The following is a 162,982-nucleotide window of genomic DNA, read 5'->3' as shown; positions in this document are numbered from 1 at the left end:
CACTGTTGATTACCGCTGAGAAGTGACCCGGGATTTTCACCGAGAAGTGACCCGCCTGTAGCTTATGTTTCGGATGTCATTGCTGGGTCAAGATGGTGTTTCTCCTTTTGGGGTTTGGCCTGCTGGGCCGAGCTGTTTTTGAAGCGGAAGCTGTCGTTGCCGGTTTCCAATATGTGGCAGTGGTGGGTGAGCCGATCGAGGAGCGCGGTGGTCATCTTGGCATCGCCGAACACGCTGGCCCACTCACTGAAGCTGAGGTTGGTGGTGATGACGACGCTGGTGCGCTCGTAGAGTTTACTCAGCAGATGGAAGAGCAGCGCGCCGCCTGATGCGCTGAACGGCAGATAGCCGAGCTCGTCGAGGATCACGAGGTCGGAGTGGATCAGACGATTGGCGATCTGCCCGGCTCTTCCCAGGGCCTTTTCCTGTTCGAGGGCATTGACCAGTTCGACCGTGGAGAAGAAGCGGACCCGCTTTCGATGATGCTCGATGGCCTGGACACCGAGCGCCGTGGCGACGTGGGTCTTTCCGGTGCCGGGACCACCGACCAGCACGATATTGTCGGCGCCGTCGATAAACTCGCAGCGATGGAGCTGGCGGACCAGCGCCTCGTTGATTTCGCTGCTGGCAAAGTCGAAGCCCGCCAGATCCCGATAGGCGGGAAGCCGGGCTGCCTTGAGCTGATAGGCAACGGAGCGCACCTCTCGTTCGGCCGTTTCGGCCTTCAGAAGTTGGGACAGGATCGGAACAGCCGCTTCGAACGCCGGCGCGCCCTGAGCCATCAGATCGGTGACCGCTTGCGCCATGCCGTGCATTTTCAGGCTGCGCAGCATGACGACGATGGCGCCGGTGGCGGGGTCATGACGCATGGCGCTTCTCCCGGCGCAGGGCGTCATAGCGTGCGACATTGGCCATCGGTTCGCTGACCAGCCTCAGGGCCTGTGGCGCCGTGACCGGCGGCGTTGCGAGGGGCTTTCCATCAAGCAGCCGGTGCAGCAAATTGAGGATATGGGTCTTGGTCGGAACGCCCGCATCCAGCGCCATGGCGACAGCGGTCAGGACAGCCGCTTCGTCATGATGCAGGACCAAAGCCAGGATCTCGACCATTTCCCTGTCACCTCCCGGATTGCGGAGCAGATGCCGTTGCAGCCGCTGGAAGTCCTCGGGAAGCTCAAGGAACGGTGCTCCGTTGCGCAAGGCTCCAGGCTTGCGCTGGACGACCGCCAGATAATGCCGCCAGTCATAGACCGTGTGCCCGGGGCCATCATGGGATCGATCGATGATGCGCTGATGTTCGCATATGACCTGCCCCTCGGCGACAACCAGGAAGCGATCGGGATAAACGCGCAAGCTGACGGGCCGATTGGCGAAGGACGCCGGCACGCTGTAGCGGTTGCGTTCCAGATGCACGAGGCAGGTCGGCGAGACCCGTTTGCCATATTCGACGAAGCCATCGAACGGCCTGCCCACCGGCATCAGGCATTCCGCCTCATCGGCCCAGGCATCGGCGACAGACCCGGGTTCGATGCCATGCGGGATATCCTGCCACAGCGCCTTGCAACGCTGTTCCAGCCACAGATTGAGGGCGTCCAGGCTCTCGGCCTGCGGCGTGGGCTGCCACAGGCGATGACGCGCATCCTGAACATTCTTCTCGACTTGCCCCTTTTCCCAGCCTGCCGCGGGATTACAGAACTCGGCTTCGAACAGGTAATGGCTGACCATGGTGAGGAAGCGGGTGTTGACCTTCCTTTCCTTGCCGCGCCCGACCTTGTCCACGGCGGTGCGCATATTATCGTAAATCCCCCGGCGCGGAACGCCGCCCAGGACGCGGAACGCATGATTATGGGCATCGAACAGCATCTCGTGGGTCTGAAGGAGATAGGCCCGCACGGTGAAGGCCCGGCTGTGGCTGAGCTTGAAGTGCGCCACCTGAAGCTTGGTACGCACGCCACCCAGGATCGCCCAGTCCTCGCTCCAGTCGAACTGGAATGCCTCCCCCGGCGCGAATGACAACGGCACGAATGTCCCGCGGCCGCTCATCTGCTGCTGACGGCGATACTCATCGCGCCAGGCCCGCGCGAAGGCGGCGACACGGCCATAGGAACCGTCATACCCCAGGCTCGCCAGATCGGCGTGCAACTGCTTGACCGTGCGCTTCTGCTTGCGCGAGCGAGCCATCTCCCGTTGCAGCCACGCCGACAGCCGGTCCGCGAACGGGTCCAGCTTGCTCGGCCGCTCGGGCACCTTGAACAGCGGCTCGATCGTCTCTGACCGCAGATATTTACGGATCGTATTACGTGACAATCCCGTCCGCCGCACAATCTCGCGGATCGATAGATGGTCGCGATAATGCCAACGCCGGATTACGCTCAATAACGCCATGTCCATCACTCCATGATCCCCTGCTCCTCAAGGCCAGGGGCGAGTTCAACATGGGTCACTTCTCAGTGGAAATTTATGCCCCTACCGGGTCACTTCTCAGCGGTAATCAACACTCAAGCGATTTCGCGATGAAGAAGTCGTGAAGCGACAAGCCAAGCCGGCCGAGCGGCGTCTTGTTCTGGATGGTGAGGTTGGAGAACGGGGGATTCCCGATCGCCATGTCGAAGTCGCCCGGCAGCAATGCCTTATCGAAATCGATGCAGCGAATGACCTGGCGCGGATACAGGGCGCTCGCGATGCGCGCGGAAACGGGGTCGTTGTCGATGCCGACAAACAGCGTGTCGCTGGACAGAGTGTCCGGTCGTAGCCCCATGAAGAGGCCACTGCCACAGCCTGGTTCGAGGATTTGGCCGCCGGTGAAGCCGAGGACATTGGCAGCGTCCCACATGGCGCGGACGATATATTCGGGCGTGTAGTGGGCATATTGCGTCGCCCGCTTAAGTGACTGAAGTTCGGCATTGGTCGTTTCGGCGATCAGGGATTGTCCGAGGTCTTCCCATCCATCGCGGAATTCGTCCGAGCGGCCGGCGAAGATGCCGTTGGCAAGCTCAGAGGCACCGAATCCGACGAACCGGGCGATTGCTTCCTGCTCAGCGGGTGTTGCCTGCCGTTTCTCGCGATCCAGGAGGTTCAGCAACCTGATCGCCTCGACATTGTCATGGGCGCGTCCCTTCCATGAGGGTGCCAAGGTCCGCCCCGCAGAAAGCGAGAAGTCGACCGCAGCCACTGAGGATGCTTCGGCGGAAAGGTCGAGCACCTCCTGGGCGAGGAGCGTCGTTTCCTTGTGTTCGGGGGCACTCGCGTTGACGACGGATGCGACGATGTCGTCGAAGTCGAGGGATAGCTGGAGAGCCAGCGCGGATGCACTGTTTCGCATAAGATGCTTCCTTCTTGATGGTTTCGGGAGTGTCGTGCGGCCTCCCGGCCGGGTATCAGGGCTAGGTGCCGGGCGTCGGATCAGCCGAGGCGAAGCGAAGCGGCAAATTGGCGCAGCAAATCGGTCATCACGGTCCGGGCGTGGCGCTTGTTGCCGATGACGATCTCGGGAAGGAGTTTCCGGCCGAGCGCGGATCGGTAGCCGAGCGCCAGTTCACCGCTCGCGTCCTCGACCACGATGCGATGTCCGCGTGGGTTTGCCGGGCCGGCGTATCGGGCGGTGAAATCGCTGAGCCGTCCCGAAAGCCCGGCGGCCATCTTGCTCCAGCGGATGTGTCCAGCGGCGAACTGGTCGTCAGGCGCGCGGCCGCGGGCGAGCCAGAAACGGAATTGGGTGCGTTGCTGGAGCACCGAATTGCGTGTGCGCTCCATCGTTCGCGCGAGCGGAAGGATATCGGTATTGGCGTCCAGTCGGGCGAATTCGGCGTCGTCGGCGACGGCTAGGACGTCGGTATAGTGGCCTTCGTGCAGGAGCAGGCGAAGCGCGGTAACATCGGCCGGTGCCGGGCCGGTCGTGAACGGTATCGGACGCAGCCCGGAGTGGGCGTCGATGGCGAAGATCGTCCCGGCATCGTATCCGGGCCGTTCTTGCAGCATCGCAAGGATGCCGATCGCGCTTGTCGAGTATTCGGATGCACCGAGCAGGAGCAGACGGCGATGCCATGAGACGGGCGCCGGGACATCGGTCGGGCTTGGCCATTGGCTGGGCAGCGGTCGAGCGGTTCGCGGGTTGGCTATGCACCTAGGCTCGGACGGCGTTACCGCGAAAGAGCGCCGGGCAACGTCGAAAATATCGTCGGGCTGGCCGCCGCCATCGCGAAACCCCTGGTCGTAAGCGGGCTGGCGGGTATTGGGCTGCCCCGGACGCGGCGGCGGGGGCGGGCGCGCTTCCCAACCGGCGCAGGCGGCATAGTGGCCATCGGCGTAGGCGGTAGCAGCATCCCAGTCGTAGCCGTGAACTTCGCGGGCATGGAGGATTGAAGCATGGCGGGGATCAGTGCTGCCCTGCGCGATCTGGCGTTCGACAAAGGCGAAGTTCGCGGCTTTGCGTTGCCGTTCGGCTTCCAGTCCTATCGCTTCGTGGAGCGGTCGAAGCATCTGCACGCGCTCGCGGGTTCGCGCCATGCGGGCGTCCAGTGGAGCGTCGTTCGGTAGGTCGGGGAAGCATCGCCAGGCGTCGGCGAACGCATGGGCGTGGTGGGCCGGACGGCCGCGCGCCATCCAGCATCCCGCATCGGCGGGATCGAAGCCGTCGGTCATGTCGAGAGTTCCTTGGGAAGCTGCGCGTGGCGTCAGCGTATCTGGTCTAGAACCAGGTCTTGCAGACGTTGCAACGGCTCCACCAATAGCCGTGCCGGTCGGCGACCTTGTAGGCGTTGATGTGGAACCGCTTGCCGGTGGGGCTCGTGGGATCGTCGCAGCATTCGACTGCTCCGCAGTGAGGGCAGCGAATGCTTTCGGTCACGATGATCTCGATGGGTTGGGTGGTCTGTTGGCCGTTGGGCATGGCGAGGCTCTCCATAGGATCACCATTGCCCTTCCCCCCTTCCCTCTCGCGGCCCGGAGGGCCTTGGCCCTGTTGCAATGAGCTGTCGCCGAGCGAACCGCTCAAGGCGAAGGAGGAGTTGCGAACATCGGGTTTTGAATGGAGTGTCCTGCTCGCCGCACCAAACTCCCGTGCCCGTCGATCCTTCGCAGTTCAGCCAATCCCGAGCAATCTGTGCAGCCGGTTGTAGCTGGCGGCCGTGATCGTCCTGGGAGGGTGAACAGTGCGTCGCTCCACGGCGCCCGTTTGGTAATCATGGCGGCCGTCGATTTCGCAGAACCATCGGCCGCAGTCTTCCTGGGGATAGGCCAGGTCCAGGGCTTCGCGCAAAGACAACTCCGCTTCGGGATTACCGCGATTGGTGTGCCACTCGCCGCGGCCGATATATCCCGCCTCGGCAAGGTCGCCTCGTGCCGCAGACTCAGGAGTGGTCACTTCATAGGTGACATGGAAGCGGGGGATGCTCATGTCGGCAGTTCCGACCAGCCGCCGACGGCACTGATCCAGACCATGCCTAAGGTGCTGGGACGTGCCTCGAATCCGTCGATGCCCGCGGTGTCGGGGTTACGGACGATCACGTTGCCGCTGTCCTTGGCGCGCCGCGGCGCTTGCCCGCCAAGCACGATCACGTCATCACGGCCGCCAGGCATATGGATCAGATCGCCGGGTTCAACCTTGGCGGCGAGTATGCAACCGATGGTGTAATGAAGTGTCCAGCCGTTGTCGGTGATCGTTGTCATGTACATCCTCCTTCGAATGCTTTTCGGAATTCGCTTCCGCTCAGGAGCGGCGCATCGACCGGTGCGTCATCGAGGATCTGCGGCGACCCCGAATGAGGCAGGGGCAAGCGGACGACGACGCCGACCGGTATCAGCTGAACTGCGAGCCGAAGGCTTGCGGGTGACTCCACCCATATGCCCGCTGGGTGTCGATGCGCCGGGTCGCTCGAAGAGAAGCGAGGAGCTGATCGACGGTCATCCCGTCTCCGCCTTTTTCGCTTGCGCGCCATTCCTTGAAGATGGCGACAGGGCAGTAATCCTGGGTCGCGTCGTAACGTAGCCAGTTGGCAAGAGGCTTTGGGAGTGTGGCCATGATCTTGTCCTCGATCTCCATCGAGTATGGCGTGGCCTGCGCGCCGGGCGTGTTATGCGAGGTTGGAATATGAGCAGAAATGGGCATCATCTTTTCCTTCCCAGTTCAAGACAAAGCCCACTCCCTCCTTCCCTTTTTTGCTCGTTCGGCGATGCGGTTCGACATATGTGTTGGTTTAGTCGCTGCGCGGCAGCGGGATCGGGACTGCCTGACCGCTGGCGAGGTTGATGAAGGCGCCGGCGTGTCCGATGGAGCCGCGTCCGAGAAGGTCGAACAGCAATGCAAGCGCATGGCTCGCCATCACTCGGTTCACGAACAGGGATTGGCGGTCGAGCGCCTCTGCGACGGAGCAGGACGGAGCGTTGTCCTCAGGTAAATTCTCATTGGCGAGTTCCGGGAAGTACTCGAGCACCGTCGGAAGCCGTGTGCGGTTCTTCGTCCAGGCCTTGCTTGGGCAGCCGATGAGGTATTGTCCGTCGCTCTCGCGATTGCCGAGATCGAGCCAGTAAGCGGGCGCACCACTCCCCTCTCCGATCGCCGCCCCGAGCGCGCGTCGCGCCGAAGCGGTGTCGACGCAGGTGATGAGGACATCGGCACCTGTAATGCTGACCGCGCCGGGCGCCCGGCCATGCACTGCCTGCCAGGCGAGGCCGTGAGCGAGGTTTATGCGTTCGGTGAGCGTGTGCGCTTTCGAATTGCCGAGGTCGCACCGATAGAAGGGTTGGCGACCGAGATTGGCCTCGGTGACGATGTCGTCGTCGACGACGGTGACGTGCAGCGATCGCGAGGAGATTGCCCGCAACGCCGTGTCGAGCGACGCGAGTCCCATCGCCATCTGCGCACCGTTGCCGCCGCACCCAATAAGCAGGATCTTGATTATGCGATTGGCGAAGACAGCGGGAAGATAGTGGCGGTTGCAGGTATCAGGCTGCATCGTAAATCTCCTGAGAATGGATTGCGCGGCAGCGGTAGGAACATGCCACCCGCGCATAGGCGTGCAGCCATCGCCGGGCCGTTCGGGTCGGCGAACTGGCCGATGACGAGTGAGATCTTCGTCGCATCGGCGTCGTCGGTGTTGTCGGTAGCGCTGAAGAATGCTGGGCCGGTCCCGTGACTGTGGATGTCGCAGACGACGTGCCAATCAGGCTCAAGACCAGGAGTCCGGTAGACGAGGCGCGACGGCGTGGCTTCGTCGATGACAGGAAGGTGTACCGCGAACTCTCGCGTGACCTCGTTCCAAAGGACGAACGCGGCCTCTTCGTTGGGCAACGCCGCGCGAAAGTGATCGAGAATGTGATCTAGATGGTCGCCGGGGATAAGTCCGCAGCGCAGATCAGCCCTGCGCCCGCCTATGCTGCCGTAGGGCAGGTAGCAGGAAATCGGCGGCGCCACAGGAACGTCGAGCTCAAGCCATGGTCGGCGCAGGATGAGCATGACACCGTCATTTCCGATGGCGAGGCCGTGTCCGGCGCGGGCGTCGCGTAGCGCGTCGATGGTTGGCGATCGGCCAACGGGTGGGACCGGATAGCAAGGCACGGCGGCGAGAACCGCGGCCGCTGTTTGATCATCGGCGAGCATAGTCATCGCGGCGCGCACTCCGAAATGAGCTTTCCGACCGTCATCGCGTCGGCCGGCGTCCGGCGAACTTGTCGTCTGGGTTCGGGAATGAAGGGCTTGAGGCGACCGACTGGAAAGCGCTTCGACCGGCGCGCGGCAAGGTCGTCCCAGAGCGCGACAAGACCGCCCTTGCCGGTCACGGTCAGCTCCTGGCCGGGATTGGGGTGTGTCGACCAGCTATCGAATACCGCCCGTTCGAAGTCCGGGATAGAGATGACGGAAAGCGCTTTCGGCATCGGGATGTTGCCCCAGCAAAGGCTTCCATCGACGAAAACATTCAGAACCGGCGAGTGCATCACTCTGGTGTCGGCGGTAGGGCGTTCATTCGCCTTCAGGGCATAGACGCCGAGGCCGGACCGGGTGGCAACGAAGAAGTGTGGGGGATAGGGCACTGGCACGACTGTCCGTTCGGACAGGGCCCGAAGGTCTGCCGGAGGAGATGATAGGGCGAAGTAGGCTGGGCGCACTTGTGCCGGAGTCCACCATGCGAGTAAGTCTGGATGGGCGACCAGCACGGTGCTGGGCAGGATTTCGGGCAGGACGGTTTTTCCGAGGGCCTCGGTCCACTGGTGCAAGTGCTCGCGCAGCAGTGGTACGCCTGCGGATATCGTTGGTCGGCCATCGGCATCTTGCTTGATCGTGTGAATGCTGGCGAAGGCTGCTATGTCCTGTCGTTGCGAACGGTAGGGATCGGGATTTCCAGGTGTTCCGCTTCGATAGAGGAGGATGGCGTTGGTCAGGACCAGACTGCCGCTGGTAGCTTCGAACTGGGTTGAATGGTCGGACATGGCTTCCTCACAGTTTAGTGGGATCGAGCTGAATCAGCTCCTGGGCGGCGAGGAGGAATTGGGCTCCAATCTCGAGGCTCGTGAACCAGCTGTCGATCTGGTTCGCCTCGGGCAACGGACACACACCGGCGACGTCCATGAAACCGAGCTCCATGCCGTGACGAGCCACATCGTCGACTTCACGCGCGAACTGATCCACTGGAACGAGCGTCAGCGGCGGCAATGTCGAGCATTCCTCGAAGTGGGGGACGTACTCGTAGATAATGTCCCTATCGAAGTGCCAGGCGTTGCCTTCCGGCGAGAGGTTTCCGAGGGCCTTGTACGCCTTGCGAAGGCGGCGTAATTTTTTCTGCAAGATGGTTGGGAGCCGTGTCGGTTTCTCGGCATTTGCCCCGATCATCCATTCAGGCCGACGCGCATTCATCGCGGATGGCAGCATGGTCTCGTCAAGCTCGTCGGGGCTTACGCCCTGATATTCGATCATGCAGTGCCGGGCGGCTTCGTCGTCGGTTTGGCCCTCCCAGTAATACATGGAAATCTCTTCGAAGAGGTCGTCGTAGCCGAACACCGGGAGAGCGAGACCGAGGGTCTTTTCAAGCGCGGAGTAGATGGCGGCGCGCCAGGGAATGGGTGCATCGCTGGTTTCGATCCAGCCGAGGTCCAGTTGCCCCAGGCTCTCACAGGTAATGGCGATCGCCGGTGGATTGCCCTCGTCGCCATAGAGAACGGCGACCCGCAGATCGGCGAGTTCGACGGGCTTCAGGATGTCGAGCACCGCGGCGTCGAAGATCTGTTCGATGCGGCGGCGGGCTTGCACGCGAGTGTATGATCGCGCTGAGGTTTCGCGAGGCGCAGCCCAGCGGCCGATCAATCTATGGTGCGGTGCCAGCGGCTCGTCGAAGATGACGGGTACATCGCTTGAGAATGCGACCGACCGCCCCGCGAGATCAGCCGAGCGGCGGGAGGCGCAAGCTTGAGGGTGGCTGTAGCGGTACGGGTGCTTCGCTCCGGCCGCCTTCGGGGTCGAGGAAGATCCGGGCATGGAAAGCGTCGACCTGGTTGCTGCAGGCGGGCCGAGTGAAGCCGGGCGTGTTGCCATCATCGTTCTCGATCCATTCGATGAGGGGTTTGCGGGGTGCGGCCGGAATGGTCGTGCTTTTGCCGCGCGGCATGATCAGCCTTTGGTCCCAACGGCGCGGCGATACTCGGTGACATGGGCGCCGCCCGACACACCGGCATCGACGGACTCCGCGTTCAAAATGGCCGGATAGAGGGTGGCATGGTAGGCGCGCAGGCCGGCCTGGTCGTCCGCGAGATGTTGCGGGACCGGAAGGTCGATGCCGTCGTATCGGTAGGTTCGGGCGAGTTGATTGATTTGCATGGGGGCCTCCCGGTTGGTGGTCGTGGGATTAATGGGGCGAAGCCCATCAAAAGAGGCTAGCGGGTTCATCCGCCCTGGCGCTGGCCGGCGGACTAGTCGGGGCGGCAGCCTGAGCCGGAGCGGCAGGTACGCTCGCCTTGGGCTTAGCAGCCGCGGTTTTCGCCTTTGCCGCCTCCGCGGCGGCGGTCCTGGCGGCATCGGCCGCCTCGCGCTGCTCCGCGATCTGCTCAGCTAGCGTCTTACGCGCAGCGATGAGTTGGCCGAGCGCGCCGTCGGTGCCTTTGGCAAGTTCGGCATCGATTTCCGCGGCGCTTGCCGTGATCGAGATCGGCCGGGCCTCGCCGCCTTCGAGATTGGGCGACGCGTTCCTCGCCTTGCGCGGAATGATGGTGAGGGTGACGGTATCGTCGGGGCCAGCAATGAGGTCGAAGCCAAGCGAATAGCGTGGGAGGAGCGGAAGCAGGTTGACGATGAGCATGTTAGTCGGTCCTTTTGCTGGAGAAGCGGGAACGCGGGGTCAGGCGGCGATCTGCGAGACCGGCTCGGAGGGTGATGGGGGCGGGCCGTATTGACCGTCGAGCGTCATCGCGCTGGGCAGCCGTCCGGCCCAATCGAACCCGATGCGGTTGAGCATCTTCGCGACAAGGTCAGGTTTCTTGGAGTTCAGAAGCTCTGCGAATGACCTATCGCCCGTGTGGGCAATGAGACCGCATTCGTGGGCGATGAACTTGAGTTCCCCCTTGGTGTATTGCTCGAGGAACGCCTGGTTGACCGTCCAGCTGTCACGCAGGTCGACGTCGAAGGCTCTCGCGAGATCGGCGACGTGCGCGAAACTGAGCACATCTTTGGCATAGGCAGCAGCAATGACGGCAAGCACGTTAACTGCCCGGGCGTCCGGCAGTGCGCGAATTTCGGCGATCTTACCCCTATAATCGAGGTCTGGGAATGAGGCACCGACCAGCAAGCCTGCGCGAGTCGTCAGGGTATCGGGCTTGATGTCCGAGATCGTCCCGGACATCGCGGCGACGAGGATCGCGGTCCGCGCGTGAGCGGCATTGCTCGCGAGTGCCCGGGCGAGGGCGGTGCGCCACATCGCTTCGCGCAACTCAGTGGTCTTGTTGGCAATTGACTGGGCCGTGACGGTTGCCTTGTTGGTGGATGGAGCACTGCTCGTGGTCGAGGTCTTCGTTGGTGTACCGGCTTCGCCGGAAGACGGTGCATCACCGGTCGGTTCGAGCTGAAGATTGGTCGATGGTTCGGCGCCGCCGTCGGCGTTATCCCGTTCGTCGCTGGTGGTATCGTCGACAACGACAGGCGCCGCAGGCTTTGCCGCTGCCGCTGTCCGCTCCTGTTCTTCGAGCCGCATTTTCTCGACAGCTTCGGTCTTCAGTTCGAAGCATCCGGCGTTGGTACAATAGCCGTCGTCGACGTGTTCTTCGAACAGGGCGCGTTGCGTCGACGAGTTGAAAGGGCAGGCCAGGCACTCGGTCTTGTCGAAGCAGGCGGCCGCTAGATTCTGGGTGGCGAGCTTGAGCAGCTCGCGTGTTTTGGCGACGTCGAGTCCGGCGCTCAGGATCGTCGCGAGAGCTTTCTCCTGCTTGTCCGGGGGCACCGCAGCGAGCAGTTCGGCGTGGCCGACTTTGATCCGGCGTTCGTCCAGCGCGCATTTGACCGCCTCGGCCAGTTCCGCGAGCGCAAGGCGGCGGTCGAGCTTGGCGCGGGACCAGCCGAGCCGCCGGGCTGCTTCGGCCCGGTCCCCTTGGCAGGCCGCGAGATAACGAACTGCGGCGTCCGCCTGCTCAGTTTCCGACGGATTGTCGCGGTCGTCGTTCTCCGCGATCGCCGCTTCCAGGGCTTGCTGGTCGGTCATTTCGCGGACGATGCCGGGGATCCCGCCTCCGGGGCCGTAAGCTTCCAGGGCAGCTCGCCAACGACGCTCGCCCAGGACGAGGGAGTACAGGTCATTCTTGGGACGGACGAGAATGGGCTGAAGCACACCGCGCAGCTTGATCGAAGTTACCAATTCGTCGTGCTTGGTGCTGTCGAAATAGCGGCGGGGATTGTCCCCCTTTATGATCTTGGAGAGAGGGAGGATGATTGAGGGGGGTTGTTCTGGCGTATCCAAGGCTGGTCTCCTCATCGAGTGTTACGGGCTCGTCTGTCGGGGCCCCGCGCCATCTTTCATCGAGCCTAATGCCCATCCTCCCTCTTCCCTCTCTTGGCCCAACGGGCCTGCAGAAGGGTCGGTCGTTTCGGACGGGTTGAGGCTTTCGACGCCAAGAATTGCGAGAGCGTCGAACATTGGACGTCACGACACCACGATCGTGAGCAGGCGGGGATTCAAGTGGTTCGGTTGTCGAAGATCGGTTCTTGACCCGGCTCCCAGCTCTCGACAGGCCAGATTCGTCCGTTGTAGCTGATCCGGCCGATGCTGATGGAACCGATTAATATGATCGCGTCAGGATAGTGGCTTGCACCCAGATCCAGGCGATCTCGTCGCCGACAGAATTGCTTCGAGGCCTCGTTCCAGTCGTGGACTCTGATCTCCGGGAAACCTTCCTGTCGAACAAGAAATGGCATGGCTGAGCGCCGCGCACCGAGATCATCGGTAAAGGCACGGGCAAAGTGCCCTGAATATACGGCCACGACAGACCAGTAAGCGGCCATGAATGCTTTGCGCTTTGCCCAGCACTTATCGGCACGGCCGCGCGCGTCACGCTGCAGATCGAAAAGAAGGACAGCGATCAAGAGCCTGATGTCTGGCGCCAGTGTTCGCATGGCGCGAGCTGCTGGTAACAAGAGTGCAGGATTGCGTACGTCCGCACGCGCCGATCGCGCGCGCGCGCCATGGTTCGCTTCCGCCATCGCGGTGACCTTTCAGGCAGGAGTGAGGGGGGGCGAAGAACGACCGCAGGTCTAGATTAGCTGCACATCGTAACGCGGATCACAGCCTGGCTCGCCAGGATAGCGGCCGGAAGGATCGGCAAACAGGAGTTGTATGACCGTATATTTGTCGTGGCCGAGATACGCCCCCGCGTCGGTTGTATAGCGGCTTCTCGCGACGGGGCCGGCGAGGCGCGTTCGGATCGGATAGGTTCGCCCCAGGTCGATCTCGCTGTCGGGCGCCATTCCCGCTTTCCGCATGCCGTGGCCTATTTGGGCGAGGATCTGCAGGATGCGCCCCGGCATGAATGCGCCAATCGCGAGGAGTTCCGGGAGTCCGTGATTGGCGTTGCCGATCGTATGGGCAAAACATGGCGTACCCGCGCCAGTAACAACTGCGATTTCAGCTTGACCATTATGGTCGATCGTTTCGCGCAGCGTATTGAGCGTATCTGGGGAGGTGAACATGTTGTTCTCCATTGTTGGACGATGCTGAAGCGGCCGTGGGTGTGCCATCACGGAGCTAAGAGCAGGCTGGGTCGATGCGCAGCGCACGAAATGGGCAAGGCTCGTGCTGGATTGCCGTAGTGGTCGTCAGGACTGACTTCTTGCGATAATATGCCGGGCCAGACTGGCGATCTCGCTACGATCGGCAGTCATGGTGCAGTCGCCGGGAAGAACAGATAGATCATCGGAACTGGCGCTGCCCCTGCTGAGGAAGATGCGCCAGACATTGCGTCGGATCTCGCCTTGTTCACGGGGCTTAGTGTCCGGATGGAACATGTCCGCCCACTGGTGACGATCCGGGTTGTCGGAGATGTCGGTCCAATCGCCGAGCATTCCGATAACCGAATACCCGTCGATTTGGGCGTGGTGTTCGCGGGCCGCGCGCCGTTCTGCCTCGCGCTTGGGCGCGTCGCGCATCGCTTTGGCTTCGGCCTGTTTCCATTGCAGTGATGTGAGACCCTGTTCAAGGCCCAGAATGACATCAGTCCCCAGCGCGACCTGCCGTTCGGGCAGGATATAGTAGTGCCGGGCCGCTGCGACCTGTTCGGCACCGTAGCGCGCTAACTTGAGCAGGGCTTGTAGTTCGGTCTTATTCAAAGTGATGCGAAGTCCACTCGTCATTGCCTGCGTTTTCATGTCGGGGACTCCTTGTGCCACGGTTTGAGGCCAGCCAGCGGAAGCTTGTGTTCGGCGGCGGCGCGGTGATTGGTTTCAGCGAAGAAGCCCCAATGTCCGGTGGACGAGTATCGTCGGAAGTAGAGCCTCTCGCCTTCTTCTGTTCGTATCCAAGTGCCCGGTTTGATGGGATATCGGTTCTCGGTCGTCGTCATCCTCGACCTCCCTGTGAGCGGCGATTGAGTGGACGTGGCATCTGCGCGGGTAAGGCCAGCGGTCGGGTCGCACGCGATGCGAGGCGACTCACGTAGCGAGATGGAGTAGCGGCAATGCGGTGACATCGCCTTCCGTCGCAGAGCGATCGAGGACGGGATAGGGAAGACTGGGAACCTTCCGGGCTGCGATCCGGGCTGCTTTCGTGAGCGGAAACAGGAATGTATGATTAGGTCTCATAGGTCGATCTGTCCTGTTAGCCTGCCCTCTCTCCTCCCCCTCCCCTTCAATGGATGGTCGCTCATGATGATCTTGGCCGGTCACCGAGGTGACCGGCCAAGATCATTTCGCGGAAAGGCCCCCGCCACCCGAGGGCTCAACGTATTGTGAGAACAGGAACTCGTCCGGAATTTGGCTCGGGTCGCCGCACCTTGAAATGAGCAGCGGTCTCATGTGGCAAAAGGATTTGGGTTCTTGCGAGACTGGTAATGTGATGGTGATGATGGTGCGCGCCGCAGGCGGCGAACCAGACATTCCGGATGGATTCCCCATTCTGCTCGACGCCCAAATGGCGATCATCGAGCCCGCATTTGCATACCTGCTGAAACACGCGATTATCAGGGGCCGATCGCGCAGTCAGGATACTGTGCGAACTTATGGCGAGCATCTCTATGACTGGTTCGACGCCTTGGAGCAGTCAACGATCGATTGGCGCGACGTCAACGAGGGTACGATCGCTGGTTACCGCAATCGAATGTTGGAAACGGCGAGTCCTCACACCAAACGACCCTATGGAAGGGTAACGATCAACGCCCGCGTACAAACCGTCTGTCGATTCTACGCTTGGGCGTGGGAAGAAAAGCTGATCGATGAACTGCCTTACACTGCGGAGCAGCGTAGAGCGCTCCGGTTTGGTGAATTGCAGCAAGTGAATCGGACTCCGCCTGTGAACCCGCTTACCCTCGCGGTGGCAGAACGACTACCTCGGCCGTTGCGGGTCGACGAGCTGGAACGGTTGTTCAAGCATCTGGAGGCGGCGCCGCGGGTCGCAGCGGAATGGGCTTTGACTGCCGGCCTCAGGCGCAAGGAAATATGCGGACTGACCCTCGATCAAGTTCCCGATCCACACGCTCTTGCCGCAGATGAAACGCCGCTGGTCGGAGTGCCGCTTGCCATCACCAAAGGAGACCGTCCTCGGACGGTCTACCCGCCGGTAAAGCTCATCGATCGAACGGACTGGTACATTGGGGAGGATCGCGCGGCGATTGTTCGGCGCCGGCGTCGCGTGGATCGCTCTTATCGGCCATCACGGCAGCTGTTGCTCAACAGCTATGGAAACCCGCTGACCCGGAAACGTCTGACGGCATTGTTGGCTGAGGGATTTGCGAAAGCCAAGCTCGACGGTACTCTGCACTGGCTACGACACACGTTCGCGATGGCGATGCTCGCACGGTTACAGCGTCAGGCTCGCGAAAATCCAGACCTCAATCCGCTCAAGATCCTTCAGATATTGATGGGGCATCGTTCGATCACGACGACGGCCATCTACCTGCGTTGCGTGGAGCTATATGAACGCGACGTCGTCGAGAGCCTGGACTTCCTGTATGGCGACCTCATCCCAACCGCCGGCTGACCGGATGGACCGGCGCTTCCGGCCGGAGCCTGGTTGCAGCGAGCAGGTCGAGCACCGCGAGGTCGTGTTCCGCAATGGTTGGGGCGGGATCGTCCAGCGGTTCAATGTCGCTGAGCTTGGGCTGCCTTCCGACATGGTCACGCCGGTCGTCACAGCGATGCGCACAATCGATGCCGGATCGGTGCGGTCGACACGCAGCAAGCGCTGGCAGGGCATGCGGCGGTTCAGCCAGTTTTTGAACGAAGAAGGGATCAGGTCGGCGCGGGAGATCGACGCCGGCGTCGTTCGCCGCTTTTTAGCGTCGTTGGAACGAACGCCCGACGGGCGCCGTCGGAGCGCAAGCACGATGGCGCGGTATGTCTCGTTTGTTCAAATGGTACTGGAGCATATCGAGCAAACCAGCGCCGTTATGTTCGGGAGTGAGCTCGCTTTCCCATACAACCCGTTCCCACGACACCGGGAGGCCGCGCAACCAAAGGCGCGTCTGTCTTTGGATGAACTGCGCGCAATCTTGCGAGCCTGTTATGAAGAGATCGACGCCGCCTGGAGCACCTTCCAGCAAGGTCAGGCAATCCTATCCGGCACCGACCCGCCGGAACTAACGGAAAATGATCGAGAACTGCACGCGATCATCCGACAGTTGGGCCGCCTCGGCGACGGAATCATGCCCAGCCGACCTCGAATCATGGCAGACGGTATCTCCGAGCGAGCTATGCGCCGCCATGGGAGCCATTATGACCTGGCCAAGTATTATCACCTGACGGCAAGAACGATGGTGCCGTTCTATATCGCCTTGGCAATCCAGTTGGCGGCCAATCCCGAGCCTCTGCGAGTCATCCGCCGTGACTGTCTGGTGCGCCATCCTCTGGATGAGGATCGAGTGACCATTGAATGGTTGAAGCTGAAGACAGGGAGAAAGCGCTTCCGGGTTCAACGCCGTTCCTTCGATCGGCGAAAACCGAGGTCCGCACCGAGGTTGATCGAGATGCTGCTCGAGATGACCGAACCGCTGATCCGTCACGCGCCGCCGGATGAGCGGGAGTGCCTCTTCCTCGTGCGGCATTTACGTCCAGGACAGCGACTGCATAGCTATCTGGCGGGCGTCCCGAGCTCATATGCTATGGCGAGTGCGGTCCGCTTGTTCACCACGGAAGCAAACGCGCGCGCAGCAAGGTGGAATAGTGAACACCCGGATGCGCTTCGGAGCGAGTTGCCGAACTTCACGCCGGGGATGCTTAGGGGAAGCGTCGCATCCGCCCATTACGTAGAATCCGGCGGAGATCTTCGTCTTGCGAGCTCGGTTCTGAATCATGGAAGCCTCGCGACCACCAACAGCTATGTTGAAGGCGAGCCGGCTCGGAAACTCGAGCATGAAACGATCGCGCGCCTACAGCGGCTGATGGTGTCTTGGGTCATGGACGCCGGACTCTCTGCACCCGCACCATCGTCCCACCGACCAGTCACCGCGTTGTTCGGGCACCGCTGCCTGTCGCCCGCCATAGAAACCGAAGCCGGCACGCGCGTGTGTCGCCATCTGGCAGGCTGCCTCGCTTGTCCTGGCCTCGTCGTCCCGATCGACGTGGATCGCTTAGCGCGAATATTGCAGGCGCGCGATCATCTCATAGCTTCACGAGAGGACATCGATCCGACACGGTGGAATCTCTTCTATGCCCCCAGCTTGCGGGTGTTGGAGGAAGATCTGCTCCCCGGCTTCCCGGTAAGCATGCATGATGAAGCGGTTCGGCGGATCCCAAGCCTCCCGCCATTGGCAGACCTCGAATGATCGATGCAGTCGCCAAACAAAGCTCGGTGTCGAACGAGACGAAGGTATCGTCAGAATCACGGTTCAGCGACATCGAATGGCAGATGGCGCGCGGCGTGAGCGGTTACCCCGATACGACGTTCCGCATCGACTGGGCGTTCACGTTGCCAGACGGCAGCGGCTTCGACGAAGGAAGATGGGACAAGCTTCGCTACGCGGCGAAAGCGTTCATCTGGTCTCTGCATAGTGACCTGATGCGGTGGATGCCTCCCTTCATCGGGCATCGTATGATGCTCAGTAGCGCCATGTCGGCGCATGAAGGAGGAGCATATGGCGAATGCACACATGCTGTCGATCGACCTGGCAAAGCGCAGCTTCCAGGTCTGCGCGACTGATCGAGCAGGGTCGGTTCTATATAATCGGACAATCTCCCGGTCCAAACTGGAGGCACTGCTCAGGGAGCAGCCCCGCTGTATTGTTGCTATGGAAGCCTGCGCGACGAGCCATTTCTGGGGCCGATTTGCCGGCGCAGAAGGTCATGAGGTTCGGCTGATCCCGCCGATCTATGTAAAGCCATTCGTGAAGAGGCAGAAGAACGACGCCGCGGACGCTGCAGCCATTGCCGAAGCCGCAGTGCGTCCGAACCTGCATTTCGTTTCGGTCAAAAGCGCGGAGCATCAAGCAAGGGCCGTGGCTTATCGCACCCACCAATGTTTTGTGAGCCAGCGGACGCAGACTATCAACGCCTTACGAGGACACTTGGCTGAGTTCGGCCTGATATTCCCTCAAGGCGTTCCTCATCTGAAGGAAATCCGTACAGCTATGGCCGACGACGACGTCGATGTGCCTCCCAGTATCCGGGAGATCGCAGGCCTCTACCTCGAGCATATCGACACACTGACAGCGAAGATTGATGAACTTTCGCTCAGATTACGGGAGGCGATGGCGGTCAGCGCCGAGCTTCGCCGCCTTTGCACGGTACCCGGCGTTGGACCGGTGACGGCCGGTGCGATCATGGCGTTCGCACCGGATCTGCGGACGTTCGACAGCGGAAGAAACTTTGCGGCATGGCTCGGCCTGGTGCCGAAGCAGCGATCAACGGGCGGAAAGTCTCGCCTCGGATCCATGAGCAAAATGGGTCAAAGCGACATACGCAAACTTCTCGTTGTCGGAGCTATGAGCAGGATACGATGGATCGTGCGCAAAGGCGTTCTCCCCGACAACTGGCTGGGCCGCATGATGGCTCGACGGCCTAGAATGGTGGTCGCCGTAGCACTGGCGAACAAAATGGCGCGGACAATCTGGGCGATGATGACCCGCGAGGAAGACTACCGTTTGGCGTGATGGCGTAACTGCCATAGCGCTCGGGGCCTCGGCCCCGACAAGGAGATCGACTGATACTATGCGGCAAGGACTTCAATGTTCACGATGCGGCTAACCAGTCCCGGGGCGAGAGCAAACCAAGCTCGCTGAACCGATGTGGCCCGGATCGTTCGAACTGCATAACGGCCCGTGGCGTCAGCAAGCCACACCAGAGGCCTGACACACGACCGATGAAGCGCTCTGCCGAGCAAAGTCAGAAAATCGCCTTGCAATCTGGGAGGCATCCACACACGCCTCGGGGGTATCGCGGAACAGCTCCCAGAACGCTTCCCGTGATGATGGGTCGGCTACGTCAAATTATCCGCTGGATGGTGGCGCAAGGGATCGAGCGCTTTTCCGATCTCGATCGAGAAACCGTGCTGCGGTTCTTTGAAGACAGGTTGTCTCATGGCGAATTATCGTCCGCGACCGCGCAGGCATACCTTCACGTTCTCCATGCGTTTTACCATCAGCGGGAGAAAATCGCGGACGCGCCCCCAAAACCACCGGCTCGCGTTCGTGATCTAGGCGATGGCTGGCGTGAACGTGGGGGGTGGCCGTTTACGCCCGACGCCATAGCGGTGCCATTGATCAGTAGCGCCCTGCGGATGCTCGAAGGAGCGGATAGCCTGCTGACCGTGAGGGATGGAGCGCAAGCCCGATATGACGAGCATGTTCGCGCTGGAGGCACATGTCGCACAGGCCGAAGCCGGGCAAGGGAATGGATCGTCGAGCAGAAGCCAGGTCTGCCAGGAATCAGCGAGGACATGCTGGCCAGGACGCCGCTCTGGCGGCTCGACCATCTTATTGCGCGCCTGAGGGACGCCTGCTTCATAACAATCGCATATCTCGTTGGTGCCCGCAGCTCCGAGATCCTGGCGCTTGAGACAGACTGCATCGAATGGCGTCGCGATAGCGCCGGCGAACGGGTTCCATATCTGGTTGGGGCGATCCGTAAGGGCGCTTCCGGCGTGGATGGCGTTCCGCATCGGTGGGTGGCGCCCGAGCCGGTGATCAGAGCAGTGGAGATCGTAAGCTGGATCAGCGCACCATTGAGAGAGAGAACCGGCAGGCGAAATCTTTGGCTGAGTCAGGTGCCGCCGGGCGGAGCGCTCATCTACACTATTGTCGAGATCGTTCCCGTCACGCACCAGGCCATCTACGTCGCACTCAATCGGCATTACCGAAATGTCCTGCCCGCGCCCGAACAGGACGGTAAGGACTGGTTGTTCGGCACGCACCAAGGCCGGAAAACCTTTGCCCGCTTTGTGGGTCGGCGTGATCGGACGGGACTGGTGGCATTGAGAAAGCACCTCGGCCATATTAACCGCGCCATGACCGACAGTGCCTATGTCGGCACGGACTTTGAGTTGACGGAGCTCATCGACGAGCAAACAGCCCGGGAAACACGCGCCGCGTTGGAAGAACTGCTTGTAGCGCCGCGCCTTGGTGGCAAGGCTGGACGCACTATAGCTGCGCGATCGCCCTTCCGGGGGAGGACGCTCGACGAAGATCTGGATCGCTATATTACTCGCCTTATGGCAGAAACAGATATGAGGCTGGGTGTCTGTGACTGGGGCTATTGTCTCTATCGTCGTGAGACCGCAGCCTGCTTCGGAAGCGATGTTGCACCCAATCCGGCGCTGCGGACACAAAGTACCTGTGTGACCTGCGCGAACTTCGTGCTCTCCGATAAGCATCGGCCAATATGGGAGGATCGCATCGCGCGGAATCGAACGCTGCTTCAGCGCGAGGATCTTGATGAGGCGAGCCGGGCGCTGGCTCAGGCGCGCGTGGAAGAAGGCGAGCGCCTGCTGGCGTCGTTGGCCGCCCAAGAAGCGGAGGGTTAATGACTCAAGGAGATACGCCGGTGACGCCGCAGGCGCGGCGATGGGCGAAAACCGAACTCCGGCTCAAGGAAAAGCTGGCAGTGATGGCGGCCGATGCCAATGCCAAACTTGCTGTCGCCGAACTTGCCCGCAGAACTGGCGTCGGACGAAATGTAATCTACACTCACCACGCCTCCATGCTCACGGAGCTTCGCCGGCTCAGGTCGGAAAGAGCGAAGGACGTTCGGGCCGAGGGTCACGGAGATCGGCAGCACGCCTCAGTGCAGCAAATGCATGCCAAGTGCGCCGAGGCTGCGACTCAGAATGCTGTGCTGTTACGTCGAGCGCTCGAGGCCGAAGCACGTGCCGAGCGAGCCGAGATGCGGAATGCTCAGTTGGTCAAGGAAGTGGCCCGCCTATCCAAGCCTCATCCGATACGGGACGTGGACGCCTAAGCTATCAGGATACGTCTTGTTGGCTCGCGAGCGTGAAAACACCGAAAAACGGCCCCGCACGCGCAAAAGATACGAAAACGACATAACCTAAGCGTGACACCCGGGATGTCGTCGTCTTCGCAGGAATCCCGTGCGCTCGAGGTCAGCGAGCCAATGCGCCCGTTCCTCTCCGAACGATGGTGGCCTCGCGCCAGCGTTGAGGAGAGCGTCCATCGCGTAGCGCTGGCCGCATTCGGCGTTGCGGATCTTGGATATCGCCCGCGATGAGATTGGCTGCCCGTCGGGAAGAATAAGGTCGGTGCGCGGGCTCGATCTTCCAGAATATTGGCTTCCGGCTGAGGAATAAACGCCGCCGCAATGTCCGGGGAGGACGATGTTGCCATCAGCATCGAGGCGCCGGACCGGGTCCGCGTAGGAGATGACCGAGAGGATTTCGGGTTTCTCGCGGCGGAGCAGCCGGAACGCGCGCGCTATCAGGAACGTCTCGGCATTACCCCCCTGGGAATCTTCTATAACGAGTCTTCCGAGGTCGCACGCGGTGCGTGGATCAGCGAGCCCGGCGTTCTTGGGCACGCTGGCGTCGTTGACCGGATGGGAGAAAACGCAGACGCCGACCAGTTCGGATCGGCCGCCCTTGGCGTTAGCGAAGAGGCCTACCGAAAGGCGCGCGACTGGCATTGAGGCCGTATAGTGGTGTATCCGCACGAATGGCGCTGCTTGGTGCTTCGTGCTGATGACGTCGACAGCGAGGCGCTTCGGATCGATCTCTGTAGCGTTGGGTATCCAGTGGCAACGCCGGTCGCGCCAGCGTTGGGTCCGGGTGATATGCATGTGGCGATCTCCATCATGATCGCCTTCACCCTCCCTCTTATCTGCTCATGGCCCGGCATGCCGGGAAAGCCTTCATCGCCCGTGTCTGGAAACAGGAGATGAAAAGCGACTGGGATCACTCCAGACGTAGCACCCGGCCTTTCTCCAACACCACATCGTCGAGGTGAATGGTAATCGGCTTGTCCATGTTCGGATGCACATCGCCTTGGTCAGTCGCAATGAAGGCCTCGTGCCTGACCGCATCGGCGGGTATCGGGCCATACTGGGCGAGAAGCGCGTGGGTATACGCACTGGCTGGCAGTTCGAGGGGAGTTCCGAGCAGCGGCGTTCGGCGATAGTGCGTAATCTCCCCCAATGCCGCGATAAACCGCTCTGGATTCCTGAGCGGGTAGATATGACCTTCGCGGAACGGCATCTTGCTTCTCCTTGGTCGGTACTTGCTCGCTATTGGTGGCGGGAGCCGCAAGTGAGGTATGCTGTTCGTTACGTCAAATCGGGCGAGCGAGTGGATGCGACAAGCTTACCATCGGCATCGTAGCGATCCGGGTCCGCGGCCGGAACGTGCCATCCGAACATGGCCCCGGCTTGCATGGCCGCGACATGGGCATGTGTCGCTTCGAAGTCGGCGTTCAGCTTCTTGATCGTGAAGTCTGCCGGCATTGGCCAATATCCGGCCTCGCCGCGTTTGATGATGATGGGCTCTCCGGTTTCGTGATGCAGGCAGCCGCACATGTCGGGAAGCTTGGCAAGGTTGTCGAGCCGACGCTGGGCGGTATCGAGAGTTGCCTCGTCGAGATCGCAGAGCCAGGACGGGCCGAGATGATTACGAATCCGCCGGAGCGAGGAACTGTATGGTTCATATTCGTCCCCGCCGTTCATCCACTTGATGCCGAGCGTCTCCTTCCAGTCGGCGCCGTGACGCTTGCGGAAATCAAGCAGCGCGCGCCACATTTGATCATCGGGTTGGGTCATGGAGCTGCTCCTGGTTGCGGTTCGGAAGCCATGACCCGGTCTACCAGGAACGCGGCGAGGCAAGACGAGTCGCCTTCTCTTGGCAAGTCGGGCGCGCAGGCGCGCGCAAGAAGCATCCAGCCTCGGTAGCTGAGGTGGCTTCCCGAAAGCCGCCGCTCGAAGACTGGGGTTGGTTCGACCAAGGCGCCGGCGGGGATGGACGCCTCAGGGTCGAAGGCGAGGATCGTCGCGACATGATACTCAGCTTCGCTGAGGGCGACGATGATTGTTGGCAGGCGGGATATCAGGCAGCGACCGCGTTCGAGACGGTCGTGTACGATGGTGGCGTTTTCAGCCATCGGATGGTTCTCCTGTTCGATTAGGGTTTGTCCGTCCGTCCGGCGGACAACGGAACGAGGCGGGGACGAGCGGCTAGGTCGCGCCGATCGTCGGGTCTGAGCGTGAGGTCAGGGCGTAGGAGCGCTGCTCAGCGCAGGATCACTTCGCCAAGCGCGAAAAGCCGCTCGCGGCGCTGCTCGAGATAGATCCAGATGCGCGGAGCGCGCCGGGCAAGCTCCGCGCGACCGGTGCCGATACCGTCGGCGGGCCAAACCACCGTTCCGCCCGCGGCGATGTGCTCGGAAAGTCGTGCAAACGCCACGTCGATTTCGGGCCTCACTCGATCGAAATCGTTGTCGTCGAAGAACGCTGAATCCTCCATAGACGGGCGCTGCTTGGTAGGTATGCCGATGGCGTTCGGCTCGCCCCGGCAAGCGAAGGCTTGTCCCGACCGGGGGTTCTGCGCACCACCCATGCGCGCAAGATTGTCACCCCACGCAAACAGGGTCGAAGGCGTAGACCGCAGTTGGTGACGGGTGAGCCAGGCGGTTTGCACGATGATCGGCATGAGCTGTTCTCCACGTTGCCTATGGCGAAAGCCGGCGTTCGAACGATCTTGGTCGAACTCAAGCTGGGCGGGTTTCAATAGATGCCTTGATCGAGTGCCCGGCGATCGAGAGCGGGAATGCGATCATTGTCATAGGGACTGTCATCGGCCCGGCGGAAAGCGGCGCGCTTTGCGTCGGTCCAGTCGAACGCGTCGACCTCGTAGGTCTCCGTCGCGAACGGTTCCCGATCGGACAGGAACTCGATTTCTACGAAGAACCGACTCGGCTGTGCCGGCAGAGCCGCGAGATATGCGGCTTCCTGTTCCTGAAGATCGGCGATTTCTGACCTGAAACGGTCGATGTCGGTGTCGAAGTCCTCCCAGTGCTCGTCATCCGGGCACTCGTCAGCGAGATATTCCGACATCAGAGCATAAACGCGATCGAGCAGCTCGAAGCGCGCTCTGTTCGGCAGGACGGAATCGACGCTGGCATCAGAAGCGTCGCGCCGCCGTGACGGCAGGGCCAGCCAACGCGGGGGATCGTCGGCGATCGGCATGCTGCATTCGCGCATTTCCGCTTCGCTAAAGACGGTCGCCTGATCCAGATCGACGAAGCCGTCCTCATCATTCCAGAACAGCAGACCGCCCTCAACAGCGCGGGTTGCGATCACGAAAGCGCCCTGGGCGATGGACGGGTTCATGCCGCTTCTCCCAGTGCCAGAGGGATGTCGACAGGCTCACCGACGACTTCAAGGCGCGCGCCCGGATAGCGGTGTTCGACGAGCCAGGCCTCAGCCGATGCCATGTCGGGCGCCAGATGCTGGAGCTCGTCGTCTCCATTGAAGCTGGTCATGACGCGCACTGCGCCTGGCTGCGGTTCTTCGACGATCTCGAAATGGAGTCTGCTGTCGACCGAGTATGATTTGTTCACGACAAGGACGATTACACCCTCACTTCCGAAGTTGCCTTCGTGAAGTGTAAATCCGGCTGGGAGTGAATAGGTCGGACGCTGCACGGCCGGTGTCTTTTTGATGAGCCTGCCGGTGCCGTTCTCATGCTCCCAGGCGCGCAGCTTGCGGTTATGGCGTTCGGGTGGCCGCGCCTCACCGTTGGAATAGCGGATAAGAGCGCCGAGGGGCGCACGTTCGTAGACCGTTTTTGCGGACATTGGTCGTTCTCCTGGTTGGGCTCCCGGCGCGCAGAATGAGTGCGCGGGAGCGGGGGGATTGTGTATTTGAAGGTTGCAGCCTGGCGGATGTGCATGAGAGGCCGGGTGATCAGAACCGGCAGGCGGCGAAGAGCTGCTGGCTCCGGCAATGCTGGTCGATAAGTTCGCGGTAGAAAAACTTGCGCGCTTCGCGCTTGGCCGGATCGCGACGCGTTTTACGCGCGAGGACAGTGGCCCCGGCCCGAACGACGCGGCGCCAGTCGTCGTGGACGCTGACTCCGAGCCGAAGGTAGGTTGCATGCATCATGGCTGCACCGCCGCTCTACGGCACAAGAGGCGCGCAACCGAATGGCGACCGACGGGCCGCTCCTCCGGCAGGACGTTGCCGAAAGTCACTATGGACATCAGGGTCTCCGACATTGGATGCACCCTTCCCTTCCCCCTTCCCTTTTCGAACTGAGTGGTCCGAAATCCGGATCAGGCGGATTGTTCGCTGCTTAAAAAAGCGTCAGCTGAATGGGCGGCGGGCATGTAGCCTGTTTTTCGGGAAGGAAGATTTCAGACGCGTCCTTGATCCCGACTGGAATCCGATCGGAGTCGCTTCGGGCGATCTCGGCTTCGCGTGCTACGCGTTCAGCAATCCTGCTGTTCCAGCCCCCGAGGACATGAGCGGGGGTGAACCATTGCTGGCGCGTTTCGAGCGAGAGCGCGTTGCCCAGTATCACGACGGCCGGAATGTGCAGCAGTGAGAACTGGATATAAGCCATGTGGACTGCGCGTGGATCGATGTCGATCGCGGTGACGTGCATGTGGCGCTGATAGTTGATTTCGGCGCCTCGCATCGCCTCCGCGAGGGCGACCACCATGGCCCCAGAGCCGCATGCGGGCTCATTCACCGTGATGAAGCCTTCGCGATCGATGATGGCGTCCATGTGTTCGCCCAGCATGGTCTCGGCCATGAACCTGCACACGGTGTAAGGGGTGAAGAACTGCCCCCGCGCTGCGTTTCCGAGTTCGAGTTCACCGAAGACGCGACCGAGAATGTCGGATGGCTCGGCCTCCATTGCCATCGTCACTTCGGAGAAGATGCGCACGAAGGTATCGATCACGTCGCGCTCGTAGCGTCCAACGATCTCCATGTAGCGTGCTTCACGAGTATCCCGATGTGTGAAGTCGGTTGCGTTCGACAGGCTGATCGCCGCGACCTCAAGGCAGTCTGAGAACAGCGTGTAACGGTCGTGTCGGGACTGCGATGCGTTGAACAATTTGCAGATGGCTTTGATGTGGGCGTCGGCGGACATCATCGGACGCATCTTTCTGGCGAGTGACAGGGGTAGGAGCACCGGGCGACCGGGATCAGCGGCGGCACGACACGTCGAGCAGGCCATGGGCGCGGCATCACGGAAGGCAGGAATTGCCGGCACTACCGGCGGCAGTGTCCGGAGCGGCGGGTGATACGGACAGAACGTAATTGTTGGGGAAGCAACGGCCGGTCTGAGTCGGTTCAGGTGGGATTTCGCAAGAGCATGCGCCCCGGCTGGCGTAGATTCTCAGTGCCGGAGCGTCAGTAATCTTCCGGCAGCATAATGGTAAGAACGCGCGTCGTTTGCGCAGCATCGGCCGGATCTTCGGAGCCGTACTCGAGGTTCGGATCGTAATAGTCGATCTTGAAGAGCACCTTGATGTCGCCGACGGTCACTGAGCCCATGTCGCGCTCGGGACTGTCCCGATCGAAGCTTGCCTGTCGGATGGCCCGCATGAGTTCGGCTTGGGCGAGGATCTCGGCAACCTTGTCGTCACTCGGTGCCAGGCGGGCCAGGCAGTTGCTCGTAATGACGATGCGGGCGTTGCGATCGAGTCCCTGGCGGCATCTGTCGTTGAGCTGGGCGATGCGCTCGGTGCGGGATGTAGCGTGGCTGGTCACGGCGGCCTCCTGGATAAGTCGGCGAGCGGCTGGTCAGCATCGTGCCGCCCGCCTCGCCACACTCCTCCTTCCCCCTCCCCTCTATATCCGCGGCATCGCGGACACGGGCGGCAACGTCTGTAGAGGACGAAGCGAGATCCTGGATCGGGCCGAAAGCGAGAAGCGTCAGTCGCCTTCCGTGGGCTGATCTTCGAACGCGTACAGATGCTGCAAATAGAGATCGCCAAAGGCGAGCGTTTCATCGATTGCGGTGTCGTCATGCAAAATCCGCTCGGCGGTGCTGCGATCGAGCGCGTCGAAGTCGAGTGCGCTGATGAAACACTCGCGGCGCTCGGCGTAACGCTCGAGAGCTTGCAGTATTCGTTGCGCACGTTCGGGGTCGCGCTCAGCGAAAAGGCCGCAGTCCTTCATGGAAAATTCTCCTGATCGGAATGATGGAGCGCCGTGTGCCTGTCAGCGGCCCGATATCCTTCCCCCTCCCCTCGCGGCTTCATTGCCCGATGGTCTTGCATTTCGCTCCGTGCAGGATGTCGATCGCCCATTGCGCGATCCATCCTTCGGTGATCTGGTCGTGCGCGATCTCGCCCTCCTCGATCAGCACGCGGATTTCCGCGCGGGCACGGTCGATCGCAGCGTCCCACGTGCTCCCGGCCTGCGGCACCGACTGTACGAGCGGCAAATGATGCTGGAACGCGGCGTCGCCCTCGTCGAGGCGGGTCTGTTGCCGATGCTGCCACTGCTCCATGTGGTCGGCGACGAAGTCATCGGTCTTGGAGAAGCCTCCGCGCCAGGCCTCGATCCGTGCTGCCAGGCCATAGGCACAAGAGTCGATGCTGACCACGCGATGAGCGAGGGGGCGGAGATATCGAAGCGCAGTCCCTTTCACCCCGAAGGCGTGGAACCTGAGTGTGGCATCCGCCATGCGGTCTAGCCGGCTCAGTACGGCGAGAAGTCCCTCCGGGCCGGAGATTTCGCGTCGGCACATGCTGCCCACGCCAACGACCATTCCGGGTCGCAGGATGCCGGCGATGCCATCGAGGCAGTGGAGATAATCGTCCGGTCGCCGTCCTTGGATGACCGGCATGAACTGGGTATCAATGCCCCGTTCGGCGGCTCTCGCATGGCAGGCGTGATTGAGGGCGATGGTGCGCGAGATGCGGTCCATGACCTCTTCGCGATCACGGGCGATCTCCGCCTCGGTGCAAAGGTCGAGGCTCGCGAAGCGTCGGAACGGGTAGCTGGCGGCGAGTTCGATATAGTCGTCGACGGTCCACGGCAGCCCTCCGTAGCGCCGGGCGGCGACGAAGCCTGCGGAATCCAGATCGATCGATACGAGGCTATCCGCGTTGGACAGGGAGCGAAGCTTCCAGCCCATCCAACGCGGATAGCCTTTTCGGTGGTCCCATCGTGAAAGCGCGTTGGCGGAGATGAGGACCGGATAGCGACGTGCGATCGCCCGCTCGAGGAGAGGTCCACGATTGAGATGTGGGAGGCCAACGATTATCTCTATACTCATGGCAGTCTCCGTGTCGCCGTGTTCTCGGCGCGGCGCGCGCGAGGTCGATGAGGCGAAAGGCGGTGGAGCGTGTCGGAGGCGGAGATACTGAACTGGACGGCGCTCTATGCCGCGACCGGTCTCACGTGCTTGGTGGCGGTGCTGTTGTCGGTGACCATCATCACGGTGCAGCTATGGCGCGAGCGGTTTTGGCGCGACCTCGGATCGGTCCGTGCCGTGATGCTGTTCCTGCCCGGCACCTGGTGGCGCTGGCAGAAGCTTTATCTGACCGGCACGCCGGTGATCCTCGCCATCGTGGGCCTCTTCGCCGTCAGCCTTGAATGGTGAGCGTGGCGGTTTTCCGGAACAGCGGACCGGCCGCGCCTTCATCGCACAGCGCGGGATTGAGATCGTCCCAGAGGCTTACGATCGCGCGGTTGTCATAGCGCGCGGCATCGACGAGGCCTCTACGTTCGACGTCGCCATATTCATAATGGCCTTCGCGTGTGATGCCGATCGCTTCGCGGGCGATGATTCCGACCTTGCCGTCGGGCACCCAATCGGCCCAGTCGCCGAACGCGCTGGTAACCACAAACTGGCCGATTGCGGCGGAACAGATCTCTCGCCGGCGAAGCACATGGCTGGTTTCGGCCGTGGGCGTGTCGCCGGTCAGATGGGCATATTCGTCAGGATAGTAGTTGCGAACATGGTCCCGGGCGATGTCTGCCATCGTGCGTTCTGCGCACGAGATGGCTGAGAATTCGTCTGCGAAGACAAGTGCAACAAGGCTCCATTCGGCATCTTCCTCATAAGCGGCACCCGCACGTCGAGCTACCGCTGGCATGGCCGTCTGGCGCTCGGGCGACAGCAGGAAGCCGCCATGGCTGGGGGTGCCGACGCTCCAGACACCGGGCACGATCTGATCAGCATAGTCGATCTGTCCCCAGGGGCTGTGGCTGGGCTTCGGAGTTCTGGAAAAATGGGTCATGAAACGCCTCCAAGATGAATGCGTCTCGTCCCCTTCCCCCTTCCCTCGCGTCGGTGAAGCAGCGGCTATGCCGCTTGTTGCGATAGACGCGAGGTTGCCGGATTGCGCCTATGGCATCATCCGCTGACAAGCAGATTTAGGAGGCGGTGCTGCAAGTGGCCGTCGCGTAGTTGCTGCGCGGTGATCTCGACCACCGGCGCTATATGCGCCATTCTCGGGTGCGTGATCGCCTTGGCGTCGTGATAGGATTCGACATCGAAGCCCATCGATTCGACCACGGCCGCCCGGCTCTCTCCAGTTGCGCGAGAGCATGTTTCGATAATGAAGTCCGGACGGCAGTTGCCAGCGGGCGTCTGGATGTCGAACAATGGTTTCAAGATGGAGCTGTCGTGACCGCGCTCGTGGAGCCGATGCTGGATCCGCAGCAGGTCGCGCAGTGTCGAGCGCTCGAACTCTGAATCGACGGGAATGAACCGCTGGCCCGAATAGACGGGCTGTGCGTAAGCGCGAAGAGGGGCATAGCCTTTTGCTTGAGGCAATTCTCCGATGACGATCAGCACGAGATAGGGTCCAGCGATCGCCGCGCCGTGGACGGAGGGGTGCTGCACGCGGGTCGCAACTTTGATTGGATCGCAGCCCGCCGCATGGACAGTGTGTCCCTGAACCTCATGGGCGAAGAGTAGCAGGAATGCCTGCGGAGCGTGGCCACTGGGCCAGGTTGTAGCGAGGGCGCGCAAGCCGGCATATACGCGCTTGCGTTGGAATGCCGAACCATGAGTCCATAGTGTGCGTGCAAGCTCGATCCCCGGCGCGACCTCGAGCCGCTCCGCGATAGCTTGGATGGCGGCGAACTCGTTCGCGATGCCACGTTCGCAGTTGTCAGGAAGCCCTGCGCGGTTGCGACCCGAAAGGTCCAGCAACCGCCATAGTAGTCGGGCGAGTCGCGGAACGTATGCGTGCCGTTCGCGCCCTCCCCCGCTCTCCTCGGGTTGTTGGGACAGCCGGACCGGTGCGCTGTGGAGCACCGAGAAATAGCCGTCTGGACGATCGACAGGACTAGTCGGATCCCGATTTGTGATCTGGTCGGGTGCCGACTGTTCATGGAAAAACGGACAGTCGAGCCGGTGTTCGGGCCGGCCGTTTCCAGTCAGCCGACGAAGATAGAAGGTTTCGGCTTCGCTGAGATAGGCAGGTGTCATCAACGGGGGTGCCGCGCCTGGCCCGAGGCAGTCACAAGCGATCCACCTTTCGCCAAGGCGAGCTTGCTGGACTAGGACGACACCGGTCTCTTCGTCGTGATGATTTCCATCGCCGGTATACCACCGCACGAGTGCGTCCCGGACGATGGGATTGATAGGGATTCGGCCGTGTCCCCTCCCCCCGCGATCAACGAGCCACATGATATGGCGTCCGCTGCTGCCAGATGCGGAATGTCGGTGTTTGCGGGTGAACGCGGAGCGCCGCAGCTATTGCCTGTGCAAGCGTCGTCATACTGGTCCCCTTTCTGGCGACAAGTTAGGGCGTTTGCTCAGCAATAGGTGTCACGACGCGTCCCTGCGATCAACCCAGATTGGCTGCCAGTGTTGTGAGCACGATGCGTTCCCATTATGTTCGGATGGACAGCCTAGAGGAGTTTAACAATGACCTTTTCCAAGAAGCATGTCGGCACCGTCGACATCGACATCGTTCTTGTCGATGCTTCGCTGGATTCCGTGCAGCGCCCGGAGCGCCGCGCGATTGCGGCCTTGTCGATTGGCGTCGAGGCGAACGATGCTTATTTCGCGGTCGCCGAGCTGCGCGATGCTGTGGATATGGTTGGCAAGCGGCATCCCGGTGGCCAGGCTAAGCTCGGTCGTATCCTTGGAACACGTTGCGACGATTATCAGCGGGCGATTTACTATGCCCTCGCCGGTCGCGGTGCGAGCCACATGCTTGATGATCTCGACTGGCTCGCGGCTATTCTCGAAGCTCGCGGTAGAGTGTCTCGAGAGTATGCGGTGACAACGCCCATCCCGCCCTATGTTGCGGCCGAGCCCGATGGGCCAGTGGGTTGCTTCACGCCGTCGTTTCCGCTCGGTTCTTCATGGCGTTCCTTTCGCGTCGGCTAGGCATATGGGGTTGGGGATCCGACGTCGATGACGTGTGTCGCCAACCCGTAGAGGTCATGGCAGGACTTGGGCCGCAACCTCTGCATCCTCCTCGAGATCAGCGGTGACGCGGAATGGTTGTTCGGCGAGTCCGGTTCTGACGATCAACATGGGATTGCCGCTGATGCTGCTGCGGCGACATGCAAATTCCCATGCGCGTTGGAACGAGGCGAGTCTCGAACTGAGAGGAGGTAGGGGGTCCATGGTGTCCTCCATGATGATTGTGGTGTTGGGGTTCGTCGGGTGGCAGCGAGCCACGCTGCTTTTCGAGGAAGAGGATATTCAGGTGTGTCAGCCAAGGCAGTGCCAGCGTGGGCTCGCCTGGCGTAGATCAGGTTCCTTGATGGTCTGCTCGGATTGCGCATCAGTCCATCCCTCCCCCTCCCCTTTTGCTTTCATTTCGCTGGCTGTCGTGTTTGCGGCGGTCCCTGTAGGAACTGAACGGGAGTTATGCGCCTCTAAAAAGAATCAATTTATGAAAACACCCAAGCGAAGCGCGGGAGCTTCCATAGATTCATGATTCTAAGATTCGGGGGTCATAATCCGTTATAATCCAAAAGGTTGAGTGCGTTCCGTATGAGGGGATGGGGGCTTCAGTATGAGATGTCGGGGGCATCTATGCGAGACCGAGGGGGCGACATGACGAGGAATCGGGGGATTATGTGAGGAATTGGGGGAAGCGCGTGACGCTGATTAAAGAACCCATGAGAAACCTCTGATTCAACGCATGATTCCAATCAAAGCCCCGGGAAGGTGCCGGCTGGAGATACTTTTATATGAGATTTTGGGGGGTGGCCGGGAGCTGGCGCTTTTTGTGTGAGCGCTGGGGGGCACAGTAGCGGTGTTGAGAAGCGCGAAAAGAAGACAATCTCAGCCTTTCTATGAGTGATTGGGGGAATCCAGAAAATCCCTTTATTATCAATGCTATAATTTGCCCTATATGTGAGTCGCAGGGGGCGGTGTCCTGATCTCCAAAACTGTCGGCCGCTCCTGCCCGGCCAAGCCGCGATCTCTATGTGAGTGATTGGGGGAGATCGCCGGAAGGCAGGTATCTCCACGAGTCGCAGAACTCCTCTTTATGAGCGCTCGGGGGCATCGCACCCCGAATCCCTTGGTCGTGTCTCTATGAGCGATCGGGGGTACATTTATGTGAGTGACCGGGGGGATGTTCTCATTATGACAAGCTAGTGGTATGCAACTCATATGAAGCTCGATTCGGACACCGTTGAGATCGAGGTTCCGCCGGAATTGGAGGGGCTGAGCCGGACTTTGCGCGTCGCGGACGTGATTCGCCGCGGTGACCTGGAGTTTGTAAGCAAACCCGGCGAATTGGTCGAATCCGAATTCGAAGCTGGATCGCTAAGCGCCGCGGCGAGAAAAGCTTTTGCGCTGATGATCCGAAAGGCCGGTCCCGAAGCTGGCGACGACAAGATCTTTACGATCACGAAGAAGGAACTGCGAGGCTCTCACAAGGGCAACGAACGCATCCAGGCGGTGATGGACGAGTTGCTTCGCGTCATTGTGCGTATTCGGACGACATCGAAGAAGGGAAAGCCGGCGATTATGTCGCAATCCCTGTTGTCGAGCTGTGTTGAGGAGACTGCCGAAGACGGAATGAGTGTGGTCGAGTATGCGTTCTCGGACAATTTCAAGCGGGTGATGCAACGTTCGGAGTACTACGCTCGGGTTAATCTGGGGGTGATGCTTTCTTTGCAGTCGCGCTATTCGCTCACCCTCTATGATCTGGGCTGTCTGATCATCAATCGCCACAATCGGGTGGTGAAGATGGACGTTGACGAGCTCAGGCGGCGGCTTGGCGTGCCGGAAGGAAGTTTCAAGAATTTTGCTGAGTTTCGTCGCGATGTCTTGGCAAAATCGAAGGCCGAGATCGACCAGTTGGCTGATTTCCTCGTGGAATGGGAGGAGGTTCGCGGGTCTGGCCGCGGTCGGCCTGTCGTGGCTGTAAAACTGACCTTCAATCCCAAAGATCCGGTCGAACAAGAGGAAACGGCGAAGGAACTGGATCGGCCAAAAGTGGGCCGACGGGCGCGGCGGGATGGAACGGCGGAGACGGTCGTGCCGCTTCCTGTTCGGGCGCTGCCAGTGAATAAGCCATTTCCGTCAGGTACCCTGCACTTTTGCAGTGATCAGCGCCTTCTGACCATCGTGGCTGATTATGGTGGCGGATGGGATAAGGATCTTGTCGCGAGTGCGTATCGCGAGACGATGGGCAGCAGGCTTGAGAGCCTGACAGGTCAGGCGCTTTACAAGTCTTGGGAAGGGTTCTGCAAAAGTTTCGTAGGACGGCGTGGGCGCCCCTAGCGACAAGGCGCCCTCCCCCCATTTTCTCATGTAGACGTTCGGGGTATCACCCCTGGGGTGCGCCCTCCCCTTCCGCCAGGTCAATGAGCGCCATGATGCCGTCGGGCAGGCTGAGATTGCGCTCATCGCACCATCTTACCAGGCGATCGCGTTCGGGTGGAGACAGGCGCATGCTGATGTGAAGCGATCGCGCTGGACCTCTTTGGGGTTTGCGCTTTGGCGTGACGCCGAATTCGGTAGGAATTTGCGGAAAATAGTTTGCTGGAAGTGATGGAGCCGGCGCGCGTGGGGGCGATGCTGGGGGCGCGGCTCTTGGAGCCTGGGTGGCCTCAACGAGGGTTTTGAGCCGGTCAGTCGGGTTTTCTGTTTGCTCCATGCGCTGGCGTGTTGACCCGATGATATCTCCGAGGGCGCCGGCTGCAGGCTTAGGCTCAGGCATCGACCGTCTCCTTGTTCTGAATCTCACTCAGGATGTCAGCCAAAATGCCTTGAGCGATGCGCCTCGCCTTCTCCGTTTTGGCGAGGCCAGCGGATTCTACCTCGGCTAGCGTCATTCGATAGTTCGACATTGCGCGGAAGGCATCGAGCATGTGCATTTGCGCATCGAAAGTGGGAAGCGCGTTGCTGATCTGCCTGTCGATTTCCCATTCGGCTTTCGATCGCGCGACCTGGCCGGTTTGCGTGATGAGAACGCGATAAGGGACGCCGCGGCACATCTTCTCGAGCATATCGCTTGTTTCGACGGTTCGCTCCAGATCGAGCCGGGATGAGCGTGTCGGGATGACGACAAAATCGGAATCCATTGCCGCATATGCGGTCTTGAAGTTCGAAGTTCCTTCAGAGTCGACGAGGACCAGTTGGGCGCTCTCCCGCGCTTGTGCGATGGCGCCTCCGATGTCTGAATCGCGAAGCTGTGAGGCATCCTCGACAGTGATGCGGGTGTCCCCTCCCCTGCCCCCAGAAATCCGGTCACGATGCCAATTCAACAGGCTGTTCTGGCGGTCCGCATCCAGCATGAACACGGTTCCCCCAAGAGCTTCGAACTCGGATGCCAAGGCAAGCGCAAGGGTTGTTTTCCCCGCCCCGCCCTTACTCTGCGCGATAGTGATTACTGGCACGATGAGCTCCCGTGTTTCGAATGCGCTGCACAATGCGCGGCACAACCATGACGTGTGTTCGGTCGCGCGGCACCACTAGCAGTTGCGTACGATAGCGCGTTGGGCAGCGCTGATCAACGCGCATGTGCATGGTAACGCACCAGCGCTGTACAACCCGCTAACGGCCTGTACCTCAGATGCGCCAGCGCGCCCAGCCGCGAGTACACCATCGCGGCGCAACGCGCTGTTGTATGGAGCCGCGCTAGACCAAGCGCGTGTACATGTGGACGCGCTTGGTCTATCGCGGCACCCAGCGCGATACAATGCGCTGCATGAAACGCGGCACAAAACGCGGCACATGCAAAAAACCCGGAATTGAACCAATTTTCTGTCGCGATCGAACCGAAGGCGGTCGTCTAATATGTTCCACAGCGCGACGAAAGGAGCGGCCACGAGGGCCCGGCGCTACTCAGTTCTGAGATAGCAACTGATCGATCACTGCCATTTCGTCGTCAAATGCCGCTTCTTTTTCGGCTGCGGTGCTTCGGTTGCATGTAAGCAAACGCAATCGCGATGTCGGGAGCCAGGAAAAGCCGCCAACTCCGCCGCTGCGCGATCTCGACCAACAGGTTGGCGCTGGCGGTTCGGCCGAGCAGCTTGCCGCCGCCGTCAATACTCATGGACAGCAGATCGGAAACGGATTGCGGTGACAGCAGGGCAGGCAGGGCTCCAGGACCGTATTCGGCGGCGATGGCGCGATGGGCGTCGCGATACAAGCACCCAAGGTCGTGAAGCCGCCCAAGGCTTTCAGCCGCCGTGCGCTCGAGTGCGTGAGGAACGGCCAGCCAGTCATCGGACTTGAGCTTCCGGCTCATCCGGAGCGCCTTGGCGCGGCCAGCGAGGCTGGGCAGTGCAGGGGAAGGGCAGGCAGAGCCACGCCATGATATCTTGATCGATCCTGGCAAGCCGCCGCAACGCGTCGAGCGCTCGCACGAGGGGAGGGTGGCTGCGTGCCTCTCCAAGCAGGTCGAAATGACCGGGAGGGGAGGGCGCCTAGCCGCTTGCCTCGCGCTCGCCGGCCATGCGCTCAGGTCTCGCTGCAACGCGATCGAGCAACGCGGCCTCGGCATATGCGGAGTAACTTGCGCGCGGCTCGCCAAAAATGCCGTCGGCTTTGGTGTGTTCGCGAATCAATGCGTTCTCAAATTGAAGCAGCGACCGCATGACATCGAAAATGACCCTGCCGTTCGCTGTCGTTGTGTCGATTCCGTCTGTCAGGCTTTGAAAATCGGCCCCGTTCGATTGCAGCGTGCAGAGGAGATCGATCGGGAAGCCAAGCGAACGGCCGAGGCGATCGAGCTTCCATACGACCAGCACGTCGCTTTCGCCCACCGTACCGAGGGCTTGATCGAGACCGTCCCGTTCGATTGTCAGGCCGCTGACACCCTCATCGATGAAAATCTTTTCACAGCCCGCCGCGCGGAGCGCATCGAGCTGAAGGCCAAGATTGTCCTCATCTCTAGAAACGCGGGCATAGCCGATCATCATGGCCTTAACTTTTCCTCATGGGGGCGGTTGATGATGACAGAGTGCCACGGTCCGCCATCTTTTGCTATGGAGTGGTCGATTCAACGGGACGCTCTCCCAAAAGCCGGTCGATCCGCTCCATTTCGCTGTCGAATGCATCGAACACCTCGGCCAGATCGCGATTTGGGGGCAGGGGAGGCGGTTCCTTGGGGGGGCGTCCCTGCTTTGGCCGCGCATAGCCAAATTCGACGGCTAAGTCCGGCGTAAGGAACAACCGCCAACTGCGCCGCGCTGTGATCTCGATAAGCAGGCCGGCGGATGCCGCGCGATTGAGCAGTTTGCTTGCGCCGGCGATGCTCATGTCGAGAAGATCGGCGACCGATTGCGGGGAGAGCAGGGGACGGTGCTGGCTGAGCGCGAGAAGGACGGGAAGAGCGCCGGGTCGATATTCGGCGACGATCGCGCGATGGGCGTCGCGATAGGTCCGCTCGAGGCTGTGCAGCCGCCCCAGGCCGGTTTCCGCCGCCTTCTCCAGTCCGCGCAGCACCGCCAGCCAGTCGTCGTCATTGGGCCGGGGCTTCATCCGGAACGCCTTGGCGCCGCCAGCGAGGCAAGGGAGGGGAGCAGCGGATAGACCACGATCGCGCAGCGCGAACGGCAGGCCAAGCCACGCCATGATGCTGTGATCGATACGCGCGAGCTGGCGCACGGTGTCGAGCGCGCAGACGAGGGGCGGGTGCTCGGCTGCCGCCGCGGGTTCTACGATCGTGGAAGGCAGGCGATCGCGCCAGGCCAGCGTGTCCGCATCAGCAAGGGCCGCGCGCCATTCCTCGAAGCGATCGAACAGGTCGAGATGGCTGGTGTCAGCCGACAAAATAGGCTACATTTCAATAATATCATGTAATATCAATATATTACATCGGATGCTCTGCGAGTAATTCTGTCTAGGGCAATATACACGTCGCGGTGTTCGACAAAATAAGCTACATTTCGCGGACAGCAAAAATCATTGGGGAGCCCGTTCCGTGATTGAGCGCAAGCCGTCTCCAGCGCCCCGGCGGAGCCTCAAATCGCTTGAGGCGGGATTGGCTCTCTACCCCCATTTCCGGCGACATATATCGCTTTCCGGCCCGGTGACAGCGGCTCAGGTTCAGGCGATTTCCGAGGCAACCGGCCTTAAAGAGCGGCAGATACGGACACTGGCCGCGCGCTTCCGGGTGCATCCGGTCGCGGAAACGCTGGCTCCAAAACCGCGTGGACCCGCTGTTGGATCGCACAGGATCGATCCCGAGGTGAGGGCCGCCATCGAGACGTTGATCGACGAAATTGCGCTCAAGATGGTGCCGCCATCGCGTGCGGAAGCGGCGCGGCAGATTTGGGGCCTGTTGCACGCGGACAACGGAGATCATCGCTTTCCCGCCGATCTGATCCCAAGCGAGAAGACGATCGAGCGGCTTCTGGCTGAGATTCCGAGCCGTGTTTGGGCGAAAGCGACGATGGGATCGAAGACGCGGAGCGCCCATGAACCGCACCCCGGCGAATATGCAAGCGAGGGATTTCTCGACCTGGTTCAGATGGATCACACCAAGGGCGATGTCATCCTGGTCGATAGTCTGCGGCGCGAACAGCTCGGAAGACCGTGGATCACCTTCCTCATCGAAATCTGGACCCGGTCCATTCTTGGTTACTATGTCAGCTTCGGCGACCCCTCGATATTCCGGTGCGGACGGGCGGTTGCGAGCGCTGTGTTGCCCAAAGAGCCGGCCCTCGCCCACCTGGGCGTCGATGTCAGCTATCCGATGCACGGTTTGTTCCGGCGCTTGCATGCCGATCAGGCCAAACCGCATCGCTCCGAAGCCTTCCGGCGCGCCTGCGTCCGCAATGGGATTGGCCCCGATGTGCGGAGGCCCGGGCCGGCCCATCTTGGCGGGCATATCGAGCGGCTGATCGGCACGATGATTGGAAAACTGCGGCTTTTGCCCGGTGCGACCGGATCGAACGTGGCGGCGCGCGACGGCTATGATGCCGAGGCGGACGCGGCGATGACGCTTGTGGAATTCGAGCGCTGGCTGCTGTGCCAGATCGCGATCTATCATCACGCGCCGCATAGCGCGCTGGGCGGCCTGTGTCCGGCCCAGATGTGGGAGCGCGAGGCGGCGAAGCACAGCCCGCTGCTGCCCGTGTCGGTCGATGCGGGCGAACTGTTCCGCCAGTTTCTGCCGTCGAAGTCGCTCACGGTCCATGCCAAGGGTATCCAGATCAGATATCGCCATTACTGGCACCCGATGCTTGCCGCCAGGATCGGCCAAAGGGTCGAGATCAGCTGGGATGAGCGGACGATCCAGCATATCTACGCCGACCTCGACGGCCGCTATGTCGAATTGCCGGTTGTCGGCGACTATCCCGACGTCTGGGAGGCGGATTGGGAGGCCGCCAGGGCAGGAGTGCGGGCGCTAGGCCGGGCCTACCAGGCCGATGGCGGTCGCGCGGCGACGGCGCGGGCGGTGGCCGCCGCCAATCAGGAAATCCACCGCGCCCGCGTTCGCACGAAGGCGGCGCGGCGCCAGGCAAAGCGCCGCGAAGGCGAGGGGACGACGCTCGCGGACCTCCGGTATGGCGAAGCGCCGGAAAAGCCGCCCATTGACTGGAAACCGGTCGCCGAGCTCAGCGAAGACGACTGGTTGCAGGAGCGGACATGAGCGCCGCTGCGACCGCGCCATCGCTGGCGCCCTCCTTCTGGATCGATTTCGAAGAAGCGCGGAACGCGGTCGAGACGATCGTCGATGTCGCGCATGACGATCCCGAGGAACGCCCGACCTGCATCGTGCTCACCGGACAGTCCGGCATGGGCAAAACCTCGATCCTGCGCGAAGCGCAGCGCCGCCTTGCCGAAGCCTTTCCCGAGCCCGCCGATTGGGGCGAGGCGCGCTATCAGCCCGTGCTGCGCACGGTCATTCCCTCGAGTCCGACCTCGCTCAAGATCAACCTCGCCCTGCTCTGGAAACAGGGCTGGCCGATCCGCACGAACACGCACAAAACCGCCGATTTGAAGGTCGTCGACCTGCTGGCCGAACAGGGCACGCGGCTGGTCGCGATCGACAATGTCCATGTGATCCTGACCGCGAGCGGCGTTGCGCGGCGCGATACGCTCGATGCGTTCCGCTTCCTGATGAGCGCGGGCAATGTGCCGCTGGTCGTGGCGGGCCTCGATGTCGCCCGGCAGATCTTCGCCGACGATGTCGAGCTGGCGTACCGCTCAATCATCCTCAAATTGCCGTTATGGGAGCCGGGCGAGCCCGCGCAGCGCCTGATCCGCGCGCTGGCCCGCGGCATGGGGATGGAGGAGCCCGACCATCTCGCCGAACCCGCGTTCGCCGAGCGCATCTGGCGGACCAGCGGCGGGGTCACCGGGAACTTCAAGCGCATCCTGCACTGGTCGGGAAAGGTCGCGCGGCGGCATGACCGCCGGTTCGTGACCCAGGACGATATCACCGAGGCGCTGCAATTGTTTACGCCTTATAGCCCGGAATGAGCGGGCGGGAGATCGAGCCGCTGGCGTTTCGGGTGAGGCCGCTGCCCGAGGAATGTTTCGAATCCTGGCTGCGCCGCCTGGCCGCGCGTCATGAGACCACGCCCAAAGCGCTGTTTCGCCATCTCGGCATCGACGCGGCGCTCGCCGATCGCGACCTGGCCGTGTCGCCCGTACCGGCCACGTCGCGCGTACCGGCCACGTCGCGCGCATCGGCTTGGTTGGCCGCGCCGGCGCCGGCGGTCGCTGGCGTGCCGGACCGCCGCCAGGTGATGGTAGAACGGCTCGCGTGGGCGACGATGGTGCCCGCGAAGGCGATTTCTAGGACGTTCGTCGGCTGTGGGCGCGGCGATCTGTTGCCGCTGACGCTGCGGTCAATCGGCTGCGCCCAGTGCTGGCTTGACTGGCTGGTGTCCGGCGCGCCGTGGCGGATCGAGCGGAGCTGGATCTTGCGCGTGACGACCTTCTGCGACCGTCATGCGCTGTTGCTGACCGATCTTGCGGGGATCAGGGCCCTGGGGCGGACGCAGGCCGCCGAGCGGGCGCTCGCGGCCCGGGTCGCGCGCACGCGCGCGCAAATGGCGCGGTTTGCCTTCGTCAAAACCCGAGTGCTGTGGAACGGGATGATTGCGCGGGAGCAAATCCGCGGCGCCCGCCCCGGTGACCGGGTAGGTTGGGAGCGGTACCGGGCGGCGCTGGTCGGCAACCGCTTCCACTACGCTCCGGTGCGTCATCTGCTGCTGGCGGCGCTCCACAGCAGTGACGGGCTGAAAGCCGGGCGATGGGAGCAAATCTTCCGCTTCGATGCGCAGCCGGCACGCCTGCCGCGAAAGGCGGCTTCCGGCGTCGGACCCCAATTATCGGATCTGGCGGAGGCGATCGCCAGGGTCGGCCTGCGGCAGCTCGACCGCGAGCGTCGCCGGCTCACCATGGTCTGCGAGCAGCTCGAGCAGGCCAAGCGCAATTATCCCCGTGCCCATTTGATGCAGGGGCTGAAGGCTCGCCGCGCGGCGCTGGCGCGCGCGGTACGAGACGCCGCCGCGACGGAGAGCGCGGCGATGTCAGCGCAGCGCCGTGGTTTCCAGGAGGCGCTGTTTTACCTGCAAGCATCGGGGATGGTGGGCGCGGCGATGTCCGCCGGCTGCGCCGAGCCGGCTTGCAGCGCGAATGGCGATCTGTGGCGGGCGCGGCTCGCCGCCTGCTTCGCCGCTCCCAGGTTTCGCATCCTGCTCGATCTGCCGGGTCATGGGCGCGGATGGTAAAGCCGGACGGCGACGGTCGCCCATTGGGCATTTCGCGCGAATTTGCCCTCAGGAGGCCCGTAGGGCGTGGTGGCGGCCTCTGGGCGCCCCCTCCTATCCGAGACCGCCTTTTTGCGCTCCCAGGGGCTTTTGCGCGAACTTTCCTTTGATCGTTCAAAGACAGGTCATGGCCTGAAACGGCGGCGCGAGTCCCGTATCGGGCGCGTCGATTTGAAGTTTCTGCCGGGGTTTCCTATCTTGCCGTGTTGCCGGGGTCATTCGCGCGCCGTCTCCATACGGGCGAGCACGCGCTCGACATCGGCCATGGCCGCGTCGAACGCGGCGAACGTCGCGCCGGAGCTGGTTTCAACGGATCTGCTTTCACCCTCGGCCGCCAGCGTGGCACGGCGCGCGCGGGGCAGGGCGCGGATGATCGTGTGATGTTCGTACGCCGCCCGCTCGGCGAGGCCCGCTTTGACGAGGGCGGCGACGAGATCGCGCACGCCGTTTTTCGAAACGCCAAGGGCCTTCTCGATCTGGAGCGGGCGCAGCGGTCCGAAGCCCGCGAGCAGCCGGTAGAGCAGCGGCGCGCGCGAGGTCGAACGCAGGACGGTCATCGCCTCATGCACTTCGCGCACGCTCGCATGGGCTGCATCGAGCTGGTCGCTCAGCCGCTGCGCAGCTTCGCCGGCGGCCTCGGCCGTGATAATGGCGCGCTCGCGGGACCAGAGCTCGGGTCTGAGCGCCTCGGCGCGCACGGCTCCGGGCAGGGGCAGCGGCCTGGTCGCTGGCGCGCTCCGCGCGATCAGGGCGCCGGCGAGGAGATCGAGCGCCCACAGCGGCGTGGCCGTCCGCGTCTGCTCGAAGGAGACCGGCCCGGCGGGCAGGGGGAGCAGCTGGTAGCTGCGCTCGGTGGGCGCGAAATGCGGCGAGGCGGCCGCGGCCCGATGCAGGCGATCGAGCGCGGCGAGGGGCCAGTCGTCCGCGCGATCGTCGGCGGGCGGCTCGGCGAGCCGCGCCGCTTCCGCTACGGCGAACGCGGGGGCATCGCCGCGCTCGCCTTGCGGGGCGCCCTCGCCGCGATGGAAATGCGCTGCGGCGCGGATTTGGATGGCCGTGTCGGCGAGCGGCGCCCAGGCCGACAGCGAGAGCTCGGCGAGCAGCGTGTCGGCGACCAGCGAGGGCGGGGCTGCGACATGGGCGGTGGCGTCGGGCACGGGCTGGAGGCCGGAAAACCATGCGGAAAACCAGCTGTTCGCGCCGGAAAAGCCGCTACCCGTGAGCGCTTCGACGAGGAGCAGGCGGGCGAGCGCGGCGCAGAATTGATGCGCAACTTGCGCGGGCACATGCGCTAAACGGCCTTGCAGCTGGCCCCAGGTGAGCGCCGCGCGCACCCTTGCCGTCATCAGGTCTTCGATCGGCGCATCTTCGTCCGATCGGAGCGGATGGAATCGGGTCGATGGATCGCAAAAATCGGGCATGTCGCAAGGGTAACCTAAACTGCCTTAACTGCACCATCCCTAGCACGCCCTTTTTTGCACTATCGATAATAGAGTGTTATCGATAGTGACTTCGGCGAAATCGGGGTTATAGTCCCTCGGTATGCGCGCCAAATCCGTCCTGTCGATCGCTGCACAGACAGAGCGTCTGCCCATGCCCAAGCGCTCGGTTTCCGCGGAGATCGTGACGATCCTGGCACCCGGCGAGGCGCCGCTGCCCCAGCGGCGGTCGGGCGCCGCGCAAGATCGCGCGGTCCAGCTCGTCGAGTTGCTTCAGGAGCTGACAGGCGAAGGCGCCAGCCTGGTCGAACTCAACTTCCAGAAGAGCATCGAGGCGCGGGCGCCCGCCAGCATCAAGGCGCTCGCGGTCGATCTCGATTGCTACGCGCGCTTCTCGGCCGAGCGCGGCGGGATCGGCCTGCCCGCCGACGAAGCGCGGCTTGTCGCCTATATTGACTATTGCGAGGCGCGGCGGCTCAAGCCGGCGACCGTGTCCCGGCGCCTGTCCTCGCTGGCGGTGGCCCATCACCTTCTCGACGTTCCATGCCCCGTCGGTGCCGTCGTGGTCCGCGATGCGCTGCGTGGGCTGCGGCGTCGGGCCGGAGTCCGGCAGCGCCAGGCCGGCCCGTTGCGGCTCGGCGAAGGGATCGGGCGGGAAGCCGTCAGGGGGTTCACGCTGTCGGTGCTGCTCGAGGCGTGTGGGCGCGACGTCGCTGGCCTGCGCGACGCGGCGATCCTGTCGCTCGGCTATGATGCGGGTTTGCGCGTATCGGAGCTGGTGGCCGTCGCCGTCGAATTGATGGAAGCGCAAGAGGATGGGTCGGGGCTGCTCGAGGTGCCCCACTCGAAAGCCGACCAGGAAGGGCAAGGAGCCTGGGTGTGGCTGTCGCCCGACACGATGCGGCGTGTCGCTCTTTGGCGCGAGGCCGCATCAATCCGCGCGGGCGCTTTGTTCCGCCGCGTAGCGGTGATCCGGACCAAACCCCGCGAAGCGCGCCGCGCGCTCGCGATCGAGGATCTGGCCTATCATGCCCGGGTCGATCGGGAACGCATGGCGGCGCGGCCTGCGCGCGCGGCCACGGTGACCTACGGAATTGGCGAGCGCGCGCTGACGCCGGCGGCGATGCGGCTGATCATCAAGCGCACGGCGCTCGCCGCAGCCGACCAGGGCCTGGTCGATCTCATGGGCGCCGATCTCGACCATGCGATCGATGCGCTGAGCACGCATTCGTTGCGCGTCGGCCTGACCCAGGATCTGTTCGCCAATGGCGAGGATGCGGGACCGATCGCGCAGGCATTGCGATGGACCTCGACCGCCACTGCACTCCGCTACGGCCGCAAGCTCGCTCCGTCGTCCAACGCGGCGGCGCGTATGTTGAAGGGTGTCAGGAAATAACGCCGGTGCAGAGAATTTTGTCGGTCAGGTGAATTGGCGTGGGGTGTCGGATGCAGTGTTCTTTGTCCGTTCACAACCGCTTGATGTCGATCAGATCCTCATGCGCCTCGGCGGCGGCCTCCAGCAGCGCCTTTCGCTTGCCGCCGACCAGCAGCCGTCCGGCGCCGGGATCATCGGCAAGGCCGAGCTTCTCGAGGACTTCCGGCGCGGTCGCGAGGTCGTTGAGCGCGCCAAGTTGGTCCTGAAGCGCTTCCAGCGCGGCGAGGAACTTCTTCTGGCGACGTTTTTCGCGCTTGCGCTCGAACAGGCCGGCGAAGAACTCGGATGCGTAACGCAGCTTCTTGGCATCCTTGCGGACTTCGTGGCGGGCCTCGTCGTCGGTTTTGGCGAGATCGCGCCCATCCTTCTTCACCTTTCGGCGAAAGCGGTCGAGCGCGGTGACAGCGAAGTCGCGGGCCGGCTGATCGCGGCGATCCGCGATGTCGGGGGCGGTCAGCCAGTCGCCGCTGGCGGTCCATTCCGCGAGATCGAGCATCAGCGCCCGCACCCGCGCCGACGCCAGCACCGCCTCGACCTGACTATAAGCCGCCTCGCGCGCCGCCGCGATGCGGTCGTGCAGCGCACCGGGTTTCGCGCGTTCGAGCAGCACGTCGAGATTGCGGGCCTCGCCCAGCTCGCCGGCGAGCCAGCGCAGCTCCTCGCGCAGCGGCACGGGGTCGTTCCCGCCGATCACCGGCTTGAAGATCGAGAAGGCCGAGCGGAGCCGGCGCAGCGCCACGCGCGCCTGGTGCAGCGCGCCGGCGTCCCGGCCGGTCAGCAACAGCGCCTCGTTCAGCCGGAACTGGCGCAGGCAGCTCTGGACGATCCGCCGGAACGCTTCGGCCGCCGTCATCCCGGCGCCGAGCGTCACCGGCTCGGCCTTGACCATCTTCGCCACCGGCGCGGCAAGCCGATAGCCTCGCTCGGCCTTGCTCTGCACGCCGAGCCGAACCGGCGCCACCGCATTGATGCGGCGGGCGAGCGCGAACAGCGCGGCCGGCTGGCCCGTCTTCAGCTCCAGCTCGATCTCGCAGATCGGCGAGGTCCGCTCGCCGGCAACGGCCTCGCCGCGATCCAGCACCAGCTCGATCGTCGCGCCGCTTTCCTCGATGATCCAGCTCCGTCGCTCGATCCGCACCTCGAAGGCCGGGCCGATCGCATCGGCCGCATCGCCGAGCATTGTCCGGATCGGGGTGGCGTCATCAAGGACCGGCGTATCGTTGCTGACGGGGCGTTCCCATTCTGAGCGCGCGAACAGCCCCGCGGCGCTGGCCCCGTCCGCCTTGACCGTCTGTATGCGCTTTCTGCCCGAACGGCGGATGCGCAGCGAGAGTCCGGCCTTCGACAAAGCTTGGTCGGGGGTATCGAAGTAGATCGAGTGTTGCGCCGCGATGTCGGGATCGCCCGGCAGCAGCGCAGAGGCTTCGAACGCCGCGGCCGCTTCGGACGTCAGGTCGAGCTTCAATTCCAATTCGTCCGCCATCCGCATCCTTCTAGCATCGGCCCGCATTTGACTGCGGCCGAAAGCGAATCATTCATGCCAACCATAGCGCAGGTCGGTGAACATTCCGCTTGCAGGACAGCGGAAGACTATGCGCCGCTTAGTAGATCTTCGCGGCCTTCAACCGTAGTGCATTGCCGATCACGCTGACCGAGGACAGCGCCATGGCCGCCGCCGCGATGATTGGCGACAGTAGCAGGCCGAAAGCGGGATAGAGCGCGCCCGCCGCGATCGGGACGCCGGCGGCGTTATAGACAAAGGCGAACATGAGGTTCTGGCGGATGTTGCGCATGGTCGCCTGCGACAGCCGTCGCGCCTTGACGATGCCGGTCAGGTCGCCCTTCAACAGCGTGACCCCGGCGCTCTCGATCGCCACGTCGGTGCCCGATCCCATGGCGATGCCGACATCGGCGGCGGCGAGCGCGGGCGCGTCGTTGACCCCGTCTCCGGCCATTGCCACCACCCGGCCCTCGGCCTTGAGCCGGACGACCACCGCGCTCTTCCGGTCGGGCAGGACGTCGGCCTCGACCTCGTCGATGCCCAGCCGGCGCGCGACCGCCTCGGCAGTGGTTCGGTTGTCGCCAGTCAGCATGACAATGCGGATGCCCTCGGCATGTAGCGCCTTGAGCGCCTCGGGCGTGGTCGGCTTGACCGGATCGGCGATCGCGAAGATGCCTGCCGCTTGGTCCGCGATGCCGATATAGATCGCGGTCGCGCCGTCCTGGCGAAGGGCGTCTGCACGCCCGGACAGTGCGGTCGCGTCGATGCCGTTCTCGTGGAGAAAGGCGGCGTTGCCCAGAAGGACGCGCCGGCCCTCGACCGTGCCGAGCGCGCCCCTGCCGGTCGGGGAGTCGAACTCCGAGACCGTCGGCACCACGATGCCCTTCCTGTCGGCGGCTGCGACGATCGCCAGCGCCAGCGGATGCTCCGAAGCCTGTTCGACGCTGGCGGCGAGCCGCAGGATGTCGTCCTCGGCGAACCCCTCGGCGGCGACGATTCCGGTGACTGCGGGCTTCCCTTCGGTAAGCGTGCCGGTCTTGTCGACCACCAGCGTGTCGACCTTCTCCATCCGCTCGAGCGCCTCGGCGTTCTTGATGAGGACGCCAAGCCCCGCGCCCTTGCCGACCCCGACCATGATCGACATCGGCGTGGCGAGGCCGAGCGCGCAAGGACAGGCGATGATCAGCACCGAGACCGCCACGACCAGGCCATAAGCGAAGCGCGGCTCCGGACCCCAGATCGCCCATACGGCGAACGCCAGCAGCGCGATCGCGATCACCGCCGGCACGAACCAGCCCGACACCCGGTCGGCCATGCGCTGGATCGGCGCGCGCGAGCGCTGGGCGTCGGCGACCATCTGCACTATGCGCGCGAGCATCGTGTCGCGGCCGACCTTCTCGGCGCGGATGATCAGCGCGCCGGTCTGGTTCAGCGTGCCGCCGACGACACGATCGCCGACAGCGCGGGTGACGGGCATCGATTCGCCGGTGACCATGGACTCGTCGATCGACGAGCGTCCGTCCTCGACCATGCCATCGACCGGCACCGTCTCGCCGGGCCGCACCCGGAGCCGGTCGCCGGGCATCACGGCCTCGACCGGCACGTCCGCCTCCGCACCATCCTCCGCGATGCGCCGCGCGGTTTTGGGTGCGAGGTTGAGCAGCGCCTTGATCGCTCCGGAGGTCTGCTCGCGCGCCCGCAACTCCAGCACCTGGCCCAGCAGCACCAGCACGGTGATGACCGCCGCAGCCTCGAAATAGACGGCGACCCCGCCGCCGTGGCCACGGAACGCATCTGGGAAGACGCCCGGCGCCAGCGTCGCGACCACGCTGTAGGCCCAGGCCACGCCCGTGCCCATCGCGACCAGCGTGAACATGTTGAGGCTGCGATGGACCAGCGAGGCCCAGGCCCGCTCGAAGAATGGCCATCCCGCCCACAGCACCACCGGCGTCGCCAGCGCGAATTGCACCCAGGTGGAGATGTTCGCGGGCACGAGATGGTGCAGCGCCGGGATCAGATGGGATCCCATTTCCAGCACGAACACCGGCAGCGCCAGCAACAGGCCGATCCAGAAGCGGCGCGTCATGTCGGCGAGTTCGGGGCTCGGTCCAGCGTCCGCCGTCGCGATCAGCGGTTCCAGCGCCATGCCGCAGATCGGGCAGCTTCCCGGGGCTTCGCGGCGGATCTCCGGGTGCATCGGACAGGTCCAGATCGAGCCTTCGGGTGTGGCCTGTGCCTTGATATTGTCAGTCTCTAAAGTGGCTCCGGCGACATAGCGTGCGGGATCGGCCTCGAACTTCGCTTGGCACCCCGCCGAACAGAAGTAATGGATGGCGCCGTCATGTTCGGCACGGTGCTTCGCCGTCGCGGGATCGACCCGCATCCCGCAGACGGGATCGGTCATTTGGCTGTCAGCTGCCAAATCGTCACCCTGAGCGCGATCATGACCGCCATGATGACCGTGACCATGTTCGTGAGACGCCATTCGTCCGAATCCTTCTTGCCGATATCGATCCTTCGCTTCGGCTATTCCGCAAAAGCGGAAGCCGTTGACGCCGCCGCGTGGTGCCGATCTATCTGCGATCATCGGAAGTCGCAGCCGACGACTGGGCTTTCGAGCTAATCCGCCGCTGCTGTGGCCGAGGGTACGAGCCTCGTTGCGCGCCGCAGTGAGCCTGCCGACGCCGCGAGCCGTTCGATCTTACGCCGCCATGCCGCTATATTCTGCTCCGCGCCGCCCTGACGCGTCGGGCCGCATTTGAGGATCCGAACCGGCTTGAAGCCGCAGAAGCCGAGAATCTGGCCGCGCCAGCGGCGCACCACGGGATTGCCGTAGGCGAACCGCAAATACCAGGACGGTGTATCGGTGGTGATGATCGTGTCGGCCGAGCGGCCCGCCAACAGCCGATCCCAGAATGGATCGTTTTGGTGATAACGGAACGCGAAGCCTGGCAGCAGCACCCGGTCGATCAGCCCCTTGAGCCTGCCGGGCTCGCTGCCCCACCACATCGGGAACCCGACAACCAGATGATCGCACGCAGCGATCGCGGCGGTGACCCGCTCGAGGTCCGGCTCCAATGTCTGGACGGTCTTGTAGCCGTGTCGCAGATTGGGCTCGAAGGCGAGATCGCGCACCGCGATGCGCTCGACTTCGACCTCAGCGCCCAGGGCGGCCTGATAGGTGTCAAGCAGATGGCTGAGCAGTCGGCCCTCGTCGGGATGGCCATCAAGGATCAGAACGCGCATCACAAGCTCCGTTTCGAGGCGCGGACATCGGCAAGTCCGCGGCTGTGTTTGCTGAAAGATCAAATGCGAGGGAAAACCGGCAGAGGATCGAACATCAGCGACGCCAGACTCCAGATGCTCGTGCCGACCAGTAGGATGCCGACAAGTTGCAGCAGCTGCTTGGGTGCTATCCGCCGCGTGCAATAGGCGCCGAGCGGCGCCGCGATGAGGCCGCCGATCAGGATGCCGGTCGCGGCATCGGTGAAGTGCAGGCCGTGAATGCCGACGAACGCCGTCAGCACCGTCACGGTCACGAAGAACTCCGCGGCGTTGGCGGTGCCCACGGCCATGCGCGGCGTCATGCCTTGGGCCAGCAGGTTACCGGTTACGAGCGGCCCCCAGCCGCCGCCGCCAGAACTGTCGAGGAAGCCGCCGAGGAACCCGAGCGGCGCGACCAGCCTGATGCGGCGGAAGGCGAGCGGGCGGCGCGGGGCGCGCCAGAGCAAATAGGCGCCGACGGCGATGAGATAGACGAGGAGTACCGGCCGCAATATGTCGCCCTTGAGGAAGGTGAGGAGCCAGATCCCCACGACGCCGCCGACCACGCCGGGGACGGCCAGCCGCGCGAAGAGCGGCCAGTCGACATTGCGTTGCAGGATGTGCGCCATGCCCGACGCGCCGCTGGTGAAGCTCTCGGCCGTGCGGGTCGCTGACGAAGCCGCATTCGGGGGCGCGCCAAACAGGACGAGCAGCGAATTGGACAGCACGCCAAAGCCCAGCCCCAGCGCGCTGTCGATGGTCTGGGCGAACAGGCCGATGAGAATGAAAGGCGCGAGTTCGACCCAGGGGATAGCGGAGAGGTCCATCAGCCGCGGTCGCTCTTCGCCAGCGTGGACACTGATCGGCCGACGCGCCCGGACGGGGCCGTCAGCGCGTAGAGGAGAGGAAAACACAGCGCCATCAGCGACAGGAAGCCGCTGGCCATGGCGCCGGCGCCCGCGATCCATGGGAGGATCGCCGCCCAGATCGCGAGAGTCAGTACCACGATCAGCGTGCGTTCCTGCTCGCTGTCGTCGAGCGCGGAGAGGTCGGTGCGCGAGCGGCCTTCGAACAATGCGCGCAATCCCAGACCCGTGCGGCTCCTGGCGTCGACGAGCAGCGTCGGCGCAAATGCCTGTCCGAGGCAGCTCATGCTGGCGCCGAAAAGTCGCACGCCCATGGCGCTTGCGAAATCGCGGAACTGATCGTTACGATCGGTGATGGCGCGAAGTCCGGTGCGGCCCCCGAAGATCATGTCCGCCAGCACGCTGCTTTCCGCCGCTGCCGGCGCGGGAGCTGGCGCATTCTGCGTGGTGACGATCCACTCGAGGATTGTCGAGGGCACGTCGAGCCCGCTGGCGCGCTCCAGGCCCTGGAAGCCGGGCGCGGAATTGGCTTCGCAGATCCGGTAACCTTCCTCATCGAACAGGATGTCGATACCGGTGATATCGAGATCGAGGATATCGGCCGCCTTCACAGCCAGTTCCGCCATCTCCGGCGGCGGATTATACGCGACGCCGACGCCGCCCAGCGAGACGTTCGATTTGAAGCCCCCGGTCAGGGAACGGCGCTCCATCGCGGCCACGACCCTTCCGCCGACCACGAGGACGCGCACATCGCGCCCGTGGCTGGCGCGGACATAATGCTGGAGGATGAAGTCGGCCTTGGCTTCGGCGCTCTCGAGAAGGCCGGCGAGATCCTCGAACTGGCTGCGGTTCTCGCATTTGAGGACGCCGGCGCCGCGCGTGCCTTTGAGCGTCTTGACGATCACCGGGAAGCCAAGCTCGCGCTCGACCAGATCGACGTCGATCGGAAAAGTGCCGAGGATTGTGCGCGGGATCGGCAGGCCGGCCCTATTGAGGCTCTGGAGCGTGTGAAGCTTGTCGGCGACGCGCTCGATCGTCGCCGGGCCGTTGATCAGGCGGACGCCGCGCCGCTCGAAGTGCCGCAGAAGCGCAAGCGTATAATAATCAGTCTCGGCGCCGGTGCGGCAGATGATGAAGTCGGGACGGCCCATCGGACTGTCATTGTAGGTGACCGCCCAGTCCTCGTCCCCGCCGACGATCAGGTCGAAGCGATGGGGATCGTAAACGGCGAGATCGATGTCCATCGCGCTCGCCGCTTCCTGGAAGCGAAGCACTTCCGGAACTTCCGGGATCGCCGGATCCAGTTCATGATGGAAGAGGATCCAGCCGTTTAGCATTTTTGCTTCCGATTCCTGTTCTTGTCTCCGATAGACTAGCAGTTGGTCATCAGTGCGACCAATGCGGTGCGGCGAACTGCCTTACTGCGTTATCGCACCAACTGTCCGTGCTAACGGGACAAGAGAAGCGGCAACCGAGCCTCCTCGACGAGATGCCGGGTCACCCCTCCCAGGAAGATGTCCCGCACCCGCGAGTGAGCGAATGCGCCGATCGACAGGAGGTTGGCGCCGCGGTCGATCGCGAACTGCTCCAGCACCTGTGCGACCGTCTTGCCGACGGAGCTTTCCAGATGGACCTCGGCGGCGAAGCCGTGCCGCGCGAGATGACGCGCGATGTCCGCGCCGGGCGAAGCGCCATGTCCTTCGCTGCTTGGTTGCGCATCCACGGCGATAATATCGATCCGCGCTCCCGACTCGGCGATCTGAAGGAGATCGTGTGCGGCGCGGCGGGCCTCGCCCGAGGCGTCCCAGCCGAGTACGACATGATCGATCTTCCCGAGCTGTGTTCCTTCGGGCGAAATTAACACCGGTCCGGCCGAGCCCATGAGCGCGGATTCCACGCATCGGCGGCGCAAGCGAGGGTTCCTGTAGGCGGCCGGCGGTCCGATGAGAACCAGGTCGGCATAGCGTCCTTCGAGCCGCGCCGCGCCGCGCAGATAGGCTGGCGCATCACTGAACGAACGTAGTTCGACCGGGATGGCAGCGTGTTCGACGGCTGCGCGGACCTCCGACAGCCGCCGCGCCTCTTCCGCTTCGATCTCGTCCAGCACGCCTGTATAGGCTTCGTAGGGCGTCAGCATCCCTGGATCCCAGAAGATGTCGTTGAGCAGGGTTACAGCCAGATGCGCGTCCTGGACGGCCGCGAAAGCGATCGACCGCTCCAGGAAAGGTTTGGCGGCCTCTCCATTGTCCACGAAAGCGACGAGATCTTTCAGCATGACGGCATCTCCTTCTGTCCAGCAGCGAGGCTAGGAAGCGCTCCGCGGTCGCACACCTGTGGAATTCCCGTAGAGGCGCGAGATGGATCTTTGGTCCTGCACGCGAAACCTGTTTGCCAGTTGCCGGCAATCAGACGGTTCAGTGGCCGAGAATGAGCGGCAGCGTGGCTGTCGCGAGCATGCGCCTGGTGACGCCGCCGAACGTCTCCATCAACCGTCCGCGTCCATAGGCCCCCATCAGGATATAGTCCGCATGCCAGTTGGCCGCCTCATCGGCGATGAGCTCGTCGGCAGCGGTCAGCCCATCATCGACGATCCGAATCGAGGCGTGGATGTTGTGCCGCGACAGATATTCGGCAGCCTCTCTGGGTTCGGTCTGCTCCGCGCCATCGCGGGCCATGAAGATCTGGACTTCCTCGGCGAGGGCCAGCAACGGCACGCAGGCGCGCATCGTTGCTGCCGCGGAGGCCTGTCCGTCCCAGGCTATGAGAGCGCGTCCGAATTTGAAGCCCTTGCCGTTATCGGGGACGGCGACGACAGGCTTGCGCGCTTTGCTGACGATGCGGCTCGTCAGCGCGTGCATGTCAGGATGGGACGATCGATCGAGCTTTCGATTGAGGATGATGAGATCCGCCAGCGCGGCGGCGTCCAGCACGGCCTCGGCTGCGAATCCCGTCACATCGCTCCAGCTCCAGACAACATCCTCGGATGCCAGCCGGGCTTCGAGGCTCGCCTTGTTATCGGCTTCGCGCTTGCGCTCGTCCGCGATCAGCATGGCCGAGCCGGTGCCGTCATAGTCGCCCGCGATATTAGGGACCATCGTCACATCGAGGCAGGCCAGATGCCCTTCGAGCGCTCTCGTCAGATCAAGAGCCACCTGCAGACGCGCCTCTTGTCCCTCGTCGTCATGTATCAGTACCAGGATATTCTTCATTGCCGCCTCCATGCAAGATGGCGGGAGGCTATGGTCCGATGGTGCCGGTCCATATGCGGGATGTTACGGAGGCGTATCGCAGGTTCTGGACTGACTGACGAAGATGGATCTCACAGGGCAGGGCCTTGCGTCAGATAGTCCAGCAGCGAGGCTGCAGCGCGATGCAACTCTTGGGGTTCGCGGCAGCATGCCAACAGGCGCCGGCTTGCCCAGGCGTCGCTCAGCGGCACGATCCCCAGACGCATGGCACGGCGGCATCGCCGCGCGGCCGTCTCGGAAACTATGCCAATTCCCGCGCCGGTCGCCGCGACCCGACACACGCCTTCGAAGGTGCGGAGCCGGATGCGCGGGCGGAACGGGCGGCCTGCGCGGAGCGCATGATCGTCGATATGAGATTGCAGTGCGCCCGTCAGGCCGATCAGGGGCCGCTCCAGCAGTTCCGCCAGGGTGACCCGGCGGGCCGAAGCGAGCGGATCCTGAACCGCCATGACCGCCACCAGCCGATCGGGCGCGCACATGCGGACATGAAGGGCGCCGATATCCACCGCGTCCGAGACGATGCCAAGATCGGCAAGTCCGGTTGCGATGGCCTTCACTGTCTCGACGCTCGGCCGTTCGCTGAGATCGACGTCGATCTGAGGGTTGGCCGCGAGCCAGGGCCCGATCCGCTCGGGTAGCATCTCGGTGATTGCCGCGGTGCTCGCCAGCATCCGCACCGTCGTGTGGACGCCGCTGGCGTGCTCCGACAGTTCGGTCCGCATCTCGGAAACCTGCCGCAGGATCGCGCGCGCATGATGTGCCAAAACCTCCCCGGCACGGGTGGGAGAGGCGCCGCGGCGTCCGCGGACCAGTAGTGCTGCGCCGCCCGCAGCTTCCATGCCCAGCAGTCGCTCGCTCGCGGCGGCAAGCGAGAGATTCACCGCCGCCGCGCCATGGGTGATGCTGCCGGCGTCGACCACCGCCAGGAACAGCCGAAGATCGCCGAGATCGAAGCGCATGCACAGGTCATATCCGTATATCAGCCTTCGGGCTAGCCGGAGCCTGTGCACGGATCTTCCAGATTGTTGTCGGCGGCGCCAAGCGCACAATGGTACGATGGACAACGCTCTCATCACGTTCGCGATCGTCGTTCCCGTCTTCTTCGTCGCCGGGCTGGTCAAGGGCGCCACCGGCATGGGGTTGCCGACCGTCGCGATGGGGCTTCTGACTCTTGCGCTTACCCCGCTCGCGGCCGCCGCGTTGATGCTCGTGCCTTCCACCGTGACGAATATCTGGCAGCTGGTGACAGGACCGAGTCTCTTTTGCCTGGTGCGCCGGTTCTGGGCGATGATGGTTGCAATCTCCGGGGCGACCTTGGTCTGCGCATCGCTGCTCGCCGCGGGCGACGCCGCTTTCACGACCGCCGCGCTCGGTCTGGTGCTTGTCGTTTACGCCGCCTACGCGCTTTACGCGCGACCGATCCATGTCCCCCCAAGGGTGGAGCGCTGTCTGTCACCCGTGGTGGGATTGGCGACCGGCGCTGTCACGGGCGCCACAGGCGTCTTCGTGATCCCGGCGGTGCCGTATCTCCAGGCTCTGGGGCTGGAGAAGGACGATCTGGTCCAGGCATTGGGCCTGTCGTTCACCGTCTCGACGCTGGCGCTCGGCGCCGGACTGGCGGCGCGGGACGCGCTGCCGACAAGCGACCTTGGCTGGTCGTTTGTAGCTGTGGTCCCCGCGATGGCTGGCATGCAGGCCGGGACCTGGCTGCGTGCGCGGATCAGCCCGGAGCGTTTCAGGCGCTGGTTCCTGCTTTGCCTGCTCTTGCTCGGTACGCAGATGGCGCTCCGTCCTTGGTTCTGACACGCATGGCCACGGTTCAGCGCGTTACGGGCGGCGTGCCGACCCGTGTTATCGTGAGCGTGCGTTCGCGGCCGTCACGGATTTGCAGTTGGATCCAGCGGTGCTCGCGACTACTCCTTCGGCCGATAATGGACGATCAGCAGATCGCCTTCGAGGGTCTCCAGGAGGCTTTTCGCCGTGCTTCCGATCAGGGCATCGAACAGCGCGCCCCGACCATGGCTTCCGATCACGGTGAGATCGACATGCTGGTCCTCGACATAGTCGCTGAGCAGCCGCTCCGGGCTGCCGTGGGCGATGATGACATCGGTCCTGTCCCTGAGGCGATTGTCGACGCGCTCGTCGCTCAGGAACTTCTTCCCCAGTTCCTTTTCCATGGCTCCAAGGTCGCGCTTGAAATCCTGCTCGTTCAGATATCCCGAGAAAGGGACGTCATAGCCGTGGAACAACGTCAATGAGGCTGCCGGGAAGAAGTGTGCGGTGCGCAGCAAGGCCTGGAGCGAGGCTTCCGAGAAATCGGTGCCGATGACGATGTCGCGATAATGCCGGACCGCACGATCATGGACGACGAGCACGGGTGCAGGCGACCCGCGTACCAACCGGTTGACGGTATTGCCGAGGAACATACGGCCGAGCGTCTCGTCGCGGGCGATCCCGGTCACGATGAGATCGCATCCTTCACGCGCCGCCATTGCGAGCAGCAGTTCGGCGGGATCGCCTTCTTCGACGAGGATGCGGATCGTGTCGGCGGATGATCCAAGGTCGCGCTTGAGCCGCCACTTCATCCGGTCGACGGGGCTCGGCAACCGCCGCCAGGAGGACGGTGTGCGGTCGAAGCGGAACTGGCGTGTCTCGGCGGGATCGATGACATAGGCCGCGATCAGCTCGGCCTCCCACTCCTGGGCGAGCTGGACGGCCCGATCGAGCGCCCGGTCGCAGCGGCAGCTCATATCCGTGGCGAGGAGAATTTTCCGCGGTCCGGTCGAGGTGGTCATACAGCATCCTTTCAATATCGTAATTGGGGCGGGGTCTTGGGTGTCAGCCCAGCTCTTCGAACCAGCCGAGGCGGCGCATCAGCAGTTTCTCGGCTTCGAGGCAGAAGAACAGTGCGACGCTCAAGGCCACGATGAGCGCGCCGTCCACCAGGGTCAGTGGTCGGCTTTCGAAGACGGCGTGCATGAAGGGGGCATAAGTGTAGAGAAGCTGGGCCAGCACCACGACCGCGATGGCGCCGAGGACGGCCGGCGTTCCGATCGCACCGCGCCAGGTGAGCGAGCGCATGTGCAGGTAGCGCACATTGAAGAGATAGAAGATCTCGGCGACCACCAGCATGTTGACGACCATCGTCCGCGCCGTCTCGAGATCGCGGCCCTGGCCCAGCGTGTGGAAGAAGACGCCGAGGCCAAGGGCCGCCAGCAGCACTGAGACGAGCACGACCCGCCAGAGCAGAAAGGGGGAGAGCAGCGGTGCGCTCGCCGCACGCGGCTGCCGTGCCATTGTGCCCGGTTCGCTGGGCTCGAACGCCAGGACGAGACCCAGCGTTACCGCCAGCACCAGATTGATCCAGAGGATCTGGGTCGCGGTCATCGGCAGGGTGAAGCCGATGAGGATCGCGAGCACCACCGCAACCGTCTCACCACCATTGGTCGGCAGCGTCCAGGCGATGACCTTGCGGATATTGTCGTAGACGGTGCGGCCTTCACGGACCGCGGCGACGATCGACGCGAAATTATCGTCGAGCAGCACCATTTCGGCGGCTTCCTTGGCGGCTTCGGTGCCCTTGTGCCCCATCGCGGTGCCGACATCGGCCTGCTTGAGCGACGGCGCGTCGTTGACGCCGTCGCCGGTCATCGCGACGATAAGGCCATGGGACTGGAGCGCCCGAACGATGCGCAGCTTATGCTCGGGACTGGTGCGCGCGAAGACGTCGACGCCAATGACGCGGTTGGCCAGCGCGTCATCAGAGAGCGCCTCCAATTCTTTGCCGGTGACGCCCCGAGGGTCCTCGCTGATGTGAAGCTGGCGCGCGATGGCGAGCGCCGTGCCCAGATGATCGCCGGTGATCATCTTGACGGCGATGCCGGCCGACCGGCATTCGGCGATCGCCGCCCGCGCTTCCTCACGCGGCGGATCGATGAACCCCATCAGACCCAGTAGCTCCACGCCGCCGTGCAAATCGTCGAAGGCGATACGCGCCTTGCCCGTCTTCAGCCGCTTCATGGCGAAACCCAGCAGGCGTTCGCCGTGATCGGCGGCCCGTGCGATCCGCTGCGCCCAGACCTGCTGGTCGACGCCGGCGATTGCCATCACTTCCTCCGGGGCGCCCTTGATGAAGATCACAAGCTCATCGGACGGACCTGCGTGGAGCGTCGCCATGAAACGGTAGGTGGCATCGAAGGGAATCTCGTCGAGGCGCTTCCATTCGGAGCGCAGGTGATCGGGATTGAGCCCGGCCTTCATCGCCAACGCGACCAGCGCCCCTTCCATGGGATCGCCATCGACCTTCCAGTGATCGCCGTCGCGCCGTAGCATGGCATCGTTGCAGAGCAGGCCACAGCGGATGATCGGGCTCGCTGCGGCGACGGCGTCGGCATCGTCATCAGCTCCCTCGCTGGTGAGCCCGCCCTCGGGTGCATAGCCTGACCCGCCAACAAGGATCTCTTGCCTGTCGATGAGGACGCGCCGCACCATCATTTCGTTGCGGGTGAGCGTGCCCGTCTTGTCCGAGCAGATGACCGAGGTTGCGCCTAGCGTCTCCACCGCGGGTAGACGACGGATCACCGCGTTTCGAGACGCCATGCGCTGGACGCCGATCGCAAGCGTAATCGTGATGACCGCCGGCAGGCCTTCGGGGATGATACCGACGGCCAGCGCCACTACCGCGATCAGCGCATCAATCCAGTGAAACTCGCGTGCAAGCACCGCAAAGGCAAACAGAACAAGCGAGCCCGCCATCACCAGCCAGGTGAAGCGCCGGGCGAACCGGTTGATCTGGCGCAGGAGTGGCGTCGTCACCGTCTCGACGGACTGGAGCAGGCTGCTGATCCGGCCGATCTGTGTGCGTGTGCCGGTGGCCGCGACGACGCCGTTTGCCTGCCCCGAGGCGACCAGCGTGCCGGAGAAGGCCATGCTGCGCTGGTCGGCGATGCCGGCCGCGTTGTCGACGGGCTCTTCCTGCTTCTCGACCGGCACGGATTCGCCGGTGAGGGGAGCCTCGTCGATCAGCAGGCCGCGCGCCCGCAGCAGCCGCAGGTCGGCGGGAACCCGGTCGCCGGCCTCCAGCATCACGATATCGCCGGGGACGAGATCGGGCACCGAGACGGTCCGGCGCGCGCCGTCGCGCAGCACGATCGCATGCGGGGCGATCATGTCGCGGATCGCGCCCAGCGCCCGTTCGGCCTTGCCTTCTTGGGCGAAGCCGACAATCGCGTTGACGAGCACTACCACCGCGATGACCAGCGCGTCGACGAGATGGCCGAGGAGAGCGGCGGCGAAGGCGGCAGCGAGCAGGAAATAGATGAGCGCACTGTTGAACTGGGCGAGGAAGCGCAGAAACGGATGCACGGTCGCCGTGCTCGGGAGCGCATTGGGGCCGTGCCGGGCCAGTCGCTCTTCCGCTTCGCGCTGACTGAGCCCGGCAATATCGGCGTCCAGCTGGTCGAGGACGGAGTCGGTCGCCAAGGCGTGCCATGCTGCGATCTTGTCCGGCTTCACTCTGCTATCCCCGCTGGGTCGTTGAACTGCGGGAAGGATCAGGACCGGGGCGGCTCCGTCATATACGGGATCATACTAAGCAGCGAAATCGGACGCCTGAGGAAGGACGGAGCTGCGGTTCGATGCTTTTGAAGACGTATCCCGGCGCAGATGTTCATCTGCGGACGGACTGTTGCTATGACCACCCGATCGCAACAGGGAGCTTCTATGACGGGACATGCCTGGGACCGGGTGCCTATCGCTGCCCAAAGTGTCGAGGCGCCGCTATCGCAGGCCGCGATTTTTCTTGTGCTTGGCGTCAACGACGGAACCGACGCCATCACGCGGGTTCGCGATACGCTTGGCGGAATAGACGATCTCGTGAAGACCGTGGGGTTTCGCGACCTTTCCGCCCGCCTGTCCTGTATTGTCGGGATTGGTAGCGCGCTGTGGGATCGCCTTGGAGAGCCCGCGAAGCCCTGCGAATTGAAGAGCTTCGTCGCCATCGAAGGAACGCCGCACAAGGCTCCGTCGACGCCCGGCGATCTTCTCTTTCATATCCGCGCCGAGAGGCCGGACATCTGCTTTGAATTCGAGCGGATCCTGCTTGGGGCTCTCGGCCCGGCGGTGACGACAATCGACGAGGTTTCGGGTTTCCGCTACTTCGATGCCCGCGACCTGCTGGGGTTCGTGGACGGCACCGCCAATCCGGAGGGACATGAAATCGGAGAGGCAGCGCTGGTCGGTGAGGAGGATCCTGACTTTGCCGGCGGCAGCTACGTCGTCGTGCAGAAATATCTGCACGATCTGGCGGCCTGGGGACGAACCTCCACGGCGCTGCAGGAGGAAATCGTCGGCCGCACCAAGATCGACAATATCGAGCTCGACGACGCCGCTGCTCCGCGCAAATCGCACAAAACGCTTGCCACCATCGTCGATGAGCAGGGCAACGAACATGACATCTTGCGCGACAACATGCCTTTTGGCCGGGCCGGCTATGGCGAGTTCGGCACTTATTTCATCGGATATACCCGGCATTTGTGGGTGATCGAGAAGATGCTGGAGCGGATGTTCATCGGCGAACCGGCGGGTGCCTATGACCGGCTCCTGGATTTCTCCACGGCGCAGACCGGAACGACCTTTTTCGCGCCCTCCCGGTCAACATTGGCCAAGCTCGCCGCCGACAAGTCGTAGCTCGCCCGAGCTAAGAACGGTTGGAATCCGGCGCTGCCAAACGGCGGACGGCCCATGTAGCGGTTCCTGCTGCCGGACCATCGCTCTCAGGATCGCTTACGGGAATTTGCGTAATGCGGGTCGGACCGCTGTGCCGCACGCTTGCCACAGAAAGGCGAGGACCGTGTCGGACAATGATCAGAGCTATTATCTCAGCCGCGCGTTATTTCACCGACGTCGGCTTGAAACGGCCACTTGCTCCGAAGCGCGACTTTGTCATGACAAACTCGTAAGAGCCTATCAACGCCGTCTCGCGGAAATCCGACGACAGCGGGGCACGCGCCTCGAACAAGCACCGATGGTGCTGCCGGCCCGCGCGACGTTGTCGCTCTTCGGCTCCGGCGGCGCCAAAACCCGCATCAGCGAAACCTGTTGAGAATGGTCATGCGTAGAGCCCTTGTCACAGGCGGCACCACCGGTATTGGCGCCGCCATCTGCGCCGCGCTTCACGCTGCCGGCATCCGCGTTGCGGCAACCTATAGCGGCAACGAAGCGCGCGGTGCCGCTTTCTCGGACAGGACGGGGATTCCCGTCTTCCGCTGGGATGTAAGCGACCATGCCGCCTGCGCAGTGGGCGCCGCCGAGGTCGAGGCGGCGATCGGGCCGATCGACATCCTCGTCAACAATGCCGGGATCACGCGCGACGCCAGCCTGCTCAAGATGAGCGAAGAGGCGTGGAAGCGCGTGCTGGCGGTCGATCTCGACAGCTGCTTCAACATGGCGCAGGCGGTGGTCGGCGGCATGAAGGTGCGGCGGTGGGGGCGGATCGTCAACATCGCCTCGATCAACGGGCAAACCGGTCAATTCGGGCAGACCAACTATGCCGCGGCCAAGGCCGGCATGCTCGGGTTTACCAAGGCGTTGGCGCTCGAGGTGGCGCGTGATGGCGTGACAGTGAATGCGGTCGCCCCGGGCTATACCGATACCGACATGGTCGCGGCGGTTTCGCCCGAGATCATAAAGACGATCATCGCGCGGATTCCCGTCGGGCGTCTGGCGCAACCCGAGGAAATTGCGCGCTGCGTCGTGTTCCTCGTTGCCGAAGAGGCCGGCTTCATCACCGGGTCAACGCTCTCGGTCAATGGCGGCCAGGCCATGATATGATGGGATTTCAGGGGATGCTGGTCTTGATACGCTGACGGAAGTGGAGCGCCATCAGCGTGGCGGTGATCGGAAAGACACCTGCATATCCCAGGATGCCGATCGCCCGCAGACGCATATCGCCGGCGATGGGGCCGGCAAGTCCCGCGAGCGCGAGCAATCCGCTGATGGTCATCGTCACGCGGATCGCGGATGCGAAGCGCGTGCCGTCGGCGAGCGGTGCCGCACAGAGCATGGCGAGGCCGAAGAAGAGATCCCAGGCGATGATATCGAGGATATAAGGCACCGACGGCCAATCGAAAGACAGCAGCACAGGGCGCAAATTCTCGTCAATGACACCCGCTCGGCGAAGCACGAAAAGGGCTGTGTGCACGATCGTGGTGAGGACGGCTGTCACGATGATGAAGGTGACGGCCCATCGGCCGAGCAGCTCTGACCCTTTCGGTGAGGATGCGCGCAATGCCATTATCAGCATCACGATCGCCGGCATCATCGCGACGATCAGAATCTCGAGCAGGGTGAACCACGGGTCTTCGATTGGCGCCGACGGTGCGGAAAGCGATGCGAGGCCGGCGAACAGGACCACCGCATAGGCAATTGCGAAGAGAGTGACGGCGAAGGCTGCGATCAAGCCTGCGCGATTCCAATCCATCACATTGTCAGGCCCAGCAATGTCCGGGCCTTGTCCGAGAGACTGTCCAGCGGCCCTTCGCTGGTCAGGGTCAGCCAATTTGCTGGTCTGCTGGTCAGGTTCTTCGATTGCGCGCGCACGACGCCGGCATTCGCATCGGATGCGTCGGATTTGCGCCTTTCGACACGCGTGATCCGCTCTCCTTCGGGTAGTTCGAGCCAGAGGCCAGCAAAGTGGCAGTCCACGCGGGCGGCGACTTCCTCGATCGCATCGCGTTCCTCGGGCATGCCGAATACGGCGTCGGCAATCACCCCATGGCCCGTCGCAAGCGCAGCTCGGGCGAGCCTGCCAAGCGCCATATAGACCTCGCGGCTCGCCTCGGCGGTGTAACCGGCGGCAGGCAGCGGGGTGTCGGAAAGGACACCGGCGAGACGCTTGCGCAGGACATCGCTGCGCAGAATGCGCGCGCCTGGCGCCCTGCCGATGTCGGCCCCGAGCGTTCGCGCCAGCGTCGATTTTCCCGTGCCCGACAAGCCTCCGATCGCGATCAGCCGCGCTGGCTCCCCGGCGATCAATCGCTCTGCCAGTTCAAGATAATGTGCGGCCTCTTCTCCAGTGCCATTATTGTGCCCATCACGTTTGGCGCGAGCCGCCGTGACATGGGCGCGGATCGAGGCGCGTACGCTCATGAACAGCGGCAGGAGTCCGATGGCGCCTTCGTCCTCAGGCGAATGATCGAGATAGCGATTGAAAACCAGATTGGCCTCATGACGCAGCCCTCGTTGCCACAGGTCCATGAGCAGAAAGGCAAGGTCGTAGAGGACATCGGTCGTCGCTAGCTCGGCATCGAACTCCAGGCAGTCGAACGGTGTCGGCTTGCTGTCGATCGTCGCGATATTGGCAAGGTGCAGGTCGCCATGGACGTGACGGATGCGACCGGCCTTGCCGCGCGCATCGAAGAGCGCGCTGTTGCTCTCGATAAGTCGATCGAGCCGCGCGGTCAGCTCGGCGGCGGCTAGCGGGTCGAGGATGTCGGGATAGTGCGCTATCGCTTCGGCATTGCCGGCGACGATTCCGCGAATGCGCTCCGCGCCATCGCCGGGCCAGGCGATTGGTGCGTTGGAATGGAAGCCCACAAGCGCATCGGCCAGCTTGTTGAGCGCTGCTTCGTCGAGCGCATGCCTGTCGGCAAGGTCGCTCCAGAGTGCTCCATCGGGAAAGCGCTGCATCTCGAGGATCCAGTCGAGGGGCTCGCCTTCGCCATCGATGGCGAACCGGCCGGCGGAATCCCGTGTGATCGGGTGCACGGCTTTGTAGAGGCTCGGCGCAGTCCGCCGATTGAGTTTGAGCTCGGCTTCGAGCGCCGTCTGACGTTTGTCGGGCGTCGAGAAGTCGAGATAGCCAAGATCGACCGGGCGCTTGATCTTCCAGGCGGTCTCGCCGACGAGGAAGATGCTCGCGGCATGGGTGTCGATCCGCGTCACCGAGCCGGAGCTTTTGCCGGAACTTTCGAAGGCCGCGCCGGATGCCAGCCATTCGGCCAGATCGGCGCCGCTTTTGTCGACAGTCTCAGCCATGGCTACCGGCCGCAGCGTCTATGCGAGGTGGAATGAGCACTGCTGCGCCCGTCAGCGCGCCCGTTCGCAAGCGATCAAGTGCAACATTCGCCTGTTCGAGCGGGAAGGTCTCGGTGATCGTGCGCAGGTCCGAGCGGGCGGCGATCTCGAAGAAGGAGGTGGCGTCCTCACGCGTCAGATTGGCGACGGAGAGGATCTGGCGTTCCTCCCAGAGATCCGCATAGGGGAAGCTGGGAATATCGCTCATATGGATGCCGGCGCACACCACCCGACCGCCTTTGCGGACCAGCGTCAACGCGGCGGGAACGAGCGCCCCTACCGGCGCGAAGATCAGGGCTGCGTCGAGTTCCGCTGGCGGGCGCTGTGTCGAGGCGCCGGCCCAGCAGCAGCCGAGCGATCTCGCGAAGGCCTGGGCCTGCGTGTCGCCGTCGCGCGTGAAGGCATAGACCTCGCGGCTCTGCCAGACGGCGACCTGAGCGATGATATGGGCTGCCGCGCCAAAACCGATGAGCCCGATACGTCCGCCTTCGCCCGCGAGCCTGAGGGCGCGCCAGCCTATCAGCCCCGCGCATAACAGCGGCGCCGCGTCGACGTCCGAGAATCCCTCGGGAAGCGCGAAACAGAAATGTGCGTCTGCGACGACATGGGTCGCATAGCCGCCGTCCCGGGTCGCTCCGGTGAATTCGGGCGCGTCGCAGAGATTTTCGCGATCCGACAGGCAATAGCTGCAATGGCCGCATGTGTGTCCCAGCCATGGCACCCCGACGCGCTGGCCGATATCGAAGCCTTCGACGCCCGCGCCAATCTCCAGCACATGGCCGACGATTTCATGGCCGGGAATGACCGGATAGCGGGCGGGGATTTCGCCATCCGCGACATGAAGGTCGGTGCGGCAGACGCCGCAGGCAATGACCCCGATGAGAAGCTGACCGCTGCCTGGGCGCGGCACGGGGCGCTCGACGCGGCGCAAAGCCTGGTGAGGCGCGTCGATCTGCATGGCGACCATTACCGCCAAGGGACGAACGCCTTGAAGAACGAACTGCTCTGCCGCTGACCCTGCATATGTTCACTTCCCCGGTGCGGCATCTCCCGCAAGATTGGCTTCCACAAGGATGAGGGTGGCATCGCCGGGATAGGCCCGCGCGGTAAAGCCCAATTCGCGCTCGACCTCGATCGCGGCATGATTGTCGCGGCTTTCGATCGACTGCAAGCGCAAGATACCCCTGGTGCGGGCGATTTGCGCAGCGTGCCGGAGCAGGCTCCAGCCAATGCCTTGCGCCTTCCGGTCGCGGTGGACCGAAACCGCCACTTCCGCGGTCTCGCCTTGTGCATCGGCGGCGAGGGTTGCGATTCCGACGGGCAAACCATTCTCGTCGAAAGCGAGGAAGGTCGAGGTTCGATCGTGATCGGACCGCAGCATCGCGGCGATCTGGTCATGGCCGACATGCTGGACAGACGACAGGAAACGGAAGCGCAAATCTTCATGGGTTACATTCTCGAAGAAGGCTTCGAGCAGGCCTTCGTCGGCCGGGCCCGCCGGACGGATGCGCAGATGCAGCCCGGTGCCGGTTGTCAGCTCCGTCTCGTTTGCGTGCAGGCTCGCTCGATCGGGGGATTGCGATGTCATTTTGGAAGCTCCGGAAGCCTGGTACGGCATTGACAGGGAAGGGCCGTCAATGCCCCAGAAGGACGGGGAGAGGCGCGCCATCGATGAGATCATGGGTGACGCCGCCCAGAAACAGTTCGCGCAGCCGCGAATGGGCCGAGGCGCCGATCACCAGCAAATCGGCGCGGTGCTGCCTGGCAAAATCGACGAGAACAGCCGACGGGTTCTCGCCTTCCGAGTCGAGCGCGTGAACCGTGACGTCGAAGCCGTGACGGCTAAGATTGCGCGCGATATCGGCGCCGGGTTCGGATCCGTGGCCCTTGGTGCTGGATTTGGCGTCGACGACGAGGATGTCGATCTTGGCCGCTGGCTGCGCCAGTTGAAGCGCATCGCCGAGCGCACGGGTCGCCTCGCGCGTCGCATTCCATCCGATGGCGAGGTGAGCGAAAGCGCGCGGCTTCCACTGCGCTGGCAGGACGATCACGGGTCGTCCGGATGACAGCGCGATATTCTCGAACAGCCGCCGCCGCAGATGCTTGTTGGCATAGGCGTCGACAGGCCCGAACAGGACCAGATCGGCATAGCGGGCCTGGACAGGAGCCTTGTCGAGCAGGGCGCTGGGCTCGTCGCTCAGGATGCGCACTTCAAAGCCATCGCGCTCGCCGATTTTTGCGACTTTTGCCTGCTTTTCCGCCGCCGCCTCGGCATAATCTGAAAGAAGGAAATAGGGCTGCGCGTAAGCCAGGGCATAATCCGGTGTCGGCACGGCCGAAAGGATCGCCACGGTCAGATGCGCTTCATGAAAGCGCGCGAACTCGCGCGCATCCTTCAGAAACTGTTCGTCTTCATCGCCCGTGTCGACGATCGCCAAAATGTCCTTCACCATGATGTCGTCCTCGCCCGTGTTACCTGACGCGAAGGTCGATCATCCGATGGGGAGGCGCATTCGTGGATTCTACGTAGACCCATTCGCGGTGGAAACCTCATCGGCTGCGCCGTATCGACCCCAGCACATGGCGGGGACACCGGCCGCTATGCGGACGGATCAGGACGGAAAGGGCTGGCCATGCTGCGCCTTTTCCGCGTTCACCCCATCCCAGGGGAATAAACGCTCTTCTCCTTTGAGACCTAAGGGGATTGGAACCAGCGCGGTGGGGCGGTGCGGTCCGATACGTTCAGCAAGAACTTTTGCCATCATGATCCGCGCCGAGCGGACGGCGCAGGAAAATGCCGCGGCCATCCCCTCGCTGCATGACATCGTGATCGGATGGTCGTCCAAGCCATCGACGATACGCAGCAGCGCATGCTCGTCGGATGACAATTCCGCTCTGCCAACGACTATGGGCCTGCCCAGCGCGACCTCGTAGAATGTCAGCAAGCCGTTGAACACCGGCGCGAGCATCCCGCAGTCCTGGTCAATGAGAAGGGCGTATAGCCGCCGCTGCACCTTGGCACGTTGATCGCGTGCAGTCCGCCAGCAGCGCGCGGCGGCCGTCACGAGTGTACGGACCTCCGACAGACTGGCGGGAGAGGGAATGGGGACATGGTTCATGACGCCCCCCTTGAGATGAGGCGATCCCCGGCAAGCGTGACGAGGAAGTCGGTTTCGCGACAGATCGCTGCCGCGGCGGGAAGGCTGGTCGTGACGGATCGATCGCGCTGCGCGCTCATGCTGCTCTCCTTCGACACGACCCCCTTCTTCGTGGATCGACATATAGAATTGCGAATGATTCGCAATAAATTACTGCTCGGATTGTGCTCGTCGATCATCAGATACCTACTGACCAACCCCGGCGGCAACGCACAGCCTACTTCCCGGCGCCGCGAGTCGATCTACGCACATTCCCTAATGTCGCCGTACGAGGGCGGTCGGCAGCATCTGGCGAAACAGGAGTCTCTCATGCTCGCGCAGCCGCTGGTCCTTGTCGATATCGAAATTGCCGTTGGTTCGCATGTCCTGCTGCGCGACGTCAATCTGACCATCGGCGCAGGCGAAACGCACATCCTGTTCGGCCCCAATGGGTCCGGGAAATCCTCGCTCCTTTCCGCGATCATGGGCCTGCCGCCTTACCAGGTGACCCACGGGGAAATCCGCCTCGGCGACGAGCGGATCGATCATCTTCCCGTGGATGCGCGCGCGAGACTGGGCCTGGGTATGGCGTTCCAGCGTCCTCCTGCGCTGGACGGTGTGACCGTCAAGGCGCTTGCGCAAGCGTTGGAAGCCGATGCCCGTCTGGCTGACGCCGCAGCCGCGCTCGATCTGGCCGATTTCGTCGGCCGCGATATCAATGTCGGCTTTTCGGGCGGGGAGATCAAACGCTGGGAGATTCTCAAGCTCTTCCTCCAGCATCCCGGGATATGTTTGTTCGACGAACCCGAAAGCGGCGTCGATCTCGAGCATATCGCTGCGGTCGGGGCGGCGATGGGGCAGCTTCTGGGGCACGATGCGAGCCTGGCCGAGCGGCGCTCGGCCCTGATCATCACCCATACCGGCTTCATTCTCGACCATGTCCGCGCCGACATGGGTCACATGTTGGTGAACGGAGAGCTCGTCTGCTCGGGCGATCCCCGGCGGCTGTTCGAGCACATCAAGGCCCATGGATACACTCTTCCGCCCTGGGCGTCCCGGCTCGGTTCGGTGACATTGGACGAAAGGATAGCGCAATGACCACGACGCTCCGCGACGACATTACACCTGACGAAAAGGCGCTGCTGGCGGAGGTCGGCTATCAAGAGGAAAACCAGCGCGCTGGGACTTGTGTTCTGGTCGACCAGGAGGTCCGGCACGTCGGCCTTGCCGACAATGCCGTAGAGATCCTGCCGCTCGCCGAGGCGCTTCGGCGCTACGACTGGGTCCAGGATCTCATGTTCGGCCTCATCGATCCCGCGGAGGATGAGCACGTCGCCGAAGTGGCCGAAAGCCGGCATGCGCCCGTCGGTCATTTCGTGCGCGTTCTCGAAGGCGCGAAGGTCCGTCTGCCGATCCAGCTCTTTACGCTGCTGGAAGCACCGCAGGGACGCCAGTTCCATCACAATATCACCGTGATCGAGAAGGGTGCGGAGGTCGAGATGATCTCCGGCTCGGCCGTGCCGCGCTCGGTCCACACAGGCCATCATGTTTCGCTGTCCGAAACCTATCTGCGCGAAGGCGCGGTCTGCCGTTCGGTATCGATCGAGCACTGGGCGGCGAACATGGAGGTCCACAGCTATGCGCGCTCGCGCCTGGAGCGCAACGCGCACACGACCGACAGCGTGATCCAGCTCGCACCCGTCAAGCACCATGCGTCGCAGAGCCGCAGCTATCTCGCAGAGGGCGCCACCGCCAACGACCAGGCGGTCATCTTTGCCCCTGCCGGCACGACGCGGATCATGGACAGCGAGACCTGGCTTGAAGGGCAGGGTTCTCGGTGCGAAAGCGTCACCCGCATGGTGACCGGCGGCGGGGTCATCTCCAACCGCGCGACGCTGATTGGCGGCGCAGCCGGGGTGAGCGGCTTCCTGGGATGCAATGGGCTCAAGCTCACCGACGAGGGTGAGATCTTCTCGGTGCCGGCGCTACGCGCGCTGAATTCGCAGGCGCAACTCTCCCATGAAGCGTCGATTGGCATGATCGACCAGGAGAAACTCAGCTATCTGATGGCGAGCGGGATGAGCGAGGATCAGGCCCGCGACCTGATCATCCAAGGATTCCTGAACCTTGATGAGCAGAAGATCCCCGAGTCCGTTCGCGAAGAGGTGGTTCGCACGATCGCCGCCGCAAGGTCTGGCGCGATGTAAGCTGTCGGTGCTCGGCACCGCCCAACGAAACAGGCGGCTGACCGACAGACCGCACGCAGCGCCGGAACCTAAACCCGGCCAGTCGCGCGGTCGACGCATGCGCACAGGCGACGATCCAGCAAGGGCTTCTCCAGAATTTCATCGAACAGCGTGCCCGCCAGGTCCTCGATTGTATCGTTGCGATGGGCGGTGATCAGGATGGCGGGCCGCCACCATCCAGCAGCGCGAAGCCCACGTAACAAATCTAGGCCGCTCATACCGACCATGCGGTAATCCGTCACAAGACAGGCAGCCTCGGTCGCGGATGGATCGGCAAGCGCAAGGGCGCCACTGGAAAAGGCGCGCACATCATAGCCGCGCGCTTGAAGGATCAACTGGATCGAGCGTCGAACTGCGCTGTCATCCTCCACGAGCAGGACGCGCGGTCGTTCCGGTTCGGCAGAATTGGGTAGCTGGGGCATCGTGCATCCCTGCTGGTAAAATGCGGTCTGACGCCACTATGTGTCGCGCACCAAAACGCGTCCCTACGTAATCATACCCATCCAGGAGACTGCAAATCGGAGTGTTTGCCTGGTCCGTCCCTGGGCGCATCCTGCTACTGTTTGAACAGATGGGATGCCTGAAGGCCGGATGGTCGGGTGCATGAACGACGAATGACCGGAATCGACAATTGCTATTCCCGGTCGGTGCCGAGGCCCGCGGCAAACGCGATCCGCAGGGCGTCGGGAAAGGAGTAAACCCCCAGCTTCGTCATAAGATTCGCCCGGTGGACCTCGACCGTCCGGGCGGAGATAGCGAGATCATAGGCGATCGTCTTGTTGGGCAATCCGCGCGCGAGGCCTTCGAGCACGTCCCGCTCGCGCGGCGTGAGACTGGCAACCACGAGTGCAGCCTCCTGCGCCGAGGCGGCGTAGCGTTCCTTGTCGTCAAGACGGGCAAACGCCGCCTCGATCGCGCCGAGCAGTACGGCCATATCGAACGGCTTTTCGACGAAATCGACCGCGCCAGCCTTCATGGCGCGCACCGCGATGCCGACATCGGCGTGGCCCGTGAGCAGCACGATCGGCATCGTCACGCCTTGCTCCACCAACGCCTTTTGAACCTCTAGACCGTCCATGACGGGCATGCGGACGTCGAGCAATATGCAGCCCTCGGTCGCGTGCCGAACCTCCTTCAGGAAATCGACGCCGGAGGCCCAGGCTTCGACGCGGTAACCCGACTTCTTGAGGAGGAAGCCCGCTGAACGGCGGATCGCGGCCTCGTCGTCGACGATATGAACCGTACGCCTATCCGTCATCACGGTCCTCCGCGGCAATATACATCAAGGTGAAATGGAAGCGCGTTCCGCCTTCCGCGGGTGTGTCGACCCAGATCTTTCCGCCATGCGCCTCGACGATGGTACGGCAGATCGACAGCCCAAGGCCCATGCCTTCGGTCTTGGTGCTGAGGAACGCCTGAAAGAGTTGGGCCGCGACCTCCGGGTCAAGGCCGGGGCCGGTGTCGGCGATGGTGACGCGCACCATCGCTGGGCCTTCGAGCGCCGTCGCAATCGTGAGTTCACGCACAGGGCTTTCCGCCATCGCTTCGGCGGCATTGCGAATGAGGTTGACGAGGACCTGCTCGATCTGGACACGATCGCACAGCACCGGTGTCGCGGCCGGATCGATCTCAAGCCGGGTGCGGATGCCATGTTCGCTGAGGCCCACTAAACCTAGCGAGCAGGCCTCCTCAATCAGCTTCGGCAAATCCTCGACGCGCTTCTGCACATCACCGCGCGCCACGAAATCGCGCAGCCGGCGAACGATCTGACCGGCGCGCAGCGATTCCGATGCCGCGTCGGCGAGCGCCTCGCGCACTTCCGCGATAGTCTCCGGATCGGGATCTTCGAGCAGAACATGAGCGATCTGCACATAGTTGACGACGGCCGTGATCGGCTGGTTGAGCTCATGCGCCAGGGTCGAGGCCATGGCGCCCATTGCGCTCACCCGTGAGACATGGATCAGTTCGGCCTGCAGATCCTTGAGATGAGCGGCGGTCGCCTCCTGCTCTGTGAGATCGCGCATGAAGCCCGTGAACACCCGCTCCCCGCCCCCGGTTGCTTCGCCGATCGCCAGTTCATGCGGAACGAGCGTGCCGTCCTTGCGGCAGCCCATGACCCGCCGTGTGCTGCCAATGATATGCGCTACCCCGGTCTCGAGGTAGCGCGCGATATAGGAGTCGTGCGCTTCGCGGTCGGGGGAGGGCATCAGCATCGAGACGTTCTTGCCGAGGACTTCGGCTTCTGTGTATCCGAACATCTTCTGCGCCGCATGGCTGAACGAGAGCATCGTACCCTCGGCATCGATCACCACCATGGCATCGGGGACACTCGCAAGGATGGAATTCAGTTGCGCCTCGCGCTTCTCGATCGCGCGTTCAGCGGCTTTCTCGTCGGTAATGTCACGCACAACCTTCCCGAACCCGCGCAGCCGGCTGTCCTCGTCATAAAGCGGGGTGATGGTGATATCGGCCAGGAATTCCGAGCCGTCCTTGCGCAAGCGCCAGCTCTCCTCCTGGAATCGGCCTTCCGAGCATGCGCGATCGAGGTCGGCTTGAGGCTTGCCGTTCGCAACATCATCATGAGGGTAGAATATCGCGGCGCTTCGCCCGAGGATTTCGCTTTCCTTCCAACCCTTGATCCGCTCGGCACCCTTGTTCCAGATCGCGACGTTGCCGGCTTCATCGAGCATGTAGATCGCCAGCGTCGTCGCACCATCGATTAGCAATGCCAGTTCTTCCGCGCTCTCATGCGCCTTGCGCGAGTTTTCCCCGGCATCGATTTCATGGACATGCGCGGCTTTCTGCCAGTGCGAAAGTCGGCCTGTGAGCAAGATAATCCCGATCGATATGGTCGCGAAGCCTGCCGCATGGACGAGATGATCCATGTCGCGGAACGGCGTCTCGACCAGCAGGAAGCCGGTGATTGCAGCAGTGGCGGTCGCGAAGATGGCCGCCATGACTCCGCGGGTCCACGCCGAGGCGAGAACCGCCACGGTTAGCAGCAACCAGGTCGGCCGATCCGCCAGGAAGGGTTCGACGCCGAGCGCGGCCGCAGTAGCAATCGCGACAAAAACTACGGCTGCAGCGAGCGAACCGAACGGTCCGGCGCGTGGGGACAGAGCTGGATGCGTCTTGGCCATTGATTTCGATTCAGAGCGATGAAGTTGTACGTCTCAGAGTGGTCCCGCCGCCCGCTTACCGCAACTCCCGAAGAATATTTCGTGACAACGTTGTGCCGTTGAAAAGAAAAGTCACGAGCGAGACGTGATTAGGCAATGCGTTGACTGCAATCGCTACCCACGGTCGGCACGCGAGACCTCCGCCAAATCGGGGCTACGTATATTCCACGATGGCCGCCAGAGTTCCGGACGATCAGGTTTCGGGCGATCCGTCTGCAAGGACACGCCATATCAGGAGACAATCATGGCACAGCCGCTCGAAAATGTCGTTGCCCTCGCCCAGGCGAATATTCGCCTCGGCCTCAAGCTCGCGGAAACATGGCGCGAGAGCGGACAGAAGCTGATCGAATTGGGCACCAAGGGCGCGTCCGAAATCAGCGAGGAAGCCCGCCTCGCCTTGGCGAATAGCGTCTCGACGGAAAAGACCGTTTCGGTCAACAGCGTCAACGGGCATTGGCAGGACATGCTGGCCGAGATCGAGGCCGTGCGTACCACGACCGCGCAAGAGATCGAGACCGCCGTGGGTGACTGGCGCAAAAGCTGGGCCGAGGCATTGACGGTCGAGCCGACGCTTCCGGTTGAGACGCTGTTCAAGCCGTGGCTGGCTCTGGTGGGATCGGCCGCGCCGTCATCGGCTCAGGAAAAGGATGCACCGCCGAAGAAAGGCTGAGGAAGCGTCCATCCGCGCCGCCGCACGCTCAGGCCATGAGATGTTGTCCGCTGTCCACCGGAATGATCGTGCCGGTGATACGGCGGGCAGCGTCGCTGACGAGAAACGCGGCCAAGGCGCCCACATCCTCAATATCGACCAGTTGGCCGGCCGGTGCGGTGGCGGCGGCGCGCTCGAGCAGTTCGTCGAACCGCTCGATTCCGCTTGCAGCGCGGGTCGCGATCGGTCCCGGTGAGATCGCATGGGCCCGGATGCCTTTAGGGCCGAGTTCGGCGGCGACATAGCGCGTGGCGCTCTCCAGCGCGGCTTTCACCGGGCCCATGAGATTGTAATTCTCGACCACGCGCTCCGAGCCGTAGAAGGTAACGCAGAGCAGCGTGCCGCCATCGGTCATCAGCGGTTCTGCAAGTTTCGCCATGCGCAGGAAGCTGTGGCACGAAACGTCCATCGCGAGCGCGAAGCCCTCCGCAGAGGAATCGACGACCCGGCCATGCAGATCCTCGCGCGGCGCAAAGGCGATGGAGTGCAGGAGAAAGTCGAGGCCGCCCCATTCCCGTTCTAACCGTTCGAACAGAGCCTCAAGTTCGCCGGGCTGCCGGACATCGCAAGGCGCCAGCCATTCGACGCCGAGGGCACGCGCGACCGGTTCGACATAGGTCTTCGATTTTTCGTTGAGATAGGTTGCCGCGAGCCGCGCCCCGCAGCGTGAGAACGCTTCCGCGCAGCCGGCGGCGATACTGCTTTCATTGGCGATGCCGACCACGAGGCCGCGCTTTCCTGAAAGATCGATCAGCGGCTTCATGGAGAATGGCTCCCTTCGAATTTGATCAGATTGACGACATGACGGGCAATCACTGCTTCTTCGTCCGTGGGAATGACCCGGACAAGCACCTTGCTTCCTTGCGCGCTGATGATGCTGGCGTTGCGTCCATTGGCTTCAGCGTCGAGGGCAAGTCCCAACCACGACAGGCTCTCGCATATCCGCGCGCGGATCACGGGATCATTTTCGCCGATGCCGGCCGTGAAGACCATGCCATCGAGGCCGCCCAGCGCCGGGATCAGCGCCGCCGCCTGACGGGCCGCATGGCGCACGAACAGGTCGATCGCTTCAGCCGCCTGGGGTGCGTCGCTCGTATGGAGCGAACGCATGTCACTGGATAGTCCGGATACCCCAAGCAGGCCGGACTTCTTGTAGAGCAGCGTCTCCACCTCCTGGGCCGACATCCGCAGTTGTGTCTGAAGGTGAAGGATGACGCCGGGATCGAGCGCGCCGGACCGCGTGCCCATCATCAGCCCGTCGAGCGCGGTAAACCCCATGGTCGTGTCGACGCTCTTTCCCGCGCGTATCGCGCACATACTGGCGCCGTTGCCCAGATGCGCTGCGATCACCCGGCCGCCCACGCGATCTGGGTCGGCCTCTCTCAGACGCTCGGCGATATGTTCATAGGACAGGCCATGGAAGCCGTAGCGCCGCACGCCTTGGTCGTGGAAGGCGCGGGGCAGGGGAAGGCGGGTAGCGAGCGCGGGCAGGTCGTGATGGAAGGCGGTGTCGAAGCAGGCGATCTGCGGCAGATCGGGCGCGAGCGCGCGCAGGGCCCGGACCGCGGCGAGGTTGTGGGGCTGATGGAGCGGCGCGAGGGGGATCAGCGTGTCGAGCGCGTCGAGCAGGGCGTCGTCGAGCAGGCGTGGCGCAGCGAAATACGGTCCGCCATGAACGATGCGGTGGCCGATGGCGATAATCTCCCGGTCGCCGAGCTGCGTGGCGGCCCAGGCGAACAGATCCTCGAGCAGATGCTCGTGCGAGAGGGCGCCATCGTGCGGCCAGTTTCGCTCAAGGATATCGCCGTCGGCATTGCGGGCCCGAAGGCGCGGCGCCGTGCCGATTTCCTCGATCTTTCCGCCGGCATCGAACCGTAGGCTGTCCCCCGAAAGCTCATACAAAGCGAATTTGATGCTGGACGAGCCCGCGTTGAGCGTGACGATCGCCTTCATGCCGGGTGCACCAGCGGACCGGGTGCTGCCTTGGGCGCCGCGCGTGCGAGAAGCACGGCGACCGCGCAGGATGCAAGGCTCGTGCGCAGCGAATCCGCCCTGCTGGTGAGAATGATGGGCACGCGAGCGCCGAGTACGACGCCGGCCGCATCGGCGCCGCCGAGGAAGGTCAGCTGCTTAGCGAGCATATTGCCGGCCTCGAGATTAGGCACCACGAGGATCTCGGCACGGCCGGCAACGGGCGAGACGATGCCCTTCTCCTTTGCGGCCGCTTCGCTGATCGCATTGTCGAAGGCGAGGGGGCCGTCGAGGACGCCGCCCGTGATCTGGCCGCGATCGGCCATCTTGCAGAGCGCGGCGGCGTCCAGGGTCGAGCGGATGGCCGGGTTCACCGTTTCCACGGCGGAAAGGATCGCGACCTTGGGCGCCTCGATGCCGATCACATGGGCAAGGTCGATGGCGTTGCGGATGATGTCCGCCTTGTCTTCGAGGCTCGGCTCGATGTTGATGGCGGCGTCGGTGATGATGAGCGGCGCCGGGTGACCGGGGACGTCCATCACATAGGCATGGCTGATCCGGCGTTCGGTGCGCAGGCCGGTCGCGGAGGGCACGACGGCGCCCATCATCTCGTCGGTGTGCAGCGACCCCTTCATGAGCAGCCGCGCTTCCCCGGATCGTACCAGCTCGACCGCGCGAGCGGCTGCGGCATGGCTGTGGGGCGTATCGATGACCTGGAAGGCGGAAATATCCTTGCCGGCTTCTGCAGCCGCCGCTTGGATGCGCGTCTGCGGTCCCACGAGCAGCGGGACGATGAGACCGGCTTCGGCCGCATTGGCGGTGGCGGTGATAGCGGCCGGGCTGCAGGGATGGACGATGGCGGCCGGCACCGGCTCGCCATCGGCTGTCCGCTCGATAAGCTTGCGATAGCCGTCATGGTCCGCGATCTGCACGTCGGGGAGGGCGGTGCGCGGTCGACGCACCTTCTCGGTCGGCGCGCGGACCTCGGCCTCGCCGGTGATCACGTCCTCGCCCTTCTGGTTGACGCAGCGGCAGTCGAACAGAATGACCTGATGCTCGAGGCGCTTCTCCTTCGCGATGACCGTCGCGGTGATCGTGTCGCCAAGCGCGACCGGCCGGCGGAAGCGCAGGCTCTGCCCAAGGTAGATCGTGCCCGGGCCCGGTAGCTCGGTGCCAAGCACCGCCGATATGAGGCCGCCGCCCCACAGGCCATGGGCGATTACGCGGCCGAACAAATCGCCGGCGGCGAACTCGGCGTCGAGATGCGCCGGATTGACGTCGCCCGAGACCAGCGCGAAGAGCTGGATGTCGCGTTCGCCCAGCACGCGCGTGACGCTGGCGCTGTCGCCCACGACGATCTCGTCGAAAGTCCGGTTCTCGATCATCTCGGGGCCGCTCATCTCAGCGCTCCATCACATAGTGGCCGGGTGCGTCGCAGAGCGGCCGGTAAGCGCCCTCCGGCTGTCCCATGCCCGGTGGCGCGACGCGCTCGCTCGAATGTTCGCCGAGCCAGCGGCCCCATTCGAGCCACCAGGAGCCGTCCTTCGTCTCTGCCTGTTCCAGCCAGTCGTCCGGATCAAGCGCGGGGCCGTCGAGGGAGCGCGTCGAGACATGATACTGCCGATGCGCATGGCCGGGCTCGGAGACGATGCCGGCATTATGACCGCCGCTGGTCAGCACGAACCGGATTTCCGCGCTGGTAAGCCAATGGATCTTGTGGACCGAACGCCATGGCGCGACATGGTCACGCTCGGTTCCGACCACGAACAGCGGCTGGCGCAATGCTGACAATGTGATCGCACGGCCTTCGACCTTGAACCGTCCTTCCGCCAGATCATCTCCGAGAAAGAGCTGGCGCAGATACTGGCTGTGCATCGCATAGGGCATGCGGGTCCCATCTCCATTCCACGCCATCAGGTCCGACATCTCTTCGCGCTCACCCATGAGATAAGTGGCGAGAATTCGTGACCAGATGAGGTCGTTAGAGCGTAATATCTGGAAGGCGCCGCCCATCTGGCTGCTGTCGAGGTAGCCGCGGCTCCACATCATATTCTCGAGCAGGTTGAGCTGGGCTTCGTCGATGAAGAGGCCGAGCTCGCCCGGTTCGCTGAACTCGGTCTGCGCGGCGAGCAGCGTCAGGGTTGCGAGGCGCTCGTCTTTGTCGCGCGCCATCGCCGCGGCGGTGATCGCAAGCAGCGTGCCGCCCAGGCAGTATCCGAGGCCATGGACCTTGTCCGAGCCGGTGATTGCCTGAATGGCTTCGAGAGCGGCCATCGGGCCGAGACGCCGATAATCATCCATGTCGAGATCGCGATCCGCGCTGCCGGGATTGTGCCAGGAGATCGCGAACACCGTATGCCCCTGGTCGACGAGCCAGCGGATCAGCGAATTATTGGGCGAGAGATCGAGAATATAATATTTCATGATCCAGGCCGGCACGATCAGGATCGGCTCGGGGTGGACGGTTTCCGTCGTCGGCGCATATTGAATGAGCTCGATAAGGTGGTTGCGGTAGACCACCTTGCCGGGCGTCACGGCCACCGTCTCGCCAACAGCAAACTGCTCGGAGCCGACGGGCGGCTCGCCGCGGCTCAGGCGTTGTGCATCTTCCCACCAGTGCCGTGTCCCTTCGACAAGGCATCGCCCGCCGGTCTCGATGATCTTGCGCTGAAGCACTGGATTGGTGGCGAGAAAATTGGTCGGCGCGAAGACATCGAGGAATTGTCGCGCCGCGAAATTGACCATGTCCTCATGATGCCGGGAGACGCCGCCGATGCCGGTGGTGGCCGCATGCCACCATTGCTGATTCAGCAGGAAGGCCTGCGCGATCAGGTCGAAGGGTTGCGTGGTCCAAGCGGGATCGACGAAGCGCCGGTCCTGCGGCAGTGGTTCGATCGCTGGCAAAGCCGCGGCGTTTCCTGCTCGCCGGGCGGCATAGTCGGCAATGCGTCCAATCTTGCGAGCTGCCTTGGCTGCAAGTTGCACCTGCTTCCCCGGCGATATCGCGAGGTGCGTGCTCCAGTCCAGAAATGCCTGGGTCATCGTGATGGGCGAGAGACCTGAGGTAAGCTGCGATACAAGGGCGGCTGCCGCACGATCGAGCGTCTGGGTGATCCCGTCCAATGGTTCTGGATTGGAATGGGAAGGGCAAGAGTTTGTCATATCTGCTCCGAAGGCCTGTGATCGGCATGCCGTCCGGACTTGAGCATCGCACTACGTAATATCCGGTAGGTCGTCGACGATAGGCTATACGTCGGTCGTAGCAGGATCACTCGAATTGCTTTGGCTCCGTGCGGCCGGCGCGCGCCTGCTGGTATGAAGGCCCTGCGGATCTCTAGCTTGCGGCTTTAGCGGGTCTGGTCGGCGGCATCTCCGCTGCGCCAAGATCCTCGAACGTCAGGCTCTGGCGCGTAATCCGTCGGCTAGGGTTTTATCGGTCAATTTGGAAGCGGGGCAGAGCCGATCCACCTATGCCGTGATGGAGCAACGGCTATTTGGGCGAACCGTCGTCTCCGCCGTGTCGACTGGCTCGTCGCCGTTCGGCCCGACGCGCCAGGGCGGTATCGATCTCTGGCTTGTTCCAGCGCCTGGCAGGGCCCAGAACAGCCAGGTCCTCGGCGTATGTCACGAAGGTGAATACCTTGTTGGTGATCTCGATCATCAAGGTCTTCATCTCAGTGTCGGAGATGCGGGACAATTGCGTCCAGGGTATCTCGCCATAGGGCGTGACGACTTTGACGTCGCTATAATCGCCGGTGGCGCTGTCCGGCACGGTGCCGGCGTGCAGCGTTTCAAGGAAGCTGTTGCGCACGCATTGCTCGACGAGGGCCAAGGTGAAACGGGTCTTCTCGGCGTCGGAGAGGGTTTCATCGGGCATCGTCGGCTCCGTAGCTGAAGTGGCGTTTCATCAGTGGCCTGATCCGTCGCATAGTCAGCCATTCCTGTCCCATGGTAATTGCTCCGCACTGCTGCGGTGCCTGGGAGCGATTCGCGGGTCCAGCACAGCTCTCGCGGACATAGATGAAGGGTATCACTGGATGTCTGGGTGCCAAAGGCAAGCAAAGTAAAAATATTTATTCAAGTATTTTTGCGTTCGCTGACGTGTGCCATTGCGTTTCATTGTGTGTTGTTGTGTCTCACTCCACTTAACGCCCGCGAGTTTCAAGCGGATGGCTATATTGACGAGCGGTAAAGCCGCCATATAGCTTCAATTTATTGCTCACACGCAAACTATGGAGCGCGGTTCATTCGTGAATCGTGAGGCAGAATTCTATGCCTTGTGATCTGGAAAAGGATGATCGGGAAAGTTGTATTTTATCGTGGCATGAGTGCGGCGATGAACCTGCGCCTGATGCTCTTACCGTCGAGATCGCGACCGCCAATCGCGAAGCGGTCAAGCTCGCCTTGCGTGCGCTTCAAAGCCCGCGCCTGGAGCGCGTCATCCGTTTGCGCTTTGGCCTTTACGATGGTCCTGCTCTGTCGCTCCGTGCCGTGGGCGAGGAGATGGGGGTCGGTTCGGAGCGCGTGCGTCAGATGCAGAACAAGGCGCTTCGCATCATGCGCTTCAAGCTCTCGCGCCTAGCAGAATGGGGAGAACCACCGCCGGATCGTCCAGTGGGAACGTCGCGGACCTCTCTTGCACGCTCTCCGGCTAAGCGACAAAAGAAGCGCAAGAGCGCGGCACCACCGCGCGCAGCGACTCCGCGAAGCTGTGTCCGGTCGCTGCCGGCGCGGCCTCTGCCAAGCCTTGAATTCTCGGACATGTTTGTGGACGTCATATTCTACCTTGCCATCTTTGTGATCTCGATCTTGTTGGGACGGGCGTCCATGGTGGTGCTAGCGCTCATCGTCAGCGGAGGATGAACAACCACGGTGTTGCGGAGGATCGTTACCGATCGGCGCTTTCCGGGCTTACCATATTTCACTTGACATGTGGCCTCATTATTCCCAACTTGAGGCCACATGGCAGCGAAGGAGATGCGCGATGGGCGCTTTGCGCGAGCGGACCGAGGACGGCACCGATACAACACAGACGTGGATCGCGCGCGTCCGCGCGGCTGCGCAGGGATTGCTGGCGCACGGCAATGCCATCGGTCATTATGTCGCGCGTATCGATGAGCATGCGATCGCGACACAGCGTGATACCAAGGACAAGCTGCCGGGCCGGTTGCGCGCATCGTCCGAAACCCCGCAGATCGTCACGGTGCAGGCGCGCGGTGGCGAGCGGGCACAAGCTTATGTGATCATACCGATCGACAAGTTCGCGGAAACGCTCGAGGCGGCCCAGGACGATGAGGACGATTTCGTGCCGATTACGGCGCGCATGCGCATGATCGATGCCGGTGCCGAACTCCCGGTTCTATCGCCGCGTAGGTCGGATCGTCGCCGGCGCTCCGAACGAGCGAGCGTTCCGGCGCTTGCCGGCGAGCGCCACGGCGTCTGACCAAACACTCGCATGTCCTACATTTTGACATCGGGCAGCGTCCTGCGCTTGCTCGCCGCGAACCCCCTCGATCCGCTCACCAAGTGGATCGAGGAGGAACGGGTCCGACCCCTGATCGCGATCACAACGATGGCGCAGGCACTCGATGCTATTCGCATGGACCCGACGGTCGATCCTGCCGATCGCAAGACGCTGGAGCGCCGCTACGACGATCTCGCTCGGGAATTGCGGATCGACAAGCGTGAGTCGGTACTCACTGCGGAATTCGACCTGAAGTCGGCTGAGATCCTGGCAGACCTGCTGAGCGTCGGCGCGGCTGAGGAAGAGATCGGCGAGATGGACCTCGTTGCAGCGGCAATTGCGGTTCAGCACAACATGGATCTTGTCGTCGTCGAGAACAGTGCGGCATGGGAAGCGTTCGCAGCCGCGATCCCTCCGGAGAGCGGGCGGCTGTCGCTGCGCGTCATTTCTCCCGCCGACTGAGCGATGCGACCGCCACGTCCTCGCAGTGTTGCCATATTGGCGTTGACGGGCGGGGGCATCATGGCGCGTTTCACGACGGCGGTGCTCGAGCGGCTGCAAGACTGGCGCAGCGTTCCGGTTGGAGGCAATCCCGCGCGGCTGCCCGTGCGCGAGGCATTCGAAGTGATGGCTGGAACCTCCGCGGGAGCGTTGTGCGTGGCGGGACTGCTCATGGGGCGCACTCCCGCTGAACTAAGCGCGATGTTCGATGAGGAAGGCCCGAAGATCTTTCCTGACCGCGGGTGGCGGGGGAAGCTGCGCTGGGCGTTCAAGGCGAAATACGAGCGGGGACCGCTTGAGGACGCGGTTGCGAGGGCGATGGGTGATGCTGATCCCGAGCTCGGTGAGCTTGATGGGATCGTGGCATTTCCCGCAATCGACGAGACGAACGGCCAGCCGGTTGTGTTCACGAACGTGAACCCGGTTCACCGATCCATAAAGTTGCGCGACGCGGTTCTCGCCAGCGCCTCAGCGCCGACCTATTTCCCTGCTCATCGCATTGCCCAGACGGGTCGTCGCTATGTCGACGGTGGGCTTTATGCCAATGCGCCCGATCTTTGTGCGGTCATGATCGCACGCCAGACGTGGCCGCATCTAGCGCTAAGCGATCTTCATCTGGTCAGCATCGGCACCACGGCGGTTTCGCTGAAAAGCCCCTATGGCGATGACCATCCGGGCGCTGCAGGGCTATTATCCTGGGCAACGCGGCCGCCGGCGCGATTGCTGACTTTGGCGATGCGCAGCCAAACGGACCACGTGATGGACTTACTGCCGCAAATGGATTTGGCCGACTTTATCCGCATCGATGCCCTCCTCGATGCGGCCGAGCAAGAGAAGCTCGAACTCGACAATGCTTCTGCGCATGCGAGGCAAGCTCTGGCGCGGGCCGGGGTCAGTGCAGTTGCAGCGCTCGATTCCGTGGCAAGCCGGCGGTTGCGGACGATCATCGGGCGCCAACGCTGGTCTGCCTGACGAAAGATAGCGGCTATTGGGATTGGGGGCCGGCCTTATGAACCGTCGCGCGTCTGGATGGCCTTGTCGACCATCGCCAATGACCGAGTGAGCCGGTCTTTTAGATCATCCAGGTCGCCAGCGAATTCTGGATCGACATTTTCGAGCATGGTGCCGACAAGCTCGTCAATATGGCGCTTTTCGAAGCTCTTGGCGGTTCGATCGGCTTCGGCGACTGCCTCCATTTCCATAGAATGCGGAAAGCAGGTCACCAGGCCGTCCTCACCGATATCGATGCCAAAGAGGGCGTTGGATAGAACGACGGACTGGACCAGCTTGGGAGGTAGCGTCAGGCTGACGACGATCTGACCATCGGGCGTTTGAAGCCCTGCGAAATAATTTTCGACGCAGGGGCCGAGTGTCTCCCGATCGAACGTCGCCATTTCCTCTGCTTCTTCCTCGTCACGAGCGATACGGAAAAAGGCGGTGAGATCGCTGGGGATCGAGAGGGGGATATTGATCGCGTGGTCCATATGGAACTCCATTGCCAAGCGTCGCCGAGCAGTCCGACAGAGTCTAGGTGCTATGACTGGCCAAGACCAGATCGGTGCGGCGTGGTCAGCGTCGTTGATCAGATATCGATTTCGGCCCAGATCGCAGCGTGGTCGGAGGCGGCGTCGGCCTTTCGCCCGACTTCCGCATAGGGTTCCCAGCGCCGCGGTCGAGAGCCTGGCCACATGCCCTTGCGGCAGAGGCCACCAGCTTGCACTCGGTCGAATAGATCGGGTGAGAGAAGCAGATAGTCGATTTTGTTGATCTCGTTGCACAGATCGTAGGTACCCGGCCAGCCACCGTTGTCGAACGCGGGGTGTGTAAAAATGTCCTGCAGGTCGGTGTCGCTGAGCAAAGGTTTGAGTGGCGCGCTGGCGGGCGTATCGTTCAGGTCGCCGATGATCGCGATGTGCTGCGCGCCGTTGTCGGTGAGCGTCTTGTAGATTTCGGCGATGCGTTCGGCCTGGGCCTTGCGCTTCGCGTTCGAGGCGGCGGTGCCGCCATAGCCCTTGCTCTTGAGGTGATTGACCAGCACGAGCAGCCTCGCACCGCTCGGCGTGGTCACCTCGAACTGCGCGCAGTCGCGCGAGAATACGGGCTGGCCGTTCGGCAGGCAATCGTCGACATGGCTGCGCAGCGTGCCGATCGGATAGCCCTTGCGGCTCATCAGGCCTACATCTATCCCGCGCTCGTCATTGCCGTCGATCAGCATGACGTGGCGGAAGGGCTGACCGCCGAGCGCGGGCAGGATCTCGGTATTGAACGCCGAAAGCACCGGTCGGCTTTCTGCTTCGACTACGCCGAGCACATCGGCTTCAAGGTCCATTATGACTCGCGCGGTGTTGCGCATTGCATGTTCGTTGACCGGCGCGTCACGCAGCTCGAGCGAGCCGACCCAATCGGCGCGGCCGTTTGCGTCGATGACGATTCCACCGGTCGTCGGGCGGCGTAGCAACCCGCCGCGGTTGCGGCGTAGGATAACGAAGGGTCCGGTGTCAGATTTCGCGAGGCCGAGATCGTGCATCAGCTCGACCATTCGGTTCTTATCGCTTTGGGTATAGTCGATCTCGCCGAGAAGGCCGTTCAGCTCGGCGAACTTCTCCAATACCGGGCGCCCTTCCTCCCAGCTGTCGAGGTTCATGGCCTTGGCGCGGTCGAACAGGTTTTCGACATTGTAGACAGCAAGCTTCATGGTGTTCACCCCCTCGCGTTCAATAGTATCGCTGGTGAATGCCGATTAAACGATCGCCATGACATTTCCGGGTTAGTCCGAGCGCATCGAGGGTTAAACATCGAGCATCCAACGTGTGCGGTGGCCGGCAGCTACGGCGATTTCTTTGACGATACGCTGAAGGATCACGTCTTTCAGAACAGGGGTCCATTCGGATTTCACCTCGGGATCACCGATGGTGTCCAGCTCCACGGCAGCTTGTAAGACGGTTGCGGAGACTTCTCTGAAAATGGCGCTGAGGACATGGATGATTGGTTCGTAACGATCGCGACGATCATCGGGAATGAGGTTGAACGTGTCCGCTCGGAGGATGGCCTCCAAAGCGTCTAGATTGAGAGCAGTGATGATGTTCTCGAGTTCGGAGACGGTGATGGCTGTAACGTCATCGGGGTTCTTGTTGAGAAGGGTTTCAAGCCGGGAGGGGGGAATTCCTGTTGCCCTGGCGAGCGAATGGCTTCTCATTGATCTCGTTTCCATCAGGGGCCGGATACGCAGCACTCCGCCCGGCGACCGGCAGGGGGTGCGAAACCTGTTGGCGTCCATTTCGATGCAGGACATTTTAGCCGGACCCCCGGAAAAGGCCTGTTAGTGAGACCAGTCAATCACATGCCTCTATGGCGGGCAAGGCTGTGGGGGTGCGTCTCAATCGGGCTGCAGTGACCGAAAGATACAATTTCAAGCAATTTTTGTTACGCTTTGCTCGTGACTTTTGGCGGGGACAAGCGCGCGTCACGAATCTGAAATGTTCATATGCAGCTGCTCCGAATCGGTACCTGCGTGTCGCGTTGAGAAAGCGATCAGGCTGACTTGCGGGGCGGCGCCAAGGCCGTTCCGTAAGGGCGCGATCCATTCTGCAGCAGTGACCCCGATCTGCGTATGGAGCGCGGTCGCCGTATTCGTTGCGATTGGGCGGATCGTCGGCGCGAAGCAAATTGACAATGTCCATCCATTTTGGACGCGATTTTTTGGTCAGGCATGGAAGAATGGGTGACGTTCGAAGGGGACGAGCCTGTCAAGGCAGTCGAGGAGCGCCTCATCGACGAGGTGAGTGATTCGATAAGGCGGCAGATCTCGCGAACTAAGGTGGTAGTCCGTCGGTCGCTAACCGGTTTGGCGAAGCAGGTGACGGGCGCCCGCAATCTTGACTTTGGGCCAGTCCTCGCCAAGCGTGACGAATTCAATCGCCCGACCTTTGCAGAGCTCTTCGACGGGGTAGACGAGAGTTTCGCTATCGGCAGCACCGACGATTATTGCCGAAAGGGCTCCTGCTTCAGAGATCACCGGCGCTCCAAGCGCTTGGGGTTCTGCGAGTGGGCGGTTCCGACCCCGGGTTACCAGACCGCAATAGGAATAGGCGAGCGTCGTGCCGAGGTCGGGTATGCGGACCTCATCCAGGTCACCGGCAACCCGTCCTTTGCGATTGAGGGTATGCCGGAGCGATTGCCGATTTGATGATCTCCGGTGTCCGCCCGGTTGCTCCGAATCTGGTTCATCGATCCAGCTGAGGTCGTTGAGCCTGCGCACGTTGAACGTGCCTTCATCCCAGATTCCCTTGCGAAAGTTGCGGACGGTGGCGAGTGGCTTGGCGTTCTCCCTGAGGTTGTTGAAAAGGGGTGTGGCCTCGAGGCGAATGACATGGAAGCCTAGGTTTGCGCTTCCCGGTCCAAGCACCGTTTCGGGAGGAACCAGGGTTCCCAGTGGAAGCCGCGACTTGCCGGGTCCTCGGATCAGCGTGCAGGCAACCTCGTCCTCGTTGGGCACGATATGGGAATGAGCGGTCAGCAGCACATAGAGATTGTCGTCGTCGACGTCTGCGCGCGTGATGATCGCGGAGATCATCATGCGGGCATCTCGATGCCCGGCGATGCCGATTTTTATGATCGTACCGAGGCGGAGCGCATTGCTCGCGTTTCGGCCGGGTTCTGCAAGGCCGCTACGCTTCGTCATCGGGAGGCCTATTGCGATGGATGTTCACGGGGCCAACTTTCACTGTAGTCGGACCTAGACGTAGAGGAAACAGGCGGAGCTGTTCGGCCTTCTTCCGATCGTCTGCGTCCAGTTCGATTCTTATCGGCCTAGCATTGGTGAAGCACTCATCGAGTATGATGGAACGCTTGATGATGAGATCGTAGGCCGAGGCGACGTGGTTGAGTTGGCGGTGGATTGCACGGCGCATCACCTCGAGGCGAACGCCTGATTTGCGCATCCCGTCTTTTGTCCAGCGGAAGATTGTCTGGTCATAGTCTTTCACGTCGGCCGCCGCAGAATGCTCAACGGCTTTTTCTTTCAGGGAGGTGAGTTCGGCCGGCGTGAGCAGGTCTGCAGCAGCGGGTTCAGCGCCATGCCTGACAATGACGCGATCGAACGCGCAGGGTGGATCGAGCGGTTCGCTGGCTCCGTCATTGGAGGCCATCATATGTTGTCCACCGCCATTGCGGAGCTCGCCTTTGACGCTTTTGACATATTTTCTGGGTCCATTGCTGAAATAGGCCAGCAGGAGCTTGTTTATGGGGGCGGCCGTAAACGAGTACGGACTCACGCTTTGGTAGAGAAGAGTGATCTCTCTGCTGGAGAGATGCTCGTGGGATCCCGCCAGTACGGACAACTTGTCTTCCGTTTCCTGGGCGAATTGCACCTTTCGGTAGAAGGCGCACGGATCCTCGCTATCGCGAGTGCCCGCTATCATTCTTGAGGTTCGTTCTGCTTCGACCTTTGCGACATCTTCCTTGAGCGGACTGTCAGACAAAGCAACCGCGAGCATGTGCGCGGCGCGTGTGACCCTGGTTCCAAGGATTGGCGAGAGGACATCAATGAGCCCGCCGTCGCCTGAGCCGCTGACGAGGATCGTATTGCCTTCGTCGGCGACTGCGTTCGGGGACCAGTAGCTAGGTGAGGGGAGCGTGCCGAAGCTACGCTCCGCTTTGAATCCTGTCGCGAGAACGGCGAGATCGGCCTCGATGGGCTCGCCATTTTCGAGTTCCACGGTGATCCCGTTTGCATCATGGCGAACCGCCGTCGCTCGGTCATGGATGAGGCTGACTTTGTCGGCGAATCCGTTGGCCCATTCCTTCTCCAGATCTTCGACGACCTTGTCGGCGGTTGCCTGAGCCCAGTTGAGGAACGGTAAGGCCGTTGCAGGTGTCGGATGTTGTGCGGGCCAAAAAATGATGTTGGGATGCAGTTCCCTATGGGCTGCGTTCCGATAGCGTTCGAATGGTGTGCGCCGGGCCTCGATGAGCCGAACGCTGGCGCCCAGGCTCGCGAAGCCGGCAGCGAGGGTGCGCCCGGCGATTCCAGCACCGACAACGCAGACGTTGCGCTTGCCGGGCGAGAGCTGCTTCGCCAAGGCTGCAACGAGCGCCAGCGCGCGCAGCTGTTGGGAGTAGAAGTTCTGCTGGGTAAGGAAGGGATTCAGGGCGTAGAGGGTATCGGAGATGCGGCATGCGCGTTCAACTTCCGATGCGAGTTTGTCATGCTCACTGTCCCCCATGGAAGTCCTTGCAGTTGGGTATAGTTGGACAAAGACGTCAGGCCTGCCGCTCGACGCGGCCATGCTCCCCTTTAGGTAGGACACAGGCCCGGCCTGATATTGGCAAAGAAAAATGGTCTTGCCGGTCGTGTTGCTTGAAGCGGCTCGCGGAAAGTTAGGAAGGCGTGTCTGGATAACTCCGCAGGCGGCTAGTTTCCGGCGGCTGCGATTGTAAGCCAGGCCGGGAAGGCGCCGAGAGCCAAATAGGCCCCGAACGGGATGGGTCGGTCGGTTGCGAAGTTTGGATCCCGCCAAAGGCGAATAGCGGCGATGGCCAGACCCAGTACGCTTGAGCTGAGCAAGACATAGGGAAGGGCGTACCAGCCCAGCCAAAAGCCGATGCCGCCGAACAGTTTTGGATCTCCTCCGCCTAGTCCCTCTCGGCCGCGCATCAGGCGATAGGCTTTTCTAACCGACCACAACGATCCAAAGCCGGCGAGACCACCCAGCAGGCTATCGGTGGGCGTCGGGCCCAGGCCAGCCAAGCTCGCGGCGAAGCCGGTGGCCGCAAGGCCAGCGGTCAGAGCATTGGGCAGAAGGAAGTGACGAATGTCGAGGGCGGCTAGCGCGAGAAGTTGCCATCCAAACAAGGCGCCTCCGATCGCTTGGGTGCCTGGCGCGGCTATGCCGGCAAGCAGGCCGATCAGACAGGCTGCTGTTTCTATCAATGGATGGATGGATTTGATTCGCGCATGGCATGTTCGGCAGCGAAATTGGAACGCTGCGGCACTTAATATTGGAACGAGCTCGAATGGTTTGAGGTTGCGTGCGCAGCTGTCGCATCGTGATCGGTCCAGAATGATTGGACTATCTGTTCGCCAGCGGACGATTGCTGTAGAGATGAAACTGCCTATCAACGCTCCGAGAATTCCGAGCGTCGCGGCCCATATGATGTCAGGTGATGGGTTGATCATGGGCGCGGCTCGTAGAATCGTATTATTTCTCTGGTATTGGGGTTTCGATATATTTCAGGACAGTGACAGATAGTCGCCAAGTTTCATGGATTGGTCGATCTTGTCTTGTTCCGGTTGACGCGGCCCAATGTATGGGCTTGCTTTCAGGTTGAGCGTGGCGTGGGCCACAGTGGGAGCGGGGACTGCCTATGTGCAAGAGCGAAACGGGCATCATTGTCGTTACGGCGCCGATGATGGGGAAGCCGCTAGCTGCGCGGCAAGCCGCCCCGTTCCTGCTATCGGCATCAAGGGCGGATGCCAGCGACTCAGTCGCTGGGCTTGGCTTTTGCTGTTCGAGTTCGGCTGGTGATGGCAGTGCTGTCGAGGGAGTGCGATTGTGTGACCCGGGCACAGGGGAGTGCAGGCAGGGTTTCGCGCATGTGTCGGGAACACTGGACGCGCCTTGTGTGAAACGGGATCGAGTTCTGGTTGATGGACCTTCGGATAGGGATGTTTATCTCTGGGACGAAGGTCTGCACCTGGAGATGGCCGCGGCGGATGCTTCCGAACCCGCAATGGGGGGCGAGGTGAGCAGTGTGGGAGCGGAGGACGACGCGGCCACGCTTGCGGCCGGGGTCCAGGTGATAATGCGTATGCGAAGTTTGCGGAGCAACTTCTTCGAGGAAACGCTCTTCGCAGATCCGGCGTGGGATATGATGCTGGACCTGATGGAGGCGCGGCTGCGCCGGACGAAGGTCTCGATATCGAGTCTATGCGCGGCTGGTCGCGTTCCGGCAACGACCGCGTTGCGTTGGGTCAAGACGTTGACGGAAAAGGGCATCCTCGTGCGTAGACCCGATGCCGGCGATCGACGACGCGTTTACGTCGAACTTTCCGACTCTGCCGCCGAGGCGATGATGGGTTGGCTTTCCGTTGCCAGGCAGCATCTGGTGCGCGCCGCGGCGTGACGCGGGGGCAGTTTGGGCGCCGCCGCAAGGATTTTGTTCTATCGTGAAGAAATCGTGGTGACTGCGGATTCCCCTAGGAGAGCAGGCGGGCCTCGTCGATTAGTTTGAATCAGTTACAGGGTGTTCATCGCTCCCTGGCCGAGCGCAAGGAGCGTGCGATCATGTCTCTGAGTCGCGTGTTGGGAGCTGACTCGTCGACCATCCTCGAGATGGGTCGTCAGGCGATCGCGACGGAGGCTGAGGCACTCAGGCTCCTCGCCTCTCTCGATGCGGAGTTTGTTGCTGCAGTCGAGCTGGTCCAGAACACAAAGGGTAGGCTGCTTGTTTGCGGTGTTGGCCGATCCGCGAGTATCGGTACGAAGCTGGTTGCTACTTTCGTCGCGACAGGAACACCGGCCTGCTCCCTCAATGCTGCCGAGGCGCTTCATGGAGGCGTCGGTCTCATGATGGCGGGCGATACGTTGCTGTTGCTGTCGAAATCCGGCGAGGCTCGCGAGTGCGGGTTGATCATTCGATGGGCAAAGGCGCTATCGATCCCCGTGATCGCCATCACATCAAATCGCGCATCGCTTGTGGCGCGGGAAGTGGACGTCGTCCTTCTTCTGCCGGCGCAGCCGGAAGTCTGCCCCTTTGGAAGTACATTGACGACATCCATGACAATGATGGGTGCGCTTGTGGATGCTCTCGCGATGGCCCTCGTCCGGATCAGAGGCATGACTGCGGGCGATCTTTACCGCCGCGGTCCCGGCGGTGGTTGCGGGCTCGATCTTTTGTTGGTCGATGATTTCATGCATCGAGACGATGCGTTGCCTCTGCTCCCTTCAGGTGCGTCGATGGAGGCCGCTCTGGATGTGATAGGCAGCAAAGGGTTCGGCGTGATGGGTATCGTCTCTGACGATGGCTGTTTGCTCGGGGTCGTTACTGATGGAGACATTCGTCGGAACGCAGGGCAACTATCGCGTGTGACTCCTGAGGCGATCATGACATCGCGGCCGCGCACACTTCGGTGCGGTGCCAACGCGCGGGAGGCACTGGCAACAATGTCACAGTCCCAGATCACGTCCTTGTTCGTTTTAGGAGACAATATCGCCCGGCAAGTGCGTGGGTTGGTCCATATCCACGATCTCCTGCGCCTCGGGATCGGATGATGCTTCGGGTCGTGGGCGGCACCGAACATGGTGGTCGGGATGCCGACGTGGCGATCATCATACCGGCGCGATACGGGTCAACGCGATTCCCGGGCAAGCCCCTCGTGGAACTGAGAGGCGCAGAGGGCAGCGCCAAGAGTCTCCTGCAAAGGAGTTGGGAGACGGCGTGCTTGGTAAGCGGTGCGGGAGAAGTTTGGATCGCAACCGATGATGTGCGAATCCAGGAAGCCGCGGCCCGGTTCGGGGCATCGGTGGTGCTCACGCCCACCGATTGCCTCAACGGCACCGAACGATGCTGCGCGGCGGTGGTTGCGGCCGGGCTCAAAGCGGATCTCATTATCAATTTTCAGGGCGATGCTCCGCTTACGCCGCCATTGGCGGTCGATGCACTGATCGAAACGATGCGAGAGGATCCAACCATCGGCGTTGGGACGGTTATGGTACGGAGCTCGTCGGTCGAGGCTGACTGCCTGCGGACCGACGAAAGGGTGGGTCGATTTCGCATGACGTCGGTCGTGTTCGACCGAAGGCTGAATGCGCTGTATTTCTCCAAGCGGGTAATTCCACATGTCGGGGCTCGCATGGATCGCCCGCCAGTTTATCTGCATCTAGAGGTGTATGGTTACCGTCGCGAGACCCTGTTGGCATATCGTGATCTAGAGCCGTCGGAATTCGAGCAGGCGGAGGGACTTGAGCAGCTTCGGTTCCTCGACGCGGGTATCCCGGTCCGGATGGTCGAGGTCGGGGCGCCGCCCGGCGGAATTTGGGAAGTCAACAGCCCTTCGGATGTGGTCGCGGTCGAGGCGGCATTGACGGAGCGTCACATCGACTGATCTGCATTCGGGATGCGGACACTTCGCTGGCAGGTCTTGATCAGTCGCGCGATGAAATGCGGAACCGATCGGCTTCTCACGCGGTACCCCCTACTGAAACAGCGCTTGCCCCGCCGCCGGCGTTCGCACGCGCCAAAATTGTGCGTCGGCTATTACCGTGCCGATCGCGATGCGCACCTCGGGTTCCGCTTCCCTTATGCGAGCCGCGCGCAGCGTCCGAATGGCACCCTCGAACGCACCGCGATCGAGAGCGGCGAGCCGCGCCGTGAAGATGCTTTCGCGTATCTGTCGCTGCATCGAGTCCTGGGGAACCGAGCGGAGCTCGCGCACCCATTGCTCTACCGGATCGCCGCGGACGATCGTCTTCTCTTGCGCTGCCAGCGCTGGAATAATCAGGTCTCGAAGCGCGGGATCGCGCAGGTGATCGCGTAGAATCTCGATGTCGTGTGCCGGCAGCTCCCGGCTCTGTCCGTAAAGGGCAAGAGCAGCCACCCACGGCCCATAGCCGACCACGACCGACATGCCTGGAAGTCCTGTGCCCGGGTCCGCCGGGTCATGTGGCGAGTAGGGTGGGGCTTTTCGTGCCTGGGCCTCCACCTTAGCCAGCATTCCTGGGGGGTCGAGCCTGTGTTTGCCGAGCGCGGCATACATCTCGGCGGTCGAGGTTGATTTGGGTGTGGTGTCGCGTGCGACCAGGTCGATCAGCCGATAGACAACAGCCCGGTCTTTTGTCGGCACTTGGCGCATTCCGTGCGCCAGGATGCGTGCAAGTTCGGAATCCATGAAGTCGCGTTCGGGCTTTACGGCGGCCATTCGTGTCTGGCCGAGCAGCCGCGCAACGATCGTGGGCGAAAGGGACTTTGTATCCCCGGCTGCGATCAGGTACCGCGAGAGATAAGGGTTCATCGAATTGCCGGCCTGTGCGAAGCGCGCATAGACTTGGTCGGTCATCGATTGCGCCGTTCGAGAGCCGTCGAGGCTTGTCATGATCGCGCGTAGCGCACGCTCCTGATCGGTATCGAATGGGTCGCCTCTGAAGCTTTCAAGCGCATGCGCGGCGGCCGCCGAGGCGGCAGCGGGATCGGGGATTTGCCCGACGGCGCTATCCAGAATGTTTGAATAGCCCATCGCTGACAGCGCCTTGATCGTTGCGGTCGAACCGGAGTCCAGGGCGGGCATACCGCGATCCTTCCTTGCGCGAACAATGACGGCGAGCACGCCGGCCACTGCATTGCGCACTGTGGCTCGCGCGTCGCGGCCACGTTGTGCGTCGGTGTTGTGAGCGAGCCATTCTTGGGTCGCCTTAGCGAATCGCAGATACACCGGCATCGTGCGAACGGGATCGATCGCGGCTGAATAGTCCAGTGCGCTTGCGAAAGCCTCCATGTCGCCGACCGATCGGTCGAGCACGTTGAAATCGAGCTTGTCCGGATTGAACGGTGTGAGCAGAGGCTCCTCAAAATCGACCGGCAGGTGCTTGAGGATCGCGTCGAGCTCGATCGGCTGGGACCGTGCCATCGCGGACCATGCCGCAGCTGCTATGTCGGAGGGCAGCGAGAATTCGTTCAAGACGTTGCTCGCGGCCGAGCCTCGTGTGCCGAGGAGCACCTCGTAACGCGCGGCGGCGCTTGGCTCCAGGCCCGCTGCTACGGTTTCGTACCAAGAGCGGTATCCATCCGCGGTGAGATGCGTCCAGACGCCTGTCGTGTATCCGCCTTCCAGGGGTCGCGAAGCCGCCGGATTGGCCGAAAGGTCCCGGACGTTGATGCCAGTATCTACTCGCACGTCTGGAAGAAAGCGAAAGACGGGTTCCAGCCAGCGCGTGCCGCGGTGCACCGTCAGCGACCCACTTGCATCGGGCTCAACATAGTAGAGCATTGTGTACGAGAAACAGAGCAGCGCGCCGATCCCGGCAGCCACCCCCAGGCCGATCTGCCGGACACGTCGTAGGGCGGTGCCGAGGGCGGTCTGTTCGTTCAGCCGTCGGGCCGTGCGCCCAACAGGCAAGGTTACGGTGGCGGATGAGACGCCACCCTTCACAGGCTCCTGAATCTGACCTTTGGTCGTGAAGACATAGAGTGGGACCTGGTCGCAGATTACCGGGAACAGTTCCCCGTCGACGTCGAGGACGTCCCGTACGCCGCCCAATTTCGTGGAACTGCCGGTGTTCAGGAGATCGAGCAGATGTGCGGTGAAAACACCATGCTGGGCGCCTTCATCCTCCCATGTCCGCTGCGTCTCGCGTGAAGAAGCCATATACAGACGCGCCATGTCGGTGCCGAGGCGGGAAAAGAACTCCATCCGGCCAACGATGCCCTCTGCAAAGCAACAATCGAGGATGACTACAGTTCGCTTCGCCGGCGTTGCCGTCAGCAGCGCATCGAGGGCGGTGGGCGCCAGAAGCTGATAGCTGCTTTGGTCGGCCTCAGGCTGGCACAGGAAGCCGGCGAGTTCGCCGTCGACGAGCCCGTGTCCCGACAGGAATACGAACAGCAGCTCGAACGGTCCCGATTTCTGAAGCTCGGTAAAGCCACGCCCGATCCCGGCGATGGTGGCGTTCTGTTCGTCAATCCGGACGATGCGGGCACGGTCCTCTGTGGGCCAGCAGGTCTGTAGGTATCGCGCGACGGCATCCGCATCCGTGGTCGCGAAGGCGAGAGGCGGAAACTGGTCCTGACGCGGATAAGCGTAGTTGCCGATGCCGACGACGAGGGCGCCGGTTTCGATCACCAGGTGAAGAAACGGCGAACTGTCGGGGCCGGGTTGAGGACTACATTCTTCGCGCCGCCCTTCTCCGGAACGCTCGTCACCAACTTCTGCAAAATCAGTGGCGCTGACAGCCCCACGTGCAGCGCCAGCATTCCCTCGGCATGTTCGCCGAAATACAGCCAGGAAATCAGTCCACCTGTGAGGATCATCGCGGCGGTGATGCCCCAGTAGAATGCGCTTTTGACGTACTCCGGAAACTGCGCCTCCTGGCGGAGATTCCACCAGTGGAAGAGTTCCGCGAGAGCACCGCCCGCGCACCCGACACCGAAGATCGCCCAACTGCCGTCGATGGTCATTTTGCCCTCCTCTACACTGCTGCTGGGCAGCTCAACTGATGGAAATATTGTCTTTGGTGGCGATCAGCAGGATATAGTCGGCGTCAGCGCCATGTTCGTTGCTGTACCAATATTGGGACTGGCTGCCTGGCTTCATCAGTTCGATGATGTCGGGCTTGTCGATACGGATAACCTTGTACCCGTCTGCAACATAGCTTCCCGCATGTTGATCGGCCTGGCCCGGATCAACAAATGCCATGACCCGTGTAATACCCATACTATGTCTCCTGCGTGCCGGGCCCCAGGGGGCACTAGTCGGTCCATTTGGCTAGAGCGGCTTCCAATTGTTGCTGTCCGTTCGGGACACCGAATTTGCTGTCCACATCGCTTCGATAGGGGTCATTGTTCTCGTCGGCGAGGAAGGCAACACACGCCGCTTTGGTGTTGCAAACCATCGCCAGTCGAAAGGTGGTTCCCAATGCGGCCTCGAATGCCTGGAGTCGGCTGGAGAACTCGTTTTCGGGGACACTGTTGATCCGCTTCAGCAGTTCGTGTTTGAAGCCACGATAGAAACTGGCCTGCGTGGCGCCTTGTAGGAAGGTTTGGAGGTCGTCGATCCTGAGCGCAGCGAGCCCCTGGAGCTGCTGATCCGCGCGTTGCTTTTCGAGAAGCAAGGCGAGACAAGTCCGCAGTATTTGAGGTTCGTTGGCAAACGCCGAGGCGCTGGGATCGCTCAAATAGCCGAGGCAGAACATCAGCGGTTCGTTGAGGTCGGACCATTGCACGATACGCTCAACCGCAGAGGAAACCGTCGCCAGATTTGTCGCGTTAATGTCCGCCTGTGTGACGCCGCCGCCTTGGAAATTGCTTCCAGCCGAGGTGCTGGCCGTCGTTGCCGTTACCAGATCTTTGGCCAAGGCAACCACATCATCCAGACCCTTTTGCGCGCTGGCCACAGCTTCGTCTTTGCTCGCCAACGTGGCCTTGAGTGCCGTGCATTGTGCTTCGTTGGCGTTGTCTCCGGTGGAGCAGGCCCCATCCTTTTCGGAGTCCGTTACCGCCTTCTTGGCGGCTGCCTGTTCCGCCTTGGCCGTCTCAAGTCGCTGGATGTAGTCGGTCAGCAGCTTGGCGGCTTTTTCTCCTGAAAGGATGCTGGCGGCGGTCGCAGCTGGAGACAGGACGGTGGATTTTGGGCGCACCGCGCCGGTCAGTTGCTCGATCGCCAAGAACGCGATCATCGATTTTTGATCCCGCGCCGCCTGAACGACAAACTGTGCCCTGCTGATTGCTCCCGACGCATACCGTTCGCAGGTCCGATAGAAGGCTTCGCGGATCATATTGATCGTTTGCGTTCGCTCGATTGTACCGGCTGTCTCGGTGGATGCGATACTCAGTGCCCCGCCGGACTTGTCGCCTTTGGCACCCGCACTTGTCGCAAACGCACTAAACACGTCAGGCGCGGCTTCAGCGCACATGCGCCAACTCGTCGGCCTGCCCGGATCCTGTTCCGGCATGGCTAGGAGATGTCGCTGTTTGGCGTCGACCATGATGACGATTGCATCGGCCTCGTCCTTGCTTCCACTTGGAAGCCTGTCGACGCGGTGAATGCTGTTGAAATTAGCGCAACCCGCCAGCGAAAGGCTGGCCAGGCAGAAAAGCGCAAGCGACTTCAGCCGCGCGAATCCTTGAATCGCCCCCATCTCATTGCCCCCTTCAAATCAATGGAGCAGCGAAGCTGAACCGATATTCGGCGGATGCCTAGAAAAAAATTGGTGCCGATATGGTTCAGTTCTATCGTTCTCCATTAAAACTCCCTGTTATCAATGAGTATCCGTCTAATTGGCGACGTATGGAAATGCGTAAACGAGTGACGGGTCGCGACAGATAGGCCGACCATCGGTCGCTTTCGCTTACTCGAATAGTGCTGCTGGACTTGGTTAGTATTGATAGGAAGCATCGTCGGCGCAGAGACGGGCCGGTAGGTATCGGGCAGGCGCCACGTCAGAATTCGGCAAGCCCTTGTGCGAGCGCGAGCACGACGGCGCGAAGTTTCGAGGGTGCGCCCAGCTTGTCTGACGCGTTGCGCAAGTGATACTCGACTGTCCTCTCCGAAATGCCGAGGTCTTTCCCGCTTTGCGCGATGGTCTTGCCCACGGCGGCCAGGCGGAGGCATTGGATCTCGCGCTTCGACAGCCGGGGCACCCAGTCTGCAACCGATACGAGCTGCTTTGCTTTGGCGTGAAAATGAGCCGCGGTGAATGCCAGTTCCGGTGCGTAGAGCTCGACGAGGTTTCGTGAACCAGCCTCATCGTTTCCGAACATGCTAATGTAGGCTGGTCCATGCGCACTGTCCTGGACGGGCAGGGCAATACCGGCGGCGACGCCGCGCATTCGCTCATTCTCGAGCCAGATGCGCTGGATCGGGTCGATGCCGGTCAAGGTTCGCGTCGAATAGGCAAAGGGGGCGAAGGCTGTTCGTGCCTGGACCGCACACGGATCTCGGGCGAGCCAGTCATCGGCATCCGGCGTGTCGTGCGGCGAGGTCGTGAAGAAGCGGATTGGCTGTTGCGAGTTCGTTCCGGAGGAGGCTGTGCAAACGATTCCTATATGGACATAGCGGGCACCGTAGAAGCCTAGGAGTCGGGCATAGGCCAAGAGGCAGTCTCGCAGGTCCGACGTGGTTCGGCAGCTCTTTATGGTCTTGAGGATATCCGGGTGGTGGCCGGCTGTGGGGCGCAACAAAAAGGCGCTGGTTTCAGCGCTCCCGGTATCCTGCTCCTTGGCCGGCTTGTGGGCAAACATGAAACCCCCAATAGTTCCTCTTCTAAGGGACACTTGGAGGCGGCATTCTGGCAAGAAAAAGTTGTTACATTTCAAAGACTCAATGTAACATAACTGCAATATTCTGTTCTCAGCTCAAGATCACCACTCGACCTGGCAAGCGGGTGATTGTCGCACCGACGGCCAGTTCCGCCTGGCTGAAGAAGTCGTCGAGCCGGTCGATATGATAGGTTCCGCTGAGCCGGCGCGTGCCAAGTGCGCTGTTGGTGAGGACGATCCGGCCCGGGCGGTAGCGATTGATCTCGTCGATGACCTGACGCATCGGCATGTTCTGGAAGATCAGCGTTCCGGACTGCCATGCGGTAAGGATGGCCGTATTGACCTGGGCGGTGACGGCGCCAATGCCGTCGTCATTGTACCGCACTTCCTCGGAAGCGAGAAGCTGGCGCCGTTCGCCCGACCAATGGACCTGAACCTCTCCAGAGAGACAGGTGATGCAAGTTTCCTGCGGAGTGTGGCGGGCGCTGAACTGCCCACTTTTGCCTATGCTGGTGCCTTTGCCGGCGACCAGGGCAGCGCTGCCGGATTGGCCACTGGTCAGTACGGCTTCGCCACTGATCAGCTCGACGGCAGGCATCGGCAGGTCACTACGCAGATTGATGGCAGTGCGCGTATTGAGCGCGACGGTAGCCCCGTCCTCCAGACGAACGACAAGGCGTTCGCCGGTGCCCGTGCGGTATTTCGCATTGAGTTCCGCAATCGACGGAACCATGTCCATGGATCGCCCGACGATCAGAACGCCGCCGGCGACGGAGGCGGCAACAGCGCCGCCTATGAACGCGCGCCTTGACAGGCGGCCACTTCGGGCCTGCGCGAAATCAACGACATTGTCGGCGGTTTCGATGCTCTGTGGTTCCTCGACGCCTTCGGCGATGCGGACAAGGCGGCGAAGCTTCAGGGCTGAGTGGAAGGCCGCCTCATGGGCAGGGCTTTGGTCGCGCCATGCGGCGATTTCGGCCGCGTCCTTCTGCGTGGCGTCACCCGACAGAAGACGATTGAGATGGTCGAGCCCCTCCAGTCGGAGGCGCGCCAGCTCAGCATCGGTCCATCTCGTCGTTCCGCTCATCCTAACAGGCCAGCCAATAGCTCGGACATGAGCGCCGCACATCGTGACATGCTTGCGCTCCTCTACTTAGATGACACTTGGGACAGCTGATCTTGCAACGCTTCCACTGAAAAAACTTCCGTCGCCTCGTGCAGATGCCGCGTCGCCAGGAGCACTTCGTGACGGATCGTGCGCTCAGATACGGTGTATTCCAACGCGAGTTCCTTGTATGTTGCGCCTTCGATCCAGACGCGTTTCATAATGGCACGACGGCGCGGCGGAAGCTTCTGCAATGCTCGTTCGACGGCGGCAAGTTCCGATCTTGCTTCGGCGTGTCGAAGCGGATCGGGCGCATCGTCCGGGAGATCGATCATGAGAGTAACTTCGGCCGCCGAGAGATGTTTCCTTTCGGCGCGCGCGCTATTGCTTGCGATGTTTAGCGCCATCGACATGAGGTAGGATTTCGGGTTGCGGACCTCGTCGGCGATCTCGGTGCGGCGAAGCCGCATGTAGGTGTCGTGGAGAGCTTCCTGGGCGAGATCGACCGAGCCGAGGCGACCAGCGAGTCGTCGTTTCAGATCGGGATATGCTGAGATCAGCAAGGCCATGAGGACCTCGCGCGGGGTGCCAGTCACGCGGTGAGCTCGTCGGGCCTGATTAAGGTAGGGCGGAAGATGGTTGCATCCTCTGATTGGCGCCTAGCAATGCAACTTGCAGTAGCGACGAGTCGATTTCGATTACAAAATCCATGCGTGCGGGAAGGGACGGAGGAATCGGCGGAAGAGGCTGGGCACGGTCGAGGGCGGCCAGAGCAGCATTGTCGAGCATCTCGGAGCCCGAGCTTCGTTGCACCCAGCTTTCGAGGACTTTGCCGCGGCGATCGAGACGGAAGGCGAGATAGGTAACGCCGGCCAGACGGAGCCGCTTTGCTTCGCTCGGATAACGGCTGTGCCGGGCGACCACCTCGTATAGACGGCGTTGGTACTCGTCGAGATCGGCGGCTGTGGTCGCTGCGGCCAGCCCCCCGCCATCTTCCGATGCCATTGCTGCGGACTCGTTGGCTGACGGGGCAGCCTCTGCCACCGTGTTCATAGAAGGGCCGACTGAAGCTGCAGCGGCGAGCGCCTTTGTCTTCTCTATTCCGGACTGTGCAGCCGGCTCGCCTGCGCGGGGTCGGTTCGAAGATCGATCCGAGTCGCCCATGCCGTCCAAGGGAACGAGGTCAATGACCATCACGGTTTTGGGTTCAGGGGATGGTTTGGACGCGGGCGTCGTGTTTGAGCTGGCCCAGATCAAGCCTCCGACGACAGCGACGTGCCCGAAACACGAGGCCGTGAGGCCCATGATATCGATTCGGCTCGGATTGGACATGGGCACTCACATAAAAGAGAGTCGGTTTAGTCGCTATCTATACCACTCTGTTAGTCTGCTTTGTGACATGCATCAGGAGCATCGGAATCCCGCTAGGGATTCCCCGAGCGGATGCGTGACGCCCCTAGGTTAATGAGTCGTCGATAGTCATGCGTGACAAAGGCGATTCTTCGATGCCTGCATTGGATGCCCAAAATTTCAGTCGGTTCTTGTTGCGCGATTGGAGGATCGCCGAGTTGCCGTGGTCCCCGCACTGTCTTTCCGTGAAAGGAAGTTGGCTGCCCGCGGGCGAATCGGGACGTGCTTTCGTCCTCTTCGATGTTGGCTGAGCAAGCATCATGGCGGTCATCCTTCCCTTCGAACGCCGTAGCGGCCTGCCTGAAGAGGAAGCCGCCATTGGAGTATCGCTACTCAAATTGGCTGACTCGTATGGCCTGTACAGTGGCGTCTATCTGCATTTCGGCCACGCGCGCGGCGGTGTGGTCCGGTCGATCGCGTCTACACCGATTGCGCGACGGCAGTATGTCGATCTCATTGCCGGCAGTACCCTGGTGATGCAGGCGCTGGTCGCGCATCGCCCCTTCGCTTGGTCGAGCAGTGAGGTTCGCTTTTCCCGGCGCCCCGAGACCGAGCATGTGGGGATCGCCGTGCCGGTTCAGGATCATGTGAATGGGCCAGGGCTTGTTGCCCTGATCGGTACTGGGATTGACGCAGCACGGCGGGTGGTAAGCGAACATGGTCCTTCGCTTTCCTGGGCGGCAACGGATGTTCATGTAGCGGCGCTCGGCGCGATTCGGGCGGGCCGTAGTGCAGCACCGACATCGCGCGAAATGGAGTGTCTGCGCTTGGCCGCTGAGGGCATGACAGTGGTGGCGACCGCGCGGGAGCTTAACATTGCCGGGCGCACGGTGGAGTTCCACTTGCGCAATATTTTCGACAAGCTCGGGGCGACGAGCAAGGTGAACGCCGTCGCTATTGCGGCGAGCAGGGGGTTGTTCCGCTGTGACCCTCCGGGAGGAGACCGGCTCGAGCCGGTAGCGTGAGCGTTACGCGGGCGTAAGGAACAGCTTTCTTGGAGGTGCCGCACGCCTCCGGGTGATGCGGGCGCCTCGTTCGAAACCTTTCCTGACGTGGAAAAAAGAGCTTGAGGCCATGAACACCAATGAGTTCGTCGAGCGCGTTGCAGCGCGTAGCTATCTGACGAGGGCTGAAGCCTATAGGGCGGTCGAGGCGGTATTTGCCATCATCGAACGTGCGGCGGTCACTGGCGAGAATGTCGCGATCAATCGATTCGGGAAGTTTAAGGTCGCGTCCGTGGCGCCGAGGCAAGGCTGTCATCCTCGAACAGGCGAGTGGACGCACTTTCAGGGTTCGCGCAGGCTGACCTTTCGATCCGCGAGCACTCTGAAGGAGCGTCTAAATGGGATCGGCGAAGTGCCCACGCGCTGCGATCTCCGCAGCACTGATTTCCAGATCGGCTACCGCCGTATCGTCGCCGATATTGGCTTGGTACCGTAGTTCGGCGGCAGGGGGCTAGGGGGCTCAGAGAGATAGATGTGATCGGGCGGCAGGCCATTTTGATGCCGCTCGTGCATGCGCGCGAAGGCTGCTTCGAGTTTACGAGCCGCGTCCACCGGATCAAAGAGCGAACTGTGCTCTATCTGGTATTCTAGCTTTGCCTTCAGGGTGGCCATGCCCGCGGGGTTCTTGGCGAGCGAGACGGCTTTCTGCTCATATTCTTCCAAATCGTGCGCGATCAGTTCGGTTAGGTTCAGCGCCGTCAGGAGGCTTGCGGCAACCCTTGCGGCAAAGGAACGGCCGGGGCACGTTAGCAGAGGAAGCCCCATTCGCAAGGCGTCGCTCGCAGTCGTGTGCGCGTTGCAGGGCAGTGTGTCGAGGAAGAGGTCCGCGTGGCGGATTCGCTCGAGGTGCTCACTGTGGCCAGCGCGAGAAGCGAATATGAGTCGCTCACTGTTGACGCCACGCCGTGCTGCTTCTTGCCGAAGGTTTTGGCGGGCGGTCTCGTTGTCGACCCAGAGCCATAAGACGCTATCTTCGTTCTTGGCGAGAATTCTCATCCAGACAGAGAATGTTTCAGGCGACGTTTTGTAGAAGTTGTTGAAGCAACTATAGACAAACCGGTTGTCGGGTAGGCCGTGATCATGGCGTGTAGTCCGCCTGGGGATCTCAGAGGGCCGAGAATTCGGCTGGTAGCTGCCCGGAAGGTATACAATTTTCTCGGAGTAAAATTGCTGGCTCGGTTCTGGAATGAGCGTGTGATCGGCGATCAGATAGTCCATCCATTTGGCCCCCATCGTACCTGGATAGCCAAGGTAATTGACCTGCACGGGGGCAACACGGTTCGCAAAGAGGTTGCAGCGGAAGCCGGCGGTATACCCTTTCAGATCTACGGCGATGTCGAGGTTCCATTTGCGAGCGAGTTGGAAGGCTTCGCCGTCAGTCATTCCCCGGATGTCAATGAAGTGTTCGAAGGCCGTCTGCGCGCGTTGGTGCCAGGCATCATTGGTGGTTCGACCGAATGAGAAGCCGACAAATTCGAACCTATCCCTATCATGGGCTTCCAGAGCCTCCAGCAGGAGATACAATGTGGCGTGCTCGTAGAAATCGGTCGAGAAATATCCGACCCGGATGCGCTCGCTGTGCGGCGTTAAGGGGCGGCCGAACTCATTTTCGGCGATTGGAAAGATTGCGGCGTAGTTCGCGGCGCACTTCTTTTGAAGGGCTGGATCATCGGTTGAGGTTGCGATTGGAAATGGTGGCACCAGCCCGGATCGGGTCTCAATACGCTGCGTAAGTTCGGCCAAATAGGTTGGAAATTTTTCCCATCTTCCGAGTTGAAGTGTCAGATTTAAACAAGTCTCAAGTGCCTGCGGCTCTTCTCTATTAAGGCTAAGCGCTTGTTCAATATTTTCAATTGCTTGTTCAAACTCGCGTAGCTCCCATAGAAGCCATCCACGGTTATAGTAACCCGTCGATATTGTCGGTTCGAGCACGATTGCTCGATCATAACATGCAAAGGCTTCGCTAGGTTTCCTAATCTCGGCAAATGCTGCGCCTAGATTAATAAGAGCGTGAACATTTTTATTGTCCAATGTCAGGACGCGTTGAAAGCAATGAATTGCGTCGTCAAAGCGTCTCTGAGCGGCTAGAACGAGGCCAAGTTCGAACAACGCATCGATATGATCTGGCTGACTTTTCAGAACGCGTGTGAAATATTCAATGGCATCGCTGCCCCGGCCTTGGTTGTTGAGAATTTCCGCGAAGGTCAGTAAGGCGGTGATGTGGTCGGGCTGGGTCGCGAGAATTTCGAGGCAGGCCTTTGCAACCTCTTCTGTGGAACCCGAGCGAATGACTGCGATCAGACGATTTGCTGTCACGTCGCTTTGGTCAGGTGCCAACTCGATCGCGCGATCGAAACTCACAATCGCTTCTTCATAGCGTTCGAGTTCGATCAGCATGTTTCCCCGATTATTATGCGCTGCGGCGAATTCTGGCATTTTTGAGAGCACTTGGTCGATCTGTTCCAGGGCTTCCTGCGGGCGTTTCATCAGCTTGAGCACATTAGCTCGATTGTTCATGGCATTCAGATTGGCCGGATCGATGGCGAGGGCGCGATCGAGGCTTGCAAGTGCCTCATCCAGATGCCCCAGGCGGGCGCATGCGATGCCGCGGTAGTCATGAAATTCGGGGCGGCGCGGTGCGAGCTCGATCGCTCTATCGTAGCTCGCGATCGACAGATCCGGCTGGCCGAGATCGGTTAGTGCATCGCCGCGGTGCGCGAACGCCTCTGCGTTCTCGGGGTCGGCGGCAATGGCCTCGTCAAATGCTCGTAGAGCGTCGACAATACGACCTTGTGCCAACAAGCTTGTCCCTTGCGCGATCAGGTTCATCGCTCGAGCTTGCTCCACGGTACTCCTCCGCCTGTCCGGTGTGCCTGAAGGGATACAGCGCGCCCCTCGTTATTGGGACACGTGGGGGAGCCGGCACCGGCAAAGAGGATCACAATTTCGCTGCAGCCAATAGTGGAGGGATGATCTCGTCTCCCTCCGCAGCTGCTGTTCATTACCGTTGGTCGGCGCGTCTGGCCCCTCGCAGCGCCACAGCGAGCGGTTGTACGAGGCCGTCTGGGGGAGGGGACACAGTTGCTCGTAGGAGCGCTTCGGCAACAAGAGCGTCAGTCTTCCGATTGCCGCTGCTGCGGCGGATAGCTACATCGCTCAATCGGCCGTCGCTGGACACCTGCAAGTGAACGAGGACGCTGAATGCGAGTCGTCCAGTTCGCTCGCTTGACACGAGATGAGCATGTAGTTCGGACTCGAGTTGAGCATAATAGGTCAGCCTCTCGACTGACAAGAAGCGTGGTGGGGCGATTCGCTCTCGAACGACCACGCGTCCAAGGGGTACGAGCGGAGGTTGTTCGATTGCCCCCGGTCTTGTGATGATCGCCGCATCGGTGCGGCTGTAGCGGACAATGAGGCCTGTTCCGCTGAGGAGGCGGCGCAAGGCATCGCGCGGCGTATACGTCCCGCTGACGCGTGTGGATCGGTGTCCCGCAGCGAGCTCGCTGTCATAGAGCAGCTGGACACCCGTTACGCGGAAGTATTGTGCAAGAGCGTTGGGAAGCGGCTGCTCGGGGATGTCGAATGGGATCGTTTCGTCGGTGCCATCGGCCTGGGCAAGGGCATCAGTCTGGCTGGCGAGAAGGATGGCGCCAATCCAGAGCATAAGCATGGCAGCCGGATGCCGAAGGGAACGAAATAGGAACATGTACTGCCAGAATAGGACACGCTGTATGAGTTGACGAGGCGGGTCCCGAGGGTGGTCTGCGGAATGAGCGCGGTCTGGTGGCATACATCCGCTTCTCCCGCTGTCGGAGTTCCTATGTTCAATACAAGTCAAACCTGTTGCCAGTGATCGGCAAGCCGAGCTCGAATCACTTGTCCGAAAACATTACCGCTCAATCGGCGCTCGCATCGTGAAGATATTTTTTTGTAGACACTATTCCCAATATCATTTGGACTATCGTTCTGCCATTTGCGATGCATGAATTGCCGCGTGAAAAGTATATCACTTAGTATTAGAACGAATAAGACAACTGAATATTGCAGTTTTATGACATCTAACCGGAGCAAAGTAGAAAAATATCTTTTGCCAGAATCCCGCGTTCGCCGTGTCCAAATTGACAGGAGCTCTAAGGGGGCAATGCGATGTTAGCGGGCGGTGCGCTTCAGCGCCAGTTTTACCATGGGTCGTGCGTCCTCGATGCTTCGTGGGCGGCGTGTCTTGTTGGGGGGGGCATGTCCGTCATGGCTATAGGCCCGATCGAGGATTGCGCCTCGGCGGAAAATCTTGGTGACTGGTTAGCCCGCTTCGCCTCTGAGATGGGGTTCGACGGTGGCCGTTACGTCCATATTGGCCATCGCGTGCAAGGTACGGCTAAGGCCGAAGCTCAACCGCTCCGGTTTCTCTCAACGTTGGGCAGTGGGTTGGACGCCTGGAGGGCGGGTGATCCGGCGCTCCCGAAGATCGTTCATGCGTTCACGCCATTCCTGTGGTCGGCGGAAGATGATCTTTCCCGACCGGATCGGCAAAGAGGGTGGTTGAGCGTCGAGCGGCTTCGCGGCGTTAAGGCGGGGGTCGCCATTCCGATACACGATTATCTTTCGGGTCCAGCCTACATCAGTTTTTTCGGCGCCATCGAGAATCAGCTCGCAGTCATGCTTGGGTCGCGTTCGCATCAGATGATCGCGCTCGCCATCGATTTTCACTGCAAGGCGAAGGAGCTGCTGCCGTTGCGTCCTGGATATTCCGGTCTGTTGACGGACCGCGAGATAAGTTGCCTGCGCCACGCTGCAGCAGGTGCGACGCTGGTTGAAACAGCAGCGAGCCTCGGCATTGCCGCGCGAACTGTTGAGCTTTATTTTGCTCGAGCGACGCGAAAGCTTGGCGCCACCAATCGGATCAACGCCGTCGCTATTGCGGTCGGCTCCGGTCTGATCCGGCTCTGATATGCAAAGTTTGAATTCTCGTATGCTTGCGACCGCATCACGGCGCGTCCCAAGGCTCGATTGCGTGCGACTTTCCGGGTTGAGCGTGGCGACCGCCTTGGTCGTTGGAGCTTATGCACCGAACGCATGGGCGCAGAGTGTCCCAGCAGTTGAGCAAGAGGCGCCTTCCGATGATGCCGAACCGGTTCGGGCTTCGGGCAGGTTCATGATCGCCGCGATCGACGTGGTGGGCTCGACGAAGCTGTCTAATGCTGAGATCGAGCGCATCATCTATCCCTTCCTTGGTCCTGGTCGGTCTGAGGAAGATGTGACGGCCGCGCAGAAGGCGCTACAGGCCGCGTATGCGGCCCGCGGCTATGAAGCGGTCGAGGTCGAGATCCCGATCCAGCCTAGCGATCGCTTTGCTCAGGGCATTGTCCAACTGGCGGTGCACGAAGTGCCTCTCGGTGAGGTCCGTGTCGTTGATGCCAAGCATCATTCGGATGAGAGCGTACGCGGCGACGTTCCCTCGCTGGTCGCGGGGCAGCCGATCGATATCGCAGCATTGCAGCGTGATGTTACCGAGGCCAACCGCTTTCCAGACCGGACCATCACGCCTCGCTTTCGTGCAGGCTCTGTTCCCGGGACAGTCGACGTCGAGTTGAAGGTCGAAGACAGCGCGCCATTCCATGGGAATGTCGAGCTCAACAACGATAATAGCCCTAATACCAAGCCACTGCGAGCAAGCGGCACGCTGCGATACACAAATTTATGGGGGCAGGGACATACGCTATCGGTGACGGGGTCCATCGCGCCGCAGGATCCCGATCAGACTGCGGTCATATCGGCTTCCTATAATGCACCGCTGATCGGAACGCCTTGGTCGTTCCTGCTCTATGGCTACCGGTCGAATAGCAATGTTGCGGCGCTTGGCGGCACCAATGTGCTTGGCAATGGATATCAAATTGGGTTGCGTGCGACTTACCGACTCCCGAGTAAGAACACTTTCCAGCAGATCAGCTTTGGTCCGGACTTCAAATCATTCAGGGAACAGCTGACGTTCGAGCAAGAGCAGCTGACGCCCACGCTGATTCGCTATGTCCCCCTGGTTGCGGAATATACCCTCAGCGGCGGCAGCGAGACGGAGACTTACGGGCTGACGCTCGGCGTGACGGGTGGCCTGCGTGTCATCAAGCGGAATGTCTGCTTCGAATCTCCCTTTCCGGTGATTCCGGAGGGCGTTCCGACCTGCGATTTCGGTGGCGGCCAGATCGGCATACCAGGTGATCAGTTCACGGGGCGCGCCGTCAGCGCCAGCGAGAACTTCGTTCACCTAAATCTCGACCTAAACTACATGCGCAACCTGCCAAAGGATTGGCAGGTTGCGCTGCGCTTTGCGGGTCAGCTCGCCGATTCCAGCCTTGTGACCAATGAGCAGTTCTCGTTGGGCGGTATGTCGAACCTGCGGGGATATTATGTGTCCGAAGCGGTTGGCGACGACGGCTTCGTGTCCTCGATCGAGCTGCGCACGCCGAACCTGGGCCCATCACTCGGCAAGTTCCTCGACGAGATGCGGTTCTTCGCATTTAGCGACGCGGGCTATGCGCGGGTGCGGGCTCCGACGATTGGTCAGACAGATGATTTTCGGATGATCAGTGTTGGTGGCGGACTTCGTTTTGACATGTTGAACCTGTTAACTGGCGAGGTTCTGGTTGGCGTGCCGCTTCGGGCAGGGCCGACATCGGACAAAGGCGATCCGCGCTATAGCTTTACCGTCAGGGGGCAGTTCTGATGGCGCGCGCCTCAGTTCGTCCAATCGGCGGTGCGATTTGGTCGTTCGCGTTGGTCGGAGCCCGAGAGCCCCTCGGGTCGTATTCCGGTGATCGCCCTTCTCCGACCAGGATGGGCGCTCGTGGCCAGAACACCGGCCGGGATTCTCGGAGCAAGCAGGCAAGCTCCCTCAGCCGCTGCTTCGGGAATCCCCGGAATCGCTCCAGCGCCGGCCACATGGCTCGCTTGATGCGCGGGATCGGGAACGAAATGCAGGCAGGTTCGGCGGAAGGCCGGTCGTTTGCTGTCGTCAACAGCAAACAGGGGGCGCGTCGCGCGCAATGGATCAACGCTCGCGTGCGGGCAGCAAATGCACAGGAAGCAGGGGTGGCAACGTGGTTCGACTGATATTGACATGGCTCATCGCGCTGTGCGCGTTGGCGACACCCGCGCTCGCCCAGGAGAGCAGCGGCTGGTGGAACGAGGAGTGGTCCTTTCGCCGCTCGGTCACTGTCGACACCTCGCCATCGGGTTCCAATGTCGCAGGAACGGTGGGACGTTCGGTGGTGCTGGTCCGGCTGCATTCGGGCAACTTCACATTCACGGATTCGCTCGAGAACGGCGCGGATTTGCGCGTCGTCGACAGCGACGGCAAGACACCGCTGCCTTTTCATATCGAGCGCTTCGACGCGCAGAATGGGCTGGCGGCGATCTGGGTCTCCGTTCCCAATGTGAACGGCGGCGAGAAGCGCCAGATCTGGCTTTACTACGGCAACAGGAGCGCGCCGGCCGGTTCCGATGTCCAAGGCACGTTCGATCCCGACACGATCGCGGCCTATCATTTCGGCGAGAATGCGGGTCAGCCAGTCAGGGATCTGACCGCCAATGCCAACAACGGCAGCAATGGCGCGCCTTCGGTCAACGAGAATGGCATCGTCGCGCGCTCTGCGCGGTTTGAGGGATCGGGCGAGATCGTGATTCCGGCGAGTGCTTCGCTCACGATCCCGGCTGGCGGGCCGTTTTCGTTCCTCGCCCAGGTCAAGCAGGACCGGCAGGACGGCGAGCAGGTGATCGCGAGCCTCGGGGCGCTGGTGATCGGGATTTCGAACGGGGTTCCCTATGCGCTGGTCGGCGATCAGCGCGTGCAAGCGAGCGAGCGTATCGGCGCGGGCGAATGGGCGCTGGTCGGTTTTGTCGCCGACGGGCAGAATCTGCGGCTTTACGTGAATCGGGTCGAGGCGGCATCGCAGCCGGGCGCGCTGCCCGCGCTTGGCGGGCCGCTGACGCTCGGCGGCGCGCCGGGCCGGCCCTATTTCGGTGAGCTCGACGTGGTGCGCCTTGCCAAGACGGCGCGCCCGGCGGCGATGATCGCGCTTGTCGCGGACTCCGAAGGTCCGGCGGGCAAGCTCGTCAAGGTTGCGGACACCGCCGAGCATCCAAGCGAGGGTGGCGGCAACTTCTTCTACGTGCTGAGCAAAGTCGAGACGATCGACCAGTTTGTGATCGGTCTGTGTCTGGTGCTGTTGGCGCTGTCGATGGGGGTCACCGTTTGGAAGGCGCGCTATATCGGCGCGGCGCAGAAGGGCGACCGGGCATTTTCGCGCCGCTATGTCGCGATGCACGAGCAGCTTGCCAGCCTCAAGGACAACAAGGACATCGGTGCGGCCGAGCAGGCGGTGCTTGCGAAGTCTCCGCTGGCGCGAATTTTCGAGATGGGGATCGACGAACTGGGTGTGCGCCGGGCCGAGCGCGGCCTGGTGCCGCTCTCGGGCGCCTCGGTCGAGGCGATGCGCTCGGCGGTCGACGCGGTCGTGGTCCGTGAGAACCAGAAGCTCGACAAGTGGATGGTGATCCTGTCGATCGCGATCTCGGGCGGCCCGTTCATCGGATTGTTCGGCACGGTCATCGGCGTCATGAACACTTTCGCCGGCGTGGCGCGGGCGGGCGACGTCAACGTGAACGCGATCGCGCCTGGCATCGCCGCGGCGCTGATGGCGACCGTGGCAGGCCTGCTTGCGGCTATACCGTCGCTGTTCGCGAACAACTGGCTCGCCAGCGGGATCCAGACGCTGTCGGATGACATGCGGGTGTTCGCCGACCGGCTGATCACGCGGCTTGCCGAGATGCAGGAGAGCCAGGCGACGCCGCCTGTGTCACCTGCTCCGCGCAAGGCGGCTTGAGAGAAGCGAGGGGAGACGCGACATGCAGGTCGATGGCCGCCGCAAGGTCTATAACGAGATCAACGTCACGCCGATGCTCGATCTTGCTTATGTGCTGCTCGTCATCTTCATTTTGATGGCGACCGCGCAGGTAGCCGGGATCAAGGTTGATCTGCCGAAGGCGAGTTCGGCGGTCAGCCTGGCACAGCCCGAGACGATCGCGATCACGGTTTCGAACGACGGGCAGATCTTCATGGATGCCTATCCGGTGACGATCTCGGATCTCGAGGTTCGGCTGCGCAACGCCAAGGCGAGCAATCCGAACGTGCCGATCGTACTCAAGGGCGATCAGGCCGCGCAGTATGGCAAGGTGACGGAGGTGCTGGACCTTCTGCGCCAGCTCGATCTCAACAAGGTCGGCCTGGTGACCGGCAAGCCGGCGACGGGTGGCTGAGATGAGCGAGCGTCCCTCGACAATCTTGTGCGGGGATGGCCGCCCCGGTGCGGGGCGGGAGCTTCTGGTACGTGCGCAGGCGCTCGGTCTTGATCTTTGCGGTTGGGGTAGTGACGTTCAGGGCGCGCGTCTGCTGCTCGCGGGTGTCGACGCGGAACGCGAGGCGTCGATCCTGCTGGCCGGGGAGTGCGCCTGATGGCCACGCAAATGTTCGACCCTTTCGAGGTGGAACGGACGAACCCGGTCAAGGCGGCCATGCCGTGGGTGCTGGGCGGTCTTCTGCTCGCGGCGCTTGTCTGGTTTATCTACACCCAGATGACGGCGAGCGGCGTCGGGATCACGGTTGCGGCGCCTTCGCAACAGCAGGTGGACCTGCTTCCACCGCCGCCGCCGCCACCGCCTCCTCCGCCCGAGCCACAGGAAAAGCCGCCCGAGCCTACCGAGCAGCCGCAGCCGACGCCAGCCGAGGCGCCCGTGTCGCCGCAACCGCAGCAGGCTGCGGCGGTCTCGATCAACGCGCCGGCGCAGGCGGGTGCGGATGCCTATAATATCGCCTCCGGCACGGGCGGCGGGATCGGCAAGCCGGGCGGCTCCGGGACTTGTCTCGGCAACAATTGCGGGCCTGCGGGTGGCGGCGGAATGAGTGCGGGCCTCTACGGCCGGTATCTGAAGTCGGCGTTGCAGGAACGGGTCCAGGACGATCCGCGGATGAGCCGTCTCGTCTTCTCCGCTGACTACAGCCTCACGGTGACGGCGGACGGGCGTGTCACTGGCGTGCGCTTCCAAGGCGCACGAGGCGGCAGCGATGCCGACATGGAAAAGCTCACGGCCTTGCTCTCGCAAATGCGCGGACTCGATCCGCCGCCGCCGTCGATGGTGTTTCCGCAGAATATCACGGTGCGCGGCCGGAAGAGTTCTTTTTAGATTTTCTGCCCGGTTCCGGGCGAAGGGGATAGATTGATGTTACATCGAGTGCGTTGTGCGAAGATCGGGGCGAAGCTGCTCGCGACCGCGGCGTTGACCAGTTTCTTCGGCATCCAGCCTGTGTTTGGGCAGGAGGCTCAGGGTCAGGTCGCGCAGCCTGACAGCGCAGTGGCGACCATGGTGAAGCTGCTGGTGGACGAAGGCATCGTCACGCCGGAGAAGGGCGAGGCACTGATGCGCCGCGCTGAGGCGGAAGCCGCGCAGCGCGCTACTGCGGCACCGCTGGCGCAAGCGGCAGAACTCGCTGCGCCGCCGGCCGGTGCGGTACGGGTGCCCTACGTGCCGGAAACGGTTCGCGCCCAAATCAAGGATGAGTTGCGCCAGGAGGTCTTGGCCCAGGCTCGCACCGAGCGTTGGGCTGCTCCGGAGCAGGCCGCGCCCGATTGGACACGTAACATCCGCATCAATGGCGATTTCCGGTTCCGGTCAGCGTCGCACTTCTACGGTAGGGATAATGCGCTCGCGCATTATATCGACGTGCCAGCGTTCAACGACGGTGGACCGTATGACATTTCGGGTTTTGGCGGGCAGTTGCTGCCGACGATCAACACCACGCGTGACAAGCGCAACAACATGCAACTTCGCGGTCGAATTAACTTGGAGGCGACGGTAGCCGAACGCTTCCAGGTCGGCTTTCAGCTGGCGACGGGTGATGATCCGGGACCTATCTCGACAAACTCGGGGCTGACCGGGGGTTTCCGCAAGAGGGATGTGTGGATCCAGAATGCGTATGTGCGCGGCGAACTCGTTCCTGGGCTGACGGCAATGCTCGGTCGGTTCGACAATCCGTTTCGTACGACTGATCTAATGTTCGATCCCGATCTCGCGTTCGATGGTGTCTATGGCGAGGCGAACCTCACACGGTTGCTGGGACATGATGATTTCCGGTTCGCTGTGCGAGGCGGTGCGTTCCCGATCCAGTTTGAGCCGGAGAATTTTCCGTCGACATCGCTTGGCAAGCGCAACTGGCGCGACCGCTATCTGTTTTCTGCGCAGGTCGAGCTTGGCAAGACGTTCGCGGGCGGCATCGATGTGAACCTGAGCGCCGCCTATCATAATTTCACTTATCTGCGCGGCCATGTATCGGAACCATGTGACGTCTTCTCGGCGAGTAACGTCGAATGTTCGACCGATCTGCTGCGGCCGCTCTGGGCGAGCAAGGGCAATACTTTGATGTTCCTGCGGGACATCGATTTCAGTTTTGCGGATCCCAGCAATCCGCTGCAGCCGCAATATCTCGGGCTCAAATTCGCTTACCGCGTGCTGGACGTGAACGGGTCGGTGAGCGTGCCGATCTCCGATCGTGTTCAAGCACGGCTTACGGGTAGCTACCTCCACAATTTCGGGTTCGACCCGAAGAACAATTGTTTGCGCGGGTCGCTAGGCGCCCCGGTGACAAACGTCGAGATCACGGATCCGACAAATCCTCAGCAAGGAGCGTGCGACGCGACCAATCCTGCGCGCTTCGTCGGCGGCAACGAGGGCTATGGCGTCTATTTCTCGCTTGGTGATCCCAACCTGTTCAGCATCAACCCTCGCCGAGCCCGGCGGGGCGCTTGGGCGATCAACGCCGCCTACAAATATCTGCAGAGCGACGCGGTGCCTGACAGCTTTACCGACAGTGACTTCCACCTGGGTGGCACCAACACCAAGGGCTATGTTCTTGGCGCGGCGTGGGCTCCGTTCGATCGCATAAGCCTCGGCGCTCGCTGGTTCAGCTCGAATACCATCGTCGACGCGCCGCTCGCCATCGATGTCTTCTTCGTCGATCTGGGGCTTGCATTCTGATGTCCTGTGAAGCTGCGTTCGCGCCGATCCATCTGATCGGCTCGGTCCTTCCGCTCGCGGGGTTCTCCCAACGCGCGAGCGCGGCGGCGTCGCCGGATCTCCGTCCCGGTGGCGTTGCCGTCGGATGTTTCGCCGTAGCGTTGCTTCGCTGTCGCAATCGGATGTCGACCACGGTTTCAGGTGAAACCCTCGGCGTGAATTTCTTCTGCTTAGTGTCGGCGGTTTTGCTCTCTCGAACTCCTTCTTTTCCAATGATTGGCGCGATGCCGGCCGGAGCCTTGTCATGATGCCTCGTGATTCCTTGTCCATGGCGACACGACGTCGTTTCCTTCTCGTCGGTGCGAGTCTCGCTGCGCTGGCCATCACCGGTCTGCCGGTCGTAGCGCAGGCACAGACGATCGGCGCCGTAATTGGTGGCCAGGCGCAGCCGCGCCCGGTCGCACCGCAGCCCTCAGGGACACCAGTGCGCTCGGGTACGATGCAGGGGGCGTTGCAGCGCCAGCACACGACAGAGGGCAGAGTTGACCAAATTCGTGCCTACGTGGCTTCGATCAAGCAGGCAGTCGATCGGAGCCCGGTGGTCGACGGTCTCGATCGAAATGGATTGGATCCGACCGATGCCATTCGTGAAGCGATCACCGCGACACGGGCTGGTAACACTCAGCGGGCGAACGAATTGCTGATCAGTGCTGGTGCTCAATATGACCTGACAGGTCTGAAAACCTGGCAGGGTGCCGGTCTTCCGAGCCAAACGACGGGTGCCAATGGCCATGTCATCGTAAGCATCGACCAGACCCAGGAGCGCGCACTCCTTTCCTGGAACCGGTTCGACATTGGTGCGAACACGACGCTACAGTTCAATCAACAGCAGAACGGTGTGGCGCAGCCCGGATGGGTGGCGGTCAACCGCGTGACCAACGCCACCGATCCAAGTCTGATACTCGGCAATATGAAGGCCGATGGGACCGTGGTCGTACTCAATCGGGCCGGGATCATTTTCGGCAAGGACAGCCAGGTCAACACCCACTCGTTGCTCGCTTCGACCCTGGAACTAGGGAATGCGGCAAGGTTTGTTCAGGGTAATGCCGGCCCAACCCAGGCGACTACCATCGCCGAGCGCAACGCGGCGTATCTTGAGCTTGGGTTGTTCACGCCTGCAAACGGCACGACGGGTACGACCTCCGACTCCATCACCGCTGTTGCTCCGCTGCTGGTATCCGGCATGACGGAGGGAGACGGCAGGCAGTTTTCCTCCGCGACCGAGGGAGCGATTATTGTCGACGTCGGCGCGCGCATCGACGGCGGCGCCGGCGGCTTTGTTATGCTCACCGCGCCAGATGTCATCAACGCTGGCACGCTGAGTGCGGTCGATGGTCAGATCAGCCTGCAGGCGGGCCGTGCCGTGATTTACGGGGAATCGACGGGCGCCGTCAGTGGTCTCGATCCCTATGTGCGAGGCTACAAGCTCAACAGCTTTGCCTTTACTGGCCAAGCCGATGGCACGATCGTCAATACCGGGCTGATAGAGTCTCGGCGTGGCTACATTTCGCTCGGAACTGGTGCGGAAGGAAGTATCGATCAAAACGGATTTTTGTCCGCGACCACCAGCGTAGCGCGCAATGGCAAAATCTCGCTGACCGCCGGAAACATACATCTTGGCGGCAGCGGCAACGCAAGCGCAGCGAGCGCTCTGGTTATCACCCCTGACGACAACGGCGAGACAATCCCGGTCGGCACGGCGGATCAGCCGGCGGGTTTTAAGCCATCCCAGATCGAGATCGGGACGCAAATTCTCCTCTTGTATCAAAGGCTGGGAGGGTTGGTCGCGACTGATCTGTCGATGGGGCAAAATGCGCTCATCTACGCGCCGGGCGCGACTGTGTCCGTCGGCGTCAATACGATCGAAGAGGAAAATCTACGCAACAGCTTCAATCTGACTCATCCTGGCCGTGTCGATATTGCACACGGGGCGCTGATCGATGTGTCGGGCCTCAAGGACGTGAAGCTGGATGCTTCGCGCAATTCCATCGAGATCGCGCCGGTCAAGCGCGGGGAATTGCGCGACACGCCCAATTATCGAGAAGTTGAAGTCGACGGCAACTTCTCTCTGAATGGCAAGACGATCTTCATCGATCCCCGTCTGTCTGGTGTGCGCGAGGACGGCGTTGCGTGGGTCGGTTCGCCACTGATCGAGGCTGCCAGCATTGCGGGGCAGATTCCCGCAACAGCGTCTGAGTTCATGACCAAGGGTGGTTCGGTCACTCTGGCGACGAGTGAACTGATAAAGTTCGATGACGTCACCGTCGACAATGCACCGAGCGTGCATATCGCCGGCGGCGCGACGATCGACATCTCGGGCGGCTGGGTCAGCTATGCAGCGGGTGCGGTCAAGACCAGCAAGCTGGTGGCGGCTGATGGCCGCATCGTCGATATCGCACGCGCAAATCCCAACGACGTCTATGTCGACGTGATCACGGGCACGACAGAGATTCTACAGCCGCGAATTGGTGTCCTCCAGAACTGGTTCATCGGGACGAATCAGGGCCAGCGCCACGAAACGGCATATGACGAAGGTCGTGATGCCGGAGCACTGAACATCAGGGGTGCCGCGGTCTCGATCGACGGTGCGGTACACGGTAACGCTTTCGCTGGTGCTCGACAAATCCTTCGGGGCAGCAGGCCGAGCGCGGAGATATTGAGGGGAGGCCGCGCGTTGCAGGCCTCACCCTATGAACTGCCCTCGGGCGGTGCGCTAGTGATCGCTTCGCTTGGCGACATTCTGATCTATCGCGGTGAACGTGGTGCCATAGAGTCAAACCGAGCCGAACTCCTCCTGAACGATCGCATGCTAAATGGTGCCGGCCTCTCGCAGCTGTCGCTGACGGCTGCCGGCACGGTTACCTTCGCAGGCCTCAATCCGGTCACGTTGCAGTCGTCCGATGCACTGAGGATCACGGGCGCCTCAGACCTGACCCTGGCGCCGGGGAGTATCCTGTCGGTCGAGGCCGGACGCACCATAAGATTCGACGGGGACGTCACCGTGGCGTCCGGAACGATCGAGGCAACGACGACACTGTTCGGGCTGCAGCTGGACCGCATCGGCTTTGGACTCCTGCCTAATGTGAGCAACGGCTCGGCATTCCGAAACGGCCTCTATGGGGACGGCCAGGGGGACGACATCCCCGCCACCATGCTCTACGCAACCGATCCCACCGTGCCCAGCCCGTTTGACGTCATCGTCACAGGGAAGCTGTCCACGGCCGGGCTCTGGGTCAACGATTATACCAGTGCCGCACCATCCGGTGCGGCCTGGCGCGACGGCGGAACTATCAGCGTCACCGTCGCGCCGAATGTCTTCCTCGGTGTTGGCGAGAGTCTGGCAACCGCGACACGCGCAGTGGACCTTTCGGGCAGCCTGCGGGTCGCGGGCATTCTTGACGTGAGCTCGGGCGGCTACGTCACGCCGACCGGCCAACTCATCCTTGACGGTCGTGGCGGCAACGTCTCGTTGATCAACGGCACCGTCTACGCCTCTACCCGAGACACCAATAATGTAACTGATCTTGGAGGGACGTCCGCCATTCCGCTTGGCGGAACCAGTCAATCGGTCGAATTCACGCCAGTGCCGGGAGTGGGGGTAAACGCCGCCACACTAGGTCAACTCGTTCCGGATCCCCGCTCGACAGTCGATATCGCCAGCGCATCGATTGTGGGATTTGGATTTGGCGGTGGCGGGACTTTCGAACTGGTCGCACCGGATGTGAGCTTCGGTGCGGACAACCGTCCCGGCTCAGTCCATATCGGTCTGGATTTCTTCAAGAAGACCGGGTTTGGCACGCTTGACGTGTCGACCTATCGTTCGCGTATCGTTGATGATCTGTTCGCCAACGACCGGATTGCCAAATCCGCATTCCTCGAGACCACTCGGTTTGTCGTGGGCAACGGCGAGACCTTCGACCTCACCCAGTGGATGTTGCCGACACTGCTGACTGTGGACCAGAACATGGCACTGCGCGGTCTCGGAAGCGGTGCGAACCTGCTTGCGCAGTCGTTCCTCGCGCCGACCACCAATACAGCTTTGTGGGACCGCAAGGCGGCGCATCTTGTGCTGGGCGGCCTCACCGAACTTAACGTGATGCAGGGCGGATCGATCATTGGTGCACCCGAAGCCACGCTCACCGTGTCTAAGCTCTACAACGCCGGCAATATCACCCTTCGTGGCGGCTCGATCATCCAGCGTATGGACCTTCCAGATAGCCTGATCGCGGCCGGGCTCGGCGTGCGCGATCTTTCCGAGGCCTTTGGCGGTCCGATCGATGGCCAGGGACGCTTTTTCGAGACGGCACTCAGTGCCGTTGATCCGGCGATGACCAATCGCGAACTCGTAACGAGGGTGGGTGCTGACCGGCTCATCCATTTCCTCGGACTGGTCGATCAAGGTGACGGGATTGTGCTTGCCTCGGGAAGCACGACCGATCTTTCCGGCATCGCGATTACCAACCCCCGCGCGCAGGTTATCGCAGGACGTCAGCTCGTATCTGGGCGCGTGCTCGACGGTGGCGATCTGCGACTGGAGGCGCCAAGACAGCTCGGGCGGCTTGCGGGCGGGACTGCTCAAAGTTCAGGTCGTGGTCTGGTTCGCGAAGACGGCGCGATGGTGAATATCAGCGGCGCCAGTGCGATATTCGACATGGCGACCGGACTTGGCCGGTTGGCCCCGTGGCTCGAATGGAGCAGGGCCGGCACAATATCCGCGCTCAGCGGCGGCACGCTGGGTTCCACACCGATCCGGGCATTTGGCGGTGTTGCTCAGGCCGAGGGCGGCACGCTTGAATGGGCTGATCCCACAATTGGAGTGGGTGACGGAAGTGCGGCGGACTATCTGAGTGCAAAGCTGATCGCAGATAGCGGATTCGATACCGTCATTGCGCGCGGCACTCTGACGCTCGACGGCAAATTCGACCTGGCACTGCGCAAGGCATTGATCGTCACCTCGCGAGATCCGCTGACACCTGGTACGCTCTATGCTGGCGACGCGGCCGTGTCGGTCCACACCACGTCGGGGTCGGACGCCACGATCCGTGCAGGTTATGTCCGGTTAGCTAGTCGCGCTGGCTTTGTGGATGGTCCGACCGACATCGCTGGCGATGGGCGGGTTCGTCTGGTTGGCGGAGCGCAAGGTATCGATATTGTCGGTGGGATCTCTATCGACCGCTCGATCGCCTCCATGACATTCGCGACGCCGGGCGACGTGCGGCTCACAGGCGTAGACTGGGGACAGGGTGCGGGAGCAATCGCCACATACGATGGCGCGCTGATTACCAGCGGCGATCTTCTCATCGACGCACGACGCACCTATGCAACGACTGGCACCGGCAATCTCCAAGCCATGTTCGAGGATCAATTGCCTGCAGGAGCGTCCTCGCGTCCGTTTGAGATCGCGGCGCTCGGTGACCACCGGATTACCTTTGGAAACTCTTTTCTCGATCCCACTGCGCGCGTGCCCTTGTCGGCCGGTGCCCATCTTCGGGTCCTGGCGCGCGAGATTGTGCAGAATGGCTATCTCGCCACGCCGTTAGGCTTGCTCGAACTAGGCAGTTCGAGTTCGATCGGTATTGGTCCTTCTGGAGCACTGCTTTCTACACCGACGGAGAGCCTCTTGTTCGGCGCCGGTAGCGTAACGTCGGTGTCGGGCGCGGGTTTGAACGTTCCTTACGGCACGACGACGGACGGAGTTGAATATTATTTCCCGACCGTGGGTACGCCGCTCACCAAGCTGCCCGTAGGCGAGCTTGTGCTGTCGGCGGGCTCGATCGTGCAGGCGGAGGGCGCTCTGATCGACGGTCGGGGCGGCGGCGATGTCTATGCCTATGAGTTCCAGTCGGGGGTGGGCGGCTCGCGCGACGTGCTCGACCGTTTCAACCGCGACGCCTTCAGCTCCAACCATTATGACCCCGTCACCGGGACCGGCTACCAGTTCCCGGATCAGCGACAGGTCTATGCGCTGGTCCCGGTGGCTGATGCCGGCAAGATTGCGCCCTATGATCCGATCTATTCGGCCGACTATGGCGACCTCTATGGCGCGCAGGCGGGCCGCTCGGTGCATCTCGACGGCGGAGGCGGCATTGCCGCGGGCGAGTATCTGCTGGTTCCGGCAAAATACGCGATGGCGATCCCTGGCGCGTTGCGCCTGGTCGAGAACACCGGCGCGGCGGCCCCGCTGCCCGGAACCAGCACGAAACTGCTCGACGGCTCGGTCGTGCTGGGCGGCACCTTCGCCTATGCCGGCACCGATCTTGCCGAGTCCACACGGCACAGCTTCACCGTGCAGACCAAGGACGTCTTCACCCGATACTCGACGATCAAAACCACCTCGGGCTCCGAGCATCTGATCGATCGCACCGACGCGCGTCCGCGCGTGCCGCTCGACGCGGCGCGGGTGGTGCTCGCGCCGCTCATCGAGCTGAAGCTCGCGGGCGTGTTTGACCTGACCGCTGGTGAAGGCGGCCAGGCCGGACAGATCGACATCCTCGGCAGCAAAATTCTGATCGCGGCGGCCGATACCGAAGCGACCGAGGGCACGCTGCTGATCTCGGATACGACGCTGGCGAAGCTCAATGCCCCCAGCCTACTGATTGGCGGGCGGCGGAGCGACAATGCCGACGGCACCACGGCGATCAATGCCAGCGCGAGGACCATCACCGTGGCAAGCGGGTCCACCCTGCAGGCCAGTGAGCTGCTGTTCGCGGTCGGCGGGGTCGGCTCGGCGCTGACCATCGAGGACGGTGCGACGCTCGCGGCGGTCGGTGATCCTGGTATCCTCACCGATGCCGACTACAAGGCTTCCGGCGCGGGCTCGATCCTGCGCCTCGCGAATGGCCCAGAGCGCCTGGTTGCGCGCACGGGTTCGGGAGCCTCGACGCTGAACATCGGCGCGGCGATGCTGAGCGGCGAGGCGCTGGCGCTCGACACCAGCGGCAGCTTCATCGTCGCCGACGGCGCGAGCCTGAACGCCAAGCATGTGGCGATCTCGGGCGCGGATATCCGCTTTGCCGGCAGTGGTGACGACACCGTCGGCGAGAGCGGCGTCGTGGGCGCGGCGCTTGCCGCCAAGCTCGGCGCAGCCGAGAGGCTGACCGTGCGCTCGCCCGGGTCGATCCGCTTTGCCGAGGCCTCCTACAGATTCAACGATCTGGTGCTCGACACGGCGAGCCTTGCCGCCGATGCGCAGGTGGCAGCCGGATCGGCGGTGCGGATCGAGGCCGGGAACGTGCGCCTCGGCAACAGCGGCAATGCCGCCGACGGCTGCGCGAGCAGCGCGCTGTGCGGCAGCGCTGGCAGTCTGACTCTCGATGCGACCACGATCAGCCTCGGCAACAACGCCGTGCGCGCGACGGGCTTCACTGAGAGCGTCGCGCTGGTGGCATCGGACGGGATCTATGTCGAAGGTAAGGGCAGCTTCGATGCCGGCGTTGCTGCTCTCACGCTGGGCACGCCGTTCATAGCCGAACGTGCGGCCGCAGCCGATCCGCGAAGCCAGACGGTGCGGCCCGACTATAGCTTCCTGACCACGGGGGCTGTGGCGATCAGCGCAGTTGGCGCCAATGGCGACACCGAGATCGCCGGCAACGCTGCGCCCGGTGCGCGGATCGCGTTCGGCACGATCGACGATCGCGTCCAGTCGCTCTCGATCAGCGGCACCACCATCCGCGCAACCGCGGGCATCATCGATGTGCAGTCCGAAGGCAATGTGAGCCTTGCCGGCGCCAGCCTCTCGGTGCCCGGTTATGAGAAGGTCTTCGGCGACGAGGTCGATCCGGTCACCGTCGCCGCTGGTGGCGGCACGATCAACCTGTTCAGCGCCAATGGCAGCATCATCACCGATGCGGCATCGTCGCTGATCACCGACACCGGCAAGGGCAGTGCCGGCAGTCTCAACCTGCTTGCCGGCAACGGCGCGGTCACCTTGCTCGCCGGGCTCAACACCGGGCTTGAGATTGCGAGCGATGGGCCCCCGCGCGAGGGGAGCTTTACGCTCGATAGCGGGACGGGCAGCTTCGACTTCGGCAGCTTTGTCGAGCGATATGGCACGCAGTTCGGCGGCGACGTCTGGGCTCGCACCGGCGCGGGTGATCTGGCCCTGGCCGACGGTCAGTCGCTCAAGGCTAAGAGCGTGACCCTCACAGCCGATGGCGGCTCGATCGGTATCGCCGGCACCCTCGACACTTCGGGTGTAGATGTCACCGGCATGAGTGCCGATGCCGCCCGCAATGCACGGGTCAATGGTGGTGATATCGCGCTTTGGGGTCAACAGGGCGTGACGCTGGCATCCACCGCGTTGCTCGACACCCATACCAAAGGTTACGCCGTGACCGACAGTCGCCCGGCGAAGGCTGGCGATGTGGTCATCGGCGTGGGCTCGGACAGCGCGGCGATCACAATTGCGAGCGGCGCCATCATCGACGTCGGCGCACGCCGGACGCAGGCTGAGCCTGGCGTCGGCCGTCTGATTCCGCAGGTCATCACCGATCCTGCCACAGGCAACCTGGTCACGGTCTACGGCTATGCCGAGCCCGACCAGGGCGGCACCGTGACGTTCCGGGCGCCCGTGATTGGTAGTAACCGCGACAAGGTGGCGCTCTCGCAGCGCGGGACCATCGTCGGCGCGGACAGCGTCCAGCTCGAAGGCTTTCAGCGCTACGATCTTGATGCGATGGCTGATAGCGGCCTCTACAGCGGCATCACCCGCGACGCCGACGGCGCGATCCGGCTCGATTTTGGTGCGGCGGGCGCTAACCCGTTCACCACCGACATGGCACTCGCCGACGGTACGTCATCGCTGGTGAGGTTCATACAGGGTTTCGACGTCTCCACGGTTGATGGCTCGAGCCTTGATGGCATGCGTCTGCGCCCTGGCGTCGAGCTGGCCTCGACCGGCGCGATCGAGACGGTCAGCCAGTGGAACCTCGCGGCCGCCACCTTCTCACCAGCGCAACTGCAGGCGGCGGTCGATGCCGGCGTGCTCGAGCTTATCCCTGACATTTCGGATGATACGCCGCGCTACAAGGTCGTCCCTGGCAAGGAAGGGCAACTCCTCGACCACCATGCAACATTCCTCTACCACACCGATGGCTCGGCGCGTGGTGAAGCGCCGATTGTCACCCTACGCGCCGGCGATGACCTCGCCATCAACCGTTCGATCTCCGATGGGTTCTTCACCTTTCGCGACAAGTCCGATCCGGACTACATCAACTACCAACTCGGCGGGGGTGATCGCACCTGGCAGCCGGCGCTCCAGTTTTCCTGTGGCGGGCAGAGCGGTTCCTGTTCGAACATCGCCGCTTACGGCACGGGCGCCAATCCTGGCGCATCGAGTACGCTCACCATATCGCTCAACACAGCTGCAAACCAAGGCAATCAATATGTCGGCGCGGTCAATATCAACTCGCCACTTTCCCTCGTTGGCGCCGGCGCCGATGGCGGCGGCGAGGACCGCAACTCGCTGGCCTTTGCCGAGTTGTTCCCGTTGCTTGACGGCGATGTCGCTATGCACTCGTCGGACCTCAGACTGGTCGCAGGCGCGGGCAACATGCTTTCAGCCAACCCGTTGGTCGTTAATCGGTCGCTTGACGCGGACGTCACACTCCAGGGCGAGTATAGCTATCGACTGACCGCGACAGGAACGGTCGCCTATGACGGTCCGCTCCAGTTCCGCTTGCAGAGACCCTCCAACGATCCGAGAAACTTCAGCTTCAACATCGGCGATACGTTGAATTTGTCCCAGACCGAAGCGGGTCTGAATCAGCTACGAGACGATGCCTATACCCAGCTTAACTGGGGAACTTCGGCCGGCCTGGGGACAGACGCGCGGGCGGCTGCCCAAGCATATTTCGCCGGGAAAGGCTACAGTTTTGTCGGCAATGCCGCGAATCCCACCGGCATCATCGCACCGCTCCATGAAGTGATCGCGTTCCTGCAAGCGTTCGAGCCAGCCTATCAGGCAGGACTGGCCAGCGGAAGGACGGGGTACAGCGCCAATCGGACGCCGCCGATCATCCGATACGGTAATGCAAACCAGCAGGACGCGCCGAACGCGCCCAACCAAGCGTGGGTGCGAACGGCGGTCCGCACCGGCGACGGGAACGTTTCGGTCGCCGCCGCTCGCGATATCGACCTGCGCGGCGGCGATCAGGCCGTGTATCGCCGGGGAGACGGCGTGCAGGTGGCGGCGCCGAACTATTTCGGCGGCGCCGCGCAGGCGGGGCAGTTCGCGGCATCCGCCATCTACACGGCAGGCGTGCGAATTGCGGATCGCCCGGTCGATGCGCGCATTGCCGGAACCGGTACGCTTGTCTCGATCACGCCGGATAGTCCTTATCTCTCACCGTCGGCGGAGTCGGTGGAGTTCATTCCTTCGCCCAAGGGAATTTCAGGAAACCAACCGGCGCTTGCCGGCGGTGGCGGCGACGTGTTGCTCGACGCAGGGCGCGACGTGCTTGGACGCCGGGACGAGTGGACCCAACTATTCGGCACAGATGGTCAAAGCTTCAGCGGTGCGCGAACTGGCGAGAGCCCGATTGCCGGGTTCTCGGCGGGCGTTCGGGGAACCCAATCCTGGAGGACGGGAGCGGTCGGCGACGATACTGAGATTGGCGTGGCGCATGGGTATTTCAGGTCAGGCGTGGGTGCTCTTGCGGGCGGTGATGTGAGTATACATGCCAGGCGCGATGTCTCGCAACTAACGGTGTCGTTGGGAACGACGGCGACGACCGCGCTGACCGACGCCGGCAAGACGATGTTGACCTTCGGCACGGGCGACCTGTCGCTGGAGTCGGGTCGAGACGTGCTGGCCGGCGCTGTCGATATCGGAAATGGCGCAGCTGTTATCCACGCTGGTCGCGACATCGCGGCTCTGGGGCGTGAACCGCTATTGGCCGAAACGCCGCAATATCTCCGGGTGCGGCTTGCAGACGCGGTTGTCGATGTTTCCGCGAGCGGCTCGGCTACGCTCGCGAGCGTGTCGGCTTTTGGCGATGAGCGCGGGCAAAGCTCTGCAGGCTTTTTCTTTCCAGCAGCCAAGCTCTCGATGTCCGCCAATGAAACGGTGCGGATCGCACAAACCGCGGGGCTAGCGGGATATGGTCAGGTTCCTTCGTACTTGGTGCTGGGAACCCTCGTGCCCACCGACTACTTCCAGATCCTGCCGCCGACGCTCGAGCTGACCTCCTTCTCCGGCAAAGTGGATCTCCCGCAGAACAAGCCTCAGCTTCTCTATCCTTCCCAGCTGGGGCAGCTGCGCATCTACAGCGCAGGAGACATCGACCGTCTCGTCATCGGCATGGACGATGCCGATCCCGGGCGGGTTGGTGGCGCGTTCTCGAACGGTACGCAGCTCTTTCAACTGCCCGTAGTGACCGCCGCGACGACCAACACGCAGCTGCGCCTTCAACACAACCAGTCCATCACGCATGCCGGCGACCCTGAGCCGGTCCGCATCTACACTGACGGCAGCATCAACCAGGCGGCGATGTTCCTGCCCAAGCAGGCGCGCATTACCGCCGCCGGCGATATCGTCGACATGTTCTTCCAGGGACAAAACGTCGCAGCATCCGACACGACGCGCATCCGCGCCGGTGGCGATGTCACAAGCACGGTTGGTTTGGCTGGCCCCCTTAACTTGCCCTTTATCCGCTCTAACAACTTCATTCTCGGAGGCCCTGGCGCGTTCATCGTCGAGGCGGGTGGTGACCTTGGACCCTTCGCGTCATCGTCCAACGTGCGTTCCCCCATCGACCGCAACCTCTACACCTATGCCGGCGGCATCCGCACGGTCGGCAACGATTACAACCCCTGGCTTCCGGACGATGGCGCCAGCCTCAGCGTGCGCTTCGGTATCGCGGGCGGTGCGGACTATGCGGCGCTTCGTGAAACCTATCTGAATCCCGCGAACTTCGAGCAACTCGATGGCGATCTTTTCGAACAGGTCGCCGACAGCTTCGGCAACCGCCGGCCGGATCGGACCAGGCCGATTTATGCGCCGATGCTGGCCGAATGGCTGCGTGACAACGATCCGACGAGCTTCCAGGCGATCTTCGGCCAGAGCTTCCCGGATACCGACGCGGGCAGGGCGGCGCTCGCTGGCGCAGCCTATGGGAGAGCCGGTGAGCTTTATGCCGCCTTGGCGAACATCGATACGCTGCGGCAGCAACGCTTCCTCATCGACACGCTCTACTTCAACGAGCTGGCGCAGGCGGCCATTCCGGCAAGTCCATCCTACCTGCAATATGTTCGCGGCTACCGGGCGGTGAACACGCTCTTTTCGCCCGAGCGTGGCTACACCGACAATCTCGCCCCCTACACGACAGACCCGTCGACCATTAGCGACGATCGGCCGCTGGGCGTACCAGTGCGTGCGCTGGTTGACGGGCAGCCGAAGAGGGCGGACCGGATCGTCACCGGCAGCATCGACCTCCGCCTGGCGACGATCCAGACCGCACGGGGCGGCGATATCAGCATCCTCGGCCCCGGCGGCGACGTCATCGCAGGATCGGTGGTGCGGACGTCCGAGCAGGCGGTGCGGCGTACGACGGCCTTCCAGCATCCTCGACCCGACTTGGGGCCGCATGGGATCTTTGAGGGCGGCAATCTCGCGGCAAGCGGCGGCGCGTTCGAATCTGTTCCACTGGGTTTCGAAGGCGTGCTCACACTGCGCGGTGGCCGGATCAACGGATTCACCGACGGCGACTTCATCCTCAACCAGAGCCGCGTGTTCTCGCAGCAGTCGGGCAACATCACCATGTGGTCGTCGAACGGCGACGTAGCGGCAGGCCAGGGTCCGAAAAGCGCCTCAAGCTTCCCACCGGTAACTGTCCGGTTCGACGAGAACGGCTTTGCTGAAGTCGACAGCGCGGGGAGTGTGGCAGGCGCGGGCATCGGCTCGTTCCAGCGGACGCCCGACGATCCGCCCTCAGACATATACCTGCTGGCGCCGGTGGGCGAGGTCGACGCCGGCGATGCGGGCGTGCGCGCTTCGGGCAACATTCTCGTCGCCGCGGCGCGGGTGGCGAATGCCGACAATTTCCAGGCGGCGGGCGACATCACGGGCGTGCCGACCGCGACCGCGCAGGTGACGGTGACGAGCCCGCAGGAGGCAGCCTCGGCGATCGCGGCGCAAGCTGCGCAGGCGGCCAATGCCGGCAACCAGCGCGACCAGCGTTCGCTGATCACGGTCGATGTGCTCGGCCCGGCGAGCGATGGGCGCTGCGATCCCAAAACCCCCGGCGATCCGGACTGCCGGTGAGCTAGTTGAAGACGAATTTGAGTACATCACTCTACAGGAGGATAACGCGATGGCCGACAATCCATTTAATATCGACTCGCTTAACAGCGTGAACTTCGATGCGGATCAGTTAAGAACATTCCAGTTCCCTATTACTTCTAGTAATGGTGGAGTATCTGGTGACTCTAGGATAATGCCATATAATGTGAGCGACCTACCTGGGGTATCCGATCCGGGTGTTATAACGGTGATAAACAATGAGTATACCGCCGGATTCCTAAACTCTGGAATCCCGTTGCCGCAATATCCTGGATATTACGAAGATAGATATTATCTTCCTACCTTCGGTTCCATCCAATTCAGCAACTATGTTGACGGTGATGGAAATCCGATAGAGCTCTGGATCAAGGGATTCACCGAGAATGGGATGATTCTAACAGCAAAGCAGGATGCGTATTGGTCTGGAACGTCGGGATATCCTATGGAAGTCCTTAACGCCGGCGGCGACATAATTCCGTTCACCGGAGTATCAGGAGGTTTTATCTTTGGTGTTTATGGCGTGGCTAATGCCTCCGACAGTAATATCCCCCCCGGCGCGGTGGTTGCTAACCAAGCGATCTTCGACAGGGACTCTTCCGTCTTCTGCTTTGCCGAAGGCACCCTGATCGCCACAGCGAGCGGGAAGGTCGCAGTCGAGACGCTCTCGGTCGGGGATCCGGTTCTGACCGCCTCGGGCGAGGAGCGCTTGGTCAAGTGGATCGGCCGGACAGTGGCCCGCCCTGCACGCCATCGCCGTCCCCATGAGGTCAATCCTGTCTGCGTACGCGCTCATGCATTCGGCCCCAGCCTCCCGGAGCGCGATCTGCGCCTCTCGCCCGGTCACGCGGTCTATGTCGAGGGCGTACTGGTGCCGGTCGTCCATCTCGTCAACGGTGCCACCATCGTGCAGGAGGATGTCGAGCAGATCCGTTACTATCATGTCGAGCTCGACGCGCACGACGTGCTGCTAGCCGAAGGCCTGCCGTGCGAGAGCTACCTCAATGACGGCAACCGCTTCTCCGCGCTCAACGCTAGCGAGTTCACCGAGCTTTACGGGCGGATCGACCCGGTGAGCTGGGATGATGCCTGTGCGCCGCTGGTGGCGGACGGGCCGCAGCTCGCCGCCATCCGGCAGCGGCTGCTGGCCGAGGCCGAGGCGCAGGGCTGGGCCCGCTGCGAGGAGCCCGGACTCGTGATCGAGGCCGACGGTGTCACCATCCTCCCCGAGGAGTTGGGCGGCAGCACCTGGCGCTTTGCCGTGCCGGCGGCCAGGTCGGTGGTGCTGCGCTCGAACGCCGGTGTCCTCGCCGATGTCATGCCTGAGCTTGCCGATCGCCGCACGCTCGGCGTGGCGGTTAGCGGTCTCAGAGTGAACGGCGCGGTGCTGGACCTCGAGGACGCCGCCTTCGGCCGAGGCTTCGATGACATCGAGCGGCATGAGACGATCGCCTGGCGCTGGACCGACGGTGCCGCCAGCCTAGTGCTCGGCGGCGAGGCCTGGAACCTCGAAGTCACTTTGGCCATGGTCGCACCATCGTGGAAGCGCTCAGCTTCGATCCAACGCATCGCCGCGTGACGGTCGCTAGCTGACAGTCTGAGCGGACGTCTTGGCTTCGCGGCCGGGGCGTCCGCCTCGCATCGTGGAGACGTACTATGCTCGCCGACGCCGACCAACTGCCGCCGCTGGCCGTCGCCGAGGCCTGCCCCTGCGGATCGGGCCTCGCGCGGCGCGGCTGCTGTGGTCTCGACACCGCCAAGGCGCGGACTGAGCTGGCCGAGGCGGATAGCGCGCTTGGCGAGGCCCTCAGCGAGGCGCGCGCGCGGCGCGAGCCCGATGGTTTGCGCGCGGCGGCGCTCGCCATCCTGGCGATGGCGCCCGCCCATAAGGACGCGCTGCAGGCGCTCTACGACGTCCTCCAGCGAGAAGAACGCTGGGACGCGGCGAGCGCCGTGATCGACCGCCTCGCGCGCATCCATCTCAACGATCCGGTCTGCCGGATGATCGCCGCGCAGTATTTCCTGTCGCGGGGCGACATGCCGCGCGCCCAGTTCCACGCACGCATACTCGTGCGTCTGGCCCCCGAGGCGGCGGTTTCGCACATGACCATGGGCCGTGCTTTCCTTGCGGCGCATAACGGCAAGGCGGCCGAGCATCATTTCCGCATCGCGATGGGCATGGGCGTACCGCGCGGCCCTCGCGTCGAGCCGCGCGAGATCGAGGCGCACCTGGCGGTCGCGCTCCGCGACCAGGGCCGCTTCGAAGAGGCGCGTGCCTTGTTCGTGACGCTCACCAAGGATCCCGGGGATCCGAGCCTGCTGCTCGCCTGGGCCAAGCTGGAGGAAGCCGATCGCAAGTTCGAGGCAGCGCTCCAGTTGCTCGACCGGGCTGAAAGGCTTGCGCCGGGGCACCCTCAGCTGCCGATCGCGCGCGCCACGCTGTTCCGGCGTACGCGTGAGCATGACCGGGCGCTCGCGCTGCTCGATGCGAGCGCGGCCGATGAAGACACCGGCGCTGGAATGCTTGAGAAGGGTCAGATACTGGACAGCATGGGCAGGTACGACGACGCATTCGCAACCTTCACCACGTTCAAGGCGCGACAGCGCGAGTCTAGCGGTCACGCGTATCAGGCCAAACGAGCGACAGGGTTGGTCGCGGATTTGCGCGAGTTCTTCACCGAAGGACGGAGCCGGTTGCTCCCCCGTGCGGGCAGGCGTGAAGACCATGCGCAGCCGATCTTCATCGTCGGCTTTCCGCGCTCGGGAACGACCTTGGTCGAGCAGACGCTGAGCGCCCACCCCGAGATCGCCGCCGGCGACGAACTTCCGATCGTGCATCAGCTCGCGGAGCGGGCGCAGAGTCTGCTCGGTAGCCTGCTCACCTATCCCAAGGCGCTCTCCGAGATGTGGCTCGGCGACCGCGCCGGCCATGTCGACTCGCTGCGCGATCTCTATTTGAACGAAGCAGTGAATTTCGGAGCGGTCGATCCTGCCAAGCCTTGGTTCACTGACAAGATGCCGCTCAACGAGACGCATCTGGGGCTGATCCACATCCTGTTCCCGAAGTCGCCGATCGTGCATCTGGTCCGCCATCCGCTCGACGTGGTGCTGTCGGTCTTTTCGAACAGCCTGACGCATGGCTTCCATTGTGCCGCCGCGCTCGACAGCGCTGCTGCCCATTATGCGCTCGTCGCCGATCTCATCGCCGACCACCGTGCGGCGCTTCCATTGCATTATCATGCTGTCCGGTACGAGGATTTGGTCTTCGACCAGGAGGCGCAGCTACGCACCCTCTTCGCCTTTATTGGAATGCCGTTCGATCCCTGCGTGCTCTCGTTCCAGGACAATGTCCGCTATGCGCGGACCGCCAGCTACGCTCAGGTGACGGAACCGCTCTACACGAGCTCTGTCTATCGTTATCGCAATTATCTGAAGCATCTCGAGCCGGTGATCCCGATCCTAATGCCGGCGATTGAACGGCTCGGATATACGGTCGAAGCTTGATCCCACGCATATGATTGGTGTTTGCCATATGCGGGAGATTGGCGGAGAAATGCAGCCCCGGATTGCACCGGGGCTGCTGCGTTGCTGCTTGTCTGGTCGATTACATGCCCGGTTGGGACGCTCCGGGCAACGTGCTCATGCCGAAGCAGTGACCGGCTGTGCCGCCCGCTGCCATCCAGAGGTTGAGCGCTCCAAGCGTCTGACCGTTCGACACCTCGGTGGAATTCGTCAGGAACGTCTGGTTGACAGCGCGCTGCCATGAGCTCGGGAGAGCGCCGATGTTCGAAAGGGCCATGAGGCCAGTCGTCGGGTTGGTGAACCGATCATCCGGAGTGCCCACATTGTAGCCAAGCCACGTCCGAATGTGTGGCAGGTTGTTCGCCTTGTAGCAGGTGTGGAGGAGCATCTGCGACGACCCGGTGATTGGGTAACCTGCTGTCGAGGTAGCCAGACCCGAAAGCACATTCACCCAGGATAGAGGATTGGCTCGCGATGCGCTTCGCGGATCGGTTCCGTAGTTGGCGAAAGCGCCAGTGGAGACATCCGCTTCCGGCGCGGCAACTGTGCCGAAAGCCGCACTCGCGGAAGCGGCGCTCGGCAAATGCCACACCGTGGGTGCGCTTGGCCTGTTGAGCGCGGCGGCGAAGAGCGTCGGATTCCCACTCAATGCGTTACGAATGAAGTCAGCGCCGATATAGCCGACCTTGCCGTTCACCCGGCGCGTTGTTCCGATATCCGGCGCTGCAGCGATAGCCGCAGCGACCGCGGTGCTGCCATTGGCAAGCAGGTAGAGGCCGGTGCCGTTGGCGCCGGCCGCTGGGTTTGAGGGGGAGCCACCCGGAACAGACAGGATCGTGCCAGTTGCGGTGTTAAAGTATTGATTGCCAATCATGTTCACTGGGCCGGCGGGCACCACGCCTGAGGCGGGCGAATAGGGGGTGTCTGGTCGAACGCTGCTGAAATTGGGCCCGGACGAATCGTATGGCAACGCTTCAGAGTTGGTTGCATAGTGGTTACCGGGAATTCCGGTGCAATGAGCAGCTAGCGCGCGCGTAAAGATGTCTGTCGTGCCCGAGCGATCCAGCCGCCCGACGAGCCGGATCGGCACGCCGACACTTGTCCAGTTCGCGTCCACTGGATCTCCTAGCGACATGCCGCCATTCGCCATTTGAAGCGCAGCATCGTTCCAGTTGGTGATCTGGCCGTTGAAGATGCGGCAGTAAACTTGACGAGGCATTCGCATCCCACCGACATGGATGCCGTTGATCTGCGTAGTGGAAGCAGGGAACGATGGGTTTACTTGAAAGCGATATTGGATTCCGCCCTGCGTCGCATAGTGCGGGTTATAGGCGATAGCGACCGGCAAGACGAATTTCGGGACTTGGATCGGCTTTAGGCCATAGGGTCCAACGTTCGTGTAATATTCTGTCAGTTCACTGGCCGATGTGCCGGATTCAGAGAACGCGTACTGCACCGTGTTCCAAGTGCCGAACGGGTTGGCAAGGCCGGCTAGTAGAAATTGATTGGTGATATTGCGCCATGCTTGGCGGCCGAGCCCGGATCCGGTGGGCATATAGTGCGCAATAAACGGCGGTGGAATCCAGTCACCCTCCTCGTCCAGGATGGGCTGGATTGCCGTGGAACCGGCACCATGCAGCGCATAGTCGCCGTCGTTCGGACCAGGCGCGCCCTGTGCCAAGGCCGTTGAGCCGAGTGCAACGGAAGATAAGGCTGACAACAAGAGCGGGGCACTAATATGCTTCATCGCGGTGGCTCCCAAAAATGGATTGCGATCGCCCTCACGCATTGGGCACTTGGCTGTGGCGGGACGTGGACCGTTGTCGTTCATTTGCTTCTATGTTGGGCGAAGCACTGACTTTGGCGGCGCAATCGATCTGGTTGAAAAGAAGCAGCCCCGGATTGCTCCGGGGCCGCCAAGTTGATGGTTGCTTGAACGATCACATCCCAGGCTGGGTGGACCCGGGCAGTGTGCTCACGCCGGAGCAGTGACCGGCTGTGCCGCCCGCTGCCATCCAGAGGTTGAGCGCTCCCAGCGTCTGACCGTTCGACACCTCGGTGGAATTCGTCAGGAACGTCTGGTTGACAGCGCGCTGCCACGACGCCGGGAGAGCGCCGATGTTCGACTGGGCCATGAGACCAGTCGTCGGGTTGGTGAACCGATCATCCGGAATGCCGACATTGTAGCTGAGCCAGGTGCGAATGCTCGGGAGGTTGTTCGGCTTGTAGCAGGTGTGGAGGAGCATCTGCGACGCCCCGGTAATCGGGTAACCCGCCGTCGAGGAGGTCAGGCCCGAAAGGACATTGACCCAGGAAAGCGGATCGGCTCGCGATGCACCCCGTGGATCGGTCCCGAAGTTGGCGAAAGCGCCGGTGGACACATCCGACTCCGGCGCAGCCACAGTCCCGAAGGCAGCACTCGCTGCAGCTGAGCTCGGCAGATTCCACACCGTCGGCGCGGCCGGCCTGTTCAGGGCAGCGGCGTACAGGTTTGTATTTCCGCTAACGGCGTTACGAATGAAGTCGGCGCCGATATAGCCGATCTTGCCGTTGTACGTGCGGCCCCCGCTGGGGAAATCGGGTGCTGCGGCGATTGCTCCAGCGACACGACCACTGCCATCGGCCATCAAGAAGAAGCCCGAGCCATTGTGGCTGCCCGGCGCTGGATTGGATTGCGGCCCACCGTTGGGAATCGCCGTTGTCGCGATCGTCGTCCCATTGAAATATTGTGTGCCGATCATGTTCGTCGTGCCGGCGAGCGGTGCGGTTGAGCTCGACGCATAGGGCGTGTCAGCGCGCTCGGTGGTGTAGATCGGCACCGCCCCCCCACGATTGTAAGGAAGGGCTTCGGCGGCCTGGATGTACTTGCCACCGCAGTGAGCCGCCATCGCACGGGTGAAGATGTCGGTCGTGCCGGAACGATCCATCCGCCCTACGAGGCGAATCGGAGCGCCGAAAGTGCTCCAGTTTGTGTCGAGGGGATCCCCCAGCGAAACGCCGCCGTTCGCCGTCTGGAGAGCAGCAGCGTTCCAGTTGGTGAGCGTTCCGTTGAAAATGTTGCAGTAGACCGCGCGGGGCAGACGCAAACCACCGACGTTGACGCCGTTGATCTGCGTCGTGGAAGCTGGGAACGTCGAGTTCACCTGGAAGCGAAGCTGAGTACCACCTACCGTCGCATAGTGCGGATTGTAGGCGATCGCGACCGGCAACACGAATTTCGGAACCTGGATCGGCCTGAGGCCATAGGCTCCAACGTTCGCGTTGTACTGCGTGATCTCGGACGCTGACGTGGGCGATTCGGAGAAGGCGTACTGCACCGTGTTCCAAGGCACAGGCCCCTGAGGGGTGACGTTGCGCCAGGACTGACGGCCGGCCCCGGATCCGGTGGGCAGATATTCTGCTTGGAAATTCGGATCGCTGATCACAATCGCGTCGCGTTCGTCCCATACGATTTCTTGAACCGCAGTGGCGCCCGCCCCGTTCAGGCGGTTGAAGCCATCGTTCGGGCCGGGAGTGGGAATGGACTGTGCCGAAGCGGCGGAGGCGAGCGCCATGCTGGCGACGGACGCCAGGAAGAGCGCGGAATGGAAACGCTTCATTGGAATTCTCCTGTTCAAAGTTGAGTTTGACAAAACGTTCACTTCTCAAGGCACAGTCCATCATTCGCCGGTAAGTATCCGGCGTTCCGTTCCGTGCTATTTCCTGGTCACGCAAAGTCCCGACCGCCAAATCGCAAGAAATGGCGCGGACCCTCGTTCTATACATCCAGGCGGCAGACATCAGGACGTGCCTGTTGCATGCCACTGGTACCCGCAGCCGGGCGACTCTTCCGCTAATATAGACGCGGATTTCTCAAGTGTCGGAAAACGACTCGATCCTTAACCGACGATGAAATGCTATCGAGTCAAAATGACAGTTTTGTTATCGTGCTGCTTGGCAAGCTATGATGATACAAAATATATTCAGTCCATTACGGATGGACATAGCAAGACATCGAATCAAGTCGGGAATTTGGTGAAACTATATTGTAGCAATACTAGAATATGCGTCGTATCTATCAGTTCCTATGGAACTAAATTCTTCCCTTTCACCGAGGGGCGCCACAGGAGGCATGGGTAGCGATAGCATGTTCCCAAAGGCAAATATTGAACGTTCCTGGCATAAAGTTCAGGCACCGCCGACGACGGAGGAGGCAGGCGACGATGCCGCGCAACCTCATGGTTTCGAGGCGATGCTGCGCGCGCGCGCGTCACTTTCGGAAGACAGCCTGCAACGCGCGCTTCTGATTTGTGGCGAGACGGGTGAGCGCCTCGACTCGGTCGTAACGCGCCTTGGAATGCTGTCCGAAGATCGAGTCGCATCGGAGATGGCGGCTCACACGGGCCTGCCGGTTGTCGATGGATCGGCTTTGCCTGCTCAGGCGGTTGAGGGTCCCGATCTGTCGGTCGATTTCCTGCGCGGAATCCGAGCGCTGCCAATTGCGGCAGACGAGGCTGCCGTGCGCGTCGCGGTGAGCGATCCTTTCGATCCGTTTGTCGAGAAGGGATTCCGCTTCATGTTCGGGCGGAGCGTCGAACGGGTCATTGCGCGCGCGAGCGACATCGATGCGGCGATAGAGCGGCTCTATCACGGCACCGCGGCGACCACTGAGGAGACGGACGGTGAGATCGACAGCGACGATCTTGAACGCCTGAAGGATCTGGTCAGCGACGCGCCGGTCATTCGCGCGGTCAATCGTCTCATCGCCCGCGCCTCCGACGAACGGGCGTCGGATATTCATATAGAGCCGAATGATGATGGTCTTGCGATCCGCTTCAGGGTCGATGGCATGCTGCGCGAATCGGCGAAGCTTCCGGTCGCGATGCGTGCTCCGCTCGTTTCACGCATCAAGGTGATGGCAGGCCTCAATATCGCCGAACGGCGGCTGCCACAGGACGGTCGGCTGCGGATTTCGGTGCGCGGTCATGAGATCGATCTTCGCGTCGCCACAGCGCCGGGGATTCATGGCGAAAGCGTGGTGATGCGTATCCTCGACCGATCGAAACTCGCCCTGGATTTCGTCACGCTGGGTTTTGACGCCGACCTTACGGCTCGGATGCGCGAGGCCGTCGCACGGCCCCACGGGATCGTGCTGGTGACGGGACCGACGGGCAGCGGCAAGACGACGACGCTTTATGCGGCACTGTCCGAGCTCAATGTGCCCTATCGCAAGCTGCTGACCGTCGAGGATCCGATCGAGTATCGCCTTCCGGGCGTTACCCAGACCCAGGTCAATCCGGCGATCGGTTTCACGTTCAGCACTGCGCTGCGTTCCTTCCTGCGTCAGGATCCGGACGTGATGATGGTCGGGGAGATCCGCGACACCGAGACGGCGCAAATCGCGGTCCAGGCTGCGCTAACCGGGCATATGATCCTTTCGACGCTGCACACCAACACGGCCGCCGGGGCGGTATCGCGCCTGCTTGATATGGGGGTGGAGCCTTTCCTATTGGGGTCGGTGCTCACCGGCATTCTTGCGCAGCGGCTCGTGCGTCGGCTGTGCACGGAGTGTCGTCGACCTTACGACGTGACAGACGGCGTGCCCGATATCTTGCGGCCGTTGCTTCATACTGCGGGTGCGGAGCGGCTGTTCCACGCAGTGGGTTGTGAGCGCTGCGGTGGGAGCGGTTATGCCGGCCGTGTCGCTATTCTCGAATTCCTGCGTGTCGATGATCCCGTCTCGCGGTTGATCCTTCACCGTGCCGATACGCCCGACATTCAGGCGGCCGGGGAGGCGGGTGGCATGCGCAGCCTGCTGGTCGATGGAGTTTCCAAGGCGGCCGTGGGTCTCACCACGGTCGAGGAAGTGCTGCGCGTCGCGAGTGGGGACGGGTGATGGCTACATTCCGCTACCGTGCGGTGAAGCATGACGGATCGAATCTTGCCGGCGAGCTGGAAGCGGCCGATCGTCAGGATGCTGTTGCGGCACTTCGACGCGGCGGTGCGACGCCGCTCGAGCTCGCCCAGATGCCGGCAACACGTGCGGATCGTCGTCCGAAAGCGGGGGGCAAGGGCAGAATTGCTGCCGCGATAAGTGTCGGCGAGCTCGCGGTACTTCTCGAGGCCGGGCTACAGCTCGACCGGGCGCTGGCCCTTGCAGTCGAGAATGTCGAAGACAAGGCGGTGGCGGGGCATCTGGCTGACATCCTGCGTGACGTACGCGAAGGAGTGCCGCTTTCGCGTGCCATGGCGCAGAAGCCGGATCTGTTCTCGCCGACGGCTGTGGCGATGGCAGAGGCGGGTGAGGCCAATGGCCGACTCGGCGAAGCGCTCACGCGTCTTGCCGGTGCGCTCGAGCAGGAAGCGGAGCTGAGACGCCTGGTCGTGTCATCGATGATCTATCCGATCTCGCTGATCGTGATCGCGGTAGGCGTCGTGCTGCTGATGTTGCTGTTCGTGGTCCCGCAGTTCGAAAGCATGTTCGCCAGCTCTGCGCAGAAACTTCCGACCGCGACGGTGGTGGTCATGACAGCAAGCCAAATGCTGCGGCGATATGGGCTTGTTCTACTTTTCGTTCTGGGAGCCGTGATCTTCGCGGGAGTGATTGCCTTGCGCCAGCCGGCAGTCCGGTATGCGCGAGATCGGTTCGTTTTGTTGATGCCTCAGTTGGGGGAACTGGTTCGGCGGATCGAAACAGCGCGGTTTGCGCGGACGCTGGGCGCGCTTATCGAGGGCGAGGTCGCGTTGCCGGCAGCGCTTGCGCTCGCGCAGCGCACTTTGTCGAACCAGGTATTGGCCGGCGCCATCGGTAAGGTCGCCGACGGGGTAAAGGAAGGCGGTGGTCTTACCGCGCCGCTTGCCGCGTCCGGTGTTCTTCCAAGGCTCGCGATCGGCTTCCTTCGTACCGGCGAAGAAACCTCGCGGCTCGGCATGATGCTTACTCGCCTTGCCGACGTGCTCGATCGGGACGTCCGCACGCGTCTCGAACGGTTCATTGGCATCCTCACGCCCGTCATCACCGTCCTGCTTGGCGTGACGGTGGCGGCGATCATCGCATCGATCATGTCTGCGATCCTCGGATTTAATGACGTGGCCCTGTCTTCGTGAAGGGAGAAAGCATATGAGAAGAAAACCCCGAAATGACGCTCGTGGTGAAGCCGGCTTTACGCTTCTGGAGCTTCTCGTTGTTCTTGCGATTCTTGGTCTGCTAGCCGCGATCGTTGGCCCGCAGGTAATCAAATACCTCGACAGTTCGAAGTCGAAGACCGCTCAGGTTCAGGCCAAGAACGTCGTCGCGGCGCTCAACCTGTTCAAGCTCGATGCATCGCGTTTTCCGACGGAGCAGGAGGGTATTCAAGCGCTGGTAAAGGCGCCGCCAAACCTGTCGTCCTGGAATGGGCCTTATCTGCCCGATCAATCGGCGATCGTGGATCCATGGGGCCGGCCGTATCTGATGCGCATTCCCGGCGAGCATGGCGATGTCGATGTCTACAGCCTCGGTTCGGATGGGCAGCCCGGCGGCACCGGGGAGGCCAAGGATGTGGGGAGCTGGTAAGAAGAGTTGCTCGCGATATCGCGCCCAGGCGGGGTTCACGCTCCTGGAAGCGCTGGTGATTCTCGCCATTCTCGCCTTGATCGCTGGAGTTGCTTTCCCAGCTGTCGGGTCCGCCTTGCGCTATCAGGCCTTTGCCGACGGAGCGACGCGCTTCGAGGCCTCGTTGCGCGGAGCGCGCGCGCAGGCGCTGCGTCGCGGCGCTGCGGTTCGCTTCCTCGTATCGCCCGACCGCCGGGCCTTTGCCCTTGGCGACGCGGTTGATCGATTGCCTGATGAGTTGCGCGGCGTGGCCCCGGATGGTGGGGTCACGTTCTTTCCTGATGGCACCGCCACAGGCGGAGAGGTGGCGGTTGTGGACCGCGTCCGAGAGCGGCGCTGGCGCGTGCGCGCTACGACCGGTGAGATCGAGCGCGTGCTATGAGCGTACGGCCTAGTGAGGCGGGTTTCAGCCTGATCGAGACGCTCGTTTCGCTCGCGGTGATCGCAGGCATGTCCAGTCTGCTGTTTGAGTCGATCGCGACGCATGCGCAGGCGGCGGACCGGGTGGCACGGAAGCGAGAGGCGATCCTGCTGGCGCGGTCACTGCTCGCGCAGGCGACAGTGCCGGAGGGGCCGGGCGAGCTAGCCGATACGGGGAGGTGGAGGGACATGTCGTGGCGGTTCACGCGCGGCGCGGTTAGTGGTGGGGCGCGCGACACCACGGTTCCTCTGCAGCGAGTGCGGATCGACGTCATGGACGGGGTGACGGGGCGTCGGCTCGTCAGCGTCCAGTCCCTTCGGTTGAGGGAGTGAGGCGTGAGGGCAAGCGCAAGCCTTTTTTCGGCCGATCGGTCGCCGGGTGAAGAGGGTTTCACTCTTATTGAGTTGTTGGTCAGCCTTGCCTTGCTTGGGATGGCTGCGGTTCTGCTGATGCAGGGATTGGCGAGCGCGGGCATCATTGCCCAGCGGGAGCGGGCTTCAAGGAGCAACATCGAGGAGATCGTCACCTCTCAACGGGTCCTGCGCGCGACAATTGAGCGATTGCGTCCTGTGACAAGGATGGATTCTGCCATTCCGATCGTCGAATTGCGTGGGACCGCAGGCGTTCTGACGTTTGTAGCGCCACCTTTTGATCGCGATGGACCCGATGCTTTGCAGCGTTTCCGCCTGACCCGCACGGCCAGCGGCGACCTAGTCTTGTACAGTGCACACAGCCGGAAGGTCGATATCGACCGGAGCGGGACCGATTTGGTGGGCTGGACTCCCAATCGCCTGCTGGGTGGCGTGCGCGATCTGTCGATCAGTTACTTGGGGCCGCCGCACCCTGGCGCGTCGCGCGTGTGGCAGGATCGCTGGTGGGATCGTTCCACTACGCCCGAGCTCGTCCGTATCCGTGTCGTTTTTGCGGAAAATGACAGGCGCATATGGCCCGATCTGTTCGTACGCCCGCGGGCGACCAGTCATGGCCCATGCAGAATCGATGAGCTGACGGGGAAATGCAGGGAGGAACGATGAGCGCGAAAGGCATTCTCGATGCCGATATGGCGACGATCGGCCGATGGCTATCCCAGGGCATGCGCTGGTGGGTCGGTGAACTGGAGCAATTGCTTCCAACCCGCCTGCGGTTCGCGGGGAGTGACGGGTTGCCGCGGCTCTCGTTCGTTGGTGACGGGCTATTACCAGAGACCGATAGCAACGGCCGGATCGGCAAACCACCCCTGCGGCCCGGCGCGCGCGTGGCGATTCTGGTGCCGAGTGATCTATGTCTCGCCCGTGTGATCGAGCGCCCCGTGCTGGGCGAAAGGGATTTGCAGCGCATGGCTGCGTTCGAAGGCGATAGCGTGCTTCCGTTCCCGCCTGGTACGATGGTCGTTGCGGCACGGCGGATCGGGTCAGGTTCCGAGCCGTCCAAAGTTCGCGTCGAAGTTGCCGGTTTGCCGATCGACACGGCTCGAGCGATTGCTGACGCGGCGCTGGAAGCAAAGGTCGTTCCGACAAGAATAGCCTTGGATGACAACGCGGTCTCTGCCCGGCCGATCGACTTCGCGCCAGCCATGCGCGAGGCCGGACTTCTGCCGAGGCTGCGTAGCGCGACTCCGCTGGTTTGGGCGGTCGTGGGTAGCTTGGTCGCCATTAACGTAGGGATTCTAGTCTGGCGGGACGTCGCCGCCGTTGAACGCCTTGAGGGGGTTGTGGAAGCTCAACAGCCGGCGGTCACCGTCGCACAGACGATCACACGGCGGATTGACCAGGATCGGGCGCTGGTTGCCGGTTCACTCGCGCGGAGGCGCGAACATGACGCGCTCGCTGGGCTTGCCGCTGTCAGCAAGGCACTGCCCGAGGGTGCTTGGCTTCAACGCTATGTCTGGGACGGTCCGAGCCTGAAGCTGACGGGCTACAAGCCGCCGCGGACCGATGTGGCCGGGTCGCTGCGCCGCTCAGGTGGGTTCGCCGAGGTTCGTTCGATGAACGACGACATCCAGGCTGAAGTGCCAGCAGGAGAGCCGTTCGATGTCGGTGCAAAGATCGTTCGGCGATGATGCGGCCGACTTCTTCCCGAGAGCGGCGTTTGCTCGCCCTCCTTATCCTTATGGCGCTCGTCGCTTTCGTGTGGTTCGCGATCGTGTCGCCGATCGTCGACGGATTTTCCGTACGGGCGGAGCGGCGCGAGCAGTTGAACCAACGCTATCTCCACAATCAGCGGACGATTGCTGCCGTGCCGCGCTTGCGGCGCCAGGCGGAGGAGCAGCGGCAACATATGGACGTCTTCGTGCTCGGCGCCGCGAATGCGGAGGCCGGACGCGAGGCGTTGAAAGAACGGCTGCAGCGTGTCGTCGAGCGGGTGGGTGGCGAGGTTCGTGCTGCGGTCGACGCGGAAGGGGAGTCTGGCTCGGTGCGCGCGGGCATCAGTGCGCGCATGACGCTTCCCCAACTCATTGCTGCGCTGGACCAGCTCCAGAATACGCCGCCTTGGCTGGTCCTCGAGACCCTGTCGGTGACGGCGAACGATGCGCTCGTGACGGGGCAATCCTCCAGCATGGATGTGCAAGTTGAAGCTTCGATTCCGTTCCGCCCTGCCGCCGCTCGATAGAACGGCCCGGCTGCCGCTGGTGCTCGCTGCCTTGCTGGCGGCGGCGACCGCCATGCAGCTTGTCTTGGTGGATGATGTAGAGTTGCCACCATCTGGTCCGGTCGGGCGAGGGGGGATGGCGGAGGCGCCAGCACCAAATCCAGAGCGTGCGATCGGCGGCACAGCAATCCTTGCACGATCGATGTTTGCGCCGTCGGGCGGACCGTCAGCTGGCGGTGGTGGCAGTCCTCTTGGTGCGATGACGATCGCCGGCTCCATCCGAATTGGACGCTCTTCCTTTGCTGTTGTCCAGGGTCCGGGCAGTCGGACGTCGCGCGTGCCGGTAGGCGGACGGATTGGCGATTGGCGGTTGAAGGCGGTTCGGGCGAATGAGGCGCTGCTTCAACGCGGCGAAGAGGAAATCATTGTCCCCTTCGGTGGGGGAACTCCCCCGCCGGCGAACGGGGCGGCCACGGGGAGTCAGAGATGAAGAACAAGCCGCATTTGCTGTCCGGGATTGCGCTGTTTGCGCTTATCCTAGGCGGCTGTTCGACGCGTCAGGTGCCCGTGCCGATCGAGGCGCCGCGACCACCGGCGATCATAGCGGAGGGTGAGCGGGCCGAAGCGCAGCTGCGTACGACGATTGTCGGCGGAGAGGCGCCGGTACCGCGGCCGCCGTCTGGTGCGTCGGCCCGTCAACCGCGCGGCGGCAATATCACCCTCAATCTTCCGCAGGCGGACGTTCGCACCGTGGCGGCGTCCGTGCGGGACGTGACCGGAATACCCATCGAGGTCGACGCCGGCGTTAACGGGCAGGTGACGTTGGTGACGCCTGGATCTGTGGCGCGCACTGAGGTCATTGGACTTTTCGAAACGGCGCTGCGGACTGCGCAGCTGGCGCTTGTGCCTGTGGGTGACGGGTTCATGGTGCGGACCGAAGCGGCGGCGAAGGCGCCGGTCGCGCCCGGTGCCGTGGGCTACGGGACGGAGGTCGTGACGCTTCAGTTCATCAATGCTGAGGAGGTCCGTAAGGTTCTTGAGAGTGCGATCCCGGGGGTGGTTTCCGATGTCGATACTGCCGGCAACCGGATCACCATTACGGGCACCACCGGGCAGCGGAGCAGTGCGCGTGACATGCTGAAGCAATTCGATGTCAATTGGCTGCGCAATATGAGCTTTGGGCTGTATATTCCTGAGCGGACCGATGCGCGGTTGATCGTTCCCGAGCTCGACAAGCTGATCAATGCTGAGAATGCGCCGACACGGGGGTTGGTGCGATTGATCACGATGGAGAAATTGAACGGCATTCTCGCGGTCAGCGCTCAGGGGCAATATCTTGAGGATGTGCGACGTTGGATTGAGATTCTCGACCGGGAGGGCGAGAGTGCTGAGAAGCGCATTTTCGTCTATCAAGTCCAGAACGGTCGCGCGCGCGATCTCGCGCGAACGCTCAACCAGGCTTATGGAAATAGCTCCAGCGAGGGCGACGAGCCGTCCGATCCTTTCGCGTCTTCCGATTCCGGTCGTAGTGGGGCGGCAACCCCGCAGAACGCACAGAGCCCATCGCGGACAAATGGCGCTCAGGCGGAAGGTGGTGACCGATCGGCTCGATCGGCCGGGTCGTCATCGTCAGATGCCGTGTCCCAGACTGGGCAGGCTCGTGAAGGCGGCGGCAAGATCACCCCCGACGAGGTCAACAATGCGATCGTCGTCTATGGTACGCCGCGCGAGTATGCCATGATTGAGGATGCGTTGCGCAAGCTCGACGTTGCGCCGCTCCAGGTGATGATTGAAGCGGCGATCACCGAGGTCACGTTGAACGATACCCTTCGCTATGGCGTCCAGTGGAACTGGCTGACGGGCGACAGCAATTTCCGGATTACCGATGGTGTCGAGATGCCTGCCGGGGCGGCGCAGCCTGGTTTCAGCTACTTTCTGTCCGGTAGCAGTATATCGGCCACGCTAAATGCACTTGAACAGCGCACGAATGTAAAGGTGGTCTCGGCGCCCAAGCTGGTGACGCTCAACAACCAGACAGCCGCGCTGCAGGTGGGTGACCAGGTTCCTGTCTCTGCCGGCAATGCTGTAAGCGTCGGAAATCCCGACGCGCCTATCGTCAATGCGATCGAATATCGCGACACAGGTGTGATCTTGAAAGTGACGCCTCGCGTCAATGCCAGTGGCTCTGTGCTGCTCGACGTTTCGCAGGAGGTAAGCGATGTCAGTCCCGGTAGCGCGGTGTCGGGGAGGGATGGAGCGATAGCCTCGCCCACTATTTCTACCCGGCGAATTTCGACTTCGGTCGCTGTCCAGGACGGGCAGGTGATTGCGCTTGGCGGGCTGTTTCGAGATTCCCAATCGTTCGGCAAAAATGGATTGCCAATCCTTTCGCGCATTCCAGTGCTAGGCGGGCTGTTCGGCAATCACGAGAACCGGCAAAATCGTACCGAGCTGATCGTTCTGCTGAAGCCCCAGGTCATTCGCACGCCCGATGATGGTCGAGCCGTGACGGAGGAACTGCGCGCGAAGCTCCGGACGCTTGAGCCTTTCCGAACTCAGGGCACTATCCCGTGAATAAGAACGAAGACGGCTATGCGCTCGTTGCGGCGGTCGCCAGCATTGCTGTCTTTGCAGCCATGGCGCTCACTGTTCTCTCGGCGACGCGGATGGGGATCGATGATGCGGCGGCCGAGCAGTCCCAGCTTCAGGCAAGCGCGGCCGCAGATGCAGGGGTGGCGCTGGCGCTGAGCGGCCTTATGGCGAGCGATGCGACCCAACGCTGGTCGCTCGACGGCAGGGAACGCCAACTCACGTTCGATGGAGCGCGACTGCACGTGCGGATTGAGGACGAACGAGGCAAGGTGCCTATCAGTGCTCTCGATGAGCCCATGGCTACGCGGCTTCTCGAGGCAGTAGGCCTGGAAGGCGACAGGCTGCTGATTGCCCGGGACTCGCTCCTCGATTGGACGGACGGCGATGACGAACCCCGGCCGTTCGGGGCGGAAAGCGCTTACTATGCGGTCGCGGGAATAAGGCCGACGAATGGCTTTCTCTCGTCGATCGAGGAGCTGGGCAGTATCCGCGGTTTCGATGCCGCGTTGGTTCAGCGGGTTCGGCCTTTCGCCACGGCTTATACCTCAAGGGCGGGTTTCGATCCGAAATTTGCCCATCCTTTGGCGATTATGATCATGGAAGAAGGCGGCTTTGAGGGAGGCCCGGCTGCAATTGATCGGGCGCGCGAACGCTCTGGTCAACGAACAGCACTGGAATTTTCGGATGCGACCGATCTGGTTGGCCGGCCGCTGACAATCATCGTCGAAGCTCGGCTGCCGGATGGTTCTCGTGCGGCGCGTAGGGTCGTTGTAGAGATAACCGGCCGATCGGAGCGTCCTTACCTAGTGAGGGCAGCAGATTGAAGGTCGGAGAGAAGACGATAATTACAGTTCGTTGAATGCGATTGGAAGGGACCGATGGTCCCAGGACGCCGGAACAAGGATGATGGCAGGTTTGAATGGCGTGCAGGCGGTTGATGAGCCTTTATCTATCCCCGCTCACGGTTCGCTCGTTCCGAGAGCAGCTGGTGCGAGACCCCAAGGCATGAAGACGGCGGGAGCGCGGCTTGGGTTCTGTTGGTCAGTGGCAGTGTGCGACAGAGAGGTGGCTACTGCTGGTTCGCCTTGGAGATCGATGGGGCCATATGGGGCCGGCTTGCCGGGCGGATGGTAGAAGATGTGCGCCCCGATCTTGGTAATGCGCGTGAGGCTGGGAGCCCAGTAAGGATTTACATAGGCGGCGTGATAGTGCGTTGCCCCCTGCACGCGAGGCGGGGTTCGATTGGCTAGGGCATCTTCTGCAACGGCTCGGGCGGAAAGCATCACCCGCTCAGGGAGCTGGCGCCTGAGCGATCCATCACAAGTGAAAGTAAACTGACAGCCGGTGCGCCGGGTTGAACCTGCGAAGACGACGTCGCAGACGGTGTTCTGGAAGGACGAACTTCTCAATCGGTTGAGTACGACTTCAGCGACGGCTTGCTTGCCCTCCAGATTCTCATAACCCGCTTCGTAGGCGACCGCGAGCGTCAGGCATTCCAATGCGCGGGAATAGTCTTCCATCGGCTCTGGGACACCCATTTGCGCATGGCTGGGTACGCTGGTTGTGAGTGCGGCCAAGAGCAAGAGGAGGCAGGCGAGGGCTTGGGGGATTGTTGGGCGCGCCGGATTCGTCAGCGCACCCTGTAGCGCGGCGCTCCGGACATATTGGTCTGTTCGGGCCGGCTTGCTTGTCAACGTGTGTCCATCCCGCGTCGAAAGTTGATCCTGACGCGTCCAAGGATTCACAAGGAATGGACACGAATATCCTGATGACAGAATCGCTATCTAACTTACTTCTTCCGTAGAGCAGAAAATATAGTCTAGCAATGTAGAGTATATATCCTATTATTGTGGCGACATTTATGGATTTGTCATCGCAGTGAAAAGGTTATGTATGACATAGAGGCGATATGATCTCACAATGGGTCGATCTAATCGACGACAGAATTATGAAAATTGTAGAATCCTGGCAGAAAATTCCATCCATTCTGGATGCTAGGGGAGGCTTCATTTCCTCATGGCTGACAACGGGAGCAGAAAGATGATTCTCAAGCTGGGCGTGGTCGCGGCGGTCTCGGCCGCTGGCCTCTCATTGTTCACGTTTCAGTCTGGCTCTGGTGTGGCGCCTGCAGGCGCGTTGAGCGTTGGAGATGCACCGGGGGTTGCTCCGACCTCCCCGGGGCAGCAGGCTGGCGCTATGATCCCCGGGCGGCGTCTCGATTGCACTTTGGGCCGGATTGCCAATTTTGATGCGAGCCGCGTTCAGGAACCATCGGAGTATGTTTTTGAAGGCCGCCATGAGTTTAGCTTGTACCTGCCGGCGGCCCCCGTTCGCACCACACCGCCGCCTGATCCCGTTGACGCCCCGGAGCCGGTCGATCCGCAAACCCGGATCATCGCAGATCCTGATGGCTTGGCGAAAGACTCGGAGAGCAGTCCATTCAACCGGGTGGTCGATGTTTGGCCCCAGCGGGTTGAGATGACAAAGCCGATCAACTCTGTGTCGGTCACGCTTATCATCATCGAGGTAACCGATCAGTCGCAATCTTCTGCTTCGATGTTTCTGACGAAGGCGAATGACGCGGCTACATTCGATCTACAGAATCTTTATTCCGGCCAATGTCGGGTGACGCTAGGCGCATCAGGGAAGGCTGCTCCTTCATGAGAGCGTCAGGGCCTGGCTAAGAGAATGTCGATGCGAACTGCATTTCTCGAATGACGTGCAGCACGGATGGCGAGGCCGCCCACATGAATGCAACATAGCCGGTATTTTCAGCCCGAACCTGTCGGTCGCGCTGGGCTGTCCTGATGTGCCGGGTGCTGCATCTAGCGGTGACTTGCCATTCTCCGCAATCACTGCCGGTCCCTTGCCTGCGCAGGTTCTTACATAACCTATTAAAATAACGACATAATCTGAATTTATTCCCGAACGATTGCCAATCGGGCGCGCTCGAGTGTCTCCAACTTAGGAGCACGATTGGGCCGAATGCCGAGAGACTGCGCCCGCCATTGCGATCTGGAAATCGAGCTTTGCCTCGATCTCGAGGTGAAGACGTTGTGGCCTTCCGCACATGGCATCTGCTGGAGACGGCGATGAGAGAGATGGCGAAGGATCTTGAAGGGCTTTCGGTATCCTGGGGAGGAAAGCGATGATACCGAGCAGCGGCGCGAGACTGGCCCCATGGCAGGTCAAGATCGCTCAGCAAGGGATGGCGGGGCAGATTCGCACTGGCTTGCGCATCGGAGAGGTTGCTGCCCGTCTCGAGCTGTCGGAAACCCATTTCGCAAAGGCATTCCGAAACTCGGTTGGTGTTGCCCCTTATAGATGGTTTCAGAATGAGCGTGTCGCGCATGCCACCCGGATGCTCGCCGATGCTCATCTGTCACTGGCCGAGATCGCGATGGAGTGCGGATATTCGGATCAGAGCCATTTCATTACAGCCTTCTCCCGGACCATGGGCACGACGCCTGGGCGATGGCGTCGCAAACGTCGTTCTGCGCCTAAGTCCTAGCACTTTGGCCCACTGCAGCCTGACACGCCGGACGATTGCGCAGAAGCAAGGCCTCCAAACTCAGTTTTCGCGGATCTGAGCGCCATTTCCCCCGAGAGGCAGTCTTCCTCGATGTCCGATTTGGGGCGTGTCGGTTGGAGCCGATTGAGCGCGCCCTAACTTGCAACAGGGCGTGTTCGACCATATATTGACAATATGCCGACGATGGTTCGGCATATTGATAGGATCGCGATGACGGCTGTAGCACGGATTCAGGAGCTGCTGGGCGGTGAGGCAATGACCGGCCCGCTGCACAATGAGCGAGACATCGTGGGCCTCGTCCGACGGGGCGTGCCAACGCAATCGGTCGATCATTTCCTGGCCGCAGCGGGTCTAACTTTCAATGCGATCGATCCCACGGTGCTGAACCTTCGTACATTCAAGCGTCGCCAGAAGAATGCGCAACCGCTTGAGCCGGACGAGTCGGATCGGCTGCTGCGCGTCGTCGCAGTTGTTGCCGCGGCCGAAGAAGTGTTCGGTGACACGGAAAAGGCGCACGTCTGGCTTAATCGGGAAAACCGAGTGCTTGGGGGCGAGACGCCACTTGCCATGGCCGACACGAACCATGGCGCGCGTGTGGTCGAAGCATTGCTGGGACGGATGGCACACGGCATCGCCGCATGATTGTTTATCGGTTGTGCAAGAAGGCCCATGTCGCATTGGACGGGGAAGGCGCCCGCCTATGGGGTGGTCGCTGGAACTCGCCGGGGCGGCCGATGGTCTATACGGCTGCGACCCCAAGCCTGGCGGTGCTTGAAGTTCTCGTCCACCTTGATCTGCCAGGCGAGCTGCTGCCGGACGATCTGCGACTGCTGACGATCGAAATCCCGGAGACCGTCACGATCCACAAGCTCGATCCAAGTCCCGCCGATAGCAATGCTTGTCTGTCTGCCGGCGACGGGTTTCTTAAGGCCGGCGACGCGCTGGCCCTGCTCGTCAGGAGCGTGGTCGTCCCGCAGGAATGGAACACGCTGCTGAATGTTCGGCATGCAGAGATGGGCCACGTCAAGATCCTATGCGACGAGCCATTTCGGCTCGATCCGCGTCTTATGGGTTAGGTGCCCGCGCCAGGGGACGACCTCCTACGGAAAGTTTTGAGCTACTCGGTGCCATATCTACGCGTCGGAAAGGGGGAGCGTCGCAGTATGCATGGTCTCAAACCGGCCGCGTGAGATGATAGGCCCCGTGCCGAATTTCTTAATCTATTGAACGGTTTGACGGGTTTTGTCCGGAGCTGACGTCCGGCCTCGTCAAGATCAGTTTTCGGTTTGCCAGTTTGCGGTCGCTCAAGTGTCTAATGATTATGAGCTGGCGCGCGGACGTCACGCTGCTCGCTGGAGAGTTAACGATTGGTATCAAGGGGTAATGCCTTGGTACGGATCGACGTGGCGCATTCCTGTGCATCCTTTTCAGGGGAGATGCTGATGGCGCATGATGCTTTGCCGGCAGGCGATCAAGCTTTCATCGAAGACAGATTTGGAGACGTCCCGGGCAGCGACGCGAATTCCGCGGTAGGACGCCGCCGAAGCCGGAAAGGAGCGAAGCTCGCGCAGTGGCAGCTCAAGAAAGCGCAAGAATTGATGTTCGAGCAACTGACGGGAGCCCTCCAGGTGATAGAGATCGCACAGGGGCTTGGTATGTCGACCATGCATTTCACCAAAGCCTTCAAGAATACGGTCGGCATTCCGCCCTATGGCTGGCATTTACGACAGAGGATCGCGCGATCGGCGTCGCTGTTGCATGATGATGCTCTGACGCTGGCCCAGATTGCTGCCGAGTGTGGGTTCTCCGACCAGAGCCACTATACGAAGGCATTCCGGCGTCTGCTCGGGATCACGCCGGGGAAATGGCGCCGCACGCTGAAGACCGGGTCGCTACGCGGGGACGAAATTATCAGGCTGAATCCGGTCCGCTGACTGTGCAGTTCCATAGATTGCCCGCATCGCCCTACAATGCTGCCGGATGCGGACGCCGGCGCTTTACAAGCGTTCCGTATAACCTCCCGGTCTTTCTTCTGCGCGCCGGTTCACCTGTCGCTCAGTGGCGCTGCTGCTTTGCAAGTTCGCTCAAAAAGTCGCGGGAGAGCGCGGAAGAGGGGTTCCCGCTGATCCGGTCGATAGCGAGTTGCAGGTGCGGTATGGCATCTTCATCGTTGATGCTATCAAGGATGCCCAACGCTTCGATCATATACATGAGCGCTTGCTGCTTGGCCTTAGCCACCGCGTCACATTGTTCCTTGGGCGCAGCGCGGCGGCGCTTACGGCCGAGGCCGCCACCGCCTGACTCCATTTCCTGCAAGCGCTTTTCGACGATCAGATCGATAGCCATTGGCGAGAGCGTCAATTTTGCTGCCGCACCTTGCTGGTCTGATGCCGGGGATGTTTCGCCATCGGCAGGCTGGATGTGGCTATGGCTCACCAACAGCTCGAGAGCGAGTTTGAGATGGGGCATGGCTGCAGAAGCCCCCGAGCGCAGTTCTCCCAGGATCAGGATCGCATCGTTCACGGATTCGGCAGCGACGCCGCTAAGAAACTCGTCGCTTTCCTCATTCTCTTCGTTCGATTTGCCATTGTCAGGCGACATACCCATGATTGGTCCTGTTCAAGCGTGCGAATTCATATCCGTCGAGACATTCGGGCAGCCGGAAGCGCGTTCCGAAATTGGAAGCGCAACAGCCCGAAACCGGGCATTGGAAACCTGAGACTCAGTTCAGGCGCGAACGCCTTTAGGCCGGGGCCTTGGACATACGCGTCCGCTGCCCGGTAGCCAAAGCTGGCCGGCTCTGAGTCATCAGGAGGTTTCCACGCCCCCACTCGTGTCTCCACGAGCGGCAGCACCGGTAGGCAAAACCCTGGGCGAATGCAAGAAGACAGCCCATCCGACACGTCCAGAGTCCCGTTTCGGGATCATCGACCTAACCGTTGTGGCACCCCATTAATACGTGGTCGTCGCTTACGTCCTGTACCTCCGATGGCTGTGGAATGCCGAGTTTAACTAGGGAAAACCCTTGGTCGGTGCGGTGTATTGCGAGGTTATGTCATGTCCATGACTCGTGCTGGACGCAGTTTTCTGCATTGAGGCTCGTCAGTTCCGTTCCGGGGCTAGGCCGAATCAGGCCGAGCCTGATCGGAAGGAGCTCTAGGACGCGGGATAGCAGGACCCGTGTTCACCCTTTGCCCTGGCATGATCGCGGACGTTTCAAGAAACGCGCGGTGGCCCAGCTCCTTCCTGATTGGCCTTCCTGTGGTTTCACGCAGTTGGATCGTCGGCGCGCCGATGCTCTTTGGTCCCGCATGGGCAGGCGGGTGGTGCCCCCTGTCGGAGTTGAGCGCGCGAGCAGGGGGGCGTGGTGCGGAGGATTGCACTGCAAAAAGAAGGTGATGGACAGGAGTGGGCGCGATCAGGCCGCGCGGCGCTGATTCCACGCATGGACATCGAGTGCTTCGTCGATCGTCTCGAAGAAACGCAGTGTGTTGTTCGCGAGTACGGCACCGCGCTGGCAATAGGCTCGCAAGGTTTCGGACGCATGGGATACCATCACCAGCGTGCCTTCGCGCCGGCGGCCGGCGAGCGCCTCGTGCGACCGCTCGCGAAAGCGCTCGTCGCCGGCTGCGATGACTTCGTCGATCAGATAACAGTCGAAGCGGATGGCGAGGCTGATCGCGAATGCGAGGCGCGCGTACATGCCCGAGGAATATGTCCGCACGGGCTGGTGGAAATAGGTGCCGAGCTGCGCGAAGTCCTCGACAGAGGCGAGAAGCGGAGCGACGGGCCGTCGATAAATGCGCGCGATGAAGCGGGTGTTGTCGGCGCCAGTGAGGCTCGTCTGAAAAGCGCTGGTATAGCCGATCGGCCAGGAAACGCTCATGCCGCGCCGGATTGCGCCGGCCGTGGGATGCTCCACGCCGGCAATCAGCCTCAGCAGCGTCGACTTTCCTGCTCCGTTCGCCCCACAGATGCCGAGAGAATCGCCTCGGCGAATGGTGAAACTGGTATCGCGCAGCACGACCTTGTGCAGGTTGCGCGCGTGATAGGTCATGCCGACATTCGAGAAGCGGATCATGGCACCCGTCCATTGCGAAGGAGAGGGGGATCTCTTGGCAGATTTGAGTCAGGCTTACAACTAATTGTTTTCCAATGTGGAATAAAATATAAGTATAAATTCACCGGACAGGTAAATTGACAGAAGCGCTCAGCAATATAGAGCGCCTCGCGCGCCTATACGATCCAGCGTATGTTCATCGCGTTGAGACGTTAAACGGCGGCGCGCCCGTGCGCGTGTGTATCGAGGGCCGGATGCTCAACGACGGAGAGGGCACGGGCGTCAGCACATACGCGCGCACGCTCTGCAATTGTCTGAGTGAGGCCGGTGCCGAGGCGTTGATCCTGGGCGATGGCGATGGCCATCGACCGCGCGCGCGCGCTTTGCGTTGGCTTGCTGCGACGCGACGCGCTCCGCGGTTGGCGGCAGCGGCCAACGCGCCCGACGCGCTGATGGTGCCGGATCTGTTTCGTGAGGCGCAGGTCTTCTTCAATATGCACGGGCGCACGCTGCCAGTAGCCTTCGAGGAACCGCCGGTGGTGATGCACTGGACTTACCCCGTTCCGCTCCATGTCGTCGGCGCTCGAAATCTTTACACGATCCACGACCTCATACCGCTGACGCACCCGGAGCTGACGGCCATCCCGGAGCAGCGGCACGCTCGCATTCTCTCTGCGATTCTGCGACGGGCGGATCTGCTGGTGACGGTCACCGAGGCTATGCGGTCCGAGATCGTCGAGCGCCTTGGTGTCGATCCCGAGCGAGTGGTCAGCACGTGGCAGGCGGTGGATGCGCCCTTGCAGGCCGATCCTTCGTTGCCGACCGGGATCAGGACGGGGCGCTATTTTCTATTTTGCGGTCGGGTCGAGCAGCGCAAGAATTTGGCGGCGATCGCCGCAGCCCATGCGCTCAGCGGCTGTGCGCTGCCGCTCGTGATCGTTGGCCCGCGAGTGCCGGGCGAGGAAAGTCTCGAGGAGCAGCTCGCGGCTTTTCCGGGTGTGCGACGGCTCGCCTACTTGCCCCGCCGCGAATTGCTTGGGTTGATGCGCCGGGCCCGAGCTTTGCTATTTCCCACGCTTGCCGAAGGGTTTGGCTTGCCGATTGTCGAGGCAATGACCCTGGGCTGTCCTGTGCTGACAAGCGACCGAGGGGCGACTGCGGAAGTCGCCGCCGGCGCGGCCCTGCTGGTTGACCCTGCGCGGAGCGATGCAATCGCCGACGCGATCGGCAGGCTCGAGCGCGACGACAGTTTGTGTGCCCGCCTGCGGAGGGAGGGATTCGCGCGCGCGCGCTATTTCACGCCCGAGCGCTATTCGCGGCGGCTTCGCGCGCTCTATGCGCGGGCGCTTGCGCTCTCCGATGGCATGGAGAAGGTCGGGTGAGCGTCCCTTCGGATCTGCGGATCGGAGTAGATGGCTTTAACCTTGCACTCCCGCACGGCACGGGAGTGGCGACCTATGCGCGAACCCTCGCAGAGGCGCTGCAGGGCCTCGGCCGGCGGATCGATCTCATCTACGGGCTCGACGTCAATCCGCGAAGTGCGCGGGAACAGCGCGAGACATTGTTCTTCGCCGCCTTGGCCGAAGGCCGGTCGGGCGAGGAGCCGCCCGAGCGGGTGACGGCTTGGGGCCAGGTGCGTCGCTCGCTGCTCAGCCCGGCGGCGCGCGATTTGGTCGAGGTTCCTATCTCGGGCCGGGTCGTTCGCCAGGGCGTCGCCGCGCGCGTCCCGTCGTTCGACCGGCTGTTCACCTTCCACCGCCTGTTCTGGATCGGTCGCCGCTATCTGAAACGATATGGCCGGCTGCTACCCGTCCGCATGGTCGAACCGCCTGCAATCATGCACTGGACATATCCCGTGCCGGTGCGCCTCGTTGGTGCTCGCAACATCTATACGATCCACGATCTCGTGCCGCTGCGGCTTCCTTATCTCAGTCTTGAGGACAAGGCCTATCACGAGCGGCTGCTACGCGCGTGCATTGCCTCGGCCGACCAGATTCTCACCGTGTCGCAGGCTTCGCGCAACGACCTCATGGCTTATCTTGGCTTGGCGCCCGAAGCTGTTACCGCGATCCACCAGGCGGTGCCGGGTTTCGCACCAGCGGCCGAAGCCGAGATCGAGGCGCGCCAGCTGCGCTCGCTGTTCGATCTTGAGCCCCAAGGCTACTTCCTGTTTTACGGCGCGACTGAGCCCAAGAAGAACGTGGGCCGCCTGATTGAGGCCTATCTTGGAACCCCGATCGACAGGCCACTGGTGATCGCCGGTCCAGCGGCCTGGCATTCGGAGAGGGAACTTCGGCTTCTGTCCGGTGCGCACGGCAAGCAATTGACGCGGGCCGAGAAGGTTCGACGGATTGACTATCTGCCGACCGAGCATCTGGCTCTCCTGCTGCGCGGGGCACGTGCGCTCGTGTTCCCGTCTCTCCACGAGGGGTTCGGGCTTCCGCCAGTCGAGGCGATGCGCGCCGGCGTGCCGGTGATCGCTGGCGATGCGGGCGCCTTGCCGGAGATCACCGGCGGAGCTGCCTTGCTGGTTGATCCCTATGATGCAAGCGCGATCGGCCGCGCCATGGTCCGTCTCGATGGCGACGCCGACCTGCGCGCCAAGCTTGTCGCGCTTGGAAAGGAACGGGCCGAGGCTTTTGCGCTTGGCCCGTATCGGTCGGCTCTTGATGCCTTCCACGCGCGCCTGCTCGAGCTTCCATCCCCTGCCTTGTCCGGAGTTACCGCGTGAATTCGTCCCCTATCCGCATGTCTTGCCGGCTTGCGATCGTCTTGCTTCCTGCACTGCTTGCTGGGTGTGCCTCACTTTCCTCGAGTGGTCCGACAGCGCGCGAGATCGTTCATGCACAGCGCGACTTGGGCCGCTTCACCATCGTCGAGGTGAACGAGTCAGTGATCAGCGAGATCGAGGCATCGCCATCGACTGGCCGCGGCCGTCTTGCCGTGCTTGCAGGGGTCGGCGAGGTAGATCGCATCGGACCGGGCGACATCCTTCAGGTCTCGGTGTTTGAGGTCGGCGCAGCCCTGTTTGGCGGTCGGAGTGGTCTTTCCGATCCCACGGCGCCGGTAACGGGATCGGGCGAGCAATTGCCACCGGTGGTTGTCGGACGGGACGGTGCGATCACATTGCCCTGGGTCGGGCGATTGCAGGCTGCCGGTCTGACGCCTGACGAGCTTGGGGCGTTTCTGACCAACCGCTACCGCGCGAACTCCGAGAATCCGCAGGTGATGGTGGCGATCCGAGACAATGTGAGCAATACCGTCGTTGTCCAGGGAGAGGTCAGGAGGCCTGGGCGCCTGCCGTTGACGCTGGCGCGCGAGCGTGTCCTCGATGCGATCGCGATCGCTGGGGGGGCGGCGAACCCGGCCGCCGACAGCATGGTACGGCTCACACGAGGCGAACGTTCGGCGGAAGGCCCGCTCAGCGTGATCGAGCCAGGATCGATCGATGATGTCGAGCTTTTGCCGCAGGATCGGGTTTCGGTTGCGTTGCGGCCACGGACATTCACGTTGCTCGGCGCTGCCGGCAAGCCGGCGGAGATGCCTTTCGAGAAGCCTCGCGTGTCGCTGGCCGAGGCACTGGGGCGCGGCGCAGGGCCCCGTGAGGAACAGGCTAATCCAAGTGCCGTGTTCGTGTTCCGTTATGAGCCGGCCGAACTAGACGGTTCGCCTGCCGAGGGTGCGGTGCCGGTGGCCTATCGCGTCAATATGCGCGATCCTATGTCCTATTTTCTTACCCAGCGCTTCGAGATGCGCCCCCGCGACGTCGTCTATGTCGCTAACGCCGACGCCAACATCCCCACGAAGGCGATCCAGATCCTCAATCTGTTCTTCTCGCCTTTCTACACGGCAAGAGTTCTGACCCGATGAGCAGGGCCGACGAACCGGCCCCGCCGGAATTGCAGCCCCGCGCGGACCACCCTCGACGTCCGGGCATCTTGGACGTTAGGCGCGGGTTCCAGCTATTTCTCGGCCGTGAGCTGGAGAGCGTGGCCGTTGCCGGCGTGCACATCGCGAATGCACCCGATGTGTGGGATCTCGTCGAAGCGATCTGGGGGTCGCCAGAGGCTCGGAACCGCCGGTTGGCGGAATCGCTGCGAATTGTTCGGTCGGCACACGATTTCGTTTCTCCAGAATGCAACGCAAGTGCGCGGCAACTTGATGACCTCTACCGCAGCACATTTGACCGGTGGCGCCAGCACGGGCTTGGCAAATATCACAGGGAGCTTTCCAGGGACGAGGTTAGGTTTGGCGCACGCAGCGATCGATGGAATCTGGAGCATTCGCTTGAGCGCGGAAAAACGGAATGGGCCGACCTGCAACGGATGCTGGGCCGTTTAGGATGGCGAGGCGGATCGGCAGAGGCGGTCACGGTTGTTGGGGTTGAAGCCTTTCGGATGCTTGGGGCGGGGCGGCAAACCGCATCGCAATTGGTCGCGATCGAAATGCTTGAGCGGGATGTCGCGCGCGGACATCGCGCTGAAGAATTGGCGCAGGCGCAGGCGGCCCAGCTGACATGTCTCGCAGACCTACCCGGCGACTTGCCGGCGACGGCTCTCCTGTACGCGGTCTCTTCCCTGCAGTACGCACCGCCCCCAGTCATCATTGACCTGCTGCGGCGCTGTCTCGGATCCGTGACCATCGGTGGTTGCGCTGTCGTCCAGCTGCCTGCCTATCTGCATGGCTACAGCTTCGACATCGTGGCCTATCTCTCGGGGGATGATGAGACCGTCTGGAGGGAATTCCACTGCATACCTCAAGCCGAGATTCTCTCGCTCTTCGCGGGGAAGGGTTTTCGCCTTTTGGAGGTGATACCCGACGAGAAAGCCTCGATTTTCGGGTTCTCCTATACCTATGTTGCCGAGAGAATTGGAGCTGGCACGCGGCTATTGGTTTCCACTGGCACCGCAGAACAGGGATACGCGCCGGATGCTGGCTCGCACAAGATCAGGAAGCCCGTTGAGGGCACCGATCTAGGCGATCTTGATGCCTTTATCGTCTCAGAATGGATCGTGCAGCTTCTTTACCGCTCCCTGCTTGGTCGTGACGCGGACTCTGAGGGCCTGGCCCACTACGCGAACATGATCCGACATGGCGCTTTGCACGATCAAACGCTCACGGCAAACCTGATCGGGTCGCCGGAATATCAACAAGCTTCAGGTGCGATAGCGGCGGGCCATGTCGAAGTGGAATCGCATGGCTGCCGGCTCTTGATGCCAGCGGAGCCAGTCCCGAAGCATGGCAATGAACCATGGGCGCTGCCCTATATGCTTGACGAATGCCGCCCCGGATCTGTGGTTCTTGATCTTGCGGCGGGCAGGGGCCTGTTCAGCATTCCCGCAGCTAAGCATGTACGGCCCGAGGGGCGCGTCTATGCGATCGAGCCATGCCCATTAAACTGCCAGATTATCGCTCATAACATCACTTTGAACCAGCTGGACAACGTCGAGTTGCTGCCAATCGAGCTCGCGTCTCTTCTCGGGGACGAGCGGGCGGGGCGATCCTCCGCGATCGGCGGTAGCGTCCTTGACGATGCGGGATCGGCGGCATTCTCCGATTCGAGCAGCCGCGATGCCGCGCCTGTGATCTCGCTCGACCGACTGCGTCCGCTCTTGCGCAAAGTCGATGTGATCAAGGTGAATGCCACGGATGGCGAGTATCGCGCATCCTTGGGAGCGATTGAACTCATACGCGGTGACCGGCCGACGATATTCCTCGAATACGCACATCTCCTTCAGGACGGGCTATCTGAGACGCTCGCCACTGAGGTCCTCAAGCTCTTTGCAGAGCTCGGCTATGGCTTCGAGATATTGCACCGCGAGCAACCACGTCAGCTGGTTGGCTCGGGCCACGTGGTTCAGACGATTCATCAGGCCTCGAAGGCGTGGGTCCGCGCGGGTGGCAGCCTACTGCAGCTATGCCTGCGTCCTTTGAAGTCACCCTTTTAGCGTCTGTCTGGGGGCCTCAGAATGAACATATACATTCACGCAAATTGCCAGGCTTCGGCGATCGCGCGCATGCTCGCCGACAACTTGCCAGCCATCTCCATTAAAAGCCGGGAGGCGCACGTCATTGACGTTGCGCGCGATCGCGAGGCCTTCCTGGTCGACATCGCCGAGGCGGATGTCGTGATCTGCCAGCCGATCGCAGACGGATATCGCGGCGTGGACTTTCTGTCGCTGTCCTATGTGCGAGATCACGTCACGCCGGGCACAACCGTCCTGACCTTTCCTTCCATTTTTTTCCGCGGACACCACCCGCAGATTTTCTATGCACGCGTCATCCCCAATGTTCCCGGAGCGCCACCGTATCACGACGCCCACATTCTCGCCCTCTATGCCGATGGTCATTCTCCTGCGGAGATCGCGGAACTGGTCGGAAGCGAGCACTTTCTCGCTCCCGAGTTCGTGAAAGCCGAGGCAGACCAGTCCCTGCGCGACCTTGCGTTGCGCGAAGAGGCGGCTGCCATCGATCTTCCGCTCTCGGCTTTCATCGCTGAGCACCTGGCTGAGGACCGTCTGTTCCACACGATCAATCATCCCCAGCCGCTGCTTTTCGCTCAGCTGTGTCGGGCCGTCTCCGAACGCCTCGATCTTCCTTGGCCTGCCGAGCGACCGCCGCGGGACTATCTCAGCATTCCGTCGTTGCCGCTCTATCCGTCGGTCAAGGCCGCTCTCCAGATCGACAGCCCAAGGGTGAGCTACCGCCTTCGTCATGGTGAGTTTTCACTGCAGGATTATGTGGCGTGGGTTACGCCAACCTATGACGAGGCTGGCGGGCCTGCCGTCATTCGACGAGAAATTGCCGGCAATCCTGACCTGCAAGCCTATCTTCAACGCTTTGCCAGCGTCGCTCGCGCATTCGGGCCATTGCCCCAGCTCTCCGCCCCCTTTTCGAGACCGAACCCTATGGCAAACCAATGAACGAGATTTTTCGAGCCGCAAGCGAGCTTGCCGCGAGCGACCTGACGAAAGAGGCGCTCATAAAGCATGCGTACAATATCTTCCTGCTTCGCGATCCGAGCGATGCTGACATCGCCTTTCATGCGTCGAAGGAATGGGAGCATAACGAGGAGTTCATTGGCGCGCTCGTGGGCAGCGATGAATTCCGGCAGCTCGCGCGCATGGGACACAATTTTCTTCTGGCGCCGAGAATGAGAAAGCGTGTTCTCTTGTTCGGGGCCTATGGCAACGGCAACATCGGCGATGCGATCCAGGCCGAGTCTCTGCGCCGCCACCTTGAAATCGTTCGCCCGGACCTGGAGGTCTGGGCCTATTCGGAGATACCCGGACGCTATCCATTTCGGCATGACCGTGTGCTGCCGCCAGGCGCCTTCCTCCGAAGTCCGGCGGTAAATCAATTCGATGCCATCATAGTTGGCGGCGGGGGCCTCCTATCCCATCCTCATGCACCGCTATTCGACGAAAGCTGGCAATCGATGGTGGCCGTGCCTGTCGTTATTCTGGGCGTCGGTGCCAGCAAGCCGGTCTGCGAGCGAAGCAAGGTCCTGTTGCAAAAAGCCAGCTTTATTTCTGGTCGAGACACCTCCTCGATAGATGCGCTCAAGGGCTATCGGGACGACGTTCAGCTGGTGCCCGATCCGGTTCTCTGCGATCCATTCTACCAGAGGAAAACCATCGGCCAGGGCAAGCTGTTCGTCATCAAGCACGGCACCGAAAAGGAACTTGTGGCGGCAAGGCAGCACTTCGATCCGAAGCACGATGCCGCATGTTTTATTGAGCCGTCGCTCGACATCACCGTTTCGCGCCACTTTCCCGAGGCTGTTCCCATTTCATCCGTCGATGATCTCGTCGAGATGATAGACGCTCACCATCTGGTGATTTCCACGCGATATCACGGGTGCATTCTGGCGATCTTGAGGGGGAAGGCCGTCGTCGGCATCAGGGAGCAAAAATCAAAAGAGCTTCTGGCGCGCTACGCCGCTGGCAGTCGCTTCTATCCAAGCTTCTCGGTCATGAGCGGAACGGACATTTCGACTGACGGGAGCAACGACCGGCTGTTGGCTGATGATCGTTTTGCGCTGCTCGCGGCTCTCAACACCGCGCTTCGAACTGCCGGACTTTAGCACCTGCGCTATCCTGAGTCCGCTTTGGCCCACGCAGTCAGCCTCCATTTTGTACACCTTCAAAATGCACGATTTGGTGCCATCGGCTCAGCCATGTATGATTTGAAGGGGCACAGATTTTGGAAGGAGGCCGCCATGCCCCGCGTCGCCGGCGAGGACAACAAGTGAATGAGCCTGCGGATCTCGCCGGAGGCAAAATCGCGGACGCGCTACGGCATGCCGACATGACGAACTTTGTGACGCAAGCCGCCTTGCGCGAGGCCGATGCCATGATCGCCAAAAGCAGAGAAAATCGAGCTTTCGGAGCGGGACTACAAGAAGGTTTCTGACCTGATCGATAATCCGCCGGCACCCAACGCCAAGCTGAGGGCAGTGCTCGCTGCGATCCCTACCCTCAAATGACGTTACCGGCGCGGCATGAAGCAGCCATCAGCAAATCGCGTTATCGTAAGGCCGTTGACTGCGGTGATGGAAATCTCGACGAATCTTTGACGAAATATGCCCGTCAGGCGCATGAAAGCGGCAGCGAAAAAAGCTTCGCGCGATTGACGGCGCCAATCCGGACAAGATTCTCGGTTTCTATAGTATCGGGCCTGCGGAGCTCGTCTTCGACCAGATGCGGGACGCATTGCGGAAGGGTCTGTCACGGCATGACGTGGGGGGAATTTCGCCTTGCGCGGTGCGCGCGAGGTCGCAGCGTGCAGCGTCAGCGCTGGCCGCGGAGACGGCGGATGAGGCCGTAGGCCTGAGCGGTGTTTTCGATCAATCCCGGGTCGCGTAGAAATCGACCATCGCGGCGCCAATTTGTGCTGGGAAGGCCGCGAGTTTGGATATGTCATTGCCCATATCCACCACGCCCTGCTTCCTCTGGGTAATGGCGACGAAGCGGGAGTAGCCACAATCCCGAAGATATTCGAGATAGGTTTGCGGGGGGACACCTGAAAACTCCTTGAGCAGACCCGGTGCATATTCTCCGATGATCGGCGGCACCGCTCTCCTCAGCAGGGTCGACGCACCGAGAAGCGCTCGATAGTCGAAACCGTCGATGGCTATCCGGATCAGGTCGATCTTCTGACTTGGCGGGATGATCGTGTCGATCGTGCGCGCATAAACAATCGGGGTCTCCGCCAAGCCTGAAAGTTCAGCATGCGTGACGTCTTTGGACGTCTGGATTGCGTCACGCTGGACTAGGGAGAGGAAGCCATCCCCGTCAGCCGCCGCGAAGGGCAGCACATCGATGTTCGAGAGATTGTGCAACGCGATGTTGGCGAGCAGGAGGCGCACGAGCCGAACGTCGGGCTCAAGAGCGATCACACGCCCCGTGGGCCCCGCTTTCCGCGCCGCGGCGATCGCGAACGCACCGAAGCCTGCGCCGATATCCAGGACGGACGTGCCGGATTGCAAAACGCTGGAAACGAGACCTCTGAGATGGGGCTTATAGCTTTCCGAAGGATGGGCGTGGAGTTCTGCGGGCGTCTGCGGGGTCGGCGCGTAGAGATTCATTCCGTTGAGGGTGATTGGGGTAAGCTGCGTTTCGGAGATCGGCGTGAGTTCAGGAGCGGGCTCCATCCCCTGCTGTTGCCGCGCCTCATATTCTTTGCTGGTGCGGAACAGTTCAACCAGCTCGGCGACGGTCATTCCCGCGTGGACGCGCTTTGAAAAAATGCCGAATCCGGCTTCGTCTGGCAGACGCCGCAGGAACAGACGGTAGCAATACCACAAGTCATCGAGCGTCGCGCGCGCGCCCATTCCCAGGCGTGCGGTCTTGTAGAGATCGAGTGCGGTGGGCGGCTTTATCGGCGTCGGACGGGAACCGGCTGCGTTTACGACCTTCAGCTTGTCACCGGCCGAGGCGTGCTTGCTCGTCGTGTCCGCGGACATGCTATCCCTCCTTCCGGCCGAGCATTCAGGCGTCGGCATGTGCGGGAGCTGGGTTCTCGACGATTGGGCAGTCACCATCCGCTTCGCGATTGAACGCGAGTTCCGACAGATTGCCGAGCGCAACGGCCTCGAGCAAGGCTGCGCGCGCCTCCATGTCACTGGCATGGCACAGGAAGAAGCCGGCAACGCCAGTCGAGACGACACGCGGGTCGCCATCATCGGTGACCGTGCGAAGATCGAAGCTCGATGCGCCCTCGACCGTCAATCTGACGACATGATCCTGCGGGATCGTGTCGATGTCGAAGTGAATCCATTTGAACGCGCCTGGCGGCAGAACGCCCTTTTGTGACTTGCCGTCGACCAACGATACTGTCCACGGGCATTCACCACGCGGAAAACCGTGCAGCTGCACATAGAGCCGCAAGGGTTCCTCGACCACGCTCGGCACGCCGATCTCGAGCGTGGCGCCCATCGCCTTCGTCCAGCAGCCCCAATTGTCCGGGCCCCACCAGCTAGAGCCGGAGCGGAAGATTTCAGCGGAGCGCATGCCTCGCCAAATTCGTGTGTCGAAATTCCGGACGATCGGATGATAGGCACCAAGCGTCGCGAGTGGTGCGGGTGCGACTGAGGCCTCAGTGTCACCATCCTGTTCGGCCCAAAGCTGGACGGTGGCGGTCAATTGTGCCGCGATGTCGCTCCATGATCTCGGGACAAAGCCGCGCCGAATCCGTTCTTCCTTCTGGCTGAGAAAGTCCTTGTCGAACATGAGCTGCTCAAGGGCGGCGGTGAGGCGGGAGGGTGAGCCAGCCTCGAAATAGTGTGCGAACTCCCCGCCGGCTTCCGGTAACGAGGACCCATCAGAGAGAAGCGGCACCTTGCCGTAACAAAGCGATTCCGTGACCGGAAGACCCCAACCCTCATAGTTGCTCGGGTAGATCGTGAAGCGACACGAACGATAGAGCAGATCCAGTTCCGCGTCGGAAAGGCCGGACAGCATGATCACGCGGTCGCGCAACTCCTCATTTGCGGCGAGCCGGGCATAGACGGCATCGTTTAGCCATCCCCTGTTGCCGACGCAGACCAGCTTAGGCACGCGTCGCGCGCCGTATTTGCGAATGAGATTGATCCAGGCGTCAAACGCACCAATGTGGTTTTTGCGGGATTCGACCGTGGAGACGAACAGTGCGAAATCCGAACGCCCGATGCCCCAGTCCGACAAAGCCTTTTCCGTCAATGGCCGAGCGACGGGTTTGCGAAAATCTGCATCGAGGCGAATGACGATCACCTTGTCCGGCTTGACGTCATGTCCGAAGACGGAGGCCACCTTAAGCAGATCGCCCTTTGTGGCTTCGGAGTTCACGAAAAAATAGTCGGCATGCTCAAACGCGCCCATCGCCCAGCTGATGAAGTCCTGGGTAAGCTCCTTCGTGCAATGTTCGCTCGCCATGACCGGGATGAGGTCATGAACGAAGGGGGCATAGTGAATGCCGTATTTTGCCTTGGCTTGGCGCACGTAGAGAAAGTAGTTCTGAAGCCACCACGACGTCCCTAAGTTGACCAGAAACGCTCCGTGCGGGAAGGTCATCTCCTCGGACATCGTCATGGCGAGGCGCAATCTGGTTGTCGCCGCGATCCATTCGGCGGCGTGCCGGTCACCGCTTTCCAGGCTGAGCCGGCATAAAGTCAAGAACATGGTCTGCGGAATCGCGACCCACTCGTCGCGACTATCGAGGAAAGCACAGACCGTGATCGTCTGGCCGCGATTGTCTCGTAGCGCGTTGCGGATCACCTCGATCTGGACCCGTTGGATACCGGTCGGAAGTCGGGCGTTCGAGAAGTAAGATATAAGATCGGAAACGTCGAAAATGATCGCCGTTCCCTGAAGATCGGTATTCTCGCGACTGCCGCCGGATTCGATATACGGCCCGAGTTCTTCGAGGAGAGCGCACATCGTGTCGAGGAGAGGGCGCTGGTCTCCGGTATCCTCCTGTCGGAGTGTCTGGGCAAGCGCGTCGAGCGCCGTGCGGGCGTGCAATGCAGCGTTCTTTACCGGATCGGGTTGATCAAGCGCGAGCTCGGCGTCGAAGTCGATAAGAGCCATGATATCCTCGGGCGTTATCTCGATGTTGTGGGCCATGAGTGCGAGGAGTTCCGCCATCGCGTCGGCATTGGCGGGATCTGACCGCGCCGCGGCGAGATAGCAGCGCGCCGCCTGCGCGATCCGGCCGCGCTCCTTTTGAAGATGGCCTAGATGCAGGTGGGGATCTGAGGCAGGCTGCAGGCGCAGCGCTTCGTTGTAGGCTTTCTCCGCAGCTTCGTAGTTCTCGCACTTACGCTGCATATGGCCGTACTGGATCCAGACGTGTGCTAGGGTGGGATCCCTGTCGAGCGCCTCGCGGAAGAGCCGCGCCGCGTGCTCGTGTTCGTTAATCTCACGCGCGCTGTTCGCCTTACACAGGATGGCATGCACCCCAGGGGATACCCGTACGCCAGCGGATTTTCGCACTCTGAACTTGTCGATGATCATGGCATTTCTCGCCCTATTCTGCGTGTTCGCGCACGCCGGCCAGGATCAGCCAGCCAATTGCATAGGCAAACATGAGCCCGAACAAGACGATCGCGATGATGGAGAGGCGCTTGGGATGCAGCGCCTTGCCCGGAAGGTTGGGTTCGACGACCGGCACGATGAACAGCTGCTGTTTGAGCAGTTGTTCGCGAGCGGACTGAAAGCCGGCCTGGGCGGCTTCAAATTGTTTGGCGGCCAGTTGTTGGCGCATCTGCAGACCCTCATACTCCCCAAGGCCGCCGGCGAGTGAATCGCCAGGCCCGGCCAGCCGAGCCTTTGCGGTCCCGACCTGTCGTTCGAGCGCCGCCAATCGGCGCGCGGTCGCTGAATATTGCGGAGCGCTCGGGGGCAGAACTGCGGCCATGGACTCAAGCTGCGCGCGTGCTTGGGCGGTCTGCTGCTGGAGCGTCGTGACAAGCTGAATCTGAGCCAGACCCGTCTGGTCCGGGCTGACGTCGCGGCGGGTTTGCCGGAAAGCAGTCAGTTCATTCTGGGCGGCTTCGACGAGGGTTTCCGCTTCGCGGACTTGCCGTGTCGCCGATGCGAGGCCCGCATCGAACATCCGCTGGTTGAGCAGGTTAACGCGCCGCTCCCCGAGCTTCAGGAGATCGCTGGCAAGGGCCTTGGCATCTTCCGGCCGAAAGCTGCGCACGGACAGTGTCGTGATGCCGGTGTCGGTCGCGGTGAGGATATCGACCTGTCCGCGATAGTATTTGTGGAGGGTCTCGGGCTGAGGGTCTGCGAACCACAGCCTTGTCGCGGGATCGGCTTCGGGCCTGCGGAATATGGTGATGAGGCGTGGGCGGCCGAGCGCATCGACGGCGTCGTGCGACAAGAGATAAGCGTCAACGCTATGAACGTCCGAGTTTGTCGCATTGCCCGCTACGCCGAGCATTTGCCCAAGACTGTTGAGCGACTCAGTGGGCTGAGGCGTCCGGACGATAAACTGGGCCGACGATTCATACTGATCAGCCGCCACCAGATATTCGAAGGCGGCTGTCAGCAGAGTGGGCAG

At 62.1% G+C, this 162,982-nt stretch carries 150 protein-coding genes (1 of these 150 cut by a window edge); 63 read left to right on the top strand and 87 right to left on the bottom strand.

Going from position 1 to position 162,982, the window contains the following annotated elements; translation table 11 throughout:
• Positions 1 to 62 precede the first annotated feature (62 nt).
• The 19 genes from istB to DFR49_RS21650 all read right to left on the bottom strand — a co-directional run bounded on the left by istB (position 63) and on the right by DFR49_RS21650 (position 14,022).
• Positions 63 to 869, bottom strand: coding sequence for an IS21-like element helper ATPase IstB (gene istB / locus DFR49_RS04860; protein ID WP_119034427.1), 807 nt, complete (start codon positions 867 to 869; stop codon positions 63 to 65).
• Positions 859 to 2,382, bottom strand: coding sequence for an IS21 family transposase (gene istA, locus DFR49_RS04855; RefSeq protein ID WP_119035246.1), 1,524 nt, complete (start codon positions 2,380 to 2,382; stop codon positions 859 to 861). Before istA ends, istB begins: the two co-directional genes overlap by 11 nt.
• 106 nt (positions 2,383 to 2,488) lie before the next feature.
• A complete protein-coding gene (locus tag DFR49_RS04850; protein ID WP_245968246.1) occupies positions 2,489 to 3,319 on the bottom strand; it encodes a class I SAM-dependent methyltransferase in 831 nt (276 codons plus the stop codon).
• 80 nt (positions 3,320 to 3,399) lie between these two features.
• On the bottom strand, positions 3,400 to 4,638 hold the full coding sequence (locus tag DFR49_RS04845) for a hypothetical protein (protein ID WP_119034646.1): 1,239 nt from the start codon (positions 4,636 to 4,638) through the stop codon (positions 3,400 to 3,402).
• A gap of 46 nt (positions 4,639 to 4,684) precedes the next feature.
• Entirely contained in the window at positions 4,685 to 4,885 is a 201-nt protein-coding gene (locus tag DFR49_RS04840) for a hypothetical protein (protein WP_147373653.1), read from the bottom strand.
• Positions 4,886 to 5,077: 192 nt separating this feature from the next.
• Positions 5,078 to 5,392: a hypothetical protein gene (locus DFR49_RS04835; RefSeq protein WP_119034644.1), complete on the bottom strand. Its 315-nt coding sequence runs from the start codon at positions 5,390 to 5,392 to the stop codon at positions 5,078 to 5,080.
• Complete coding sequence (locus DFR49_RS04830; protein ID WP_147373652.1) at positions 5,389 to 5,664, bottom strand: hypothetical protein; 276 nt, start codon at positions 5,662 to 5,664, stop codon at positions 5,389 to 5,391. Before DFR49_RS04830 ends, DFR49_RS04835 begins: the two co-directional genes overlap by 4 nt.
• 130 nt (positions 5,665 to 5,794) lie before the next feature.
• Positions 5,795 to 6,106: a hypothetical protein gene (locus tag DFR49_RS04825; protein ID WP_119034642.1), complete on the bottom strand. Its 312-nt coding sequence runs from the start codon at positions 6,104 to 6,106 to the stop codon at positions 5,795 to 5,797.
• 85 nt (positions 6,107 to 6,191) lie between these two features.
• Complete coding sequence (locus DFR49_RS04820) at positions 6,192 to 6,950, bottom strand: PRTRC system ThiF family protein (RefSeq protein WP_119034641.1); 759 nt, start codon at positions 6,948 to 6,950, stop codon at positions 6,192 to 6,194.
• Entirely contained in the window at positions 6,893 to 7,600 is a 708-nt protein-coding gene (locus DFR49_RS04815; protein ID WP_119035276.1) for a PRTRC system protein A, read from the bottom strand. The genes DFR49_RS04820 and DFR49_RS04815 overlap by 58 nt, the downstream gene beginning before the upstream one ends.
• The gene (locus DFR49_RS04810; protein ID WP_119034640.1) at positions 7,597 to 8,421 is read right to left on the bottom strand and encodes a PRTRC system protein B; all 825 of its coding nucleotides are present in this window, start codon (positions 8,419 to 8,421) and stop codon (positions 7,597 to 7,599) included. The genes DFR49_RS04815 and DFR49_RS04810 overlap by 4 nt, the downstream gene beginning before the upstream one ends.
• Before the next feature lie 7 nt (positions 8,422 to 8,428).
• Entirely contained in the window at positions 8,429 to 9,523 is a 1,095-nt protein-coding gene (locus tag DFR49_RS04805) for a hypothetical protein (protein WP_245968245.1), read from the bottom strand.
• A gap of 72 nt (positions 9,524 to 9,595) precedes the next feature.
• The gene (locus DFR49_RS04795; protein WP_119034638.1) at positions 9,596 to 9,802 is read right to left on the bottom strand and encodes a PRTRC system protein C; all 207 of its coding nucleotides are present in this window, start codon (positions 9,800 to 9,802) and stop codon (positions 9,596 to 9,598) included.
• Between the two features lie 46 nt (positions 9,803 to 9,848).
• The gene (locus DFR49_RS04790) at positions 9,849 to 10,280 is read right to left on the bottom strand and encodes a PRTRC system protein E (RefSeq protein ID WP_119034637.1); all 432 of its coding nucleotides are present in this window, start codon (positions 10,278 to 10,280) and stop codon (positions 9,849 to 9,851) included.
• A gap of 39 nt (positions 10,281 to 10,319) precedes the next feature.
• A complete protein-coding gene (locus tag DFR49_RS04785; protein ID WP_245968244.1) occupies positions 10,320 to 11,927 on the bottom strand; it encodes a PRTRC system ParB family protein in 1,608 nt (535 codons plus the stop codon).
• 215 nt (positions 11,928 to 12,142) lie between these two features.
• Positions 12,143 to 12,667, bottom strand: coding sequence for a hypothetical protein (locus DFR49_RS04780; RefSeq protein WP_245968243.1), 525 nt, complete (start codon positions 12,665 to 12,667; stop codon positions 12,143 to 12,145).
• 51 nt (positions 12,668 to 12,718) lie between these two features.
• Positions 12,719 to 13,153, bottom strand: coding sequence for a DUF4262 domain-containing protein (locus DFR49_RS04775; RefSeq protein WP_170150927.1), 435 nt, complete (start codon positions 13,151 to 13,153; stop codon positions 12,719 to 12,721).
• 126 nt (positions 13,154 to 13,279) lie between these two features.
• Positions 13,280 to 13,828: a hypothetical protein gene (locus tag DFR49_RS04770; protein WP_147373651.1), complete on the bottom strand. Its 549-nt coding sequence runs from the start codon at positions 13,826 to 13,828 to the stop codon at positions 13,280 to 13,282.
• On the bottom strand, positions 13,825 to 14,022 hold the full coding sequence (locus DFR49_RS21650; protein ID WP_147373650.1) for a hypothetical protein: 198 nt from the start codon (positions 14,020 to 14,022) through the stop codon (positions 13,825 to 13,827). The genes DFR49_RS04770 and DFR49_RS21650 overlap by 4 nt, the downstream gene beginning before the upstream one ends.
• A gap of 449 nt (positions 14,023 to 14,471) precedes the next feature.
• Here DFR49_RS21650 and DFR49_RS04765 point away from each other — a divergent pair, with 449 nt between their 5' ends.
• The 6 genes from DFR49_RS04765 (at position 14,472) to DFR49_RS04740 (ending at position 21,061) form a co-directional block, all read left to right on the top strand.
• Positions 14,472 to 15,653, top strand: a complete 1,182-nt coding sequence (locus DFR49_RS04765; protein WP_245968242.1) for a tyrosine-type recombinase/integrase — start codon at positions 14,472 to 14,474, stop codon at positions 15,651 to 15,653.
• Positions 15,625 to 17,436, top strand: a complete 1,812-nt coding sequence (locus tag DFR49_RS04760; protein WP_170150926.1) for a site-specific integrase — start codon at positions 15,625 to 15,627, stop codon at positions 17,434 to 17,436. The genes DFR49_RS04765 and DFR49_RS04760 overlap by 29 nt, the downstream gene beginning before the upstream one ends.
• On the top strand, positions 17,433 to 17,810 hold the full coding sequence (locus DFR49_RS04755; RefSeq protein WP_119034631.1) for a hypothetical protein: 378 nt from the start codon (positions 17,433 to 17,435) through the stop codon (positions 17,808 to 17,810). Before DFR49_RS04760 ends, DFR49_RS04755 begins: the two co-directional genes overlap by 4 nt.
• Entirely contained in the window at positions 17,761 to 18,759 is a 999-nt protein-coding gene (locus DFR49_RS04750) for an IS110 family RNA-guided transposase (protein WP_425454910.1), read from the top strand. The genes DFR49_RS04755 and DFR49_RS04750 overlap by 50 nt, the downstream gene beginning before the upstream one ends.
• Before the next feature lie 314 nt (positions 18,760 to 19,073).
• On the top strand, positions 19,074 to 20,627 hold the full coding sequence (locus tag DFR49_RS04745; protein WP_245968241.1) for a site-specific integrase: 1,554 nt from the start codon (positions 19,074 to 19,076) through the stop codon (positions 20,625 to 20,627).
• 20 nt (positions 20,628 to 20,647) lie between these two features.
• Complete coding sequence (locus DFR49_RS04740; protein WP_245968240.1) at positions 20,648 to 21,061, top strand: hypothetical protein; 414 nt, start codon at positions 20,648 to 20,650, stop codon at positions 21,059 to 21,061.
• A gap of 87 nt (positions 21,062 to 21,148) precedes the next feature.
• Here the strand turns inward: DFR49_RS04740 and DFR49_RS22610 are convergent, their stop codons facing one another.
• The 12 genes from DFR49_RS22610 to DFR49_RS04680 form a co-directional block, all read right to left on the bottom strand.
• The gene (locus tag DFR49_RS22610; protein ID WP_484083249.1) at positions 21,149 to 21,739 is read right to left on the bottom strand and encodes a Mom family adenine methylcarbamoylation protein; all 591 of its coding nucleotides are present in this window, start codon (positions 21,737 to 21,739) and stop codon (positions 21,149 to 21,151) included.
• Between the two features lie 268 nt (positions 21,740 to 22,007).
• The gene (locus tag DFR49_RS04730; protein ID WP_147373649.1) at positions 22,008 to 22,307 is read right to left on the bottom strand and encodes a hypothetical protein; all 300 of its coding nucleotides are present in this window, start codon (positions 22,305 to 22,307) and stop codon (positions 22,008 to 22,010) included.
• A gap of 68 nt (positions 22,308 to 22,375) precedes the next feature.
• Positions 22,376 to 22,864, bottom strand: a complete 489-nt coding sequence (locus DFR49_RS04725) for a hypothetical protein (protein WP_119034627.1) — start codon at positions 22,862 to 22,864, stop codon at positions 22,376 to 22,378.
• On the bottom strand, positions 22,861 to 23,202 hold the full coding sequence (locus DFR49_RS21645; RefSeq protein WP_147373648.1) for a hypothetical protein: 342 nt from the start codon (positions 23,200 to 23,202) through the stop codon (positions 22,861 to 22,863). Before DFR49_RS21645 ends, DFR49_RS04725 begins: the two co-directional genes overlap by 4 nt.
• A gap of 128 nt (positions 23,203 to 23,330) precedes the next feature.
• Positions 23,331 to 23,750 (bottom strand): DUF7831 domain-containing protein, encoded by a 420-nt coding sequence (locus DFR49_RS21640; RefSeq protein ID WP_147373647.1) that lies wholly within the window; start codon positions 23,748 to 23,750, stop codon positions 23,331 to 23,333.
• 74 nt (positions 23,751 to 23,824) lie between these two features.
• Positions 23,825 to 24,430 carry a hypothetical protein gene (locus DFR49_RS22205; protein WP_245968239.1) on the bottom strand — a complete coding sequence of 202 codons (606 nt, stop codon included), beginning with the start codon at positions 24,428 to 24,430 and terminating at the stop codon, positions 23,825 to 23,827.
• The gene (locus DFR49_RS04705) at positions 24,427 to 24,897 is read right to left on the bottom strand and encodes a hypothetical protein (protein ID WP_119034624.1); all 471 of its coding nucleotides are present in this window, start codon (positions 24,895 to 24,897) and stop codon (positions 24,427 to 24,429) included. The genes DFR49_RS22205 and DFR49_RS04705 overlap by 4 nt, the downstream gene beginning before the upstream one ends.
• 109 nt (positions 24,898 to 25,006) lie before the next feature.
• Positions 25,007 to 25,204, bottom strand: a complete 198-nt coding sequence (locus DFR49_RS04700) for a hypothetical protein (RefSeq protein WP_245968238.1) — start codon at positions 25,202 to 25,204, stop codon at positions 25,007 to 25,009.
• A 190-nt stretch (positions 25,205 to 25,394) separates the two neighbouring features.
• Positions 25,395 to 26,201 (bottom strand): N-6 DNA methylase, encoded by an 807-nt coding sequence (locus DFR49_RS04695; protein ID WP_119035270.1) that lies wholly within the window; start codon positions 26,199 to 26,201, stop codon positions 25,395 to 25,397.
• A gap of 260 nt (positions 26,202 to 26,461) precedes the next feature.
• A complete protein-coding gene (locus DFR49_RS04690; RefSeq protein WP_119034623.1) occupies positions 26,462 to 26,821 on the bottom strand; it encodes a DUF3768 domain-containing protein in 360 nt (119 codons plus the stop codon).
• Between the two features lie 165 nt (positions 26,822 to 26,986).
• Entirely contained in the window at positions 26,987 to 27,232 is a 246-nt protein-coding gene (locus tag DFR49_RS04685) for a hypothetical protein (RefSeq protein ID WP_119034622.1), read from the bottom strand.
• A 79-nt stretch (positions 27,233 to 27,311) separates the two neighbouring features.
• Positions 27,312 to 28,196: a deazapurine DNA modification protein DpdA family protein gene (locus tag DFR49_RS04680; RefSeq protein WP_342768459.1), complete on the bottom strand. Its 885-nt coding sequence runs from the start codon at positions 28,194 to 28,196 to the stop codon at positions 27,312 to 27,314.
• A gap of 210 nt (positions 28,197 to 28,406) precedes the next feature.
• Here DFR49_RS04680 and DFR49_RS04675 point away from each other — a divergent pair, with 210 nt between their 5' ends.
• The gene (locus DFR49_RS04675; protein WP_119034620.1) at positions 28,407 to 28,664 is read left to right on the top strand and encodes a hypothetical protein; all 258 of its coding nucleotides are present in this window, start codon (positions 28,407 to 28,409) and stop codon (positions 28,662 to 28,664) included.
• Here DFR49_RS04675 and DFR49_RS21635 read toward each other — a convergent pair.
• On the bottom strand, positions 28,648 to 29,304 hold the full coding sequence (locus DFR49_RS21635) for a DUF7007 domain-containing protein (RefSeq protein ID WP_147373646.1): 657 nt from the start codon (positions 29,302 to 29,304) through the stop codon (positions 28,648 to 28,650). The two genes, DFR49_RS04675 and DFR49_RS21635, sit on opposite strands and share 17 nt — an antisense overlap.
• Before the next feature lie 116 nt (positions 29,305 to 29,420).
• Positions 29,421 to 30,704, bottom strand: a complete 1,284-nt coding sequence (locus DFR49_RS04665) for a hypothetical protein (RefSeq protein ID WP_119034618.1) — start codon at positions 30,702 to 30,704, stop codon at positions 29,421 to 29,423.
• Positions 30,705 to 30,944: 240 nt separating this feature from the next.
• On the opposite strand from DFR49_RS04665, the gene DFR49_RS04660 reads away from it, so the two are divergent.
• Together DFR49_RS04660 and DFR49_RS04655 are read left to right on the top strand one after the other, a co-directional pair.
• Entirely contained in the window at positions 30,945 to 31,412 is a 468-nt protein-coding gene (locus tag DFR49_RS04660; protein WP_119034617.1) for a hypothetical protein, read from the top strand.
• Between the two features lie 1,242 nt (positions 31,413 to 32,654).
• Positions 32,655 to 33,773, top strand: coding sequence for a replication initiation protein (locus DFR49_RS04655; RefSeq protein ID WP_119034616.1), 1,119 nt, complete (start codon positions 32,655 to 32,657; stop codon positions 33,771 to 33,773).
• A 431-nt stretch (positions 33,774 to 34,204) separates the two neighbouring features.
• On the opposite strand, the gene DFR49_RS04645 is transcribed toward DFR49_RS04655, so the two are convergent.
• From DFR49_RS04645 to DFR49_RS22200, 5 genes are all read right to left on the bottom strand, one after another.
• A complete protein-coding gene (locus tag DFR49_RS04645) occupies positions 34,205 to 34,891 on the bottom strand; it encodes a ParA family protein (protein WP_119035269.1) in 687 nt (228 codons plus the stop codon).
• Between the two features lie 491 nt (positions 34,892 to 35,382).
• Positions 35,383 to 35,745 (bottom strand): hypothetical protein, encoded by a 363-nt coding sequence (locus DFR49_RS04640; protein WP_119034614.1) that lies wholly within the window; start codon positions 35,743 to 35,745, stop codon positions 35,383 to 35,385.
• A 178-nt stretch (positions 35,746 to 35,923) separates the two neighbouring features.
• A complete protein-coding gene (locus tag DFR49_RS04635) occupies positions 35,924 to 36,418 on the bottom strand; it encodes a recombinase family protein (protein WP_119034613.1) in 495 nt (164 codons plus the stop codon).
• 64 nt (positions 36,419 to 36,482) lie between these two features.
• Positions 36,483 to 37,271: a helix-turn-helix domain-containing protein gene (locus DFR49_RS04630; RefSeq protein WP_245968236.1), complete on the bottom strand. Its 789-nt coding sequence runs from the start codon at positions 37,269 to 37,271 to the stop codon at positions 36,483 to 36,485.
• Between the two features lie 109 nt (positions 37,272 to 37,380).
• Complete coding sequence (locus tag DFR49_RS22200) at positions 37,381 to 38,244, bottom strand: hypothetical protein (protein ID WP_231732810.1); 864 nt, start codon at positions 38,242 to 38,244, stop codon at positions 37,381 to 37,383.
• A 51-nt stretch (positions 38,245 to 38,295) separates the two neighbouring features.
• On the opposite strand from DFR49_RS22200, the gene DFR49_RS22195 reads away from it, so the two are divergent.
• From DFR49_RS22195 to DFR49_RS04615, 3 genes are read left to right on the top strand one after another with little or no spacing between them, the layout of a single operon-like run.
• A complete protein-coding gene (locus tag DFR49_RS22195) occupies positions 38,296 to 39,096 on the top strand; it encodes a Mu transposase C-terminal domain-containing protein (protein ID WP_231732811.1) in 801 nt (266 codons plus the stop codon).
• Complete coding sequence (locus DFR49_RS04620) at positions 39,093 to 39,929, top strand: TniB family NTP-binding protein (protein WP_030540651.1); 837 nt, start codon at positions 39,093 to 39,095, stop codon at positions 39,927 to 39,929. The genes DFR49_RS22195 and DFR49_RS04620 overlap by 4 nt, the downstream gene beginning before the upstream one ends.
• The gene (locus DFR49_RS04615; protein ID WP_048575061.1) at positions 39,926 to 41,188 is read left to right on the top strand and encodes a TniQ family protein; all 1,263 of its coding nucleotides are present in this window, start codon (positions 39,926 to 39,928) and stop codon (positions 41,186 to 41,188) included. Before DFR49_RS04620 ends, DFR49_RS04615 begins: the two co-directional genes overlap by 4 nt.
• 254 nt (positions 41,189 to 41,442) lie before the next feature.
• On the opposite strand, the gene DFR49_RS04610 is transcribed toward DFR49_RS04615, so the two are convergent.
• Entirely contained in the window at positions 41,443 to 42,648 is a 1,206-nt protein-coding gene (locus tag DFR49_RS04610) for a MarR family transcriptional regulator (RefSeq protein WP_030538460.1), read from the bottom strand.
• A gap of 172 nt (positions 42,649 to 42,820) precedes the next feature.
• Between DFR49_RS04610 and DFR49_RS04605 the strand changes: the two genes are divergently transcribed.
• Positions 42,821 to 44,062: a site-specific integrase gene (locus DFR49_RS04605; protein ID WP_119035268.1), complete on the top strand. Its 1,242-nt coding sequence runs from the start codon at positions 42,821 to 42,823 to the stop codon at positions 44,060 to 44,062.
• A 70-nt stretch (positions 44,063 to 44,132) separates the two neighbouring features.
• Here the strand turns inward: DFR49_RS04605 and DFR49_RS04600 are convergent, their stop codons facing one another.
• From DFR49_RS04600 to DFR49_RS04565, 8 genes are all read right to left on the bottom strand, one after another.
• Positions 44,133 to 45,584, bottom strand: a complete 1,452-nt coding sequence (locus tag DFR49_RS04600) for a CYTH and CHAD domain-containing protein (protein WP_119035267.1) — start codon at positions 45,582 to 45,584, stop codon at positions 44,133 to 44,135.
• A gap of 118 nt (positions 45,585 to 45,702) precedes the next feature.
• Positions 45,703 to 48,087 (bottom strand): heavy metal translocating P-type ATPase, encoded by a 2,385-nt coding sequence (locus tag DFR49_RS04595; RefSeq protein WP_119034612.1) that lies wholly within the window; start codon positions 48,085 to 48,087, stop codon positions 45,703 to 45,705.
• A 134-nt stretch (positions 48,088 to 48,221) separates the two neighbouring features.
• Positions 48,222 to 48,848: an NAD(P)H-dependent oxidoreductase gene (locus DFR49_RS04590; protein ID WP_119034611.1), complete on the bottom strand. Its 627-nt coding sequence runs from the start codon at positions 48,846 to 48,848 to the stop codon at positions 48,222 to 48,224.
• Between the two features lie 59 nt (positions 48,849 to 48,907).
• Positions 48,908 to 49,693: a sulfite exporter TauE/SafE family protein gene (locus DFR49_RS04585; protein WP_119034610.1), complete on the bottom strand. Its 786-nt coding sequence runs from the start codon at positions 49,691 to 49,693 to the stop codon at positions 48,908 to 48,910.
• Positions 49,693 to 51,069 (bottom strand): ATP-grasp domain-containing protein, encoded by a 1,377-nt coding sequence (locus DFR49_RS04580; RefSeq protein ID WP_119034609.1) that lies wholly within the window; start codon positions 51,067 to 51,069, stop codon positions 49,693 to 49,695. The genes DFR49_RS04585 and DFR49_RS04580 overlap by 1 nt, the downstream gene beginning before the upstream one ends.
• A 110-nt stretch (positions 51,070 to 51,179) precedes the next feature.
• Complete coding sequence (locus DFR49_RS04575) at positions 51,180 to 52,007, bottom strand: universal stress protein (RefSeq protein WP_119034608.1); 828 nt, start codon at positions 52,005 to 52,007, stop codon at positions 51,180 to 51,182.
• 139 nt (positions 52,008 to 52,146) lie between these two features.
• Positions 52,147 to 52,941, bottom strand: a complete 795-nt coding sequence (locus DFR49_RS04570) for a universal stress protein (RefSeq protein ID WP_119034607.1) — start codon at positions 52,939 to 52,941, stop codon at positions 52,147 to 52,149.
• A 110-nt stretch (positions 52,942 to 53,051) separates the two neighbouring features.
• Positions 53,052 to 53,939 carry a LysR family transcriptional regulator gene (locus tag DFR49_RS04565; protein ID WP_119034606.1) on the bottom strand — a complete coding sequence of 296 codons (888 nt, stop codon included), beginning with the start codon at positions 53,937 to 53,939 and terminating at the stop codon, positions 53,052 to 53,054.
• Positions 53,940 to 54,036: 97 nt separating this feature from the next.
• Here DFR49_RS04565 and DFR49_RS04560 point away from each other — a divergent pair, with 97 nt between their 5' ends.
• Positions 54,037 to 54,783 carry a sulfite exporter TauE/SafE family protein gene (locus tag DFR49_RS04560; protein WP_119034605.1) on the top strand — a complete coding sequence of 249 codons (747 nt, stop codon included), beginning with the start codon at positions 54,037 to 54,039 and terminating at the stop codon, positions 54,781 to 54,783.
• 110 nt (positions 54,784 to 54,893) lie between these two features.
• Here the strand turns inward: DFR49_RS04560 and DFR49_RS04555 are convergent, their stop codons facing one another.
• Entirely contained in the window at positions 54,894 to 55,775 is an 882-nt protein-coding gene (locus DFR49_RS04555; RefSeq protein WP_119034604.1) for a universal stress protein, read from the bottom strand.
• Positions 55,776 to 55,818: 43 nt separating this feature from the next.
• The gene (locus DFR49_RS04550; protein WP_119034603.1) at positions 55,819 to 58,494 is read right to left on the bottom strand and encodes an HAD-IC family P-type ATPase; all 2,676 of its coding nucleotides are present in this window, start codon (positions 58,492 to 58,494) and stop codon (positions 55,819 to 55,821) included.
• A 207-nt stretch (positions 58,495 to 58,701) separates the two neighbouring features.
• On the opposite strand from DFR49_RS04550, the gene DFR49_RS04545 reads away from it, so the two are divergent.
• The 3 genes from DFR49_RS04545 to phbB all read left to right on the top strand — a co-directional run bounded on the left by DFR49_RS04545 (position 58,702) and on the right by phbB (position 60,810).
• Positions 58,702 to 59,667 carry a Dyp-type peroxidase gene (locus tag DFR49_RS04545; protein ID WP_119034602.1) on the top strand — a complete coding sequence of 322 codons (966 nt, stop codon included), beginning with the start codon at positions 58,702 to 58,704 and terminating at the stop codon, positions 59,665 to 59,667.
• Between the two features lie 163 nt (positions 59,668 to 59,830).
• On the top strand, positions 59,831 to 60,082 hold the full coding sequence (locus DFR49_RS21630; protein ID WP_147373645.1) for a hypothetical protein: 252 nt from the start codon (positions 59,831 to 59,833) through the stop codon (positions 60,080 to 60,082).
• An 8-nt stretch (positions 60,083 to 60,090) separates the two neighbouring features.
• Positions 60,091 to 60,810 carry an acetoacetyl-CoA reductase gene (phbB, locus tag DFR49_RS04540; protein WP_425454909.1) on the top strand — a complete coding sequence of 240 codons (720 nt, stop codon included), beginning with the start codon at positions 60,091 to 60,093 and terminating at the stop codon, positions 60,808 to 60,810.
• 7 nt (positions 60,811 to 60,817) lie between these two features.
• On the opposite strand, the gene DFR49_RS04535 is transcribed toward phbB, so the two are convergent.
• From DFR49_RS04535 to DFR49_RS04510, 6 genes are all read right to left on the bottom strand, one after another.
• The gene (locus DFR49_RS04535; protein ID WP_147373644.1) at positions 60,818 to 61,438 is read right to left on the bottom strand and encodes a hypothetical protein; all 621 of its coding nucleotides are present in this window, start codon (positions 61,436 to 61,438) and stop codon (positions 60,818 to 60,820) included.
• Positions 61,439 to 61,458: 20 nt separating this feature from the next.
• Entirely contained in the window at positions 61,459 to 63,015 is a 1,557-nt protein-coding gene (locus DFR49_RS04530) for a bifunctional aminoglycoside phosphotransferase/ATP-binding protein (protein ID WP_119034599.1), read from the bottom strand.
• Positions 63,008 to 64,012 (bottom strand): zinc-dependent alcohol dehydrogenase family protein, encoded by a 1,005-nt coding sequence (locus tag DFR49_RS04525; RefSeq protein ID WP_425454908.1) that lies wholly within the window; start codon positions 64,010 to 64,012, stop codon positions 63,008 to 63,010. Before DFR49_RS04525 ends, DFR49_RS04530 begins: the two co-directional genes overlap by 8 nt.
• A gap of 69 nt (positions 64,013 to 64,081) precedes the next feature.
• Positions 64,082 to 64,642 (bottom strand): GNAT family N-acetyltransferase, encoded by a 561-nt coding sequence (locus DFR49_RS04520; RefSeq protein WP_119034597.1) that lies wholly within the window; start codon positions 64,640 to 64,642, stop codon positions 64,082 to 64,084.
• A 46-nt stretch (positions 64,643 to 64,688) separates the two neighbouring features.
• A complete protein-coding gene (locus tag DFR49_RS04515; RefSeq protein WP_119034596.1) occupies positions 64,689 to 65,507 on the bottom strand; it encodes a universal stress protein in 819 nt (272 codons plus the stop codon).
• A gap of 159 nt (positions 65,508 to 65,666) precedes the next feature.
• Positions 65,667 to 66,173 carry a hypothetical protein gene (locus DFR49_RS04510; RefSeq protein ID WP_119034595.1) on the bottom strand — a complete coding sequence of 169 codons (507 nt, stop codon included), beginning with the start codon at positions 66,171 to 66,173 and terminating at the stop codon, positions 65,667 to 65,669.
• Here DFR49_RS04510 and DFR49_RS04505 point away from each other — a divergent pair.
• Both DFR49_RS04505 and DFR49_RS04500 read left to right on the top strand, forming a co-directional pair.
• The gene (locus tag DFR49_RS04505) at positions 66,165 to 67,289 is read left to right on the top strand and encodes an ATP-binding cassette domain-containing protein (protein WP_245968235.1); all 1,125 of its coding nucleotides are present in this window, start codon (positions 66,165 to 66,167) and stop codon (positions 67,287 to 67,289) included. The genes DFR49_RS04510 and DFR49_RS04505 overlap by 9 nt on opposite strands.
• Positions 67,286 to 68,398 carry a SufD family Fe-S cluster assembly protein gene (locus tag DFR49_RS04500; RefSeq protein ID WP_119034594.1) on the top strand — a complete coding sequence of 371 codons (1,113 nt, stop codon included), beginning with the start codon at positions 67,286 to 67,288 and terminating at the stop codon, positions 68,396 to 68,398. The genes DFR49_RS04505 and DFR49_RS04500 overlap by 4 nt, the downstream gene beginning before the upstream one ends.
• Before the next feature lie 68 nt (positions 68,399 to 68,466).
• Here DFR49_RS04500 and DFR49_RS04495 read toward each other — a convergent pair whose 3' ends face one another.
• The 3 genes from DFR49_RS04495 to DFR49_RS04485 form a co-directional block, all read right to left on the bottom strand.
• A complete protein-coding gene (locus tag DFR49_RS04495) occupies positions 68,467 to 68,859 on the bottom strand; it encodes a response regulator (protein WP_119034593.1) in 393 nt (130 codons plus the stop codon).
• A 212-nt stretch (positions 68,860 to 69,071) separates the two neighbouring features.
• Positions 69,072 to 69,695, bottom strand: coding sequence for a response regulator transcription factor (locus DFR49_RS04490; protein ID WP_119034592.1), 624 nt, complete (start codon positions 69,693 to 69,695; stop codon positions 69,072 to 69,074).
• On the bottom strand, positions 69,685 to 71,577 hold the full coding sequence (locus DFR49_RS04485; protein WP_119034591.1) for a PAS domain-containing sensor histidine kinase: 1,893 nt from the start codon (positions 71,575 to 71,577) through the stop codon (positions 69,685 to 69,687). Before DFR49_RS04485 ends, DFR49_RS04490 begins: the two co-directional genes overlap by 11 nt.
• Before the next feature lie 283 nt (positions 71,578 to 71,860).
• Here DFR49_RS04485 and DFR49_RS04480 point away from each other — a divergent pair, with 283 nt between their 5' ends.
• Positions 71,861 to 72,286: a hypothetical protein gene (locus DFR49_RS04480; RefSeq protein ID WP_119034590.1), complete on the top strand. Its 426-nt coding sequence runs from the start codon at positions 71,861 to 71,863 to the stop codon at positions 72,284 to 72,286.
• A 28-nt stretch (positions 72,287 to 72,314) separates the two neighbouring features.
• Here DFR49_RS04480 and fabI read toward each other — a convergent pair whose 3' ends face one another.
• From fabI to DFR49_RS04455, 5 genes are all read right to left on the bottom strand, one after another.
• Positions 72,315 to 73,088, bottom strand: coding sequence for an enoyl-ACP reductase FabI (gene fabI, locus DFR49_RS04475; protein ID WP_119034589.1), 774 nt, complete (start codon positions 73,086 to 73,088; stop codon positions 72,315 to 72,317).
• Positions 73,085 to 74,278 carry an acetate/propionate family kinase gene (locus tag DFR49_RS04470; protein WP_119034588.1) on the bottom strand — a complete coding sequence of 398 codons (1,194 nt, stop codon included), beginning with the start codon at positions 74,276 to 74,278 and terminating at the stop codon, positions 73,085 to 73,087. The genes fabI and DFR49_RS04470 overlap by 4 nt, the downstream gene beginning before the upstream one ends.
• On the bottom strand, positions 74,275 to 75,696 hold the full coding sequence (locus tag DFR49_RS04465) for a bifunctional enoyl-CoA hydratase/phosphate acetyltransferase (RefSeq protein ID WP_119034587.1): 1,422 nt from the start codon (positions 75,694 to 75,696) through the stop codon (positions 74,275 to 74,277). The genes DFR49_RS04470 and DFR49_RS04465 overlap by 4 nt, the downstream gene beginning before the upstream one ends.
• Before the next feature lies 1 nt (position 75,697).
• A complete protein-coding gene (locus DFR49_RS04460) occupies positions 75,698 to 77,458 on the bottom strand; it encodes a PHA/PHB synthase family protein (protein ID WP_119034586.1) in 1,761 nt (586 codons plus the stop codon).
• Positions 77,459 to 77,786: 328 nt separating this feature from the next.
• Positions 77,787 to 78,173, bottom strand: a complete 387-nt coding sequence (locus tag DFR49_RS04455; protein WP_119034585.1) for a hypothetical protein — start codon at positions 78,171 to 78,173, stop codon at positions 77,787 to 77,789.
• A gap of 395 nt (positions 78,174 to 78,568) precedes the next feature.
• On the opposite strand from DFR49_RS04455, the gene DFR49_RS04450 reads away from it, so the two are divergent.
• From DFR49_RS04450 to DFR49_RS04435, 4 genes are all read left to right on the top strand, one after another.
• Complete coding sequence (locus DFR49_RS04450; protein WP_119034584.1) at positions 78,569 to 79,159, top strand: sigma factor-like helix-turn-helix DNA-binding protein; 591 nt, start codon at positions 78,569 to 78,571, stop codon at positions 79,157 to 79,159.
• Positions 79,160 to 79,280: 121 nt separating this feature from the next.
• Positions 79,281 to 79,739, top strand: coding sequence for a hypothetical protein (locus DFR49_RS04445; RefSeq protein WP_119034583.1), 459 nt, complete (start codon positions 79,281 to 79,283; stop codon positions 79,737 to 79,739).
• Positions 79,740 to 79,787: 48 nt separating this feature from the next.
• Positions 79,788 to 80,222, top strand: a complete 435-nt coding sequence (locus DFR49_RS04440; protein WP_147373643.1) for a PIN domain-containing protein — start codon at positions 79,788 to 79,790, stop codon at positions 80,220 to 80,222.
• Positions 80,223 to 80,225: 3 nt separating this feature from the next.
• Positions 80,226 to 81,233 (top strand): patatin-like phospholipase family protein, encoded by a 1,008-nt coding sequence (locus DFR49_RS04435; RefSeq protein WP_119034581.1) that lies wholly within the window; start codon positions 80,226 to 80,228, stop codon positions 81,231 to 81,233.
• A gap of 35 nt (positions 81,234 to 81,268) precedes the next feature.
• On the opposite strand, the gene DFR49_RS04430 is transcribed toward DFR49_RS04435, so the two are convergent.
• The 6 genes from DFR49_RS04430 to DFR49_RS04400 form a co-directional block, all read right to left on the bottom strand.
• Positions 81,269 to 81,745, bottom strand: coding sequence for a hypothetical protein (locus DFR49_RS04430; protein WP_119034580.1), 477 nt, complete (start codon positions 81,743 to 81,745; stop codon positions 81,269 to 81,271).
• A 98-nt stretch (positions 81,746 to 81,843) separates the two neighbouring features.
• Positions 81,844 to 82,956: an endonuclease/exonuclease/phosphatase family protein gene (locus tag DFR49_RS04425; RefSeq protein ID WP_119034579.1), complete on the bottom strand. Its 1,113-nt coding sequence runs from the start codon at positions 82,954 to 82,956 to the stop codon at positions 81,844 to 81,846.
• A gap of 93 nt (positions 82,957 to 83,049) precedes the next feature.
• Entirely contained in the window at positions 83,050 to 83,538 is a 489-nt protein-coding gene (locus tag DFR49_RS04420) for a helix-turn-helix domain-containing protein (RefSeq protein WP_281271753.1), read from the bottom strand.
• A 558-nt stretch (positions 83,539 to 84,096) separates the two neighbouring features.
• Positions 84,097 to 84,942 carry a hypothetical protein gene (locus DFR49_RS21625; RefSeq protein WP_147373642.1) on the bottom strand — a complete coding sequence of 282 codons (846 nt, stop codon included), beginning with the start codon at positions 84,940 to 84,942 and terminating at the stop codon, positions 84,097 to 84,099.
• The gene (locus DFR49_RS04405; RefSeq protein ID WP_119034575.1) at positions 84,929 to 86,485 is read right to left on the bottom strand and encodes an FAD-dependent oxidoreductase; all 1,557 of its coding nucleotides are present in this window, start codon (positions 86,483 to 86,485) and stop codon (positions 84,929 to 84,931) included. The genes DFR49_RS21625 and DFR49_RS04405 overlap by 14 nt, the downstream gene beginning before the upstream one ends.
• Before the next feature lie 188 nt (positions 86,486 to 86,673).
• The gene (locus DFR49_RS04400; RefSeq protein ID WP_119034574.1) at positions 86,674 to 87,438 is read right to left on the bottom strand and encodes a prepilin peptidase; all 765 of its coding nucleotides are present in this window, start codon (positions 87,436 to 87,438) and stop codon (positions 86,674 to 86,676) included.
• Between the two features lie 446 nt (positions 87,439 to 87,884).
• On the opposite strand from DFR49_RS04400, the gene DFR49_RS04395 reads away from it, so the two are divergent.
• From DFR49_RS04395 to DFR49_RS04385, 3 genes are all read left to right on the top strand, one after another.
• A complete protein-coding gene (locus tag DFR49_RS04395; protein ID WP_170150921.1) occupies positions 87,885 to 88,385 on the top strand; it encodes a winged helix DNA-binding protein in 501 nt (166 codons plus the stop codon).
• Between the two features lie 161 nt (positions 88,386 to 88,546).
• A complete protein-coding gene (locus DFR49_RS04390; protein ID WP_245968234.1) occupies positions 88,547 to 89,533 on the top strand; it encodes an SIS domain-containing protein in 987 nt (328 codons plus the stop codon).
• Positions 89,530 to 90,366 (top strand): 3-deoxy-manno-octulosonate cytidylyltransferase, encoded by an 837-nt coding sequence (locus DFR49_RS04385; RefSeq protein ID WP_245968233.1) that lies wholly within the window; start codon positions 89,530 to 89,532, stop codon positions 90,364 to 90,366. The genes DFR49_RS04390 and DFR49_RS04385 overlap by 4 nt, the downstream gene beginning before the upstream one ends.
• Positions 90,367 to 90,456: 90 nt before the next feature.
• On the opposite strand, the gene DFR49_RS04380 is transcribed toward DFR49_RS04385, so the two are convergent.
• From DFR49_RS04380 to DFR49_RS22190, 8 genes are all read right to left on the bottom strand, one after another.
• Positions 90,457 to 93,096 (bottom strand): caspase family protein, encoded by a 2,640-nt coding sequence (locus DFR49_RS04380; RefSeq protein ID WP_170150920.1) that lies wholly within the window; start codon positions 93,094 to 93,096, stop codon positions 90,457 to 90,459.
• A complete protein-coding gene (locus tag DFR49_RS21845; RefSeq protein WP_170150919.1) occupies positions 93,093 to 93,431 on the bottom strand; it encodes a hypothetical protein in 339 nt (112 codons plus the stop codon). Before DFR49_RS21845 ends, DFR49_RS04380 begins: the two co-directional genes overlap by 4 nt.
• A 31-nt stretch (positions 93,432 to 93,462) precedes the next feature.
• Positions 93,463 to 93,687: a hypothetical protein gene (locus DFR49_RS04375; protein ID WP_147373641.1), complete on the bottom strand. Its 225-nt coding sequence runs from the start codon at positions 93,685 to 93,687 to the stop codon at positions 93,463 to 93,465.
• 34 nt (positions 93,688 to 93,721) lie between these two features.
• Entirely contained in the window at positions 93,722 to 95,110 is a 1,389-nt protein-coding gene (locus DFR49_RS04370; protein WP_119034570.1) for a hypothetical protein, read from the bottom strand.
• A gap of 301 nt (positions 95,111 to 95,411) precedes the next feature.
• Positions 95,412 to 96,212, bottom strand: coding sequence for a helix-turn-helix transcriptional regulator (locus DFR49_RS04365; protein WP_119034569.1), 801 nt, complete (start codon positions 96,210 to 96,212; stop codon positions 95,412 to 95,414).
• A 109-nt stretch (positions 96,213 to 96,321) separates the two neighbouring features.
• Positions 96,322 to 97,317, bottom strand: a complete 996-nt coding sequence (locus DFR49_RS04360) for a FecR family protein (protein ID WP_119034568.1) — start codon at positions 97,315 to 97,317, stop codon at positions 96,322 to 96,324.
• A 62-nt stretch (positions 97,318 to 97,379) separates the two neighbouring features.
• Positions 97,380 to 97,904 (bottom strand): RNA polymerase sigma factor, encoded by a 525-nt coding sequence (locus tag DFR49_RS04355; protein WP_119034567.1) that lies wholly within the window; start codon positions 97,902 to 97,904, stop codon positions 97,380 to 97,382.
• A gap of 49 nt (positions 97,905 to 97,953) precedes the next feature.
• Positions 97,954 to 98,340 (bottom strand): energy transducer TonB, encoded by a 387-nt coding sequence (locus DFR49_RS22190; RefSeq protein WP_245968232.1) that lies wholly within the window; start codon positions 98,338 to 98,340, stop codon positions 97,954 to 97,956.
• Between the two features lie 665 nt (positions 98,341 to 99,005).
• Between DFR49_RS22190 and DFR49_RS04345 the strand changes: the two genes are divergently transcribed.
• Positions 99,006 to 99,710 (top strand): response regulator transcription factor, encoded by a 705-nt coding sequence (locus DFR49_RS04345; RefSeq protein ID WP_119034566.1) that lies wholly within the window; start codon positions 99,006 to 99,008, stop codon positions 99,708 to 99,710.
• A 109-nt stretch (positions 99,711 to 99,819) separates the two neighbouring features.
• Positions 99,820 to 100,185, top strand: coding sequence for an HU family DNA-binding protein (locus DFR49_RS04340; RefSeq protein WP_170150918.1), 366 nt, complete (start codon positions 99,820 to 99,822; stop codon positions 100,183 to 100,185).
• On the opposite strand, the gene DFR49_RS04335 is transcribed toward DFR49_RS04340, so the two are convergent.
• Both DFR49_RS04335 and DFR49_RS22515 read right to left on the bottom strand, forming a co-directional pair.
• Positions 100,146 to 102,578, bottom strand: a complete 2,433-nt coding sequence (locus DFR49_RS04335) for a tetratricopeptide repeat protein (RefSeq protein ID WP_147373640.1) — start codon at positions 102,576 to 102,578, stop codon at positions 100,146 to 100,148. The two genes, DFR49_RS04340 and DFR49_RS04335, sit on opposite strands and share 40 nt — an antisense overlap.
• Before the next feature lie 172 nt (positions 102,579 to 102,750).
• Positions 102,751 to 103,266 (bottom strand): TonB family protein, encoded by a 516-nt coding sequence (locus DFR49_RS22515; protein ID WP_425454926.1) that lies wholly within the window; start codon positions 103,264 to 103,266, stop codon positions 102,751 to 102,753.
• On the opposite strand from DFR49_RS22515, the gene DFR49_RS22185 reads away from it, so the two are divergent.
• From DFR49_RS22185 to DFR49_RS04280, 11 genes are all read left to right on the top strand, one after another.
• Complete coding sequence (locus tag DFR49_RS22185; RefSeq protein WP_245968231.1) at positions 103,234 to 103,449, top strand: hypothetical protein; 216 nt, start codon at positions 103,234 to 103,236, stop codon at positions 103,447 to 103,449. The two genes, DFR49_RS22515 and DFR49_RS22185, sit on opposite strands and share 33 nt — an antisense overlap.
• Before the next feature lie 536 nt (positions 103,450 to 103,985).
• Positions 103,986 to 104,696 (top strand): helix-turn-helix transcriptional regulator, encoded by a 711-nt coding sequence (locus DFR49_RS04325; protein ID WP_170150916.1) that lies wholly within the window; start codon positions 103,986 to 103,988, stop codon positions 104,694 to 104,696.
• Positions 104,697 to 104,901: 205 nt separating this feature from the next.
• Positions 104,902 to 106,467 (top strand): ShlB/FhaC/HecB family hemolysin secretion/activation protein, encoded by a 1,566-nt coding sequence (locus tag DFR49_RS04320; protein ID WP_245968230.1) that lies wholly within the window; start codon positions 104,902 to 104,904, stop codon positions 106,465 to 106,467.
• A gap of 373 nt (positions 106,468 to 106,840) precedes the next feature.
• Positions 106,841 to 108,625 carry a MotA/TolQ/ExbB proton channel family protein gene (locus tag DFR49_RS04315; RefSeq protein WP_170150915.1) on the top strand — a complete coding sequence of 595 codons (1,785 nt, stop codon included), beginning with the start codon at positions 106,841 to 106,843 and terminating at the stop codon, positions 108,623 to 108,625.
• 22 nt (positions 108,626 to 108,647) lie between these two features.
• On the top strand, positions 108,648 to 109,058 hold the full coding sequence (locus DFR49_RS04310) for an ExbD/TolR family protein (protein ID WP_119034559.1): 411 nt from the start codon (positions 108,648 to 108,650) through the stop codon (positions 109,056 to 109,058).
• Between the two features lies 1 nt (position 109,059).
• Complete coding sequence (locus tag DFR49_RS04305) at positions 109,060 to 109,254, top strand: hypothetical protein (protein WP_119034558.1); 195 nt, start codon at positions 109,060 to 109,062, stop codon at positions 109,252 to 109,254.
• A complete protein-coding gene (locus DFR49_RS04300; RefSeq protein ID WP_119034557.1) occupies positions 109,254 to 109,982 on the top strand; it encodes a TonB-dependent receptor in 729 nt (242 codons plus the stop codon). The genes DFR49_RS04305 and DFR49_RS04300 overlap by 1 nt, the downstream gene beginning before the upstream one ends.
• Before the next feature lie 36 nt (positions 109,983 to 110,018).
• Positions 110,019 to 111,830, top strand: a complete 1,812-nt coding sequence (locus DFR49_RS04295; RefSeq protein WP_119034556.1) for a putative porin — start codon at positions 110,019 to 110,021, stop codon at positions 111,828 to 111,830.
• A gap of 283 nt (positions 111,831 to 112,113) precedes the next feature.
• Positions 112,114 to 125,130 (top strand): filamentous haemagglutinin family protein, encoded by a 13,017-nt coding sequence (locus tag DFR49_RS04290; protein WP_119034555.1) that lies wholly within the window; start codon positions 112,114 to 112,116, stop codon positions 125,128 to 125,130.
• 49 nt (positions 125,131 to 125,179) lie between these two features.
• The gene (locus tag DFR49_RS04285; RefSeq protein WP_170150914.1) at positions 125,180 to 126,724 is read left to right on the top strand and encodes a Hint domain-containing protein; all 1,545 of its coding nucleotides are present in this window, start codon (positions 125,180 to 125,182) and stop codon (positions 126,722 to 126,724) included.
• A 77-nt stretch (positions 126,725 to 126,801) separates the two neighbouring features.
• On the top strand, positions 126,802 to 128,649 hold the full coding sequence (locus tag DFR49_RS04280; protein ID WP_119034553.1) for a tetratricopeptide repeat-containing sulfotransferase family protein: 1,848 nt from the start codon (positions 126,802 to 126,804) through the stop codon (positions 128,647 to 128,649).
• 100 nt (positions 128,650 to 128,749) lie between these two features.
• Here the strand turns inward: DFR49_RS04280 and DFR49_RS04275 are convergent, their stop codons facing one another.
• Both DFR49_RS04275 and DFR49_RS04270 read right to left on the bottom strand, forming a co-directional pair.
• Positions 128,750 to 130,498, bottom strand: coding sequence for a substrate-binding domain-containing protein (locus DFR49_RS04275; protein ID WP_119034552.1), 1,749 nt, complete (start codon positions 130,496 to 130,498; stop codon positions 128,750 to 128,752).
• A 109-nt stretch (positions 130,499 to 130,607) separates the two neighbouring features.
• The gene (locus DFR49_RS04270) at positions 130,608 to 132,266 is read right to left on the bottom strand and encodes a substrate-binding domain-containing protein (RefSeq protein WP_119034551.1); all 1,659 of its coding nucleotides are present in this window, start codon (positions 132,264 to 132,266) and stop codon (positions 130,608 to 130,610) included.
• Positions 132,267 to 132,778: 512 nt separating this feature from the next.
• Here DFR49_RS04270 and DFR49_RS04265 point away from each other — a divergent pair.
• The 10 genes from DFR49_RS04265 (at position 132,779) to DFR49_RS04220 (ending at position 142,666) form a co-directional block, all read left to right on the top strand.
• Complete coding sequence (locus DFR49_RS04265) at positions 132,779 to 134,542, top strand: GspE/PulE family protein (protein ID WP_245968229.1); 1,764 nt, start codon at positions 132,779 to 132,781, stop codon at positions 134,540 to 134,542.
• Positions 134,542 to 135,753, top strand: a complete 1,212-nt coding sequence (locus tag DFR49_RS04260; protein ID WP_119034550.1) for a type II secretion system F family protein — start codon at positions 134,542 to 134,544, stop codon at positions 135,751 to 135,753. Before DFR49_RS04265 ends, DFR49_RS04260 begins: the two co-directional genes overlap by 1 nt.
• 13 nt (positions 135,754 to 135,766) lie before the next feature.
• A complete protein-coding gene (gene gspG, locus DFR49_RS04255; protein WP_119034549.1) occupies positions 135,767 to 136,201 on the top strand; it encodes a type II secretion system major pseudopilin GspG in 435 nt (144 codons plus the stop codon).
• Complete coding sequence (locus DFR49_RS04250) at positions 136,185 to 136,622, top strand: pilus assembly FimT family protein (protein ID WP_170150913.1); 438 nt, start codon at positions 136,185 to 136,187, stop codon at positions 136,620 to 136,622. Before gspG ends, DFR49_RS04250 begins: the two co-directional genes overlap by 17 nt.
• Entirely contained in the window at positions 136,619 to 136,993 is a 375-nt protein-coding gene (locus tag DFR49_RS04245) for a type II secretion system protein (protein ID WP_119034547.1), read from the top strand. The genes DFR49_RS04250 and DFR49_RS04245 overlap by 4 nt, the downstream gene beginning before the upstream one ends.
• A 3-nt stretch (positions 136,994 to 136,996) precedes the next feature.
• The gene (locus DFR49_RS04240) at positions 136,997 to 137,695 is read left to right on the top strand and encodes a prepilin-type N-terminal cleavage/methylation domain-containing protein (protein WP_119034546.1); all 699 of its coding nucleotides are present in this window, start codon (positions 136,997 to 136,999) and stop codon (positions 137,693 to 137,695) included.
• Entirely contained in the window at positions 137,692 to 138,720 is a 1,029-nt protein-coding gene (locus tag DFR49_RS04235) for a PilN domain-containing protein (RefSeq protein WP_119034545.1), read from the top strand. The genes DFR49_RS04240 and DFR49_RS04235 overlap by 4 nt, the downstream gene beginning before the upstream one ends.
• On the top strand, positions 138,717 to 139,271 hold the full coding sequence (gene gspM, locus DFR49_RS04230; RefSeq protein ID WP_119034544.1) for a type II secretion system protein GspM: 555 nt from the start codon (positions 138,717 to 138,719) through the stop codon (positions 139,269 to 139,271). The genes DFR49_RS04235 and gspM overlap by 4 nt, the downstream gene beginning before the upstream one ends.
• A gap of 465 nt (positions 139,272 to 139,736) precedes the next feature.
• Positions 139,737 to 141,824: a type II secretion system secretin GspD gene (gene gspD / locus DFR49_RS04225; protein ID WP_119034543.1), complete on the top strand. Its 2,088-nt coding sequence runs from the start codon at positions 139,737 to 139,739 to the stop codon at positions 141,822 to 141,824.
• The gene (locus DFR49_RS04220) at positions 141,821 to 142,666 is read left to right on the top strand and encodes a type II secretion system minor pseudopilin (protein ID WP_119034542.1); all 846 of its coding nucleotides are present in this window, start codon (positions 141,821 to 141,823) and stop codon (positions 142,664 to 142,666) included. Before gspD ends, DFR49_RS04220 begins: the two co-directional genes overlap by 4 nt.
• A gap of 135 nt (positions 142,667 to 142,801) precedes the next feature.
• On the opposite strand, the gene DFR49_RS04215 is transcribed toward DFR49_RS04220, so the two are convergent.
• Complete coding sequence (locus DFR49_RS04215) at positions 142,802 to 143,362, bottom strand: cell wall hydrolase (RefSeq protein WP_170150912.1); 561 nt, start codon at positions 143,360 to 143,362, stop codon at positions 142,802 to 142,804.
• 520 nt (positions 143,363 to 143,882) lie between these two features.
• Here DFR49_RS04215 and DFR49_RS04210 point away from each other — a divergent pair.
• The 5 genes from DFR49_RS04210 to DFR49_RS04190 all read left to right on the top strand — a co-directional run bounded on the left by DFR49_RS04210 (position 143,883) and on the right by DFR49_RS04190 (position 147,308).
• Positions 143,883 to 144,506: a hypothetical protein gene (locus DFR49_RS04210; protein ID WP_147373637.1), complete on the top strand. Its 624-nt coding sequence runs from the start codon at positions 143,883 to 143,885 to the stop codon at positions 144,504 to 144,506.
• Between the two features lie 484 nt (positions 144,507 to 144,990).
• Entirely contained in the window at positions 144,991 to 145,353 is a 363-nt protein-coding gene (locus tag DFR49_RS04205) for a helix-turn-helix domain-containing protein (RefSeq protein ID WP_119034539.1), read from the top strand.
• Between the two features lie 195 nt (positions 145,354 to 145,548).
• Positions 145,549 to 146,016 (top strand): type II RES/Xre toxin-antitoxin system antitoxin, encoded by a 468-nt coding sequence (gene parS / locus DFR49_RS04200; RefSeq protein WP_245968228.1) that lies wholly within the window; start codon positions 145,549 to 145,551, stop codon positions 146,014 to 146,016.
• Positions 146,013 to 146,450 (top strand): RES family NAD+ phosphorylase, encoded by a 438-nt coding sequence (locus DFR49_RS04195; protein WP_119034538.1) that lies wholly within the window; start codon positions 146,013 to 146,015, stop codon positions 146,448 to 146,450. The genes parS and DFR49_RS04195 overlap by 4 nt, the downstream gene beginning before the upstream one ends.
• Positions 146,451 to 146,762: 312 nt before the next feature.
• Positions 146,763 to 147,308: a helix-turn-helix domain-containing protein gene (locus DFR49_RS04190; RefSeq protein ID WP_245968227.1), complete on the top strand. Its 546-nt coding sequence runs from the start codon at positions 146,763 to 146,765 to the stop codon at positions 147,306 to 147,308.
• A 121-nt stretch (positions 147,309 to 147,429) separates the two neighbouring features.
• Here the strand turns inward: DFR49_RS04190 and DFR49_RS04185 are convergent, their stop codons facing one another.
• Both DFR49_RS04185 and DFR49_RS04180 read right to left on the bottom strand, forming a co-directional pair.
• Positions 147,430 to 147,981: a hypothetical protein gene (locus tag DFR49_RS04185; RefSeq protein ID WP_147373636.1), complete on the bottom strand. Its 552-nt coding sequence runs from the start codon at positions 147,979 to 147,981 to the stop codon at positions 147,430 to 147,432.
• Positions 147,982 to 148,792: 811 nt separating this feature from the next.
• On the bottom strand, positions 148,793 to 149,455 hold the full coding sequence (locus DFR49_RS04180) for an ABC transporter ATP-binding protein (protein ID WP_119034536.1): 663 nt from the start codon (positions 149,453 to 149,455) through the stop codon (positions 148,793 to 148,795).
• 233 nt (positions 149,456 to 149,688) lie between these two features.
• Between DFR49_RS04180 and DFR49_RS04175 the strand changes: the two genes are divergently transcribed.
• The 8 genes from DFR49_RS04175 (at position 149,689) to DFR49_RS22510 (ending at position 157,922) form a co-directional block, all read left to right on the top strand.
• Positions 149,689 to 150,816: a glycosyltransferase family 4 protein gene (locus tag DFR49_RS04175; RefSeq protein ID WP_119034535.1), complete on the top strand. Its 1,128-nt coding sequence runs from the start codon at positions 149,689 to 149,691 to the stop codon at positions 150,814 to 150,816.
• Complete coding sequence (locus DFR49_RS04170) at positions 150,813 to 152,165, top strand: glycosyltransferase family 4 protein (protein ID WP_119034534.1); 1,353 nt, start codon at positions 150,813 to 150,815, stop codon at positions 152,163 to 152,165. Before DFR49_RS04175 ends, DFR49_RS04170 begins: the two co-directional genes overlap by 4 nt.
• A gap of 125 nt (positions 152,166 to 152,290) precedes the next feature.
• Complete coding sequence (locus DFR49_RS04165) at positions 152,291 to 153,304, top strand: polysaccharide biosynthesis/export family protein (RefSeq protein WP_170150911.1); 1,014 nt, start codon at positions 152,291 to 152,293, stop codon at positions 153,302 to 153,304.
• The gene (locus DFR49_RS04160; RefSeq protein ID WP_119034532.1) at positions 153,301 to 155,382 is read left to right on the top strand and encodes an FkbM family methyltransferase; all 2,082 of its coding nucleotides are present in this window, start codon (positions 153,301 to 153,303) and stop codon (positions 155,380 to 155,382) included. The genes DFR49_RS04165 and DFR49_RS04160 overlap by 4 nt, the downstream gene beginning before the upstream one ends.
• Positions 155,383 to 155,403: 21 nt before the next feature.
• Positions 155,404 to 156,357: a WcbI family polysaccharide biosynthesis putative acetyltransferase gene (locus DFR49_RS04155; RefSeq protein ID WP_119034531.1), complete on the top strand. Its 954-nt coding sequence runs from the start codon at positions 155,404 to 155,406 to the stop codon at positions 156,355 to 156,357.
• Positions 156,354 to 157,520, top strand: a complete 1,167-nt coding sequence (locus tag DFR49_RS04150; RefSeq protein WP_119034530.1) for a polysaccharide pyruvyl transferase family protein — start codon at positions 156,354 to 156,356, stop codon at positions 157,518 to 157,520. Before DFR49_RS04155 ends, DFR49_RS04150 begins: the two co-directional genes overlap by 4 nt.
• A 164-nt stretch (positions 157,521 to 157,684) precedes the next feature.
• Positions 157,685 to 157,849, top strand: coding sequence for a hypothetical protein (locus DFR49_RS22180; RefSeq protein WP_245968226.1), 165 nt, complete (start codon positions 157,685 to 157,687; stop codon positions 157,847 to 157,849).
• Positions 157,812 to 157,922 (top strand): type II toxin -antitoxin system TacA 1-like antitoxin, encoded by a 111-nt coding sequence (locus DFR49_RS22510; protein WP_425454925.1) that lies wholly within the window; start codon positions 157,812 to 157,814, stop codon positions 157,920 to 157,922. Before DFR49_RS22180 ends, DFR49_RS22510 begins: the two co-directional genes overlap by 38 nt.
• 360 nt (positions 157,923 to 158,282) lie before the next feature.
• Here the strand turns inward: DFR49_RS22510 and DFR49_RS04140 are convergent, their stop codons facing one another.
• The 3 genes in view from DFR49_RS04140 to DFR49_RS04130 are tightly spaced (at most 25 nt apart) and all read right to left on the bottom strand, a layout consistent with a single transcriptional unit that may run on beyond the window.
• A complete protein-coding gene (locus DFR49_RS04140; protein WP_170150910.1) occupies positions 158,283 to 159,401 on the bottom strand; it encodes an FkbM family methyltransferase in 1,119 nt (372 codons plus the stop codon).
• A gap of 25 nt (positions 159,402 to 159,426) precedes the next feature.
• Positions 159,427 to 161,928, bottom strand: coding sequence for a glycosyltransferase (locus DFR49_RS04135; RefSeq protein ID WP_119034528.1), 2,502 nt, complete (start codon positions 161,926 to 161,928; stop codon positions 159,427 to 159,429).
• A 13-nt stretch (positions 161,929 to 161,941) separates the two neighbouring features.
• Positions 161,942 to 162,982, bottom strand: the 3' portion of a protein-coding gene (locus DFR49_RS04130; protein WP_245968225.1) for a KpsE/RkpR family capsule polysaccharide export protein. The gene runs 168 nt beyond the window's last position; only the last 1,041 of its 1,209 coding nucleotides appear in the window; its start codon lies off the right edge, out of view — the gene reads right to left on this strand; the stop codon is at positions 161,942 to 161,944.

It is taken from the genome of Hephaestia caeni (genome assembly GCF_003550065.1).
Lineage (GTDB): Bacteria > Pseudomonadota > Alphaproteobacteria > Sphingomonadales > Sphingomonadaceae > Sphingomonas > Sphingomonas caeni_A.
Note: the sequence above shows the minus strand (reverse complement) of the source record. Positions and strands in the feature narration are given on the sequence as shown.

What these genes read in the sequence shown, in the direction of transcription:
- DFR49_RS04335 (WP_147373640.1), bottom strand. Translation starts at nt 102,578, where the DNA reads ATGAACCTGATCGCGCAAGGGACAAGCTTGTTGGCACAAGGTCGTATT.
- DFR49_RS04390 (WP_245968234.1), top strand. Translation starts at nt 88,547, where the DNA reads ATGTCTCTGAGTCGCGTGTTGGGAGCTGACTCGTCGACCATCCTCGAG.
- DFR49_RS04195 (WP_119034538.1), top strand. Translation starts at nt 146,013, where the DNA reads ATGATTGTTTATCGGTTGTGCAAGAAGGCCCATGTCGCATTGGACGGG.
- DFR49_RS04640 (WP_119034614.1), bottom strand. Translation starts at nt 35,745, where the DNA reads ATGAGCCGGAAGCTCAAGTCCGATGACTGGCTGGCCGTTCCTCACGCA.
- DFR49_RS04765 (WP_245968242.1), top strand. Translation starts at nt 14,472, where the DNA reads ATGTGGCAAAAGGATTTGGGTTCTTGCGAGACTGGTAATGTGATGGTG.
- DFR49_RS04430 (WP_119034580.1), bottom strand. Translation starts at nt 81,745, where the DNA reads ATGGACCACGCGATCAATATCCCCCTCTCGATCCCCAGCGATCTCACC.
- DFR49_RS04520 (WP_119034597.1), bottom strand. Translation starts at nt 64,642, where the DNA reads ATGACATCGCAATCCCCCGATCGAGCGAGCCTGCACGCAAACGAGACG.
- DFR49_RS04495 (WP_119034593.1), bottom strand. Translation starts at nt 68,859, where the DNA reads ATGCCCCAGCTACCCAATTCTGCCGAACCGGAACGACCGCGCGTCCTG.
- fabI (WP_119034589.1), bottom strand. Translation starts at nt 73,088, where the DNA reads ATGAAGCCGCTGATCGATCTTTCAGGAAAGCGCGGCCTCGTGGTCGGC.
- DFR49_RS04305 (WP_119034558.1), top strand. Translation starts at nt 109,060, where the DNA reads ATGAGCGAGCGTCCCTCGACAATCTTGTGCGGGGATGGCCGCCCCGGT.
- DFR49_RS04510 (WP_119034595.1), bottom strand. Translation starts at nt 66,173, where the DNA reads ATGAACCATGTCCCCATTCCCTCTCCCGCCAGTCTGTCGGAGGTCCGT.
- DFR49_RS04340 (WP_170150918.1), top strand. Translation starts at nt 99,820, where the DNA reads ATGAACACCAATGAGTTCGTCGAGCGCGTTGCAGCGCGTAGCTATCTG.
- DFR49_RS04830 (WP_147373652.1), bottom strand. Translation starts at nt 5,664, where the DNA reads ATGACAACGATCACCGACAACGGCTGGACACTTCATTACACCATCGGT.
- DFR49_RS04400 (WP_119034574.1), bottom strand. Translation starts at nt 87,438, where the DNA reads ATGATCAACCCATCACCTGACATCATATGGGCCGCGACGCTCGGAATT.
- DFR49_RS04780 (WP_245968243.1), bottom strand. Translation starts at nt 12,667, where the DNA reads ATGGCGGAAGCGAACCATGGCGCGCGCGCGCGATCGGCGCGTGCGGAC.
- DFR49_RS04460 (WP_119034586.1), bottom strand. Translation starts at nt 77,458, where the DNA reads ATGACAAACTCTTGCCCTTCCCATTCCAATCCAGAACCATTGGACGGG.
- DFR49_RS04360 (WP_119034568.1), bottom strand. Translation starts at nt 97,317, where the DNA reads ATGAGCGGAACGACGAGATGGACCGATGCTGAGCTGGCGCGCCTCCGA.
- DFR49_RS04345 (WP_119034566.1), top strand. Translation starts at nt 99,006, where the DNA reads ATGGCGGTCATCCTTCCCTTCGAACGCCGTAGCGGCCTGCCTGAAGAG.
- DFR49_RS04215 (WP_170150912.1), bottom strand. Translation starts at nt 143,362, where the DNA reads ATGGAAGACTATTCCCGCGCATTGGAATGCCTGACGCTCGCGGTCGCC.
- DFR49_RS04515 (WP_119034596.1), bottom strand. Translation starts at nt 65,507, where the DNA reads ATGGTGAAGGACATTTTGGCGATCGTCGACACGGGCGATGAAGACGAA.
- istA (WP_119035246.1), bottom strand. Translation starts at nt 2,382, where the DNA reads ATGGCGTTATTGAGCGTAATCCGGCGTTGGCATTATCGCGACCATCTA.
- DFR49_RS04660 (WP_119034617.1), top strand. Translation starts at nt 30,945, where the DNA reads ATGACCTTTTCCAAGAAGCATGTCGGCACCGTCGACATCGACATCGTT.
- DFR49_RS04325 (WP_170150916.1), top strand. Translation starts at nt 103,986, where the DNA reads ATGTCCGTCATGGCTATAGGCCCGATCGAGGATTGCGCCTCGGCGGAA.
- DFR49_RS04620 (WP_030540651.1), top strand. Translation starts at nt 39,093, where the DNA reads ATGAGCGCCGCTGCGACCGCGCCATCGCTGGCGCCCTCCTTCTGGATC.
- istB (WP_119034427.1), bottom strand. Translation starts at nt 869, where the DNA reads ATGCGTCATGACCCCGCCACCGGCGCCATCGTCGTCATGCTGCGCAGC.
- DFR49_RS04530 (WP_119034599.1), bottom strand. Translation starts at nt 63,015, where the DNA reads ATGGCTGAGACTGTCGACAAAAGCGGCGCCGATCTGGCCGAATGGCTG.
- DFR49_RS04595 (WP_119034612.1), bottom strand. Translation starts at nt 48,087, where the DNA reads ATGGCGTCTCACGAACATGGTCACGGTCATCATGGCGGTCATGATCGC.
- DFR49_RS04795 (WP_119034638.1), bottom strand. Translation starts at nt 9,802, where the DNA reads ATGCAAATCAATCAACTCGCCCGAACCTACCGATACGACGGCATCGAC.
- DFR49_RS04275 (WP_119034552.1), bottom strand. Translation starts at nt 130,498, where the DNA reads ATGAACGACAACGGTCCACGTCCCGCCACAGCCAAGTGCCCAATGCGT.
- DFR49_RS04265 (WP_245968229.1), top strand. Translation starts at nt 132,779, where the DNA reads ATGGGTAGCGATAGCATGTTCCCAAAGGCAAATATTGAACGTTCCTGG.
- DFR49_RS04405 (WP_119034575.1), bottom strand. Translation starts at nt 86,485, where the DNA reads ATGGGGGACAGTGAGCATGACAAACTCGCATCGGAAGTTGAACGCGCA.
- DFR49_RS22205 (WP_245968239.1), bottom strand. Translation starts at nt 24,430, where the DNA reads ATGAACCCGTCCATCGCCCAGGGCGCTTTCGTGATCGCAACCCGCGCT.
- DFR49_RS04285 (WP_170150914.1), top strand. Translation starts at nt 125,180, where the DNA reads ATGGCCGACAATCCATTTAATATCGACTCGCTTAACAGCGTGAACTTC.
- phbB (WP_425454909.1), top strand. Translation starts at nt 60,091, where the DNA reads ATGCGTAGAGCCCTTGTCACAGGCGGCACCACCGGTATTGGCGCCGCC.
- DFR49_RS21635 (WP_147373646.1), bottom strand. Translation starts at nt 29,304, where the DNA reads ATGACCCATTTTTCCAGAACTCCGAAGCCCAGCCACAGCCCCTGGGGA.
- DFR49_RS04680 (WP_342768459.1), bottom strand. Translation starts at nt 28,196, where the DNA reads ATGGGCTGGAAGCTTCGCTCCCTGTCCAACGCGGATAGCCTCGTATCG.
- DFR49_RS04850 (WP_245968246.1), bottom strand. Translation starts at nt 3,319, where the DNA reads ATGCGAAACAGTGCATCCGCGCTGGCTCTCCAGCTATCCCTCGACTTC.
- DFR49_RS21640 (WP_147373647.1), bottom strand. Translation starts at nt 23,750, where the DNA reads ATGCCGATCATCGTGCAAACCGCCTGGCTCACCCGTCACCAACTGCGG.
- DFR49_RS04270 (WP_119034551.1), bottom strand. Translation starts at nt 132,266, where the DNA reads ATGAAGCGTTTCCATTCCGCGCTCTTCCTGGCGTCCGTCGCCAGCATG.
- DFR49_RS04470 (WP_119034588.1), bottom strand. Translation starts at nt 74,278, where the DNA reads ATGAAGGCGATCGTCACGCTCAACGCGGGCTCGTCCAGCATCAAATTC.
- DFR49_RS04655 (WP_119034616.1), top strand. Translation starts at nt 32,655, where the DNA reads ATGAAGCTCGATTCGGACACCGTTGAGATCGAGGTTCCGCCGGAATTG.
- DFR49_RS04445 (WP_119034583.1), top strand. Translation starts at nt 79,281, where the DNA reads ATGGGCGCTTTGCGCGAGCGGACCGAGGACGGCACCGATACAACACAG.
- gspD (WP_119034543.1), top strand. Translation starts at nt 139,737, where the DNA reads ATGAAGAACAAGCCGCATTTGCTGTCCGGGATTGCGCTGTTTGCGCTT.
- DFR49_RS04420 (WP_281271753.1), bottom strand. Translation starts at nt 83,538, where the DNA reads ATGGACGCCAACAGGTTTCGCACCCCCTGCCGGTCGCCGGGCGGAGTG.
- DFR49_RS04575 (WP_119034608.1), bottom strand. Translation starts at nt 52,007, where the DNA reads ATGCTGAAAGATCTCGTCGCTTTCGTGGACAATGGAGAGGCCGCCAAA.
- DFR49_RS04500 (WP_119034594.1), top strand. Translation starts at nt 67,286, where the DNA reads ATGACCACGACGCTCCGCGACGACATTACACCTGACGAAAAGGCGCTG.
- DFR49_RS04385 (WP_245968233.1), top strand. Translation starts at nt 89,530, where the DNA reads ATGATGCTTCGGGTCGTGGGCGGCACCGAACATGGTGGTCGGGATGCC.
- DFR49_RS04845 (WP_119034646.1), bottom strand. Translation starts at nt 4,638, where the DNA reads ATGACCGACGGCTTCGATCCCGCCGATGCGGGATGCTGGATGGCGCGC.
- DFR49_RS04140 (WP_170150910.1), bottom strand. Translation starts at nt 159,401, where the DNA reads ATGTCCGCGGACACGACGAGCAAGCACGCCTCGGCCGGTGACAAGCTG.
- DFR49_RS04665 (WP_119034618.1), bottom strand. Translation starts at nt 30,704, where the DNA reads ATGTGGCTCGTTGATCGCGGGGGGAGGGGACACGGCCGAATCCCTATC.
- DFR49_RS04155 (WP_119034531.1), top strand. Translation starts at nt 155,404, where the DNA reads ATGAACATATACATTCACGCAAATTGCCAGGCTTCGGCGATCGCGCGC.
- DFR49_RS04745 (WP_245968241.1), top strand. Translation starts at nt 19,074, where the DNA reads ATGATGGGTCGGCTACGTCAAATTATCCGCTGGATGGTGGCGCAAGGG.
- DFR49_RS04370 (WP_119034570.1), bottom strand. Translation starts at nt 95,110, where the DNA reads ATGGGGGCGATTCAAGGATTCGCGCGGCTGAAGTCGCTTGCGCTTTTC.
- DFR49_RS04300 (WP_119034557.1), top strand. Translation starts at nt 109,254, where the DNA reads ATGGCCACGCAAATGTTCGACCCTTTCGAGGTGGAACGGACGAACCCG.
- DFR49_RS21625 (WP_147373642.1), bottom strand. Translation starts at nt 84,942, where the DNA reads ATGACGAAGCGTAGCGGCCTTGCAGAACCCGGCCGAAACGCGAGCAAT.
- DFR49_RS04760 (WP_170150926.1), top strand. Translation starts at nt 15,625, where the DNA reads ATGGCGACCTCATCCCAACCGCCGGCTGACCGGATGGACCGGCGCTTC.
- DFR49_RS04750 (WP_425454910.1), top strand. Translation starts at nt 17,761, where the DNA reads ATGCTGTCGATCGACCTGGCAAAGCGCAGCTTCCAGGTCTGCGCGACT.
- DFR49_RS04570 (WP_119034607.1), bottom strand. Translation starts at nt 52,941, where the DNA reads ATGAAGAATATCCTGGTACTGATACATGACGACGAGGGACAAGAGGCG.
- DFR49_RS04150 (WP_119034530.1), top strand. Translation starts at nt 156,354, where the DNA reads ATGAACGAGATTTTTCGAGCCGCAAGCGAGCTTGCCGCGAGCGACCTG.
- DFR49_RS04375 (WP_147373641.1), bottom strand. Translation starts at nt 93,687, where the DNA reads ATGGGTATTACACGGGTCATGGCATTTGTTGATCCGGGCCAGGCCGAT.
- DFR49_RS04250 (WP_170150913.1), top strand. Translation starts at nt 136,185, where the DNA reads ATGTGGGGAGCTGGTAAGAAGAGTTGCTCGCGATATCGCGCCCAGGCG.
- DFR49_RS22200 (WP_231732810.1), bottom strand. Translation starts at nt 38,244, where the DNA reads ATGCGGTTTGGCCTGATCGGCATGCAAGCGCCGGAACAAACCGTGCAT.
- DFR49_RS04585 (WP_119034610.1), bottom strand. Translation starts at nt 49,693, where the DNA reads ATGGACCTCTCCGCTATCCCCTGGGTCGAACTCGCGCCTTTCATTCTC.
- DFR49_RS22610 (WP_484083249.1), bottom strand. Translation starts at nt 21,739, where the DNA reads ATGCCAGTCGCGCGCCTTTCGGTAGGCCTCTTCGCTAACGCCAAGGGC.
- DFR49_RS04260 (WP_119034550.1), top strand. Translation starts at nt 134,542, where the DNA reads ATGGCTACATTCCGCTACCGTGCGGTGAAGCATGACGGATCGAATCTT.
- DFR49_RS04485 (WP_119034591.1), bottom strand. Translation starts at nt 71,577, where the DNA reads ATGGCCAAGACGCATCCAGCTCTGTCCCCACGCGCCGGACCGTTCGGT.
- DFR49_RS04825 (WP_119034642.1), bottom strand. Translation starts at nt 6,106, where the DNA reads ATGATGCCCATTTCTGCTCATATTCCAACCTCGCATAACACGCCCGGC.
- DFR49_RS21845 (WP_170150919.1), bottom strand. Translation starts at nt 93,431, where the DNA reads ATGACCATCGACGGCAGTTGGGCGATCTTCGGTGTCGGGTGCGCGGGC.
- DFR49_RS04770 (WP_147373651.1), bottom strand. Translation starts at nt 13,828, where the DNA reads ATGAAAACGCAGGCAATGACGAGTGGACTTCGCATCACTTTGAATAAG.
- DFR49_RS04615 (WP_048575061.1), top strand. Translation starts at nt 39,926, where the DNA reads ATGAGCGGGCGGGAGATCGAGCCGCTGGCGTTTCGGGTGAGGCCGCTG.
- DFR49_RS04245 (WP_119034547.1), top strand. Translation starts at nt 136,619, where the DNA reads ATGAGCGTACGGCCTAGTGAGGCGGGTTTCAGCCTGATCGAGACGCTC.
- DFR49_RS04185 (WP_147373636.1), bottom strand. Translation starts at nt 147,981, where the DNA reads ATGGGTATGTCGCCTGACAATGGCAAATCGAACGAAGAGAATGAGGAA.
- DFR49_RS21650 (WP_147373650.1), bottom strand. Translation starts at nt 14,022, where the DNA reads ATGACGACGACCGAGAACCGATATCCCATCAAACCGGGCACTTGGATA.
- DFR49_RS04815 (WP_119035276.1), bottom strand. Translation starts at nt 7,600, where the DNA reads ATGACTATGCTCGCCGATGATCAAACAGCGGCCGCGGTTCTCGCCGCC.
- DFR49_RS04455 (WP_119034585.1), bottom strand. Translation starts at nt 78,173, where the DNA reads ATGCCCGATGAAACCCTCTCCGACGCCGAGAAGACCCGTTTCACCTTG.
- DFR49_RS04180 (WP_119034536.1), bottom strand. Translation starts at nt 149,455, where the DNA reads ATGATCCGCTTCTCGAATGTCGGCATGACCTATCACGCGCGCAACCTG.
- DFR49_RS04700 (WP_245968238.1), bottom strand. Translation starts at nt 25,204, where the DNA reads ATGATGCATGCAACCTACCTTCGGCTCGGAGTCAGCGTCCACGACGAC.
- DFR49_RS04320 (WP_245968230.1), top strand. Translation starts at nt 104,902, where the DNA reads ATGATCGCCGCGATCGACGTGGTGGGCTCGACGAAGCTGTCTAATGCT.
- DFR49_RS04175 (WP_119034535.1), top strand. Translation starts at nt 149,689, where the DNA reads ATGCTCAACGACGGAGAGGGCACGGGCGTCAGCACATACGCGCGCACG.
- DFR49_RS04605 (WP_119035268.1), top strand. Translation starts at nt 42,821, where the DNA reads ATGCCCAAGCGCTCGGTTTCCGCGGAGATCGTGACGATCCTGGCACCC.
- DFR49_RS04160 (WP_119034532.1), top strand. Translation starts at nt 153,301, where the DNA reads ATGAGCAGGGCCGACGAACCGGCCCCGCCGGAATTGCAGCCCCGCGCG.
- DFR49_RS21645 (WP_147373648.1), bottom strand. Translation starts at nt 23,202, where the DNA reads ATGGCTGAAAACGCCACCATCGTACACGACCGTCTCGAACGCGGTCGC.
- DFR49_RS04600 (WP_119035267.1), bottom strand. Translation starts at nt 45,584, where the DNA reads ATGGCGGACGAATTGGAATTGAAGCTCGACCTGACGTCCGAAGCGGCC.
- DFR49_RS04555 (WP_119034604.1), bottom strand. Translation starts at nt 55,775, where the DNA reads ATGACCACCTCGACCGGACCGCGGAAAATTCTCCTCGCCACGGATATG.
- parS (WP_245968228.1), top strand. Translation starts at nt 145,549, where the DNA reads ATGCCGACGATGGTTCGGCATATTGATAGGATCGCGATGACGGCTGTA.
- DFR49_RS04790 (WP_119034637.1), bottom strand. Translation starts at nt 10,280, where the DNA reads ATGCTCATCGTCAACCTGCTTCCGCTCCTCCCACGCTATTCGCTTGGC.
- DFR49_RS04580 (WP_119034609.1), bottom strand. Translation starts at nt 51,069, where the DNA reads ATGCTAAACGGCTGGATCCTCTTCCATCATGAACTGGATCCGGCGATC.
- DFR49_RS04775 (WP_170150927.1), bottom strand. Translation starts at nt 13,153, where the DNA reads ATGTTCACCTCCCCAGATACGCTCAATACGCTGCGCGAAACGATCGAC.
- DFR49_RS04565 (WP_119034606.1), bottom strand. Translation starts at nt 53,939, where the DNA reads ATGCGCTTCGATCTCGGCGATCTTCGGCTGTTCCTGGCGGTGGTCGAC.
- DFR49_RS04835 (WP_119034644.1), bottom strand. Translation starts at nt 5,392, where the DNA reads ATGAGCATCCCCCGCTTCCATGTCACCTATGAAGTGACCACTCCTGAG.
- DFR49_RS04820 (WP_119034641.1), bottom strand. Translation starts at nt 6,950, where the DNA reads ATGCAGCCTGATACCTGCAACCGCCACTATCTTCCCGCTGTCTTCGCC.
- DFR49_RS04425 (WP_119034579.1), bottom strand. Translation starts at nt 82,956, where the DNA reads ATGAAGCTTGCTGTCTACAATGTCGAAAACCTGTTCGACCGCGCCAAG.
- DFR49_RS04505 (WP_245968235.1), top strand. Translation starts at nt 66,165, where the DNA reads ATGGTTCATGACGCCCCCCTTGAGATGAGGCGATCCCCGGCAAGCGTG.
- DFR49_RS04755 (WP_119034631.1), top strand. Translation starts at nt 17,433, where the DNA reads ATGATCGATGCAGTCGCCAAACAAAGCTCGGTGTCGAACGAGACGAAG.
- DFR49_RS04685 (WP_119034622.1), bottom strand. Translation starts at nt 27,232, where the DNA reads ATGAAGGACTGCGGCCTTTTCGCTGAGCGCGACCCCGAACGTGCGCAA.
- DFR49_RS04450 (WP_119034584.1), top strand. Translation starts at nt 78,569, where the DNA reads ATGCCTTGTGATCTGGAAAAGGATGATCGGGAAAGTTGTATTTTATCG.
- DFR49_RS04135 (WP_119034528.1), bottom strand. Translation starts at nt 161,928, where the DNA reads ATGATCATCGACAAGTTCAGAGTGCGAAAATCCGCTGGCGTACGGGTA.
- gspG (WP_119034549.1), top strand. Translation starts at nt 135,767, where the DNA reads ATGAGAAGAAAACCCCGAAATGACGCTCGTGGTGAAGCCGGCTTTACG.
- DFR49_RS04810 (WP_119034640.1), bottom strand. Translation starts at nt 8,421, where the DNA reads ATGTCCGACCATTCAACCCAGTTCGAAGCTACCAGCGGCAGTCTGGTC.
- DFR49_RS04480 (WP_119034590.1), top strand. Translation starts at nt 71,861, where the DNA reads ATGGCACAGCCGCTCGAAAATGTCGTTGCCCTCGCCCAGGCGAATATT.
- DFR49_RS04210 (WP_147373637.1), top strand. Translation starts at nt 143,883, where the DNA reads ATGATTCTCAAGCTGGGCGTGGTCGCGGCGGTCTCGGCCGCTGGCCTC.
- DFR49_RS04280 (WP_119034553.1), top strand. Translation starts at nt 126,802, where the DNA reads ATGCTCGCCGACGCCGACCAACTGCCGCCGCTGGCCGTCGCCGAGGCC.
- DFR49_RS04610 (WP_030538460.1), bottom strand. Translation starts at nt 42,648, where the DNA reads ATGCCCGATTTTTGCGATCCATCGACCCGATTCCATCCGCTCCGATCG.
- DFR49_RS04560 (WP_119034605.1), top strand. Translation starts at nt 54,037, where the DNA reads ATGGACAACGCTCTCATCACGTTCGCGATCGTCGTTCCCGTCTTCTTC.
- DFR49_RS04695 (WP_119035270.1), bottom strand. Translation starts at nt 26,201, where the DNA reads ATGATGTCCGCCGACGCCCACATCAAAGCCATCTGCAAATTGTTCAAC.
- gspM (WP_119034544.1), top strand. Translation starts at nt 138,717, where the DNA reads ATGATGCGGCCGACTTCTTCCCGAGAGCGGCGTTTGCTCGCCCTCCTT.
- DFR49_RS04235 (WP_119034545.1), top strand. Translation starts at nt 137,692, where the DNA reads ATGAGCGCGAAAGGCATTCTCGATGCCGATATGGCGACGATCGGCCGA.
- DFR49_RS04295 (WP_119034556.1), top strand. Translation starts at nt 110,019, where the DNA reads ATGTTACATCGAGTGCGTTGTGCGAAGATCGGGGCGAAGCTGCTCGCG.
- DFR49_RS04435 (WP_119034581.1), top strand. Translation starts at nt 80,226, where the DNA reads ATGCGACCGCCACGTCCTCGCAGTGTTGCCATATTGGCGTTGACGGGC.
- DFR49_RS04490 (WP_119034592.1), bottom strand. Translation starts at nt 69,695, where the DNA reads ATGACGGATAGGCGTACGGTTCATATCGTCGACGACGAGGCCGCGATC.
- DFR49_RS04730 (WP_147373649.1), bottom strand. Translation starts at nt 22,307, where the DNA reads ATGCCGTTCCGCGAAGGTCATATCTACCCGCTCAGGAATCCAGAGCGG.
- DFR49_RS04725 (WP_119034627.1), bottom strand. Translation starts at nt 22,864, where the DNA reads ATGACCCAACCCGATGATCAAATGTGGCGCGCGCTGCTTGATTTCCGC.
- DFR49_RS04805 (WP_245968245.1), bottom strand. Translation starts at nt 9,523, where the DNA reads ATGATGGCAACACGCCCGGCTTCACTCGGCCCGCCTGCAGCAACCAGG.
- DFR49_RS04310 (WP_119034559.1), top strand. Translation starts at nt 108,648, where the DNA reads ATGCAGGTCGATGGCCGCCGCAAGGTCTATAACGAGATCAACGTCACG.
- DFR49_RS04705 (WP_119034624.1), bottom strand. Translation starts at nt 24,897, where the DNA reads ATGTCCGCAAAAACGGTCTACGAACGTGCGCCCCTCGGCGCTCTTATC.
- DFR49_RS04840 (WP_147373653.1), bottom strand. Translation starts at nt 4,885, where the DNA reads ATGCCCAACGGCCAACAGACCACCCAACCCATCGAGATCATCGTGACC.
- DFR49_RS04205 (WP_119034539.1), top strand. Translation starts at nt 144,991, where the DNA reads ATGATACCGAGCAGCGGCGCGAGACTGGCCCCATGGCAGGTCAAGATC.
- DFR49_RS04525 (WP_425454908.1), bottom strand. Translation starts at nt 64,012, where the DNA reads ATGCAGATCGACGCGCCTCACCAGGCTTTGCGCCGCGTCGAGCGCCCC.
- DFR49_RS04290 (WP_119034555.1), top strand. Translation starts at nt 112,114, where the DNA reads ATGATGCCTCGTGATTCCTTGTCCATGGCGACACGACGTCGTTTCCTT.
- DFR49_RS22190 (WP_245968232.1), bottom strand. Translation starts at nt 98,340, where the DNA reads ATGGCATCGGAAGATGGCGGGGGGCTGGCCGCAGCGACCACAGCCGCC.
- DFR49_RS04365 (WP_119034569.1), bottom strand. Translation starts at nt 96,212, where the DNA reads ATGTTTGCCCACAAGCCGGCCAAGGAGCAGGATACCGGGAGCGCTGAA.
- DFR49_RS04465 (WP_119034587.1), bottom strand. Translation starts at nt 75,696, where the DNA reads ATGAGCGGCCCCGAGATGATCGAGAACCGGACTTTCGACGAGATCGTC.
- DFR49_RS04355 (WP_119034567.1), bottom strand. Translation starts at nt 97,904, where the DNA reads ATGGCCTTGCTGATCTCAGCATATCCCGATCTGAAACGACGACTCGCT.
- DFR49_RS04590 (WP_119034611.1), bottom strand. Translation starts at nt 48,848, where the DNA reads ATGCGCGTTCTGATCCTTGATGGCCATCCCGACGAGGGCCGACTGCTC.
- DFR49_RS04545 (WP_119034602.1), top strand. Translation starts at nt 58,702, where the DNA reads ATGACGGGACATGCCTGGGACCGGGTGCCTATCGCTGCCCAAAGTGTC.
- DFR49_RS04635 (WP_119034613.1), bottom strand. Translation starts at nt 36,418, where the DNA reads ATGATGATCGGCTATGCCCGCGTTTCTAGAGATGAGGACAATCTTGGC.